General features: G+C 68.6%; 219 protein-coding genes, 3 pseudogenes and 1 riboswitch (2 of these 223 only partly in view). Of the genes and pseudogenes, 114 read left to right on the plus strand and 108 right to left on the minus strand.

The annotated features are described in order from the left end of the window. On the minus strand, positions 1-166 hold the 5' portion of the coding sequence (locus ACQP1O_RS24245; protein ID WP_433560774.1) for a 2-deoxy-scyllo-inosose synthase. 1,016 nt of this gene lie to the left of the window's left edge; 166 of the gene's 1,182 nt are visible here — the first part of the coding sequence; its start codon is at positions 164-166; its stop codon lies off the left edge, out of view. A gap of 293 nt (positions 167-459) precedes the next feature. Between ACQP1O_RS24245 and ACQP1O_RS24250 the strand changes: the two genes are divergently transcribed. Beyond that, positions 460-1,248, plus strand: coding sequence for a helix-turn-helix domain-containing protein (locus tag ACQP1O_RS24250; protein WP_433560775.1), 789 nt, complete (start codon positions 460-462; stop codon positions 1,246-1,248). Here the strand turns inward: ACQP1O_RS24250 and ACQP1O_RS24255 are convergent, their stop codons facing one another. The 12 genes from ACQP1O_RS24255 to ACQP1O_RS24310 all read right to left on the minus strand — a co-directional run bounded on the left by ACQP1O_RS24255 (position 1,249) and on the right by ACQP1O_RS24310 (position 12,772). Beyond that, positions 1,249-2,040, minus strand: a complete 792-nt coding sequence (locus ACQP1O_RS24255; RefSeq protein WP_433560776.1) for an alpha/beta fold hydrolase — start codon at positions 2,038-2,040, stop codon at positions 1,249-1,251. A 145-nt stretch (positions 2,041-2,185) separates the two neighbouring features. Further along, the gene (locus ACQP1O_RS24260) at positions 2,186-2,782 is read right to left on the minus strand and encodes a GTP-binding protein (RefSeq protein WP_433560777.1); all 597 of its coding nucleotides are present in this window, start codon (positions 2,780-2,782) and stop codon (positions 2,186-2,188) included. Next, a complete protein-coding gene (locus ACQP1O_RS24265; RefSeq protein ID WP_433560778.1) occupies positions 2,757-3,104 on the minus strand; it encodes a DUF742 domain-containing protein in 348 nt (115 codons plus the stop codon). The genes ACQP1O_RS24260 and ACQP1O_RS24265 overlap by 26 nt, the downstream gene beginning before the upstream one ends. Next, positions 3,101-3,535, minus strand: coding sequence for a roadblock/LC7 domain-containing protein (locus tag ACQP1O_RS24270; protein WP_354832976.1), 435 nt, complete (start codon positions 3,533-3,535; stop codon positions 3,101-3,103). Before ACQP1O_RS24270 ends, ACQP1O_RS24265 begins: the two co-directional genes overlap by 4 nt. Further along, a complete protein-coding gene (locus ACQP1O_RS24275) occupies positions 3,532-5,061 on the minus strand; it encodes an ATP-binding protein (protein ID WP_433560779.1) in 1,530 nt (509 codons plus the stop codon). Before ACQP1O_RS24275 ends, ACQP1O_RS24270 begins: the two co-directional genes overlap by 4 nt. Before the next feature lie 397 nt (positions 5,062-5,458). Continuing rightward, the gene (locus ACQP1O_RS24280; protein WP_433560780.1) at positions 5,459-6,406 is read right to left on the minus strand and encodes an ABC transporter substrate-binding protein; all 948 of its coding nucleotides are present in this window, start codon (positions 6,404-6,406) and stop codon (positions 5,459-5,461) included. A gap of 46 nt (positions 6,407-6,452) precedes the next feature. Next, positions 6,453-7,622, minus strand: coding sequence for an LLM class flavin-dependent oxidoreductase (locus ACQP1O_RS24285; RefSeq protein WP_433560781.1), 1,170 nt, complete (start codon positions 7,620-7,622; stop codon positions 6,453-6,455). Next, complete coding sequence (locus ACQP1O_RS24290) at positions 7,619-8,851, minus strand: LLM class flavin-dependent oxidoreductase (protein WP_433560782.1); 1,233 nt, start codon at positions 8,849-8,851, stop codon at positions 7,619-7,621. The genes ACQP1O_RS24285 and ACQP1O_RS24290 overlap by 4 nt, the downstream gene beginning before the upstream one ends. A 112-nt stretch (positions 8,852-8,963) precedes the next feature. Then, a complete protein-coding gene (locus tag ACQP1O_RS24295) occupies positions 8,964-9,989 on the minus strand; it encodes an ABC transporter substrate-binding protein (RefSeq protein ID WP_433560783.1) in 1,026 nt (341 codons plus the stop codon). Beyond that, complete coding sequence (locus ACQP1O_RS24300) at positions 9,986-10,756, minus strand: ABC transporter ATP-binding protein (protein ID WP_433560784.1); 771 nt, start codon at positions 10,754-10,756, stop codon at positions 9,986-9,988. Before ACQP1O_RS24300 ends, ACQP1O_RS24295 begins: the two co-directional genes overlap by 4 nt. Continuing rightward, positions 10,753-11,733 carry an ABC transporter permease gene (locus ACQP1O_RS24305; protein ID WP_433560785.1) on the minus strand — a complete coding sequence of 327 codons (981 nt, stop codon included), beginning with the start codon at positions 11,731-11,733 and terminating at the stop codon, positions 10,753-10,755. Before ACQP1O_RS24305 ends, ACQP1O_RS24300 begins: the two co-directional genes overlap by 4 nt. 1 nt (position 11,734) lies before the next feature. Then, positions 11,735-12,772 carry an NrtA/SsuA/CpmA family ABC transporter substrate-binding protein gene (locus ACQP1O_RS24310; RefSeq protein ID WP_433560786.1) on the minus strand — a complete coding sequence of 346 codons (1,038 nt, stop codon included), beginning with the start codon at positions 12,770-12,772 and terminating at the stop codon, positions 11,735-11,737. 205 nt (positions 12,773-12,977) lie between these two features. Here ACQP1O_RS24310 and ACQP1O_RS24315 point away from each other — a divergent pair, with 205 nt between their 5' ends. Together ACQP1O_RS24315 and ACQP1O_RS24320 are read left to right on the plus strand one after the other, a co-directional pair. Further along, positions 12,978-13,727, plus strand: coding sequence for an IclR family transcriptional regulator (locus ACQP1O_RS24315; RefSeq protein WP_379467511.1), 750 nt, complete (start codon positions 12,978-12,980; stop codon positions 13,725-13,727). Between the two features lie 88 nt (positions 13,728-13,815). Further along, complete coding sequence (locus tag ACQP1O_RS24320; RefSeq protein WP_433560787.1) at positions 13,816-14,787, plus strand: aldo/keto reductase; 972 nt, start codon at positions 13,816-13,818, stop codon at positions 14,785-14,787. Here ACQP1O_RS24320 and ACQP1O_RS24325 read toward each other — a convergent pair. The 3 genes from ACQP1O_RS24325 to ACQP1O_RS24335 form a co-directional block, all read right to left on the minus strand. Continuing rightward, entirely contained in the window at positions 14,784-15,527 is a 744-nt protein-coding gene (locus ACQP1O_RS24325) for an aquaporin (RefSeq protein WP_433560788.1), read from the minus strand. The two genes, ACQP1O_RS24320 and ACQP1O_RS24325, sit on opposite strands and share 4 nt — an antisense overlap. 84 nt (positions 15,528-15,611) lie before the next feature. Further along, complete coding sequence (locus ACQP1O_RS24330) at positions 15,612-16,058, minus strand: helix-turn-helix domain-containing protein (RefSeq protein WP_433567771.1); 447 nt, start codon at positions 16,056-16,058, stop codon at positions 15,612-15,614. A 116-nt stretch (positions 16,059-16,174) separates the two neighbouring features. Then, entirely contained in the window at positions 16,175-16,888 is a 714-nt protein-coding gene (locus ACQP1O_RS24335) for a hypothetical protein (protein ID WP_433560789.1), read from the minus strand. 153 nt (positions 16,889-17,041) lie between these two features. On the opposite strand from ACQP1O_RS24335, the gene ACQP1O_RS24340 reads away from it, so the two are divergent. The 4 genes from ACQP1O_RS24340 to ACQP1O_RS24355 all read left to right on the plus strand — a co-directional run bounded on the left by ACQP1O_RS24340 (position 17,042) and on the right by ACQP1O_RS24355 (position 21,387). Further along, positions 17,042-17,560, plus strand: a complete 519-nt coding sequence (locus tag ACQP1O_RS24340; RefSeq protein WP_433560790.1) for a hypothetical protein — start codon at positions 17,042-17,044, stop codon at positions 17,558-17,560. An 11-nt stretch (positions 17,561-17,571) separates the two neighbouring features. Next, a complete protein-coding gene (locus ACQP1O_RS24345) occupies positions 17,572-18,363 on the plus strand; it encodes a class I SAM-dependent methyltransferase (protein WP_433560791.1) in 792 nt (263 codons plus the stop codon). Between the two features lie 7 nt (positions 18,364-18,370). Beyond that, positions 18,371-19,696 (plus strand): family 1 glycosylhydrolase, encoded by a 1,326-nt coding sequence (locus ACQP1O_RS24350; protein WP_433560792.1) that lies wholly within the window; start codon positions 18,371-18,373, stop codon positions 19,694-19,696. 320 nt (positions 19,697-20,016) lie between these two features. Beyond that, positions 20,017-21,387 carry a family 1 glycosylhydrolase gene (locus ACQP1O_RS24355; RefSeq protein WP_433560793.1) on the plus strand — a complete coding sequence of 457 codons (1,371 nt, stop codon included), beginning with the start codon at positions 20,017-20,019 and terminating at the stop codon, positions 21,385-21,387. A gap of 20 nt (positions 21,388-21,407) precedes the next feature. On the opposite strand, the gene ACQP1O_RS24360 is transcribed toward ACQP1O_RS24355, so the two are convergent. After that, the gene (locus ACQP1O_RS24360) at positions 21,408-22,085 is read right to left on the minus strand and encodes a MerR family transcriptional regulator (protein WP_433560794.1); all 678 of its coding nucleotides are present in this window, start codon (positions 22,083-22,085) and stop codon (positions 21,408-21,410) included. Between the two features lie 100 nt (positions 22,086-22,185). Here ACQP1O_RS24360 and ACQP1O_RS24365 point away from each other — a divergent pair, with 100 nt between their 5' ends. Next, positions 22,186-23,916: a GMC oxidoreductase gene (locus ACQP1O_RS24365; protein WP_433560795.1), complete on the plus strand. Its 1,731-nt coding sequence runs from the start codon at positions 22,186-22,188 to the stop codon at positions 23,914-23,916. Positions 23,917-24,028: 112 nt separating this feature from the next. Here the strand turns inward: ACQP1O_RS24365 and ACQP1O_RS24370 are convergent, their stop codons facing one another. Further along, positions 24,029-24,487 carry a hypothetical protein gene (locus ACQP1O_RS24370; RefSeq protein WP_354833010.1) on the minus strand — a complete coding sequence of 153 codons (459 nt, stop codon included), beginning with the start codon at positions 24,485-24,487 and terminating at the stop codon, positions 24,029-24,031. Positions 24,488-24,724: 237 nt separating this feature from the next. Between ACQP1O_RS24370 and ACQP1O_RS24375 the strand changes: the two genes are divergently transcribed. The 7 genes from ACQP1O_RS24375 to ACQP1O_RS24405 all read left to right on the plus strand — a co-directional run bounded on the left by ACQP1O_RS24375 (position 24,725) and on the right by ACQP1O_RS24405 (position 33,403). Next, the gene (locus tag ACQP1O_RS24375) at positions 24,725-25,300 is read left to right on the plus strand and encodes a DUF2599 domain-containing protein (protein WP_433560796.1); all 576 of its coding nucleotides are present in this window, start codon (positions 24,725-24,727) and stop codon (positions 25,298-25,300) included. Between the two features lie 128 nt (positions 25,301-25,428). Next, entirely contained in the window at positions 25,429-26,709 is a 1,281-nt protein-coding gene (locus tag ACQP1O_RS24380; RefSeq protein ID WP_433560797.1) for an aminotransferase class V-fold PLP-dependent enzyme, read from the plus strand. Positions 26,710-26,711: 2 nt separating this feature from the next. Then, positions 26,712-27,962, plus strand: coding sequence for a heavy-metal-associated domain-containing protein (locus ACQP1O_RS24385; RefSeq protein WP_433567772.1), 1,251 nt, complete (start codon positions 26,712-26,714; stop codon positions 27,960-27,962). Then, on the plus strand, positions 27,959-29,380 hold the full coding sequence (locus tag ACQP1O_RS24390; RefSeq protein ID WP_433560798.1) for a decarboxylase: 1,422 nt from the start codon (positions 27,959-27,961) through the stop codon (positions 29,378-29,380). Before ACQP1O_RS24385 ends, ACQP1O_RS24390 begins: the two co-directional genes overlap by 4 nt. Beyond that, positions 29,380-30,714, plus strand: a complete 1,335-nt coding sequence (locus ACQP1O_RS24395) for a pyridoxal-phosphate dependent enzyme (protein ID WP_433560799.1) — start codon at positions 29,380-29,382, stop codon at positions 30,712-30,714. The genes ACQP1O_RS24390 and ACQP1O_RS24395 overlap by 1 nt, the downstream gene beginning before the upstream one ends. A 383-nt stretch (positions 30,715-31,097) precedes the next feature. Continuing rightward, entirely contained in the window at positions 31,098-31,418 is a 321-nt protein-coding gene (locus ACQP1O_RS24400) for a hypothetical protein (RefSeq protein WP_433560800.1), read from the plus strand. 116 nt (positions 31,419-31,534) lie between these two features. Then, positions 31,535-33,403 carry a Na+/H+ antiporter gene (locus ACQP1O_RS24405; protein ID WP_433560801.1) on the plus strand — a complete coding sequence of 623 codons (1,869 nt, stop codon included), beginning with the start codon at positions 31,535-31,537 and terminating at the stop codon, positions 33,401-33,403. Here ACQP1O_RS24405 and ACQP1O_RS24410 read toward each other — a convergent pair. Further along, positions 33,379-34,635 (minus strand): MFS transporter, encoded by a 1,257-nt coding sequence (locus ACQP1O_RS24410; protein ID WP_433560802.1) that lies wholly within the window; start codon positions 34,633-34,635, stop codon positions 33,379-33,381. The genes ACQP1O_RS24405 and ACQP1O_RS24410 overlap by 25 nt on opposite strands. A 276-nt stretch (positions 34,636-34,911) precedes the next feature. Between ACQP1O_RS24410 and ACQP1O_RS24415 the strand changes: the two genes are divergently transcribed. Together ACQP1O_RS24415 and ACQP1O_RS24420 are read left to right on the plus strand one after the other, a co-directional pair. Beyond that, the gene (locus ACQP1O_RS24415; protein WP_433560803.1) at positions 34,912-35,376 is read left to right on the plus strand and encodes a hypothetical protein; all 465 of its coding nucleotides are present in this window, start codon (positions 34,912-34,914) and stop codon (positions 35,374-35,376) included. Continuing rightward, positions 35,373-35,687 carry a transcriptional regulator gene (locus tag ACQP1O_RS24420; protein ID WP_433560804.1) on the plus strand — a complete coding sequence of 105 codons (315 nt, stop codon included), beginning with the start codon at positions 35,373-35,375 and terminating at the stop codon, positions 35,685-35,687. The genes ACQP1O_RS24415 and ACQP1O_RS24420 overlap by 4 nt, the downstream gene beginning before the upstream one ends. 29 nt (positions 35,688-35,716) lie before the next feature. Here the strand turns inward: ACQP1O_RS24420 and ACQP1O_RS24425 are convergent, their stop codons facing one another. Next, a complete protein-coding gene (locus ACQP1O_RS24425; RefSeq protein WP_433560805.1) occupies positions 35,717-36,157 on the minus strand; it encodes a hypothetical protein in 441 nt (146 codons plus the stop codon). A 600-nt stretch (positions 36,158-36,757) separates the two neighbouring features. On the opposite strand from ACQP1O_RS24425, the gene ACQP1O_RS24430 reads away from it, so the two are divergent. Next, complete coding sequence (locus tag ACQP1O_RS24430) at positions 36,758-37,162, plus strand: hypothetical protein (protein ID WP_433560806.1); 405 nt, start codon at positions 36,758-36,760, stop codon at positions 37,160-37,162. A gap of 96 nt (positions 37,163-37,258) precedes the next feature. Here ACQP1O_RS24430 and ACQP1O_RS24435 read toward each other — a convergent pair whose 3' ends face one another. After that, positions 37,259-37,645 (minus strand): DUF6221 family protein, encoded by a 387-nt coding sequence (locus ACQP1O_RS24435; protein WP_433560807.1) that lies wholly within the window; start codon positions 37,643-37,645, stop codon positions 37,259-37,261. Positions 37,646-37,715: 70 nt separating this feature from the next. Between ACQP1O_RS24435 and ACQP1O_RS24440 the strand changes: the two genes are divergently transcribed. Beyond that, positions 37,716-38,342, plus strand: a complete 627-nt coding sequence (locus ACQP1O_RS24440) for a TetR/AcrR family transcriptional regulator (RefSeq protein WP_379467532.1) — start codon at positions 37,716-37,718, stop codon at positions 38,340-38,342. Positions 38,343-38,400: 58 nt separating this feature from the next. On the opposite strand, the gene ACQP1O_RS24445 is transcribed toward ACQP1O_RS24440, so the two are convergent. Continuing rightward, positions 38,401-38,910 (minus strand): SRPBCC family protein, encoded by a 510-nt coding sequence (locus ACQP1O_RS24445; protein ID WP_433560808.1) that lies wholly within the window; start codon positions 38,908-38,910, stop codon positions 38,401-38,403. 60 nt (positions 38,911-38,970) lie between these two features. Between ACQP1O_RS24445 and ACQP1O_RS24450 the strand changes: the two genes are divergently transcribed. Further along, positions 38,971-39,591 (plus strand): TetR/AcrR family transcriptional regulator, encoded by a 621-nt coding sequence (locus tag ACQP1O_RS24450; protein ID WP_433560809.1) that lies wholly within the window; start codon positions 38,971-38,973, stop codon positions 39,589-39,591. Here the strand turns inward: ACQP1O_RS24450 and ACQP1O_RS24455 are convergent. Continuing rightward, complete coding sequence (locus ACQP1O_RS24455) at positions 39,588-39,929, minus strand: ArsR/SmtB family transcription factor (protein WP_433560810.1); 342 nt, start codon at positions 39,927-39,929, stop codon at positions 39,588-39,590. The genes ACQP1O_RS24450 and ACQP1O_RS24455 overlap by 4 nt on opposite strands. Before the next feature lie 87 nt (positions 39,930-40,016). Here ACQP1O_RS24455 and ACQP1O_RS24460 point away from each other — a divergent pair, with 87 nt between their 5' ends. Then, positions 40,017-41,327 carry an MFS transporter gene (locus ACQP1O_RS24460; protein WP_433560811.1) on the plus strand — a complete coding sequence of 437 codons (1,311 nt, stop codon included), beginning with the start codon at positions 40,017-40,019 and terminating at the stop codon, positions 41,325-41,327. Further along, a riboswitch (M-box (ykoK) riboswitch) is annotated at positions 41,313-41,488 on the plus strand. (Overlaps the previous gene by 15 nt.) A gap of 201 nt (positions 41,489-41,689) precedes the next feature. Beyond that, the gene (locus ACQP1O_RS24465; RefSeq protein ID WP_433560812.1) at positions 41,690-42,403 is read left to right on the plus strand and encodes an MgtC/SapB family protein; all 714 of its coding nucleotides are present in this window, start codon (positions 41,690-41,692) and stop codon (positions 42,401-42,403) included. Positions 42,404-42,454: 51 nt separating this feature from the next. Here the strand turns inward: ACQP1O_RS24465 and ACQP1O_RS24470 are convergent, their stop codons facing one another. The 3 genes from ACQP1O_RS24470 to ACQP1O_RS24480 form a co-directional block, all read right to left on the minus strand. Then, positions 42,455-43,219 carry an SDR family NAD(P)-dependent oxidoreductase gene (locus ACQP1O_RS24470; RefSeq protein ID WP_433560813.1) on the minus strand — a complete coding sequence of 255 codons (765 nt, stop codon included), beginning with the start codon at positions 43,217-43,219 and terminating at the stop codon, positions 42,455-42,457. Positions 43,220-43,344: 125 nt separating this feature from the next. Continuing rightward, positions 43,345-43,785 carry a nitroreductase family deazaflavin-dependent oxidoreductase gene (locus ACQP1O_RS24475; RefSeq protein WP_433560814.1) on the minus strand — a complete coding sequence of 147 codons (441 nt, stop codon included), beginning with the start codon at positions 43,783-43,785 and terminating at the stop codon, positions 43,345-43,347. A gap of 138 nt (positions 43,786-43,923) precedes the next feature. Next, complete coding sequence (locus ACQP1O_RS24480; protein WP_433560815.1) at positions 43,924-44,763, minus strand: helix-turn-helix transcriptional regulator; 840 nt, start codon at positions 44,761-44,763, stop codon at positions 43,924-43,926. 82 nt (positions 44,764-44,845) lie between these two features. Between ACQP1O_RS24480 and mraY the strand changes: the two genes are divergently transcribed. Continuing rightward, positions 44,846-45,934 carry a phospho-N-acetylmuramoyl-pentapeptide-transferase gene (gene mraY / locus ACQP1O_RS24485; RefSeq protein ID WP_433560816.1) on the plus strand — a complete coding sequence of 363 codons (1,089 nt, stop codon included), beginning with the start codon at positions 44,846-44,848 and terminating at the stop codon, positions 45,932-45,934. A gap of 63 nt (positions 45,935-45,997) precedes the next feature. Here mraY and ACQP1O_RS24490 read toward each other — a convergent pair whose 3' ends face one another. Together ACQP1O_RS24490 and ACQP1O_RS24495 are read right to left on the minus strand one after the other, a co-directional pair. After that, positions 45,998-47,578: a DHA2 family efflux MFS transporter permease subunit gene (locus ACQP1O_RS24490; RefSeq protein WP_433560817.1), complete on the minus strand. Its 1,581-nt coding sequence runs from the start codon at positions 47,576-47,578 to the stop codon at positions 45,998-46,000. A gap of 89 nt (positions 47,579-47,667) precedes the next feature. Beyond that, a complete protein-coding gene (locus tag ACQP1O_RS24495) occupies positions 47,668-47,838 on the minus strand; it encodes a hypothetical protein (protein WP_433560818.1) in 171 nt (56 codons plus the stop codon). 159 nt (positions 47,839-47,997) lie between these two features. On the opposite strand from ACQP1O_RS24495, the gene ACQP1O_RS24500 reads away from it, so the two are divergent. The 10 genes from ACQP1O_RS24500 to ACQP1O_RS24545 all read left to right on the plus strand — a co-directional run bounded on the left by ACQP1O_RS24500 (position 47,998) and on the right by ACQP1O_RS24545 (position 54,231). Next, entirely contained in the window at positions 47,998-48,219 is a 222-nt protein-coding gene (locus tag ACQP1O_RS24500; RefSeq protein ID WP_364611276.1) for a hypothetical protein, read from the plus strand. 37 nt (positions 48,220-48,256) lie between these two features. After that, on the plus strand, positions 48,257-49,360 hold the full coding sequence (locus ACQP1O_RS24505; protein WP_354833064.1) for an SPFH domain-containing protein: 1,104 nt from the start codon (positions 48,257-48,259) through the stop codon (positions 49,358-49,360). Between the two features lie 43 nt (positions 49,361-49,403). Beyond that, positions 49,404-49,799, plus strand: a complete 396-nt coding sequence (locus ACQP1O_RS24510; protein WP_040863830.1) for a cold-shock protein — start codon at positions 49,404-49,406, stop codon at positions 49,797-49,799. Positions 49,800-49,850: 51 nt separating this feature from the next. Further along, positions 49,851-50,951, plus strand: coding sequence for an ATP-dependent DNA ligase (locus ACQP1O_RS24515; protein WP_433560819.1), 1,101 nt, complete (start codon positions 49,851-49,853; stop codon positions 50,949-50,951). Next, a complete protein-coding gene (locus tag ACQP1O_RS24520; RefSeq protein ID WP_433560820.1) occupies positions 50,948-52,012 on the plus strand; it encodes a DNA polymerase domain-containing protein in 1,065 nt (354 codons plus the stop codon). The genes ACQP1O_RS24515 and ACQP1O_RS24520 overlap by 4 nt, the downstream gene beginning before the upstream one ends. Positions 52,013-52,233: 221 nt before the next feature. Next, on the plus strand, positions 52,234-52,575 hold the full coding sequence (locus ACQP1O_RS24525) for a hypothetical protein (protein ID WP_433560821.1): 342 nt from the start codon (positions 52,234-52,236) through the stop codon (positions 52,573-52,575). A 30-nt stretch (positions 52,576-52,605) separates the two neighbouring features. After that, positions 52,606-53,220 carry a hypothetical protein gene (locus tag ACQP1O_RS24530; protein WP_433560822.1) on the plus strand — a complete coding sequence of 205 codons (615 nt, stop codon included), beginning with the start codon at positions 52,606-52,608 and terminating at the stop codon, positions 53,218-53,220. Beyond that, on the plus strand, positions 53,217-53,603 hold the full coding sequence (locus ACQP1O_RS24535) for a hypothetical protein (protein ID WP_433560823.1): 387 nt from the start codon (positions 53,217-53,219) through the stop codon (positions 53,601-53,603). Before ACQP1O_RS24530 ends, ACQP1O_RS24535 begins: the two co-directional genes overlap by 4 nt. Continuing rightward, a complete protein-coding gene (locus ACQP1O_RS24540; protein WP_433560824.1) occupies positions 53,600-53,938 on the plus strand; it encodes a hypothetical protein in 339 nt (112 codons plus the stop codon). Before ACQP1O_RS24535 ends, ACQP1O_RS24540 begins: the two co-directional genes overlap by 4 nt. Then, on the plus strand, positions 53,935-54,231 hold the full coding sequence (locus tag ACQP1O_RS24545) for a YbaB/EbfC family nucleoid-associated protein (RefSeq protein ID WP_433560825.1): 297 nt from the start codon (positions 53,935-53,937) through the stop codon (positions 54,229-54,231). The genes ACQP1O_RS24540 and ACQP1O_RS24545 overlap by 4 nt, the downstream gene beginning before the upstream one ends. On the opposite strand, the gene ACQP1O_RS24550 is transcribed toward ACQP1O_RS24545, so the two are convergent. Next, positions 54,228-54,758, minus strand: coding sequence for a hypothetical protein (locus tag ACQP1O_RS24550; protein WP_433560826.1), 531 nt, complete (start codon positions 54,756-54,758; stop codon positions 54,228-54,230). The two genes, ACQP1O_RS24545 and ACQP1O_RS24550, sit on opposite strands and share 4 nt — an antisense overlap. 27 nt (positions 54,759-54,785) lie before the next feature. Here ACQP1O_RS24550 and ACQP1O_RS24555 point away from each other — a divergent pair, with 27 nt between their 5' ends. Beyond that, on the plus strand, positions 54,786-55,070 hold the full coding sequence (locus tag ACQP1O_RS24555) for a hypothetical protein (RefSeq protein ID WP_433560827.1): 285 nt from the start codon (positions 54,786-54,788) through the stop codon (positions 55,068-55,070). 14 nt (positions 55,071-55,084) lie between these two features. Here ACQP1O_RS24555 and ACQP1O_RS24560 read toward each other — a convergent pair whose 3' ends face one another. Beyond that, positions 55,085-56,320 carry a serine hydrolase domain-containing protein gene (locus tag ACQP1O_RS24560; protein WP_433560828.1) on the minus strand — a complete coding sequence of 412 codons (1,236 nt, stop codon included), beginning with the start codon at positions 56,318-56,320 and terminating at the stop codon, positions 55,085-55,087. Positions 56,321-56,395: 75 nt separating this feature from the next. Between ACQP1O_RS24560 and ACQP1O_RS24565 the strand changes: the two genes are divergently transcribed. Further along, entirely contained in the window at positions 56,396-56,974 is a 579-nt protein-coding gene (locus ACQP1O_RS24565) for a YdeI/OmpD-associated family protein (RefSeq protein WP_433560829.1), read from the plus strand. 75 nt (positions 56,975-57,049) lie between these two features. Here ACQP1O_RS24565 and ACQP1O_RS24570 read toward each other — a convergent pair whose 3' ends face one another. Both ACQP1O_RS24570 and ACQP1O_RS24575 read right to left on the minus strand, forming a co-directional pair. Next, positions 57,050-57,886, minus strand: coding sequence for an LLM class F420-dependent oxidoreductase (locus ACQP1O_RS24570; protein WP_433567773.1), 837 nt, complete (start codon positions 57,884-57,886; stop codon positions 57,050-57,052). Positions 57,887-57,908: 22 nt separating this feature from the next. Next, on the minus strand, positions 57,909-58,319 hold the full coding sequence (locus ACQP1O_RS24575) for a winged helix-turn-helix transcriptional regulator (protein WP_433560830.1): 411 nt from the start codon (positions 58,317-58,319) through the stop codon (positions 57,909-57,911). Between the two features lie 273 nt (positions 58,320-58,592). Here ACQP1O_RS24575 and ACQP1O_RS24580 point away from each other — a divergent pair, with 273 nt between their 5' ends. Beyond that, positions 58,593-59,504 (plus strand): NADP-dependent oxidoreductase, encoded by a 912-nt coding sequence (locus ACQP1O_RS24580; protein ID WP_433560831.1) that lies wholly within the window; start codon positions 58,593-58,595, stop codon positions 59,502-59,504. On the opposite strand, the gene ACQP1O_RS24585 is transcribed toward ACQP1O_RS24580, so the two are convergent. Further along, positions 59,501-60,370, minus strand: coding sequence for an AraC family transcriptional regulator (locus ACQP1O_RS24585; RefSeq protein ID WP_433560832.1), 870 nt, complete (start codon positions 60,368-60,370; stop codon positions 59,501-59,503). The genes ACQP1O_RS24580 and ACQP1O_RS24585 overlap by 4 nt on opposite strands. Before the next feature lie 149 nt (positions 60,371-60,519). Between ACQP1O_RS24585 and ACQP1O_RS24590 the strand changes: the two genes are divergently transcribed. Beyond that, on the plus strand, positions 60,520-61,557 hold the full coding sequence (locus ACQP1O_RS24590; RefSeq protein ID WP_433560833.1) for a saccharopine dehydrogenase family protein: 1,038 nt from the start codon (positions 60,520-60,522) through the stop codon (positions 61,555-61,557). Between the two features lie 21 nt (positions 61,558-61,578). Here the strand turns inward: ACQP1O_RS24590 and ACQP1O_RS24595 are convergent, their stop codons facing one another. The 3 genes from ACQP1O_RS24595 to ACQP1O_RS24605 all read right to left on the minus strand — a co-directional run bounded on the left by ACQP1O_RS24595 (position 61,579) and on the right by ACQP1O_RS24605 (position 64,159). After that, entirely contained in the window at positions 61,579-62,250 is a 672-nt protein-coding gene (locus ACQP1O_RS24595; protein WP_433560834.1) for a TetR/AcrR family transcriptional regulator, read from the minus strand. Further along, positions 62,234-63,379 (minus strand): acyl-CoA dehydrogenase family protein, encoded by a 1,146-nt coding sequence (locus ACQP1O_RS24600; protein WP_433560835.1) that lies wholly within the window; start codon positions 63,377-63,379, stop codon positions 62,234-62,236. The genes ACQP1O_RS24595 and ACQP1O_RS24600 overlap by 17 nt, the downstream gene beginning before the upstream one ends. Before the next feature lie 87 nt (positions 63,380-63,466). Then, positions 63,467-64,159 (minus strand): TetR/AcrR family transcriptional regulator, encoded by a 693-nt coding sequence (locus ACQP1O_RS24605; RefSeq protein WP_433560836.1) that lies wholly within the window; start codon positions 64,157-64,159, stop codon positions 63,467-63,469. Positions 64,160-64,349: 190 nt separating this feature from the next. Between ACQP1O_RS24605 and ACQP1O_RS24610 the strand changes: the two genes are divergently transcribed. From ACQP1O_RS24610 to ACQP1O_RS24630, 5 genes are all read left to right on the plus strand, one after another. Further along, complete coding sequence (locus ACQP1O_RS24610; RefSeq protein WP_433560837.1) at positions 64,350-64,565, plus strand: hypothetical protein; 216 nt, start codon at positions 64,350-64,352, stop codon at positions 64,563-64,565. Further along, positions 64,562-66,094: a hypothetical protein gene (locus ACQP1O_RS24615; protein WP_433560838.1), complete on the plus strand. Its 1,533-nt coding sequence runs from the start codon at positions 64,562-64,564 to the stop codon at positions 66,092-66,094. Before ACQP1O_RS24610 ends, ACQP1O_RS24615 begins: the two co-directional genes overlap by 4 nt. Positions 66,095-66,210: 116 nt before the next feature. Next, positions 66,211-67,671, plus strand: coding sequence for an SDR family NAD(P)-dependent oxidoreductase (locus ACQP1O_RS24620; protein WP_433560839.1), 1,461 nt, complete (start codon positions 66,211-66,213; stop codon positions 67,669-67,671). Between the two features lie 293 nt (positions 67,672-67,964). Continuing rightward, entirely contained in the window at positions 67,965-68,741 is a 777-nt protein-coding gene (locus tag ACQP1O_RS24625; protein WP_433560840.1) for an O-methyltransferase, read from the plus strand. A 19-nt stretch (positions 68,742-68,760) separates the two neighbouring features. Beyond that, positions 68,761-69,135: a DUF2784 domain-containing protein gene (locus ACQP1O_RS24630; RefSeq protein ID WP_433560841.1), complete on the plus strand. Its 375-nt coding sequence runs from the start codon at positions 68,761-68,763 to the stop codon at positions 69,133-69,135. On the opposite strand, the gene ACQP1O_RS24635 is transcribed toward ACQP1O_RS24630, so the two are convergent. Genes ACQP1O_RS24635 through ACQP1O_RS24645 form a run of 3 tightly spaced genes read right to left on the minus strand, consistent with a single transcriptional unit; the run spans position 69,119 to position 70,891 of the window. Next, positions 69,119-69,871, minus strand: a complete 753-nt coding sequence (locus ACQP1O_RS24635; protein WP_433560842.1) for a hypothetical protein — start codon at positions 69,869-69,871, stop codon at positions 69,119-69,121. The genes ACQP1O_RS24630 and ACQP1O_RS24635 overlap by 17 nt on opposite strands. Next, the gene (locus tag ACQP1O_RS24640) at positions 69,868-70,695 is read right to left on the minus strand and encodes an ABC transporter ATP-binding protein (protein WP_433560843.1); all 828 of its coding nucleotides are present in this window, start codon (positions 70,693-70,695) and stop codon (positions 69,868-69,870) included. The genes ACQP1O_RS24635 and ACQP1O_RS24640 overlap by 4 nt, the downstream gene beginning before the upstream one ends. Further along, complete coding sequence (locus ACQP1O_RS24645; protein ID WP_433560844.1) at positions 70,688-70,891, minus strand: PLDc N-terminal domain-containing protein; 204 nt, start codon at positions 70,889-70,891, stop codon at positions 70,688-70,690. Before ACQP1O_RS24645 ends, ACQP1O_RS24640 begins: the two co-directional genes overlap by 8 nt. Positions 70,892-70,981: 90 nt before the next feature. Here ACQP1O_RS24645 and ACQP1O_RS24650 point away from each other — a divergent pair, with 90 nt between their 5' ends. Next, positions 70,982-71,542 (plus strand): helix-turn-helix domain-containing protein, encoded by a 561-nt coding sequence (locus ACQP1O_RS24650; RefSeq protein WP_433560845.1) that lies wholly within the window; start codon positions 70,982-70,984, stop codon positions 71,540-71,542. 35 nt (positions 71,543-71,577) lie between these two features. Next, positions 71,578-72,354 (plus strand): O-methyltransferase, encoded by a 777-nt coding sequence (locus ACQP1O_RS24655; RefSeq protein WP_433560846.1) that lies wholly within the window; start codon positions 71,578-71,580, stop codon positions 72,352-72,354. Positions 72,355-72,402: 48 nt separating this feature from the next. On the opposite strand, the gene ACQP1O_RS24660 is transcribed toward ACQP1O_RS24655, so the two are convergent. Both ACQP1O_RS24660 and ACQP1O_RS24665 read right to left on the minus strand, forming a co-directional pair. Continuing rightward, positions 72,403-73,764 carry a cytochrome P450 gene (locus ACQP1O_RS24660; protein ID WP_433560847.1) on the minus strand — a complete coding sequence of 454 codons (1,362 nt, stop codon included), beginning with the start codon at positions 73,762-73,764 and terminating at the stop codon, positions 72,403-72,405. A gap of 62 nt (positions 73,765-73,826) precedes the next feature. After that, positions 73,827-74,615, minus strand: a complete 789-nt coding sequence (locus tag ACQP1O_RS24665) for a thioesterase II family protein (protein ID WP_433560848.1) — start codon at positions 74,613-74,615, stop codon at positions 73,827-73,829. A gap of 65 nt (positions 74,616-74,680) precedes the next feature. On the opposite strand from ACQP1O_RS24665, the gene ACQP1O_RS24670 reads away from it, so the two are divergent. Then, on the plus strand, positions 74,681-76,051 hold the full coding sequence (locus ACQP1O_RS24670) for a CoA transferase (protein WP_433560849.1): 1,371 nt from the start codon (positions 74,681-74,683) through the stop codon (positions 76,049-76,051). Positions 76,052-76,219: 168 nt separating this feature from the next. After that, positions 76,220-77,788 carry an MFS transporter gene (locus ACQP1O_RS24675; RefSeq protein ID WP_433560850.1) on the plus strand — a complete coding sequence of 523 codons (1,569 nt, stop codon included), beginning with the start codon at positions 76,220-76,222 and terminating at the stop codon, positions 77,786-77,788. Between the two features lie 27 nt (positions 77,789-77,815). Here the strand turns inward: ACQP1O_RS24675 and ACQP1O_RS24680 are convergent, their stop codons facing one another. Beyond that, positions 77,816-78,388: a TetR/AcrR family transcriptional regulator gene (locus ACQP1O_RS24680; RefSeq protein WP_433560851.1), complete on the minus strand. Its 573-nt coding sequence runs from the start codon at positions 78,386-78,388 to the stop codon at positions 77,816-77,818. Positions 78,389-78,522: 134 nt separating this feature from the next. Between ACQP1O_RS24680 and ACQP1O_RS24685 the strand changes: the two genes are divergently transcribed. The 3 genes from ACQP1O_RS24685 to ACQP1O_RS24695 all read left to right on the plus strand — a co-directional run bounded on the left by ACQP1O_RS24685 (position 78,523) and on the right by ACQP1O_RS24695 (position 80,923). Beyond that, positions 78,523-79,554 (plus strand): nucleoside hydrolase, encoded by a 1,032-nt coding sequence (locus ACQP1O_RS24685; protein ID WP_433567774.1) that lies wholly within the window; start codon positions 78,523-78,525, stop codon positions 79,552-79,554. Beyond that, complete coding sequence (locus ACQP1O_RS24690) at positions 79,551-80,438, plus strand: amidohydrolase family protein (protein ID WP_433560852.1); 888 nt, start codon at positions 79,551-79,553, stop codon at positions 80,436-80,438. The genes ACQP1O_RS24685 and ACQP1O_RS24690 overlap by 4 nt, the downstream gene beginning before the upstream one ends. A gap of 122 nt (positions 80,439-80,560) precedes the next feature. Beyond that, positions 80,561-80,923 carry a DUF1304 domain-containing protein gene (locus ACQP1O_RS24695; RefSeq protein WP_433560853.1) on the plus strand — a complete coding sequence of 121 codons (363 nt, stop codon included), beginning with the start codon at positions 80,561-80,563 and terminating at the stop codon, positions 80,921-80,923. Here the strand turns inward: ACQP1O_RS24695 and ACQP1O_RS24700 are convergent. From ACQP1O_RS24700 to ACQP1O_RS24710, 3 genes are read right to left on the minus strand one after another with little or no spacing between them, the layout of a single operon-like run. After that, positions 80,909-81,904 carry a zinc-binding dehydrogenase gene (locus tag ACQP1O_RS24700; protein ID WP_433560854.1) on the minus strand — a complete coding sequence of 332 codons (996 nt, stop codon included), beginning with the start codon at positions 81,902-81,904 and terminating at the stop codon, positions 80,909-80,911. The genes ACQP1O_RS24695 and ACQP1O_RS24700 overlap by 15 nt on opposite strands. An 11-nt stretch (positions 81,905-81,915) precedes the next feature. Beyond that, positions 81,916-82,338, minus strand: a complete 423-nt coding sequence (locus ACQP1O_RS24705) for an organic hydroperoxide resistance protein (protein ID WP_433560855.1) — start codon at positions 82,336-82,338, stop codon at positions 81,916-81,918. Beyond that, entirely contained in the window at positions 82,338-82,790 is a 453-nt protein-coding gene (locus ACQP1O_RS24710; protein ID WP_433560856.1) for a MarR family winged helix-turn-helix transcriptional regulator, read from the minus strand. Before ACQP1O_RS24710 ends, ACQP1O_RS24705 begins: the two co-directional genes overlap by 1 nt. Before the next feature lie 200 nt (positions 82,791-82,990). On the opposite strand from ACQP1O_RS24710, the gene ACQP1O_RS24715 reads away from it, so the two are divergent. Both ACQP1O_RS24715 and ACQP1O_RS24720 read left to right on the plus strand, forming a co-directional pair. After that, positions 82,991-84,175 (plus strand): acyl-CoA dehydrogenase family protein, encoded by a 1,185-nt coding sequence (locus ACQP1O_RS24715; RefSeq protein WP_433560857.1) that lies wholly within the window; start codon positions 82,991-82,993, stop codon positions 84,173-84,175. 181 nt (positions 84,176-84,356) lie between these two features. After that, positions 84,357-85,334 (plus strand): alpha/beta hydrolase, encoded by a 978-nt coding sequence (locus ACQP1O_RS24720; RefSeq protein ID WP_433560858.1) that lies wholly within the window; start codon positions 84,357-84,359, stop codon positions 85,332-85,334. Between the two features lie 113 nt (positions 85,335-85,447). Here the strand turns inward: ACQP1O_RS24720 and ACQP1O_RS24725 are convergent, their stop codons facing one another. The 4 genes from ACQP1O_RS24725 to ACQP1O_RS24740 all read right to left on the minus strand — a co-directional run bounded on the left by ACQP1O_RS24725 (position 85,448) and on the right by ACQP1O_RS24740 (position 91,162). Next, positions 85,448-85,954: an N-acetyltransferase family protein gene (locus ACQP1O_RS24725; RefSeq protein WP_433560859.1), complete on the minus strand. Its 507-nt coding sequence runs from the start codon at positions 85,952-85,954 to the stop codon at positions 85,448-85,450. A 5-nt stretch (positions 85,955-85,959) separates the two neighbouring features. Further along, positions 85,960-86,958, minus strand: a complete 999-nt coding sequence (meaB, locus tag ACQP1O_RS24730) for a methylmalonyl Co-A mutase-associated GTPase MeaB (RefSeq protein ID WP_364612020.1) — start codon at positions 86,956-86,958, stop codon at positions 85,960-85,962. 125 nt (positions 86,959-87,083) lie between these two features. After that, a complete protein-coding gene (gene scpA, locus ACQP1O_RS24735; RefSeq protein ID WP_433560860.1) occupies positions 87,084-89,342 on the minus strand; it encodes a methylmalonyl-CoA mutase in 2,259 nt (752 codons plus the stop codon). 2 nt (positions 89,343-89,344) lie between these two features. Further along, positions 89,345-91,162: a methylmalonyl-CoA mutase family protein gene (locus tag ACQP1O_RS24740; RefSeq protein ID WP_433560861.1), complete on the minus strand. Its 1,818-nt coding sequence runs from the start codon at positions 91,160-91,162 to the stop codon at positions 89,345-89,347. A gap of 168 nt (positions 91,163-91,330) precedes the next feature. Here ACQP1O_RS24740 and ACQP1O_RS24745 point away from each other — a divergent pair, with 168 nt between their 5' ends. After that, the gene (locus tag ACQP1O_RS24745; protein ID WP_433560862.1) at positions 91,331-92,044 is read left to right on the plus strand and encodes a TVP38/TMEM64 family protein; all 714 of its coding nucleotides are present in this window, start codon (positions 91,331-91,333) and stop codon (positions 92,042-92,044) included. Here the strand turns inward: ACQP1O_RS24745 and ACQP1O_RS24750 are convergent. The 5 genes from ACQP1O_RS24750 to ACQP1O_RS24770 form a co-directional block, all read right to left on the minus strand. Further along, the gene (locus ACQP1O_RS24750) at positions 92,023-93,756 is read right to left on the minus strand and encodes a hypothetical protein (protein WP_433560863.1); all 1,734 of its coding nucleotides are present in this window, start codon (positions 93,754-93,756) and stop codon (positions 92,023-92,025) included. The two genes, ACQP1O_RS24745 and ACQP1O_RS24750, sit on opposite strands and share 22 nt — an antisense overlap. Next, positions 93,753-95,603, minus strand: coding sequence for a hypothetical protein (locus ACQP1O_RS24755; protein ID WP_433560864.1), 1,851 nt, complete (start codon positions 95,601-95,603; stop codon positions 93,753-93,755). The genes ACQP1O_RS24750 and ACQP1O_RS24755 overlap by 4 nt, the downstream gene beginning before the upstream one ends. A 7-nt stretch (positions 95,604-95,610) precedes the next feature. Then, positions 95,611-96,948 carry an ABC transporter substrate-binding protein gene (locus ACQP1O_RS24760; RefSeq protein ID WP_433560865.1) on the minus strand — a complete coding sequence of 446 codons (1,338 nt, stop codon included), beginning with the start codon at positions 96,946-96,948 and terminating at the stop codon, positions 95,611-95,613. 289 nt (positions 96,949-97,237) lie between these two features. Beyond that, complete coding sequence (locus ACQP1O_RS24765; RefSeq protein ID WP_433560866.1) at positions 97,238-97,783, minus strand: hypothetical protein; 546 nt, start codon at positions 97,781-97,783, stop codon at positions 97,238-97,240. Positions 97,784-98,099: 316 nt separating this feature from the next. Next, a complete protein-coding gene (locus tag ACQP1O_RS24770) occupies positions 98,100-99,440 on the minus strand; it encodes a lipase family protein (RefSeq protein WP_433560867.1) in 1,341 nt (446 codons plus the stop codon). Between the two features lie 358 nt (positions 99,441-99,798). Between ACQP1O_RS24770 and ACQP1O_RS24775 the strand changes: the two genes are divergently transcribed. From ACQP1O_RS24775 to ACQP1O_RS24790, 4 genes are all read left to right on the plus strand, one after another. Continuing rightward, positions 99,799-100,128: a hypothetical protein gene (locus ACQP1O_RS24775; protein ID WP_433560868.1), complete on the plus strand. Its 330-nt coding sequence runs from the start codon at positions 99,799-99,801 to the stop codon at positions 100,126-100,128. A 183-nt stretch (positions 100,129-100,311) separates the two neighbouring features. Next, positions 100,312-100,668 (plus strand): ABC transporter permease, encoded by a 357-nt coding sequence (locus ACQP1O_RS24780; protein ID WP_433560869.1) that lies wholly within the window; start codon positions 100,312-100,314, stop codon positions 100,666-100,668. Beyond that, complete coding sequence (locus tag ACQP1O_RS24785) at positions 100,665-101,723, plus strand: taurine ABC transporter substrate-binding protein (RefSeq protein WP_433560870.1); 1,059 nt, start codon at positions 100,665-100,667, stop codon at positions 101,721-101,723. Before ACQP1O_RS24780 ends, ACQP1O_RS24785 begins: the two co-directional genes overlap by 4 nt. Next, on the plus strand, positions 101,720-102,517 hold the full coding sequence (locus tag ACQP1O_RS24790; RefSeq protein WP_433560871.1) for an ABC transporter ATP-binding protein: 798 nt from the start codon (positions 101,720-101,722) through the stop codon (positions 102,515-102,517). Before ACQP1O_RS24785 ends, ACQP1O_RS24790 begins: the two co-directional genes overlap by 4 nt. A gap of 78 nt (positions 102,518-102,595) precedes the next feature. On the opposite strand, the gene ACQP1O_RS24795 is transcribed toward ACQP1O_RS24790, so the two are convergent. Next, the gene (locus ACQP1O_RS24795) at positions 102,596-102,931 is read right to left on the minus strand and encodes a transglycosylase family protein (RefSeq protein ID WP_433560872.1); all 336 of its coding nucleotides are present in this window, start codon (positions 102,929-102,931) and stop codon (positions 102,596-102,598) included. A gap of 434 nt (positions 102,932-103,365) precedes the next feature. Between ACQP1O_RS24795 and ACQP1O_RS24800 the strand changes: the two genes are divergently transcribed. From ACQP1O_RS24800 to ACQP1O_RS24825, 6 genes are all read left to right on the plus strand, one after another. Further along, the gene (locus ACQP1O_RS24800) at positions 103,366-104,103 is read left to right on the plus strand and encodes an IclR family transcriptional regulator (RefSeq protein ID WP_433560873.1); all 738 of its coding nucleotides are present in this window, start codon (positions 103,366-103,368) and stop codon (positions 104,101-104,103) included. Between the two features lie 172 nt (positions 104,104-104,275). Beyond that, positions 104,276-105,355: an ABC transporter substrate-binding protein gene (locus ACQP1O_RS24805; protein ID WP_433560874.1), complete on the plus strand. Its 1,080-nt coding sequence runs from the start codon at positions 104,276-104,278 to the stop codon at positions 105,353-105,355. After that, the gene (locus ACQP1O_RS24810) at positions 105,352-106,188 is read left to right on the plus strand and encodes an ABC transporter ATP-binding protein (RefSeq protein WP_433560875.1); all 837 of its coding nucleotides are present in this window, start codon (positions 105,352-105,354) and stop codon (positions 106,186-106,188) included. The genes ACQP1O_RS24805 and ACQP1O_RS24810 overlap by 4 nt, the downstream gene beginning before the upstream one ends. Further along, positions 106,181-107,053 (plus strand): ABC transporter permease, encoded by an 873-nt coding sequence (locus ACQP1O_RS24815; protein WP_433560876.1) that lies wholly within the window; start codon positions 106,181-106,183, stop codon positions 107,051-107,053. Before ACQP1O_RS24810 ends, ACQP1O_RS24815 begins: the two co-directional genes overlap by 8 nt. 23 nt (positions 107,054-107,076) lie before the next feature. Continuing rightward, positions 107,077-108,423, plus strand: a complete 1,347-nt coding sequence (locus ACQP1O_RS24820; protein ID WP_433560877.1) for an LLM class flavin-dependent oxidoreductase — start codon at positions 107,077-107,079, stop codon at positions 108,421-108,423. An 18-nt stretch (positions 108,424-108,441) separates the two neighbouring features. Next, on the plus strand, positions 108,442-109,380 hold the full coding sequence (locus tag ACQP1O_RS24825) for a TauD/TfdA dioxygenase family protein (RefSeq protein ID WP_433560878.1): 939 nt from the start codon (positions 108,442-108,444) through the stop codon (positions 109,378-109,380). A 97-nt stretch (positions 109,381-109,477) separates the two neighbouring features. Here the strand turns inward: ACQP1O_RS24825 and ACQP1O_RS24830 are convergent, their stop codons facing one another. Together ACQP1O_RS24830 and ACQP1O_RS24835 are read right to left on the minus strand one after the other, a co-directional pair. Further along, positions 109,478-110,719, minus strand: coding sequence for an SPFH domain-containing protein (locus ACQP1O_RS24830; protein WP_433560879.1), 1,242 nt, complete (start codon positions 110,717-110,719; stop codon positions 109,478-109,480). Further along, on the minus strand, positions 110,719-111,150 hold the full coding sequence (locus tag ACQP1O_RS24835) for an NfeD family protein (protein ID WP_433560880.1): 432 nt from the start codon (positions 111,148-111,150) through the stop codon (positions 110,719-110,721). Before ACQP1O_RS24835 ends, ACQP1O_RS24830 begins: the two co-directional genes overlap by 1 nt. Positions 111,151-111,277: 127 nt before the next feature. Between ACQP1O_RS24835 and ACQP1O_RS24840 the strand changes: the two genes are divergently transcribed. The 4 genes from ACQP1O_RS24840 to ACQP1O_RS24855 all read left to right on the plus strand — a co-directional run bounded on the left by ACQP1O_RS24840 (position 111,278) and on the right by ACQP1O_RS24855 (position 113,790). Further along, positions 111,278-112,102 carry a DUF3097 domain-containing protein gene (locus ACQP1O_RS24840; protein ID WP_433560881.1) on the plus strand — a complete coding sequence of 275 codons (825 nt, stop codon included), beginning with the start codon at positions 111,278-111,280 and terminating at the stop codon, positions 112,100-112,102. Between the two features lie 22 nt (positions 112,103-112,124). After that, the gene (locus ACQP1O_RS24845; RefSeq protein ID WP_433560882.1) at positions 112,125-112,934 is read left to right on the plus strand and encodes a hypothetical protein; all 810 of its coding nucleotides are present in this window, start codon (positions 112,125-112,127) and stop codon (positions 112,932-112,934) included. A 51-nt stretch (positions 112,935-112,985) separates the two neighbouring features. Continuing rightward, positions 112,986-113,378 carry a VOC family protein gene (locus ACQP1O_RS24850; protein WP_433560883.1) on the plus strand — a complete coding sequence of 131 codons (393 nt, stop codon included), beginning with the start codon at positions 112,986-112,988 and terminating at the stop codon, positions 113,376-113,378. A gap of 88 nt (positions 113,379-113,466) precedes the next feature. Continuing rightward, the gene (locus ACQP1O_RS24855; RefSeq protein ID WP_433560884.1) at positions 113,467-113,790 is read left to right on the plus strand and encodes a hypothetical protein; all 324 of its coding nucleotides are present in this window, start codon (positions 113,467-113,469) and stop codon (positions 113,788-113,790) included. A gap of 51 nt (positions 113,791-113,841) precedes the next feature. On the opposite strand, the pseudogene ACQP1O_RS24860 reads toward ACQP1O_RS24855, so the two are convergent. From ACQP1O_RS24860 to ACQP1O_RS24870, 3 genes and pseudogenes are all read right to left on the minus strand, one after another. Beyond that, positions 113,842-114,021, minus strand: a pseudogene (locus ACQP1O_RS24860) (IS110 family transposase); the annotation flags it as partial. Between the two features lie 12 nt (positions 114,022-114,033). After that, positions 114,034-114,759, minus strand: a complete 726-nt coding sequence (locus tag ACQP1O_RS24865) for a helix-turn-helix domain-containing protein (protein ID WP_433567775.1) — start codon at positions 114,757-114,759, stop codon at positions 114,034-114,036. A 117-nt stretch (positions 114,760-114,876) separates the two neighbouring features. Continuing rightward, entirely contained in the window at positions 114,877-115,392 is a 516-nt protein-coding gene (locus ACQP1O_RS24870) for a pyridoxamine 5'-phosphate oxidase family protein (protein WP_433560885.1), read from the minus strand. Positions 115,393-115,464: 72 nt separating this feature from the next. Here ACQP1O_RS24870 and ACQP1O_RS24875 point away from each other — a divergent pair, with 72 nt between their 5' ends. Beyond that, the gene (locus ACQP1O_RS24875) at positions 115,465-116,211 is read left to right on the plus strand and encodes a S1 family peptidase (protein WP_433560886.1); all 747 of its coding nucleotides are present in this window, start codon (positions 115,465-115,467) and stop codon (positions 116,209-116,211) included. Positions 116,212-116,215: 4 nt separating this feature from the next. Here the strand turns inward: ACQP1O_RS24875 and ACQP1O_RS24880 are convergent, their stop codons facing one another. Together ACQP1O_RS24880 and ACQP1O_RS24885 are read right to left on the minus strand one after the other, a co-directional pair. Continuing rightward, positions 116,216-117,703 (minus strand): FAD-binding oxidoreductase, encoded by a 1,488-nt coding sequence (locus ACQP1O_RS24880; RefSeq protein WP_433560887.1) that lies wholly within the window; start codon positions 117,701-117,703, stop codon positions 116,216-116,218. 91 nt (positions 117,704-117,794) lie between these two features. Further along, on the minus strand, positions 117,795-118,391 hold the full coding sequence (locus tag ACQP1O_RS24885; RefSeq protein ID WP_354849316.1) for a TetR family transcriptional regulator: 597 nt from the start codon (positions 118,389-118,391) through the stop codon (positions 117,795-117,797). A gap of 75 nt (positions 118,392-118,466) precedes the next feature. Here ACQP1O_RS24885 and ACQP1O_RS24890 point away from each other — a divergent pair, with 75 nt between their 5' ends. Continuing rightward, positions 118,467-119,609, plus strand: a complete 1,143-nt coding sequence (locus tag ACQP1O_RS24890) for an acyl-CoA dehydrogenase family protein (protein ID WP_433560888.1) — start codon at positions 118,467-118,469, stop codon at positions 119,607-119,609. Positions 119,610-119,628: 19 nt separating this feature from the next. On the opposite strand, the gene ACQP1O_RS24895 is transcribed toward ACQP1O_RS24890, so the two are convergent. Continuing rightward, positions 119,629-120,003 (minus strand): hypothetical protein, encoded by a 375-nt coding sequence (locus ACQP1O_RS24895; RefSeq protein WP_433560889.1) that lies wholly within the window; start codon positions 120,001-120,003, stop codon positions 119,629-119,631. Between the two features lie 176 nt (positions 120,004-120,179). Between ACQP1O_RS24895 and ACQP1O_RS24900 the strand changes: the two genes are divergently transcribed. Then, the gene (locus ACQP1O_RS24900) at positions 120,180-120,374 is read left to right on the plus strand and encodes a hypothetical protein (protein ID WP_433560890.1); all 195 of its coding nucleotides are present in this window, start codon (positions 120,180-120,182) and stop codon (positions 120,372-120,374) included. Here ACQP1O_RS24900 and ACQP1O_RS24905 read toward each other — a convergent pair. The 4 genes from ACQP1O_RS24905 to msrB all read right to left on the minus strand — a co-directional run bounded on the left by ACQP1O_RS24905 (position 120,363) and on the right by msrB (position 123,277). Beyond that, entirely contained in the window at positions 120,363-120,743 is a 381-nt protein-coding gene (locus ACQP1O_RS24905) for a hypothetical protein (protein ID WP_433560891.1), read from the minus strand. The genes ACQP1O_RS24900 and ACQP1O_RS24905 overlap by 12 nt on opposite strands. A 213-nt stretch (positions 120,744-120,956) precedes the next feature. Next, on the minus strand, positions 120,957-122,171 hold the full coding sequence (locus tag ACQP1O_RS24910; protein WP_433560892.1) for an FAD-dependent monooxygenase: 1,215 nt from the start codon (positions 122,169-122,171) through the stop codon (positions 120,957-120,959). A 141-nt stretch (positions 122,172-122,312) separates the two neighbouring features. Next, on the minus strand, positions 122,313-122,825 hold the full coding sequence (msrA, locus tag ACQP1O_RS24915) for a peptide-methionine (S)-S-oxide reductase MsrA (protein ID WP_379388423.1): 513 nt from the start codon (positions 122,823-122,825) through the stop codon (positions 122,313-122,315). Beyond that, positions 122,822-123,277 (minus strand): peptide-methionine (R)-S-oxide reductase MsrB, encoded by a 456-nt coding sequence (gene msrB, locus ACQP1O_RS24920; RefSeq protein ID WP_433560893.1) that lies wholly within the window; start codon positions 123,275-123,277, stop codon positions 122,822-122,824. Before msrB ends, msrA begins: the two co-directional genes overlap by 4 nt. Positions 123,278-123,387: 110 nt before the next feature. On the opposite strand from msrB, the gene ACQP1O_RS24925 reads away from it, so the two are divergent. Further along, positions 123,388-124,080: a hypothetical protein gene (locus ACQP1O_RS24925; protein ID WP_433560894.1), complete on the plus strand. Its 693-nt coding sequence runs from the start codon at positions 123,388-123,390 to the stop codon at positions 124,078-124,080. A 16-nt stretch (positions 124,081-124,096) separates the two neighbouring features. Here ACQP1O_RS24925 and ACQP1O_RS24930 read toward each other — a convergent pair whose 3' ends face one another. The 8 genes from ACQP1O_RS24930 to ACQP1O_RS24965 all read right to left on the minus strand — a co-directional run bounded on the left by ACQP1O_RS24930 (position 124,097) and on the right by ACQP1O_RS24965 (position 131,195). After that, positions 124,097-124,330, minus strand: a complete 234-nt coding sequence (locus ACQP1O_RS24930; RefSeq protein ID WP_433560895.1) for a hypothetical protein — start codon at positions 124,328-124,330, stop codon at positions 124,097-124,099. Between the two features lie 10 nt (positions 124,331-124,340). Further along, positions 124,341-125,348 carry a ferrochelatase gene (locus ACQP1O_RS24935; protein WP_433567776.1) on the minus strand — a complete coding sequence of 336 codons (1,008 nt, stop codon included), beginning with the start codon at positions 125,346-125,348 and terminating at the stop codon, positions 124,341-124,343. Positions 125,349-125,463: 115 nt separating this feature from the next. After that, positions 125,464-126,303, minus strand: coding sequence for an NADH-dependent enoyl-ACP reductase InhA (gene inhA / locus ACQP1O_RS24940; RefSeq protein ID WP_433560896.1), 840 nt, complete (start codon positions 126,301-126,303; stop codon positions 125,464-125,466). A 76-nt stretch (positions 126,304-126,379) separates the two neighbouring features. Further along, on the minus strand, positions 126,380-127,099 hold the full coding sequence (fabG1, locus tag ACQP1O_RS24945) for a 3-oxoacyl-ACP reductase FabG1 (protein WP_433560897.1): 720 nt from the start codon (positions 127,097-127,099) through the stop codon (positions 126,380-126,382). 49 nt (positions 127,100-127,148) lie between these two features. Beyond that, on the minus strand, positions 127,149-128,153 hold the full coding sequence (locus tag ACQP1O_RS24950; protein ID WP_433567777.1) for a VWA domain-containing protein: 1,005 nt from the start codon (positions 128,151-128,153) through the stop codon (positions 127,149-127,151). A gap of 17 nt (positions 128,154-128,170) precedes the next feature. Then, the gene (locus ACQP1O_RS24955) at positions 128,171-129,145 is read right to left on the minus strand and encodes a DUF58 domain-containing protein (protein ID WP_433560898.1); all 975 of its coding nucleotides are present in this window, start codon (positions 129,143-129,145) and stop codon (positions 128,171-128,173) included. Positions 129,146-129,171: 26 nt separating this feature from the next. After that, a complete protein-coding gene (locus tag ACQP1O_RS24960; protein WP_433560899.1) occupies positions 129,172-130,407 on the minus strand; it encodes an AAA family ATPase in 1,236 nt (411 codons plus the stop codon). A gap of 116 nt (positions 130,408-130,523) precedes the next feature. After that, positions 130,524-131,195: an NAD(P)H-binding protein gene (locus ACQP1O_RS24965; RefSeq protein ID WP_433560900.1), complete on the minus strand. Its 672-nt coding sequence runs from the start codon at positions 131,193-131,195 to the stop codon at positions 130,524-130,526. Positions 131,196-131,413: 218 nt separating this feature from the next. On the opposite strand from ACQP1O_RS24965, the gene ACQP1O_RS24970 reads away from it, so the two are divergent. Together ACQP1O_RS24970 and ACQP1O_RS24975 are read left to right on the plus strand one after the other, a co-directional pair. After that, positions 131,414-131,878, plus strand: coding sequence for an NUDIX hydrolase (locus tag ACQP1O_RS24970; protein WP_433560901.1), 465 nt, complete (start codon positions 131,414-131,416; stop codon positions 131,876-131,878). 24 nt (positions 131,879-131,902) lie between these two features. Further along, on the plus strand, positions 131,903-133,255 hold the full coding sequence (locus ACQP1O_RS24975; RefSeq protein ID WP_433560902.1) for an FAD-binding oxidoreductase: 1,353 nt from the start codon (positions 131,903-131,905) through the stop codon (positions 133,253-133,255). Here the strand turns inward: ACQP1O_RS24975 and ACQP1O_RS24980 are convergent. Continuing rightward, a complete protein-coding gene (locus tag ACQP1O_RS24980; protein WP_433560903.1) occupies positions 133,221-134,174 on the minus strand; it encodes a LysR family transcriptional regulator in 954 nt (317 codons plus the stop codon). The two genes, ACQP1O_RS24975 and ACQP1O_RS24980, sit on opposite strands and share 35 nt — an antisense overlap. 92 nt (positions 134,175-134,266) lie before the next feature. Here ACQP1O_RS24980 and mqo point away from each other — a divergent pair, with 92 nt between their 5' ends. After that, positions 134,267-135,745 (plus strand): malate dehydrogenase (quinone), encoded by a 1,479-nt coding sequence (gene mqo / locus ACQP1O_RS24985; RefSeq protein ID WP_433560904.1) that lies wholly within the window; start codon positions 134,267-134,269, stop codon positions 135,743-135,745. Here mqo and ACQP1O_RS24990 read toward each other — a convergent pair. Together ACQP1O_RS24990 and ACQP1O_RS24995 are read right to left on the minus strand one after the other, a co-directional pair. After that, positions 135,676-136,692, minus strand: coding sequence for a YncE family protein (locus ACQP1O_RS24990; protein ID WP_433560905.1), 1,017 nt, complete (start codon positions 136,690-136,692; stop codon positions 135,676-135,678). The two genes, mqo and ACQP1O_RS24990, sit on opposite strands and share 70 nt — an antisense overlap. Positions 136,693-136,702: 10 nt before the next feature. After that, positions 136,703-137,581 carry an alpha/beta hydrolase gene (locus ACQP1O_RS24995; RefSeq protein ID WP_433560906.1) on the minus strand — a complete coding sequence of 293 codons (879 nt, stop codon included), beginning with the start codon at positions 137,579-137,581 and terminating at the stop codon, positions 136,703-136,705. A gap of 109 nt (positions 137,582-137,690) precedes the next feature. Between ACQP1O_RS24995 and ACQP1O_RS25000 the strand changes: the two genes are divergently transcribed. Continuing rightward, entirely contained in the window at positions 137,691-138,017 is a 327-nt protein-coding gene (locus ACQP1O_RS25000; protein WP_433560907.1) for a winged helix-turn-helix transcriptional regulator, read from the plus strand. Between the two features lie 118 nt (positions 138,018-138,135). Here the strand turns inward: ACQP1O_RS25000 and ACQP1O_RS25005 are convergent, their stop codons facing one another. The 4 genes from ACQP1O_RS25005 to ACQP1O_RS25020 form a co-directional block, all read right to left on the minus strand. Beyond that, positions 138,136-138,396, minus strand: coding sequence for a cytochrome P450 (locus tag ACQP1O_RS25005; protein ID WP_433567778.1), 261 nt, complete (start codon positions 138,394-138,396; stop codon positions 138,136-138,138). After that, entirely contained in the window at positions 138,390-138,590 is a 201-nt protein-coding gene (locus ACQP1O_RS25010) for a cytochrome P450 (protein WP_433567779.1), read from the minus strand. The genes ACQP1O_RS25005 and ACQP1O_RS25010 overlap by 7 nt, the downstream gene beginning before the upstream one ends. Next, a complete protein-coding gene (locus tag ACQP1O_RS25015; RefSeq protein ID WP_433568021.1) occupies positions 138,503-138,814 on the minus strand; it encodes a hypothetical protein in 312 nt (103 codons plus the stop codon). Before ACQP1O_RS25015 ends, ACQP1O_RS25010 begins: the two co-directional genes overlap by 88 nt. 110 nt (positions 138,815-138,924) lie before the next feature. Beyond that, positions 138,925-139,401: a TetR/AcrR family transcriptional regulator gene (locus ACQP1O_RS25020; protein WP_433560908.1), complete on the minus strand. Its 477-nt coding sequence runs from the start codon at positions 139,399-139,401 to the stop codon at positions 138,925-138,927. 863 nt (positions 139,402-140,264) lie between these two features. Between ACQP1O_RS25020 and ACQP1O_RS25025 the strand changes: the two genes are divergently transcribed. After that, on the plus strand, positions 140,265-158,489 hold the full coding sequence (locus tag ACQP1O_RS25025) for an amino acid adenylation domain-containing protein (RefSeq protein WP_433560909.1): 18,225 nt from the start codon (positions 140,265-140,267) through the stop codon (positions 158,487-158,489). Between the two features lie 9 nt (positions 158,490-158,498). On the opposite strand, the gene ACQP1O_RS25030 is transcribed toward ACQP1O_RS25025, so the two are convergent. Next, positions 158,499-159,098: a hypothetical protein gene (locus ACQP1O_RS25030; RefSeq protein WP_433560910.1), complete on the minus strand. Its 600-nt coding sequence runs from the start codon at positions 159,096-159,098 to the stop codon at positions 158,499-158,501. A gap of 839 nt (positions 159,099-159,937) precedes the next feature. On the opposite strand from ACQP1O_RS25030, the gene ACQP1O_RS25035 reads away from it, so the two are divergent. Together ACQP1O_RS25035 and ACQP1O_RS25040 are read left to right on the plus strand one after the other, a co-directional pair. Beyond that, positions 159,938-160,132, plus strand: coding sequence for a nuclear transport factor 2 family protein (locus ACQP1O_RS25035; RefSeq protein ID WP_433560911.1), 195 nt, complete (start codon positions 159,938-159,940; stop codon positions 160,130-160,132). Positions 160,133-160,178: 46 nt separating this feature from the next. Beyond that, positions 160,179-160,280 (plus strand): annotated as a pseudogene (locus ACQP1O_RS25040) (hypothetical protein); the annotation flags it as partial. A 189-nt stretch (positions 160,281-160,469) separates the two neighbouring features. Here ACQP1O_RS25040 and ACQP1O_RS25045 read toward each other — a convergent pair. The 6 genes from ACQP1O_RS25045 to ACQP1O_RS25070 all read right to left on the minus strand — a co-directional run bounded on the left by ACQP1O_RS25045 (position 160,470) and on the right by ACQP1O_RS25070 (position 164,559). Beyond that, on the minus strand, positions 160,470-160,817 hold the full coding sequence (locus tag ACQP1O_RS25045) for a nuclear transport factor 2 family protein (protein WP_433560912.1): 348 nt from the start codon (positions 160,815-160,817) through the stop codon (positions 160,470-160,472). A 65-nt stretch (positions 160,818-160,882) separates the two neighbouring features. After that, the gene (locus tag ACQP1O_RS25050) at positions 160,883-162,121 is read right to left on the minus strand and encodes a cytochrome P450 (RefSeq protein WP_433560913.1); all 1,239 of its coding nucleotides are present in this window, start codon (positions 162,119-162,121) and stop codon (positions 160,883-160,885) included. Positions 162,122-162,201: 80 nt separating this feature from the next. After that, entirely contained in the window at positions 162,202-162,666 is a 465-nt protein-coding gene (locus tag ACQP1O_RS25055; protein WP_433560914.1) for a hypothetical protein, read from the minus strand. A gap of 95 nt (positions 162,667-162,761) precedes the next feature. Then, on the minus strand, positions 162,762-163,022 hold the full coding sequence (locus ACQP1O_RS25060) for a hypothetical protein (RefSeq protein WP_433560915.1): 261 nt from the start codon (positions 163,020-163,022) through the stop codon (positions 162,762-162,764). Positions 163,023-163,173: 151 nt separating this feature from the next. Further along, a complete protein-coding gene (locus ACQP1O_RS25065; RefSeq protein WP_433560916.1) occupies positions 163,174-163,644 on the minus strand; it encodes an HIT family protein in 471 nt (156 codons plus the stop codon). A gap of 453 nt (positions 163,645-164,097) precedes the next feature. Then, complete coding sequence (locus ACQP1O_RS25070; RefSeq protein ID WP_433560917.1) at positions 164,098-164,559, minus strand: VOC family protein; 462 nt, start codon at positions 164,557-164,559, stop codon at positions 164,098-164,100. A 114-nt stretch (positions 164,560-164,673) separates the two neighbouring features. Between ACQP1O_RS25070 and ACQP1O_RS25075 the strand changes: the two genes are divergently transcribed. The 11 genes from ACQP1O_RS25075 (at position 164,674) to ACQP1O_RS25125 (ending at position 176,813) form a co-directional block, all read left to right on the plus strand. Beyond that, positions 164,674-165,675 carry a helix-turn-helix transcriptional regulator gene (locus ACQP1O_RS25075; protein ID WP_433560918.1) on the plus strand — a complete coding sequence of 334 codons (1,002 nt, stop codon included), beginning with the start codon at positions 164,674-164,676 and terminating at the stop codon, positions 165,673-165,675. A gap of 256 nt (positions 165,676-165,931) precedes the next feature. Next, positions 165,932-166,165 (plus strand): multicopper oxidase domain-containing protein, encoded by a 234-nt coding sequence (locus ACQP1O_RS25080; protein ID WP_433560919.1) that lies wholly within the window; start codon positions 165,932-165,934, stop codon positions 166,163-166,165. Between the two features lie 41 nt (positions 166,166-166,206). Then, the gene (locus tag ACQP1O_RS25085) at positions 166,207-167,511 is read left to right on the plus strand and encodes a transcriptional regulator (RefSeq protein WP_433560920.1); all 1,305 of its coding nucleotides are present in this window, start codon (positions 166,207-166,209) and stop codon (positions 167,509-167,511) included. Between the two features lie 92 nt (positions 167,512-167,603). Beyond that, a complete protein-coding gene (gene adh, locus ACQP1O_RS25090) occupies positions 167,604-169,127 on the plus strand; it encodes an aldehyde dehydrogenase (protein WP_433560921.1) in 1,524 nt (507 codons plus the stop codon). Then, positions 169,127-169,684, plus strand: coding sequence for a DUF779 domain-containing protein (locus tag ACQP1O_RS25095; RefSeq protein ID WP_433560922.1), 558 nt, complete (start codon positions 169,127-169,129; stop codon positions 169,682-169,684). The genes adh and ACQP1O_RS25095 overlap by 1 nt, the downstream gene beginning before the upstream one ends. 25 nt (positions 169,685-169,709) lie before the next feature. After that, entirely contained in the window at positions 169,710-171,140 is a 1,431-nt protein-coding gene (eat, locus tag ACQP1O_RS25100) for an ethanolamine permease (RefSeq protein ID WP_433560923.1), read from the plus strand. Beyond that, on the plus strand, positions 171,137-172,549 hold the full coding sequence (locus ACQP1O_RS25105) for an ethanolamine ammonia-lyase subunit EutB (RefSeq protein ID WP_433560924.1): 1,413 nt from the start codon (positions 171,137-171,139) through the stop codon (positions 172,547-172,549). Before eat ends, ACQP1O_RS25105 begins: the two co-directional genes overlap by 4 nt. After that, positions 172,546-173,337 (plus strand): ethanolamine ammonia-lyase subunit EutC, encoded by a 792-nt coding sequence (eutC, locus tag ACQP1O_RS25110; protein WP_433560925.1) that lies wholly within the window; start codon positions 172,546-172,548, stop codon positions 173,335-173,337. The genes ACQP1O_RS25105 and eutC overlap by 4 nt, the downstream gene beginning before the upstream one ends. Positions 173,338-173,447: 110 nt before the next feature. Continuing rightward, positions 173,448-175,394 (plus strand): acetate--CoA ligase, encoded by a 1,947-nt coding sequence (gene acs, locus ACQP1O_RS25115; RefSeq protein WP_433560926.1) that lies wholly within the window; start codon positions 173,448-173,450, stop codon positions 175,392-175,394. A gap of 217 nt (positions 175,395-175,611) precedes the next feature. Beyond that, entirely contained in the window at positions 175,612-175,890 is a 279-nt protein-coding gene (locus ACQP1O_RS25120) for a DUF7336 domain-containing protein (protein ID WP_433560927.1), read from the plus strand. A gap of 476 nt (positions 175,891-176,366) precedes the next feature. After that, positions 176,367-176,813, plus strand: coding sequence for a hypothetical protein (locus ACQP1O_RS25125; RefSeq protein ID WP_433560928.1), 447 nt, complete (start codon positions 176,367-176,369; stop codon positions 176,811-176,813). 132 nt (positions 176,814-176,945) lie between these two features. On the opposite strand, the gene ACQP1O_RS25130 is transcribed toward ACQP1O_RS25125, so the two are convergent. Further along, complete coding sequence (locus tag ACQP1O_RS25130) at positions 176,946-178,361, minus strand: NlpC/P60 family protein (protein WP_433560929.1); 1,416 nt, start codon at positions 178,359-178,361, stop codon at positions 176,946-176,948. A gap of 298 nt (positions 178,362-178,659) precedes the next feature. After that, entirely contained in the window at positions 178,660-179,202 is a 543-nt protein-coding gene (locus ACQP1O_RS25135; protein ID WP_433560930.1) for an Rv1476 family membrane protein, read from the minus strand. A gap of 248 nt (positions 179,203-179,450) precedes the next feature. On the opposite strand from ACQP1O_RS25135, the gene acnA reads away from it, so the two are divergent. The 3 genes from acnA to ACQP1O_RS25150 all read left to right on the plus strand — a co-directional run bounded on the left by acnA (position 179,451) and on the right by ACQP1O_RS25150 (position 183,355). Continuing rightward, positions 179,451-182,243 carry an aconitate hydratase AcnA gene (gene acnA, locus ACQP1O_RS25140; protein WP_433560931.1) on the plus strand — a complete coding sequence of 931 codons (2,793 nt, stop codon included), beginning with the start codon at positions 179,451-179,453 and terminating at the stop codon, positions 182,241-182,243. Between the two features lie 183 nt (positions 182,244-182,426). Further along, on the plus strand, positions 182,427-182,993 hold the full coding sequence (locus ACQP1O_RS25145; RefSeq protein ID WP_354845361.1) for a TetR/AcrR family transcriptional regulator: 567 nt from the start codon (positions 182,427-182,429) through the stop codon (positions 182,991-182,993). A 56-nt stretch (positions 182,994-183,049) separates the two neighbouring features. Next, entirely contained in the window at positions 183,050-183,355 is a 306-nt protein-coding gene (locus tag ACQP1O_RS25150; RefSeq protein ID WP_433567780.1) for a hypothetical protein, read from the plus strand. Positions 183,356-183,364: 9 nt separating this feature from the next. Here the strand turns inward: ACQP1O_RS25150 and ACQP1O_RS25155 are convergent, their stop codons facing one another. Beyond that, entirely contained in the window at positions 183,365-183,871 is a 507-nt protein-coding gene (locus ACQP1O_RS25155; protein WP_433560932.1) for a MarR family winged helix-turn-helix transcriptional regulator, read from the minus strand. 70 nt (positions 183,872-183,941) lie between these two features. Here ACQP1O_RS25155 and ACQP1O_RS25160 point away from each other — a divergent pair, with 70 nt between their 5' ends. The 4 genes from ACQP1O_RS25160 (at position 183,942) to ACQP1O_RS25175 (ending at position 186,825) form a co-directional block, all read left to right on the plus strand. Beyond that, complete coding sequence (locus ACQP1O_RS25160; protein WP_433560933.1) at positions 183,942-184,439, plus strand: cupin domain-containing protein; 498 nt, start codon at positions 183,942-183,944, stop codon at positions 184,437-184,439. Between the two features lie 341 nt (positions 184,440-184,780). Further along, entirely contained in the window at positions 184,781-185,197 is a 417-nt protein-coding gene (locus tag ACQP1O_RS25165; protein WP_379439237.1) for an acyl-CoA thioesterase, read from the plus strand. A 192-nt stretch (positions 185,198-185,389) separates the two neighbouring features. Further along, the gene (locus ACQP1O_RS25170; protein ID WP_433560934.1) at positions 185,390-185,854 is read left to right on the plus strand and encodes a hypothetical protein; all 465 of its coding nucleotides are present in this window, start codon (positions 185,390-185,392) and stop codon (positions 185,852-185,854) included. 11 nt (positions 185,855-185,865) lie between these two features. Then, the gene (locus ACQP1O_RS25175) at positions 185,866-186,825 is read left to right on the plus strand and encodes a hypothetical protein (protein ID WP_433560935.1); all 960 of its coding nucleotides are present in this window, start codon (positions 185,866-185,868) and stop codon (positions 186,823-186,825) included. 134 nt (positions 186,826-186,959) lie between these two features. Here ACQP1O_RS25175 and ACQP1O_RS25180 read toward each other — a convergent pair whose 3' ends face one another. Next, on the minus strand, positions 186,960-187,205 hold the full coding sequence (locus ACQP1O_RS25180; protein ID WP_033087059.1) for a helix-turn-helix domain-containing protein: 246 nt from the start codon (positions 187,203-187,205) through the stop codon (positions 186,960-186,962). A 130-nt stretch (positions 187,206-187,335) separates the two neighbouring features. Then, positions 187,336-188,967, minus strand: coding sequence for an ABC-F family ATP-binding cassette domain-containing protein (locus ACQP1O_RS25185; protein ID WP_379388325.1), 1,632 nt, complete (start codon positions 188,965-188,967; stop codon positions 187,336-187,338). 942 nt (positions 188,968-189,909) lie between these two features. Here ACQP1O_RS25185 and ACQP1O_RS25190 point away from each other — a divergent pair. Together ACQP1O_RS25190 and ACQP1O_RS25195 are read left to right on the plus strand one after the other, a co-directional pair. After that, positions 189,910-190,536, plus strand: coding sequence for a hypothetical protein (locus ACQP1O_RS25190; protein ID WP_433560936.1), 627 nt, complete (start codon positions 189,910-189,912; stop codon positions 190,534-190,536). 204 nt (positions 190,537-190,740) lie between these two features. Next, positions 190,741-192,075: a hypothetical protein gene (locus ACQP1O_RS25195; protein WP_433560937.1), complete on the plus strand. Its 1,335-nt coding sequence runs from the start codon at positions 190,741-190,743 to the stop codon at positions 192,073-192,075. Between the two features lie 214 nt (positions 192,076-192,289). Here the strand turns inward: ACQP1O_RS25195 and ACQP1O_RS25200 are convergent, their stop codons facing one another. Continuing rightward, entirely contained in the window at positions 192,290-193,594 is a 1,305-nt protein-coding gene (locus ACQP1O_RS25200; RefSeq protein ID WP_433560938.1) for a carotenoid oxygenase family protein, read from the minus strand. 118 nt (positions 193,595-193,712) lie between these two features. Between ACQP1O_RS25200 and ACQP1O_RS25205 the strand changes: the two genes are divergently transcribed. After that, positions 193,713-194,237 (plus strand): PadR family transcriptional regulator, encoded by a 525-nt coding sequence (locus tag ACQP1O_RS25205; RefSeq protein ID WP_433560939.1) that lies wholly within the window; start codon positions 193,713-193,715, stop codon positions 194,235-194,237. Between the two features lie 10 nt (positions 194,238-194,247). On the opposite strand, the gene ACQP1O_RS25210 is transcribed toward ACQP1O_RS25205, so the two are convergent. Continuing rightward, positions 194,248-195,273, minus strand: coding sequence for an alpha/beta hydrolase (locus ACQP1O_RS25210; protein ID WP_433560940.1), 1,026 nt, complete (start codon positions 195,271-195,273; stop codon positions 194,248-194,250). Between ACQP1O_RS25210 and ACQP1O_RS25215 the strand changes: the two genes are divergently transcribed. Beyond that, positions 195,272-195,460: a hypothetical protein gene (locus ACQP1O_RS25215; protein ID WP_433560941.1), complete on the plus strand. Its 189-nt coding sequence runs from the start codon at positions 195,272-195,274 to the stop codon at positions 195,458-195,460. The two genes, ACQP1O_RS25210 and ACQP1O_RS25215, sit on opposite strands and share 2 nt — an antisense overlap. Before the next feature lie 51 nt (positions 195,461-195,511). Here ACQP1O_RS25215 and ACQP1O_RS25220 read toward each other — a convergent pair whose 3' ends face one another. Beyond that, complete coding sequence (locus ACQP1O_RS25220; RefSeq protein WP_433560942.1) at positions 195,512-195,919, minus strand: hypothetical protein; 408 nt, start codon at positions 195,917-195,919, stop codon at positions 195,512-195,514. Between the two features lie 265 nt (positions 195,920-196,184). On the opposite strand from ACQP1O_RS25220, the gene ACQP1O_RS25225 reads away from it, so the two are divergent. After that, positions 196,185-197,603, plus strand: coding sequence for an amidase (locus ACQP1O_RS25225; protein ID WP_433560943.1), 1,419 nt, complete (start codon positions 196,185-196,187; stop codon positions 197,601-197,603). A gap of 120 nt (positions 197,604-197,723) precedes the next feature. Here ACQP1O_RS25225 and ACQP1O_RS25230 read toward each other — a convergent pair whose 3' ends face one another. The 3 genes from ACQP1O_RS25230 to ACQP1O_RS25240 form a co-directional block, all read right to left on the minus strand. Next, positions 197,724-198,953, minus strand: a complete 1,230-nt coding sequence (locus ACQP1O_RS25230) for a cytochrome P450 family protein (RefSeq protein ID WP_433560944.1) — start codon at positions 198,951-198,953, stop codon at positions 197,724-197,726. Positions 198,954-198,963: 10 nt separating this feature from the next. Beyond that, positions 198,964-200,139, minus strand: a complete 1,176-nt coding sequence (locus ACQP1O_RS25235) for a cytochrome P450 (RefSeq protein WP_433560945.1) — start codon at positions 200,137-200,139, stop codon at positions 198,964-198,966. Positions 200,140-200,356: 217 nt separating this feature from the next. Next, positions 200,357-201,853 (minus strand): serine/threonine-protein kinase, encoded by a 1,497-nt coding sequence (locus ACQP1O_RS25240; protein WP_433560946.1) that lies wholly within the window; start codon positions 201,851-201,853, stop codon positions 200,357-200,359. Positions 201,854-202,103: 250 nt separating this feature from the next. On the opposite strand from ACQP1O_RS25240, the gene ACQP1O_RS25245 reads away from it, so the two are divergent. Then, the gene (locus tag ACQP1O_RS25245) at positions 202,104-202,550 is read left to right on the plus strand and encodes a hypothetical protein (RefSeq protein ID WP_433560947.1); all 447 of its coding nucleotides are present in this window, start codon (positions 202,104-202,106) and stop codon (positions 202,548-202,550) included. Positions 202,551-202,558: 8 nt separating this feature from the next. On the opposite strand, the gene ACQP1O_RS25250 is transcribed toward ACQP1O_RS25245, so the two are convergent. Beyond that, positions 202,559-203,278 carry a FadR/GntR family transcriptional regulator gene (locus ACQP1O_RS25250; RefSeq protein ID WP_433560948.1) on the minus strand — a complete coding sequence of 240 codons (720 nt, stop codon included), beginning with the start codon at positions 203,276-203,278 and terminating at the stop codon, positions 202,559-202,561. A gap of 141 nt (positions 203,279-203,419) precedes the next feature. On the opposite strand from ACQP1O_RS25250, the gene ACQP1O_RS25255 reads away from it, so the two are divergent. From ACQP1O_RS25255 to ACQP1O_RS25285, 7 genes are all read left to right on the plus strand, one after another. Then, positions 203,420-204,829, plus strand: a complete 1,410-nt coding sequence (locus tag ACQP1O_RS25255; protein ID WP_433560949.1) for a GntP family permease — start codon at positions 203,420-203,422, stop codon at positions 204,827-204,829. An 8-nt stretch (positions 204,830-204,837) separates the two neighbouring features. Then, positions 204,838-205,374, plus strand: a complete 537-nt coding sequence (locus ACQP1O_RS25260; protein ID WP_379469520.1) for a gluconokinase — start codon at positions 204,838-204,840, stop codon at positions 205,372-205,374. 47 nt (positions 205,375-205,421) lie between these two features. Next, a complete protein-coding gene (locus ACQP1O_RS25265) occupies positions 205,422-206,366 on the plus strand; it encodes an extracellular catalytic domain type 1 short-chain-length polyhydroxyalkanoate depolymerase (protein ID WP_433560950.1) in 945 nt (314 codons plus the stop codon). Between the two features lie 141 nt (positions 206,367-206,507). After that, positions 206,508-210,407 (plus strand): Pls/PosA family non-ribosomal peptide synthetase, encoded by a 3,900-nt coding sequence (locus ACQP1O_RS25270; protein ID WP_433560951.1) that lies wholly within the window; start codon positions 206,508-206,510, stop codon positions 210,405-210,407. Beyond that, on the plus strand, positions 210,407-211,762 hold the full coding sequence (locus tag ACQP1O_RS25275) for a M1 family metallopeptidase (RefSeq protein WP_433560952.1): 1,356 nt from the start codon (positions 210,407-210,409) through the stop codon (positions 211,760-211,762). Before ACQP1O_RS25270 ends, ACQP1O_RS25275 begins: the two co-directional genes overlap by 1 nt. 127 nt (positions 211,763-211,889) lie before the next feature. Beyond that, complete coding sequence (locus ACQP1O_RS25280; protein ID WP_433560953.1) at positions 211,890-213,542, plus strand: DEAD/DEAH box helicase; 1,653 nt, start codon at positions 211,890-211,892, stop codon at positions 213,540-213,542. Positions 213,543-213,752: 210 nt separating this feature from the next. After that, entirely contained in the window at positions 213,753-213,917 is a 165-nt protein-coding gene (locus tag ACQP1O_RS25285) for a hypothetical protein (RefSeq protein WP_433560954.1), read from the plus strand. 3 nt (positions 213,918-213,920) lie between these two features. Here ACQP1O_RS25285 and ACQP1O_RS25290 read toward each other — a convergent pair whose 3' ends face one another. Then, positions 213,921-214,778, minus strand: coding sequence for a phytanoyl-CoA dioxygenase family protein (locus ACQP1O_RS25290; protein WP_433560955.1), 858 nt, complete (start codon positions 214,776-214,778; stop codon positions 213,921-213,923). A 42-nt stretch (positions 214,779-214,820) separates the two neighbouring features. Here ACQP1O_RS25290 and ACQP1O_RS25295 point away from each other — a divergent pair, with 42 nt between their 5' ends. The 3 genes and pseudogenes from ACQP1O_RS25295 to ACQP1O_RS25305 all read left to right on the plus strand — a co-directional run. Further along, positions 214,821-215,399: a TetR/AcrR family transcriptional regulator gene (locus tag ACQP1O_RS25295; RefSeq protein ID WP_433560956.1), complete on the plus strand. Its 579-nt coding sequence runs from the start codon at positions 214,821-214,823 to the stop codon at positions 215,397-215,399. A 50-nt stretch (positions 215,400-215,449) separates the two neighbouring features. After that, entirely contained in the window at positions 215,450-215,851 is a 402-nt protein-coding gene (locus ACQP1O_RS25300) for a nuclear transport factor 2 family protein (protein WP_433560957.1), read from the plus strand. A gap of 109 nt (positions 215,852-215,960) precedes the next feature. Beyond that, positions 215,961-216,257 (plus strand): annotated as a pseudogene (locus ACQP1O_RS25305) (transposase); the annotation flags it as partial. Positions 216,258-216,455: 198 nt separating this feature from the next. Here ACQP1O_RS25305 and ACQP1O_RS25310 read toward each other — a convergent pair. Continuing rightward, on the minus strand, positions 216,456-216,782 hold the full coding sequence (locus ACQP1O_RS25310; RefSeq protein ID WP_433560958.1) for an ArsR/SmtB family transcription factor: 327 nt from the start codon (positions 216,780-216,782) through the stop codon (positions 216,456-216,458). Positions 216,783-216,965: 183 nt separating this feature from the next. Here ACQP1O_RS25310 and ACQP1O_RS25315 point away from each other — a divergent pair, with 183 nt between their 5' ends. Together ACQP1O_RS25315 and ACQP1O_RS25320 are read left to right on the plus strand one after the other, a co-directional pair. After that, complete coding sequence (locus ACQP1O_RS25315) at positions 216,966-217,649, plus strand: M23 family metallopeptidase (RefSeq protein WP_433560959.1); 684 nt, start codon at positions 216,966-216,968, stop codon at positions 217,647-217,649. A 184-nt stretch (positions 217,650-217,833) separates the two neighbouring features. Next, complete coding sequence (locus ACQP1O_RS25320; RefSeq protein ID WP_433560960.1) at positions 217,834-218,892, plus strand: hypothetical protein; 1,059 nt, start codon at positions 217,834-217,836, stop codon at positions 218,890-218,892. Here ACQP1O_RS25320 and ACQP1O_RS25325 read toward each other — a convergent pair. Next, the gene (locus ACQP1O_RS25325) at positions 218,843-219,169 is read right to left on the minus strand and encodes a hypothetical protein (RefSeq protein ID WP_040857932.1); all 327 of its coding nucleotides are present in this window, start codon (positions 219,167-219,169) and stop codon (positions 218,843-218,845) included. The two genes, ACQP1O_RS25320 and ACQP1O_RS25325, sit on opposite strands and share 50 nt — an antisense overlap. Before the next feature lie 195 nt (positions 219,170-219,364). On the opposite strand from ACQP1O_RS25325, the gene ACQP1O_RS25330 reads away from it, so the two are divergent. Then, entirely contained in the window at positions 219,365-219,700 is a 336-nt protein-coding gene (locus ACQP1O_RS25330) for an RNA polymerase-binding protein RbpA (RefSeq protein WP_040857934.1), read from the plus strand. A 63-nt stretch (positions 219,701-219,763) separates the two neighbouring features. On the opposite strand, the gene ACQP1O_RS25335 is transcribed toward ACQP1O_RS25330, so the two are convergent. The 4 genes from ACQP1O_RS25335 to ACQP1O_RS25350 all read right to left on the minus strand — a co-directional run. Beyond that, positions 219,764-219,952, minus strand: a complete 189-nt coding sequence (locus ACQP1O_RS25335; protein ID WP_433560961.1) for a hypothetical protein — start codon at positions 219,950-219,952, stop codon at positions 219,764-219,766. Positions 219,953-220,037: 85 nt separating this feature from the next. Then, entirely contained in the window at positions 220,038-220,820 is a 783-nt protein-coding gene (locus ACQP1O_RS25340; RefSeq protein WP_433567781.1) for an ABC transporter permease, read from the minus strand. Positions 220,821-220,912: 92 nt separating this feature from the next. Next, a complete protein-coding gene (locus ACQP1O_RS25345) occupies positions 220,913-221,905 on the minus strand; it encodes an ATP-binding cassette domain-containing protein (RefSeq protein WP_433560962.1) in 993 nt (330 codons plus the stop codon). Further along, positions 221,902-227,217 carry the final stretch of an amino acid adenylation domain-containing protein gene (locus ACQP1O_RS25350; protein WP_433560963.1) on the minus strand. It continues 8,334 nt past the right edge of the window, so 5,316 of the gene's 13,650 nt are visible here — the last part of the coding sequence; its start codon lies off the right edge, out of view; its stop codon occupies positions 221,902-221,904. The genes ACQP1O_RS25345 and ACQP1O_RS25350 overlap by 4 nt, the downstream gene beginning before the upstream one ends.

The raw sequence follows: 227,217 nt of genomic DNA on the forward strand, positions 1-227,217 counted from the left end.
CGTCATCGGTGACGAATACCAGCCGGTCCGCGCCCAGGGCGGCGATGGCCGCACCGATCTCGGTGATGCAGTCGCGGCCGAAATAATAGGGAAACGATTGTTCCCCGATCACTATCGGGCGCGACCGCAGCCCCGATTCGTCGCCCGACAATGAATTACTGGCCATTTCCGGTGCCACTCCTCGCTATTCGCCGATACCCCCATCGACTCCCCGGCCGGCGCCGCTGCCGTCCCTCGCACGGCCAATATCGAATGCGGGCTCCCCGCTTGGCAACCGCTCGGATACCCCAGTCATGAGCAGGCGAATTCGCGAGCACCACTGTGCGAAACAAGTTTCCGCACCGCGACCACCGGCGGTGGTACCGCCGCATCCGGGCACCCCGGCTCGTCGTTCCACCGCACCCGGCGGTGGGCGGGCACCTAGGGTGGAGGCACGCTGATCTGTTCGAGGGGATGCCGTTGGCCGACAACGAATTCGGGCTGCCGACCGCCGAGGGGCTGCGCGCGCCCACGCTGGCCGAGTTCGTGCGCGAGCGGCGCGCACGGGCCACCGGCGGTCATCCGGCGGGCCTGACCCGGAAGCAGCTGGCCGAGGCCACCCACGCCAGCCTGGGCTATATCGCCAAGATCGAACAGGGTGAGGCGCTCAATCCCGGCCCGGCAATTCTGGATTCGCTGGCGGCGGTGCTGGAGCTGGATGTGGCCGAGCGCATCCACCTCTACCATCTGGCCCAGCAGCGCCCGGCCGCTTCGTCCGCGCGGGCGCTGCGCGGCGGGGATCCGACGGTGGGCGCGGTGCGGGCCATTCTGGACGCGCTGCTGCCGCATCTGGCGGCGGCCCTCGACGACGGCTGGCATGTGGTGGCGTGCAACAGCGCCTTCGACGCGGCGCTGCCGGGATTGTCGCGGCACGGCCACGTGCTGCGGTGGATGTTCACCGACCCGCGGGCACGCCAGGTGGTCGAGGAGTGGGAGCGCGAGGCCCGGCTGATGGTCGGGCGTTTCCGCGCCTACGCCGCCGGGTCCCGCGACCGCGACGAAATCGAGCAGCTGCTACGGGAACTGGGCGAGCAGCCCGACTTCCGGCGGCTGTGGACCACGGGACACGTGCACATCGGCCGCCACGACCCCACCTTCACGCTGCGCGATCCGCGCACCGCCACCGTTTTCGACGTGCGGGTGCAGCGCTATCGCGGGACCGCGCCGGGTCCGGCGCACCAGTTGTTCCTCGGACTGGTCGAGACCTGATCAGGACGGCAGGGCGGCGAGGAAATCCCGCAGCAGCGCGTCGACCTCGCCGGGGTGGGTGAGGTTCGGTGTCATGGCGGCCCCGGCGATGGTGTGCACCGGGGCCGGACTGCCCAGCGCCGCAGCCAGCTCCGCGACCTCCTCGGCGCTGGTGGCCTGATCGGCCAGCCCGCGGATCACCAGTGCCGGACAGTCGATGTCACCGAGCAGCTCGTGCACCGAGTCACGGTTGACCAGGCATTCGCCCGCCAACCGCATCCGATTGCGCGGTGCGGTGGCCCATTTCGCCCGCCACGGCTCCTGATCGGCGGCGGTGCCCCCGATCATGAGCGAGCACACCATTCTGATGGTGGGCCCCGGGGTCGCGCTGCTCGCCCACATGTCGAGCACTTCGCGGTACCCGGCACGCCGCTGCGGCGTCATGGCCTCCGCGCTCGAGCCGACCACGATCAGCCCCGCCACCCGCGGCCGCGCCAGCAGCGCCATGCGCACGGCCGTGAACCCGCCGTGCGCGACCCCGCCCACCACGACGCGCTCGAGGCCCAGCTCGTCCACCACCGCCCAGGCGTCACGGGCGAGATCCCAGTAGCTGAACGGGGTCTCGTCGTCCACGCTGGCCCCGTGCCCGCGCGAGTCGATGGCGATGATCCGATAGTCGGGCGCGAGCGCATCCATCTGCGGGGCGAACATCTCCTGGTCCATGAACAGGCTGTGCCCGAACACCACCGCCGGCCCCGGCCCGCCGGTATCGGTGTAGTGGATCTTGACCGATCCGCGGCTCGCAAACGGCATTCCGAAACTCTTTCGCTTCACCCGGCAGGAAGCGCTCACCGTAGCGCAGATTCCAGCTCGGATGGATGTCGTTGCGAGATGCGTCACGCGGGCGGCCCGGCCGGGCCCTTCACCACGAATGATGTTCTGCCCGTGGAAAATACGGCTAGACGCGCGGCTCCAACAGGTACTCGACCAGAGTGATGAGCGAGTGCAGGCACGGATTCCGGTCCCGGGCGTCGAGCCGCATCAGCGGCGTGCCCTGGTCGAGGTCGAGCGCATCGCGGACCTCGTCGAGCGGATGCTTGGGCGCGCCGTCGAAGTCGTTGACGGCCACCGCGAACGGCACACCGCGCTCCTCGAGGATGGACAGCGATTCGTCGGCCTTCTCCAGCCGGCGAGTATCGACCAGCACCAGCGCGCCCAGCGCACCGACGGCCAGGTCCTCCCAGATGGGCACGAACCGGCGCTGACCGGGCGTGCCGAACAGGTACAGCGCCAGACGCGGATTCAGGGTGATGCGGCCGAAGTCCATGGCCACCGTGGTGGTGGTCTTGCCCGGCAGCCCGGCCATATCGTCGACGCCGACGCTGGCCTCGGTGATCGTCTCCTCGGTGCGCAGCGGCCGGATCTCCGACACGCTGCCCACGAACGTGGTCTTCCCGACGCCGAAGTTACCCGCCACCAGCAACTTTACGGTGCGGGTGACGGTCTGCGGCACATAGTCGACGACGCGCTCATGCGGAGAGAGCGCGGAGTCCATCGAGTACCTCCTCCAAGAGGGCTTTGCCCGGCAGCGCTTCCACCGGGGTCGGGACGGCCAGATGACCGCTGTCCAGCAGATCCGCCACCAGGATCTTCACGACCGAGGGTGGCAGGTCCAGATAGGCCGCCAACTCGGCCAGCGTCAGCACGCCGCGGCGGGCGAGCTGGATGATGCGGCGGGCGTCGGACGACGCGCCGGGGGCCGGATCGGCCACCGCGACAACCAGACTGACCAGATCCAGCACCCGCGTGGGGCGCGATCGGCCGCCGGTGCGCACATACGCCCGGACCAGATCGGGGTCGCGCCGCGGCCGGCTCATGAGCGCGGCAGATCCGCCCTGGTCCGCGACATACTGCCGAGCTCACGCCCGACCCGCAGAGCCAGTTCGTTCATCCGGTGGGCGACCAGGCTGACATCCACGTCCTGGGTGGTCGAAACACCCAGGAGCGCACCGGCTCCGGCGGCGGTGATGAAGATCATGCCGTCGGCGTACTCGGTCATGTTCTGGCGCACCGCATTGTCGGAGGTGCCGCCGCAGAACTCGGCGAGTGCCTTGCCCAGGGCCCGCAGGCCGGAGGCGGCCGCGGCGAAACGCTCGGCGTCGTCGATGCTCACGCCCCCGGTGTGCGCGATGCGCAGGCCGTCCTCCGATAGCAGAACGGCGAACCGGACCCCCGGCGCTTCGAGATCGTCGAGCAACCAGGCCAGCCGGTTGGTGTCACTGACGGCGGTCGCGGGCGTACCGGTCACGATGTCATCCCTTCGGAGTGCTCGAACGCGGCCGCTCGACCGCGCTGGGAGCCGCTGTGCCAGGCAGCGGCGATATCGGGTCGCGCGGATGTCGAATCCACGACGACCGGGCGCACGGGTGCCGCCACCGACACCGACGCCGAGCGACGGCGCCGCTTGGGCAGGCCGCCGGAAGTGAGTTCCTGAGGCACCGAATCCATGGCCACCACCGTGGGTTCCGGGTCGGGTGCCGGAATCCGGGCTGGCGCCGGCACGGGGGTCGGGGCGGCAACGGCCACGGGTGTCGGCGCGGGCGCGGCCAGCAGGGTCTCCGGAATGAAGACCATGGCGCGCATGCCGCCGTACATGTTGGGGCCGTCGATGTAGACGGAGAAGCCGTAGCGGCGCGCGAGTGCGGCCACGCCGGGGAAGCCGACGCGCGGGGTCGGGCCCAGCGCGTGGATGTCGACGAGCTGGTCGCCCGCGAGGACGCGCCGGGTCTCCTCGAGCTGCTCGGGGTTCATCCGCACACCGGCGTCGTCGATGATCACCGTGATGCCGTGGTGACCCTCCTGGAAACCGATGTCCACGTACGAGGTCGGCGGCGAGTAGCGCAGCGCGTTGTCGAGCAGGGTCGCGACGGTGTGCACCAGCGGTTCCACCGCGCGGCTCACGACCGGGCGGTCCAGCTCGGTGGCGCGCACCCGGGTGTAGTCGCGGACCCGCCCGGTGGCGCCGCCCACCACGTCGGTGAGGGTCTGCTGCGGCCAGCGACGGCCGGGCAGACCACCACAGACGATCACATAGGACTGCGCCTGGCGGATCATCTGCTGTACGGAATGGTCGATGCGGGTGAGCGTTTCGAAGGTCTCGTCATTGCGGTGCTGACGCAGCGCGGCGCTGAGCACCTGGCTGACGTCCGCGCCCAGGCTCACCACCGAGGCGCCGAAGGCGCGCACCGCGGCCGAGGTGGCCTCGCGGGCGGAGCCCTCCACCTGGGCGCGGGCGGTGTCGGCGGCCTCGGCGACGGCGCTGCGCGAGGCCTCCCCGGCCTGCGCGACGGCGACGCGGGCGGCCTCCTCGGCCTGGGCGATGGCCAGCTGGGCCACCTCCTCGGCCTGGGACACCGCGGTCTCACGCTCGGATTCGGCCTGCGCGACCGCGAGCTGCGCTTCGGTCTCGGCTTCGCGCCGGACGCGGTCGCGGGTTTCCGCGGCCACGTTCTGCAGCTCCTCGCCGCAGCGGGCGGTCCACTGCCACACCAGCTCCGCGATACGCGACTGCTCGAGCACGATCGGCAGATCCACGGTGGGGTTGTCGGGGTCCGAGCGTCGGACGGCGGCACCGATGGCGGGCACGACGTTCTCGGTCAGGTTCACGATCATGTCCTCGACCGCGACGTCGCGGTTGGCCTGCTCCGCACGCAGGGCGGCAACCCGCCCGCGTTCGGCGCGCATGGCACGCCACAGAAACAGCAGCCCGACCACGGCGAATATGAGCGCGGCAGCGAGAACCCAGGAAAGCAGCACGGCGTTGTCTTGATTCATCAATTCTCTTGTCGTCCGGCCGATCCTGAAATCGGCGGAGCCACCATAGCAGAATCCTCTGTCTCCCCTAACCTTTCGGTATCTCCGAGCAAACCGCAACCCGGAGCCCGTGCAGCTCACGGCATTTCACCGCGATTTGCACCCCGAAGCCCCGGCGCGGAAGGACCCGGTCACCCGGGCGATCCGAACCCGAGGTCCACGGCCTGCCAATTGGTCACCCGACCACCGCACCGGATCCCGTGCTCTCCCCGCCCCTCATCTGCGCCTCCGGCCCTGCCTGCATGCCAGCAACCTCCCGGTTCCCGCAGCAAAACGCCACGTGGCACCTGGTGGAGACCGTGACAGCAAATCGTCTCCACCAGGTGCCGCGCGGCAACGGGCACTGCTCGCGCGCGCCTCAGCCGGCGGTGGCCGCCGTCGTGGCGGTGACCGCATCGGCGATCCAGGCAACGACCGCCGCACGCACATCGATCCGCCGCGGCAGCAAGCCGTTGGCGGTCAGCAGGTCCGCCGCGCGCTGTTGCTCATCGAGGAACTCCGCGGTCACCGGACCGACGCCGAAGGGACGGCCACGCAGGGCGGCCTCCCAGGCGTCGAGGTCGGCGGTGCCGCCGCGGGCGACGATATCGTCGACGAAGTACTGCGCGGCCGCGCGTGGGTTCGCGGCGATCCACGCGTCGGATTCCTGCAGGGCGGCGATGATCGCCTCCAGTTGCGCACGGTGCTGCTCGGCGAACCCGCGGCGGGTGAACCACAGTGAGGGGTGGCTGAACACCGACTCGGTGTCGACGAGGGTGTGCAGTTCGGTGGTGGCCTCGAGCGCCGCCAGCCCCGGGTAGGCGCCGACCCAGGCGTCGAGTTCACCGGTGCGCAGCAGGTTTCCACCATCGTGGATATCGGTGTCGACCGGTTCGATATCGGCCCAGCCGAGACCGGCGCGGTCCAGGGCGAACAGCAGCAGGGTGGTCTGCCACGAGCCGTGGGCGATGCCCACCCGCCTGCCCTCGAGATCCGCGACGGTCTCGATGCCGCTCTCGGCCAGGGCGACCAGGCGGCCGTTCTCGATGCGCGGGCCGGAGATGCCGACGTAGACGATGTCGCGATCGTTGCCCAGGGCGGTGATCGGCGGGGTGAAGCCGGTGCCGATGAAGTCGTAGCCGCCCTCGGCGAACAGCCAGTCCGAGTGCTGGGACGGCAGGGCGGCTTTCACGTCGGCAGGCGCGGGCTCGGGCAGTGCCCGCAGATCGACCCATTCCACGTCGTGCAGCGAGCGTTCGAGGATCCCGCGGTGGCGCAGGACGAACAGGGAGTTGTTGTGCGGGAAGTACCCGACGCGGATGCTCATGAAATCTCCTGGTGAATGCGGGTTTTCGGGGATGTGGTCGCGGTGGTCAGCGGGTGGCGGCGAGAGCGGCGGCCGGGCCGGGGACGGTGAGACGGGAGCGGCCGAGCAGCGGCAGCACCTCCTCACCGACCCGGTACGCCTCTTCCAGGTGCGGGTTCCCGGCCAGGATGAATGCGTCCACGCCCAGGTCGATGAGTTCGTCGAGGCGCTGGGCGACCTGCTCGTAGCTGCCGACCAGGCCGAAGGCCGGGCCGCCGCGAATCAGGCTGAACCCGCACCAGACATTGGGCTGGACCTCCAGATCCCGGTAGCCGGTAATGGTTTCGGGGACCCAGCCCTGGATGCGGGCCGCACCCACCGAGTCGCCCCGGGCGGCGCGGTGGGCGGCGTCCCGATCGACGAAGGCCCAGCCCTTCTCGATCTCGGCCCAGGCGGCCTCCGCGGTGTGGCGGGCCACGATGTCGATGCGGACGGCGAACTTCGGTGTGCGGCCGGTGCGTTCGGCGTGTGCGCGCACGCCGTCGAATTTGGCGCGCAGGTCGGCGAAGGGCTCGAGCCAGGACAGGTAGTAGTCGGCGTGGCGGCCCGCGGCCTGCACGGCGGCGGGTGAGGAGCCGGAGAAGTACACCTCCGGGAACCGTTGACCGGCCAGGGCGGGTGGCAGTGCCGCGCCCTCGGTGCGGAAGAAGCGGCCCTCGTGGTCGAGGGGTTCGCCGTCCCATACTCCGCGCAGCACCTCGAGGAATTCGCTGGTGCGGGCGTAGCGGTCGTCGTGGGAAACCTTGTCGCCCCACCACAGTTGGGCCGGTCCCCCGCCACCGCTGATGATGTTGTAGACCAGCCGCCCGCCGGTCGCGCGCTGCAGGCTGGCCGACATGCGCGCGGCCTGCACCGGGTGCAGGAATCCGGGCTGGAAGGCGACCATGAACCGGTAGGTGGTGGTCTCGCGGGCCAGGGCGGCGGCCACCGCCCACGGATCCTCGGTGATGGGGAACGACGGCAGCAGGCCACCGAGGAACCCGGCCGATTCCGAGGCGCGGGCGACGGCCGCGGCGTGATCGAGGTAGCTGTAGCCGTCGAGTTCGCCCGCGCGCACGGCCGGGGCGATATTGCCGGGACCATAGCCGCCCGCGTGGCCGCGGTTGTAGCGGCGCGGGGTGCGCAGCGAGGCGTGATCGCCCTCCATGCCGATGCGCCAATAGATGTCGATGGTCATGCGGTGGCCTCCTTCAGGGTGCGGCCGGTCGGGTCGGCCAGGAACAGCAGGTGTTCCCCGGCGCGGTAGACCTCCTCAAGGTGCGGGTGCCCGGACAGCACCACGGTGTCGACGCCGGCCGTGGCGTACGCCCGCAATCGCCGCGCCACCTGCTCGTAGCTGCCGACCAAGCCGATGGCCTGCGGATATCCCAGCCGGCTGAAGCCCGCCCAGCGCCCGTCGCCGAGGTCGAGCGCCTCCGCGCCCGGCCCGTCCGGATACAGTTCACGCCATTGCCTTTCGACCCGGGCCCACGCCTCGGTCTCGGTCTCGCGGGCGATGACGGGCACCTCGACGCCCGCCCGCACGGTGCGCCCGGCCGCGGCGGACAGCGCCCGCAGTTCGGTGAGGGACGCGTCGAGGCCCTGCGGCGTCTCGGTGAAGACGTGCACATCGCCGTGGCGTGCCGAAAGTTCCAGCGCCGCGGTCGAATCCCCGCTCAGGTACACCACCGGGAAGGGCAGGCCGGACAGGATCCCCCGGAATCCGCCGTCGATGACGTCGTAGTACTCCCCCGCGTAGTCGAACCCGGTGCCGCGGAATCCGGCCGCGGGCACCGCGTTCTCGTTCCAGACACCGCGCGCCACGGTGAGGAATTCCGCGGCGCGCGCATAGCGATCGTCCCTGGTGACCCGGTCACCGCGCTGTCGCGCGTCGTCGGCGTCGGTGTCCACCGTCAGCCGCCAGCCCAGTCGCCCCGCCGAGAACCGTTGCAGCGACGCCGAAACCTTCGCTGCGTAGACCGGTGTCCCGAAGCCGGGATGGAAGTCGACGACGACGCGCGCGTGCCGCGTGGCCCGCAGCGCCGCGCCCGCGACGATCCACGACTCCTCGCCCGCCGGGTCGTAGGGCGCGAGCACCCCGTCCAGACCGGACAACTCGGCAGCGTGTACCACCTGGTGCAGGTCGTCGAACGGCCCGAACCGCCCGGCCCGGACATCGGTCACGGCACGATCCACCGCGCGGGCCTCGACGCTCGCCGCGCCGCCCACCTCGGCCGGACCAGCGCCGGCCACACCGAGAGCGGGTGCTCGCCCGTTGCTGGACACGCCGGTACCGTTGCGCCCGGCCCGATTCCGATCGGTATCGACGGCGGGGATCGGAGTGCCGCTCCGGCCCCGGTGCCGCAGCCCGGCATCGGCGCGGCGGCCGTCGCCTCGACTGGGCAGCCGCCACAGGTAGTCGGTCATGCCCGCACCTCCGCGGCGGTTCGGGCCGCGGCGCTGGTCGATCTGCGGACGCCGCGCTCGTGGCGCGCGGCAGCGAGGTCGGCGGGAGCGGTTGAGCGCCATCGGGATTCGGTCATGCTGCGGCCTGTCCGGCGGCGACGAGGGCGCGCGCCTGCTCGAGGGGTTCGGGGGCGATCCAGGAGCCGAGGTCGAAGTCGGCGGCGAGGAAGCCGTGGGTGTAGAGGAACTGCTGCTGGACGGCGAGCAGCTCGAGGCGCTCGTCGGACAGCGACGGGTGCAGGCCGATGTTGAAGTCCGTGCCGTAGGCGGCGGTGACACCCTCGGGGCCGGACAGGGTTTCGCGTTGCAGCACCGCGGCGGCGGCGTCGCGGTGGGCGGTGGCCCAGTCGGCGGCACGCAGGGTCTGGGCGAGGAAGCCGATCACCACGTCGGGGCGGGTGTCGAGCAGGTGCTGGTGGACGGTCAGCGGGCGGGGTGTGCCGTTGTTGACGCGTAGCCGCTTGGACTCGGTGGCGTCGAGGTCGACCGCGATCCGCAGCCCGTGTTGCCGGGCGACCTCCTGTGCGCGTGCGCCTTTGACGTAGACGGCGTCCACGGTGCCGTCGAGCAGCTCCGCCACACCCCAGGTGAGGCTCCGGTCGCGCTGCTGGATCTCGGTGCGCACCTGGGGATTCGATTCCACGCCGAGCTCGATGACCCGCACGTCGGCCAGTGTCAGGCCGCCCAGGCGCAGGCCACTGGCGAAACCGTGCAGGGCCATGGCGCGCGGAAAGCTGCGCGCGCGGTCCCGCGCCCAGGCCGGAACGCCGACACGCAGCCCGGCCAGCTCGGCGGCGGAGGTGACCGGCGAATCCGGGCCCACCACAATGGCTTGCGCCTCGTCGATCCAGGTCAGACCGATGAGCCGGGTCGGCGAGCCCTGGGCGCGGGCGGCCAGGGCGGGCACATTGCCGCCCTCGCGGATGAGGCCGGGCAGATCGTGGTCGAAGTGGCGGATCGCGAGTTCGGGTGCGGCGTCCTGGAGGACGCCGAAGGCCAGCCCGTTGTGTTCGGCGGTGTCGCCGAGCCAGCCGAGGCTGTGGGCGAGTCCGCTGGCGGTGGGGACCGGGCAGCGGGTGTACCAGAGGGTGTCGGTCATGAAGTGCTCCCGGGGTTGTCGGTGTGCGGACGGTCGACGCCGAGCTGGGCGAGGAAGGCGGACCGGTGGCGCAGGGCGGCCGGATCGGTGCGGTCGCGCGGTCGCGGCAGGTCGATGGCCTGATCCACGGCGAAGCGGCCGCGGTCGAGGACGAGCACCCGATCGGCCAGCCGGACCGCCTCGTCCACGTCGTGGGTGACCATGAGCACCGCCGGGCGGTGGCGGGCCACCAGGTCGCCGACCAGGTCCTGCATGCGCAGGCGGGTGAGGGCGTCGAGTGCGGCGAACGGCTCGTCGAGCAGCAGCAGATCCGGCTCGCGGACGAGCGCCCGGGCCAGGGCGGCCCGCTGGGCCTCCCCGCCGGAGAGCGTGGCCGGCCACTGGCGGGCCTTGCCGGCGAGCTGCACCTCGGCCAGCGCGCGCAGCCCGGCTTCGCGGGTCGCACGCGAACGGCGCTGCCCGATGGTCACATTCGCCAGCACCCGCTTGGACGGGACCAGGCGCGGCTCCTGGTAGACGCTGGTGCGGGCGGGCGGGACCAGCACCTCGCCGGCGTCGGGCTGCTCGAGCCCGGTCAGCAGGCGCAGCAGGGTGGTCTTGCCGGTGCCGCTGGGGCCCAGCAGCACCACGAACTCGCCGCGGCGGATGGTCAGGTCTACGCCGTCGAGGATCACCTTCTCGCCGAAGGCTTTCCGCAGTCCGGTGATCGAGACCGCCAGTGGCGACACGGTGTCGGGCCGGGTTGTCGTCGTGTGCGGGGTCGTCATCGCATCGCCACCTGTCGCCGCCACGGCATGGCCAGCCGTTCGACCAGCCGCACCGCACCGTCGAAGACCAGTCCGAGCAGCGCGTAGAGGACCACGCACAGCACCATGTAGTCGGTGCGGTTGTATTCCTGGGCGAGGGTCACCAGATAGCCGATGCCCTCGGTGGTGCCCACCTGTTCGGCGGCGATGAGGCCGGTGATGCTGATGGACAGGCACACTCGCAGGGCCATGAGCACTCCCGGCAGCGCGGCGGGCAGGATCACCTCGGCGATCAGCCGGACTCCGGTGAGCCCGAAGCCTCGCGCGGCCTCCACCGTCTTGCGGTCCACATTGCGGACGCCGAGGTAGGTGTAGGCGTACATCGGGGCCACGGTCGCGACGGCGATCAGCAGTACCTTGTACAGCTCGTCGATGCCGAACCAGGCGATGAACAAGGGCACCAGCGCCAAGAACGGCACCGCGCGCACGATCTGCAGGGTCGAATCCACCAGTTCCTCACCGAGACTCGACAATCCGGCCAGCAGGCCCAGCGCCATGCCGACCGTCACACCGAGTGCGACCCCGAGCGCCGCGCGCGTGAACGACGCCAGCGCGAAGTCCGTCAACTGGCCGCTGCGGGCCAGCTCGAGCAGCGCCGACCACACCTTGGGCGGGCCGGCGAGCACCTGCGGCGACAATGTCCCGGTGGCCGAGCCGATCCACCACGCAGCGATGATCAGAGCGGGCAGCACGAATCGCAGCGGCAGCGAAACCCATGCGGGCCTGCGTCGTTCGACCCGCGCCAGGGGCGGGGCCAATCCGGATCGATCCGCACCCGGGTCCGGGGCAGCCACGGTCGCATGTCCGGTTGCGCTGTCACCGATCGCGCCCGAGGCGGGATCGGCTGCGGCAGAATCGATCTCATTCTCGGTCGTGCTGGGTGGGTCGTCATCGATACCCGGGACCCGCTGCGGGGCGGGCGCGGAGGAAGTGGCCATGTCAGCGCCCCGGCTGCAACCCGGCCAGCTGGTCCGGGGTGAGTTTGGACTTCAGGTCGTAGAAGATGTCGGCGGCGGTGATGTCGCGGGAGATGACGCCGTTGTGGCGGAAGAGCTCGACGATGGTGGCGAGGTCGGCGGCGTCGCTGTCGGTCGGGAGGTGCGGCACGGTCGCATCGCCGCCCAGGCGGATGGCGTCGGTCAGGCGCGGGCCGCTCAGCGCGCGGGGGCCGGTCTTGTCGAAGACGTTCTGGAAGTCGGCGGGATTGCCACGCTGCCAGGTGGTGAGCTGCTGCACCGTCTGCAGGAACTTCGCGGCGATGTCGGGGTGCTTGTCGGCGACCTCGGTGCGGAACACGAACACCGTGTTGTCCTTGGATCCGATGGACTGCTCGGTGGCGATCTCGACGCCGCCGTTGGCCTTGGCCTCCTGGTAGGGCACCAGGAACGAGGCCCACGCGTCGACCTTGCCGGTGGCGAAGGCGGTGGCGGCGTCCTTCTGCTGCAGGGGGACTCGCGTCACCCTGTCGGCGGGCACCCCGGCCTGTGCGAGGGCCTGCAGCAGGATGTACTCGCCCTTGCCCGCCGGATTCACCGCGACCCGCTTGCCGGCCAGATCGGCGACGGAGTGGATGCCCGAGTTCGGGGCGGCCAGGATGCCGCTCTGATCCTTGCCCGCCGGATCGGAGACCGACACGATGCGCACGGCGACGTCCTTGGACAGCGCGCCCACCACGGGACTGAACGCGGCGTCGGAGACGTCGAGCTCCCTGGTGTTGAACAGCTTCAGCATGGAGCTGAAACCCGGTGTGGTGGTGACCCATTCGACGCGGGCGTGCAGTGGCGCGAGCGCCTTGTCGAAGGTGCCGTCGCGTTTGCCGACGGCCAGCGGCCCGGCATTGCCCGGGTCGACGACCTTGAGCACCACCTCACCGGAACCGGTGTCGGTCGAGCCGGAGCCACACGCGGCGAGCAGGGCGACGACGGGAGCCAGGACGAGGGCGTGACGCCAACGGTGTGGCCGGCGCGTGCGGAACATGGTGGGCACCTCTTCGATTCGGAACGGTCCAGCGATGCCCTGGGACAGTAGGGATCCCACGAGACCGGAGCGAGGTAATCCATTCCGAGGATTGGAAGGGTTGACAGGTCTCCGCCGAAGGCCTTATGGCCATTTGCCTTTCGGCTTTCCAAATACTGGAAAGCTCGGGTCTACCGGACCGGTTCGACGTGCTACCGTCCCAGCCGTGGAAGCCTCCGGAGTGCAGACCGTCGCCCGTGCCCTGTCGGTCCTCGACTGCTTCCGCGACGGCGCGGAGCGCGGCGTCTCGGAGGTCGCACGACAGCAGGGACTGGCGGTCAGCACCACCCACCGGCTGCTCACCGCGCTGGTGCAGGCCGGATTCCTGGACAAGAGTGAGGATTCCGGCCGCTACCGCATGGGCGGCGCACTGGCCGGGTACGGTCAGATCGCTTATCGCCAGCACCGCATCTACCTGGCCGAACCCGCGCTCGAACAGCTCGCCGCCACCACCGGCGCCAGTGTCTCGATCGCATTGCGCCACAGCATCCACGCCGTGCTGCTGGCCACCAGCCGCTGGCGCGATACCGACGGCCACCGGCTCCAGGGCGTCCGGCTGCCGCTGCACGCCAGCGCGCTCGGCAAGACCCTGCTGGCGTGGAACGACGCCGGCGACGCCGAGCTGGCCGCGCTGCCCTACGACGAGGGCACCGCCCGATCCGTCTCCACCCCGGCCGAACTCCGGCGCGAGCTGGTCCGCACCCGCGAACGTGGCTACGCCTACAACGACGAGGAGCTCGATCCGGGCTTCCGCACGCTGGCCGTTCCCATCCTGACGCCCGGCGCGCCCTGCCGGTTCGCACTGGGGCTGCGCGGAACGACCACGCTCATGATTCCCGAACGGCTCCCGTTCCTGGTCGATCTGGCCAAGATCACCGCCGCCGACATCGCCGCCCGTTTCGCCGCCGCCGACTGACCCGGATACACCGATCCATATGGCAGTCAATGGATTTCATTCGAGTTTCGATTGGTGGACGGCGGGCGCGGCTGACACGATGGGCGGCATGCGTGAACAGCGGCTCGGGAATGGTTTGACGGTGCCGGCGATCGGCCTGGGGTGCATGGGCTTCTCCCAGGGGTACGGGGCGGCCGACGACGCGGAGTCCGCCGCGGCCATCCGGGACGCGGTGGAGGCGGGAATCACCGTGTTCGATACGGCGATGAGCTATGGGCGCGGGCACAACGAGCGGCTGGTCGGGCAGGCGCTGGCGGGGACGAACGCCCTGGTGGCCACCAAGTTCGGGATCGTGCGGACCGAGACCGGTGTGGGACTCGACGGCAAGCCCGAGCATGTGCGCGGGTACTGCGAGGAATCGCTGCAGCGGCTCGGGCGCGAGGCGATCGATCTGTACTACCTGCACCGGATCGACCCCGACGTGCCGGTGGCCGAGACCGTCGGAGCCATGGCGGAACTGGTGAAGGCCGGCAAGGTGCGGCACCTGGGTATCTCCGAGGCCACCCCGCAGCAACTGCGGGAGGCGGTGGCGGAGCATCCGATCGCGGCGGTGCAGTTCGAGTGGTCGATGCTGTGGCGCGCGCCCGAGCGCGATATCGTCCCGGTGGCACGCGAACTCGGGGTCGGGATCGTGCCCTACAGCCCACTCGGGCGCGGATTGCTCACCGCCACACTGGATTCGGCCACGGTCGCCGACAGCGACTTCCGGCGCAACGACCCGCGCTTCCAGGGCGAGCATCTCGACGAGAACCTCGCACAGGTGGCGGCACTGCGGGACCTGGCCGCCCGCCTGGGCATCTCGGCCGGGCAGCTGGCACTGGCCTGGCTGCTGGCGCAGGGACCGGACATCATGCCGATTCCCGGCAGCCGCCGTGCGGCGCGCATCCTGGAGAACGCCGCGGCCGCCGCGGTCGAGCTCAGTGCCGAGGATCTCGCCGAGCTCGACGAGCTGGTCCCGCCCGAAGCCTGGTCGGGCGACCGCACCTCCTTCGCGGTCCCCTCGACCACACGCAACCCCTAGTCGGCCCCGGCCGGCCGGTAGAGCAGGGTCATCAGGCTCGAACCGGCCAGGCCGCCGACGATCTGGGCCGCGACGAACGCGGGCACCGAGGCCGGGGCAATGCCGGTGAACGAGTCCGAGAGCATACGGCCCACGGTGAGCGCGGGGTTGGCGAAGGAACCCGAACTGGTGAACCAGATGGCCGAGCCGAGGTAGGCGGCCACGGCCGCGGCGCTCGCACCGCGGCCGTGGCGGGCGGCGGCGAAGCCCACGGCGATCAGGCCGGCGGCGGCGAAGATTTCACCGAGCAGGTGGCCGCCGGTGACGCGATGGTGGGTCGCGATCTGCAGTGGAGTGCGGTCGAACATGGCGTCGGCCAGCAAGGCGCCGACGATCGCGCCCGAGCACTGCGCGGCCACATAGGCTCCCAGTTCCCCGGTGCCGAGCCCGGTGGGCTGCCGCCGTCCGCCCAGCCAATCCGCCAGTGACACCACGGGATTGAAGTGGGCGCCCGAGATCGGGCCGAACGTCAGGATCAGCACGGCCAGGCCGAGCGCGCTGGCGGTGGAGTTCTCCAGCAGCTGCAGTCCGACATCGCCGGGCGAGAGCTGTTGGGCCGCGATCCCGGAGCCGATCACGACCGCCGCCAGCGCCGCGGTTCCGGCGAACTCGGCCACCGACCGCCGCCCCAGCGACAGTCCGGCCTCGGCGGGCGCGGTGTCGGGGGCGGGATCGATCAGCGGACGGTCGTGGTTCGGCACCCGGACACAGTGACAGACCGGCGCTCACGCAGGACCGCGCCGCCGCAAGATATCTCGTATATCAGGCGCGGCCGGGTTCGGCGATCAATCGACCCCGCCGCCCACCTCGGGCAGCCCCTCGGTGACGCGCAGGCGATCGGCCATGGAGGTCAGCAGGTTCTGGGACTCCTCGCTCAGATCGAAGGCCCGCGTGGACAGCTTGCGCAGGCCGTGGAACTGCAGCCGGGCGATCAATTCGGAGTCCCGGTCGGCAGCGGTGGTGTAGGCGTCGTCGGCGAAATAGGCCGACCGGACCCGGAAGAAGCGGGCCAGCGCGGCAATCGTCTCGCGGGAGGGATCGGTGCGCACGCCCGAGCGCAGCTGGCTCAGATAGGGCTTGGAGATGGGATGGCCCCACGCGGTCAGCTGGGCGGCCACCTCGGAGTTGGTGTGCGGGCGCTCGCCCGGGGCGTGTACGACCTCGAAGAGCCTGTTGAGGCGGGCCGCGAATCCGGACTCGGGCGCGGGGACGGTGGTCGGGGTGGCGTGCAGTTCGGCGGCGCGGCGCGGGATGCGGGCGTAGAGCCGTTGCAGCGCGGGCTCGTTCAGCGAGGACCGCTCGAGCAGCTCGGCGACGCGGGCCACCGGGTCCGGGGCGTGGTCGGGGCTCATTCGGCCGCCTCCTTACCGTCGAGGCCGGTCATCCAGCCCTGGTCGCCTTTCAGTCGGGCCCAGCGCTGTTCGACCGCCTGCACGGACGGGAAGTCGAACAGGTGCTGGATTTCACGGCCGGTCAGGCCCATGGCCTTGCCCCACACCAGCCCGCGGTCGCGGTCGCCGAGCCCGGCCAGGCGGCTGCGGAAGGCCAGCCGGTCCACCAGCGAACCGGCCACGTCCTCGGTGGAGGCCAGCACCTCCATCAGGTCCGGGCCGTCCTCGGTCACGATGGCCACCGAGGCCGCGGCCTGGAACCGATAGAGGTCACCGGTGCGGCGGCTGCGGCGGAAGTGCTCGACGAAGGCCAGCACACACGCGCCGATGAAGTAGCTGCCCAGGCCGAGGCCGCCGTCGGCATTCCAGCCGTCGCCATCGCGGGCATTGCGGCGGAAGCGCTCCAGCGCGCGGGTGATGGTCTCCTGCACGAAGTCCTCGGCGAAGCGGGTCTCCACCAGCAGTCGTTCCTGCGCGGTCGGGCGGAGCGGCATGCGCTTCTGCTCGGCCACCGAGAAAATCCAGCCGGTGCGCACCCACGGCCCCAGCACCGCCAATGCGTGGCGAACCAGACTGTCCGCCAGCAGTTTCCAGGCCGGCCCCTCGAATCCGGCCTTGCGGACCAGTTCGAACAGCTCGTGCTCGGCCGCGTATCTCTGGGGATCGGTCATGTCATCGGTGTCCTCACCCAGCACCTCCTGATCTCTGACGAACACGTTATAGGTGCGGCAAACCCGCCGCCCCGCTTTCAGCTAATGACCAGTATCCGCGAGCGTGTAAATAGTTCCTTGACACAGGCTTTCACGTAAAGGCAGCATTTACATATGACTGATCCCCGGCACAGAGACCCCGCCGACGAACGCGCGGTCCTGGCAAAACTGTTGTCCACCAATGCCGAATTCGTCACCGAGGTGCTGCGGCCCGGTGACGGCAAGCCCACGCCGTCGGTCATGGCGGCACTGCGCGCGGCCAGAAGCCTCGACGGCGTCGTCGACGACGTGCTGCGCTCGCTGGTCCGCCAGGCGCGCGAGGAGGGCCGCACCTGGGCCGAGATCGGCGAAATCTTCGGCACCTCACGCCAAGCCGCCTTCCAGCGCTTCGGCGGGCCCGCCGCGGGCATCCAGATCCCGCCGGTGCCGCCGGTCCCGCCCATGCCCCAGATGCCAGAGATGCCACCCATGCCCGAGCCGCCCGACTGGGCGAAAATGCCCGGCATGCCGAAGATTCCGGGCCTGCCCTTCGGCGGGCCCGGGCAACCGGGCGGCCCGGGCCACCCGCAGCACCGCGGCCCCGGCCGACCGGGCTGGGGCCCGAATCCGCACGGCGACCAGCCCGCCGAGTGAGCGTCCTCGCCGTGTCCGCCACCGAGACCCCGCGCGCCCGCTGTGACCGGGCGCGCCGGCGGCTGCTCGCGACCGCCCGGCAGCGCTACGCCGAGGATCGGCTCGCCGACGCCGTCTCCGCCGGGACGCGCCAGGTGGTGGTGTTCGGCACGGCACTGGACACCTTCGCCGCCCACAATCCCTATCCCGACCTCCACGTCTACCGAGTCACGCCCGAGGATTTCGGAAGCACGGTGACGACCACCGATTTCGGCCGGTTCCACCCCGCCACGTTGCGCAACGACGCGGCGTCCGGGGCCCGCGTCGCGGAAATCCCGCGACACACACCGGGATTCCGCCCCGAGCAGTCCGCGTTCGTCATCGTTCTCGCTGATCCGCGCCCCGAGGATCCGGGCACTCGTGCAGGAGTCGGCGAGGCGGCCGACTCTGCCCGGCGCGCATCGGGATTCGATGGTCTCCATGGAGTGCCGGGCATGCGGCGGCGTATCGGTGGCGGAAGCCTCGGCTCCGGCGGCTTCACCCACTGCCAGGTCCGGGCAGTCGAGTCGGTCTTGCGGATGCTGCCGGAGTGCCCTGGCGGTGCCGAGATCGTCTTCGACATGCCGCCGGAGGCTTCGACCGGTGTCGAACGGCTGTTGCGCGACACGGGGTGGGTGGTTTTGGCGGATCTGACCGCGGCCGCGTTGACCTCCCGCTATCTCGACGTCGCGTCCGGACCGGACTATTCGGTCGAACCTGGGGTTGTGTGGGCGCGCGTCGGCAATAATGCCGGACGCCTGCCCGATTCGCTGCCCGCCGAATGAGGAGCCCATGCGCACGCACCCCCGCCGCCATGCCGTGGCCACCCTGGCCGTCGCCGCCACCGCCCTGCTCGCGACCGGCGCCCCGGCCGGTGCGGTGCCCGCGGCAGCAGATCTGCCCGCACTGGGCGCCGACTTCCACTGGGGCGTGGCCGCGGCGGGGTTCCAGAACGAAGGCCACGCGCCCGACAGCAATTGGCGCCGGTACGTGGACACCCACCCGGATTACGACCGCTACGGCGACAGCGTCGACTTCTACGACCGGTATGCCTCCGATATCGCGCTGGCCGCGAATCTGGGCGTCGACACCTATCGGCTCAGCATCGAATGGGCGCGGCTGCAGCCGCAGCCGGGGATGTGGGACGAGGACGGATTCGCCTTCTACGACAAGGTGATCGCGGCCATCCGGGCCGCCGGGATGCGGCCGATGATCACCCTCGACCACTGGGTGTATCCGGGATGGGAAGCCGATCGCGGCGGGTGGGCGAATCCGGGCATGGTCGAGGACTGGCTGGCGACCATGCGCACGGTGGTCGACCGCTACGCCGGCGCGGATCCGATGTGGGTCACCATCAACGAGCCCTTCGCCTACATCATGAACGAGGTCCGCAACGGCGGGCTGCCCGCCGCCGACGTGCCGGCCATGCAGGCGCGACTCGCGCAGGCACACAACAGCATCTACGACTACATCCACGCCCGCCAGGCCGACGCCATGGTGACCAGCAATGTCGCCTACGTGCCCGCCGCGGACCCGATCGTCAACGGCGCCATGCTCGATGCGATCGCGGCCAAGCTGGATTTCGTCGGCATCGACTACTACTACGGCCTGTCCCCCGACACGGCCGCCGAGTACACCAACTTCGCCTCGTCGGCGCTGTGGAAGCTGCCGCTGCAGGCCGACGGCCTGTACTACACGCTGCGCCACTTCGCTCACCGATTCCCCGGCAAGCCGCTCTACATCGTGGAGAACGGCATGCCCACCGAGAACGGCGCACCACGCGCCGACGGCTACACCCGCGCCGACGACCTGCGCGACACCGTCTACTGGCTGCAGCGCGCCAGGGCCGACGGCATGAACCTCATCGGCTACAACTACTGGAGTCTCACCGACAACTACGAGTGGGGTTCCTACACACCGCGTTTCGGCCTCTACACCGTCGACGTGCGCACCGATGCGAGCCTGACGCGCCGCCCCACCGACGCCGCGGACGCCTACCGCGCCATCGCCCACGACGGTGGCGTGCCCGCCGGCTACCTGCCGACCCGCCCGCCCGCGACCTGCTCGCTGGTGGACGCCCTCGACAGCTGCGCCGACCCGGTCACCCTGCCCCGCTGACTCCGTGCCACGCTCCACGGCCCGCCGGTTGCACCGGTCTGTGACTCCCCCTCGTGGAACTGCTTGGGCCACAGGCCGGTACGACCCGAACGCTGGGCGTGCACCGACCGGACACGACACCGCAGATCGCACGCAGACGGGTAAAGTGGCTGGTGAAGGCCCCGCACGGGTTTTCCGGACCGGAAATCCGGATGCCCTCCGGGGGTTGGGGAGACCGGTCGCACACCGCGACACGCCCGCCGCTGCCCCGGAATTCAGTTAACCGGCAGCTACGCTCCGATCGGGACATTCCGACCACCCGTCCCGGAGGAGGAGCCCCGATGCGCAGACGACTGCACCGCCTCGTCCTGGCCGGGCTCGCGGCCGCCGCGATGCTGCTCCCGGTGGCGAGCATCGCCCACGCCACCCCGGCCACGCCCCCGCCCGCGGCCGCGACCGGCACGCGCGGCAGCCTGGGCCCGGACTTCCTGTGGGGCGTGGCCGCGTCGGGATTCCAGTCCGAGGGGCATGCGCCCGACAGCAACTGGATGCACTACATCGACGCCAATCCCGGCTGGGACCGCTACCGCGACTCCATCGACTTCCGCTCCCGCTACCCCAGCGACATCGCCCTGGCCGCGAGCCTGGGGTCGAAGGTGTTCCGCATCGGCATCGAATGGGCGCGGCTGCAGCCCGAGCCCGGGGTCTGGGACGAGGACGGGTTCGCCTTCTACGACCGGCTCGTCGACGACATCGTGGCCAACGGCATGGAACCCATGCTGACACTGGACCATTGGGTGTATCCGGGCTGGGAGGCCGAGCGCGGCGGCTGGCGCAATCCGGGCATGGTGGACGACTGGCTGGCCAATGCCCGCAAGGTGGTCGACCGCTACACCTCGCGAAATCCGGTGTGGGTCACGGTGAACGAGCCGGTCGCCTACATCATACACGAGGTGCGCCAGAACGACACCGACGCCGACCAGATGCTCGACAAGGTCGCCCAGGTGCACAACCAGATCTACGACTACATCCACCAGGTACAGCCCAAGGCGCTGGTCACCAGCAATGTCGGGTACGTGGCCGGTTCGGAGTCGCAGGTCAACGGCCCGCTCATGGACCGCATCGGCGACAAGCTCGACTTCATCGGCGTGGACTACTACTTCGGCCTCGAGCCGCCCAGGACCAATGCCGTCAACCTGCCCGACGGTTCGGCCGCCCCGCCGCCCGGGATGTGGGAGCTGCCCATCCGGCCCGAGGGCATCTACTATGCGCTGCAACACTATTCGCAGAAATTCCCGGGCAAGCCGCTGTGGGTGGTGGAGAACGGGATGCCCACCGAGGACGGCAAAGCTCGCGCCGACGGCTACACCCGCTCGGATCACCTGCGCGACACCGTCTACTGGCTGCAGCGCGCCAGGGCCGACGGCATGAACCTCATCGGCTACAACTACTGGAGTCTCACCGACAACTACGAGTGGGGTTCCTACACACCGCGATTCGGCCTCTACACCGTCGACGTGCGCACCGATCCGAGCCTGACCCGCAAGCCCACCGACGCCGTGGACACCTACCGCCAGATCATCAAGGCGAGCGGCGTGCCCTCCGGTTACGAGCCGGTGCGCTTGCCCTCGGACTGCCACCTCGTGGATCCGCCCGCCAGCTGCGACTCCCCCGTCACCGTGCCCAGCGCGGCCCTGGCCCCCGCGCCCTGACACGGCCGCGGCAGCGGAGTTCAGCGGTCGAGCTCACGCACCGCGCGTTCGATCTCCTCCACCAGGGTGGCCCCGCCGACCTCCCGGGCCGCGGCCCGGAACCGATCGCGGAAGCGATCGAGATCCAGGTCCAGGCCCTCGCCGCTGTACTCCGCCCCGGAGGCCTCGCGGATGACGCGGATCATCTCGTCGGCCAGGGCGGCGATATGGGTGCGGATCAGCTTGCGCAGCACGCCCGACAGGGCGATGTCGGTGCCCACGTCGTAGAGGATGAGCGCCCCGGTGAGCATGGCCGGTTCGGGCACCCGCCAGCGCTCGCCCACGCGCTCCAGGTAGCCCGCGGCGAGCAGATCGTCGAGGATCTCCGGGCGGCGATCGCCGAGCAATTCGGTCAGGGCCTCGTCGTCGAGGATCGTGCCGGTGTCGGCCCCGGCGCTGTAGCGCGGATCGAAGACCTCACGCCAGTCCCCGTCTCCGGGTACCTCGGCCTCGAACACCTCGCGGATCGCGTCCAGGCGCAGCCCGCGCGCCTGCATGGCGGTGATGGCGCGCAGCCGTTCGAGGTGTTCGGGACCGTAGACCGCTTCCTTGCCGGCTCGGCCGGGCCTGGGCAGCACGCCGACCGAGTGGTAGTACCGGATGGTGCGGGCGGCCACACCGCTGAGTTCGGCGAGTTGCAGACGGCTGTATCGATCCACCCGAACAGCATAGATACCGCTACCGGCGGACGTTGACAGTTACAACTGTCCGCGTTAGCGTAACCGCCGCCACACTGTCGACGACGACAAGGGAGAATCCATGACCCAACGCGACACCGATTTCGACGTGCTCATCGTCGGGTCAGGATTCGGCGGCAGTGTGAGCGCACTGCGCCTCACCGAGAAGGGTTACACCGTCGGTGTGCTCGAGGCCGGTCAGCGTTTCGCCGACGACCAGCTCCCCGACACCAGCTGGGACCTGCGCAAGTTCCTGTGGGCGCCGAAGCTGGGCTGCTTCGGGATTCAGCGCATCCACCCGCTGCGCGATGTCCTCATCCTCGCGGGCGCGGGCGTGGGCGGCGGCTCACTGAACTACGCCAACACCCTCTACGTGCCCCCGGCCCCGTTCTTCCAGGACCCGCAGTGGCGCGAGATCACCGACTGGCACGACGAACTCATGCCCTACTACGACCAGGCCCGCAAGATGCTCGGCGTGGTCACCAACCCGCACATGACCCCCGCGGACGAGGTGTTCAAGCAGGTCGCCGAGGACATGGGCGTGGGCGACACCTTCGTGCAGACCCCGGTCGGCGTGTTCTTCGGCGAGGCGGGCAAGACCGTGCCCGACCCGTTCTTCGGCGGCGCGGGCCCGGACCGCACCGGCTGCATCGAATGCGGCGAGTGCATGACCGGCTGCCGCCACAACGCCAAGAACACCCTGGTCAAGAACTACCTGTACCTGGCGGAAAAGGGTGGCGCGCAGGTCTTCCCGATGACCACGGTCACCAGCGTGCGCCCGCTGCCCGACGGCACCTGGGACGTGGAGACCGAGCGCACCGGCGCCTGGCTGCGCAAACAGCCCAAGACCTACACCGCCAGGCACGTGGTGCTGGCCGCCGGCACCCGCGGCACCCAGCAGCTGTTGTTCGCCATGCGCGACAAGGGCGTGCTGCCGCAGCTCTCGCCGCGGCTGGGCGTACTGACCCGTACCAACTCCGAGTCCATCCTGGGGGCGGCCACCCGCAAGGTGAATCCGGACGTGGACTTCACCCGCGGCGTCGCCATCACCTCCTCCATCCACCCGACCCCCGACACCCACATCGAGCCGGTCCGCTACGGCAAGGGCTCGAACTCGATGGGCCTGCTGCAGACACTCATGGTCGACGGCGGCGGCAGGATTCCCCGGTGGCTGCGCTTCCTGCTGACGGTGCTGCGCCACCCGCTGATGCTGCTGCAGTTCCTGTCGGTGAAGGATTGGAGCGAGCGCACCATCATCTCGCTGGTCATGCAGCATCTGGACAATTCCATCACCACCTACACCAAACGCGGCCTGTTCGGGCGCAAGCTGACCTCCAAACAGGGCCACGGCGAACCGAATCCGACCTGGATCCCGGCCGGCAACGAGGTCACCCGCGCGGTCGCGGACAAGATCGGCGGTGTCGCGGGCGGCACCTGGGGCGAGGTGTTCAATATCCCGCTCACCGCGCACTTCCTGGGCGGCGCCGTGATCGGCGCGGACGCCGACCACGGTGTCATCGATCCCTACCACCGCGTCTACGGCTACCCGACCCTGAGCGTGGTCGACGGCGCGGCGGTCTCGGCGAACCTGGGGGTGAACCCGTCGCTGACCATCACCGCGCAGGCCGAGCGCGCCGCGGCGCTGTGGCCCAACAAGGGCGAGGCCGACACCCGCCCGTCGCAGGCCGCGGGCTACGCCCGTATTGCACCCGTTGCACCGGTGCAGCCGATGGTCCCGGCGACCGCCCCGGCGGCGCTGGTGCTGCCGATCGTCGAGATCCGCAGCGGGGGGACCGAATCCACCCCCGCCTGATCCACACCGGCTACAGCGCAGGCCCGTCGATCGTCTCCGATCGGCGGGCCTGTGACGTTGCGCTGGTCGGTGCTGTGACGTTGCGCTGGTCAGCGCTGTGACAGCGTGCCGGTCAGCGGGCGTGGATGTGGGCCATCGGGGAGGTGGGCGGCGGGACGTCGCCGACGGGGGCGCGGAATTCCTGCAGCGCGGCAAGCACATCCACGTGGCGGGCGGCGTAGCAGCGCACCTGCGGCAGGGCGTGGGCGACCTCGCTGCGCTCGAGCGGTTCGGCGTCGATGTAGCCGACCTGGTCCAGGCCCACGCCCAGGGTTTCGGCGATGCGGGTGATGGCCGCGGACTTGCGGCCCCAGCCGACCTCGACGGCGGCGAAACGCTCGGCCACGCCGTGGCGGCGCAATTGCTCTACCGTCCAGGCCCATTCGCCGCGGGAGGCGACGGCGTGCATGACACCGCGTTCGTTGAGGATGCGCAGCGAGCGCGCGGCCTCGGCGCGCAGCGCGCCTGCGGTGGAGTCGCAGACCACCCCGTCCCACAGGGTGTTGTCGCACTCCCACACAAGCAATTTCACAGTCGCGGCGTTCATTGTTCCCCTGCCAGTCAGCAACCATCCGGTACCAAGGGTGCCGGACGGTTCTCTCTTTCACGAACCGCCCCGCGCGTGACATCGTAGGTGCTGTCTGGGCCAATGCACCAGCGCGAGCGGATTCGGAACGCCGAAGTTCCTATCTACTCGCGAGTACGGTATGCGCGTAATCACCGCTGGTAGCGTCGGATCCAGGCCCGACGGATCGGAAGAAAGGGGCGAATGCCCATGCGGCGGCGCTGGAAGCTCGCGGGTGGCCCACCTGTGCTCGCGCTGGCACTGGTACTGACCGGTTGCGGGGCGGCCGAGGATTCGCCGCCGGTGGTGGTGAGTTCGCTGACGCTGGCGCCGCACCCCTCGACGGTCGCCGGTTCCCCGCCCACCGCCTCATCCCAGCCCAGCGACACACCCCAGCCCACCGGTTCGTCCGCGCCGATCGCGAGTCCGTCGCCGACCACGCCCGGGGTGCCGACGCTGGATCCGTTCCCGGATCAGGCGCTCATCGACCACACCGAATGGACCGACGACCCCGACGGCCGCCGGTTGCGGGTCTATCCGACCCAGGCCGGGCGCGCCGACACCTTCGGCGCCGCGCTGGGGCGGGCCTGGCAGGAGGTGCTCACCTCCGCGCCCGACGCCGATTCTCCCGGCATGTACGACCAGTTCCGCTGCCACTGGGAGTGGGCGCGGGTGGTGCAACCGGACAAGACCAGCTGGAATCTCGAACCGTGGCGTCCCGCGGTGGGGTACGACGCGACCGTGGCGGCCCTGTGCAATCCGGGCGGACCCGAGCGCTGAGCGGTCGTTCGATGCGGTAACGAAGCCGTACCGACGAAAGCGGTTGCCCGCGAGAACCTTCGAGCGCACCGGCAAATGTGCGTATCGTGGGTGAGGTCCAGCGTGAACTCCTGGGAGGGAGGGTTCCGGTGCGCGCCTCCGCAGCCGCGACCTCGACGCCCACGCCGCCCGCCGCCGCCCGGGGACCGGCGCGCCCCCCGCTGCGCGGGCTCTTCCCCGCGCTGACCGAAACCTCCGACATCTATCTCGATTCGGCGTCCACCACCCAGAAGCCGCTGCCGGTGATCCGCGCGGTGCATCGCTATCACAGTGAGCGCACCGCCAATGCCGGACGCGGCACCTACCCGTGGGCGAGCAGCCTGACCCACCGCATCGAGACGGTGCGCGAGCGGATGGCCGAATTCATCGGGGCCGCACCGGATGAGGTGGTGTTCACCGGCGGGTCCACGGCCGGTCTCAATGCGGTGGCGCTGTCGTGGGGGCTGACCACGCTGCGCGACGGCGACGAGATCCTCTACAGCCCACGCGATCACGCCTCGAACGTGTATCCGTGGCATCACCTGCGGCGGTTGCTGAGCGGGTTCGGCCGCACGATCCGGCTGGTGCCCTACCGGGTCACCGCGCTGGGCGAGGCCGATGTCGAGGATGTGGCCGCGCGGATCACCCCGCGCACCCGGCTGATCACCGTGGGGCATCTGCATCACGTGTTCGGGGCGCTGACCACCCTCGAGGAGTTGCGCGGGCGCATCGATCCGGCGATCGCGCTGTGTTTCGACTGCAGCCAGTCCGGCGGGCATCTGCCGGTGCGGGTGGCGGAGCTGGACGCGGATTTCGCGGTGTTCTCCGCGCACAAGATGTTCGGGGCGCCCGGGACCGGGGTACTGTACTGCCGCCGCCGGCGCCACGATGAACTGACACCGTTTCTGCCGGGCGGCAATTCGGCGGTGTCGCTGGGTGATTCGGGACTGCTGGCCGGTTCGATGCCGCAGTTGCTGGAGGGCGGCACCCACAATATCCCCGGCATCCTCGCGCTCGGCGCGGCCCTCGAGGTGCTCGACGACCTGGGCCTGGACGCTGTCGCGGCCCACAATCGGGCGCTGACACAGCGGCTGATCGCGGGCCTGCGCCCGATACCGGGCGTGGAGTTCCTGCCGGGTCCGGCGCATGCGCCGTGCGAAACCGGCTACGGGATCGTGTCTTTCACCCTGGACGGGATCAGCGCCACGGATCTGGGGTTCGTGCTCAGCGAGCTCGGGTTCCTGGTGCGCACCGGTGCGCACTGTGTGCCCGCCGACGATGTGCCGATGGACGAGGACTCGGTGCGGGTCAGCACCCACATCTACAACACCGTCGACGAGATCGACCGGTTCACCGAGTGTGTCGCCACCATTGCCGAGGAGGTCTGTTGACCATGTCCGGCCCCGAACCCCGCTACGACCGGCGTGCCGCCTCCCGGGTGCTGGCCGCGCTGGCCCGGCCCGGCCTGGGCGCGCCCCCGGTGCTGCCTCCGCCGCGGCACGTCGAATACACGTGCGCGGCACTGCAATCGGAACCGGGCTCGCACCTGACGCTGTCGCAGCGGCTGTACCTGGAACGGTTCATGCGCCCGTGCCGCGCCGACCACGTGACCAGCGCGACCCATCGCATCGCCTGGACCGACAGCGACGCGATCCCCAATACCGGGCACTACCGGGTGGGCGGGCTGGGCCCGATCGTGCCCATCGCCATGCGCGAGACGGTGCTGACGCTGTGGCACGCGCTGCAGGCCGATACCGCACTGGCCCGGCGCATCTCGGAGCTGACGCCCCGCGACGTGGCGGTACTCGAGGGCACCACCACCGACCACGAGCCGTCCGAGATCTTCCGGGTGGGCATCGAGGCGGCGGGGCGAGCGCTGGCCCAGCACGCGCTGCTGGCGCGGTGGACGCCGTATCGGACGCCGGCCGAATTCGCGGTCGGCATGCGGGATTCGGGGATCTACGGCGCGGTGGCGACGCGCTGGTACTGGGAGCTGCAGGCCTCGAGCTACCGGCGCGGCATGATCGCGGTGACGCTGACCACCCAACCCGATGGGACCGTACGGTATTCGGCAGAGACGGTGGCGACGTTGCGCGCGATGAAGGACATGACCATCGAGGACGCGCACCGGGTCATGCGCCGCGCCACCCACACCGAGGGTTTGAGCGTGGCCGAGGCCATCACCAAATACCACGACGAGCTGGATCTGATCTCGCGCCAGTACGCGCTGCTGCCGCCCGGGACCCGCCCGGCGTGCCTGGCGGCCATGCCGCATCAGCTCGACGGGGAGCACTACAGCATCCTGCCGGTGGTCATCGACACGTTCACCGACGTGTTCACCCGCATCGTGGACCGGGTCACCGTCGCCGAGGTGGCGGCCGACACCGGTTCGGACACCGCGGAACTCGCCGCCGAGGACCAGGTGTTCTATGTGCCCGACATGACCTGCAAGCACTGCATCCGCACCATCACCGGGGTGCTGGAGTCGATGAGTGTGGGCGTGCAGGACATCGACCTGAACAGCAAGCGGGTGGTCGCGGAGTTCCGCAGTCCCCGCAACCGCCATCGCGTGTTCGAGGCCTTGCGCGACAGCGGCTACAACCCGACCGCGGTCACACCCGCGACCACCGAATCCGCCGTATGACGGCTTCCGCACCGCCGGGACTGCCGGCGAAGATGCATGCGCTGGTGCGGGAGTTCGTGGCCGCGCCGCACGCGGTGGCCGACGCGGTGGCCGAGTTCGGGTCGCCGGCGCATCTGGTGTTTCCGCAGGTGTTCGCCGAGAACCTGGAGCGGCTGCGCTCGGAACTCGCGACTCGGGTGCAGGGGTTCCGGATCTGCTACGCGCACAAGGTGAATCAGTCGCGCGCGTTCGTGGAGGCGGCGCGAGCGGCGGGTGCCGGAATCGATGTGGCCTCGGCGGCGGAGCTCGACAGCGCGCTGAAGGCGGGGTTCGAGCCGGAGCGGATCGAGGTGACCGGCCCCAAGGGTGAGGGGTTCGTGCGGGAGCTGGTGGGCAGCGGGGTGACGATCAACGTGGACAATGCGTGGGAGCTGGAACGCATTGCGGCGCTGGCACCGACGCGGGTGCCGGTGCTGGTGCGGGTGTGCGGGTTCGCGGGGACGCCGGTCAGCCGGTTCGGGGTGCCGCTGCATCGCGTCGACGTCGTGCTGGCGCTGCTGGCGGCGCAGCGCGAGCGGATCGAGTTCCGCGGGTTCGCCTTTCACCTGGATTCCGGAGAACCGGCCGAGCGGATGCGGGCGGTGGAGAGTTGCCTGACGTTAACCGAGCGCGCGTTCGGGTACGGGCTCGCGCCGTCGGTGCTGAATATCGGCGGCGGGTTCCGGCAGGTGTTCACCGCGGACGCGGATGCGTTCGATGCGTATGTGCACGCGCTGCGGGAATCCCTGGTGGGGCGGAGGGAGCCGATGACGTGGGGCGGCAACACCTTCGGGTTCCATCTCGGGGACGGCGCGGTGCACGGGACACCGGTTTTTCACAAATACGCCAACATTGTGGATGCTGACCGGATGCTGGCAGACCTGCTGGATACGGGGCTGGAATCCCAGGGGGGCCGCACTTTTGCACAGGTGGCTGGGGAGAACTCGATCGAGATCTGGCTGGAGCCGGGCAAGGCGCTGGCCGATCATGCCGGAATCACGGTGGCGCGGGTGGAATTCGTGAAGGAGACCGCGGACGGCAGTACGCTGGTGAATCTGGATCTGAGTCGCGACACCGTCACCCCGGCCGATCAGGAGGTGATGGTGGACCCGATCCTGGTCCCCGCCCGCGATCGGGCCGACGCGCATTCCGGTGCGGTGGGGGTGTTCCTGGCCGGACGGTTGTGCCTGGAGCGGGATCTGATCACCAATCACAAGGTGTGGCTGCCGGCACTGCCCGCTCCCGGGGACTTCGTCGTCTTCCCCAATACCGCTGCCTACCACATGGATTTGTCGGCAGCGCGTGCATCCATGCATCCGGTGCCGCCGAAACTGGCAGTGGTACAGCGGTCCGGGACGTTTTCGGTGGGCCGCGACGTCGACCGGCACGAGGTGCACTGATGCGCTACGACCACATCACCGAGCTGATCGGCAACACCCCACTGCTGCGGCTGGATCCGGCCGTGCACGGGCTCTCGCACGTGGAGCTGTATGCGAAACTGGAGTTCTACAACCCGTTCGGGTCGGTGAAGGACCGGGTGGCGTGGGGGATGATCCGCGACGACCTCGACGACATCGTCGCGCAGAAGAAGACGTTGATCGAGGCCTCGAGCGGCAATACCGCCAAGGCGCTGCGCATTCTGGCGGCCGTGCACGGGATCGGGTTGCGGGCGGTGACCAATCGGATCAAGGTCGCCGAGGTGCGGGAGCTGTTGCAGTTGCTGGGCACCGACATCGAGGAGCTGCCCGGATTGTCGGAGTGCCCGGATCCGACCGCGCCCAACGACGTGTACTCGGTCATCGAATCGACCATGGCGCGCACACCCGGGGGCTGGTATCACCCGTCGCAGTACACCAGCGAGAAGAACATCGAGGCGCACCATCACGGGACCGGGCGGGAGATCCACGAGGATCTGGCGCGTGACGGCATCACCCGGGTCGACTATCTGGTCGGCGGGCTGGGCACCACCGGATCGACGCGCGGCACGGCGACGTTTCTGCGCAAACACAATCCGGAGCTGAAGACCATCGCGGTGGTGTCGGAGCGCTCCGATTTCATTCCCGGTATCCGCTCGGAGACCGAGATGTGGGATGTGGGACTGTTCCAGCCCGATTTCTACGACCGCATCATGGCGATCGAGGCCGGGCGCGCGGTCGAGGCGACGCTCGAACTGGCCACGGCCCACGGTGTGCTCGCCGGACCCACCAGCGGCGCGACCTATGCCGCGGCCCTGGAGTTCCTCGGGACCCTGGAACGGCCTGCCGCCCAGGCCGATCCGCTCGTCGCGGTGGTCATCGTCTGCGACCGCCTGGAACCGTATCTGTCCTACATCCGCAAGCGCCGCCCGGAACTGTTCGGCAAACCCGGGCGCGCGCCGGCGCCGACCGCGGCCGAATTGTCGGCCACCCCGGTCCTGTCCCCCGATGAGCTCGAGCAGCTCGACCGCACGGCCCGCCCGACCGTCGTCGATACCCGGGGCGCGATGGCCTACCGGATCGCGCATGTGCCGGGCGCGGTGAACATTCGCGACGATCACCTGGACGACATGCTCACCCAGGGCGTCCCGTTCTCGCGTTCGCGCCCCGTGGTTTTCGTCTGCCCGGTCGGTGAGGTGTCGCTGCGCTTCGCGGCCCTGGCCCGCCGCACCGGGTACGACGCGCACAGCCTCGCGGGCGGCATCACCGCGTGGCGGGATGCGGGCAAACCCATGGAATCCGCGCCGCGACCCGAATGAGCTACGGGGACGCCGCTTCTCGGGCGGCCCCGACCGGTTCGGACGTGCGCCCTATTCGCATTCCGAAGGCGGCCATGACGAGGGCGTCGACCCCGAGCCGCGCCACCGCCGCTGGCCCCTGGTCGCGATCGGGGCCGTGCTCGCCCTCGCACTGGTCGCCGCCGCCCTCACCCGCCCGCGCGCCCGGTGTGTTCTCGATGCGGCCCTGCGTGTTCTGCGCTCGGCGCGGTGGATGCGACGACGACGCGCCGGCCGCCCGGCAGTGCCGCCCCGAGGGCGGGCGCCAGCCGCCCGGCACTGGCCGATGTCCACGTGCATCGGTCCCGCGAATCATGTTGGGCAACAGGGTAACCGGGTGCGGGCCGCGGGCCGGTGCGAAGTCGGTGAACTCGTGGAATCTGCACTTCGGCGTCCGGGGCGCTAAGGTGCCGGGGGTCGAATTCACCAGCGTTGCCAGGAGTTTCACCATCAGCATCGAGCCAGCCGCCGGTCCGGACACCGACCTGCGCATCACTCTGACCGTCTGTCATGCCGCCACCGTCGTGTGTTTCTCGGCGGGTGTCGTCTCCATCCTGATCGGCGCCTATACCGATGCCGGGACGGTGTTCAACCTGGTCGGTGTGGTGCTGTGGCTGGTGGCGCTGGCCGCCCGGTTCGGGGTTTTCGCGATCACCCGCTCGCGGTCCGGGCAACACGCGGAGTAGCTGCGCTGTCCCGGCGGGGGTGAATCCGGCCGGGTCCGTGCACGCCGGCGGGCGGGGTTGTTCGCTGGAGGCGAGCCGATGCCGGAATCGGTCATGGCGGCTGGCACGATGATCTCGTGGAGTGGGCGTTCGGACTGGTATTGCTGGTGTCGGTGGCGGTCGCATTGGCGGCCGGTGCGCGCCGGCTGGGGCTGGGTGAGCCGTTCGTGCTCACCGTCGCCGGGGTGATCGGCTCGTATCTGCCGCTGGTGCCGGAGTTCGAGGTCGAACCCGAACTGGTGTTGCTGGGATTGCTGCCGCCACTGCTGTACACGACGGCGATCCGCACCTCGCTGGTGGATTTCCGGCCGAAGAAGACCTCGATCACCCTGCTGTCGGTGGGATTGGTGCTGTTCACCGCATTCGCGGTGGGCGGGGTGGTGTATTGGCTGCTGCCGGTGCCGTTCTCGGCGGCGGTGGCGATCGGCGCGATCGTGGCCCCGCCCGATGCGGTGGCGGCCACGGCGGTGGCGCGCCGGGTCGGGATGCCGCGCCGGATCGTGACCCTGCTCGAGGGTGAGTCGCTGTTCAACGACGCGACCGCGCTGGTGACCCTGCGCACCGCGGTGGCCGCCATGGCCGGCAGCGTGACGATGTGGGAGGCGGGCGCGAGTTTCGTCGGCGCGGCCGGTGGTGGCGCGCTCATCGGCGGGGTGGCGGCGATGGTGCTGGCGTTCCTGCGCCGGCGCATCAGCGATCCGGTGCTGGATACGAGTGTGTCGCTGCTGGCGCCGTGGATCGCGTACCTGCCCGCCGAAGGGGTGCACGCCTCGGGTGTGATCGCGGTGGTGACCTGTGGCCTGATCCTGGGTCACGGCGCCCCGCAGTGGCAGAGCGCGGCCTCGCGCATCGCCGAGCACACCAACTGGCGCACCATCCAATTCCTGCTCGAGAGCGCGGTTTTCCTGTTGATCGGCCTGCAGGTGCGGCATCTGGTCGAGGATGCCTGGCACAGCGGGCTGTCGCATTCGACGCTGCTGTGGACCTGCGCGGCGGTGCTGGTGACGGTGATCGTGGTGCGCCCGGTCTGGGTGTTCCCGGCGACCTATGCGGCCTGGCGGGTCGAAGGGCGGCGGCAGGGAAAACCCAAGCCGGAGTGGACCGGTCCGGCGGTGGTGGCGTGGGCGGGCATGCGCGGGGTGGTGACGCTGGCCGCGGCGCTGCTGCTGCCCGGCGATACCCCGGAGCTGGCGACGCTGCGGCTGCTGGCGGTCGTGGTGGTGGGCGGAACGCTGCTGCTGCAAGGCTTGTCGCTGCCGTGGCTGGTGCGGGTGCTGCGGTTGCGCGGGCCCAGCCAGGCCGAAGACCTCCTGCAGGAAGCGAATCTGCTGCAACAGGCCACCGTCGCGGGACTGCAGGCGCTCGAGGAGAACATCGCCCCCGAAACCCCGCCGGACGTGGTCGATGCCCTGCGCAACCGGGTGGTGGTGCGCGCCCAGTCGGCGTGGGAGTTGCTGGGCCGCTCCGAATCCCAGCGCGTCACCCCCAGCGGCGAGTACCGCCGCCTGCGCCTGGCCATGCTCGCCGCCGAGCGCGAAGCCGTGCTGCGCATCCGTGATTCGGGCCAGGTCGATCAGGAGGTCCTGCAGGCGGTCATGGCCACCCTCGACATCGAGGAGTCCACCATCGACCGGGTCGCCGAGGCCGAGGAGGACGATGGCACCCCCCTGCGCTCCCCCGTCACCGCCGGCGCCTGCGAGCATCTGCGCGAAGCTCCCTGCGTCCGGACCCCCGACACTCCCGACGCCTGCGGCGAATGCCTCGACGAGGGCCTGGTCTGGGTCCACCTGCGCATGTGCCTGGACTGCGGCCACGTCGCCTGCTGCGACTCCTCACCGGGCAATCACGCCACCAAGCACTTCGACGACACCGGCCATCCGGTCATGCGCAGCGTCGAGCCCGGCGAATCCTGGCGCTGGTGCTATCTGGACCAGCTGCTGGGCTGACCACGAGGTCGACGGCGGGACGAGCGGGCGAAGGCCAAGGGCACGAACAACATCAGTGCGATCGCCTGTGTGGCGAGGGTGAAGACGACGACCGCGCTCACCGAATGACCGTAGAGCACACCGATCAGGGTGGAGCCGGCCAGCCAGGCCAGACCGTAGACGGCGGTGAACACGCCGTATCCGGTGCCGCGGCGCGCGGCGGGGACCATGTCGGCGACCGCGGCGCGCAGGGTGGATTCGTGGATGCCCATCGCCGCGCCCCACACGATCGCTCCCGCCCACACCGCACCGGCATGGGTCGAGAACGACAGCAGCGGCACCGCCGCCGAGAGCGGCAGCGCAATCACCAGCCCCCGCAATCCGATCCGGTCGTAGAGGTGCCCCGAGGCCAGCGCGGCCAATGCCGCCGCGCCCATGGCGGCGGAGTAGGTGAGCGGGATCAAACCGTCGGGGAGCACGTGACGGGCCTGCAGGTGGAACGACAGCACCCCGAAGGTGGCGAACCCGGCCATCGAGGTCGCGGTGAACGCCGCATAGAGCCAGAATCGGCCCGGTAACCGGCCATCGTCTCGCACGGTGGTCCCGGCGTCGTGATATTCGGTCTCATAGGCCACCGGCCGGGGCGCCATGCGCCGCAGCCAGACCAGGGTGAGCAGCGCCAACGCGCCGGGAATGGCGAGGACGGCGAATCCGAGCCGGAAGCCGGAGAGCGCGATCATGCCCGCGACCAGCAGCGGTCCCAGCAGCGCCCCGGATTGGTCGAGTGCCTCGTGCACCGCGAACGCCTTTCCGCGCCCGATGCCCGAGCCGGCGGCCTGGGCGAGCATGGTGTCGCGTGCCGGGGCGCGCACGGCCTTGCCGAACCGTTCGGCCACCACCAGCCCCGCGGTGGGCCACAACCAGGTCGCCAGCGCCATCAGCGGCACCGACACCACCGTCAGCGCGTACCCGGCGATCGACAATGCCCAGTGCCGGCCGGTGCGGTCCGACAGCGGGCCTGTCACGAGGCGGAACACCAGCGCGACCGCCTCCCCGGCCCCGGTGACGAAGCCGACCAGGGCCGCCGAGGCGCCCAGGGTGCCCAGATACGGGCCGGTGATCGACCGCGCGCCCTCGTAGACGACGTCGGCGAGCATGCTCACCACACCGAACGCCATCACGAACCGCAGCGGCGACAAGCGATTCACCCCGGCCGCTCGATCCGCCGTCCCCCACTCGATCCCGTCCGCCATGACCGTCAGTCTCCCCTGTCGGCCGCTCTGGGCCCGGGTGACCGCGAACGGGTCGTCGCGAACAAGGTGTGCGGTGCATCGGGCGGGACGTCGCAGCATTCGGTCGGGGCGACGGCGATGTCGCGACCGCCCGAGCCCGGGTGCCGGTCGATCATCGTCGCGCGCAACGCACTTCGCGGCGCCGGATCCGGAATGCCCGGTCGGCCGACGGCCGCCTTGACTTTCCTGCCAGGAAAGTGGACGCTTACTTTCCTAGCAGGAAAGTAAGCGGTCGGCATGGACGGCATTACTCCGGATCAGGCCCGGACGACGCTGGATGCGGCGGGGCGGGCGCGGCGGCAGGTGGCCGAGGAGGTCGGGCTGCCGCGGGGGTACTGGTGGGCAATGGGTGGTGGCTGGGTGGTTTTGGGGGTGATCGGGGATGTCGGGCCGGGGTGGCCGGCCGCAGTTGGGACGCTGGTGTTCGGCGCGGGGCATTCGGCGCTGGCATCGCGATTGCTGGACGGGCGGCATCGCACCGGTCGGGTCCAGGTCAGCGCGGAGGTCGCCGGGCGGCGCACACCGCTGGTCGTGATCACCATGCTGCTGGTCCTGGTCGCGCTGACCGTGGTGGCGGCCCTGCTGCTGGACGCCGACGGGACCGGGCATCCGCGCACGTGGTCGGCGGTGTTGATCGCGGCCGTCATCGGGTTCGGCGGGCCGGAGCTGCTGCGGGTGGGCCGTCACTGGGCGCGCGCATGAGCGTGCCCCGCTTCGATGAATTGATCCATCCGAGTACGCGATTGAATCTGGTCGCGACATTGGCCGCGGCGGATTGGGCGGAGTTCGCCTTCCTCAAGGAGCGGCTGACTCTGTCGGATTCGGCGTTGTCGAAGCAGCTGGCGACGCTCGAGGACGCCGGGTATGTCGCGACCGAACGCCGTCTCGAGGGCAGCCGCCGCAAGGTTCGCGCCCGCCTGACCCGCGCCGGGCGCGACGCCTTCGACGGACACATCGCGGCGCTGCGGGAGATCGTCGCCGGGGCGATGCCACCGGAGAGTCCCGCCGGCTAGGCGCTACCGGTCGGGCCGGGTGTGCGCGGTCAGTCGGTGATTCGCCATTCGTTGCGGTCGGCCATGGCGCGCGCCGACCAGCGGATGGCGTAGCCGATCATGAAGCAGGGCAGCGAGGTCAGCACGAAGACTGCCGTCGCGACCACGAACCCGCTGACCAGCCCCATGATCAGCGACTGCCAGCCGGGATCGCAGCGGCTGGTGAATCCGCTGACTGCGGCGCAGTCACCGAAGGTGGCCTGCCCGTAGAGGCGGGCCCACAGCGTGATCGCGGCCCAGATCGACAGTGCCAGTGCCACATTGGCGATGTACCAGCAGCGCACCAGTTTCCGGACGAAGATCAGTGCGCCGAGTTGCCCGGCGTCGAGACCGTCGGCGACGTCCTCGTTGATTCCCAGATGCCGTCCCCAGCTGGAAGGCTCGGGGGCCTCGGCGACGACGGGTTTGCTGGCGTACCGGCTTGCGGTCATACAGGTCGATCCTTCTGCACCTCGAACAGTCCACGGGCACAGGTTGATTCACGGTGCCGACCCGAACTGAAGACAAATCCGGGTCGATCATTGCAGCACCGGCCGGTTTCCGATGGTTTTGCGGCGGAATCGTGGTCGATCACAGTCGCGATGCCGGGCAGATGTCGCGGCCTCGAATTGCGGTGCGGCGGCGCCGAGGCCGGGATCGGGGGTGGCCTCGGCGCCGCCGTGTTCGCGGCGCCGCCTGATGCGGGGACGCGGGTGCGAGGCCCGGGAAGAGACTCGCGGGTATCCGGTGCCGCGGGCGTCTGCGCGTGTCCGCCTGGGCACGATTCGGACAATCAGAACGGTAGCGGTGCGGTAGCTGCATCGCTGGGTGAGCGCGCGAATTAGGGGATCGTCAGGGGCCTCGGCCTTTTCGGGCCGATCGGATGCAGCTGGACGATAACCGCTGATCATGAGGCCGCGACGGCCACCGAGGCGGTCCGGAGCGAGTAGTCCGATACGCGCGTGCCGGGAGTCCCGGACGCCGACACTGGTGAAATGCGCCATTGGCGCGAAAGCTCCCATTGCTCCGTTCATCTGGGGAGATGATCGACGATGATCCGGTCACGGAAGTCGGCCCTCACCGCATTCACCACCTTCGCCGCCGCAGCCGCGGCGCTCGTGCTCGCCGCGCCACCGGCGTCGGCGTATGTCACCAGCGTCAGCGTGTCCAGCGGGTCGAGCATCGGTCTCGGCGGCGGCTACGGCACCAACTGCTCGTACACGGTCACCGTGAACGGCAGCCCGTACGAATACGTCTGGCTCTACGACAGCAACACCGCCACCTTCGGTCAGCAGCAGTTCAGCCTCGGCAGCGGCGGCACCGGCACCTCCAGCTGGACGCCGACCTCGACCGGGGCGCACTACATCCAGGCCTGGACCTACAACGGCTCGCAGTGGGCGTCGGTGAGCGTCAACACCGGCATCAACCTCGGCAGCGCCTGCGTGGTCACCGGCTAGCGGCGCGGGCCCGGTCCGCGCGAATACCCGGCGCTCCGGTGCCGGGGGTGCGATCACATCCGGCACCGGACCCACGGATTCGCCCGTGGGCGCCAATCAATCCCGCGGGAGCGGGTAGTCCCGGTGATCGGACCAGATGCCGGCCACCGCGCGCACGGTCGGGCACGGCCACGGCGCCGGTTCGTGGCCGCCGCGCGAGTCGGGCTGCCGGCACACCGTGCAGTGCCCGCCCGTGTCGGGGGTGTGCTGGCCGAGGATCAGCCGCAGCGCCGCCTGGTGCCGCAACAGTTCCCTCGGGGTCGGTGCGCCGGGCAGGAACACCGACGACGGGGCGGTGCGGCTGCCGCGGCGGCGCACGTAACGCACCCATTCGTATTTGATCTCGCGGCCGGTGTCGTGGAAGTCGCGCTCGAGTTGCAGAGCGAATTCAGCGGCTTCCTGCTGCTTGTCGAGGCGGCCCGCGATGAACGCGCTGATATCCATCCACCCACGGTAGTCGGCACTGTCGACATCGCCTCGAATCCGCCCGGCACCGGGCACTACTCTGGACCCGGTGCACACCGAGCAGCCTCCCTCCGACGCCGAGCCCCGTATCTGGGGTGGAACGACCCTCACCGAACGCCGTGAGGCGCGGCGGGCCGCGTTGCTCGAGGCCGCACTGGATCTGATCGGCGAGTCCGGGGCGGGTGCGGTGACCATGCGCGCAGTGTGCCGGCGCGCCAACCTGACCGACCGCTATTTCTACGAATCCTTCGCCAGCCGAGACGAACTGCTCGATGTGCTCTATCGCCAGATCGCCGAGGAGTTCCTGGATCCGATGACGGCCTTCGCGGTCGTCGACGATCCGGACCGCGATCGCGCGCTGTCGGAGACGCTGGTGGCGAAGGTGCTCGAGGATCCGCGCAAGTCGCGGCTGTTTCTGGTGGAGCCGTATTCCTCGACGGGGCTGGGGCAGACGACGATCGCGGTGATGCCCGCGTTCACCCGGTTGATCCAGGATCACCTGTTCGCCCATATCGAGGATCCGGTGCGGCGGCGGCTGGCGGCGGTCACCATGGCCAGCGGTAACGCGGGCATGTTCTCGGCGTGGCTCAACGGCACGCTGCGCGCCACGCGCGAGCAGATCGTCGACCATCTGGTGGAGACCATCGACGCCTATCGCGGCGTGTATCGCGGCTGACCCGGGCGGTGGGCCCCGCCCGGGTCGGCGTGCGGCGCAGCGGGTTCGGTCCGGCCGGTCAGGCGGCCGGTACCGCGGCGTGGACGCGGTCGAGTGATCGGCGCAGTATGCGCACCCAGGGTGACCATCGGGCCGGTTCGGCGGGTGGGTGCCCCACTTCGGTCGCGGCGCGATCGAGCAGTTCCTCGAGCACCGCGTCGTGCAGCCAGCGGATGGCGAGGCTCCACAGCAGCCGGCCGCGCGGGGTGCGGGCCCGCGCGACGATGAGATGCCTCATCACGCAACCCCGTTCACCGCGATCGACGATCTCGAAGGTGTGCGTGCCGGCGAAGGGCATGCTCGGCGCGAAGGTGAACTCGACGGCGCGGCCGGGTTCGTACGCGGTGCAGAGGTAGCGGATGCTGCCGTGCCCGCCGTCGGCGCCGACCTGCAGCGGCCGGTCCAGGATCAGGGCCGGCCAGTGCTCGCCGGGCCAGAGCGGGTTGCCCGGCTCGGCCACCGCATCGAGCAAGGCGCCCGCCTGCTGTGCCGACACCGGCAGTTCTCGCTGGTGAATGTTGCAGATCATCGACTCCACCGTTCCGTACGGTACCGTATGTTCCTATTCCATACGGTAGCGTACGGAGCTATGGCGGAGAAGAGGCGACGGCTCAGCCGCGACGATTGGGTCGCGGCCGCGCTGGCGGCGCTCGGCGAGGGCGGCGTGGGCGCGGTCGCCATCGAACCCCTGGCCGCGCGACTGGGCGCGACCAAGGGCAGCGCCTACTGGCATTTCGCGAATCGGGACGAGTTGCTGGCGGCGGCCCTGCAGCGCTGGGAACACGACGAGACCGATGCCGTGATCGCACTGGTGTCGGCCGAACCCGATCCGGCGCTCGGCCTGCGCACGCTGCTGGGCGCGGCGCTGTCGCATCCGCAGGAGAAGCTCGCGGTGCTGCTGGCCGGGGCGACCGATCCGCTGGTGGAGCCGGTGCTGACCCGGGTCACCGTGCGCCGTATCGAGTATCTGGCCGAACTGTTCACCCGGCTCGGTTTCGCCGCCCCGGTGGCGAAACATCGTGCGGCGCTGGCGTATTCGGCGTATCTGGGCACGGGCCAGCTGTGGCGGACGATGCGTGGCACGCTACCGGCCGACCAGCAGGCCTGGCAGTCCTACGTCGACGAGATCTGGCGGGTGCTGACCACCCCGGGGCCACCCGAGCGCGCACCGGTGCCGGACCGCGCGCAGTCGCCGCGCGATTCGGGCTAGGCGCTCAGGGCCGTCCCGCGGCCGTGGGTAATCACCAGGTCGAGCAGGCCGGGGAAGCGGGCCTCGAGGTCCTCGGTACGCAGCCGGTTGAGCCGGCGGGTGCCCTCGTCGCGCTGGCGGATGACGCCGGCTTCGCGCAGGGTTCTGAAGTGCCCGCTCTGGGTGGATTTGCTGATCGGCAGATCGAAGGTGGTGCAGGCCAGTTCGCCGTTCTCGGCGGCGGCCAGGCGGGTGACGATGGTGAGCCGGACGGGGTCGGCGAGGGCGGCCAGCACGGTGGTGAACCGCAGTTCGTCGCGGTCGGGGTGGACCAGTTCGGTCGCGGTTCGGCTTGCCACGGCGTCCAGGCTAGTCCACATGTTCACAAATTCCGAACATCCTGTTATGTTCGGAATTATCGAACATGTCTGTGCCGGGAGGACGCCATGACCGTCGAGCAATCCACCGCAGCCGCCCCCGAAGACGCTGCCGCCCCGCAGGATTCACCACCCGGGAGCAGTGCGCGGTTCTGGGGCACCGCCTACACGTTGCTGGTCCTGTTGACGGGCACGAACGTGGCCACGCCGCTGTATCACGGCTACGCCCATCGGTTCGGATTCTCAGCGCTGGTGATGACGCTGGTGTTCGCGGTCTACATGGGGGTGCTGATTCCCGCGCTGCTGATCGCCGGTCCGGCCTCGGATGCGCTGGGGCGGCGCCGGATTCTGCTGCCCGCGCTGGCGCTGGCGGCGCTGGGCACGCTGGGTTTCGCGCTGGCCACCGACGTGGTGTGGTTGTTCGCGGCCCGCGTCCTGCAGGGGCTGGCGGTCGGGGCGGCCTCGGGCGCGCTCACCGCCGCGCTGACCGAGCTGGAGCCACACGGTAGCCGCCGCCGTGCGGCCCTGGTGTCGGCGGTGGCCTCGGCGGGCGGCATGGGACTGGGCCCGGTGCTGGGAGCTGTTCTGGCGCAATACCTTCCGGCTCCGTACCTGACGCCGTTCGCGGTGGAGCTGGCGCTGCTGGTCCCGGCCGCGGTGGCGGTGGCGGTGCTGCCCGAGACCGCGGCGGTCACCCGGTGGCGGCCACGGCGGCCGAGTATCCCGGCCGGGATGGGTGCGGTCTTCGCGGCCGCGGGCACGGGCGCGTTCCTGGGTTTCGCGGTGGTCGGCGTCTTCCTCACGCTGATCCCGACCTATGCCGCGACCCTGTCGGGCAGTGCGAATCTGGTGGTCGGTGGTGCGGCGGCCGCGCTGCTGCCCGCGGCGTGGGCGCTGGCGCAGCTGGTGGGTTACGGCACACCCGAACGGGCCCTGGACTTCACGGGATTCCCGCTGCTGGCGGTGGGCCTGGTACTGCTGGCGGTCGCGGGCGCGGTCTCCTCGCTGCCGTTGCTGCTGTTCGCGACGGTGCTGGCCGGGGCGGGTCACGGCCTGGTGTTCCTGTCGGGATTGACCGCGATCAACGCGGCCGCACCGGCCGATCGTCACGCCGATGTGCTGTCGACCTATTTCGTGATGGCCTACTGCGGCAGCGGCGGCCCGGTCATCGGCGTCGGCCTGCTGGCGGGCGCGACCGGTTTGCTGGGTGCGGTGCAGATCTTCGCGGCGGTGGTGGCGGTGCTGTGCGTGGTGCGGCTGGTGGCACGGGTCACGGTCGAGGCGCGAAGCTCGCGGGTGCACGAATGCGACGGCGCTCACGTCGGGTTGCCGATCGTGGCGGGCGGGTGTTTACTTCTGGTCGCAAGGTGCCGTCGTTAGCTGAGGCTCCTTCACGGATACAGGCCGGCGATCCCGAACGTCGAGAGACGCCCCGGATCAGGACAGGTTTCCCCGAGCTAAGGGGATGCCCCGACCGGCTCCCGCCACCCGTGGCGGGTTTACGCCGTGGAGTGCTGAAGGTCTTACGAGGGGTGGTACCCGTACCGGCGATTTCGCGCCGGTCCCACTCCCCCGGCATGCGTGCGCGTGGCGTCGAGGAGGTGGTGGTCGTGCCCGATGGACCGGATCGAGTTCCGTTAGCCAATCGTTCACTCGGCCGTACTCCCGCAATCCTCTGGCCGCTACCCCTACCCCGGTAGCGTCCGAGTCCGGAGTGCGCCGTCATCCAGTGGGAGATCGAGATGACCACGTGGGAAATGCTGCTGCGACTCGGCACGGGTGTCGGGTTGGGCGCGGTGATCGGGTTCGAGCGTCAGTTCCGGGCCCGGATGGCGGGATTGCGCACGAATTCGCTGGTCGCCGCCGGGGCGACCCTGTTCGTGCTGCTGTCCGCGCACGGCTTCAACGGCGCCTCCGCGGATCCGACTCGTGTTGCGGCGCAGATCGTTTCGGGCATCGGGTTCCTGGGCGCGGGCGTGATCCTGCGCGACGGGTTCAATATCCGCGGCCTGAACACCGCCGCGACGCTGTGGTGCGCGGCGGCGGTGGGCGCGCTCGCGGGTGCGGGCATGTATTCGACCGCGGTGGCGGGCACGGTGGCGGTGGTGGTGGTCAATACCGCGCTGCGCACGGTGGCGCGCACGGTGGATCGCCCCGGTGTCGACGAGGTCGAGGCCCAGGAGGCGTTGTACGCCTTCCACGCCGACACCGACGACGCGCACGAGGCGCATGTGCGGGCGCTGCTGGTGCAGTCGCTGACGCGCACCGATTTCCGGCTGGTGTCGATCTCGAGCCACGACACCTCCCCGGGCCGGGTGCAGGTGCGGGCCGAGCTGACCGGTGACCGCCGCGACGACCGGCAGATGGAGGCCGCGGTGAGCCGGTTGAGCCTGGAGCCGTCGGTGACCAGCGTCGGCTGGCGCACGGTGCCGCTGCGCGCGGAGGCCGAGGCGTGAACGCCGCGCTGCGGCCGTAGGACCCGGCCGCCGACCTGCGCGCATCCTGATTCACACCATCGCCGACGGGATCACCGTGGTCAGTCCGCCATCGACGAGCAGGTCCTGACCGGTGATGTAGGAGGCGTCCCCGGAGGCCAGGAATGCGACGGCGGCGGCCACCTCGTCGCTGTCGCCGACTCGCCCGAGCGCCACCCGCGCCCCCGCGGCGGCCTGCGCGGCGGCGGAGGCCTCGGCACGGAAGGCGGGGGTGTCGATGTAGCCGGGGCTCACCGAGTTCACCCGAATTCCGCGTGGCGCCAACTCCGCGGCCAGCGTCCGGGTCAGATTCTGCACCGCCGCCTTCGTCGCCGAATACAGTGCGGCGCCGGGCGCGCCCCGATACGGGGCGAAGGAGGCGTTGAGGACGATCGCACCGCCGTCGACCAGCATCGGCAGCATGTGCTGCACGGTGAAGAACGCGGCCTTGAAATTGATCCCCACCACCCGATCGAACTCGTCGCCGGTGACCGCCGAAACCGGCTGGAACGCACCGATTCCCGCATTCACGAACACCACATCCAGCCGCCCGAACCGCTCGGACACCACCCGCGCCAGCGCCGCGAGATCCTCGGGTTCGGTGGCGTCCCCGGCCACCCCGACCGCCCGCTCCCCCAGTTCGGCCACCGCGGTGTCGAGGCGGTCCTTGTCACGCCCGGTCACGATCACCCACGCCCCCTCTTCGAGGAGCCGCCGTGCGGCGGCCAGCCCCATCCCGCTGCTGCCGCCGGTGACGAGGGCGACCTTGTCCTGGAACCGAAACCCGTTGTGTGTCATGGTCTCAGCCTGCCGGGCCGCGCGACGGGTAAACAGTGCGCATCTATCGTGGGTGTGCCACCACCACCTTGCCGAGCACGGCTCGCGCCAGCGCCGACGATGGTGGCCGTTGTCGGTCCCCGTTGTCAGTCCCTCAGCTCGCAGATGACGACCGGGATCTCGCGGGCGGTCCGCTCCTGGTAGTTCGCGTAGCCCTGGTATGCCGAGGTGATCTGCGGCCACAGTTCGGCTCGCTCGCTGTGATCCGCGGTGTGTGCGTGCACTTTTCGCCGTCGCCCGTCGATCACCAGTTCGGCATCGGGATGCGACTGGAGGTTGCGGTACCAGTCGGGGTGCCGGTCGTCGCCGCCCTTCGACGCGACCAGCACGACCCGGCCGGCGTCATGGATCGGAGCGGTCAGGTAGCACGAGCGCGGCAGCCCCGACTTCCGCCCGACCGTGTGCAATTCGACCACCGGCATCCCGAACGGGTTGGCCAGCAGTTTGTTCCCGCTGACGGTGAGCACGACCCGGTGGGCGAGGTTCATCAGTTTGGCCCCGCCGTCTTTCAGTGCGTCCTTGTTCAACGCCTGCCCCTTTGTCCCTGGTGCATCGAAGCTCCCACGACGGCCGCCGGAGTCGAGTTAGCGCTGCAAACATTACCAGAAATGTGAGCAGGGTCAACATTGCCGGGTGCCGGTCGGAGAGCACGATCGCCGGCGAGCTCAGGCGGGTGGGGCCAGGCGCAGGCGGTGGAGCTGGTCGAGGCGCGCGGCGGTGTCGGTGCCGGCGCGGGGGTTGTAGAGGACCAGGTGGCGGTCGGAGTGGCCGGCGAGGGTGAGGGTGGTGGCGTCGAAGTGGAGCGCACCGGCCTCGGGGTGTTCCAGGGCGTTGACCGCCTGCTGGGCCGGGCCGACATCGTGGCGGGACCACAGGCGGGCGAATTCCGGGCTGCGGGAGGCGAGTTCGGTGATGACGGAGTCGAAGCCGGGGTCGCCGGGACAGAGCGCGGAGTCGGCACGGTAGGCGGCGACGACCGCGGGGGCGGCCTCGGACCACGTCTGCGACATGGCCAGGTAGCGCGGGTTGGTGAAGTAGGTGACCAGGCAGTTGTGGCCGGGGCCGTCGTAGCCGAAGACGGCGCGGGCGGAGTCGTTGTGGGCCAGCACGTTCCAGTAGCGGTCGCGCAGGACGGCGGGGCGGGGGTTCCAGGCGTCGAGGAGGTTGCGGGTCTCGACGGTGATGTCGCTGCCGCTGTCGACGGCGGGGCAGGGCGGGTTGAGGCCGGCCAGGACGTAGAGGTGGGCGCGTTCGGGGGCGGTGAGTTGCAGGGCGGCGGCGACGGCGTCGAGGACGTCGGTGGAGACGGTGATGTCGCGGCCCTGTTCGAGCCAGGTGTACCAGGAGACGCCGACGCCGGCGAGGACGGCGACTTCCTCGCGGCGCAGGCCGGGGGTGCGGCGGCGGCCCGCGGTGGGCAGCCCGACCTGGTCGGGGGTGAGGCGAGAGCGCCTGTCGCGCAGGAATTCTCGCAGGTGGTCGCGTCGTCGGCCCGCTGTGTCCATACCTCACGCTAACAATCACGCGTGCCCGTTTCGTTCGTGTCCCGGTTAGCATGTGACCGGATTCGGGTCTCGAGGGGGGCGGATGCGGCAGATTCTGGTGGCGGCGATGGTGGCGCTGGCGGTGTCGATCACGGTGACGCCGTTGCTGATTCGAGTGTTCACCGCCCGCCGGCTGGGCCAGCAGATCCGCGCGGAGGGCCCGGCGAGCCATCTGGCCAAGCGCGGCACCCCGACCATGGGCGGGCTGGCGATCCTGATCGCGCTGTGGTGCGGGTACGGTTGCGCGCACCTGGTGGGGATGTCTTCCGAGGGGACCGGCACGACCGCGTCGGGGCTGCTGGTGCTGGGGTTGGCGACCGCGCTGGGCGCGGTGGGTTTCCTCGATGATTTCATCAAACTGTCCCAGCAGCGCAGCCTGGGGCTGACCGCGTCGGGCAAATATCTCGGGCAGGTCGGTGCCGCTGTGGTTTTCGGGGTACTGGCCCTGTATTTCCGGGGCGGTTCGGGACTGACGCCGGGCAGTCGCCAGGTGTCGATCGTGCGCGACATCTCCACGGTCTCGCTGGGGCTGAGCGGGTTCCTGCTGGCGGCGATCTTCCTGGTGGTGTCGTGGTCGAACGCGGTCAACATCACCGACGGCCTGGACGGGCTGGCGGCGGGTTCGATGGGTCTGGCGCTGGGATCGTATGTGCTGATCACGTTCTGGCAGTACACCCATTCGTGTGCGGTCAAGGCGGTGCCGGGCTGCTACACGGTGCGCGATCCCCTGGATCTGGCGCTGGTGTGCGCGGCCGGGGCGGCGGCGTGTGTCGGATTCCTGTGGTGGAATGCGGCTCCGGCGAAGATCTTCATGGGTGACACCGGGTCGCTGGCGCTGGGTGGGCTGCTGGCGGGGCTGTCGATCACCACCCGCACCGAGTTGCTGATGGTGGCGGTGGGTGCGTTGTTCGTGGCGGAGATCCTGTCGGTGCTGTTGCAGATCGTCATGTTCCGCACCACCCGCACGCGGCTGTTCAAGATGGCGCCGTTCCATCACCATTTCGAACTGATCGGCTGGCCGGAGACCACGGTCATCATCCGGTTCTGGCTGCTGGCGGCGATCGCCTCGGTCACCGGACTGATCGCCTTCTACGGCGAGCACCTCACCACCACCGGCTCCCGGCTGCCCTGAGACCCGCACATGCCGTGTGGCCCATCGGGAAAGGAATCCGGACGGGCCACACGGGTTGCCGGGTCAGTGCACGACGACGGGCGCGTCGTCGGCGGCGGCGGGTACGGCCGGTTTGGCGCGGGGCAGGAAGAACGCCGGGATCACGGTGGCGGCCAGCAGACACAGCGCCACCACGAAGGTGTGGGCGAAGGCGCGCGCGGCGAGGTCGAAGCCCTCGCCGAGCAGGGTGTGCGGCAGCTGTGCGAGCTGGCCGCTGTAGCGCGACCCGATGGCCGCGTTGGCCAGCGACGGGTCGGGGGCGCCCGGGGGCAGCTGCACGCCCCTGTCGCCCAGGGTGTCGCCCCGGTTGAGCAGGGTGGTCAGCACCATGGAAATGGTTGCGGTGCCGATGGATCCGGCGGTCTGGTTGACGATGTTCATCAGTGTCGACCCGCGCGCGACCTCACTGTGGGTCAGCGTCTGGATGGCGGCGGTCATGGTCGGCATCATGGTGCAGCCCATGCCCAGACCCATCACGAACAGCACCCCGCACAGCAGCGTATAGGGGGTGTCGGCGGTGACCTGGGTCAGGAACGCCATGGCCACCGCCATGACGGTGATACCGGTGATCACGATCTTGCCGGGCCCGATCTTGTCGACCAGCCGGCCCGCGATCGGCATGGTGAGCATGGCGCCCAGGCCCTGCGGGGCGATGAGCAGACCGGCGGCCAGGGTCGATTCCCCGCGCACCTGCTGCAGATACGACGGCAGCAGCAGACCGGAGCCGAAGAACGCCATGGCGAACAGGGTCATGGTCATCACCGCGAAGCGCAGCGACTTGTTCGTGAACAGCCGCAGGTCGATCAGCGGGTGTTCGGTGCGCAGGGCGTGGAAGACGAATCCGATCAGCAGCACCAGGCCGATGATCGCGGGGATGAGCACCTTGGCCGATTCGACGGTGCCCTCACCGGGAATCGAGGACACACCGTAGAGGAAGGCGGCCAGACCGGGTGAGGCCAGCAGCATGCCCAGGAAGTCGAAGCTCTGCGAGGGTTCGGGGTTGTCGCGCGGGAAGACGACGAACGCCAGGATCAGCGCGATGATGCCGATGGGCAGGTTGATCAGGAAGATCCAGTGCCAGCTGAACGATTCGATCAGCCAGCCGCCCAGGATCGGGCCGGCGATCGGGCCCAGCAGCATCGGCACGCCCAGCACGGCCATGACGCGGCCGATGCGCTGCGGGCCCGCGGCGTGGGTCATGATCGTCATGCCCAGCGGCATGAGCATGCCGCCGCCCAGGCCCTGCAGGACGCGGAAGGCGATGAGGGACTCGATGTTCCAGGCCGTCGAGCACAGCACCGAGCCGAGTACGAAGAACACCAGCGCCATCATGTAGAGGCGTTTGGTGCCGAAGCGGTCGGCGGCCCAGCCGGTGAGCGGGATGACGGTCGCCAGGGCGAGGGTGTAGCCGGTCATCGACCAGGCGGCGATGGCGTAGGTGGTGTCGAAGTCGTGCTGGAAGGTGGGGATCGCTACGGTCACGACGGTCACGTCGAGGATCGACATGATGGCGCCGAGCACCACGACACCGGCGATCTTGAAGACGCCGATGTCCAGTTTGTCGTCGGCGGAATCGGCCGCCACGGTATCCGGAGGGGTGGTCACCGCTTCAGCCTGCCAGCCGGTCGGTTACGAAACCAGCACATATTGATATCGGCGTTTCGGCGGCATCCGCGCAGCATCGTCCTCGCGCCTCATTCCGAGGCCGGCCGGCCGTCGTCATTGTCGTAGAAGTTCTCCGCGGCCGCGTCGGCGGCGGCCTCGGCCCGCATCTCGAACTCGGACGGGTCACCCGGATCCGGTTCGCGCACATCGCTTCTGCCCTCGTAATCGGTGGGATCGACGGGGATGCGATCGGTGCTCACGAGGGGTCCTCTCTGCAGCGCGATGGTCGCCAGGAGCCGGATCACCCGATCATATCGAGCCCCAGCAAATGTCCGGCGATTTCCCGGGCGCCCCGGTCGGGCTCCTCGGCGCGCGTACGCTGGCGTTCTCGAGCGATCCAGTCGAGGAGTTCATTCGCGATGACCGACCCGGTAGTGGGCTTGACCGGTACGCTGACCTCGCCGATCCGGGGCAAGGGACTCCTCGGTGAGGTGCAGGTCGCTATTCGAGGGGGAACCGAGCTCTACATCGCCCGCGCCGAGGAGCCGTTGCCGGCCGGCGCGACCGTGCTCGTCGTGGCCGTGCATCCGGGGCGCATCGTCGATGTTGTTGCGTGGATTCCCCTTCCGGGCGATCGATAGATCGAGAACTTCTTTCCACGAACAGAGGGAGACTGCGATGCTCGGATACCACGTTCCGGCGCCGGACCAGGCGATGCTGGTCAGCGGCGGCCGCGGCGGCAAGGACAACGCACCGTTCCGGGTGATCATCGGGCACGGCGCGTGGGTGGTGCCGTTGTTCCGCAAGGTGCGGTATCTGTCGCTGGCCATGTTCGAGGCCGAGATCGGCGAACGCTGCGTCACCAAGCAGGCCATCCAGCTCGACGTGCGGGCGGTGATCGCGTTCAAGGTCGCCAACGACACGCAGTCGATCGTCAATGCGGCACAACGGTTCCTGTCCGAGCAGGAGCGCGAGATGAGCGTGCTGACCGGGCGAATCTTCTCCGGGCATCTGCGCTCGATCGTGGGCTCGATGACGGTGGAGGAGATCATCCGCGAGCGCCAGAAGCTCGCCGACGAGGTGCTGGTCGCCTCCAAGGTGGAGATGAGCAATATCGGACTGTGGGTGGACTCGTTCCAGATCCAGCACATCGACGACGGCAACCTCGGCTACATCGCGGCCCTGGCCGCCCCGCACAATGCCGCGGTCAAGCGTGACGCGCAGATCGCGCAGGCCGCGGCCGCGCAGCTCGCGGCCCAGGCCGAGCAGGAGTCCCAGCGCAAGCAGGCCGAGTACCAGCGCGAGACCGCGATCCTCAAGGCGCAGTATCAGCGCGACATCGACAAGGCCAATGCCGAAGCGGCGCAGGCGGGTCCGCTCGCGCAGGCCACCGCGCTGCAGGAGGTGCTGTCCGCGCAGGCCGAGCAGGCACGCAAGCAGGCCGAGCTGCGTGAGCAGCAGTTGCAGGCCGAGGTGGTGAAACCGGCTCGGGCAGAGGCGGATCGGGTGCGGATCCTGGCCGAGGCCGAGGCCGATCGCACGCGCATCCAGGCCGAGGCGGCGGCGTCGAACAACCGGATCGCGCTCGATCAGCTGCTGATCGAGCAGTTGCCCGAGATCGTCAAGCAGGCATCGGTGGGCTTGTCGAAGGCGAATCTGACCGTGCTCAACGGTCCCGATGGGGTCTCGGAGATCGTGAACGGCATGGTGGGCCAGGGGCTGACGGTCTTCAATTCGTTGCAAAAGGCACTTTCCTCCAACAATGATCAGCCCGCGGACTAGAGTGACCGCCAGAGGGACGCGGCGACGAGGAGCGGGTGTTTAGGTGTCCATCGGGAAATTGGTGTCGTTCGACAGTTCTCGGGGTTTCGGATTCATCCGTCCGGAAGACGGTGGTCCGGATGTGTTCGTGCATGTCAACGACATCGGGCTGGACGAGGACGAGTTGCGCCAGGGGCGGGTGTTCGAATTCGATGTGACCGAGGGTGACCGGGGTCCCAAGGCGATCAACCTGGCGGTGGTGCCGGGCCAGTCGGCTCCGGTGCGGCATGCCAAGGGCAAGGATCATCGCGGGTCGGGGCAGATGAGTGCGGCCGAGCATCGCCGGCTGATCACCGAGTTGCTGCTGGATGCCTCGCCGCAGCTGACCGCGGCGGAGATCATCACCATCCGGGACCGGCTCACCGCCTTCGCCGATCAGCACGGATGGATCGAGAACTGATCGGTTCGCATTACGATCGGTCTCGGGTCCACCGTGAACCGAGGAGGTCGTGTGCAACTGCCCGTGATGCCACCGGTCAAACCGATGCTGGCCAAATCGGTCTCGGAGCTGCCCCGTGACCCGGGGTTGCTGTTCGAACCGAAATGGGACGGCTTCCGCTGCATCGTCTTCCGCGACGGCGACGAGATCGAACTGGGTTCCCGCAACGACCGGCCCCTGACCCGGTACTTCCCCGAACTGGTGGAACTACTGGGTCGGGCGCTGCCCGACAAGTGCGTGGTGGACGGGGAGATCGTGGTCGTCACCGAGAACGGCCTGGATTTCGACACGCTGCAGAACCGGCTGCATCCGGCGGCGTCCCGGGTGAACAAGCTGGCGGTGCAGACACCGGCCAGCTTCGTCGGCTTCGACCTGCTGGCGCTGGGCGAGCAGGATCTGACCGATCGGCCTTTCGCCGAGCGGCGGCGGATGCTGGAATCCGTGCTCGACGGGCGGGTCCCGGGTACGCATCTGACGCCGATGACCGAGGACCCGCAGGTGGCGGCGGACTGGTTCACCCGGTTCGAGGGCGCGGGGTTCGACGGGGTGATGGCCAAGGCGGCGGATCTGCCGTACCTGCAGGACAAGCGGGTGATGCTCAAGATCAAGCACGAGCGGACCGCCGACTGCGTGGTGGCCGGGTTCCGCTGGCACAAGGACGGGCAGGGGGTGGGGTCGCTGCTGCTGGGGTTGTTCGACGACGAGGGGAATCTGCATCACGTCGGGGTGGCGTCGAGTTTCACCGCGGCGCGCCGCAAGGAGCTGGTGGATGAGCTGGAACCGTTGCGCGAGAACGCGCTCGAGCAGCATCCGTGGCGGTCGTGGGCGGATGCGGCCGCGCAGGCCAAGGCGGACGGGAAGATGCCGGGCGGAGTGAGCCGCTGGACCGGCGGCAAGGATCTGTCGTGGGAGGCGCTGCGCCCGGAGCTGGTGGCCGAGGTGCGCTACGAGCATGTGATGGCGGGCCGGCTGCGGCACGGTGGCCGGCTGGTGCGGTTCCGCACCGACCGCACCCCCGAATCGTGTACCTACGCCCAGCTCGACGAGGTGGCCCCCGCCGAGCTCGCCGACATCTTCGCCGACGCCAGGAACGCGAAAGGGACTGCGCGGTGAGCGATTCGGTGGAGCTCGAGGTGGCCGGGCACACGGTCAGCGTCTCCAATCCGGGCAAGGTGTACTTCTCCAAGCGTGGGGAAACCAAGCTCGATCTGGTGAATTACTATCTGGCCGTGGCCGATCCGATCATGCGGACCATCGGCGGGCGGCCGGTGCTGCTGGAACGGTATCCGGATGGGGCATCGGGTAAGTCCTGGTTCCAGAAGCGGGTGCCCAAGTCGGTGCCGGACTGGTTGCAGACCACGGTGGTGTCGACGCCGAACGGCACCACCAGCGATGCGCTGGTCGCTGTCGACCTGGCGCACATCGTGTGGGCGGTGAACCTGGGCTGCTTGGGTTTTCACGTCTGGCCGACCCATGCCGGCGCCGAGGCCGCCTCCACGTTCCCCCCGGTCACGGATGCGGCCGGTACGGTCCTGCCGCCGACCGGTGTGACCGATGAGTTGCGCATCGATCTGGACCCCTCCCCCGGTATCGGTTTCGACGATCTGCGCGCGGCCGCCTTCGCCACCCGCGCGCTGTGCAGCGAACTGGGCATCGATGTGCGCGTGAAGACCTCCGGCTCGCGGGGTCTGCACCTGTACGCGCTGCTGCAACCGAAGTGGGACGGCTATCAGGTCCGGGCCGCCGCGGTCGCGCTGGCCCGCGAGCTCGAGCGCCGCCACCCCGACCGCATCACGGCCGCCTGGTGGAAGGAGGAGCGCGGTTCGCGGGTGTTCGTCGATTTCAACCAGAATGCCCCGCACAAAACGGTTTTCGGCGCCTGGTGTGTCCGCCCGAAGGTCGGCGCGCAGGTGTCCACCCCGATTTCGTGGGAGGCGCTCGAGGCGATCGTCCCCGACGAGCTGACCATCGCGACGGTCCCGGCCCGGGTCGCCGAACTGGGTGACCCGTGGGCCGATCGTGTCCCCCAGTCCCTGGAACCGCTGCTGGAGATGTCGGAGAAGGACATGGCCGCGGGCCTGATGGACGCGCCCTGGCCGCCGGTCTATCCGAAGATGCCCAACGAGCCGCCGCGCGTGCAGCCGAGCAAGGCCCGCAAGGACGCCGCCGAATAGAGGACACCGCCGAATAGCGGTGTGCTGGTACAGCTCTCACCGCACAGCCCCCGACGAGCCGCACTCGCCGGGGGCTGTCGCGTTGTGTGATGTCTCCTGGTAGCGGACGACGAGTTGTGGCATTACCGTCATCGGCGACAACGCCGACGACTCGGGCTATATCTGGAATGTCGTACTGTCCGAACAGTTTCCGACACACCACCGACAGGCAGGGACATTCGATGGACAGCAATATCGAACGTGTGGCATGGGACCACCCGGCCGCCGCCGCGTACGTGAGTGGCGCCGGTGACGCCGCGGCACTGCTGGGTACCGCGAAGGAGCACGCGCACGCCGTGGCAGGTATCGACCTGTCCGGGCTGGGGACCCTCGGCAACGGGTTCGCGGCGGCCTGGGCGGCGGCCTGGAGCACCCACGGCGCTCACCTGCAGACCGCGTCGGCGCTCACCGGCGCCTACGGCCGGGCCATCACCACGTGGGGGACCGTGCTCGGCGGGGTGGACAGCGAGTCCGCGGCCAGGATTGCGGGTGCGGTCCCCGGCACCGACGAGATCCAGGCGTAGGCCCGTCAGAGGATCAGGGGGACAACCGATATGCAGACCGGCATCCAGGGCGGAGACCTCACCGCGGTGGAGGAACCCGCGCTGGTCACGGCCTTGGTCGCGCCGCTGGTGAAGCTGCGCGCGGCCCTGGGTGACGGGACCCGCCCCGACGGCACGGCCCTGGCGGTGCTGGCCGCGGTGGCGGGCACCGTGCGCGCGGCCGAGGACGCCCACCGCGGCGCGATCACGCAGCTGGCATCCACCGAGACCGCCGCGGCGGCGGTGTCCGTCCTGAAGCGGACAGGCGATGAGGTGGGTGCCCTGGCCGACGTAGCGGAAACCCTTGCGCCGCTGTTGACCTCGGCCTACGCCACCCGCGACGAGGCCGCCGCCGACCTGGACGCCCTCATCGCCGATTTCCGGGCGCAGGCCACGCCGCTGGTGAAAGCCGCACGCTCGCAAGCGGATCTGGACCCGGTGGTGAGCCTGGCCGCGGACTACGTGCGCGACGGGGTGAGCGTGGCCGAAGCCGCCGACGGCCGCATGGACACCCTCACCGCCCGGATCACCACCATCGACCAGGCCGGGGTCACCGTGCCCACCGGCCTGCCGATCGACGACGACATCAGCACACAGCACGACCGACAGGCGGGCACGATCTCATGAATTTGTTCGGCGACCTGCCCGGCTTCGCGGGCGGACCGATCGTGTCCCCGCCCGGTATCCCCGACCCGGCGCCCACGCCCGGCCCCGACGCGGACCCGCCCGATACCGAGGAATTCGAGGTCACCGGCGACATCCGCGATCACAGCTGGGACGAGCTGCCGACCGCGCGGCCCGGCCACCGCACGACCCTGTGGGACGATCCCGAGCACGCCGCGGCCCTGCAGGGCCCGCTGGCGGCCACCGATCCGGTGCTCGGGGCCGAGCCCACCACCGGGGCGGGCACCGCGCACATCGACACGCACACCACCTACCACGAGATCGGAAAGCATTCCGACGCCGAGTATTCGGCGACTCTCACGATCCAGAGCAAGGCCCAGCCATGACCGACCCTGACGTTCCGGTGTTCACCACCACCAGCAGCCACCGCACCATCACCGTCACCGCCACCGACGCCGGCCAGATCATCGAACTCCGTTTCGAGGCCGCCGAATACGGCCGCGGCGCCGCCGGCCTGGCCGCCGAGATCGTGCGCCTGGCCCAACGCTGCACCCTGCTGGCCCGCGCCCGCCGCCGCGAAGCCCTGGCCGCCTTCGGCCTGGCCGACGTACTCCTGGACCGCCTCGGCCTGCCCGACCCCCACACCGTCGCCGCCGAACTCGCCCGCCTGGACGCCCCCACCGCCGATGGCATCCCCCACCGCTGGGTGCGTGCCCTGTGAGCGCCGACATGCAAGCCTTGATCGCTCAGGTCGGCGACCAATTGGAGGCCCTCACCCTCGCCGCCGACGGCCTGTCCGGAGTAACCGGCCTGGCCACCAACCCGGATGGCACCATCACCGCCGAAATAGCCGGCGACGGCACCCTTTCCGCCCTCACCCTGGCCGAATCCCTCACCGCCTACCCACCCGACGAGGCCGCCGTCGCCATCCTCGCCACGATCACCGCAGCCACCGCCGCCGCGGCCCGCCACCGCGCCGACCTCCTGGCCCGCCTCAGCGACTCCCTCACCTAGCCGTGCTGGCTGCCGTCCCCGAACAGCGCGAGCTGACGCGACGAAACGACCGATCCCCCGATCCTGCGCAGGCACCGCGCGCACGTGACCTCCGCCCGGGTCGGTTCCAGCGCAGTCGGCGACCACCCGGCAACACCGGTGTGGCACAACAACTCTGGAACCTCCTCCCCGTCCACCCACTGCCCGAGACCGACCGCGTGCACGGTCCGGCCCGCCCGCACCACCGCATGCACCCCCGGGTCACCGAACACCGCCCGCGCGGCAGAAGCCAAAGGCCCGATATCGGTCATACGGCCAACCATAGAGAAGCCGGCCGACAACCATCGGCCGCCCGACCATCTGGACCCCAACCCCACCCCGGAGAAGAACTCATGGCACATGAACTTGCTGCGATACTCGGTAGATTCGATCTGCTGGCGGAGCTGGCGAAGGAACGGAATCTGCCGGTCGTCGCGCTCCATCAGGGATTCGGCTTGATCCCGCTCACCGATGAAGTGGTCAGTGTTCTTGCCGGCGAACAGGATCATTCGCTCGAGCGCGGTTGTCGCTGGAAGGTGAGTGACCTGTACCCCCTGTTCAACAGCTGGTCGACACGAGGCCCCATCGTCTACGTCACCAATGACGTTCACGCAGGAGTCGGCTCACAGACAGCACTGATGTGGGTAGACGGGCGGGTGGAGTTCGCACAGGAGGGTCAGCCCTACAGCGGGCCGATTTCGATGGCGTTGCTGCGACTTGGTACCTCGGGCGGCCGGCTCGGCCACGACGAATTCGATGTCGTCGGCCTGGGCAGAACCCGCACCACGGACCGCTGGTCGACGCTGGCTGTGCGGGGTTGACCGCACAGCCCCGATCAGGCTGCGGCGGTGCGTTGTTCGGTGGTGGCGGCGGGGTTGCGGGCGGCGCGGAGGATGAGGTGGAGCAGGGCCACGACGAGGGTTTGGTCGAGGGGGCTCCAGGGCAGCGACATGCGGTTGTGGACGAAACCGACGGCGAGGCCGGAGCGGGGGTCGGTCCAGCCGGTGGAGCCGAAGGCGCCCATGTGGCCGTAGCCGCGGGGGGCGCGCGCGGCGGGGAGGCTGTGGAAGCCCAGGTGCCAGAACGGGACCAGCAGGCTGTGGTCGAGGCGGTAGGTGCGGATGCGTTCGAGTTCGCGGACGGTCGGGGTGGACAGGTAGGGGCGGCCGTCGACATAGCCGTCGCAGGCCAGGGCGCTGTACATTTTCGCCAGGGCCGCGGCGGTGCAGACGGCGTTGCCGGCGGGCAGGGCGGTGTCGAGGATGGCGGGGTCGTCGCCGCGGAAGATGGATTCCAGGCCGGGGACGTAGATCGAGGAGAGCGGGGCGCGCAGCAGGCGGGGCAGGCGCGGGACCGCGGCGGCGACCGGCGCCGGGATGCTGCGTTCGGCAAGGGTTTTCAGCGAGCCCACGAGGTGGGCGGGCCGGGTGCGGGACCCGGCGGGCGGGCGGCCCAGGTGGATGCCGTCGACGCCGAGGGGGTCGGCGACCTCGCTGCGGTAGAGCTGGGTCATGTCGCGGCCGGTGAGGGCGCGGGCCAGCCCGCTCATGAGCCAGCCGATGGTGAGGGCGTGGTAGATCGGTGTGCCCAGCAGGTCATCGGGTTTCGCGGCGGCCAGGCGCGCTTCCATGAGTTCGTGGTCGAGGATCTCGCCGGGGGTGGCGGCGGGCAGCGCCGACAGGCCGGCGCGGTGGCTGAGCAGTTCGGTGACGGTGATGCGGGCCTTGCCGTTGGCGGCGAACTCGGGCCAGTATTCGGCGACGGGCGCGGCGTAGTCGAGCAGGCCGCGATCGGCCAGCCTCGCCAGCACGGTCGCGGAGACACCCTTGGAGGCGGAGTAGACCATGGCGCCGGTGTCGGCGCTCCACGCAGTGCCGTGGGTGTCGGCGGTGCCGGCCCAGACATCGACGACCGGTTCGCCGTGCTGGTAGACCGCCAGTGCGCCGCCGTTGCCGCGGCGGCCGGCGAAGACGCGGGCGAAAGTCGTGATGGCGGAATCGAATCGGGGGTCGGCGGTGCCGTGCACCCCGGCGGGCAGTCCGGCGGCGGCGGCGGAGCTGGAGGTCCTCATCGATCCACGGTAGCGGCGCGGCGGCACCCCGACAAGATGTGTCTGGGACAATTTTCGGCGTGGTGGAGAGTTCGGATGTCGGTACCGTCTGCCACAGTGACGGTCATGGATCCGGTGACCTTCCCCGACGCCGCCGCCTTCGACGCCTGGCTCGAAGCCAATCACGCACGCCCGGAAGGGGTTTGGATCCGCATGGCCAAGAAGGGCTCGGGTATCGCCACGCTCACCGAGGACGAGGCGGTCGATGTCGGGCTGTGCTGGGGCTGGATCTCCGGGCAGCGCAAGGCCTTCGACGCCGACCACTACCTGCAGAAGTATGTGCCGCGGCGCCCGCGCAGCCACTGGTCGCAGGTCAATGTCGACAAGGTCGCCCGACTCACCGCCGCCGGGCGCATGCGCGCGCCGGGACTCGCCGAGGTCGAGGCGGCCCGTGCGGACGGGCGGTGGGCGGCGGCCTACCCGTCGCAGGCGAACTTCACGGTGCCGCCGGATCTGGCCGCCGCGCTGGCCGATCGGCCCCGCGCCCGGCAGGCCTTCGACGCCTTGGACCGGACGCGCCAGTATGCGATCGTGCTGGAGTTGCTGCGGGCGAGAACCACGAAAACCCGTGCTTCCCGCCTCGGCAAGGCGCTCGACAGCCTCGAATCACACTGAAACCGGCCGATTCCGGGTGCCGGACAGGCCACGGCACCCGGAATCGGTTCGTGCCGGGTTCGGTTCGGTCCGGGTTCAGTTCAGTCGTTGGGCCAGCAGCGGCGCGAGAGTGCGCAGCACCTGCAGATAGTCCCCGCCGACGACCTGCGGTGCGACATGGTTCGCACCGGCCCGCACGTGTTCGGCCAGCCGGTCGACGATCCGGGCGGCGCTGCCGTGCGCGACGACCGCGTCCACGAACCGGTCGCTGCCGGGCTGGATCAGGTCGGTCTCGTCGAAACCGAAGCGGCGCAGGTTGTTCACGTAGTTGACCAGGCCCAGATAGAACCCGGCCTTCTCGCGGCCGATGACCCGCGCCCGCGCGGCGTCCTCGTCGAGGACCACCTTGTGCTCGGTGACCAGCAGCTTGTCAGGGCCGAGGATGGCGCGCAGCTCGGCAGTGTGCTGGGGCACGGTCAGATACGGCAGGGCGCCGGCGCTGCGGTCGCGCGCGAGTTTCGCCACCCGCGGGCCCAGCGCGGCCAGGGCGCGGCCTTGCTGCGGGACGCCGCGGGCGTCGAGGATGTCGAGGTAGTTCACCAGGGCGTCATAGGGTTTGGTGTAGGTGCCGGTGTGCTCGGGGTGGCCCACGCCGATGCCGAGCAGGAACCGGCCGGGGAATTTCTCCTCGAGCCGCAGGTAGGTGTCCGCGGCCGCCTCGGCGGTGGAGCCCCACACGTTGACAATGCTGGTGGCCACGACGATCGATTCGGATCCGGCGAGCAGTTTCTCGTAACCGTCCCAGTCGGCCGGCGGCGATCCGCCCAGCCAGACCGCGCCGTAGCCGAGGCCTTCGAGTTCACGCACCGCTTCGGGGGTGAACTGCGTGTAGAACTGCCATGCACCGAACTTGCCAAGGTAGTCGAATGCCATATCAGCGGGCAACGCATCAAGATCACGGCGCATTCCCGGCCACGCCGTCGAATTCGGCGCGCGCGGCGAGCACCTCGTCCATGTGGCCCTCGGCCCACCGTTGCAGCCGGGTCAGGATCACCAGCAGGCTCTGCCCGAGCGGGGTCAGCGAATAGTCCACGCGCACCGGTACCTGCGCGGTCATGCGCCGCGCCACCAGGCCGTCGCGTTCGAGGGTGCGCAGGGTCTGGGTGAGCATCTTGTTGCTGACCGCGGCCACCGTCGCGCCGATCTCGCCGTAGCGGCGCGGTCCCGGGCCGAGCGCGGCCAGGATCGGGCAGGTCCACTTGTCGCCGATGGTGTCGAGCATCTGATTGGTGGGGCAGGCGGCGAGGAATACGTTGTACTCGACTTTGGCCTGTTCCCGGCGTTGCGCGGCGGTGGTGGTCGGCATCGTCACTCCCTGGTGCGGGCCCGGCCGCGAGCCCGGATCGACAACTGGCTGTGCAGATACAGCCGACGCGGCGGCGTGCGCATTCCCGCCCACAAGAACCAATTCGAGTCGCGATCCGCGCTCTCGCCGGTGCCCTGGGTACTTTTCGGTGCCTACTGGCCGGGCGCGCGGGCGCCGACCTACGGTGACACCACGCCCCGCACCGCCGGTCACCCGGCACGGCGGCGTTCCACCGGTGGACCTTCATTCCTTCGCAGTCACAGGAGCATTCCCATGCGTGCTGTTGCTTTCTCCCGTTTCGGCGGTCCGGAGGTCCTCGACCTGATCGAGACCCCCGCACCCGTCCCGGGACCGGGTGAGGTGCTGGTGAAAATCGCTGCCGCCCCGGTCAATCCGGTCGATATCGGGGCGCGGGCCGGGGCGTTGGCCGCGCTGCTGCCCGAGCGCGACCATTACGTGCCCGGCGTCGAATTCTCCGGCTGGATCGAGGCCGCCGGTCCGGGTGTGGCCGATGCCGAGCCCGGGCGGCCGGTGGTCGGGCTGATTCCGTGGCTGGCCACGGTCGACGGCGCCTACGCCGAGTACGTGACGATCGCGGCCGATCTGGTCGCGGCCGCCCCGACCGGTGTCGATCCGACCGCCGCGGCGACCCTGCCGCTCAATGCGATCACCGCGGACCTGGCCGTGGCGGCGGCCCCCGGAGCCCGGGTGCTGGTGACCGGCGCGGCCGGTGGAGTCGGCGGATACGCGGTGCAGTTGGCCGCGGCACGGGGAGCGACGGTGATCGCCGTGGCCGGGCCCGGCGACGAGGACCTGGTGAAGTCACTGGGTGCGAGCGAATTCGCCGCGCGCGGTGAGGATCTGGCGCTGCGTGTGGGTGCGGGCAGCGTCGACGCCGTCATCGATGCCGCGCTGGTGGGTGCGTCACTGCTGCCGCTGGTGCGCGCCGGCGGCGCGTTCGTGGCGTTGCTGCCGCCGGTGACCCCGCCCGCCGAGCGCGGGATCACGGTGACGACGGTGCAGCAAACCCCCGACGGCCGCCGCCTGGCCGAGCTGGTGGATCTGGTCGAGGCGGGCACGCTCACGCTGCGGGTCGCGGAGACCTTCCCGCTCGCCGAGGCCGCCGCCGCGCACGCCCGCTTCGAGAAGGGCGGGCTGCGCGGGCGGCTGGTGCTGCTCCCCTAGGCGGCTTCGGGCCGGCCCTGGGCGCGGAATTGTCCGGGCGCCACCCCGAATTCGCGTTTGAAGGCTTTGGCGAACGCGTATTCGGAGGTGTAGCCGGACTTTTCCGCGACCACCCGCAGCAGTGCGTCGGACTCGCGCAGCAGCCGCGCCGCGCAGGTCATGCGCCACCACGTCAGGTAGGTCAGGGGGCCGGTGCCGAGGGTGGCGGTGAAGCGTTGCGCGAACACCGAACGCGACACCCCGGCGCGGGCCGCGAGGGACTGCACCGTCCACGGCGCGCCCGGCTCGGCGTGAATGACCTGCAGGGCGGTGTGCACGGCCGGATCACGCAGTGCCGCAACCCATCCCGTGTCGGTGGGGTGGGCGTCGTGCCAGGCGCGCAGCATGAACAACAACAGCACCTCCAGCAGCGGCGCGATGGCCCCGGACCCGTCCTGGGTGTCGAGCTCGTGGCCGAGCAGATCGATGGCGCTGCGCAACGGGCTGTGGTGGCCGACGCGGGCGGGCAGATGGATCACATCGGGCAGCTCCGCCAGCGCGGGGTGCGCGCGTGCATCGTCGAGAGAATAGGCGCCGCACAGCAATACGGTCGCCGCACCGGACTCGCGCGCGGTGCGTCCGGGGTCGGGGCTGTCGGCGATGGCGTGGCCACGGCTGCGCGGCATGAACGCCACATCGCCGACCTGCAGGTGCACCGGTTCCCCGCCGTCGGGCAGCAGCCAGCACGAACCCTGCAGCACCACATGGAATCCGGCGCTGTTGCCCTGCGCCGGGAAGTGCGTGCGCCAGGGCGCGTACTTGACGGTCCGGTTGGAGTGCGGGGTGCCCAGCCGCATCGCGGCGACCGCGTCGCTGAGAATGTCCACCACCCCACCGTACCGGCAGCACCGGCCGGTCCGGACGATCGGATATCAGGGCCGGAGTTCCGAGCATGGATCGTCCGGACCGGACTCCATAGCGTGAATTGCGAGCCGATTCCCGGTTCGTGTCCCTTCACTCGATGGAGTTGTCTCCCATGCGTATTGCCGTACACGGCGCCAGCGGCTTCACCGGTTCCCTCGTCGTGGCCGAGCTCGTCCGCCGCGACCTCACCCCGGTCCTGGTCGGCCGCGACCCGGACCGCCTGCGCCGCATCGCCGACCAGGCCGCCATTCCCGACGCCGAGATCCACATCGCCCACCTCGACGACACCGCGGCCCTCACCGCCGCGTTCGCCGGAACCGACGCCGTGATCAATGCCGCCGGACCCTTCACGCTCTGGGGCGAACCGGTCGTGCGGGCCGCGATCGCCGCGCGCCGCCCCTACATCGACACCACCGGCGAACCCGCCTACCTGCACAAGATCCTCACCACTTACGACGAACCCGCGAAACAGGCCGCGATCGCGGTCGTTCCGGCCGTCACCGACGACGGCGTGCCCGGCGACCTCATCGCCGCACTGACCGCCGCCCGCCTCACGGCCCCGATCGGCGAGGTCGTCATCGCCGACCTGCGCCGCCCCGGCGCCGCATCCCGGGGCACCGCACGCTCGATGGCCGCCATCATGGTCGACGAGCAGATCGAATACCGGTCCGGCAGCTGGCAATCGGTGCAGGAACCGCCGTCCACGATGCTCGAGCCCGGCGAGACCGAACCGGTGCCGATGAGCCCCATCGCCCTGCCCGGCGTCTACACGATCCCCCGCCACGTCGCGACCCCGCACGTGCGCGGCGTGATCCGCGGTGAAGTCGGGGACCTGTTCGCGTCCCTGAATTCCGAAGTCGCCGAGACCCTTCCGGAAGTCCCCGACCCGGCCGTGCTCGACACCGCCCGCTGGTTCATGCTCGCCGAGGCCACCGGCGTGGACGGCCGGCGCGCCCGCGGGTGGGTGACCGGGGTCAACGCCTACGCCTCCACCGCGGTCATCGCCGTGGAGGCCGCGCGCCGGCTCGTCGCCGACGGCGCCCCGGCCGGAACCCTCGCCCCCGCACAGGCCTTCGACGCCGCGAGCTTCCTCGACCACCTCGCCACCACCGGGGTGACCTGGCAGGTCGAGGAGCTCGCCGCCGTCTGAACTCCGTGCCCCGCACGGGAATCAGTGCCCGGCGTCGACCTTCGGGAAGGTGTCGCTGACCAGCGTGAGCAGCGCGTCCGCGAGCAGGTGGTGCACCTGCTCGCGGGACAGGCTGCCGCGCACGATCCACTCGCGCCCGGCCGCCTTCACCAGCCCGCCGTAACAGCGCACCAGCGCCCGCAATTCGGCCGAGTGCAGCGACTCGCTCAGCCCCATCATCTGGACCATGCGGTCGGCCGCGGCGTAGTCGGCCTCGTCGAGGATGCGCTGCACCTCGGGGTCGTCGCCGACGCCCTCGTGCCCGGTGACCTTGACCCACGTGCTGCCGTGCTCACCGATGGTGTCCAGCAGCCACGAGACGCTGGCGTCCACCCGGTCCCGGGTGGTCCCGGCGGGCACGATCATCTTCTCCGGCCGCGGCAGCGTCACCATCCGCCGCACCACCGCGAGATACAGATCGCGCTTGTTGCCGAAGTAGTGATTGATCAGCCCGCGCGCCACCCCGGCCCGCTGGGCCAGCTCGGCGGTGGACACGGCCGCGTACGGGCGCTCGCCGAACATGTCGATGGCACAGGACAGGATCTGCGCGCGGCGTTCGTCGGGTTCGAGCCGGCGACGGCGCGAGGGCGCGTCCCCCGCGTCCTCGGACGCGGGCGGCTCGATGGTGGTGTCGATATCAGAGTGAGCGGGCAATGAGATCCTTCATCACCTCGTTGGCTCCCGCGAGGATTCGCAGGACCCGAGCGCCGGTGTACAGCTGGGAAATCGGGTATTCGGTCATGTATCCATAGCCGCCGAAGAACTGCAGGCAGCGATCCACCACATTACCGAGTTGGTCGGTCAACCAGTATTTCGACATGGCCGCGGTGGGGATGTCCAGCTCACCACGCAGATGCTTGGTGATGCAGTCGTCGAGGAACACGCGCCCGACCTTGGCGATGGTCGCGCACTCCGCGAGCTCGAAACGGGTGTTTTGCATGGCGAACAGCGGCTTGCCGAACGCCTCGCGGCCCTTGGTGTAGTCGACGGTCAGCTCGACCGCCTTCTCGGTCATCGCCACCGCCATGATCGCGGTGACCAGCCGTTCCTGGGCCAGCATCTGCATCATCTGATAGAAACCCTGGCCCTCGGCCGGGCCCAGCAGGTTCGACACCGGCACCCGCAGGCCGTCGAAGAACAGCTCGGCGGTGTCCTGCGCCTTGCCGCCGATCTTGGACAGGATGCGGCCGCGGGTGAATCCCGCAGTGTCGTCGCCCACTTCGGCGAAGATCAGCGAGACACCGGCCGCGCCCAGGGCGGGGTCGGTCTTGCAGGCGATGATGATGCCGTCGCACAGCCACCCGTTGGAGATGAAGATCTTCGAGCCGGTGATCACGTACTCGTCGCCCTCACGCACCGCGCGGGTCTTGATGTTCTGCAGGTCCGAGCCGGTCCCCGGTTCGGTCATGCCGATCGAGAGCACCATCTCGCCACTGGCCGCCTTCGGCAGCACCCGCGTCTTGAGTTCCTCGGACCCGAACTCGTGAAGGTAGGGCGCGATGATCGAGGAGTGCACCGGCATGCCCAGTGAACCGTCACCACAGTGCGCCTGGGCCTCGATGATCGCCGCCTCGTGGGCGAAAGTGCCACCGCCACCACCGTATTCGGACGGGATGGCCGCGCACAGCAGGCCCAGTTCACCGGCGCGGTTGTAGAGCGCGCGGTCGGGATGCCCCTGGGCGATGAACTTCTCCTCGTGCGGAATCACCTCCTTCTCGAAGAAGGTGGTCGCCAATCCTCGTACCGCCTCGACCTCGTCGTCGCTCCATGCGGGGCGTGCCATCGTCCGATCCTCGCTTGCCTGAAAAGGGTGCGCGTCAGCGCCTCGCCCCTCAGCGTGCACGGCTATTGGCGGTGTGTCAACAATGCGTCAACAATCGCCCGACCGGGACTGATTCACCTCGGCCAAGGTCGAGAAGATCGGCGTGTCCGCATCCGCCTCGATCCCCTGCCGCCGCAGGAACCCATCGATGAGCCCCCACACCAGCTCCGTCGCCCGCTCCACGAACTCCGCGGTCTGCTCACCCGACGGTGTATCCGAATCCGACAACCACAGATCCGTCATCGACACCAGCGCCCCCACCAGCGCCCGCGACAGATAATCCAGCCCCGCGGTATCCAGGGGCACCGCCTCGGCCACCGACCGCGCCAGCTTCTCCAGCCGCCGCGCCGCATCCCGGCCCAGATCCAGTTGCAGCACACCGGCTCCCGACTGCTGCACCACCGGCGCCTGCCCCAGATACCGGAACACGTTGGGATGCTCCAGAATCCCCCGCGCATACTCGGTGAAGATCCGCCGCAACGCCGTCCGCGGCGGCTGCAGCATCAACGTCATATCCGCACCCGCCGCCGCGAACGCCTGCCGCGACATGCGCGCCGCGATCTCGGTGAACAGATCCCCCTTGTCGGCGAACTGCCGGTACAGCCGCGGCTTGGTGATCTGCGCTTCCCGCGCGATGTCATTCATGCTCGGGCGCGGACCCGCCCGATCGATCACCCGGATCGCCGCGTCCACGATGTCCTCGCGGGTCACCAGCCGGGTCCCGGCACTGCTACGAGCCACGGGCGAAGTGTACACGTACCGCCGGTACGCCACCCGGGTCGGTCACACCAGCCCAACAATCTCACGGTCACCCGGCCATTCACGTGACACAGGCCACAGCCGAGGTCAACAATCCCGCATTGATTTCCCACAGACCGTACTGCCAGTATCGAATGCCGTACCGGCAGTACGCCCCAACGGAGAGACGCCGATGTCCCACGCAGCACGCCAACTCAGCCACACCCTGCGGGCACCCCTGCCCGACGCCTTCGGCCAGCTCTCCGACACCGACCTGGCCGAACTCGACCGCCACCTCCAGGCCACCATGGTCCGCCGCCGCGAAACCCTCGACGCCGCCATCGGCTCCTCCCTCGACTTCGTCCCGCGCCTCATGCGCCCGGCCATCAAGAAGGCCCTCGGACTATGAGCGAACACCTCGTCGCCGTCGCCGAGATCACCAAACTCGCACGCCTGCTCGGCATCACCGACCCCACCGAACTCGACTTCCTCGCCGACCTGCCGCCCACCGCCCTCCGCGAATACCGCGAACGCGTCACCGACCGACTCTTCGATCGAGACACCCAGCGCCTCCAAGGAATCGCCACCGCCAGCAAGATCGTCCCCGTCGGGATCAGCGCCAAAATCGCCGAACGCGCCTTCGGACCGCTGCTCTGCGCCACCGTCGCCAGCGCCGTCGAACCCCAGCGCGCCGTCGACATCGCCAAAGCACTCGGCTCCACCTTCCTCGCCGAATGCGCCGTCCAACTCGACCCCCGCCGCACCGCCGCCATCATCGCCGCCGTGCCGCCCACAATGGTCACCGACGTTGCGCGGGAACTGCTTTCGCACGGCGACCACATCACCATGGGCCGCTTCGTCCACGTCGTACCCGAACCCGCCCTGCGCGCCGCCGCCCCCGTCATGAGCGACGCCGACCTGCTGCGCATCGGATTCCTCCTCGAGGACAAGACCGCCATCGACAACGTCCTGCACGTCGTCGCCGACCGCGTCCCCGGCGTCATCCGCGCCGCCTACGACAACCAGATGTGGGCCGAAGGCATCGACCTGCTCGACTCCATCGCACCCCACAACCGCGCCTGGATCGGCGACATCACCGCCGCCCTCGGCGGCGACGTCCTCGACGCCCTCATCACCGCCGTCGCCGAACTCGACGCCTGGTCCACGCTGCTCCCCCTCACCAGCGCCATGAGCCACGACAGCCTGCGCCTGCTCGCCGAACGACCCACCGTCCACACCGACACCGTGCTCGCCGCCATCATGGACGCCGCCCTCGACGGCGGACAATGGGTCGACCTGCTGCCCCTCGCCGCCCACCTGCCCGACCCCCAGCTCGCCTTCATCGCCACCCGCGTCGGCGAACAGAACGACGACCGCCTCGCCGACCTCATCCGCGACGCCCACACCGCCGGCCTCTGGACCGCCATGATCCCCGTCGCGCTCGCCCTCACCGACGACAACCGCCGCCGCATGGCCGGCCTGCCCGTCATGACCGAACCCGACATCCTCAGCGCCGTCATCACCGCCACCGCCGACAACGACCTCTGGTCCCAGGCGCTGCCACTCGTCGACGCCCTCCCCGACACCACCAAACCCACCCTCGCCGCCCTCATCGGCGACCTCACTCGAGAACAACTCCTCACCGCCGTCCTCACCGCGGCCCGCGACGACAACATCCACACCCTCGTCGACCTCGCCCTCGCACAGGACCACGCGGGCCGCACCCGCGTCCTGACCCTCATCGACGACATGGACGACACCGAGGAATTCCTCACCGCCCTCACCCCCGACACCCCGGACACGGTGTGGCAGGCCCTCGTTCAGGTCCGCGACGACATCCCCGCCCGCCTGCAAACCCTGCTCGCCGAACGCGCCCGCGAACTCGGCCGCGACGACGACGCCGGCAACCTCGCACCCCTCGACACCACAGCCAACTGACCGCACCCCACCCCCACAACGCCCGGCCCCGCAACGGCCGGGCGTTTCCCATGTCCGGCCCTTTGAGAGAATGGCTCGTCCACCACCGCGCGCACGAAGGATCACCACAGCTTCCGATGGCCGAGCAGACCACCCCGGCACCACAGTCCGACGCACCGGCCATCGACCCCGGCGACCTGGCCATCTGCCTGCGCGTCCTCGAACAGGCCGGACAGCTCGACAAGGAACACCCGGACTCCCTCACCGTGCAGCGGGCCGTCGCGCACATGTTCAAGAAGTTCAAGCGCAACAAGCGCATCGCCGCCCGCGACGCCGTCTCCGAAGCCGACCGCGAAGTCGTGGCCGCCACCGCCACCGGCTCACCCAACCGCATCGACGACGAAACCGCTGGCATCCCGATCAGCTCCACCACCACCGGAGCCAGCGCCGGGACCCTGCTGCGACCGCGCCCCTGCTACATATGCAAACAGCGCTATACCCGCGTGGACGCCTTCTACCACCAGCTCTGCCCCGACTGCGCCACCAAGAGCCACGCCAAACGCGACGCCCGCACCGACCTCACCGGCAAACGCGCCCTCCTCACCGGCGGCCGCGCCAAGATCGGCATGTACATCGCCCTGCGCCTGCTCCGCGACGGCGCACACACCACCATCACCACCCGCTTCCCCAACGACGCCATCCGCCGCTTCGCCGCCCAGCCCGACAGCGCCGACTGGCTGCACCGACTCCGCATCGTCGGCATCGACCTCCGCGACCCCGCACAGGTCGTCGCACTCGCCGACGACATTGCCGCACAGGGCCCACTCGACATCCTCATCAACAACGCCGCACAGACCGTGCGCCGCACCGCCGGCGCCTACAGCGCCCTGGTCGAAGCCGAGAACGGGCCCCTGCCCGCAGGCGAACTGCCCGACGTGATCAGCTTCGGCAAGACCATGCAGGCGCACCCCACCGCACTCACCGCCTCCCTCACACCCGACCTCACCGCGGCCGACATCACCGACCTCGCCCTCGTCGCCGGATCGGCCACGCCGGAACGCATTTCACAGGGTGTCGCCATCGACGCGGGCGGACTCGTCCCCGACCTCGCCCACACCAACAGCTGGGTCCAGACAGTCGGCGAGGTCGAGGCCACCGAACTGCTCGAAGTGCAGCTGTGCAACTCGGTGGCGCCGTTCATCCTCATCTCCCGGCTGCGCCCATCCATGGCCGCGGCATCGGCCCGGCGCAAGTACGTCGTGAATGTGTCCGCCATGGAAGGCGTTTTCGCCCGCGGCTACAAGGGCGCCGGCCACCCGCACACCAATATGGCCAAGGCCGCACTCAACATGCTGACCCGCACCAGCGCGCGCGAGATGTTCGAGGGCGACAAGATCCTGATGACCGCCGTCGACACCGGCTGGATCACCGACGAGCGGCCGCACTACACCAAGATCCGCCTGGCCGAGGAAGGCTTCCACGCCCCCCTCGACCTGGTCGACGGCGCGGCCCGTGTGTACGACCCGATCGTGCGCGGCGAAGCCGGCGACGACCTCTACGGGTGCTTCCTCAAGGACTACGAACCCTCCAACTGGTAATTCACCCCACCTGGACCTGACCGCCCCCTCCTCTCCTGGTTGTTTTTGAGGGTGAGGGGGCTGGTATAGGACTTTTTTGATGAGATGGTGACGCATGTTTAGATGCGCATATTTCAGTATCAATATGCAATAACCTCCGATCCACCGACTCCCTGCCGGTTCAGCCTTCCTTTCCAGCCGAAGGAGACTCCTGGTCCGTGCTCAGACCCCTCGTACAGGACCCCGCCCTACCCCAACGTCCCAGCGCAGGACCATAATCGACGCACTCCCCCACTACGAGAACGGACGATCTCATGAGTGGAAAATCCTTGACCACCACGCTGCGGGAGCGACTGCCGTTCCTGCGCTGGTCGGTGATTCGATTCGCTTTGGGCGGGCCGACTTTCATGCGGACCGGGCAGGTGGGCGATGGCCGTGAGGCCGCGGCCCGGGATTACGTACTCACACATTCCATCGCGGACGATCCGGACAGCGTGCTCGCGGCCTACGACGGCTTCGCCCGCACGCAGAGCATGCTGGTGAACGTCGGGGACGAGAAGGGGCTGATCCTCGACGCCGCCGTGCGGCGGGCTGCGCCGAAACTGGCGCTCGAGCTGGGCGGTTACTGCGGGTACAGCGCGGTCCGGATCGGGCGGGCCCTCTCCCCCGGTGCGCGCCTGGTCTCGGTGGAGCTCAATCCCGACAATGCCGAGATCGCCCGGACCCTGCTCGCGCATGCCGGACTCGCGGATCGGGTGAGCGTGGTGGTGGGCAGGATCGGCGACGGCGGGAAGACGGTGGAGCGGCTCGCGAGCGAGCACGGATTCGGTTCCGGCGCGCTCGATTTCATCTTCATCGACCACGACAAGAGCGCGTACCTGCCCGATCTGAAGATCATTCTGGCGGCCGGCTGGCTGCATCCGGGCAGCATCGCGGTCGCCGACAATGTACGCATCCCGGGTGCCCCGGAATACCGTCGCTACCTGTACGAGGCCGAGGGCGCGAGCTGGCGGACCGTCGAGCACGACACCCACGTCGAATACCAGTCGCTGCTCAAAGATCTTGTCCTGGAATCGGAGTACCTGGGCTGATCACTTCTATCCTGGGGTCATGGGTTACCGGCTGCTGGCCGATGCGACCGCGATCGTGCATTTCCTGTTCGTGGCCTACGTGGTGGTGGGCGGTTACATCGCCTGGCGCTGGCCGCGCACCATCTGGCTGCACCTGCTCGCCTTCGGCTGGGGTTTCAGCACGGTGCTGTTCACCATCGAGTGCCCGCTGACGAATCTGGAGAACTGGGCCCGGCATCGGGCCGGCGAGGCGGGCCTGCCGTCGAGCGGGTTCATCGACTACTACATCACCGGCGTGCTCTATCCGCGCAGCGCCCTCGAGGAGGTGCGGGTGCTGGTGGTGATCTGTGTCGTCGTGTCGTGGGTGGGTCTGTATCTGCTGTCGCGGCGCCGGGCCGCTACGCAGCGGTCCTGATCGCGCGAATCGGTGTGGTCAGGGCGGCCGTCAGTGCGAGTGCCGTCGCGATCAGCAGGGCCGGTAGCGATTTCGCCGCATCGGGCGGGGACCAGCTCGCGGCCTCGATGGCCGGTTGCAGTGCGGTGGTGGGCAGGTAGGGCTGCACCGATGGCACGGCCGACACCAGCAGGCAGCCAACGTAGAGCACGGCGGTGACACCGGCGGCGATACCCGCCGAGCCGAACCGCGCCGCCAGGGCCGCGGCGAACACCGCGAACGACACCACCGCGAAGGCTTGTACCGCAAGCGAACCCACGGCCGGACCCAGCGGGTAGGACCCGAACAGCGCCCAGCACTCGTACAGCGCGACCGCGGCCCCGATCGAGGCAGCCACGGCGATCACGGCTGCGGCGACCAGGATCCGGGGCAGATACAGCCTCACCGGCGAGACCTCGCGGCTGAAGTAGTAGATCCCGATCGGATCGGTACTGCGGAGGGCGCATGCCTGCGCGGCCAGGATCATGGCCACCGCCGCGACCAGCAGGCCGGTGTTCTTCACATACTGCTGCAACCCGTCTCGCCAGTCGGGCACGCGCAGCAGCTGGATCTCCGAGGAGTGCCCGATCAGGTCCGGCAGGTACTTCGCGCCGAGCAACGAGACGAATCCGAAGAGGACGAATGCGGCCACCAGGGCGACCAGTCGCCGTGTGCGCAGCCACCGGTACCACTCGACCCGGAATACGGTGCGGTTCATGGCTTCTCCCCGATGGCAGCGAAGAACGCGTCGGTCAAGGTCGGTCGAGTGATGCGGATGTCGTCGAGCAGGCCGCTGTGCGCCGACGCATCCGCCAGGGCCGGGCCCCACTGCGGCTGCTCGGCCTCGATGACCCGGCCGTCGGTCATGGCGATCCGCAAGGTCGGCGATGCGGTGTGCTCATCCAGGAATTCCTCTGTCTCTCCGGCGAAGACTGCCCGCCCGCGGTGCAGGACAAGCAGCCGGTGGGCGAGATCCTCGACATCGGCGAGCAGGTGGCTCGAGAACACGACCGTCATCCGACTGCCCAGGTCCCGGATCAGACCCAATACGGCGGCGCGGCCTTCGGGATCCAGTGCGCTGGTGGGTTCGTCGAGAATGAGCACCTCGGGCTCGCGGACCAGCGCCGCGGCAATTCCCAAGCGCTGCAACATGCCGCGGGAGAACCCTCCGGCGCGTCGGTGGGCGTGCCGTTCCAGGTCGACGGCCGCGAGCGCGGCGTCGGCGGACCATGTGCCCGTACGGCGGGCCGATCCGATGGCCATGGATTGTTCGAGGACCTCCCGCGCGGACAGCCAGGGCTCGAAACCCGGTGTGTCCGGGCAGTATCCGAGGGCATCCAGCCCGATCGGCACCCGCACGGTGCCACCGGTCACCGGTTGCAGGCCCAGCACGGTGCGGATCAGGGTCGTCTTGCCCGCGCCGTTGAGTCCGATCAGCCCGACCACCCCGGGACCGTCCACGGTCCAGCTCACGGTGTCCAGGGCGAGGAAGTCGCCGAAGCGCACCGACACATCGCTGACCTCGAGGTGGGGCTCAGCCACGGATCGTGTCACCGTCCCGGCCGACGATCAGGTAGATGATCCCGCCGAGCGGAATGCTGATCAGGCAGATGATCGCCCACGCCCATTTCGGCAGGTACTTCACCCGTGTGCGGGACAGGTCGTACCAGCAGAACCCGACGAAGCCGAGCCCCACCACGATCAGGGGCACCAGTGCGGCTACCGGAATGTTGGACACCGCGATTCCTCTCCTCGACGCGACCGCGTTATTGCTACCAGATATGCGAACATTATCAATACCGATAGCAATGGTGCTAGTGTCGAGACCGTGGAATCCGTCGAACTCCTGCTGCACCCGGTTCGGCTGCGGATCGTGCAGGCATTCCTCGGCGACCGGACCCTCACCACGAGCGAGCTCAATGCCGAACTCGGCGACGTTCCTCCCGGCAGCCTCTACCGGCATGTCGCCAAGCTGGTCACCGCCGGCGTCCTCGACATCGTCACCGAGCGCCGTGTACGCGGCACCGTCGAGCGCACCTACCGGTTACGCCTGAGTGCCGCCCAGATCACCCCCGACCAGCTCGACGCCATGAGTCCCGAGGAGCACCGCCGCGCCTTCATGGGCTTCATAGCCGGGCTCATGGCCGACTTCGACCGGTACGTCGACGGCGGCGATATCGATTACCTGCGAGACGGAGTCGGCTACCGCATGGCGGGTCTCTGGCTCGATGATGCCGAATTCGCCGACTTCGTCGCCGATCTGGGCCGCGTGCTGGCCCGGCGCCTGGCCAATGTCCCCGCGCCGGGCCGGAAGCGACGCATCCTGCGCACCGTCCTGGTCCCCGACTCCCCCACCCCCGGAGGCGAAACCGCTTCGGGCCCGGCATAATCGCGCTGGCCGTCACAGCGAACGAAGGGGAATCAATGGGTGGCACATCGATCGGATCGATCTTGCGCGAGCGAGTGGTGTATCCGGTGCGCACGGCCGTCAGTACCGTGCGCGGACTCGGAAACTTCACGCGCACCGGTCAATTCGGCGATGGCCGCGAGGCCGCCGTGCGTGACCATGTCCTCGCGAACGCCGAGCAGGGCGATCCGGAGAGCGTGCTGGCGGCCATCGACAAATTCGCCCGCACCCGCAGCAACCTGGTGAACGTCGGTGACGAGAAGGGCCTGCTGCTGGATGCCGCTGTGCGCAAGGCGAATCCGACGCTGCTGCTGGAGCTGGGCACCTATGTCGGCTACAGCGCGGTCCGCACCGCCCGCACCATGCCGGAGGGCGCGCGCCTCATCTCCGTGGAGTTCAGCGCGGCCAATGCCGAGGTGGCCCGCGCCATCATCGCCCACGCCGGGCTGGCGGAGCGGGTGACCGTGGTGGTCGGCACCATCGGCGACGGCGGCGAGACCATCCGGCGGCTCACCGAGGAGCACGGAATCACCGAGGGCGCACTCGATTTCGTCTTCGTGGACCATGACAAGTCCGCGTACCTGGCCGACCTGAAGCACATTCTCGCGGCGGGCTGGCTGCACCCGGGCACCATTGTCGTCGCCGACAATATGCGCGTCCCGGGCGCGCCGGACTACCTGCAGTACATGCGTGAGGCCGAGGGCAAGACCTGGCGCACCGTCGAGCACGACACCCACATCGAGTACCAGTCCCTGCTCAAGGATCGGGTACTCGAGTCGGAATATCTGGGCTGAGACGGCTGGAACACCTGGGCCGAGGCTGCTGCTCGGCCCAGGCACGGATCAGCGACGCCGCAGCGTCACGGGCAGATCGTCCTTCGGCAGCGGCGTCGCGCTCATGTCGAGCGGCATGACGTAGTCCTGCGGCACCTCCCATTCGAAGGTGCGCAGCAGCTGGTGCACGATCGTCTTGATCTCGAGGCCCGCGAAATGCTGTCCGAGGCACTTGTGCGCGCCCGCCCCGAACGGGGCCCACGCCACCCGGTGCCGCTTGTGCTCGGCGCGTTCGTCGGAGAAACGCTCGGGATCGAATTCCTCGGGGTGCGACCACATATCGGGGCGGCGGTGGTTGACGCTGATCGGGACGACGACGAAGGATCCCTTCGGCACGAAGTAGCCGCACACCTCGGTGTCCTCCTGCACCGCGCGCGGGAAGATCTGCACCGGGGTGCACAGCCGGGTGGTTTCCTTGATGATCCAGTCGAGTTCGGTCAGCTCGGCGAGCTCGTCGTATCCCAGTTCGAAGGGCATCTCCAGTGAGCGCGCTCGCGCGCGCTTCTGCCATTCCGGGTATTTCGCCATGTTGTAGACGACCCCCGACAGCGTGGTCGTGGTGGTGTCGTGGGCGGCGGCGAGCAGGAAGATCATATGGTTCACGATGTCCTGGTCGGTGAACCGATCACCGTCGTCGCCCGCGGCCTGGCACAGCATGGAAAGCAGGTCGGTGCCGGGGTTTTCGCGGGCCGCGACAATGCGGTCGGCGAGGAATGCCGCCATGGTCCTGCGGGCGCGCATGCCCCGCCACCAGCGGTTGCCGGGAATGGCCACGCGCACCATCGCGCCGCCGGCCTGCAGGATGTCCATGGTGGCGCCGCAGATGCGCTCGGCCTCGTCGCGCGGCAGGCGCGCGCCCATGAAGACCTCCAGCACGATGTCCAGGGTGAGCCGCTGCAGGTGCTGGTGCATGAGCACCGGATTGCCGTCGGCCACACTGCCTTCCGGCAGTCTGCTCAGGTGGCGGTCGGCGATCTCGTGCATATCCTTCAGATACGACGTGAGGGCGCCGCGACCGAAGGCCTGCTGCATGATCGAGCGGTGGCTGCGGTGCTCGTCGAAATCCAGCCGGACCAGACCCCGGTCGAAGAACGGTCCCTGCAGCGGCGCCCACGCCGGACCGTTGGCGAACACCCGGTCCTTGTTCATCAGGATGCGCTGCGCCGCCTCGGGGCCGCCGGCGATGATCCACTTGTCGCCGAACATGTTCAGGACATAGAGCGGGCCGTAGGCCGCCTCATCCTCGAAGGCGGCCCCGGTGGGGTCGCGCCGCTGCCGCTGCAGCTGGGCGATCCAGTGCGTCGCGGGCCCGCTGATCTGCTTCAGATCACTGCCCTCGGGCGGAGCGGCGACGAATTGTGTTCTGGGCATTGAGAACCCCCTCCTGCTACGAAGACGCAACGGAGGAAGCTACCCGCACGGATGCGGAGTACTCAACTCGAGTGCCCCGGAACCGCGGCAGCCAGCGCGCGGGTGATCAAATCGCCTATCGCGGGGAGGTTTTCGGGCAGATCCAGATAGAAATGGCCACCCGGGAAGGTGGCGAGGTCGAATCCGGCGGCGGTGTAGTCGCGCCATTCCCCCGCCTGCGCGGGCGAGGTGGTCGGATCGGCGGAGCTGACCAGCGCGGTGATCGGCGCGCGCAGCGGCGCACCCGGCTCGTGCCGGTAGGTCTCCACGGCGCGGTAGTCACTGCGGACGGCCGGGAGCACCAACTCGGCCAGACCGGGCTCGTCGCGCAGGATCCGCACCGACGCCGGATCGTTCGACAGCCTTTCCAGATCGGCGATGAGGCCCTCGTCCGGTCCGGCGTGCAGGCTTCCGGTCTCGGCGAAAGCCGGTGCGGGACGGCCGGAGACGAACAGGTGGGTCAGCTCGCGCCCGCCCGCCTCGACCCGGCGGGCGGCCTCGTAGGCGACGGTCGCGCCCATGCTGTGCCCGAAGATGGCCAGGCGCGTGTCCCGCGGCCAGGCCAGCAGGTCGGCGGCGGCCCGGTCGGCCAGTTCGGTGAGCTCGGGCACCGGCGCATCGCCGAGGCGGTCCTGGCGGCCGGGATACTGCACGCCGAACACCGCGGTACCCGAGCCGACGCGCTGGGCCAGCGCCCGGTAGGCGGTGACCGAGCCGCCACCGGGCGGGAAGCAGACCAGCACAGTTGCGGGGCCGGGAGCGGATTTCAGTTCGCGCAGCCAGGCGGTTCCGGTGAGTCGTTGGGCTGTCATCCGATCGAGTATGCCGTGAGATGTGCCACCGTGGTCGGACCCGGTGCCGGCGATACAGTCGGATCGTGGCTACTTACGATGCGCTGGTCCGTGAGTACGAGGCCGGAATCGGCACCCCGGGCGCACCGCTGCCCGCGCTCGATCCGGGTGCGAATCTGGCTGCGACACTGCCGGTCTGGGCGCTGGCGGGCGGTGCGGTGGCGGCCTTCGCCGCAGCGGCGGATCGCTGGCGGGCCACCTGTGACGTGGCACCGCTGGGCGGTACGGCCGACCCGGCCCGGGTCGCCGCGGCCTTCTCGAGTGAGCGCCTGTTCCGGCTCCACGGAGAACCGCCGGACATCTTCGCAGAGTTGTCGGGATTCTTCAGAGCTGCGGACGCGTGGGTGCGCACACACGCCAACTATCCGCATCATCGCGCCCGGTTGCTGGCCGCCGTGGAGTTGCCCGGCACGGCCACCCGCGAGGATTTCACCCGGCGCGCAGCGACACTGACGGCGGCTGACATCGAACAGCGGGCCGGCGAGCACGGTGCGATCGCGGTGCGGGTCCGCCCCGAGCGGGAGTGGGCCGACAGCCCGCAGGGCAAGGCCGCCGCCTCCGGTCCGCTCGTGGCCGTGGAGGAGCGCGGCGATCGGGGTGGATTCGAGTGCCGTACTGCCGCAACACAACTGCTCCCGCTGCGCGGTATCCGGGTTCTCGATCTCACCCGGGTGATCGCCGGACCGGTGGCGACGCGGGCATTGGCACTGCTCGGAGCCGATGTGCTGCGGATCGACCCGCCCGGGTTGCCGGAGATCGGCTGGCAGTACCTGGACACCTGTCAGGGGAAGCGCTCCACTGTAGTCGATTTGCGTACCGAACTTCCTGTTTTTCGCGAATTGATCAGCAATGCAGACATAATCATCTCGGGTTACCGACCGGGCAGCCTGGAACGCCTCGGAGTGCGACCCGGGGAAATTCGTCCGGGAATTGTGCACGGCCGAGTTTCGGCCTGGGGCGAACTCGGCCCGTGGGGTGATCGACGCGGATTCGACAGCATCGTGCAGGCTGCGTCAGGAATTTCGCTCATCGAAGGCACACAGAATAATTCGCGTGGCGAATCATTCGTGGGCGCCCTCCCCGCCCAGGCGCTCGATCACGCCAGCGGATACCTGCTCGCCGCGGGCGTGCTCGACGCGCTGCGCAAGCGCCGTGGCGACGGCCTCGGCCGCGATGTCCGGGTCGCCCTGGCCCGCACGGCATCCTGGCTGATCACCGCGCCGGGCCGGACGCCCGCCCACGAACCTGCCGCGGCGCCGGATGCCCGGTACGCACGCACCCACGACGCGGTGACCACCGCCGGACCCGCACTGACCGAATATCCGGACCATCCGTGGCCCGCTCCGGCCCACGGTTCGAGTGCTCCCGAGTGGAAAGCCCGACCGGACGGTTCGTAGCGCGCGCGAATGTATACAACGCGCTGCACGCACACCCGCAAGTGCATCGGCCAATTACGCGAATTGGCTTGCAATACAGCGCTTTCAACACGCCGAACTTATCCCACGTACGGCGTTAATATTTGAGACCCTGAAACCGACATCAAAATTGTCGACCCGTATGTCGACATGCGGATGGAGGACGTCATCGTGGACACACCTACTCCCTTGCTCACCGCCGCCAGCGACGCCGGCGCCATCTCGGTGGGTAGACGGGAATGGGCCGGATTGGCGGTGCTGGCACTGGCCTGCCTGGTGTACTCGATGGATCTCACCGTCCTGCACCTGGCGGTCCCCCAGATCAGCGAGATACTCCGCCCGACGAGCTCCCAATTGCTCTGGATCATCGATGTTTACGGATTCATGGTCGCCGGGTTGCTGCTCACCATGGGCACCATCGGCGACCGCATCGGCAGACGGCGACTGCTGATGGTCGGGGCGGCCGCCTTCGCCACGATCTCGGTGATCGCGGCCTTCGCGCCCTCGGCGCCGGTGCTGATCGGCTGCCGGGCCCTGCTCGGCGTCGCCGGGGCCACCCTGGCGCCGTCCACACTCTCGTTGATATTCACCATGTTTCGCGATCCGGGCCAGCGCTCCATCGCGGTCGGGGTCTGGGTGGGCTCCTACTCGGTGGGCGGCTCCATCGGGCCGCTGGCGGGCGGCATCATGCTCGAGCACTTCTGGTGGGGCTCGGTGTTCCTGCTCGCGGTGCCCGTCATGGTGTTGCTGATCGTTCTCGCGCCCCGCGTGCTCCCCGAGTTCCGCGATCCCGACGCCGGACGCCTGGATCTGGTCAGTGCCGGATTGTGCACGACGGCAGTGCTCTTGGTGGTCTTCGGCATGAAGAAGGCCGCTCAGGACGGCCCGGGCGCGGCCGCGGTCTCGGCGCTGGCGGCCGGCCTCGTGATCGGCGCGCTCTTCGTCCGGCGGCAGCTCAATACCAGCGAACCCATGCTGGATCTGCGACTGTTCCGGCTGGGCAGCTTCCGCACGGCGCTCACCATCAATATGGTCGCGATCTTCGTGGCCTTCGGGTACGCCCTGTTCGTGGGGCAGTATTTCCAACTGGTGCTGGGCATGTCGCCGCTGCGGGCGGGTCTGGCCACCATCCCGGCCGGCCTCGGCTTCATGATCGGCTCGCAGCTGGGCCCGCGCATCATGAAGGTGATGCGGCCCGCCTACATGATCGGCGGGGGCATGGCCATGGCGGCGTGCGGACTGCTGCTGCTCACCCGGATCACCGCGACCGGCGGCGTGGAGCTCACCATCGCGGCATCGCTGCTGGTGTCCTTCGGGCTGGCACCGGTTTTCGGCATCACCACCGAGCTGATCGTGGGAACCGCGCCCCCGGAGCAGGCGGGGGCGGCCTCCGGACTCTCGGAGACCGGGGCCGAATTCGGTGGGGCGCTGGGAATCTCCATTCTCGGCAGCATCAGCATCGCGATCTACCGCAATCAGCTCGACACCACTCTGCCCTACGGGGTGCAGGAGCCCGACGCCCGCGCCGCGCGCGACACGCTGGGCGCGGCGCTCGAAGTCGCCCGGACCATGCCCGGGAAGGTGGGCAGCGCCACGGCAGAGGCGGCCAAGCAGGCCTTCCTGACCGGCATGCACCTGACCGCCGCCATCGCGGCCGGCGCGGCGCTGCTGCTGGCCGTCATCGCCATGACCCGGCTGCGGCATGTGCCGCCTGGCTGAATCAACCCGGCCGGCCCGACGGTGAGTTCATCTGCCCCGGATGGCTTCGATGGCGGTCACCAGCGAATCACCGTCCAGCAGCTGGGCACCCGGCGCGATCAACTTCTGGATGGCGAGGCCCTGGAACAGCAGGAACAGCAGCTGCCCGACCGCCGTGGCCTGCTCGTCGGTCAGTTCCGGGTGCGCCGCGTGGACGGCCGCGGCGATCTCCCGATGCGCGACCGCGCTGGCCTCGGCCATGTAGACCTGCTGCGCGGGATCGCGCGCGATCTGGATGCCGTTCTCGGTGCTCAGCAACAGGCCGTCGCGATTGCGCTGCACCACATCGACGAAGCCGTTCCAGATCGCGGTCACCGACTCCCACAGCGTGCGACCCTCCCCCGCGTCCCGGATGGCGGCCTCCATGTCGTCACCGATCTGGGTGCCGACGCCCATTGTGATGGCCTCGGTGACCAACTGGTCCTTGGAACCGAAGTGATAGCCGATGGCGGCCAGGCTCACCCCAGCGGCAGTGGCGATGTCCCGGGCGGTCACCTTGGCCAGGCCGCGTTCCAGGACGGCCTTGCGGGCACCTGCCAGGAGGTCTTCTCGATTTCCCATAGGACCACCCTACCAACGTCTTAGACAAACGTTCCAGACGGGCGTTTCACAAGCTGACAGGACCGGCGCATCCTCCCCGTGAGGCCGCCGGCACCGATACAGCTACCCTCGAACGCGTGCGCCAGAAGATCCTGATGGACAACGACACCGGCATCGACGACTCCCTGGGCCTGCTCTACCTCCTGGCCTCCCCCGAGGCCGAGATCGTCGGAATCGCCTCCACCGCGGGCAATGTGCCCGCGCCACAGGTGGCCGCCAACAATCTCGCGCTCCTCGAGCTGGTGCGGGCCCCGGAGCTCGAGGTCGCGCAGGGTGCGCTGACACCCCTGGCAGTCCCGCTACGCACCACCGAGGACACCCACGGGCCCCAGGGCATCGGCTACGCCGAGCTGCCGCCGTCCACCCGGACCCTCTCCGACCGATCCGCGGCCCAGCTGTGGGTCGACCTGGTGCGCGAGCATCCGGGCGAGATCGTCGGGCTGTGCACCGGACCGCTCACCAATCTCGCGCTGGCGCTGCGGATGGAACCCCAACTGCCGCAGCTGCTCCGGCGCCTGGTGATCATGGGCGGCGCGTTCAACCATCCGGGCAACACCACCCCGACCAACGAGTGGAACGTGCACGTCGATCCGGAAGCGGCCAAGGAGGTGTTCGACGCCTTCTCCGCCGCGCCCGCCGACCGCCGGCCCATCGTGTGCGCGCTCGACATCACCGAGACCATCGAGATGAAGCCCAAACATCTGGCGCTGCTGGCCGAACGGGCCGGGAGCACACCGGTGGAACACGTCAGCGAGAACGATCCGCCGGAGGCGCGCTCGGCGGCCGGCAATCCGCTGGTGCGGTACCTGACCGATGCGATCCGTTTCTACTTCGACTTCCACAAGCTCTACGACCAGGGGTATCTGGCGCACATGCACGATCCGTTCGCGGCGGCCGTGGCACTGGACCCGAGCCTGGCCGTCACCAAACCGGCGACCGTCGATGTGGAGCTGACCGGAACGATCACCCGCGCCACCACGGTCGCCGACTGGGCGGGCATGTGGGGGCGGGAACCCAACGCCGACATCGTGATCGGGACCGATCCGGAGCTGTTCTTCGACCGGCTCGTCGACCGCGTCGGGGATTACGCGCGAACCGTGTTCGCGGAAGGAGATTCGAGCCGGTGACCGACGAGCAGGACCTCGACTACGTCACCGATTTCCATACGCGGCTGGGGCTGCCCGGGATCATCGACGTCCACACGCATTTCATGCCCGAACAGGTGCTGCGCAAGGTGTGGGGGTACTTCGATTCGGCCGGGCCGCTGCTCGGCCACCGCGCGTGGCCGATCACCTATCGCGCCGAGGAGCAGGTGCGGCTGAAGACGCTGCGCGGCTTCGGCGTTCGCGGCTTCACCTCGATGGTCTACCCGCACAAGCCCGAGATGGCGGCCTGGCTCAACGAGTGGTCCGCCGATTTCGCCGCGCGCACACCGGACTGCCTGCACACGTCGACCTTCTATCCGGAGCCGGGCGCGGCCGAGTATGTGCGTGCCGCGATCGAGTCGGGGACGCGAATCTTCAAGCTGCACATCCAGGTCGGGAACTATCACCCGGCGGATCCGCTGTTGGACGAGGTGTGGGGCCTGGTCCAGGAGGCGGGCATCCCGGTGGTCACGCACTGCGGATCCGGGCCTGCCGCAGGGCAATTCACCGGACCCGAGCCGATCGCCCAACTGCTGCGGCGGTTCCCGCGACTACGCCTGATCATCGCGCACATGGGGGCGCCCGAATACAGCGAGTTCCTCGACATCGCCGCGGACAACCCCGGGGTTCTGTTCGACACCACCATGAACTTCACCGACTTCTTCGAGGCCGGTGACCCCTTCCCCGCCGCCGAGCTGGCGCGCCTGCAAGACTTCGGCGATCGCATCCTGTTCGGCAGCGACTTCCCGAACATTCCCTATTCGTACGGCCATGCGCTGTTCGCTCTGGAACGGCTCGGTCTCGGTGACGACTGGCTACGAGCGGTCTGTTACCGCAATGCGGCGGACCTCTTCGGCATCGGATAGCTCACCGGATGCATGACACTCCGGGTTTCGACGATGCGCTCAGTGCCTTCCGGCGCACGGGTCTGACACGATGAGACGCGATGGTCGGTGTCGGCTGAAACCTCATGGAAGGCAGGTCGGTCATGCGATTGGTCGCGGACATCCTGGTCGGATTGCTCGCCGCGCTGCACGTCTACATCCTGATCATGGAGATGTTCCTGTGGACCACGCCGCGGGTGCGCGCGGGCTTCGGCGTCACGGCCGAGTTCGCCGAGGAGTCCAAGGTCTTCGCCGCGAATCAGGGTCTCTACAACGGTTTTCTGGCGGCGGGGCTGATCTGGGGTCTGATCGCCGCCGATCCGGTCGGGCAGGCCGCGAAGATCTTCTTCGCGGCCTGCGTCGTGGTCGCCGGACTCTTTGGCGGGGCCACCGCGAGCCGCCGGATCTTCGTCGGGCAGGCGCTGCCCGGCGCGATCACGCTGATCGCGGTCCTACTGGCCGGTTAGCGCCGCGGCGCTGAGCGCGATCTTGGCATTGCGGCCCGGGCGTTCGCTCGCGGCCGCGGCCTCGGCGGCCTCCGCGAGCGGGTAGGTGGCCTCGACGGCCAGGTCCAGTTCGCCGCGGGCGGCCAGGGTCACCAGCTCGGTGATGAGGCGGCGTCGTTCGTCACCGCCGATCTCCTCGGCGCGCTTGGAACCCCAGAAGCCCTTCACCACGGCCTGTTTGAAGATGATCGGGCCGGGGTTGAGCACCAGCGGCTGCCCCGACAGCGCGCCGAAGGTGATGAGCTCACCACGCGGGCCGAGCACCGACAGCAGGTCATCGGCGGCCGGCCCACCGACCTGGTCCACCGCGCGGGCGATGGGTTCGCCGCCGGTGACATCCGCGACCTGCTGCTGCCAGTCCCCCGACTCGGTCTCGAGCACCGGTTCGAAGCCCAGCTCCCGCAACGACTTCGCCGCCGCCGCGCTGCGCACCAGGTTCAGGACATGGACGCCGCGGGCACGGGCGAGCTGGTTCACCAGTCGTCCCACCGCGCCGTTGGCGGCATTGATCGCGATCCACTGGCCGGGTTCGACATCGAGATCCTCGAGCAGCATGAGTGCGCTCAGCGGCATGGCCAGCAGCTGACTCGCGGTCGCGTCGGACACCGTATCCGGCACCGGGACGATCCCGCCGGCCTTGGCCACGAAGTACTCCGCCCATGCGCCCTGCACACCCGAAACCGTCACGCGCTGACCGATTTCCAGGCCGGTGACCTCCGGACCCAGGGCGTCGACGTGGCCGACGGCCTCGGTGCCCGGGATGGCGGGCAGCTCGGGCCGGTAGCCGTAGACGCCCCGGATGATGGCCAGGTCGTGATTGTGGATCGGGGCCAGTGTGGTCGCGATCCGCACCTCGCCCGGCCCGGGCTCGGGCACCGGCCGCTCGGCCGTGGTCAGGACCTGCTCGGGCTCGCCGAACTGTTCGATGACTACCGCACGCATGCTCATCCTCCTCAGTCTTCGACCACGATGACGTCGACCTCGATATTGCCGCGAGTGGCATTGGAGTACGGGCACACCTGGTGTGCCTTGTCCGCCAGCGCCCGCGCCTCGTCCAGGGGCAGGTGCGGCAGCGACACCTCGAGGGTAACGGCCAGACCGAATCCGCCGGCGTCATTGGGGCCGATGCCGACCTTCGCGCCCACGGCCGAGTCGTCCACATTCGCCTTCAGCGACCGCGCCACGGTGCGCAGGGCCGAGTGGAAGCAGGCCGCGTAACCGGCGGCGAAGAGCTGCTCCGGGTTGGTGCCGAGGCCGTTGCCGCCCATCTCCTTCGGAATCGAGAGCGTGGCGTCGATCTTGCCGTCGGCGGTGCGGACCTGGCCGTTGCGGCCGTCTCCGGTAGCGAGGGCTTCGGCGGTGTAGAGCACGTTCATCAGGGGGTTTCCTTCGATCGGGTGTGCGCGGTGAGCGCGTCGGTGAGTCGGTGCAGGGTTTCCCGCAGTTGGACCAGTTCCTCGCCGGGCAGGCCGGCGATCTCGGCCGATCGCGCCGGGATCCGGCATGCGGCCGAACGCAATTCGCGTCCGCGGTCGGTCAGCGTGATCTCCACGCGGCGTTCGTCGGCGGTCGAGCGGCGGCGTGCCACGAAGCCCGCCGCTTCGAGCCGCTTGAGCAGTGGCGACAGCGTGCCCGAGTCCAGTTCCAGGGCCGAGCACAGGTCGCCGACGGTGCGGTCGTCGCGCTGCCAGAGCGCGAGCAGCACCAGGTATTGCGGATAGGTGATGCCCAGGGCGTCCAGCTGGGGGCGGTACATGGCGGTCATGGCCCGGGACGCCGAGTAGAGCGCGAAGCACAGTTGGTTTTCCAGCGCCAGCTCATCGGTCATGTCCAATACGGTAGCCAGCAATTAGATTGTGCACAATCTATCTCACCGTATGCTGCGTCACACCCGGCGATAACATCGCCCGGACCCGGCCGCAGGGCGGGTTCCGATCATCGGGAATTTCGCTCGCGGGCAGGCGGATTCCCGGACACCGCTGCTAGAACGCGTTCTAATAGGGGCACACCGAACCAGTGGGAGTTGCGATGACGCACGAGGTAGTGAACCGGGTCGCGGAGCTGTCGGCCCAGTTGGCGGCGACCGCCGAGGAGACCGAGCGGCTGGGCAAGCTCTCCGACGAGAGCGTGAAGCTGATCCGTCAGGCCGGGGTGATGCGGCTGCTGCAACCCGCCGATTTCGGCGGATACGCCGCGCATCCGCGGGATTTCGCCGAGTCGGTCATGGCCGTGGCCCGGCACTGCGGGTCCACCGGCTGGGTGTGCGGCGTCGGCGGCGTGCACCCGTGGGAAATGGCGCTGATGGACCGGCGGCTGCAGAACGAGGTGTGGGGCGAGAATCCGGACACCTGGATCGCCTCACCGTATGCCGCCCAGGGCGTGGCCACGCCGGTCGACGGCGGATACACCCTGCGCGGCCGCTGGAACTTCTCCTCCGGCACCGATCACTGCGACTGGATCTTCCTGGGCGCGCTGCTCGGTGACGCCGACGGCAATCCGGTCATGCCGCCGACCGTGTTGCACGTGGTGCTGCCGCGCCGGGACTACACGATCGTCGACGACTCGTGGGACGTCATCGGGCTGCAGGGCACCGGCAGCAAGGACGTCATCGTGGACGGCGCGTTCATTCCGGCCTATCGGACCATCGAATTCGATGCCGTCGCGGCCGGTGAGATCGCGGCCGAGCGGGCGGGCCGCACCGAGACCGTCTACAAGCTGCCGTTCTGGGCCATGTTCCCGCTGGGCATCACCTCGGCGGTGATCGGGATCGCCGAGGGCGCGCTCGCCACGCACCTGGACTATCAGCGCGACCGGGTCACAGCCATGGGCACCAAGATCAAGGACGATCCGTACGTGCTGTCGGCCATCTCCGAGGCGGCGGCCGATATCGCTGCCTCGCGCACCCAGCTGCTGGACGGCATCAGCCGCCTCTACGACCAGGCCGAGGCCGGGAAGACCATCACCTTCGAGGATCGTTCCCTGGTGCGCCGCAATCAAGTTCGCTGCGCCTGGCGGGCGGTGTCGGCGGTGGACGAGATCTTCGCCCGGTCCGGCGGCAATGCGGTGCGGCGCCAGAACGTCATGCAGCGGTTCTGGCGGGACGCGCACGTGGGCCTGCAACACGCCATCCACACGCCCGGATCGCTGTACCACTCGACGGCATTGACCATCATGGGCATCGAGCCCGAGGGCCCGCTGCGCGCCATGATCTGACAACCGGCAGGTCGGCCCGGCACGGATTCCGCGCTGGCCGGCCACACTTCCAGGCCATTCGAACAGGGATGCCACGAGTTTGCTACCGAACGGTCTCTAGAAGGACGCAATCACGTCACCACAGGGACCAACACACGCGGTTATGCCTGAAAAGGGTCTCGACAGCGAGATACTCGCTGTCATGCATCGGCTATCGCGCTACCTCGTTGCCCTGATCGCCACATTTGCTGCCCTTGTGCCCGTCACCGCGTCGGCCGACCCCGGCGACGTGGCTTCCATCGTGGACGTGCGCCCGCTGGGTGGCCGCCAGTACGAGGTCACCGTCTACTCGGCGGCCATGAACAGGACTGTCCCGGTGTGGGTTTCGCACCCTAACGGCCCCGCGCCGGCCTTGTACCTGCTCAACGCGGTGGACGGCGGTGAGGACGGCGGCCCGTGGACCAATCGCACCGATGTCGCCCAGTTCTTCGCCGACAAGCCGGTCAATGTCATCACCCCGATCGGCGGCCGTGCCAGCTTCTACACCGACTGGGTCGCCGATGATCCGACACTGGGCCGGAACAAATGGTCCACTTTCCTCATTCACGAGTTGCCCCCGCTGCTGGAATCGCGATTCGGGATGACGGGGCGCAATGCCGTCGCGGGCGCATCGATGTCGGCCACCTCCGCGCTCAACCTCGCCATCCAGGCACCCGGTATGTATCAGGCGGTGGGTTCCTACAGCGGGTGCCCGCGCACGGCGGACGCGGCGGCGCGGGCCTACGTGCGATCCACGCTCGAGTTGTTCGGCGCGAATGCCGCCAATATGTGGGGCGGCGACGACAACCCGGCCTGGAGCGCCAACGACCCGGTTCTCAACGCGGGCCGACTGCGCGGTGTGGCGCTCTACATTTCGGCGGGGAATGGCGTTCTGGGGGTTCATGACTCGCTCGCAGATCCCAGCATCGGGGGGAATGTCGGCGCGCTGACCGATCGGCTGGCCGTGGGTGGGGCTATGGAGACGGTGGTGCGAGGCTGCACGGATTCGCTTGTCGGAGTATTGGATTCGCTGGGGATTCCGGCGCAGGTTGCGTATCGGAATGGGACGCATGCATGGCCGTATTGGCAGGACGACCTGCATGATTCCTGGCCACTTTTCGCCGGGGCTCTGGGAGTTTAGGAGTTCTTGGTCGCCCGCCGATCCGCCTGGCCGCCAGAGGCATGTCGGTGTTCACCGTCGGCGTGATGGCGACCCGGCTGCGCAGCATGGATCGACTGATCGCGATTCCGGCATCAGCCGCGTGACCAGGTAATTTCCAGTTCCTGGAGGTCAAAGCCCTGGGGGAAGTGCGCGGTCCGGGGTTCGCCGGGGTGGCCGCCGTGGCGCTCGTAGAAGGCGATGGCGGGTGTATTGGCCTGGAGGACTTCGAGATAGACGGGACTGCCCGGGTATTCGGCAGCGGCCCATTCGAATCCGTGGTGCAGGAGGCGGGAGCCGATGCCGCCTCGTTTGAGAGTCGGGCCGACGTGCAGATTGTCGATGAGAATGCGGCCATCTGCGCGGGGTGTCAGGTAGATGAATCCGAGTAATTCCGAGCCCGATTCGGCGATGAACAGGTCGCCGTCGGATCGGCCGCCGGTCAGGCGACTGTGCCAGAGCGCCTTGTGGTCGTCGGCCAGCGCACCGTTCAGGTAGCTCTCGGGCATGATGCTCGCGTAGGCGGTGCGCCAGCTGGCGGTGTGCAGCGTGGCGACCGCTTCCGCGTCGGATTCGGTACCGGGTCGGATCCGGATGTCCATGGGGCTCAGGCCCGTTCGTCGAAGGCCCGGAGGATTTCCTCGGCGGCGAGGGCGGGGGTCAGCGAGCCGTCGCGGACCTGTTTTTCCACCTGGGTGCGGAGGGCCTTGACGTTCGGGTTCTCGGTGAGGCGGCGGAGCAGGTTGTCGTGGACCATGGTCCAGGTCCAGTCGACCTGCTGGCGGCGGCGCTTCTCGGCGAACTCGCCTGCTTCGGTGAGGACGCGGCGGTGGGTGAGGACCGTGTCCCAGAACGAATCCAGTCCGATGCCGTTGAGGCCGGACATGGTGAGAACCGGTGGACGCCACAGGGATTCGCGCGGGTGGATGAGCCGCATCGCTCCTTGAAGCTCCCGGGCGGCGGCCTTGGCCTCCAGCTCGTGACGGCCGTCGGCCTTGTTCACGGCCACCAGGTCGGCGAGTTCGAGGACGCCCTTCTTGATTCCCTGCAGCTGGTCGCCGGTGCGGGCCAGGGTGAGGAAGCAGAAGACGTCGACCATATTGGCGACGGTGACCTCGGACTGGCCGACACCGACGGTCTCCACCAGGATGACGTCGTAGCCTGCCGCCTCCAGCAGCACGATGGTCTCGCGGGTCGCTTTCGCCACGCCGCCGAGGGTTCCGGCCGTGGGGGACGGGCGGATGAAGGCGTCCCGTTCCACCGACAGTCGCGCCATGCGCGTCTTGTCGCCGAGGATCGAGCCGCCGGTCCGCGTCGAGGACGGGTCCACGGCCAGCACCGCCACGCGGTGGCCCTGGCCGATGAGGTACATGCCCAGCGCGTCGATGAACGTCGACTTGCCGACACCCGGAACACCGGTGATGCCAACGCGATTGGACACCACCTTGCCCGCTTCGGGGGTCAGCCGCAGCAGCAGCTGCTGGGCCAGGTCCCGGTGGTCGGTGCGGGTCGATTCGACCAGGGTGATGGCGCGGGCCAGGCCGGCCCGCTCCCCTGCCCGCACCTGCGCGGCCAGTTGGTCGACATCGATCACTCGGCGCGCCACCGGAGTGGCGGGCGGGGCGCCGGGGCCGGTCGTTTCTGCTCCGGCGGGGCCGGGCAGGCCGACGCCGGCGGTGGTGCCGAGCCGAGGGTGGATTCCGCCACCCTCGGTCCCGCGTGCGGCGTCGCTCATTCCGTTGCGCCGGTGCCGATCTCGTGGCCCAGCTGTGCGGCCAGCTTCTTGATCAGGTCGATCGCGGCGTCGGCGATGATGGTGCCGGGGCCGAAGATGCCGGCGGCACCCGCGGCGTACAGCTCGTCGTAGTCACCGGGCGGGATGACGCCGCCGACGGTGACCATGATGTCGGGGCGTCCGACATCGGCCAGTGCCTGCCGCAGGGCGGGCACCAGCGTGAGGTGGCCTGCGGCCAGCGACGAGACACCGACGACGTGCACGTCGTTGTCGGCCGCCTGCTGCGCCACCTCCTCGGGGGTCTGGAACAGCGGGCCCACGTCGACGTCCATGCCGAGGTCGGCGAAGGCCGTGGCGATCACCTTCTGGCCGCGGTCGTGGCCGTCCTGGCCCATCTTGGCGACCAGGATGCGGGGGCGACGGCCCTCCGCCTCGGCGAACGCCTCGACCAGTTCGATGGCCTTGCTGATGTTGGTCACCTTGCCGGCCTCCTCGCGGTAAACGCCGGAGAGCGTGCGGATCTCGGCCTGGTGGCGGCCGTACACCTGCTCCAGCGCGTCGGAGATTTCGCCCACGGTGGCCTTGGCGCGCGCGGCGTTGATGGCCAGGGCGAGCAGATTGTTGTCCATGCCGCCCTCGGACGAGGCTGCCGCACGGGTCAATTCGGCCAGCGCCTTCTCGACCTCGGCCGAATCGCGTTCGGCCCGCAGCTTTTCCAGCTTGGCGTTCTGCTCGGCGCGCACGCGCGAGTTCTCGACCTTGAGCACCTCGATCGGGGTGTCTTCCTCGACCAGGTACTTGTTGACGCCGATCACCGGCTGCTGGCCGGTGTCGATGCGCGCCTGGGTGCGAGCGGCGGCCTCTTCGATGCGCAGCTTCGGGATGCCCTCCGAGATCGCCTGCGCCATACCGCCGTGCGCCTCGATCTCGGCGATGTGGGCGCGGGCGCGCTCGGCCAGCTGGTGGGTCAGCCACTCCACGTAGTACGAGCCGCCCCACGGGTCGGCCGGACGGGTGGTGTTGGACTCCTGCTGGATGAGCAGCTGGGTGTTGCGGGCGATGCGGGCGGAGAAGTCCGTCGGCAGGGCCAGCGCCTCGTCCAGCGCGTTGGTGTGCAGCGACTGGGTGTGACCCTGGGTGGCGGCCATGGCCTCCACGCAGGTGCGCGCGACGTTGTTGAACACGTCCTGCGCGGTCAGCGACCAGCCCGAGGTCTGCGAGTGCGTACGCAGCGCCAGCGACTTGGAGTTCTTGGGCTCGAACTTGGCGACCAGCTCGCTCCAGAGGAGCCGTCCCGCACGGAGTTTCGCGACCTCCATGAAGAAATTCATGCCGATGGCCCAGAAGAACGACAGTCGCGGCGCGAACTTGTCGACCTCCATGCCCGCGTCCAGACCGGCCTTGATGTACTCCACGCCGTCGGCGAGGGTGTAGGCCAGCTCCAGGTCGGCCGTGGCTCCGGCCTCCTGGATGTGGTAGCCGGAGATGGAGATCGAGTTGAACTTCGGCATCTTCGCGGAGGTGTAGGCGAAGATGTCGGAGATGATCCGCATCGAGGGCTTGGGCGGGTAGATGTAGGTGTTGCGGACCATGAACTCCTTCAGAATGTCGTTCTGAATGGTTCCGGCCAGCTGCTCGGGCTTGACGCCCTGCTCTTCGGCGGCGACGACATAGAGCGCCAGGATCGGCAGTACCGCGCCGTTCATGGTCATCGACACCGAAACCTGGTCCAGCGGAATGTGATCGAACAGTTCCCGCATGTCGAGGATGGAGTCGATGGCGACACCGGCCATGCCGACGTCACCGGTGACGCGCGGGTGGTCGGAGTCGTAGCCACGGTGGGTCGCCAGGTCGAAGGCGACCGACAAGCCCTTCTGGCCCGCCTGCAGGTTGCGGCGGTAGAAGGCATTGGAGTCGGCGGCGGTGGAGAAGCCCGCGTACTGGCGAATCGTCCACGGCTGGTTCACGTACATGGTCGGGTACGGGCCGCGCACGAACGGGGCCACACCCGGCACGCTGTCGAGCGGGTAGCCCTCGGCGACGATGGCGTCCCGATCGGCCTTGGTGAACACCGGCGGCACGTCGATGCCTTCGGGGGTCGACCAGGTGAGCTGTTCGGGCGCATAGTGATTGGCGGTCGCGGCCTCCTCGACGAAGGCGTCGACCTGCTCGCCGCTGACCTCGGCGGGGACGGTGTCGCCCTCGGTCAGCGGTACTTCGGCGAAGTTGCCGATCCGGTGCTTGATATCGCTCATCTCTACGCTCCCAGCTTCTCCAGCAGGCCGGACAGAGCCGCCACCGCGTCCATGCGCGCGGTCACGAAACCGTCGGGGCGCTGCGCACCGGTCAGGTCGGCGACCGCCTTCTCGGGTCCGGCCAGCAGCACCGTGGTCACCCCGGCCGCCCGCAATTCCTCCACGGCCGCGGCGGCGTCGGTGCCGTAGCGGGTGTCGGAGCCACACAGCACGGCGATCGACGGACCGGTCTCGGTGACCGCCTCGATGCCGCCGGAGGCCAGCAGGTTGGTGGTGAAGGTGACACGAACATTGTTCTCCGACACCGGGCCCAGCGGAACCAGGCGCACCTGCGGGCGCGCGCCGCTGGCGGCCAGGTAGGCGTCGGAGCGGTTGCGCAGCGCCTCGAAGGCGGCGCCGTAGCGGGCCGTGCCGTTCTTGGCGCGGGCGGCCTCCGACAGCGGCTTCTCGCTCAGGTTCGGGAACTCGTTGACGCCGGTGACGGCCGTCTTGCGGTGCGCCACATCGGAATCGCGCTTGGCCTTGGTCTCGCCGATGCGCTCGGCGAGCAGGCCCGCCTGCAGCGCGGCGAGGTATCCGCCGGCGGCCTCGATCTCCTGCATGAACTCCCACGCCTTGGCGGCGAGCTCATCGGTGAGCGACTCCACGTACCAGGAGCCCGCGCCCGGGTCCTGCACGTGGCCGAGGCGGGATTCCTCGAGCAGCAGCAGTTGGGTGTTGCGGGCCATGCGCTCCGAGAACGCCGTGGACACCTCGAGCTCCCCCGCGGGGAGCGCGTCGTCGAAGGGCAGCACGGTGACGATGTCCGCGCCACCGACGCCCGCGCCGAACGCGGCGAGGGTGGTGCGCAGCATGTTCACCCACGGGTCGCGCTGGCTCATCATGGCCGCGGACGTGATCGCCTGCTGCGGCGCGTTGCCGAAGGCCGGAGCCCCGCAGACATGTGCGACGCGCGCCCAGAGGCGCCGGGCGGCACGGAATTTGGCGATGGTCTCGAACTGGTCGTCGGTGGCCGCGAAGCGGAACTCCAGCTGCTCCAGCGCATCCGCGATATCGGCCCCGGCGTCGGTGAGCGAACGCAGGTACTCCAGACCCGCCGCCACGGCCGCACCCAGCTCCTGGGCGTCGGAAGCGCCGGAATTGTGGAAGGCCACACCGCACACGGTGATCGCGCGGACCGTCTCGGTGCGGGCCACCGCCTGCTGGGCGAGCGCGACCGCGCCGTCCAGGTCGATGGCCGAGGTGCCGGCGAACAGGCTCGTCAGCGGGGTGGCGCCCAGCGAGACCCGAATGTCCTTGCGGTTCGGGGCCTCATAGCCGTCGAGCACCGAGAACAGTGCGGCCGCAGCCTCATTGGCGGCCGGCCCGGCGTCGAGGGTGAGCGGCGCCAGCTCGAAGAGGAAGCCCTGCAGTGCGGTGGCCAGCCCGTCGACCGGCACGCCGCGCTCGGCGACACCCAGCCACACCGCGCTCACGCCGTTGTCCAGCGCGACGAGGATGTCCGCGTTGACGGCCTCGGCATCGGGGCCGCCGAAACGCTGGCTGACGAACCAGCCACGGTGCACGTCGCGGGTGGCGTCGCCACCGCGCACGTAGGGGAACTGCCCGGGCAGCGGCTGCTCGGGCAGCTCGTCGCGGCGCGTGTAGAGCGGGTTGACGGTCAGGCCGTCATAGGTCGTGACCGCGAGCAGCTTCTCCGGCTCATCCGGCAAGTCGCTCGCATCCACCCTGCGGGCCTTCGCCAGCACCCCGGCGACACCCTTGCGCCAGGCGGCATACTCGGGCACCGGATCGGTGTCCGAGTCGGAAGCAATCGGCATAGCTGCTGTTCCTTCTTCCACTCCCTGACCGGATGGCCGTCGCACCGGCATTCACCCAGCTCAACGGCCACTTTGGTTAACGAGCATTCATCGTCTTTCCCCTGATGCTAGCGGCAGCCTCGAGATAACGGTCTCCGGAGTCTCACTACCAGCGGGTAACCTGGCGCGGTGCCAACAACCGCGCGTGTGCCGCTCGAGCGAGTATCCGGGCTGCTCAGCCGCCTCCGTCAACCGCGAAATCTGGCCTTGCTGATCGGCTGCGGGCTACTTTTCGCACTGGCCGCCTTCGCACCACACCCGGCGCCCCAGCAGATCCGGCAGTGGGCCGACTCGGTCGGGCCCCTGCTGCCGCTGGTGTTCTTCGCGGTGCACACGCTGGTCTGTGTCGCGCCCTTCCCGCGCACCATCTTCACCCTCAGCGCGGGCATGCTGTTCGGCTCGGTCGAGGGACTGACGCTGGCCCTCGCCGCCACCACGCTCAGTGCGGTGCTGGCGCTGTGGCTCGTGCGCGCGCTCGATCACGAGCGGGTGCGGGCGCGGCTCACCCATCCGACGGTGCAGGCGGTCGATACCCGGCTGGCGCGGCGTGGCTGGCTGGCGATCGGATCATTGCGGCTGATCGCCTTCGCGCCGTTCTCGATCGTGAACTATTGCGCCGCACTGTCTTCGATCCGCTTCACCCCGTACCTGGTCGCGACGTTCGTCGGCATCATCCCGGGGACCGTCGGGACGGTGCTGCTCGGCGATGCCCTCACCAATCGCACCTCCCCCGCCCAATTGATCGTCACCGCGGCCTGTTTGGCGGTCGGCGTGATCGGGCTGGTGGTGGACGCGAGGATGGCCGTCGCCCAACCGGAGGTTCAGCCCGAGCCGATCGCCTGATCGGGCGGCGGCAGCGGCCATCGGTCGAAGCGGGGTAGTGAGCCCAGAGGTGATGCGGGGTCGGTCAGCGCGTTCAATTGTGTGAGCAAATCGTCCCGGTGGGTCTCGGCGTAGGTCAGGGTGCGGTCGAGTTCGTGCGCCTCGACCAGCCAACCGACGGCCTGACGGACCACCTCGGCGCGCGATGCGACGGTGTCGGAGTCGACCAGGAACGCGGCGAGGGTCGGTTCGATCACAGCGGCCGAACCCAGATGCTGCAGGCAGCGCCCGATGCCCAGTTCGTCGGCGAGAGCACGCCATTCACTCAATGCCGTCTGCCAGCGCGACAGCGCGCGCCGTGGCTCTCCGACCGACCAGTCGAGTACGCCTGTCACCTCGTGCACATGGGCCAGGCCGCTGGGATCGTGTCCGCCCGCGGCCATCGATTCGGCCAGTTCCAGGCGGTCCCGCGCGGCGGTGTGCCGTCCCTGCACAAGATGCGCGATGGCCATGTTCACCAAGGCGCACACTTCGCCGGCGACGTCTTCACGGGGTAACAGCCACCATGCCTGTTCCATCAGGTTGACCGCCTTGCTCAGATCGGCGTCCGTATTGTCCATGGCCCCCAACGCCTGTCGGTGCAGGGCGCGGGCGCGCAGGCTGCGGGATACCGTCCACGGGCTGTAGCGCGCTGGTCTCCGGTCCGGCACACGCGCGCGAATGTCGGCCAGGGCGTGCAGGGGGCCGTATCGGGTTGCGGCGGTGATCGTCACCAAGGCGGCGGCCGGGCCGGGGTCGTCCGGGTCGCCGCCTCTGCCTGCGCTGTCCTCCGCGCGGCCGCTGCGCGCGAACCAGATGTCCAGCGCGTCGGCGATCGCGGCCAGATCCGGCACCACGCCTCGAACCTGGATCAGCAGTGCGTCGTGTGCCTGTCCCGGTTCCCGTTCAGCGCGCTTCGCACAGTTGCGCAGGAGCCGGCACAGTCGGGGCTCCTCGTTCTCGAACCAGCGGCGGGCGGTCGAGGCGTAGGCCGGAAGGTCGAGTGCGCGCGCCCACAGCGTGGCTTCCTCGGCGTGACGGCGGAGCAGCACCGCGAGCGCGGCCCGCCACTCGGGTGTCCCGGTGATGGCCGCCGCGTCGGTCGGAACCGCGGCCAGCCGGTAGCGTCCGGGCGATACCGGCTCCACCGCACCCGCAGCGGTCAGACGCGCCAAGAGTTTGGGCGCAGAGGGTGTTTCGGTCTCCGCGGTGGTGGCGGGGAGCTGGGCGGCGGCGCTCGCTCCGAGTACATCGAGGAGCACCCCGGTCTCATAGGTGCGGATGGGCAGCTCACGGAGAACGGCCGCAGCCCAGTTGCCCGTCAACTCCTGTTTCTGTTCCGGCTCGGTCTCCGGTCCCCAGGGCGCTCCGGGCTCGGGTAACTCGACGGGTCTCGGTTCCGTGAACCCGGCACGATCCCGCACCAACCGGTAACCACGCCTTGCCAATTCGGCGAGAAAATACGCGAGCACGAGCCACCCGATGGCGGACTCGGTCCAGCGCACCGCAGGGTTCGCCTTGAACGCGTCGGTCATCACATTGGCGATCAGGGTGGCGACGCCGATCCCGACCAGTGCGGGGGCGCCCAGCAACCACTGCCACACCGCGGATTTCGGCGTGGCCATGAGGCTGCGGCTCTCGCGGGCCAGTTCGGTGGATTCGGGTCCGCCGGGCGCGGATTCCGTTTCGCTCATATCCGCGCTCCCCCGGCCAGGCCCGGGACGAGCCATCGCCGCCAGCACACCAGCAACAGCGCAAGCGGTACGACCGCCGAGATCAACGCCCCGCCCGCGAGTTGTGCCGAGCTCTCGTCGAATTGGCGGGTGTAACCCCACAGCAGCAGCGACCACGGGCTGCCGCCGGTGCCGTTGACCAGCAGTCCGATGAAGAAGTCGTTCCACACCTGGATGAATTCGAGCACCGCCACCGCGACGACCGCCGGAACCACCGCACCCAGCCGCGCCACGATGGTGCGCAGGGAGGCCAGCCCGTACAGGGCATCGGCGGCCGGCGTGTACGCCGGTGCGAGCAGCGCTCCGCGCAGAACGAGAATCGCGATCGGCAGTCCGGCGGCGGCATGGGTGAAGATCAGCGGGACGAGGGTGCCGAACCAGCCGGAGGAACCGATCACCCGCTGCAGTGCACCGAGATACATCTGGGCGGGCAGGACGGTCAGAATCACCAGGCAGGGCACCGCGATCCGGACGCGTGCGGCGGCCAGCCAGTGGGCGACGGGCAATGCGAAGGCGACCACCATCACGGTTGCCGGGACCGCGACGGTCAGGGTGGTGCGCAACGCGTCACGCAGTGCCGGATCGATGGTGACGGTGTTGAGGCCGCCGGCTTTCGCTCCGGCCGTGCCGTACAGCGCGACGTAGACCAGCTCCGCGATCGGCGACAACACCACGAGCACAGCGACTCCCACCAGGAGCCAGCGCGGGACCGCCCGCCGGGCCGGCAGGTGCTCGCGCCACGCGGAAGGGCGCGGGCGCAGCGGACGCGGGCCACTGGGTCGGCGCACATTGATCCGATCCTGGGCGAACAGTGCGGCCAGCGCGAGTGCGGCGGTCAACGGCAGGGCGTACGCCGCGGCCTCACCACACGAACTCGCCTCGCAGGCACTGTTGAGACGCCACCATTCCACCGTGGCGGTACCGACATCGTGTTGCAGCGATCGTGGTACGGCACCGAGCACGGCGTCGAAGACCCGGGCGGCGGCCACCGCGACCACCAGGAAGGCGACCGAGGCGACCGGACGCACCTGTGTCCACAATCGAAGCGGGATGAGCCGGCGCGGACCGCCGGTGAGTTCCGGGGCCCGCACCGGATCGTCCTCGATCGCGAGAATGGCGGCGCGGAACAGACCGACCAGCAGCCCGAGCCAGGTCCACACGAACGCCGCCACCAGAACCGCTTCGAACGCATAGCGTTCCGCCGCGACATCACTGAAATATCGTCCGCGCGTCACGGTTTCGAGGATCAGCCGGAACGCGATGCCCGAGGTGAACGCCGAGACGCCGAACGGCACGATGAACGGCCACCACAGCCAGGGCAGCCACCGGCTGGGCCAGGCGAGTACCAGGGCCACACCGACCAGGACCAGGGCCAGCGCCACCCAGCCCGCGGTGTGCAGGTACGCGCTGCGGCTCGCTCGTGGCAATTGCCGCCACACCACCATGGACCCGACTGCCAGGCTCACGAATCCGAGCGCGGCCGCGAACGCCCAGACCGTGAAGGCGAAAACGCTCGGCAGACTCTGCATCCCGGTGCGGAGCCGCCGCCGGTCGACGATGAGCAGCGCGCCGCCCCCGAGCAGTTGCAGCCCGCAGCCCAGGGCGAGCCACGGATGCGTCCGCGCGCCGAGCCCGACCGTGTACAGCGCGGGGGCCACCAGCAGCAGTCCCATCAGCACCAAGGCCGGTGCCCGGACCAGGTAGTTGACCACGACCTCGATGTGCGGATGCCTGCCCGGAACCAGCGGTCCCGACAGCCGGCGGGTGGCCAGTGCCAGTTCGAGGCCGTTGGAATCGACGGTGTACAAGCGTGTTTCACCCCCGCCCAGTGCGTTCCAGGTCGTAGATGGCGTCCACGGCATCACCGACAGCCGCGGCATTGCGCTGCGACGGATCCGCCGGAGTGCCATCGAGATCCATCAGGAATTTGGTGATGATCCCCCAGAGCGGATTGTCGCCGCCCCGGGAACCGATCCGGTCGGCCAGATCGAATTCGGTCCAGGATCGGACGCGCGGGCCGAGTGGTTCGAGCATGGCCGGATAGGCCGGGTGGGTGCGCAGATCCGGTGCGATGAATCCGCCCGCCCGAGCTATCCAGCTGTCCGGGGCATCGGGCAGCGACAGCAGGCGGATCAATTCGCCCGCTGCGGTTTTGGCCGATCCGGTCAGGACCATGACGTCGCCGCCGCCGATCACCGGACCGTCCCGGAGTCCGGGAGCGATGCTGGGGAACAGCGACACCCCGACTGTCTGTTTCATGGCCACGTCATCGCCGTCGAAACAGCTTTTCACGATCGGCTCGGCGAAATCGGGCGCCAGCACCATCGCCGCGTCGCGCTCGGCGAACACCGCTCGCACGGCGTCGGGAAATTGCTGGGTGAGGGCGCGACCGATACCACCGGGAAAGGCGTTCGGAGATCCCCAGATCGCAGCGACGGTGTCGAGGGCCATCGTGATGTCGGCGCGCCGCTGCTCAGGACGCCAGTCGTTCGGGGTCACGATGCTCCGGTAGGCATCGGGAGAGTGGGCGAGCAGCACATTCGCGAAGAAGTCGGCGAGCATCCAGCCGTCGGCCGCGCCGAGCGCCAACGGGTGGGTTCCGCTGCGCGCCAGCCGGTCCAGCATTGCGGGCCACTGCCACGGCGCCCAACTGCCCGGTGGCGGCAGGCCGAGTTTCCGGAATCTCGGCACGTCGAACCAGATCAGCGATTTGCACGACGCCTTGAACGGCAGTCCGTAGAGCGGATTCCCGGACGCCGTCTCGACATGCACCAGCTCCCACCAGCCGTGGGCATAACGCGGCGCTTTCCGTTCGTCGCCCCACAGGGATTCGTCGAGTGCACGCAAGCGGCCGTCCCGTGCCAGCCGCGTTATCTGCCCGATCTGCGGCAGCACCACGATGTCCGGCGTGTACCGGCCGGCCGAGAACACCGTCCCCACATCGTCACCCAGCGTGAATACCTGCGTGTCATGCGAAAACTGATGGGAATTCCGCAGGTTGGCCAGGACGCCTTCGAAGGCCCGCAATTCCGCGCCGCCCCAGGGCACCGCGAGCTTCACGCTCTCGGAACTCGATACGTTCCCCAGCGGTGTGCAGGCCGCGGCCAGTGGAAGTAATGCGCCGGCGCGCAAAATGGTTCTGCGGCTCGCCATTCCATCCCCCAACCGATGCGACGATGCCCGGTGTCGGCTTCGGTGCGGGCAACGTTACTCCGATTGCCCTCGCCGCAAGTCCGCTAAACGTGTGCCCGCCTCGGGACGCCGCCACTGGGGACGTCGCCGTCGGCATGCGCTGCGCCGGTTCCCACGCCGGCCTTCGGCTGTGCGGCGGTAACAATCGCCGAGAACGAGGCGGAAGTGTCATGGGGCGAAGCCGCCATCGACGGAGGGAGCGCCGTGGCGGCTGACCGAAACCGCGGAGTAAGGAGCCCCCGAGGAGCGCTCAGTTCGCAGATGCGCTCCGCCGTAGGCGCTCTCGCACGAAGTCCGACATCGCGCCGACCTGTCCGGCAGGCACGTCCGGTGGCTGCGGATTCTCGCGGGGCGATCCGGCCAGGCCGAGTCGAATCACGTCGAGCAGCTGGATCCGGTCGGGCAGACGCAGACGGCCGGGTAACGGTTCACGGGCCCAGCGCCATTCGTCCGCACGGTCGGTGATCGGGAGCCTGATCCGGGTGCCCGGGCCGGGGAACGAAACCCCGCGGGACGCGAGTGAGGAGGTGATCTCTTCGGGAACGGCCAGAGCTGGCTGCGTGCAGGAAATCAGGAAGATCCAGAACCGATTGCGGGGGTCGACGATGGCCGGAGTGGTGGGCAGATCGGACAGGCGCGCGCTGATCTGTTCCCCGAGGTTTGCCGGAGCGACGATCGCATCCAGCTCGCGGCCTGTGGTGACGTACGGGCGGTCCGCGAACAGTTCCACCGGCAGCCCGTAGCGGGCACGCAGGAGGTGAGCGGACTCGTAGGCTGAACAACAGGATTCGAACATCCATACCTCCATTGACATAGGGGAACGCACCCGACGCGGGCACCGAAATTATTGTGCGCACACAGATTTACCAAATCGGTGACCGATCCGTGGCATTCACATGACCGTCGGTGAAAGCTCGATGTCCGACTCCTCATCGCTGTGGCAGTGCGAGCACCGGCGGATGAGCGCCACCGTCGGAATCGATCCATCGAATGCTGCTGTGCGTCAACGACACCCGGCCCGTTCGTGCTCCTCCCATACCCCCGCGCCGCGTCCGCGGTCCACCGCGATCGCGGCGAAATGGACGGCAGCGCAGGGGTTTTCGCGACGGGCCTCAGGCGAGGGTGCACCCCGAGATCGGCACGTCGTTCAAGCGATCGACCAGGTAGCTGATCGCATTGTTGGTTCCGAAGCCGTCGATCAGCTCGGGGCCGAAGTGGTTCGGGAGGGTGGCCCCGGGCAGGATCGGGGGCAGCTCATCGGTCCGGAAGGTCACGGTCGCGCCCTTTCCGCACCATTCGGTGGCGAGTTGCCGCGCCTGACCGTAGGGCACGGTGTCGTCGTTGCGACCGCTGGTGATCAGCACCGGGCTCGCCGGAGTGAGGTTTCCGATGTGCTGCTGCCGCAGGATGTCCTCGGCCTCGGGCACCTCCTGCAGGTGGTCGATCATCGGCCGATGGTCGACCGTGAATTCGGTGCTGTGCAGGAACGGGTGCTTCAGGATCACGTCACCGATGCACTCGTTGCCCAGGTCGCTCAGCAGCGCCTTGCCTTCCGGCGTGGTGCGTTCGTCGAGCTTCGGCTGCAACTCGGGATAGCGCGCTACGAAACCGTTCAGCGCGAATCCGATGACGCCGCTGATCAGACTGCCGTCGGCCTTCTTCAGCACCTCGGTCAGATCCGCCACCGGCGCACCCGCCCACGTGCCCTTGAGGTTCAGCTCGGGCGCGTAGTCGGGTTGCATCTCGACCGCCGCGGCCGTGGCCCCGCCGCCCTGCGAGTAACCCCAGAACGCCAGCGGCGTGTCATCACCGGAACCCGCGAGGTTGTTCGCCGCGCGCGCGGCATCCAGAACGGCATGAGCCTCCTCGACACGGTTGACATAGGTGTGGGTACCGGGGGTTCCCATACCGATGTAATCCGCCACGAAGACGCGGGCCCCCAGCGAATTCCACGCCAGCGCCGAGATCGCCTCCTGGTTGGCCGAGAAGGTCGGCGGGGTGATGCTCGCATACATACCGGTCGAAAAGGCCAGCGACACAGCGCATTGATCACCCTGACCGGTGGTGCCGGGCGCGATGACGACCGTCGGCCGCGGGCCAGTGCCGTGCCAGGGCTGGGTGGAATCAAGGAAGACGCCGGTCGCCGCGATGGGCGTGCCGTCCTGCATCTGCGTCGTGTACATGACCTGTTTGGCAGGCAACGGCCATACCCCGTTGCCCGACGGCTGCGCCAGCAGGGCCGAGATATCGGTGGTCTTGATGATCGCACCGCGCGTCGAATCGAATTGCGCGGGTGGCACATAGAAGTCATTGACCGGATCGGCGGAGGCCGCCCCCGGAACAGCGGCCGCGCCGGCGGCGGTCACACACAGCGCCGCTGCGGCGGCCAACGCGTGATTGACCTTCCGGGGCGCCTGTCTCTTCCGGCGGGACGGACGGCGTTGTCCAGACATTTTCTGCTTTCTCTGCGGACTCACGTGCACTCGGACACGGAGATGTCGGTGTGTCGAACCGGAGTTGTGCTCCGTGCCGGGCCCGCGCGTGGGTGTCGCAACGGCCGAGCACCCGAGTAACACTGTTACCCGAGTAACATGGTTACTCTAGCCACATGTGAAGACAGTGGGAAGAGGGTGACTCCACCCAGGACCACATTCGCCTTCAGAAATCACGCTGAGCCTGGCACTGTTCGCCCGCCCGTACCCGCGACAGGATCTGGCGGACGGTCTCGATCCCCTACCGATGCCGCATGCCCACCCGTCGGACAGAGAGGGGTTTTCGCGTGAGTCCCCACCGCGTGCCCGGAACACCCACATGATCAGCATCGGCGCTGCCCGATCCGCCATCACCTCGAATCCGGCACGGTTCGTACTGCCCACCGGACCTCTGTGCGACCTCGCCGTCCGCGCGCTGTCGCTGGCCGGATTCCTCGCACTGTGGTGGGCTGTCGTTGCCGCGAAACTCATTGACCAGCAGTTTCTTCCGAGCCCGCATGCGGTGTGGGACGCGTTCGTGCGCGCCAACAGCTGGCATCAGCTCGCGCCCGGAGTACCGCGCGAGGTGCCCGGCGAGCAGAACTATTCCTGTGGGAGCATCTCCTGGCCAGCCTGCAGCGGATCGCCGTCGGCGCGGGCGCGGCCGTAATCCTCGGGCCCCCGGTCGGATTCGCGCTCGGGACGTCCAGGACGCTCGCCACCATCGTCGGGCCGTACCTGAACTTCCTGCGCACCCTGCCGCCGCTCGGCTATATCGGTCTGCTCATCGTCTGGTTCGGGATCGGCGACGCGGCCAAGATCTGGCTGCTGTTCCTCGCCGCCTTCCCCGCCCGTGGTCATCGCGACCATCGCCGGGGTGCAGCAGGTGTCGGCCGACCGGATCAATGCCGCGCGCTCCCTGGGCGCGAACCGAATTCAGGTGATCGGCCGCGTCCTGCTACCGGCCACGCTCCCCGACCTCATCGGCGGCATCCGCGTCGCGGTCGGCTTCGCCTGGACCACCGTGGTCGCCGCCGAACTCAACAATGGCATTCCCGGCATCGGCGGGCTCGCCTATCTGGCCGGTCAGCAGCTCAATACACCGCTGACCATGGCCTGCATCATCGTCATCGGTCTCACCGCGCTCACCCTCGACGCGGTCATCAGCTGGATCGGCGCGCTGGTCGTGCCGTGGAAGGGCAAGGCATGAAACGCGTTTTCACGGCACTGGCGATGGCCGGTCTGCTCACCGCATCCCTGAGCGCCTGCGTGCAGTCGGGGCGCACCGACCAGTCCCGGGCCACCGGGGACAAGGTCGCCTGCCCGGTGGAGGTGGACGAAAGCCTCACCGGGACAGTGCGACTCGGGTATCAGGACATTCCCAACGGCGATCTCGTGGTCAAGGATGCCGGGCTGCTGGAGACCTGCCTGCCCAAGGCCACCATCACCTGGAGCAAGTTCGCCTCCGGCGCGACGGTGATCCAGGCCTTCGGGTCGAACTCGCTCGATCTCGGCCTGCTCGGCAGTGCGGACGCCGCCCGGGCCCTGTCCGCGCCCCTGAACATCGGCATGAAGGCGGTCTGGATCCACGATGTGATCGGCGCGGCCGAATCGCTGGTGGTCAAGGATGCGGCCATCACCACGGTGGCGGGCCTGCGCGGCAAGAAGATCGCGGTGCCCTTCGCCAGCACCTCGCATTACAGCCTGCTCGCGGCGCTCACCGCCACCGGGATCGAGCGCGAGGTGACCCTGGTGAACATGCAGCCCGACGCCATCGCCGCGGCCTGGCGCGGCGGCGATATCGATGCGGCGTTCGTCTGGGAGCCGACACTCTCGGAACTGCTGAGGAACGGTCACGTGGTGACCACCGCCGCCGACACCGCCAAGGCCGGCAAGCCGACCTACGACCTCGAGGGTGCGCGCGCCGACTTCGTGACGGCCAATCCGCGCGTCCTCGAGGCGTGGACGGCGGCGCAGAACTGGGCGATCAACCTGATCAACAGCTCGCCCGACAGCGCGGCCACCCACATCGCCGCGCAGCTGGGCGTCCCGGTGACCGACGTCCGCAAACAGCTGAGCGAATACGGCTACCTCGATGCGGGCACCCAGGCCGGGGCCGCTTACCTCGGCGGGCAGCTGGGCACGGACCTCGAGTCCGCGGCCGATTTCCTGTTGAGCCAGGGCGAGATTCAGGGCGTGGCGGCACCGCAGGCCTATGCGGGATCGGTGTACGCCAACGCCGCCGCCACGGTGAGCGCGAAGTGACCGCCGCCGTCGAGCTCCGCGATCGCGTGGTGCTCACCGGGGTCTCCAAGACCTACGAGACCCCGAGCGGCAGCACCGTCGCGCTCTCCCCCACCGATCTGGTCGTCGAACCCGGCAAGTTCGTGAGCATCGTCGGCCCCTCGGGCTGCGGCAAGACCACGCTGCTGCAACTGCTCGGCGGTTTCCTCGAACCCAGCGACGGCACGCTGGCGGTCGGCCGCGATCCCATTGCCGGGCCGAGTCCCGAACGCGGTGTGGTCTTCCAGGCCCCCACCCTCTACCCGTGGCTGACCGTCCGCGGCAATGTCGAGTTCGGCCCGAAATGCCGAGGTCTGGATCGGAAGACTCGCCGCGCCGAGGCGCAGCGCCTGCTCGAGCTGGTCGGGCTCGGCGATGTCGGCGGCAAGCGGCCCTACGAGTTGTCCGGCGGCATGCAGCAGCGGGCGCAGATCGCGCGGGTGCTGGTCAACGATCCACGCATCATCCTCATGGACGAACCGTTCGGGGCGCTGGATCAGCTCACCCGGGAGCGGTTGCAGGTGGAGCTGCGGCGGCTGTGGCGCGAATCGGGCAAAACCATTGTGTTCGTGACCCATTCGGTGAAGGAGGCGGTATTCCTGTCCACCCGGGTCCTGGTCGTGAGCGCCCGTCCGGGACGGATCATCGTGGACCGCGAGGTCGTATTACCGGGCGATGACGAGGCGGACGTCCGGGACATCACCGTCACCGCGACACCCGAATTCCAGGCCCTGAAAACCGAATTGGCGAAGGCGATCTACGCAGCCCACGTTTGATCATGAATACGACGATGGCCCGTGCCGCGACTTTGCGGAACGGGCCATCGGACGTTTCGAATCGACGCGAAACCTGAATTACAGGTAGGCGCCGCACACGGGCCAGGCGCCCGGACCCTGACCGGCGAGCACGTTCTCCGCGACGCGGATCTGCTCCTCGCGGCTGGCGCTGGCGGCACTGCCGCCACCACCGTAGGCGTTCCAGGTACTCTGGGTGAACTGCAGACCGCCGTAGAACCCGTTGCCGGTGTTGGCGCCCCAGTTGCCGCTGCTCTCGCACTGCGCGACAGCGTCCCAGTTGTGCCCGGCGGCCGAGGCGGTCGCGGTGGACAGCGCGAACGGGATGGACACGAGCGCACCGATGGCCGCAGCGGCGGCGAATGTGCGGGTGGTGAGCTTCCGGTTGCGATGCATAAGGTGTTTCCTCGCCTGCGCCCACCGGCCCGCGCTCTCGATTGCGGGTCCCCGTCCCCAGGGTTCTCGGTTGCTCTCGAATCGCGGGACGGAGTTGCCGGTGTTCGTCGATTCGAGCGGGGCCCGGTTGAATCCGAGCCATGAACGACGGTAACGGATCAATCACGTTAAATCACGTAACGATCACGGCCGGTTGACAGATCGATATCCGGGATACTCAATCCGTTTTCGCAGTTCGCATCGGAATTTCACCGAATGACATTTCTGGAATTCTCAAACACTTTTGTGACGGAGGTCACTCGGAAATAGTGACCTCGATCGCGTAATACAAACTCGAGACAAAACGATCCCCACCCGAAATCGCGCTCCGACCGGCTCGGATCGTGCTGCGCACAATCATTGCTCCAGGTCAGGGCACTGACCATAGTGCCTCCATGGCCGATGAACCCCGCTCCGGAGCACGCGCTGTCGACCGCGCGATCCAGGTGCTGAATTGCTTCCACGGCGACGATCCGGAGTTGTCGCTGAGCGAACTCGCCCAGCGGGCCCGGCTGCCCGTCAGCACCGCACACCGTCTCGCCCAGGCGCTGGTGCGCGGCGGCCTGCTCGAGCAGGGCCCGGCCGGTGATCGCTACCGCGTCGGGCACGGGCTGGCGAACCTGGCCCGGCCCGCCCTCGCCCGGCTGGGCCTGGAGTCCGCTGCGCCCCACCTGTACGCGCTCGCCGCGGGCATCCGGATCACGGTCAGCGTGAGCGTGATGGACGACAGCGAAGCGCTCACCGTCTTCCAGGCCCGCCCGCCGATCCACTTCTGCCACCACCAGGTGCCGCGGTCCCGGCAATCCCTGCACGCCAGCGCGGCGGGCCGCGCCCTGCTGGCCTACTCCCCCGCCCGCGCCGCAGCCGACGCCGACCTCGACCGGGTCCGCCGCACCGGCTTCGCCTCCGAGCTGATCGAGACCGACGACCCCATTCGCGCCCTGGCGGTGCCCATCGTCGGGCCCGGCCGGCAGGTGCACGGGGCGCTGGCGGTGCAGGCTCGCTCGGCCCGCCTGGACAGCGAGCTGATCCGGGCCGTCGTGCCTGCCATGCGGATCGCCGCGGGCAGGATCGCACCGCTGTTCCAGACCACCGACGGCACGGCGCCCGCCGCCGAGTTTCGCTCACGCTGATTTCCACATCGTGAAAAGCCGGTTGCCGCACCGCGACGCCCATCGCAGCATGTGACCACCGCCGATTCATCGCCAGTTCCCCTGTCCGGCAAAGGAATCCCCATGACGCTCTGTTGTCGCCCCGCCCTCGAATCCCACCGAGCGACAGTCGTATTCACCGAAAGACTCCCCCATGGCATTCCCTCCCCGCCGTACCCGGGTGCGTCGCGCCCTCGCCGCCGCGTTCGCCGTCTCCAGTGCGGTCGCCCTGCTCACCGGCTGCGCGAAAACCGACGCGGGCACGACCGCCGACGGTAGGACCGTCCTCCGCTATCAGGGCTCGACCGGCCAGGTCTCCGCCTTCGAACTGGCCGCCGACCTCGGCTACTTCAGCAAGATCGACCTCCACTGGGAGGGCGACACCACCAGCGGCCCGGCCAATATCCAGGCCGCCGCCACCAAGCAGGTCGAATTCGGCAGCGCCTTCAACGGCGCGGTCATCAAACTGGTCGCGGGCGGCGCTCCCGTCACCGCTGTCCTCAGCTCCTACGGGGCCGACGAACTCAGCTTCACCGGCTACTTCGTCCGCGACAATTCCGGCATCACCTCCGCGCGCGACCTCATCGGCAAGAAGGTCGGCGTCAATACCCTGGGTGCGCACCACGAGTTCATCACCCGGCAGTGGCTGCACGACCAGGGGCTCAGCGATCAGGAGATCAGGCAGGTCCAGCTGGTCGTGCTACCGCCCGCCAGTACCGAGGACGCGCTGCGCAATGGCCAGATCGATGTGGCCGCGCTCGGCGGCGTCTTCCGCGACACCGCCGTCGGGCGGGGCGGGGTGCATCCGCTCTACACCGACAAGGATCTGTTCGGGCAGTTCGATTACGGCACTTACGTTTTCCGCAACGACTACCTGAAGTCGCATGCCGCGGCCGTCGCCGATTTCGTGCAGGGCACCGCACGGGCCACCCGCTGGCTGCAGGTCACGCCGAGTAACGAGGTGGTGGCGCGGTTCGCCGACATCATCCACAAGCGCGGGCGCAATGAGAATACCGGGCTGCTGCAGTACTACAAGAGCTCGGGTATCCCCGTCCCCGGCGGCGTGATCGCCGAACGCGAACTCCAGATCTGGATCGACTGGCTGGTCCGCAATGGGGAACTGCCCGCGGGCAAGCTCGCGGCCAAGGACCTCTACACCAACAAGGACAATCCGTACGCCAACGGCACCTACCCGGCCACCAGCGGTCCCAGCGGTGAGGCGGTGGCGAAATGAGCACCGCGACCGTCAAACTCGCGCTCACCGGGGTCCGCAAGGAATTCCCCGTGCGCGGGGAGCAGGAGAGTTTCACCGCGCTCGCCGATATCAGCGTCGATGTGCAGGATGGTGAGTTCCTGGTCCTGGTCGGGCCCAGCGGCTCGGGCAAGTCCACCCTGCTGGATCTGCTCGGCGGGCTCGGCAAACCCACCTCCGGACAGATCCTGCTGGACGGGGCGCCGGTCACGGGACCCGGTCTGGACCGCGGGATCGTCTTCCAGCAGTACGCGCTGCTGCCCTGGCGCACCGCCCGGGCGAATATCGAATTCGGGCTGGAGGCCAAGGGCATTCGCCGTCGCGAACGCCGCGAGATCGCCGAGCACTATCTCGAACTGGTCGGCCTGGCCGGATTCGGGAACCGCTATCCGCACGAATTGTCCGGCGGTATGAAACAGCGGGTGGCCATCGCCCGCAGCCTGGCCTTCGACCCGGAGGTGCTGCTGATGGACGAGCCCTTCGCCGCCCTCGACGCCCAGACCCGGGAATCGTTGCAGGACGAGCTGTTACGGATCTGGCGGGCCACCGGGAAGACGGTGCTGTTCATCACCCACGGCATCGACGAGGCGGTGTACCTGGGGCAGCGCGTGGCGGTGCTGACCTCGCGGCCCGGGCGCATCAAGGCGGTCGTGGACATCGATCTCGACCGCGCCGGGGACCCGGATATCCGCTCCAGCGAACGATTCCGAGAACTGCGCCATCACGTCTGGTCCCTGCTGCACGACGAGGTCGCGCGGGCACAGGACCTCGAGCAGGCCGCGCTCACCGCCGACAAGAGGAGCTCCCATGTCTAGCGCACTGCAACTCGTCGAAGCATCCATCGATCTCCGTCCCGAGCCGGTCGGCACCGGCGACGCCGACCAGGCGGGAACCCGGCGGGCGACGGCCGTGCTGCCCGCCGTCGCCAGAATCGCATGGCGAATCGGCAAGCCGGCCATCGTGATCGCGGCCTTCCTCGCCCTGTGGGAAGCAGCGCCGCGGCTGGGGCTGGTGGACGAGGTGTTCCTGCCGCCGTTCTCGGCGGTCGTGCAGGCCGGGCTGGAGCTCATCCGCAACGGCCAACTGTGGGAACACGTCTCGACCAGCGTGACCCGCTCGCTCATCGGCTTCTCCATCGCCCTGGCCGCCGCCATTCCGGTGGGTGTGGCCATCGCCTGGTACCGGCCGGTGGCGGAATTCCTGAGCCCGGTGCTGGAACTGTTCCGCAATACCGCCGCTCTCGCGCTGCTGCCGGTGTTCATCCTGATCCTCGGCATCGGCGAGACCTCCAAGATCGCGCTGGTGGTGTACGCCGGATTCTTCCCGATCCTGCTCAACACCATCAGCGGGGTGCGGACGGTCGATCCGCTGCTCGTGAAATCGGCTGTCTCGCTCGGGTTCTCACCGATCCGCCTGTTCCAGAAGGTGATTCTGCCCGCCGCCGTGCCATCGATCTTCACCGGCATCCGCATGGCCGCCTCCGGATCGATCCTGGTGCTCATCGCCGCCGAGATGTTCGGGGCGCGCTCCGGGCTCGGCTACCTGATCACCGCCGCCCAGCAGAACTTCCAGATTCCGGACATGTACGCCGGGATCGTGGCCATCGCCCTGGTCGGACTCACCTACAACGGCGTGCTCGTGGCCATCGAGCGACGCCTGTCCCGCTGGCGCGCCCACTGAAATCCCCCGAAGGAACCTCCTCTATGTCCAACGTACGCAAGACCTTCCATCTGAACGCCTTCCTCATGGGCGTCGGCCACCACGAGGCCGCCTGGCGGCATCCGCGCACCGAGGAGCACCGGGTCCTGGATGTGAAGCACTTCCAGGAACTGGGTCGCATCGCCGAACGCGGCAGGCTCGACTCGGTGTTCTTCGCCGACGGGCTGGCCGTCGGCCCCCGGATCAAGCGCAACGCGCTCGCCGTCTTCGAGCCGATCACCCTGCTCGCCGCCATCGCCGCCGTCACCGAGCACGTCGGATTGATCGCGACCGCCTCCACCACCTACAACGAACCCTTCAACCTGGCACGGAAATTCGCGTCCCTCGACCACATCAGCGACGGCCGGGCCGGCTGGAACATCGTCACCTCGGGTAGCGAGGACGAGGCGTTCAACTTCGGCTACGACGCCATCCCCGAGCACGCCCGCCGCTACGAGCGCGCCGACGAGTTCGTCGACCTGGCGGTACGGCTCTGGGACAGTTGGGAATCCGATGCCATCGTGCTCGACCCGGAGACCGGCATCTTCGCCGATCCGGACAAGGTTCACACTCTCGACTACCGCGGCGAACGCTTCCAGGTCAGGGGCCCGCTGAACTCGCCCCGCAGCCCCCAGGGCCGGCCGCTGCTGGTGCAGGCCGGATCCTCCGAGAGCGGAAAGGAGTTCGCCGCCCGCCACGCCGAGGCGGTGTTCACCGCGCAGCGCACCATCGAGGAGGGGCAGCAGTTCTACCGCGACCTCAAGTCCCGGCTGCCCAAATACGGCCGCTCCGCCGACGACCTCAAGGTCCTGCCCGGCCTGGTCCCCTTCATCGCCGACACCGAGGCCGAAGCCCGGGCACTCGAACAGGAATTCACCGACCTCATCTCCCCCGACTACGCATTGCGGCAACTGTCCACCCTGCTCGGGGTCGACCTCACCGAGCACGCCCTCGACGCACCGCTGCCGCCCCTGCCGCAGGAAGGCGACATCCAAGGCGGCAAGAGCAGATTCACCCTCGTCAAGGAGCTCGCCGAAAAGGAGGACCTGACCGTCCGCCAGCTCATCGGCAAACTCGGCGGCGGCCGCGGTCACCGCACCTTCGCCGGCACGCCCGAACAGATCGCCGACGAACTCCAGTCCTGGTTCGACCAGGGCGCGGCCGACGGCTTCAACATCATGCCGCCCTACCTGCCCGGCGGGCTCGAGGACTTCGTCGACCGCGTGGTCCCGATCCTGCAGGAACGCGGCCTGTTCCGCACCGACTACACCGCACCGACCCTGCGCGGCCACTACGGACTCGCGCCCGTGGAAAGCCAATTCGCCCCCGCCCGTACCCAGGCGACCGCCTGAGATCTGAAAGGAACGCTCATGACCACCGCAACCGAGAACCCGGTCGGCACCTTCCGCATCGGACCCGTCGCCGGGCATATCGGCGCCGAGATCACCGGCATCGACCTGCGCGACGACTTCACCGATGAGCAGATCGCGGTACTCACCGCCGCGCTGCACGAATACAAGGTGCTGTTCTTCCGGGATCAGCACATCGGGCACGCCGAACAGATCGCCTTCTCCCGGCGATTCGGCGCGGTCACGCCCTCGCACCCGTACGACGATGACGCGCCCACCGAGTACCCGGAGATCCTCGCCGTCGACAGCCGCCTGTACGAAAAGCGGTTCGGGAAGAAGAAATTCAGCTACACCAACCACTGGCACACCGACGTCTCACCGCTCATCAACCCGCCGGCGGCCTCGCTGCTGCGGGCCGAGATCGCGCCCGAGCGCGGCGGCGACACCCAGTGGACCAATCTCGCCGCCGCCTATGCGGGCCTGCCGGATTCGCTCAAATCCTTCCTCGACGGACTGCGCGCCGAACATCGATTCGGCGGCAAGCTGCCCGCCTGGGACGCGGAGAGCGACTACGCCAAGCGGGTCGCGGCCGCGCCGCTGATCACCGAACACCCGGTGGTGCGGGTGCATCCGGTGACCGGCGAACGCGTACTGTTCGTGAACCCGGGCTTCACCACCCGCATCGTCGGCCTCAGCCCGCGCCAGAGCGACGCGCTGCTGGAACTGCTCTACGCCGAACTCTCCGATCCGGCGTACACGGTCCGATTCCGTTGGGAGAAGGGCAGTGTCGCATTCTGGGACAACCGGGCCACCGCGCACCTCGCGCCCGGCGACCTCACCCACCTGGACGTGACCCGCGTGCTCTACCGCACGACCCTGGAGGGCGACGTGCCGGTCGGCGTCGACGGCGAGCCCTCCCGTTCCATCGCGGGTGAGCACTTCGGCGGCTCACAGAACTGATCCCGCGGCGCTCGTCACGGAATCGGCGGGGCCCTCTCGACAGTGTCGAGAGGGCCCCGCTCAGTTCGTGATTCGATTCTGGTTCGGTCCCGGACCGTCAGTGGCCCAGCGGACGCGGCGGCGGAGGCGGGTTCTGCCAGCGCTGGTCCGGGGGCTCCTGGCGGTACTGCGGCTGTACCGGCTGCTGTTGCGGCGGACGCTGCTCCAGATGCGGCCGTGTCGAGGTCTGCGGCAGACCGACCGGCTCGACCGGTGTCCGCGCATCCGCCTCGGCCGCCCGGACGGCCCGCTGGGTGGCCGGGTCGGTGGCGGTGTCGAACCAGTCGGCCACCTCGTCGGCATCGTTCTCGGGCGCTTCGGCGGCCGCACCGTCCTCGGACGGCTCGTACCGGAACACGCCGTCCTCGCCCTGCTTGCCGAAGCCACGTGCGAAGCCCTCGAGGGCCTTGCCGAAATCGCTGGGCACCAGCCACACCTTGTTGGCGTCGCCCTTGGCGACCTGCGGGAGGGTCTGCATGTACTGGTAGGCCAGCAGCTCGGGGGTCGGCTTGCCGTTCTTGATGGCGGCGAACACCTTCTCGATGGCCTTGGCCTGGCCCTGCGCCTGCAGGTAGGCGGCGGCACGCTCACCCTGCGCGCGCAGGATGCGCGACTGCCGCTCACCCTCGGCGGAGAGGATGGCCGACTGCTTGGAGCCTTCGGCGGCGAGGATCTGCGCCTGCTTCTGGCCCTCGGCGGTCTTGATCGAGGCTTCCCGCTGACCTTCCGCGGTGAGGATCATGGCGCGCTTCTCACGGTCGGCCTTCATCTGCTTCTCCATCGATTCCTGAATCGACGGCGGCGGATCGATGGCCTTCAGCTCGACGCGCGCCACCCGCAGACCCCAGCGGCCGGTGGCCTCGTCGAGGACCCCGCGCAACTGGCTGTTGATCTGGTCGCGGGAGGTCAGGGTCTCTTCGAGGGTCATGCCGCCGACCACATTGCGCAGCGTGGTGATCGTCAACTGTTCCACGGCGGCAATGTAATTGGAGATCTCGTAGACCGCGGCCTGCGGACTGGTGACCTGGAAGTAGACCACCGAGTCGATCTGGACGGTCAGGTTGTCCTGGGTGATGACCGGCTGCGGCGGGAACGACACCACCCGCTCGCGCAGATCCACCTTGGCGCGCACCCGATCGGCGAACGGCACCAGGAAGGTCAGCTGGCCGGACACCGTCCGCGAATACCGGCCCAGCCGCTCGATTACGGCGGCCTCGGCCTGCGGCACCAGGGCCACCGATTTGAAGACCACCACCACGACCAGGAGGATGAGTACGACGGCGACTATCAGTACAGCCATCACGGCCCTTTCATGACGACGGCATGGGCGCCGTCGATCCTCATGATGTACACGGTCGAACCGACGGGATAGGACTCCGCGGCGTCGTAGGGACGCGCGCTCCACACCTCGCCACCGAGCTTCACGCGACCGCCGTGCTCGTCGACCGTTTCGAGCACCTTCGCGGTCCTGCCGGGCAACGCGTCCACCCCGGTCTGATGCGGCGGCGGAATTGCGTAGCGCCGCAACAGGAATGGGCGGACCAGCACCAGCAGGGCAATCGACGAGACACTGAACACCACCGCGTCGATGAGTACCGACGAGCCGGTGAGCGCGTTGGCGCCCGCAGTGATGAGCGCGGCAACACCCAGCATGATCAGCACGAGACTGCCCGTGAGCATCTCGGCCGCCGCGAGCAGGATGCCCGCGACCAGCCAAACTATTGCGGCCACGTCACCAACAGTAACCGTGATCGGGGGTTACGGCCGGTATTCGTGATCACTCCGCGCTTCTACCGGACATATCGGAATGGGCGCGGCGCGAGGGAGATTCCCGCTCACCGGCGGTAACCTCGACACGGTGAGTGGGCACCAACGGTACGGCGACATCTTCTCCGGGCACGTGCGCAAGCAGAAACGGGAGGTGCCCCGCGTGGTCGCCGAACGCGACCTCGTCGCCGAGGACGCGGCCACCGGATTCTGCGGCGCCGTAGTCGGTTTCGATCGCAGCTACGACGGCGAGTTCGTCAAACTCGAGGATCGCGGCGGGCGGGTCCGGCTGTTCGCACTGCGGGAAGCGGCGTTTCTGATCGATGGGCAGCCGGTGACACTCGTGAAGCCCACCGCCTCCGCACCCACGCAGCCCACCCGATCCGCCTCGGGATCGACTCGCGTCGAAGGGCTGAAGGCGCGCGTCGCGAAGGCCAGCCGCATCTGGGTGGAGGGTGTGCACGATGCCGCACTGGTCGAACGGGTGTGGGGACACGACCTGCGGGTCGAGGGTGTGGTGGTCGAACAGCTCGAGGGCCTGGACCATCTCGGCGCCAAACTCGCCGAATTCCAGCCCGGACCGAACCGGCGCGTCGGAGTCCTGGTCGACCATTTGGTCACCGGCTCCAAGGAATCGGGCCTGACCCAGGGCCTGGGCGCGCACGTCCTCGTCACCGGGCATCCCTATATCGACGTGTGGCAGGCCGTCCGCCCGCAGGCCGTCGGCATCCCCGCCTGGCCCGACGTCCCGCGCGGCGAGGACTGGAAAACCGGCATCTGCCAGCGGCTACGTTGGGGCACGCCGCAGGAGGGGTGGCGGCGCGTCTACAACGCGGTCGACTCCTACCGCGATCTGGAGACCCCGCTCATCGGCGCGGTCGAACGACTGATCGATTTCGTCACCGGGCAGGAGTAGCCCGCCAGTTATCCTCGAATGCATGAGTTCCCCGAGTGCATCGCTGACGGTCTGGGCCGGCGCCTGGCTGGCCGGCCGCAGCGCCCCCGACGACGTGCTCGACGCGTTGCGTGCCTGGGCTACCCAGCAGACGGTGGCCGCCGGGGATCCCGTGACCGGCGGGCGCACCGGATTACCGTGGGCGTCCGACGACGATCCCGCGGCTGTGGCCGGGGCGGGAATCATGGTGCTGCTCAAGGTCATCCGGGAAGCGGTCGACGGGCCCGAGGCGCAGGTGCGGCTGGTGCTGCCGATCCCCGGAGACGTACGCGGACTCCCGGTCGGCACCGAATTCGCCACCGCCGCAACCGAAGCCGAGGAAGGCATTCTGATCGGGACGGCCGGATCGAGCGGCACCGGACTGGTCCCGGTCTGGACCGATGACGACGCACTGCAATGGCGGGTCTACTCGGCACCGATCCCCTTCGCGCTCGCGCCCGAAATGCCGCTGGGCGAAGCCGAATACACCATGCGGGAGGCGGTCCGCGACGCCGCCGACGCACTCCAGCAGCTCCAGACCACCCGGCTCGGGTCCGGCGGAGTCGGGCCTCGCGAGCTCGTCGAGGCCGAACTGGCCGGACATACCAGGCATAAGTACCCCGATTCGATGCCCTTGCGCGCCCGGCGGATCCTCGACACCGCCGACCAGGTGGCCGCGATCCTCACCGTCGCCGAGCGCGAACCAGCCTCGGCTCCCACCTCCGCGACCGCCGTGGCCGCGCAGGAGGCCCTACTCCGACCACTCTGGAACGCGATCCGGGCCGCACGGCTGGCCGCGGTCCACGCCCGCTGACTGTCCGATTTCTTCAAGACCGCCGGTGATCGGGCCACATACCGTTCGGGTATGGCTATTCGACTGAATGTGATCGGGATCGTGGTGTCGGACATGGGTGCGACGCTGGAGTTCTATCGGCGTCTGGGAGTGAAGTTCGCCGACGGGTCCGAGCAGCAGCCACACGTCGACGCCGACCTGGGCGGCGGTATCAAGCTGATGCTCGACACCGAGGAGACAGTCCGGTCATTCCATCCGGACTGGAAGGCAGTTCCCGGGGCCGGGCGAATCGGCCTCGCGTGCGACTGCGGCTCACCCGCCGGGGTGGACGAGAAGTTCGAAGAGCTGGTCGACGCAGGCTACGAAGCCGAGCTCGAGCCCTTCGATGCGTTCTGGGGCCAGCGGTACGCCACAGTCCTCGACCCCGACGGGAACGGCGTCGACCTCTACGCCGCCCTCGCCTAGATCGGCAAGATCGTTTGTCAAGTCGCGGGTCGGGTGTTCTGGCTGGTGACGGTGTTGGACGAAGCTGGTTGTCGGTAACGTGCTTTGGGTGTCTACGAAGGCTGAACGGCGGGCTGCCCGTGGCGTGGTGGCTGCGTATCACGAGGCGCAGCTCGGGGTCCTGGTCGAGCATGTCGGCCGGGCGGTGGATCGGTTCCGTGCCGGCGAGCAAGACTCGTTCGAGGTGGACGCGGTGATCCACCAGTTCCATCGGGCGGCCCGGCAGCTGTGGTCGTTCTGTGCCCGTTCCGGCACGCAGGTGGAATCGACTGCGCACCTGATTCAGCGCATGGCCGATGACGGCGACGCAATCGACTGGTGGCAGCGCGGCGCGTCGGCCAGGTTCGGGAATGCCGAGGATCGCGACGCCTGATCCGGCGGGTGGTGTGTGGCAGCTCAGGCAGTTGCGGGGGAGCTGCTTGGTCTTCAGCATCGCGAACAGGACGTCGCAGCGGCGTCTGGCCAGGCAGATGAGCGCGGCGTTGTGCTTCTTGCCCTCGGCGCGCTTTCGTTCGCAGTGGGTGCCGGTTGGGTCGTGCAGGGCGGCGAAGGCCGAGAGGAACAGGGCGGGTTCGAGCTTGTGGTTGCCGCGAATTACCATGTGATATAAGCAAATTCAGACCGAGGACATTTCCACTAACCCAAGCAATTGCCCGGGTGACATGTCCGAAAACTCGCGAATATCCCGAGTCAAATGCGCTTGATCGGCGTATCCCACCAATGCGGCAACCTCCGCAAGTCCCATCCCACCCCGCGCCAGCGCCAGCGCCCGCTGCATCCTCAACACCCGGCCCAGAGTCTTCGGCCCATAACCGAAGGCCGCCAACGAGAGTCGATGCAGCCGCCGTGGACCCGTTCCCAATTCTTCGGCCGTCGCCGACACCGACATCCCCGAGCCCAACGAGATCACGATGAATCGCACCATCGGATCCGCAGCATCGGTCTCACTCACACGCCACCGCGCGATGGTCTCGAGACCGACCGCCGGATTCGGCGCCTTGGCGATCAACTCGGAGGCGCGGCGGAGGCGTGCCGGGGACCAGAGGTCGGCAAGATCAGCTCTGGTGTCGCGTAGTTCGTGTGCGGGTACCCCGAGCAGAGCCGGAGCCGTGCCGGGGAAGAAGCGGATCCCCGTGATCCGGTCGGCGAATCCCGCTGGCGGGCGGTAGGCGCGGGTGTCCGGCCCTGCCACCGAGAGTCGCCCGTCGATCCACAGCAGATCCATGCTGCCGTCGGGCAGCACGGGCAGATCCGTGTCCACGACACCCTCGCGGGTCCACACCACCGCGCCGCTGACCCCCGACCGACGCTCCCGATAGCCCCGCGGCGGGTGGACTTCCATCACCACACCCACTCCTCACCGCATCCCGACCCCGAAAAGCGCTGAAACACGCCCTTGTTCAGCACCTCGTGCACACTTGCATCGTTTGCTAGTTTGCACTCGATGCAATGTTGCACGTTATGCCGTCGCGGGTTCCGCTGCATCGGAGACCTCGACCACGTGCTCGGACTGCCCCGGCTTCCAGGTCGTCACCTCCAGGCGCCCGTCCACGATCTCGACCGACGACGCCCCCGTGATCTCGACGGCGTAGAACGGCTCGAACTTGCGGCCACGCAGGTCGAACCCGCTCTCGGCGAACAGGTCCTCGGCCCAGCGCCGCTGCAGGTCGAGATCCTGGACATCGCGCACGGTGCCGAAGATCTTCACGTCGCCATCGCTGACCTGCGTATCCACCGTCGCCGTGTGCAGGCAGAAGCGTGGGTCGCGGGCGAGATCCGCGAACTTCTTCGTCCCCGGCATGCCGACCAGCCACAGCTCGCCCTCGAAGATGCGCGGTTCGAGCGGGCTGATGCGCGGGAAGCCATCCTTGCGGAGGGTCGCGAGCATGCACAGGTTGCCGGTGGCGGCGTGGCGACGGGTGAAGATGGTCGAGATGCGGGGTGCGGCGGCAGCGAACTCGGTCCAGGAGGTCATGTTCGCGACCGTACTCCCGGGGACCGACACGTCCGCTCGTCGAAGCTCTGCGATTTCTGTTTGAATGGCTAGATGTCGATCTCCCGCCGGATCGCCGTACTCGCCGCGGCACTCATCGGCTGTGTCATCCCCGCCACGCCCCAGGCGAACGCCGTGGTCGGCGGCACCGAAGCCCATGCCGTCGACTATCCCTGGCTCGCCGCCGTCGGCACCCCGCTGTTCTTCCTCCGCGGCTCCGGCCAGTTCTGCGGCGGCGCGCTCATCGCGCCCGACCAGGTGCTCACCTCGGCCCACTGCGTGGCGCTCGCCCAGCTGCTGCCGCAGGCGCTGAGGGTCACCTTCGATCGCAGCGACCTGACCTCGCACGACGGAACCACCGTGAACGTCACCGGTGTTCACCTGCACCCCGATTTCCGCGCCGACGCGGTCGACGGCGTCGACGTCTACCACCACGACCTCGCCATCCTGACTCTCGCGACCCCGCAGCATCGGCCCATCGTGCCGATCGCCGCACCGCAGGGCGACCACGCGACCGTGCTCGGCTGGGGCGGCACCTCCGAGAACGACCTGTTCAACACCGCGCTCAGGCGCGCCACTGTCCCACTGGTCTCCGACGCCGACTGCGCCGCCGACTATCCCGGCGTCTTCGATGCCACCGAGATGGTGTGCGCCGGCTCGACCGAGGCCGATACCGCCGAATTCGACAGCGGCGGTCCGCTGCTCGTCGACGGCAAGCTGGTCGGCATCACCTCGTGGGCGCGCGGGACGGCCTTGGCCGGCTCTCCGACTGTCTACGCTCGGCTGCCCGCATCGTTCTGAACCGTCAGACCTTCGACGCCGACTGGTCGAAGGTGAACACGCCGTTGGGGTCGTAGTGCTCGGCGATGCCGTGCAGCCGAGACGCGTTGTCGCCGTAGTAGGCACTGCCCCAATTCGATAGGTCGGGGTCGATGTAGTTGACGAATGCCGTGTTCCCGGTCAGGTCGCCGAGTCGATCCCGGACCTCGTTCACGGCGTTCCGGGCATCCGGCGTGGTGGCGCCGACATAGATCTGGGCGGTCGCCAGTGCGCCGCGATACGGAAAAGCCGTGTCCTTCGCGCCGATTCGAGAGGGAGCTCCGCAGAGGCTGTCCAGCAGAATATCCATCCCTTTCCGGCCGGTGAGCAATGCGGTCAGCCGACTCGGATCGGAAATCGGTTTGGTCAGTACTCGCGAGGAGGCCGCGAACGACTCGCGACCCAATACTCCCCCGCCATTCCAGTTCGGCTTGCACTGGTCCACCGAATAATTAGCGCACCCGCCGAAATACATCATTGCCGACAGGTAGTCCTTGGTCAGCGAATACCTGTTGGACGGTTGGGTCTTGGTGGCTGCCACCAGTTTGTCGACGAGAGCGTTCATTGCGCTCTCGGATCCGACATAACAGCCATTGATCCGGCACGTCGGCGGGCTCCCGGCGGAAATGCCGAGGGTGGACCAGAATTCGTCCGGAGCCGACGCGGTGAAGGTCTGCCAGGCGCTCAGCACGTCGGTCAGCGATCCGGCCGGAAAGCGGACCTGGAAGACCGCCAGCTGCGGTGCCGCCACGGTCTGGAAGGTGAACGAGGTGACAATGCCGAAGTTGCCGCCACCGCCGCCGCGCAGCGCCCAGAACAGATCGGGTTCGGAGGTCGCCGAGGCGGTTCGCACCGTGCCGTCCGCGGTGACCACCTGTGCCGAAACCAGGTTGTCGCAGGTCAATCCGTACTTCCCGGCCAGCACGCCGACCCCGCCGCCGAGTGTCAGGCCGGCGATCCCGACCGTCGGGCAGGATCCGGCCGGGAGGCAGCGGCCCGCCTGAGCGAGCGCGGAGTACACGTCCATCAGCCGCGTGCCCGCACCGATGACCGCGGTGCCGTCCGCTTTCACCTCGACCCGGCTCATCCCGCCCAGATCCACGACCAGGCCGTTGTCGGGTGTCGAGTAGCCGCCGTAGCTGTGCCCGCCGCTGCGCGCCGCCACCGGGATCTTCGCGCTCGCGGCGGCATCGACGCAGGCCTGCACATCGGAAGCAGTGGCACACTGCGCGATTGCCGCGGGCTGCCGGGTGTCGAACGCGGGATTGTAGGCCAGTTTCGCCGTCGCATAACCGGAGTCGGACGGCAGATTCAGTGTCCCGCTCAAGCGCTGCCGTAGCGCGACCCAATCCACCTGTCCGGCAGGCGGTTGCGCGGCAGGCACCTCCGGCAGGCAGCCGGTTGCCGACCCGAGTGCGGCCAGGCCCGCACCGAGTCCTACCGCCCGCAACAGGTTTCGCCGATTGATCGCCACGATGGCGTCCCTCCCCCGAGGGTGTGCCCGGCCCGCCGGGCACACACGAACCATTCAACGGTCGGTTATCGGGACCGTGAACGTTCGCGTTTCAGCCGAGCATGCCCTCGGCGAGCCGCGCCCAATCGGCGAGAACCTGCTTGCGCCGCAGGCGATCCCGTCCCACCATCTCGTCGAGGGTCGCGCCGCGCACCAGATTGATGGTGAGCCAGAACGCGGCCTCGAGGCGTTCCCGCGGCGCGTCGATGAAACGCCCGCAGGCGTCGAGCAGTTCGATCGTCAGGTCGTGCTGCACGCGCAGCATGTTCCGGCGCAGATCCTTGTCATTGGCGATGCCGACGTACAGCTCGACCGCGGCCTTGCCCAGCTTCCCCGCGAAAGGTGCGGTCACCAGCTCGACCAGCACCTCCCCCGCCGACGCCGCCCGCGACAGCGTCCGCTCCCGCCGCTGCAGCGCCTCCCCCTGCCGCTGTGTCAGATGCTCGATGGTCTGGGCGAACAATTCCTGCCGGGTGTGGAAGTGATGCAGCTGCGCGCCCCGGGTCACCCCGGCCCGCGCGGTGATGTCGGCAATCGACGCGCTCGCGTACCCGACCTCGGCCAGGCTCTCGATGGCCGCGTCCAGCAGCAGCGCTCGGGTGCGGAGGCTCTTCTCCTGATGCTTATTCGGGGGCAGACCGGATACCACCTGGTCAGTCTATCCGCCTTGCGAAATTGCGTGCTCCCTTGCACGCAATTGGGTGTCGGTCGTAATGTGACCTGCATGCCCGTCGATCGCCTGCTGCCCACGCCCGAAGCCCGCGACCTCATCGAGCTCACCCGCGATATCGCGGACAAGGTGCTCGAACCCCAGGTCGTCGAGTACGAGAAGCAGGAGCGCTACCCTGCCGAGGCGTTCCGCGCGCTCGGCGCTGCGGGGCTGCTGAGCCTGCCGTATCCGGAGGAGTTCGGCGGGGCCGGGCAGCCGTACGAGGTGTATCTGCAAGTGCTCGAGGAACTCGGCGCCCGGTGGGCAGCGGTCGCGGTGGCGGTGAGCGTGCACAGCCTGTCGTGCCATCCGCTGTTCGCCTACGGCACCGAGGAGCAGAAGCAGCGCTGGCTGCCGGAGATGCTGTCCGGCAATCTGATCGGCGCCTACAGCCTGTCCGAGTCGCACGCCGGATCCGACGCTGCCGCCCTGCGCTGCCGGGCCGTCGAGGCCGAGGGCGGCTACCGGATCACCGGCACCAAGGCGTGGATCACCAACGGCGGCAAAGCCGATTACTACACCCTGTTCGCCCGCACCGGTGAGGGCTCACGCGGCGTCTCGTGCTTCCTGGTCCCCGCCGGCACCGAGGGCCTGTCGTTCGGCAAGCCCGAGGAGAAGATGGGCCTGCGCGCGGTCCCGACCACCACCGCCGCCTACGACAATGTCTTCCTCCCGGCCGAGCGCCTCATCGGTGAACCGGGACAGGGCCTTCCGATCGCCTTCAGCGCCCTGGACTCCGGCCGCCTCGGCATCGCCGCCGTCGCCACCGGCATCGCCCAGCGCGCCCTCGACGACGCCGTCGCCTACGCCAAGGAGCGAGAAGCCTTCGGCCGCCCCATCATCGACCACCAGGGCCTCGGTTTCGTCCTGGCCGACATGGCCGCCGCCGTGGACTCCGCCCGCGCCACCTACCTCGACGCCGCCCGCCGCCGCGACGCCGGCCTCCCCTACTCACGCCAGGCCAGCGTCGCCAAGCTCACCGCCACCGACGCCGCCATGAAGGTCACCACCGATGCCGTCCAGGTCTTCGGCGGCTACGGCTACACCCAGGACTTCCCCGTCGAGCGCTACATGCGCGAAGCCAAGATCACCCAGATCTTCGAGGGCACCAACCAGATCCAGCGCCTGGTCATCGCCCGGAGTCTCGCGAGCAGCTGAGGCCCGAGTCGGTGCGGCGCTAGCCCCAGGAGCCGGTCGGCACCTGGGAACTCGGCGCCGCGCCGGTGATGTTCCACGAGCTCATGACGTCACCGCCGGTGCAGCCGGGAGTCAGGGTTGCTTGGCCGTGCGCCGGAACGGTGACGCGGAAGGCCTCGGGTTCGATGCTGGTCGTCGAGGTGTCGTTCCCGTTCTGGTACGTCGGGAAGTTCCAGTGGATGCACAGCGCGGTGCCGGAGACGACGTAGTCCTCGTCGTTGTCGTTGGTGCAGTTGGTGCCCGCGCACGCGACACCCGGCACGATGTCGTCCGCCACCGCTGTCGGCGCGAGCAGCGCAGTCGTGGCGGCGATGCCCGCGAAGGCGGCCAGGGTCGCGATCGAACGTGTCCTCATTACATTCCCCCCTCGACCGATCGGATCGCCTCGACAGTAGGGCCGAATCGGCTGCGCCACAACGTGTTTATCTGCCCACGACCAGCATTCGGCCTTACCCTCGACCGAGGTGACGTCCCAGCACCCGACGAGTTCCTCGAAGTCCTATGCTGAGCTCAGGCCACCGAGGAGGTGTCATGGGACGTATCGTCTCCACCGTGATCGGCGTCGTACTGTGCGCCGTCGGAGTGATCTGGATGGCGCAGGGCGCCGGTTCCCTGCACGGGTCGCCGATGACCGGGCACTCCGAGTGGAGTTATCTCGGTGGGGTTCTCGTCGTGATCGGGGCCGGCCTGCTGCTCTGGACCGGGTACCGGTCGCTACGGCGCTGACCGGCGGGCGGCCAGGAACAGGTCGTGTTCGACCATGGCCGAGGGATGGTCGGGCCGGAACTCGACCACCCGTTCGCGGACGACGTCCAGGCCCAGATCGCTCAGCCGGCGCTGGAGCTCCTCCACCGGGTAGCTACCGACAGTGACGGCCCTACCCATGAATTCGATATCGAGGCCCTCGATATCGGCGGGCGCAGTGGCGAGCAGGAACAACCCCGCCGGCGTCAGCCACTCCACGAACTTCCGCAGCGCGGCATCGATCTCGGTGCGGATGAGCTGCAGCAGCGGGGAGAACGCCACCACCGCGTCCCAGGTGCCGGGCGGAGAGGAGAGCGTCCGAAGGTCGACGGCCCGTCCCACACCCGACATCGAGCACCTTCGCCGCATCCGGCAACTGGGTGAGCAGCCATTCGACTTCCTCGCGCTGAGCGCTCAGCCCGGCGAACGCCTGCTCGTAGTCCTTATCCAGCCCGTTCGAACACCTCGACTGCCGAAAGTCCCATGGCGCCAACGGTAATCGCACGACCACACCCGGGGCTGGAACGCCGAAGGTCCGCGACGACGCGGACCCCGCGGGCCGGCTCAGGCATCGACCGACTGGTCCCAGTCGATGACGAAGCGGTGGACCGGGCCGAACATCTTCTCCGGCTTGAGGAAGGTGCGGGTCGCGAGAGGCATCATGAGCCCGAACAGGGCCTTGGCGACCGGGCCGGAGGTCTTGCCGTTGTTGGTCTTGGCGGCATTGTCGGAGATGTCCTCGACGCGGGGGCGACGCAGGCGCTCGTAGGCCGCGAAAGCCGCTGCGGGGTCCGGGATGTCACGCAGGCAGCGGGCCAGCTCGACGGCCGACTCGATGGCCAGCGACGCGCCCTGCCCAGAGCTGGAGGACGGCGCGTGCACGGCGTCGCCGACCAGGACCACCCGGCCGCGGAACCAGTTGGGCACGTGGGGCATCCGCTCCATCGGCCCGGTGACGATCATGTCCTCGACACCGGTCTCGGCGAAGAGCTGCTCGCCGGGGGTGTCGCCGACGTGGGCGGCGCGCAGCTTCGCCAGCCAGTCCTCGGCGGGCACGGCCTTCGCCTCGGCGAGGGTCATGGGCTGTTCCTGCGGGAAGTTGCTGAAGAAGACGTGCTTGCCGTTCGGCTGACGCCAGTAGCCGTAGAAGGCGCGCTTGCCGAAGGCGAAGTGCATGGCTTCGATATCACCCTCGCCGCCGTCGGAAAGCCTTCCGTCCGGCGTGAATTCGCCGAAGCCGAAGCTCATCAGGCCGGTGTACTCCGGGCCGGGGGCCTGCGGGTCTATCAGGGTGCGCACGGTTGAGTGGATGCCGTCCGCGCCGATCAGGATGTCGCCGGTGGCCGTGGTGCCGTCCTCGAACTGCGCGATCACGCCCGTCTCGGTCTGTTCGAGGTCGACCAGCCGCTTGCCGTGCTCGATGGTGATGCCATTGGCGACCGCGTGGTCGTGCAGCACCCGGAACAGGTCCGAGCGCAGCATGGTGCAGCTCGGCGGCAGGCCGGGCAGCGCGTCGACCCGCATGAGCATGCGGCCCGTTCCGGTCTCCATCACCATGCTGTGCAGCGGGTGCCCGGCGGCCTCGACAAGCTTGTCCGCGCCGATGATCCCCAGTGCCGCAAGGCCGTTCGGCGCTACAGTGAGCATCGAGCCGGTGTCGGCCGCGGCCGGGTACGCCTCGTACACCGTCGCCTCGATGCCTGCCTTCTGCAGCGCGAGCGCGGTCACCGGGCCCGCGATGCCGCCGCCGATGATCAGTGCCTTCTTGATGCCGTTCATGACTGTTGCCTTCCCCGATTCCTTCGATCACCCTTGCGACCGCCTGCAGCAATAGTATCCATGCAACTAGTTTCTGCGCAACTAGTTTGTGGGACAAAAAGGGGCCTCACCGGGAAACACCCCGATGAGGCCCGCTCGGATCTACGCCGTGGCCTGCCGCTTCGGCAGCTTCCAGCCCGGGCGCGGGAAGTGGCAGGTGTAACCGTTCGGGAACCGCTCCAGGTAATCCTGGTGCTCCGGCTCGGCCTCCCAGAACGTGCTCGCCGGGGTCACCTCGGTGACCACCTTGCCCGGCCACAGGCCGGAGGCGTCGACGTCGGCGATGGTGTCCTCGGCGACCCGCTTCTGCTCGTCGTCCAGGTAGAAGATGGCAGAGCGGTAGCTCGTCCCGATGTCATTGCCCTGCCGATCCTTGGTGCTCGGATCGTGGATCTGGAAGAAGAACTCCAGCAGCGCACGGTAATCCGTCTGCGCCGGGTCGTAGACGATCTCCACCGCCTCCGCGTGCCCGGGGTGATTGCGGTAGTTCGGATTGTCGTTGCGACCACCCGTGTAACCCACCCGGGTCGACAGCACACCCGGCTGCTTCCGGATGAGATCCTGCATGCCCCAGAAGCATCCGCCGGCCAGAATGGCCTTCCGCGTGTCGGTCACGCTTCCTCCTTCGTGAACAGAGACTTGTACTGCCCGTAGCCCTCGGCCTCGAGCTGGTCGAGGTGGATGAACCGCAGCGACGCCGAGTTGATGCAGTAGCGCAGCCCGCCCGCATCGCGCGGCCCATCGGTGAACACATGACCCAGATGGCTGTCGCCATGCGACGAGCGCACCTCGGTCCGGATCATGAAGTGACTCAGATCCCGCTTCTCGACCACGTTGGCGTTGTCGATCGGCCTGGTGAAACTCGGCCACCCCGATCCGCTCTCGAACTTGTCCGTCGACGCGAACAACGGCTCACCGGACACCACATCCACATAGATACCAGGCTCGTGGTTGTCCCAGTACTCGCCCGTGAACGCCCGCTCGGTCCCGTTCTCCTGCGTGACGTGATACTGCTCAGGCGACAGCGCGGCCACAGCCGCCGGATTCCGGTTGTACTCCCGTGCCACATGACCTCCTTGATCGGCCTCAGCTACAACCCACCCTGCCCGCTGGAAAGTCCACCCTCAACCCCGCGTCATACTTCTGTCACCATTGGCCGCCGGGCATACTCACCAGCGTGAGCGCGCCCGGGAACGAGACCGACGACGACCAGGTGCCCGCGTGGGCCCGGCGAACAGCGGGCGAATCGCGGTGGGCGGCGACCGCGGCCATCGTCGGGATCCTGGTCGTGCAGTTCTATCTGCCCGCGCAATTCACGGCCGGACCGCGCTGGGTGGTCCCTGGCATCGGGCTGCTGTTGCTGATCGTCCTGATGATCGGCAACCCCGTCCGGCTGGACCGGGACGAGATCCGCCTGCGCCGCTTCAGCCTGCTGCTTATGGCGCTGCTCGGATTCGCCATGGTGTGGTCGGTGGCACACCTGGTGCGGGCGCTCATCGATGGCACGGTCAGCGACAATGCGGCCGGCCTGCTGACCTCCGGCGGCGCGGTCTGGCTGACCAATGTGCTCGTATTCGCGCTCTGGTACTGGGATTTCGACCGCGGCGGGCCCGCCGCACGCGCCCGCGCCCGCAAGCCCTATCCCGATTTCCTCTGGGTGCAGATGCAGAATCCGGATCTCACGGATCCCGAGTGGGAACCGCAATTTCCGGATTACCTCTACCTGTCCTTCACCAACGCCACCGCGTTCAGCCCGACCGACGTGATGCCCATGTCCCGCTGGGCGAAAACCCTCATGATGGTCCAATCGGCGATCTCGCTCATCACCGTGAGCCTGGTCATCGCCCGCGCGGTCAACGTCCTGAAGTAATGCCGAACCCGTTGTGTCAGCGGTTGAACCACATATCGGCTATCAGCATGATCACCGCGACACCGACGAAGGCGGCGGCGAAGCCGATGGACTGGCCGATGGTGCCGACGATACCGGCGGCGAGGAACAGCGTCAGGACCGGCGCCCAGACGAACATGTCCGGCGGGCCGAAGGTGCGCTGCTTGCGGGCGGCGGCACCGCTCGAGGCGGGCTGACGGCGTTGCGGGGTTCCGCGTCCGGGTGTAGTCACCTGGGCGAGACTACAATTCGGCGGCCGCCGGTGCCACCGCGGGGCGGCGCGGCGGGAGCGCACAGCAGCCGACGACGCAGGGCACGCCGTTGACGGTGCAGCCCAGGGCGGTGATCTCGCTCAGGCGGGCCGGGGCAGCGGCAGTGCGGTACTCGTCCACCAGGTCGGCGACCATGTGCGCATAGCGGGGGTCCGGGCCGGGTGTGGCGGCGCGGGCGAAGGCCATGCCCAGTTCGGCAGCCCGCTCCTTCGCCTCGTTGTCGAGGTCCCAGATGACCTCGAGGTGATCGGAGACGAAACCGACCGGGCACACCACGACCGCGTCCACGCCGCGTTCGGCGAGGGCATCGAGGTGGTCGACGATGTCGGGGTCCAGCCACGGGATCTGCGGCGGGCCGGAACGCGACTGCCACACCAGGTCGTAGTCGTCGAATCCGGTTGCGGCAGAGCACAATCGGGCCGCCTCGGCGACCTGGCGGCTGTAGAGGTGCTGCTCGGCGGGCGGGCCGGAGGCGACATCGGCCGAGACCGGCACCGAGTGGGCGGTGAAGACCAGGCGGGCGGACTCGCGTTTGCCGGCCGGCAGTTCCGCGACGGCCGCGCGGATCGAGTCCGCGAAGGCCTCGATCAACAGCGGATGGTCGAAATACTGGCGCAGCTTCACCAATTCGGGCGCGTCGGCGACCGCGGCCCGGGCGCGCACGATGTCCTCGTGGTACTGCAGGCAGCCGGAGTACCCGCCCCACGCCGAGGTCGGGAAAACCAGCGCGGACCGGACACCGTCCGCGCGCATGCGCTCGACGGTCTCCTCGACCATCGGATGCCAGTTGCGGTTGCCGAAGTACACCGGCAGATCGATACCGCGCGTGGCGAATTCGGCCTCGATGGACTTGATGATGTCGAGGTTCAGGGCATTGATCGGCGACACCCCGCCGAAGTGCAGATAGTGCTGCGCGACTTCGGCGAGGCGCTCCGGTGGCACGCCCCGGCCCCGAGTGACGTTCTCCAGGAACGGCATCACGTCCTCGGGGCGCTCGGGACCGCCGAAGGACAGCAGTAGCAGGGCGTCCACTTCACGAGCCGTGGGCTCCGCAGCCACTGCTCTCCTCCTTCGATGCTCGAGTCTCAGCGCTTCAGTTCGCGCCGAAGCCGTCCGCGGGGAACCAGGTGTTGTGGCTGGCGCCGCCGTCGACGTAGATGATCGAACCGGTGGTGCCCGGCAGCCAATCCGACAGCAGGGTCACCACAGACTTGGCGACGACCGTCGGGTCGTCGACATCCCAGCCGATCGGGGACGCGCCGTCCCAGTAGGTGTTGAGCATGTTCAGCTGCTTGGCGTCATCGGTGGCGGTGCCCGCGATGGCCTTGGCGGCGAGGGTCTTGATCGGGCCGGCCGCGATCAGGTTGGAGCGAACCTTCTTGGCCTCGCCCACCTCTCGCGCCACGTACCGGTTCACCGACTCGAGCGCGGCCTTGGCCACACCCATCCAGTTGTAGTACGGCATCGCGGTGCGCGGATCGAAGTCCATGCCCACGATGGAGCCGCCCTCGTTCATGACCGGCAGCACGGCGCGGGCCAGCGAGGCGTAGGACCACGCCGAGATCTCGAACGCCTTGGCGGCGTCGGCACCGGGGCCGTCCAGGAACGGCAGGGCCTCCGGGCCCATCAGGGTGCGCGGCGCGAACGCGATCGAGTGCAGCACACCGTCGATACCCTCGGGCGCCAGCTCGCGGACCTTGTCGGCGAGCTCGGCCAGGTTCTCCTCATTGGTCACGTCCAGGCCGATGGCCGGGGGGACCTCCTGCGGCAGGCGCTTGGCGATGCGGTCGATGAGCCGCAGGCGCTCCGGGATACCGGTGATGATCACCTTCGCGCCCTGCTCCTGCGCGACCGCGGCCGCGTGGAAGGCGATGGACGAATCGGTGATGATGCCGGTGATGAGGACGGTTTTGCCGTCGAGCAATCCACCCATGGGTTGGTCGGTTCTCCTCGTTATGAAAATGCTGGGGTTGAGGTTTCTGGTCAGGGCAGGTCTCTGAGCGAAAGGCTCAGTGGCCCATGCCCATACCGCCGTCGACGGGGATGATCGCACCGGAGATGTAGGAGGCGTCGTCGGAGACGAGGAAGCTGATCGCCGCCGCGACATCCTCGACCTGGCCCATGCGGCCTGCGGGGATGAAGTCGAGCACGGACTTGCGCATCTCCTCGGTCATGTCCTCGCGGGTCATGTCGGTGTCGATCAGACCGGGCGCGACCACATTCGCGGTGATGTTGCGCTTGCCGACCTCACGGGTGATGGCGCGCGCCATACCGACCAGACCGGACTTCGATGCCGCGTAGCTGACCTGTGCGGGCGAACCCATCTGGCCGACCACCGAGCCGAGGAAGACGATGCGGCCGAAGCGGTTCTTGAGCATATTGCGATTGGCGCGCTGGGCGACTCGCCACGCACCGGTCAGGTTGGCGTCGATGACCTTCGAGAACGACTCCTCGCTCATGCGCATGAACAGGACATTGTCCACGATGCCCGCATTGGCGACGACGACCTCGACCGGACCCTGGTGCGCCTCCACCTCCGAGAACGCGCGATCGACCGACTCACTATCGGTCACATCGCATTTCACACCGAAAAGACCTTCCGGCACACCGGACCCACGGTGGGTGACGGCGACCTTGTGTCCGTCGGCGAGCAGGCGCTGAGCGACCGCGAGACCGATGCCGCGGTTACCGCCGGTCACCAGTACCGATCGGGATGTGATGTTCGACATAAGGGCAAACCTATCTGTTCGTGTTCGGGACTCGGCGCGCGGTACCGATTTACGGCAGACGCTGACGATAGAGCAGGGCGGTGAGCACGCCACCAGCGGTCACCAGCAGGCCGAGCAACAGCCAGGGGCGGCTGGCGTCGCCCATGGTGGTCTCGTAGCCGATCTGCTCTTCCAAATGGCCGTAGACATTCTTGAGTTCCTCCAGCGTGGAGGCGGTGAAGAACTCGCCGCCGGACAACTTCGCGATCTCGCGCAGCGAATCGTCGTCCACCGGCACCCGCACCCGCTGCGAACCCTTGCCGTCCTGATCCGGAATCTCGACCGTGCCCCAGGTGGTGCCGAACGAAATCGTCGACACCGGAATGCCTTTCTCCTTCGCCAGCCGCGCGGCGGTGAAGCCGTGGCGAGGGTTCTCGACATCCTTGTCGTCCGGAACGGTCTGTTTACCGTCGGACATCATCACGATCTGGGCCGGTGGCGGCTTCTCCGCGCCGCCCAGCACCGACGCCAGCGTGTCGATCGACTGCAGGGCAGTAAGAATGCCCTCGCCGGTGGCGGTGCGCTCGGCCAGCTTCATATTGTCGATGGCCGCCTTGACCGCTTCCCGGTTGGTCGTCGGCGACACCTGCACCGACGCGGTCCCGGCGAAGGTGACCAGGCCCAGGTTGATCCCTGGCGTCAGATTGTCCGCGAACTCCTTGGCGGCCTTCTTGGCCACCTGAATTCGGCTGGGCGGCACGTCGGTCGCCTCCATGGACAGCGACACGTCGATCACCAGAATGACCGTGGCCCGGTTGCGCGGCACCTTCTTGGCCGCGGTCGGACCGGCGGCGGCGAAGGTCAGGAAGATCAGGCCCACCAGGGTGAGCGCCACCGGGATGTGCCGCCACGGCTTGGGTTGCGAGGGTGCGACCCTCTCCAGCAGATCCATATTGGCGAAGCGCAGCATGTGCTTTCGCCGCCGCTGCTGGATCAGGATGTAGATCAGCGCGATCGCGGCCAGCACGGCCAGGAATCCCAGCCAGTACTGCGCCGTGAAATGCGAAAGGCTCAAAGTGACATTGCCAATGCTCACTGTCGCGGCACCCGCCCGGCAGTCGGGGCGCCGAAGGTGTGGCGCCGGGTCGACACGAATCTGACCACGTCCGCAATCCAGTCGCGATCGGTGCGCAGGGTCATCACCGGCGCACCGCAGCTGCGCAGCGCCTGCTCGACCTGGTCGCGATGACGCTGTGCGGCGCGCGCGAAATCGGCACGGAGCGTGGGGGTCACACTGAATTCCCGGGTCCGGCCCGACTCCGGGTCGTGCAGGACCACATCGCCGACGTCCGGCAGTTCCAGATCGCGCGGGTCGAGCACCTCGACGCCGAGCAGGTCGTGGCGGCCGGAGATGGCGCGCAGCGAACGCTGCCAGTCGATGTCCCCGAGGAAATCGGAGACGACCACGGCCAGACCGCGTTTGCGCTGCGGGCGGCGCAGGGCCTCGATGGCCTCGCGCAGATCACCACGCACCCCGTCGGGGGCGTGCGGGGTGGTCGCGATCTTGCGCAGCATCGCCTGCTCGTGCACGCGGCCGCTGCGGGCCGGAATGCGGATCAGCTGCTGGCCATTGGCCACCACCGCGCCGATCCGGTTGCCGCCGCCACTGGTCAGATGCGTGACCGCGGCCGCCGCGGCGACCACCAGATCCCGCTTCTCGCACAGCGCGGTACCGAAGTCGACACTGGCCGACAGGTCGATGACCAGCCAGGTCTCCAGCTCGCGGTCGGCGATCATCTGCCGCACGTGCGGATGGGTGGTGCGGGCGGTGACCGACCAATCCATCTGCCGCACATCGTCACCCGGCTGATACATGCGGGCATCGCCGGGTTCGGAGCCGGGGCCGGGGATCAGGCCCAGGTGGTCACCGTGCAGCACGCCGTCCAGGCGCCGGCGCACGGTGAGTTCGAGCGTCTTCAACGCCGCCGACAACCGCGGGTCGGTCAGCTGCCCCTGCCGGAACGAGGGCGGGGCGTGCGTGGAGCCGCTGGGAGGTGAGATCGTCACGGGCGCAATCGATTCCGAAACCGGCCTCACTTCGGCTGGGGCTGACCGGGAACGCCGGACACCTGACCGTTGGGGGGCTGCGGAATACCCTGCTGCGGCGGCTGCGGAATGCCCTGGGCGGGCACGCCGTGCTGCTGCGGGGCGCCGTGCGGACCCATCACCGGCGGCTGGGCCGGGGCGGGCATCGGGGCGGCGGGGGCGCCGGCCGGGGCATTGGCCTGGGCGGCGACCTGCGGCAGGCCGACGGTCTGCAGCACGCGCTTGATCACATCGTCGGGGCTGACCTCGTCGGCGAGGGCGTCGTAGGACAGCACCAGGCGGTGGCGCAGCACGTCCGGGATCACCTCGACGACATCCTGCGGGACCACGTAGTCGCGGCCGCGGATCAGCGCGACCGCGCGGGCGGCGGCGATGATGCCGAGCGAGGCGCGCGGCGAGGCGCCGTAGGAGATCCAGCCGGCCACGTCCTGCATGCCGAAGTCGCCGGGCTTGCGCGTCGCGGCGATCACGCGGACCACGTAGTCGACCAGCGCGTGGTGGACGAACGTATTGGCGGCCACGCTCTGCAGCCGGACCAGTTCCTCCGGATCGAGCACCCGCTTGGCCTCCGGCGGGGTGACACCCATCCGGTAGATGATCTCGCGCTCCTCCTCGACGGAGGGGTAGTCCACCATGACCTTGAACAGGAAGCGGTCGCGCTGCGCCTCGGGCAGCGGGTACACGCCCTCCGACTCGATCGGGTTCTGGGTCGCCATGACCAGGAATGGATTCGGCATCGGGTAGGTCTTGCCGCCGATCGACACGTGCCGCTCGGCCATCACCTCGAGCAGTGCGGACTGCACCTTGGCGGGCGCGCGGTTGATCTCGTCGGCGAGCACGAAGTTGGCGACCACCGGGCCCAGCTCGGTGTCGAACTCCTCCCGGCCCTGCCGGTAGATACGGGTGCCCACGAGGTCGGTGGGCACCAGGTCCGGGGTGAACTGCACGCGCGAGAAGCTGCCGCCCACCACCTTCGCGAAGGTCTCGACGGCCAGGGTCTTGGCGATACCCGGCACGCCCTCCAGCAGGACGTGCCCCTTGGCGAGCACACCGACCAACAGCCGCTCGACCAGCCGATCCTGACCGACGATCACCCGCTTGACTTCGTAGATCGCCTTTTCCAGGGTCTGGACATCGCGCTCGAGGGTGTTCGGAGGCGAGGGCGGCGGTGCATCCTTCACCGTGCTTACCCCGCTCACACCGTCAGTCGAAGTCACCAACATCCCCGCTTTCGCCTTGGTCCTGTGCGTTCCGCCCCAACTATTCCAGGTATCTCGCGCGATTGCCGCACCCGGATGCGGTCGCGGCGCGAATTTCGGTCGTGAAATGTGGCTTTCGGCTATTTCCTGGCCGTGGTGGCGTGGTCGAGGACCAGTTCGACGGCATCGGCCACGGGGGTGTGACCGTCGGTCAGTTCGATGATCACGCGGTTGAGCGCGGGACGGTGCAGGGCGATGTTGATGAAGGCGGCGACGTCGTCGCGGTGGACGTCGCCGTATTCGATCGCCAGTCCGGCTGTGACCAGGCCTTTTCCGGGTTCGTTGCGCAGTGTGCCGGGACGCACGATGAGCCAGTCGAGGTCGGTGGCGACGAGGTAGGCGTCGGCCATCTTCTTCACGCGCATGTAGTGCTCGAAGGCGGGCGTTGTGTTGAGATCGCGACCCGCATCGGGGAACACGGACACCAGAACAAAACGGGCAACACCGGCAAATCGGGCAGCATCGGCCGACTTTTCCAGTCCCCTGCCATCGATCAGCGAGGTCTGGTCCATCCCGGTGCCGTGCGCGCCCGCGGAGAAGACGATGGCGTCGTGGCCGTGGAATTTGGCGGCGAGTTCGTCCACCGTATCGGTGATCAGGTCTCCGGCCACCGGGGTCGCGCCGGTCGCGGCGACCACCGCCGCCTGGTCCGGGTTGCGGTGCATGCCGGTGACCGCGTCACCGCGCGCGGTCAGCAGCGTCGACAGACGGCGTCCGATGCCGCCGGCCGCTCCGATCTGGAATACCTTCATCGGTGACTCCTCTCGTAGGCGGGCACACCCCCAGCTTTCCATCGGACCGGTGGAACGATTCGATCGGTACCAGAAAGTTTCCGGAGCACCGATGCGCCGAGCGGAGATGCGTCTAATCTCGTCTAATCTTGCGAATGTCTCTGCCGCCGACCGCTTCTGCGCCGGTAGCGTTGTCGGTATCGGTCGACGGTGTCCGGTGATACGGGATGGTGTGTGACGTGTGGGATTTCGAGGTTTCGCCCAGGCAATCCATCGGCGAGACAGTGCTGGAAGAACTCCGGGAGCGGGCGGCCGCCGACGGGGTCGCGCTACGGGTGGGAGTGGTTGTCGAACACAATGACGCGGTGCTGATGCTCGAGCACGAGGAGCACGTCGAAGGACGCAGTCCGCTACACCTGCCCGGAACGGTGGTCCGCCCGGGCGAGTCGCTGGCCGGCGCGGTGGTACGGGCGGTGCGGGAGGAGACCGGGCTCGCGGTGGTCGACATCGCGCGCCACCTCGGCAGCTTCGACTACCTCTCCAGTGCCGGAAAGCGGGTCCGTAGAGAACATTTCGCGGCCTCGGTGGCGAGCGCGGGGCCGGTGCGGGTCACGAACTACGCCGAATACCGGTGGGTCCCGCTCAGTGGCGAACTGCCGGTCACCCCGTCGATCCGCCGTATTCTCATGACGTACCAGGAGTAGCCACTCGCCGCTGCGGAGGACCACATGCTCGAGATCGACACTCGTCCGGTGGTCCTCGACCAGTTCACTGTCGACGAGACCGGCCGGGCGGGGCAGCGTCCCCGCGGCGTGGTCTATCCGGTCACCACCGAGGACGTGGTGACCGTGGTCGACTGGGCCCGGGAGCATCGCACGCCGTTGATCGCCCGTGGGGCCGGGACCAGCCTGGAAGGGCATCTCCTGGCCCGGGGTGACGAGCTGATCCTGGATTTCACCCAGGCCGACAAAATCCTCGACATCTCCCCCGGCGACTTCACCGCCACCGTGCAACCCGGTGTCAGCCGGACCCGGCTCAATGCGGCGGCCGCCGAATTCGGGCTGCAGTTCACGGTGGATCCCGGTGCCGACGCGTCACTGGGCGGGATGGCGGCCACCAATGCCAGCGGCACCACCACCGTCCGTTACGGCGGCATGCGGGCCAATGTGCTCGCGTTGCAGGCGGTGTTCGCCGACGGCACCGTCACCCGGATCGGGCGCGCGGTGCGCAAATCCTCGAGCGGATACGACCTGAAGGACCTGCTCATCGGGTCGGCGGGCACGCTCGGGATCATCACCGAGCTGACCGTCGAGCTGCATCCGATTCCGGAATGGATTCACTCGCTGCGCATTTCGTTCCCGACGGTGGCCGATGCCGTGGACACCGCGGTCGAGGTGCTGGGCGCGGCGCTGCCGGTGAGCCGGCTGGAACTGGTGGACGCGCCGAGCATGGCGGCCATCAACACGTTCCGCGGAACCGCGTACGCCGAGACGCCCGCCCTGTTCATCGATATCGAATCCGGTTCGTCCGCGGCCGTCGCGGCCAATGAGCAGGAGATCGGGCGGATCGCCGCCGCTCACGATGCGATCGAGGTGGCGACCGCACGCACGCACGGAGATCGGCATGCGCTCTGGGAGGATCGGCACAATCTCTACTTCGCGGTCAAGGCGAGCAATCCCGGCTGCCGGTTCATGATCACCGATACCGCCGTGCCCTATTCGCGGATCGCGGGGGCCGTGGAGACCGCCACCCGGCTGGGGGCCGAACTCGGGCTGAACATCACCGTCGCGGGGCATATCGGGGACGGGAACGTTCACACCATCGTTCCCTATACCGAGGCCGAATACGAGGCGGCGCAGCAGTTCTCGGATCTGGTGGTGCGACATGCGCTCGAGGTCGGCGGCACCGCCACCGGTGAGCACGGGATCGGGTTGGCCAAGAAGAAGTATTTGCGTGAAGAGCACGGCGCTGCGGTGGATCTGATGGCGGCGGTGAAGCGGGCGCTCGACCCGCTGGGGCTGCTCAACCCCGGCAAGGTGCTCGACGTCAACCCGGGAAATCCGCTTCCCAACGACTCCTGACCACGGCCTCGCGTGCATGCTCGAGGTACGACATGGCATGCGCCGCAACATGATCGCGCAGGCGCGCCACGGCGGGCGTCGGGCGGTGGTTGCCCGAGACCAGGCCGATGCTCCGCTCCCGCTCCCCGGCCAGGGGGACACGCGTGAGGCCGGGATGCGGGGTCTCCGGGGCCGGGAGCACCGCGATGCCGAGGTTCTGGGCGACCAGGGCGCGCAGGGTTTCGAACTCGGTGATCTCGAAGCCGACATTCGGGGCGAATCCGGCGTCGGCGCACCAGGAGTCGACGAGCCGGCGCAGGTGGTAGGTCGGCGGATTGGCGATGAACGGCTCGTCGGCGAGTTCGGCGAGATCGACCAGCCCACGGGTCGCGAGCGGATGGGTGTTCGCGACATACAGGTGCAGACGCTGGAACCCGAGGATGATCGCGGGCAGGTCGTCGGGCGCGGGGATGGTGACGGCCAGATCGAGACGACCCTCGCGGACCATCTCGACCAGGGCGGTGCCGTGCGCCTGCACAAGACTCAGGCGGATGCGGGGTGCGCCGGCGTGGAAGTCGGCCAGCAGTGACGGGATGCTGACCGGACCCAGGGTGAAGGGGAAGCCGAAGCGGACCAGGCCGCTGTCCGGATCGGCGTCGCTGCGGACCACGTCGACCGCGTCGCCGAGGGCCTGGACCAGTCCGCGCGTGCGGTCGAACAGCTCCTGGCCCGCGGCGGTGAGCGCGACTCGGCGACCGACCGGCTGGAACAACTTCACCCCGACGGCCTGCTCGACCGCTTTCAACCGGCGGCTCAACGACGACTGCGGCACGCCGAGCCGCTGCGCCGCGCGTGTGACGTGCCCCTCGGACGCGGCCGCGTCGAACGCCGCGAGCAGCGGAATCAGGGCCTCGACCTGGGCAGACGGCAATCCATCCATATTCGGATCATAATCGTTCGAAATGAACATTGGACGGATGAATGGTCGCGGCGTGACGATTACCGGTACCAGCAGCCGAGGAGGTCAGTCAGATGGACACGCACGCCGACAGCACCGAATCCCACACGGACACAGCAATTCTCGATGTCGTACTGATCGGGGGCGGGATCATGTCCGCCACACTCGGCGCGATGATCGCGGCGCTGCAACCGGATTGGTCGATGGTCCTGCTGGAACGGCTCGATCGGGTCGCGGCGGAGAGCTCGGGTCCGTGGAACAACGCGGGCACGGGACACTCGGGGTTCTGCGAACTCAACTACATGCCGGATCCGGGCGATCCGAGCAGATCAGCCGACATCGCGTCCATGTTCGCGCTGTCGCGGCAGCTCTGGGCGGGCCTCGCGGATCGGGGCATGCTGCCGGATACGACCTTCGTCACCGCGACGCCGCACATGGATGTGGTGTTCGGCGAGCGGGATGTGACATACCTGCGCCGGCGTTTCGAGACGCTCCGGGCGCTGCCCGCGTTCTCGGCGATGGAGTACAGCGAGGATCCGGCCGTGATCGCGCGGTGGGCTCCCCTGCTGATGGCGGGGCGTGAACCGGGTGAGCCGGTGGCGGCCACCCGGCACGAGGGCGGCACCGATGTCGATTTCGGAGCGCTCACCGCATCCCTGGTGGAGGCCATGACCGGTGCGGGCCGTCAGCTGCGCACCGGACACGAGGTCACCGGGCTGCGGCGCGGCGACGACGGCATCTGGACGGTGACCGGACGCGATCGGAACAGCAAGCAGCGCTTCACCATCCGCGCACGTTTCGTGTTCGTCGGGGCGGGCGGCTACGCCCTGAAGCTGCTCCAGAAGGCACGGATTCCCGAGGTCCGCGGTTACGGGGTGTTCCCGGTCGGCGCGCAGTTCCTGCGCACCGACAACCCCGACGTCGTGTCCAGGCACGAGGCGAAGGTCTACAGCCAGGCGCTGGTCGGCGCTCCCCCGATGTCCGTGCCGCACTTGGACAAACGCATCGTCGACGGCGAACCGTCGCTGCTGTTCGGCCCCTACGCCACGTTCAGTACGCGGCTGCTCCAGCGCGGCAGGCTCACCGATCTGTTCACCACCCTGCGGGTCTCGAATATCGTGGCGCTGGTGGCCGCGGGCCTCCAGAACCTGCCGCTGGTGCGCTATCTGATTCACGAACTGCTCTCGACACGCCGCCGCAAATTCGCACAGCTGCAACGGTTCTACCCCGAGGCCGACCCCGCCGACTGGTACCTGGTGCAGGCCGGTCAGCGCGCCCAACTGATCAAACCCGACCCCGACCGCCTCGGCGTGCTGACCATGGGCACCGAGCTGGTCACCGGCGCGGACGGCACCATCGCCGGACTGCTGGGCGCGTCGCCCGGTGCCTCGACCGCGCCGGCCATCATGGCCGAGCTGTTGAACCGGTGCTTCCCGCAACAGCATTCGCAGTGGGAATCGACGCTGCGGGAGCTCATGCCCGGCTATGACGACGGCTCGAACTCCCAGAGCGCGGGCGCGCTGCCCGAGGTCCCGATCGCGATCGGGAAGTAGCTGTGATGATCGGCGGGATCGACGACCACGATGTGCGCGCTGTCCGCGAGGTGCGCGGCCCCGGCCGGTTTCGGATGTCCGTCCCGCCGATCGAAGACGCTCACCCACCCGCTCTCACTGGCCACATACACCCGTTGCGGACCCGGATCGTAGGCGAGAACATCGGGCGTCTCCCCCACGCTGTTGTGGTCGGTCACTGCACGTTTCGCAAGATCCACCGTGATGAGCGTCGCGTTGTCCTCGCATCCGACGTACACGACCTGCGCGCTTGCATCCAATGCCTGACCATGTGGCCCCGAACATCCGGGCGTGGGGATGCGATCGGTGACAGTCAGCGAATCCGGTGTGATGACGGCGAGCTCGCCGCGGCCCTGCACCGCGACCACCATCCGATCGACCGGGGCGTCGTAGACGACATTGCCCACCTCCCCGCCCAGCGCGACGGTGCCGCGGACGATTCCGCCGTCCGCATCGACGACCGTCTCGCTGCCCGCCCGCTCATTGGTGGTCCACACCGCGTTCCGCACCGGGTCGTAGGCCAGTCCGTCGGGATAGGCGCCGGTCGGGGCGGTGAACAGCACCGTCCCGCTGTCCTCGTCCAGTGCCACGACCTGATCGCGGCCCGTCACGGTGGCGTAGAGGCGATGCTTCCCGGGGACGACCAGCACCCCGTGCACATCGGGCGCGTCGGGGATAGTCCGAACCACGGTGTGTGCCCGGACATCGACCTCGACGATCTCACCGGCCCCCATGTGCGCCAGGAACATCAGCCCACGGGCGGAATCCAGGCTCGCATAGTCGAATCGGCCGGAGCCCCCGGTCAAGGCGACCTCCGCGACCCTGTGCAGCGGCAGCTGTCCGCCGGTCGTGGCCGGACCCTGGGTAGCGGAGCAGGCCGCCGCCACCATGACCCCGGCCAGCGCCCACCTCACCCGTCTCGACCACATCCGGCTCACCTCATGGGACTCGGCAGACGTCGCGGAACAGCGCGGCGGCCGCGTCGGCGGCGGGCTCGATCAGACGGGGATCGTCGTAGAAGTCGATCTGACCGACCGAGTCCAGCCACAACTCCGATTTCGGGGATGCCACCGCAGCATAGAACTTGCGGGCCCAGGGCGGGACCAACGCATTCTCGGAGTGCACGAGCAGGAAGGGAACCGTCAGTCGCGCGGCAGCCTCCTGGGCGTCGAAACCGGCCGTGTGCTCGAAGGATTCGACCGCGAAACCATTCGTATAGTTGGGGACCGCACCGCGCGGGGTGCCGTAGTACTCGAACGCCTCCCGCAGCGGCATGGCGACATCCCCGTTGTCGGCCGCCACGGCCGGGATGGTCTCGACCTCACCGGTGGCCAGCCGGCGTTCCCGGGCCCGGTGTCCCCGCTCGGCCACCGCCGGATCCGCCGGATCGGCGGCCGCATCCGGGTAGACCCCGGCGACACCGGCGAAAGCCCGGATGCGCGGATCATCGGCGACGGCCCGCGCCATGTACCCGCCGCCGGCGCACACGCCCAGCGCGACCACGGTCTTGCCCGCGAACCGCTCATCATCCTGCAACGCCGACACCGCTGCCGCGATATCGGCGGCCTTGCCCAGCGGATCCTCCAATTGCCGTGGCACACCCTCGCTCTCACCGAACGTGCGGTGATCGAAGGCCAGCGCCGCGAACCCGCGTCGCGCCAGCGCCTCCGCGTACACGCCCGCCGCCTGCTCCTTGACGGAGGTCAACGGCCCGGTCGTGACCACAACGCCCGTCGGTGTCCCCTCCGGCAGGTACAGCGTGCCCACCAGCTGATCCCCGTCCCGGGTGACCGTGAACGGAACTGTGCTGACTGTCATCTCGTGCCCTCGTCCTCGAATTCCTCGCATTACGGTGAGACAGACGGTAGGCGCGGACCCCCGCCACCGATAGAAGGCACTTCGCGGTGCCCTTCCGAATGGAGGCGACATGGCAGCGGTCATCCCGGACGTGTTCGAGGAATCCTGCACGACCCGGCAGGCCCTCGAACGCCTCGCCGCGAAATGGCGCATCCTGCTCATCTACGCACTACTCGACGGACCGCAACGCCCCACCGCGCTGCGCCGCCGCCTGCCCGGCATCACCCAGAAGGTCCTCACCGAAACCCTGCGCGGCATGGAATCCGACGGCCTGGTCGAACGCCACGTGTACAAGGAAACCGCCCCACAGCACATCGAGTACTCGCTCACCGAGCTCGGCAAGTCCCTCGAAACACCCTTGGCCGCCATCTGCGCCTGGGCCACCGAACACCCCTGAGCCACCGCCCCGGCGATCGACCCATCCGAATCAGGACCGCGCCGCTCCTCGCTGCCGGGGGCGAACCGTCGGGATTCGAAGTGGAACTGGTTCGGCCACAGGTCCTTCCGGTGGTGGATCACCCGCGGCGCCCCGGTGACATCGGCGCCTGCCGGCACCCGACAGCCGCCGATCGCGCTGGCCCGCGCCGCGCCCAGCGAGCGATATACGTCGCGGGAGGGTAGAGCCGGGCGGCTTCAGTCACCACCATGGTCGTATAGGTCAGTGCCGCAATGTCATCGGCGGTCGGTGACGGCACCGGACACTGGACGGGCTCCTCCCGCACCAGGGCCTGCGCCCCCGGGTCTCGGCCCAGCAGATGCCGCGCGGATGTCAGCAGAGTGGCGTGGTGTCGTGCCCGGCGAACAGGAACAGCTTCACCTGATCGCGAATTTCGCTGTAGGACAAGGCATCCGCGCTATCGCGTGCGGCGATGAGGCGGCCGATCAGATCGGTGCCCGGATCGGCCGCGGATCGCCGCCCCGCAATGGTCTCGTCGTAGACGTCATGAATGCGCCGCTGGGCGCGATCGATCCGGCGGTTCGCCGGGGTCGGCCACGGCACTCGCGCTGCAGCACCGCGGCGGCGGTGGTGATTTCCTGCTTGCCGCCCGGTGTGGTCTTCAAGGATGTGAATTCGCTGGTCCGCCAGTCGGTGAGGGTGGCGCCCGCCTGCTCGAGGTCGCGCAGCAGGGCCGAATGGACGATTCGCGTGACTCGGGTATCCGCGGGTCCGGCGAGGCCGGTGTCGGCGGTCATGGCGTTGCTGCTCCTCGTGAAGGTCGAGCAGCCGCACTATCGCCGCGGCCGCCCACTGCCGGTACTGGTCATGGCTCCACCCCGCGACCGCGGTGAGGAGCCGGTAGATCTCATTTGCTGAACACCGATTGCAGCGAGTCGGCCTCGAGGTCGGTCAGCGGTCGCCGCGCCGCCGCGGACACGATCGCGGTTATCGAAATCCGTTCGTCCGCAGGAACTTTCGTATCCAGTTCGCGCAGTTCCGCACTGGTCTGCGCCGCGATGTCGAGCACGCGCCGCAGTTCGGCGGTCCGGCGGTAGATGGCGGCCGCGGTGCCGGCGAGCACGGTGACCCGCTCGGCGAGACCGCCCTCCCCCACGCCGAACCATGGCCGATCACCGAGGGACACCTGGACGTCGTCGCTGCCGACGGCGACATCGAGCACCGTCTTCAACAGCGCGGTCTTGTTAACCACGCTCGCATAGACGGTCTCCACCGAGCACCCCGCCTGCCGCGCGATGTCCCGCATCGAGGTCCCCTCCCACCCCCGCTCGACGAACGACCGGGTCGCGACCTCGAGGACCACCTGTCGCGTCCGAGCCGCCATCTCCCGACGGAGCGGCGATTCATAGCGACGAGCGCTAAGCGAGGCCACGCCGTCAGCATGGAACACCAATATTCAACACAAGGGTGTTCCAGTGATTTGAGCGGCCACTGCTCCGGCGGAGCGAAACCAAGGGTTGCGGACTATTCGCTGGCTGTCCACTCATCGCCGATCGGTCCAGTCGGCGAGGGGGCGGCTTCCGGCGTGTCGCCAGGTCACGCCACCAGCCGAACCGCCACAGAGAAACATTCGTTTCGCAGGTCAGGCCAGGTGCCGAGACGCTCGACAACGTGCGCATGTATGACTGGAGTGCATCTGTTTCAAAAATTTTGGTCGAGAGACCAATCGGTTGCGGTGTCGGCGTCGAATCATAATGGACAGTCGCTTTTGGAGTAGGGATGTCCGGCATGGCCTCAGTCGAAGCTGCAACGGAGCAGACGGTGGTACGTGGGGTTGCATCGGCGGAGGGACCGCCGGGGAGTGTTTGCCGGCCGGTACAGCGGCGTCCGCGACCGGGTGTGGTCGACGCTGACACTGTTGACGTACTGGACGGTTCGTCGAGGAGTCGGGGGTGATACCGGGGTCGGGGAGGTCGCCATCGTGTCCCGGTCGACGGTCGAGCCGCGGTCGAAGGTACCGCGACTGGTGGCCGGAAATTTGCCGTCGGCGTAATGGGTCTCGAATCTTTCGGCATCAGCTGTAATGATCTTGGTGGCGGAATCGACGTATTCAGCACTATGCGGGTGTTGGAAATCGTCCCCGCCCTGGCCTCGTTCGTGGTCCCCGGACCGGCGCGCGACAGCGTATCAGCCGGTCCTCGGGCGTTTTTGAGTTCCTGAAATGAACGATATTTTGCGGAGGTCGAAATGCGCCAGCCGAAGAGTGGCATCGAAAGCAATCCCGACCGTTCCAAATCGTTGCCATCAGGCACATTTCAATCCTCCAGTCAATCCTCGAGGCACTCGCATTCGGGTAACAATTCCGACACACCCAGCAGTAATGGATCACCGGCCGACATTCTTCCGCTGACGTCGGCGCAGCGGGGAATCTGGTTTGCCCAGCATCTCGCGGAGTCCACGCCGATATCTGTCGCCCAATACGTCGAGATCGTCGGCGAGTTGGATGCGGAACTACTTGCCGAGACATGCAGAACCGCCGGTCGAGAGTTCGGATCCGGGCATATGCGCTTGATCGAGGTCGACGGAGAGCCCTGCCAGTTCGTCGACGAGGAAAATGGCGGCCCGGTGTCGATCATCGACCTGCGCGGGCACGTCGATCCCGTCGCGACAGCGCACCGGATGATGGTCGAGGATTATTCCGCTCCACTGGACCTGCTGAACGACGACCTCATGACGAGCATCGTGTTCCAGGTCGGCGAGAACCATTACCTGTGGTATCAGCGGGCACACCATATCGCGCTCGACGGATTCGCCGCGGTAACAATGCTGCATCGAATGACCGAGCTGTACAACGCTTGGGTGAAGTCCGAGGAAGCGGCGCCATGCCAGGCGCAGGACCTGCGGGAAGTCGTCGAGCAAGATCTGGCCTACCGCGATTCGACGCGTCTCGACAATGACCGCAAACACTGGATGGAGCACCTGGCAGGCGCGCCCCCCGTCGTCAGCCTGGCCGCTCGCGTGAGCAAACCCACCATTCATCCCACGCTGGTCAGCACAGAGCTCGCGGACGACACCACGCAGCTACTCGAAAGCGTCGCGTTCGAGCACGAGTCGAGCGTGACTCCGATCATCGTTGCGGCGTTCGCGGCTTATCTCGCGCGGATGACCGGAAGCGATGAAGTATTGCTGAGCCTGCCCGTGTCGGGTCGGCACTCTGCCGTGCTCCGCCGTTCCGGGGGGATGGTGGCGAATGTCGTCCCGCTGCGAGTACAGGTCGCCGGCCGTAACGTCGGTGAACTGATCGCCGCGGTGAAAAGCGAGTTGACCAGTGCACTCCGGCGGCAGCGCTACCGCCAGGAGGACATATTCCATGACATGGGGATGGCGCGCGACGAGGCGGCATCATTCGGGCCGGCCGTGAATCTCATGATGGTCGAGAACGAGGTTGTACTGGGCGACACGACAGGCCGCCTGCACGTCCTCACCTCAGGACCTACCGCCGACCTTTTCGTCAATATCTACCCGGGCGCGGGCAGAGAGAGCACCCACATCGACTTCCAGGGGAATCCGAATTCGTACAGCCCTGACGAGCTCGCGGATCACCATCGACGGTTTCGCATGTTCATGCACGAATTCCTCGCCGGGGGACCGGAATGCAAGGTCAGCAGACTGCCGCTACTCGATGTTCAGGAACTCTCTGCATTACTACCTGTGCGAGGGCCCAGCGCGGTCGAAACGCGGCTGCTTCCAGAGATTCTGACCGAAAGCGCGCGCCGGAACAGTAGCGGGTGCGCGATCGTCTCGGGCGGCCAGACGATGACGTACGGCGAGCTGGACACCAGATCCTCGCAGCTGGCCCGGCATCTGATCGCTCTGGGGTGTGGTCCGGACACGGCGGTGGCGATCATGCTGCGACGTTCCGTCGAATCGGTCGTGGCGACATGGGCGGTCGCGAAGAGCGGAGCGGCGTTCGTCCAGCTGGCCCCCGAGTACCCGTCGAAACGGATAGACCACATGATTGCCGACAGCGGCGCGACCGTGGCGATCACGGTCGACGCCCTGCGCGGGCGGCTCCCGCGGGGCGTGCACCATGTGGTTCTCGACGACCCCGCAACCCTGGCCGAACGCGACGCCGCGAGCGGGCCGATTTCCGACGAGGACCGCCTGCGCCCACTACGACCGTCCAACGTCGCCTATATGACCTATACCTCGGGATCCACCGGAACGCCGAAAGGCGTTCAGGTGACGCACACCGGCCTCGCGAATCTCGTTGCCGATCGCGCCGCCACGTACGGCATCGACACGAAATCCCGTGTGTCCTACGCCCTCTCGCCCAGTTTCGACGCCTCCCTGGAACAGTTTCTGACCTGCTTCGCGAACGGATCCACGTTGGTGATCGTGCCGCCCGAGGTGAGCGGTGGTGAGGCGCTCACGCAACTGCTGACCGATGAGCACGTGACCCACCTGACACTGACGCCCACGATGCTGGCCACGGTGGACCCGCAGCTGCCGACCGATGTGCGGGTGGTCGTGGTCGGGGGCGACGCATGCCCACCGCACCTCGTCGAACGGTGGACCCTGTCGGCGTCCATGTACAACGAGTACGGTCCCACCGAGTCCACCGTGACCGCCGCCGGCGCCACACTGAGACCCGGCCGCGCCCACACGGTCGGTGGCCCCATCCGTGGCGTCTCGGCCATGGTGCTGGACCGAACGCTGCAGCCGGTGCCCAGGGGCACCGCGGGCGAGTTGTACCTCGCCGGGCCGGGACTGGCCCGGGGATACAGCCATCTGTTCGTCGAAACCGCCGCCCGGTTCGTCGCCGATCCGTACGGCGGTACCGGCGCGCGCATGTACCGCACCGGCGACATCGCCCGCTGGACCGGCGAGAACGGCGAGACGACGCTGGAATTGATGGGCCGCAGCGACTTCCAGATCAAGATCCGCGGATACCGGATCGAACCGGGTGAAGTCGATGCCGCGCTCACCACCCACGACGACGTGGATCTGTGCGTCACGGTGCCGGTGCAGAACAACGTCGGCACGACCGTGCTGGCGTCCTATGTCGTCCCGGTCAGCGGCCGTCGGATCGATCCGCTCGAGATCCTGCGCTTCGCTCGCGATTCGCTACCGCCGCATCTGGTCCCGGCGGTGGTCCTCTCGCTGGACAGCCTCCCGGTGAACGCCTTCGGCAAGCTCGATCGCCGCGCTCTGCCGAAGCCCGAATTCGGGACCGCGCCGGTCGGGCGGGCACCGGCCACGGCCCGGGAAAAGACGATCGCACGCTTGTTCGCCGAGGTGCTCGGCGTGCCCCGGGTCGGGGCGGACGACAGCTTCTTCGCCCTCGGCGGCGACAGCATTCTGTCGATCCGGCTGGTGGCGGGGGCCAAGGCCGAGGGCCTCAGCTTCTCCACCCAGGACGTGTTCGTGCACAAGACCGTTGCGGGCCTGGCCGCCACGGCGACCGAAGTCGGCGATACTCCCGGGTTGGCCGAGTTGCCCGGTGGCGGCGTCGGACCGATGCCGTTGTCACCGATCATGCACGCAATGCTCGAGCGGGGTCATTACGACCGATTTGCGCAGGCCGCCCTGGTGCAACTGCCCGAGAGGGTCGATCGAGCGGGTCTGGTGCGCGCCCTGGGATCCCTGCTGGACCGCCACGACATGCTGCGCGCGGTATTGCGCGGCGGCGATTCGGCCGATCGGTTCGTCGAGGTACTCGATCGGGAAACGGTCGACCCGGAGGCCGCGCTCGTCGAAGTTCGGATCGATCGACGCGACGCCGCCGAGGTCGACCGGCACCTGAACCAGGCCGCGGATCGATTGGACCCGGGCAACGGTGTGCTCGTGCAGGCCGTCTGGATTCAGGATCGCAGCGGCTCGGGACCCGACCTGATGTGGCTGGTGATCCACCATCTCGCCGTCGACGCGGTGTCGTGGCGCATCATCCTCACCGACCTCGCGCAGGCCTGGGCACAGGTCACCAATGGCGGCGAGCCGCATTTCAGCCCGCTCACCACCTCGTTTCGGCGGTGGGGGCACGGCTTGGTCGAGCAGGTGCCGGGCAAGCGGGCCGCGGAGCTCGACCTGTGGAAAGACGTTCTCGAGCGCGGCGATCAGCTACTCGGATCGCGTCGTCTGATCCCGGATCGTGACATCGGGGCCACGGCGGGCCGGGTGGATCAGCGTATCCCGGCAGCAGTTGCCGAGGCGGTTCTCACCACCATTCCGGACCGCTTCCACTGCAGTGCCAACGATCCGCTGGTGGCGGCTCTGGTGCTCGCCCTCGGTGAGTGGCGGCGCCGGCGTGGTACCGCCGGGGCGGCCGGCGAGTTGATCTCGTTGGAAGGACACGGCCGTGAGGAGTCGGCCGTCCCCGGCGCCGATCTGAGCGCCACCGTCGGCTGGTTCACCACCCGCTTCCCTGTCCGGATCGACTGGGAGAACGTCGATCTCGATGATGCGCTGGCCGGCGGCGTGAGTGCGGGACTGGCCATAAGGCAGGTGAAGGAGCAGCTGCGCGCGGTGCCCGGCAGCGGCATCGGCTATCAGATACTGCGTCATCTCGATTCCCAGGGGCGCGCCGAGCTCGCGGACCTGCCCGAACCTCAGGTCAGCTTCAACTACCTCGGGCGGGTGGGTTCCGGTGAACGCTCGGGGCCCTGGGCACCCACCACCGAATTCACCGCGCTGACCGCGACGAGCGATCCGGCGATGGCGCTGCCGGCCGTGCTCGATATCAATGCGATCGCCGAGGAAGGTCACAACGGGCTCGAACTGGCCGCGACCTGGGAGTTCGCCTCGCAGGTGTTGACGGAGGAGGAGGTCGGCGAACTCGCCGGGCTGTGGGCTCGAGCCCTGGGGGCGCTGGCCGATCACGTCCGATCCAGAACCACGTACAGCTTCACGCCATCCGACTTCCCGCTCACCGTGGTATCGCAGGACGATGTCGATCGCTGGCTGCGGGAATACCCGTCGATGACCGATGTGTGGCCACTCACCGCCTTGCAGTCCGGCCTGCTGTTCCACACGATCTACGACCGGGACGGCGTCGACGGCTACATCGTGCAGGCGGCACTGACGTTCGCCGGGCAGGTCGATGGGGAACGGATGCGGCGGGCCGCGCAGGTGCTCATCGACCGGCACGACAGCCTGCGGACCGCGTTCGTCGAGAGTGGCGATGGGCCACGGCAGATCGTATTGCGCGAGACCACGGTCGATTGGGGCGAGTCGAATATCAGCGGTGACGACGGGCAGGCGGAAACACTTCGGCGACTCGCGAGCGCGGCCGCGGCTCCGTTCGACCCGGCCCGCCCGCCGCTGGTGCGTTTCCACCTCGTCCGCACCGGCGCCGACATGTTCCAGTTGCTGGTCACCAACCACCACCTCGTGCTGGACGGCTGGTCGATGCCCCTGCTGATCCACGAGCTACTCGCGTTGTACATATCCGATTGCGATACGGCCCAGCTCGCTCCCCCTCGTTCGTACCGAGAGTATCTGCAGTGGCTACAGGCTCAGGATCGCGACGCCGCGATCTCCGCGTGGCGGCAGATACTCGCCGGAGTCGACAGTCCGACACGCGTGACGAACGGGCCGGGTCGGACCGTCACCGCGCACGCCGACGAGGTCGGCCTGAACCTGGACGCCGCGACCACCGCTGCGATTCTCGATCTCGGCCGCTCGCATGGCGTCACCCCCAACACGGCCCTGCACGTGGCGTGGGCATTGCTGGTGGCCGTCCAGGCCGGACGTACGGACGTGGTGTTCGGCAATACGGTGTCGAACCGCCCGCCGCGAATTCCGGATGTCGAGCGCATGGTCGGGCTCATGGTCAACACGCTGCCCGTCCGCGTCCGGCTCCACCCCGACGAGACCGTCGGCGACCTGCTCGTCCGCGTGCAATCCGAGCAGGCGGCGATGCTGGATCACCAGCACATCGGCTTGGCGGAGCTGCAGCGGGCCGCCGGCATCACCGACATGTTCGATACCGCGACGGTGCTCGAGTCCTATCCGTTCGACCGGGAACTGCTGGCACACGATCTGTCCGACGCCGGATTGCGGCTCGTCGAGATCGTCGCACACGATGCCACGCCGTATCCGCTGAGTCTGCAGGTGACCCCGCCGCGGTCGAGTCGCGACGGCGGACCGGGCGTCGACGAGCCGGGAACCTACACGGTGGCACTGAAATTCGCCACGGACCGATTCGATTCGAACGAGGCCCGCACGCTGCTCGAGCGATTCGAGTTGCTGCTCACCCAGATCGTCGGCGATCCCACCCGGAAGGTCTCCTCGATCTCCACCTGCTGGGATTCCGAACACGCGCAACTGCTTTCGGTCGGCGGCGAGCAACCGGCCGCGGACTTCGTGCTCCGCGACATCCTGTCGGGGACCGCGCGGAGGTATCCGGATGCCGTGGCCGTCCGGTGCGGTGACACCACGTGGACCTATCGTGAGCTGGAGCGTCGCGCCGACGGGTTCGCTCGCCTGCTGGTCGGCCACGGTGCTCGCGCCGAGTCGATCGTGGCCCTGGCCCTGCCCCGCTCGGCCGAACTCGTCGTCGCGATCTGGGCGGTGGCGAAAACAGGTGCTGCCTTCCTGCCGTTGGATCCCGGCAATCCCGCCGCGCGGATCGGGCAGTTGCTGTCCGACTCGCGGACCACTCTGGGTGTGACGACAAGCGCTGTGGCACAGCAGCTTCCGGATTCCATCGACTGGTTGATCCTGGACGCTCCCGAATCGGACGCTCACGCGGGTCTCCCCCACCCGTCCGGCGTGGCCGGGGGCGACAGCCTGGCGGCCGACAATGCGGCATACGTGATCTACACGTCCGGATCGACCGGCACACCGAAGGCGGTCCACCTCAGCCATCGAGGTCTGGCCGATCTGGTCGCGGCGCAGGCCGATGCCTTCGCGCCGACTCCGGATTCGGTGGTGTTGCAGGTCGCGTCGCCGGGATTCGACGCCTGCGTGTCGGAGTTGCTGCTGGCGCACAGCAGCGGCGCCTGTCTCGTGGTGGCGCCACCGGAGGTGTACGCCGGGACCGACCTCGAGGAATTGCTTCGGTCGCAGCAGGTTTCGCACGCGATCGTCACCCCGTCGGTGCTCAACACCATGGATCCGGCCCGGATGCCGTCGCTGACATCGCTCGCGGTCGTCGGTGAAGCGGTCGGGCCGGACACCGTGAACCGGTGGGCCCCGGGGCGACGGCTGATGAATCATTACGGACCGACCGAGTGCACGATCTGGGCAACCGGGTCGGATGCCCTCGCACCCGGCGACCCGGTGACGATCGGTGGCCCGATCCGAGGCGCGTCCGCGATGGTGCTCGACCCGTGGCTGCGACCGGTGCCGGTCGGTGTCGCGGGCGAACTCTATATCGGCGGGCCCGGACTCGCACGCGGATACGTCGGCCGACGGGGCGTGACCGCGTCCCGCTTCGTCGCGGATCCGCGATCCACCCGCGGCGAGCGGATCTACCGCACCGGTGATTCCGTGCGCTGGGTGCGCGGACCCGCCGGGCCGGCGCTGGAATACCTGGGCCGCTGCGATCAACAGGTCAAGATTCACGGCCTGCGGATCGAGCCGGGGGAAATCGACGCGCACCTGGCCCGGCGCCCGGACGTGGCGAGCGTCGCCACGGTGGCGGTGAAAGGCCCTGCCGGGGAACCGGTTCTGGTGTCCTATGTCGTCTCCGCGCCGGGCGCTGCGGTCGATGTGGCGGCGATCGAAGGCGATCTCGCGGGCAGACTGCCGCGTTATATGAATCCCGCGGCGATCGTGCGGCTGGCGGACATGCCGCGCACGCCCACCGGAAAGATCGATCGGAAAGCCTTGCAGCAGCGCGCCTTCGATGCCGGCGCCACCGGCGGCAGACCGCCGTCGACGCCTGCGGAACAGGTCGTGGCGAAACTCTTCGCCGATGTGCTCCATCTCGACACCGTGTCCGCCGACAGCAACTTCTTCGCGCTCGGCGGGGACAGCATCGTCTCGATGCGGCTGGTGGCGCTGGCGAGATCCGCCGGGCTCACGCTCACGCCGCGAGATGTCTTCGAAGGCAAGACAGTTGCCGCTCTCGCCGCGATGGCGGGCGGCGATGCCGCTCCGGTGACCATCGAGGAACCCCCGCGACTCCCGAAAGCCGATCGCGCGTATCGCTCCTCGGATTCTTCGCTCGTCGTGCTCACCCAGCAGGACATCGATCGGCTCGAGCAGCACTACCCCGGCCTGTCCGACGTATGGCCGTTGTCGCCCATGCAATCCGGTATGCATTTCGACTCGACGTTCGACCCGGATGCCGCGGACAACTACACCGTCCAGACGATGATCGGATTTTCCGGCGCGGTCGACGGTGAGCGCCTGCGGCGTGCCGCTCAGGCCGTGGTCGACCGGCATGACATCCTGCGGGCCGCCTTCGCGGAGACATCGGACGGGCCGTGCCAGATCGTGCTGGACCATGCCGACATCGAGTTCCGGGAGATCGATCTCACCGATGGTGGCGATGCGGAATCCCCCGCCGACCCGGAATCGATCGCCGCGGCGGACGCGGCGGCGGGATTCGACCTGTCGGCGCCCCCGCTGTTGCGCTTGACGCTGATCCGCCTCGATACGGAGTCCTTCCGGCTGCTCGTCACGAATCACCATGTGATCCTGGACGGCTGGTCGATGCCGCTGCTGATGCGAGAACTGCTCGACTACTACGGATCTCCCGAACATATGGACTCCGCCGGACCCGCGCCCTCCTACCGCGACTATCTGGCCTGGCTGGGCCGGCAGGACAGCGCCACATCCAAAGCGGCATGGGCGCAAGCCTTTTCGGATGTCGACGCACCCACCCGGGTGTCCCGCGACGCCGACGCGGCGGGCACGGTATCCGCCGCCGAGGTCGGGGCCGAGGTGACGGCGGATCGTTTCGCAGCACTCCGTCGCGTGGCGGCGGAGGCGGCCGTCACCATCAATACGGCCGTGGCCGCGGCCTGGGCCCTGAATCTGCGTGTACTCACCGGTGAGACCGATGTGATCTTCGGTTCCTCGGTGTCGGGCCGGCCCCCGGAGCTGCCGCTGATCGATCAGGCGCTCGGCATGTTCCTGAATACGATTCCCGTGCGCGTCCCGCTCGAACCCACGATGACGGTCCGCCAGTTGCTCATCGGCATTCAGGAGCGACACGCCCGCATGCTGGAGCATCACCATATCGGCCTGCCCGAGATCCACCGCAGCGCCGGCCTGCCCGAACTGTTCGACACCGCCCTCACCTTCCAGTCGTTCCCCGTCGACCGGACAGCACTGCAGCAGCTCGTCGATTCGGCGGGCCTGCGGGTGAACGAACTCAGTGAACTGGACGCGACACCGTACCCGCTGAGCCTGGTCGTGGAACCCACGCAGTCCGAGCACGGCGAGCCACAAGGATTGCGGATCACCCTCCGGTTCCATGACCGTGAATTCGACACCGTCTCGGCGCGCCGCATCCTCGACCGCTTCGTCGAATTGCTGTGCCGGTTCGCCGCGAACGCCGATACACGACTCGGTGAGCTACCGCTCGACGACGAACCGCGGCCATCGTGGCCGGATTCCAGTGCCGAAGCTGCGATCCCGGACACGCTGGACCGGATGCTCGCCGCCTCCGCTGCCGCCGAACCCGACGCGATCGCCGTGCGATACGGCACGACCACCATGACCTACCGCCAGCTCGACGAGCGATCCACCCATCTGGCCCGGGTCCTGCTGCGGCACGGCGCCCGGCGGGGACAGATCGTCGCCTCCGTGCTGCCGCGATCCCTGGCGGCGACCGTCACCGTGTGGGCCGTGGCGAAGACCGGTGCCGCGTTCCTGCCGATCGATCCGACCCTGCCCTCGGAGCGGATCGAGTTTCTGCTGTCCGACTCGGGAACCGTGCTCGCACTGACCGATACGTCCACCGGGACACGTCCTCGCGACGGAGTCGATTGGCTGATCCTCGACGAGGACCAGGCGCTCGGTGCCGTGGACTCGGCGCCCGCCCTGCCGATCACCGATGCCGAACGCGGCGGGCCGATCCGGCGGGATCAGATCGCCTACGTGAGCTACACCTCCGGGTCGACCGGAACGCCCAAGGGCGTCCTCGTCAGCCATCGCGGCCTGGCCGTTATCGTCGCGGCGCAGCGGCGACTGTTCGGCGCCGACCCGATGTCGGTGGTCCTGCAGGTCGCCTCACCCAGCTTCGACGCCTCGGTGTTCGAGTTGTTGATGGCGCACGGTTCGGGCGGCCGGCTGGTCATATCTCCCGCCGAGATCTACGCCGGCCCCCAATTGGCGGATCTGATTGCACATGAACGTATTTCGCATGCCATCGTGACCCCCTCGGCGCTGGCGACGGTCCCGCCCGAGGGTCTCGACGGGCTGCGAGTGCTCGCGGCAGCCGGTGAGCCGGTCGGGACCGAACTGGTCGATCGGTGGGCGCCGCACCGCACCATGGTCAATCTGTATGGGCCGACCGAGACCACGATCTGGGCTACGACCAGCACTGCGCTGGCGCCCGGTGCCGCGATCACGATCGGCAGGCCGGTCGGTACCGTCGCGGCCGTGGTCCTGGACACCTGGCTGCGACCCGTACCGCACGGTATCGCGGGCGAGCTGTACCTGTTCGGCCCCGGCCTGGCCGATGGCTACGTCGCCAGGACGGGGTTGACCGCGGCGCGGTTCGTCGCGTGCCCGTTCGACGGGCCGGGTCAGCGCATGTACCGCACCGGTGACGTGGTGCGCCGCAGCGCCGAGGGCGAGTTGGAGTACCTGGGACGCAACGATTTCCAGGTCAAGGTGCACGGCACCAGAATCGAGCTCGGGGAGATCGACGCCGCGCTGGGCGCGCGTGCGGATGTGGCGTACGCGGTCACCGTGCCACGCCGCGACGACGGGCGGCCGGTGCAGCTGGTGTCCTATGTCGTGCCCGCGACCGGGACCGAGGTATCGGGCGCGGAGCTGCGTGCGGCGCTGGCCGAGACGTTGCCCCGGACCATGGTGCCGTCCGCGGTGATCGTGCTGGACGAGGTGCCGCTGACCGCGAACCGGAAGTTGGATCGCGAGCGATTGCCCGAGCCGGTTGCCGTCGTGCGCGAGTTCCGGGCACCGGCGCCAGGGGTGGAAGAGTTGGTCGCGCGAACATTCGAACAGGTGCTCGACGTGGACGGAGTGGGCGCCGACGACGACTTCTTCGAGCTGGGCGGCGATTCGCTGAGCGCCTCGCTGGTGGTGGGGCGCCTGGGTGCGGCCCTGAACGTGCGAGTGCCGGTGCGATCGGTTTTCGAGGCGCCGACCGTCGCCGAATTGGCCGCGCGCACTGGGTCACTCGGCGATGGGGGCCGGTTGCCCCTGGTGTCCGGAGTGCACCCCGACCCCGTGCCGCTGTCGCTGGCGCAGCAGCGGATGTGGTTCCTGAACCGGTTCGAGCCGGATTCTCCGGCCTACAACATTCCGGTGATGCTGAGGTTGTCGGGGCGGCTGAACACCGAGGCGCTGGCGGACGCGCTCGCGGACGTGGTCGCACGGCACGAAGTACTGCGGACGATCTATCCGGAGGTCTCCGGTGAGCCGCGGCAGGTCGTTGTCGACGACCCCCCGGTGCCGGTGGAGCCGGTGCGGGTATCGGCGGATGCGATCCCGGATGTGGTGGGCGAGTTCGTGCGACGCGGATTCGATGTGACCGCACGAGTGCCGATGCGAGTGGGGTTGTTCGAGCTCGGCGCCGAACCCGGCAGTGACACAGGAGAATTCCTGCTGGTGCTGGTGGTCCACCACATCGCCGGCGATGGTCAGTCGATGGGCCCACTGGCCCATGACGTGATGGTGGCGTATGCCGCGCGTCTGGCCGGGCACGCGCCGCAGTGGGAGCCACTCGCTGTGCAGTACGCGGATTTCGCGTGGTGGCAACGGCAGATGCTCGGGGCCGCGGACGATCCGGCGTCGTCGATGTCCACCCAGCTGGACTTCTGGCGCTCGACGCTCGCCGGCGCACCGGATCGGCTGGAGCTGCCGGCGGACCGGCCACGCCCGGCCGTCGCATCGCTGTCCGGAGGCCGGGTACCGGTGGAGATCGGCGCCAGGCTGCACGAGCAGCTGCTCGCGCTGGCACGGTCGCGGGGATCGTCGCTGTTCATGGTGATGCATGCCGCACTGGCAACCGTATTGGGACGGCTGAGCGCCACCGATGACGTCGTGATCGGCACCCCGGTCGCGGGGCGGGGCGAGCCCGGCCTGGACGACCTGGTCGGGATGTTCGTGAACACGCTGGCATTGCGGACCCGGGTGGATACCGGCGAGCCGTTCACCGAGTTGCTGACGCGCGCCCGGGACACGGACCTGCTGGCTTTCGAAAACGCGGATGTGCCGTTCGAGCGGGTCGTGGAGGAGTTGAAGCCGGAGCGATCGGCGGCGCGGCATCCGCTGTTCCAGGTGGCCCTGGCGTTCGAGAATCTGTCGAAGGTCGAGGTGGCGCTGCCCGATGTCCGGGTCGCCCGGGCGGAGGTGGATACCGGGGCGACTCAGTTCGACCTGCAACTGGTGCTGTCGGAATCATCCGATGCCGGTGTGGCGCAAGGCATCTCGGGCATGATGAGCTATGCGCGGGATCTGTTCGACGAGGCGACCGCAGCGGGGATCATCCGGCGGATGGTGCGGGTCCTGGAAGCCGTCGCCGACGATCCGGCCGTCGTGGTCGGGGATATCGACTGGCTGGACGCCGACGAGCGCTCGGCGCTCACCTCGCGGGTGGGGGCACGCGCCTCGGCGGCGCCGGAGCCGTCCGGATTGCTGCCGGAGGTGTTCGCCTCGGCCGTCCGGGACAACGGCGACGGTATCGCCGTCGTCTCGGGAGATGCCACGTTGTCGTATACACAGCTGGACGAACGATCGAGCCGGCTGGCCAGGCTACTGATCAGCCGTGGCGCCGGACCGGAGAGTCCGGTGCTGGTGGCGGCAGCGCGGTCGATCGAGTCCGTCGTCGCATGGTGGGCGGTGGTGAAGTCGGGTGCGGCCTTCGTGCCGGTCGACCCCGGCTATCCCGAAGGCCGGATCGCGCAGATGGTGTCGGATTCGGGTGCGACGCTGGGCGTGACGGTGTCGTCAACAGCTGCCGGGATGCCGGATTCTGTGGACTGGATCGTGCTCGACGACGCGGCCGTGGCCGCGCGGATCGACGGATTGGCGAGCGGTCCGGTCGGCGACGACGAGCGACTCCGGCCGCTACGGGCCTCGAACGTCGCCTACGTGATCTTCACCTCCGGATCCACCGGGGTGCCGAAGGGCGTCGCCGTCACCCATTCCGGCATCGCCGACTTCGTCTCGTCGCTCCGCGCCGACCTCGACCTCCGGCACACGTCCAGGGTGTTGCACTTCGCGTCGCCGTCGTTCGACGCCGCCCTGCTGGAGACCCTGATGGCGGTCAGCCGGGCCGGTGCGCTGGTCGTGGCGCCGACAGGTATCTACGGCGGAGGAGAGTTGGCCGAGCACCTGCGCGCGCAGCAGGTGACCCATGCCTTCATGACCCCCGCCGCGCTCGCGTCGGTGGATCCGGCCGGGCTGGACCACGTGCGGGTGGTGATGTCCGGCGGTGACGAGGTCCCGGCGGATCTGGTGAACCGTTGGGCGGGAACCGATCTCGCCGGCGTCCGGACGTTCCGGGAGCTGTACGGGCCGACCGAGGCCACGATCGTCGCCACGGCGACGGGTGCGCTGCGATCGGGTGACCGGCCGACCATCGGCGCCCCGCTGCAGGGCGTTCAGGCGCTGGTCCTGGATGCCCGGCTGCGGCCGGTGCCGGTCGGGGTGGCCGGAGAGTTGTACCTGGCAGGTCCGGCGCTGGCACGCGGGTACCTGGACAGGGCGGCGGTGAGTGCGGAGCGGTTCGTGGCGCACCCGTTCGGGGCACCCGGACGCCGCATGTACCGCACCGGTGATGTGGTGCGCTGGAATGCCGACGGCGCCCTGGAGTTCCTGGGGCGCAACGACTTCCAGGTCAAGATCCGTGGCTACCGGGTCGAGCTGGGCGAGATCGACGCCGTGCTGAGCGCGCGGGCGGACGTGGCATACGCCATCACGACGCCGTGGCATGCGGGCGCGGGTCCGGCGCAGCTGGTGTCCTATGTGGTGCCCGAAGCCGGGGCGAGCCTCTCGGGCGAGGAGTTGCGGGCGGCGCTGGCCGAGGTGCTGCCGTCGTACCTGGTGCCCGCCGCGGTGATGATCCTCGACGCGATCCCCCTGTCGCCGAATGGAAAGCTCGACCGCGCGGCCCTGCCCGCACCCGTCGTACAGGCCAGGCGATTCCGGGCCCCGGCATCACCGGTGGAGGAAATAGTGGCCGGCGTATTCGCCGACGTCCTCGGTATCGACGGTCCGATCGGCGGCGACGACGACTTCTTCGAACTGGGCGGCAACAGCCTGGTGGCGACCCGCGTCGCCGCCCGGATCGGTGCCGCGCTCGACGCGACCGTCCCGGTGTCGATGATCTTCGAGGCGCCGACAGTCGGCAGGCTGGCCGCGCGCGCCGAATCGCAGGCCCACACCGGGCGGGTGGTGCTCACCGCACAGCCACGGCCGCAGCGCATTCCGCTGTCGTACGCACAGCAACGGATGTGGTTCCTGAACCGGCTCGAGCCCGGCTCGGCCGCCTACAGTATTCCGATCATCCTGCGGCTGTCCGGACAGCTGGATCTCGACGCGCTGCGCGCGGCCATCGCGGATGTGCTGAACCGGCACGAGGTGCTGCGGACCGTCTACCCGTATGCCGAGGGCGAGCCGTCGCAGGTCGTCCTCCGCACAGCCGAGGCGATCGGGCCGATCACCGCTACCCCGGTGACGGAATCGGAACTGGCCGAGTCGTTGTCGGCGTTCGTCTCGACGGTGTTCGATGTGACGGTTGACGCACCGATGCGGATCCGGTTGTTCGAGCTCGGGCAGCACGAGTGGGTCCTGGCCGTGGTGGCGCACCACATTTGCTGCGACGGGTCGTCGCTCGGCCCGCTGGCACGGGACATGATGACCGCGTACACCGCACACCTGCACGGGGAGACGCCGAGCTGGCCGCTGCTGCCGGTGCAGTACGCCGACTACGCGATCTGGGAGCGGACGGTACTGGGGACCGAAGACGATCCCGATTCGGTGCTACGCGCCCAAATCGACTACTGGACACTCGAATTGGCGGAACTCCCGCCTCTGCTGGAGCTACCGACCGACAGACCGAGGCCGCCCGTGCAGACCTATGCGGGCGCGACCGTACCGATCATCGTCGGTGCCGAGCTGCACGCGGCACTGCAGCAGGTCGCACGCGCACACAACACCACACTGTTCATGGTCTTCCACGCTGCGCTGGCGGCCACGCTGGCCCGGCTGGCCGATATGGACGACATAGCGATCGGCACTCCGTATGCGGGACGCGGCGAACCCGAACTCGACGATCTGGTCGGTATGTTCGTCAACACCTTGGTGCTGCGGACCCGGTTGACCCCGGGGATGACGTTCACCCAGCTGCTCGAGCATGTGCGCGGGTCCGATCTGGCCGCGTTCGGGCACGCCGATGTGCCGTTCGAGCGGCTGGTGCAGGAACTGAATCCGGTGCGGTCGCACGCCCACCATCCACTGTTCCAGGTGATGCTGGCATTCCAGAACGTCGCCAAGGCCGAGTTCGACCTGCCGGGGCTCTCGATGTCGGCCGTGACGGCCGAGACCGACACCGCGCTGTTCGATCTGCTGGTCACGGTGTCGGATTCCTACGACTCCAGCGGTGCCCCGGCCGGCATCAGCGGCGTAGTCACGTACGCGAGCGACCTCTTCGACGCGACCACGGTGACCACGATCGCCGATCGCCTGCTGCGGTTGCTCGGCGCACTGGTGACCGATTCGACGCAGCAGGTGTACGACGTGGATCTGCTCGGCGCCGAGGAACGGGAAACCGTACTGACGCAGTGGAATTCGACCGATCACAGGCTCCCGGCGGGTGAGACGCTCGCCTCGATCTTCACCGACTCGGTGCGGGCGCATGCGGACCGGCCGGCGGTGACATTCGGCGACCAGTCGCTGAGTTATTCGGAATTCGCCTCTCGCGTCTACCGATTGGCTCGCTGGCTCATCCGCCGTGGTGTGGGCCCGGAGTCATTGGTCGCGCTGCGTATGCGGCGTTCCCTGGACCAGGTCACCGCCATGTACGCGGTGCATGCCGCCGGCGGCGGGTACGTGCCGCTCGATCCGGACCTTCCGGCCGACCGCATCGAGTACATGCTGTCGATCGCCACGCCGGTGTTGGAGCTCTCGTCCCTCGAGGGGCTGGAGCTGTCCGGATTCGATGACGCGCCGGTCACCGACGCCGATCGGCTCGCACCGCTGCGACCGCACAACCTCGCCTACGTGCTCTTCACCTCGGGGTCGACCGGTCGGCCGAAAGGTGTTGCGGTATCGCACTGTTCGGTGTTGAACCAGCTGCGGTGGCACGCCGAGACCTACGCGTTGATGCCGAAGGACGTGGTGCTGCAGAAGTCCCCCGCCACGTTCGACATGTCGGTGTGGGAGCTGTTTACGACCCTGTCGATGGGGGCGCGGCTGGTGATCGCGCGCGCCGACGGGCATACCGACCTGGCCTATCTCGCCGAAACCATTGCCGCCCAGCGGGTCACGATCACCGCGCTGGTGCCGTCGATGCTGGCGGTATTCGCGGAGACGGTGCCCGCAGAGTCGCTGGCGTCGGTGCGGACGCTCCTGGTGGGCGGTGAGGCGTTCGGTCCCGACGTGGTGGCCGAGGTGCGGCGCACCATGCCCGGGGTCGAGTTGCACAACCTGTACGGGCCGACCGAGTTCACCGTGGCCGCAACCGCGCATCATGTGACCGAAACCGACAGCGGGAGCATGCCGATCGGCACACCGGTATGGAATGCGCGGGCGTATGTACTCGACAACCGGTTACATCCGGTACCGGCCGGTGTCGCCGGGGAGCTGTACCTGACGGGCGCCCAGCTCGCGCGCGGCTATCAGTCACGTCCGGGTCTGACCGCGGAACGGTTCGTGCCCGACCCGTACGGTCACGGCGGGCGCCTGTACCGCACGGGCGACCTGGTGCGCTGGACCCGCACCGGCGAATTGGAATACCTGGGCCGCACCGATTTCCAGGTGAAACTGCGGGGCCTGCGTATCGAACTCGGTGAAATCGAGGCCGTCCTCGCCGAGCACCCGAGCGTCGCCCACGCGATCGCCGTGGTGCACACCACCGGTACCGCCGACCACCTCGTCGGCTATGTGGTGCCCGCCGCGGACGCGACGGTCGATACCGCGGCGGTCCTGGCGCATGTGGCAAGCGGACTGCCCGACTACATGGTGCCCACCACGGTGATGACGCTCGATACGGTGCCCCTCACCGTGTCGGGCAAGTTGGACCGTGCGCGACTACCGGAGCCGGTGCTCGCGATCGGGGAGTTCAGGGAGCCCTCGTCGTGGCTGGAAGAGGAGGTCGCGCGGGCCTTCGGAGCGGTCCTCGGTGTGGATCGGGTGGGCGCCGACGACGACTTCTACGCCTTGGGTGGCAACTCGCTGAAATCGGTTCAGGTGGTGAGCGAGTTGCGCAAGGAACTCGACTACGAGGTTCCGATCAGCTGGATGCTGTCCGATCCCTGCGCGGCCGACCTGGCGAAACGGATCGAATCCGGAATGCGCTCCCGGACCACCATCGAGCGGACCGACATCGGCTTCGACGTAGTGCTGCCCATCCGGACCGGCGGTGAGCAACCACCACTGTTCTGTATCCACCCGGCCCTGGGCCTGTCGTGGTGCTACCGCACATTCGACAGGTACCTCGCCGACGGTCGACCGATCTACGGAATTCAGGCGCCGCAGATCGGCGGCGAGGACCCCGGTCCGACGTCGATCCGAGAAATGGCCGAACGCTATTTCGAGGAGATTCGCACGGTTCAGCCCCACGGCCCCTATCACCTCCTCGGCTGGTCGCTGGGTGGCGTGATCGCCCACGCGATTGCCGTCGAGATGCGCGCCGCCGGTGAAGAGGTCGCGTTACTGGCACTGCTGGATGCCGAACTGGGCGGTGTCGACGAATCGACGGTCCGCGCCGTCACGGCCGGAGAGCTGATCACCAATCTCGGCCCGGTCATGGGCGTCGATTTCGTGAGCCCCGATGCGACCGCCGAGGAGGCCGCCGACCTGATCGAACGGCACCTCGGGGGTGGCCTGGGCATCGACGCCGCCAGGATCGAGCGCCTGACCGACGCCTACAACCTGGCGATCCGGGCAGCCAGTGGGTGGCGGCCCGCGGTCCTGGACAGCGACATGCTCTATTTCACCGCGACACAGGAGAGGCGATCCGATGCTGCGGGTCACGAGGGGTGGGCGCAGGTGGTCCGTGGTCGGATTTCGACCTTCGACATCGATGCGGCCCACCTCGCGATGACCGAACCGGGCGCGGTTGCTCAGATCGCCCGGATTCTCAACACGCGACTGGAGCGATGACTGCGTCCTTTACGTCGAAGTGACGGGCGCGCCGGATCCATCGATCGGGCCGCCCGGCGGCGCGAGGGGCGAAGCGAGGCCCACTATCGCCCCGATCGACGCCCCGAGCGCCCCACCGAGCAGGGCGGCCGGTCCGGCGACGACGGCCACGCCGACAGCCGCGCCGAGGAGCGGGCCGATAACCAAACCGGTCGGCAGGAACGGGATACCGACGACGAACCCAGCGGCAGCCCCGACCAGGCCCGCACCTATCGCGACGGGCGCGGACACTCCCGCGCCGATGCCCGCACCGATTCCCGCACCGACGCCCGCGTCGACGACGGCGACGGAGCATCTCTCGGGATCTACCGGCAGGTACGCGCAGAACGTCTGGACCGGCTGCTGATCCACCGTCGGCATCGGGTCCGGCGCGTCCACATGTTCGATTCCGGTCCAACTATCGGCGAGCGCATTCGCCGGGCCTACGGCTGGATCGCCGCGGCCCGTATCGACCGCGGGTGCGATGCCGACCAGCGACTGGCCGAGTGCAGCGAGTTCGGCCGGCAGCGCATAGGGATCCTGCCCCTGCGCGAATTGCCTCAGCGATAACCAGTCCGCTGTCGTCGGCAATGCGGCAGGTGGCGGGGCGGTGCCATCCGGGGATGCCTCGGCGACTCCGGTTCCGAGGATGACGGCGACCGGCAAAAAACTCGCAATCAATAGTGGACGTGATCGGCACCAACGGCTGGGTTCCAGCATTCCGCACCTCCTGGGCTCAAAGCGTCTCTACATCGAGCATTTGTCGTACGGCGTAGATAGCTTAAGCGGCAGGCAAGGCCGGACCGGGAAGAAATGCCGAATTCCATGCGCACCTGGCAAATCCGTGACCATACCAGACGTTGCATAGCGCCCTCCGCCATCCGAATGCACCCGGCCGACATCTCGCTAACCCTGCCGGCCATTAGCTACTTGTCGCCGCACTATTCAGTTCGAGCCGGCTGCGCTCTGGCCGCGGACCTGCACCCGGAGCGAGGGCGCCGCAGGCGGCGACTCCGATCGCAATACCGTCGTCGCTTCTAATGAGAATTGGCGGCGCTGAATTCTCATCGAGTCGGTGACGCACTGGAATCCATTCTGCCGATGGCGTTATGGATCGGAATCGGGGGCTTTTCCGGGGCATCGCACAAATGGTGGCCGCCGTCTCGGATCCGGCCCTACAGCCGGCGGACCGAGCGATCGGAAACACGCCTCATCAGGTCCGAATCACAGTGAGCGCGGGCTGCAGCGGCTGGTCTTCTTCAGTGATGCCGTGGTGGCCATCGCGATAACGCTGATCGCGTTGCCGTTGGTCACCGCGCACGCGGCCGCGCGAGCTGCCACTGCCGATTGTCGGTCTCAGCCCTGGGCCGGCCTTTGATCAGGTTGATGGAGCGGGCGCGGGTACGAGACGAGCCGAAGGAGCTCTCGACATGGCAACGCGCACGCACTTGACCGGGACCGAAGCAGCCGACCGGCTCGCTATCCGTGAACTCATCGACGCCTACCCGCATTGCGCCGACCGGCGGGACGCCAAGGGACAGATGGCACTGTTCACCGAGGACACGCATTTCGTCGTCTATGGACGCACGCAGCTCCGAACCGTCACAGGAACCGAACGGCCGTGAGTCCCTGGCACCCGTGTTCGACGCTCTCGACGCCTGTGCCGCCACAATGCATTTCAACGGACAGTGCACGGTCGATCTATCCGGTGAACGCGCGACGGGCGTCACCTACTGCATGGCCCAGCACCTGACCGAGAACGAGGACGGGTCCCGCACCATCATGACGGCCTGGATCCGCTACCTCGACACCATGATCAAGCAGGACGGCGTCCGGCTGTTCGCCCAACGCGACCTCATGGTCGACTGGACCGTCACGCGCCCCAGCTCCCCCCTGAATCCCGCAGCACATCGATCAGACTCGGAATCCCCGCTTGTGCAATCTATTTCGTCGAGTTCGGGGTCACTGCGAAATCTGCCGGTAGTAGAGGGCCATGCGCGCGATGTGGTCGCCGTCGGCGGCGACGGTGAGATGGTCCATGGCGTATTGGACCGCGTCGTAGCCGTCGACTCGCGCTTGGAGTTCGAAGGCGATTCGGTTGTCCTGTTCGATCCAGCCGGCGGCGGTGACCCTGGGAGTGACCGCGAGGATGGTCTTCTCGTAGAAGCCGCGAACCTGCTCGCAACCGGCGAAATGCCCGAGCGGATTGAGCAGCTCGGCGTCGGCGGCGAACAGTGCGACGATGCCGTCGAGGTCACCGGCGTTGACCCTGTCCACATAACGGTCGGCGAGTTGTCGTGCTCTGCCCATGGAAACAACTTTCTGCTGCGCGAAGGGCTGGTTCGATGAGAGCCGCGGGGCGGCGATGGATCCGGTCAGCGTGCGGTCATCCGCAGCGGCAGGTGACGCAGTCCGGTGTGGCGGCTGCTGCGTGTCCACTCGACCGGTCCGGCGAGTTCGAAGCCGTCGAAGCGCGCGAACAGCTCCTCGAATACGACCCGCATCTCCAACCGGGCCAGATGCGCGCCGAGGCAGAAATGGATGCCCTGGCCGAACCCCAAGTGCGGGTTGGGGTCTCGATGGATGTCGAAGCGGTCGGCGTGGTCGAAGCGGAGCTCGTCACGGTTGGCCGAGGCCTCCCAGACCAATACCTTCTGGCCCGGTTCCAGCCGGTGCCCGGCCAGTTCGGCGGGGCGGGTGACGGTGCGGCGCTTGGACGGTGACGGCGCGGTCCAGCGCACGATCTCCTCGATGGCGACCGGCAGCAGTTCCGGGTTGTCACGCAATTCGGCCAGCTGCGAAGGGTTCTCGATCAGCGCGAGGAGTCCGGCCGCGATGGCGTTGCGGGTGGTGTCGGAGCCACCGGAGAACAGCAGATTGAAGAACGACCGCAATTCCTCGTCGGACAGACGCGGTGGGTCCTCGTCCGGCATCTCTGCGTGGACGACCAGCGACAGCATGTCCGTGCCCGGATTTGCCCGGCGCTGGGCGATCTGCGCCAAGCCGTATTCGTAGAGCTCCCCTAGCGCCGCCGTCCGTTCCGGGCTCACGGACAGGTAGTCCTGGCCGTCGGGAATGTCGAAGACATGCTCGATGAGCCCGAACAGGTGGTGACGATCGGCCTCGGGGATGCCGAGCAGGAAGCAGATCGCCTGCATCGGAAGCTCGGCCGCGATCTCGGTGAGGAAGTCGTGGTCACCGCCACTGACGACGGTGTCCAGCAAGCGCCCGGTACGCGCCCGCAGATCCTCTTCCAGGTTGCGAACCGTCCTGGGTGTCAAGCCTTTCGACACCAGACGCCGAATCCTGGAGTGCCGCGGATCGTCCATCATGTTCAACACCACGCCTGCCATCGGCAGGTCCTGCAACACGGTGCCGCCGTAGGGCCGGTCGCCGCCGGTCTCGGAGGAGTAGGTCGCGGGACTGGTCAGGACCTCCTTGGTCTCGGCATAGGTCGCCACCGACCAGAACCCCTCACCATCGGGGGTGTGCGCAGTCGGCTCGTGCCAGTACACGGGAGATTCGGTGCGGTGCAGGGCGAACAGGCCGTGCGGGAACCCCGCGGCGAAGTTGTCCAGATCGGTGAGATCCACGGACGAGAGCGACTCTGCCATGTCCTACAAGCTATACACTTCCAGGCAAATCTGTAGGCTCCGCCGACGCCGAGTGGCTCGCCGCACCGATGACACCGGAGTCACTGCGGCCGGCCCGGCACTATCTCGAACCCATCTGCGAGTACGAGCCCGACCTGGCACTGGACCTCGACGAAATCGCGGAAACGACAATCAGATTCCTGATCTCGATCCTGCAACTCGACACCCCGCCACCGGCGACTCCGAGCGCCTGCGCGGCTCCCTTCGACGCCGACTCGTACCCGCTCTCGGGCTGCAGCCCCGACCATAACCCCAACCGACTCAACCAAGGTCATTGTCGGCTGACGTCCGCACCGCCCCGAAATCCTGCCGGGGGCGTAGCCGGCCTCGAACAGCGGGAGAAGCTTCAGCAAGCGTTCGAGAGAGCGGCTCGAGATTCGTTGTGCGGGAAGATCATCGCCGGGCAGACCTCGGGTGTCGGTAGGCCATCCGATCGCGTCGAAGACCGCTAGCGGGTCGAGGTAGTCGCGCCAGTGCACGATCTTGCGATCGGTGATGGTCAGCATAGCGGCTGGCATAGGCGGCGACGGTCCAGGCGGCTGCCGTGCGGTGAGCGAAATCGGTGAAGTTCGTTGGCGCTGAACCGGTTACCCTCCCCACGTCATCGGTGGGCCGTGAACCATGCCCGGATGCGATGGTTTTCGGTCAGCATGCGCAGCACCGACGTATACTCGGCCGGAATTCCGCCCGCAATGGCGGCGGCGATCCATTCGTCGCGGTCGATGTCGGGATGAGTGACCGGGGCGCTCGAGACCCCGCTGATGATGGCGGCCGTGTCCGCCACGGTGATCGCTTCGGGACCGGTGAGCGTGTATTGCGCGCCCGCGCGCGGCCGGATCGGCGAGGGTCGCGTGCCTTTCACTGTCGGCAAACCTCCTCACCTTGCGAGTGGCGGACCGGGCAAGCGGTTCCGGGTAGCTCGAACGCCAAGCAGGACAAGAGTTTTTCGCGAGACCGAATGCCGGGCTGGTCATCGAGCTCCGCGAGACGAACGTCGGCGGGTCGCGCCGCACTCAAGCGGACCGCGTACGCAGCTCGTCGGTTATCGCCTGCCGGATCTGGTCATGGCGTGCGCCGAGTGCGTAGCGCTCATGGGTCCACCGATCGGGCGGATAGACCCACACCGGGCCGCCCACCAGATCGTCGGGCTCCCAATCGAATCGCGGCCACACGTGAACGTGAAGGAAGGCATCGGTGTTGCCGAGGATCTCCAGATTCACCCGCCGGAAGGCCGGATCCAGGCGCGCACACGCCCGCTCGACCGCCTCCCCCAACCGATCCATATCGGCAAGAAACGCAGCCCGCTGCGGCCGAGACAACTCGGAAAGGCGTTGCACCGCAGGATCATCGGTCAGCAACAGTGAGTAGCCTGGTAGGAACTGAGTGTCACCGATGACGGCGAACCCGGCCGTGAGCCGACACATCACCGTCGGATTCGCCCCACGCAAGGCGCTGCCGATCCGATCGTTGCGCCAATCGTTCATCTCCACACCTTAGCGAGCCCACATCAGCTGTACCGACAGGTGCCGAGCGGGACGACCCACTCGAGGTTCGCTGAACTGTGCCCCACTCGGGCGGGACGCACCCTTGTAGTGCCTCCGCAGCCGATCCGGCCTCGCCGCACGCTGTCTGCCCATTTCTGGTCGGGACTGCCTGTGGCCCTTGCAAAAACCATGCTGGGGCCTTGACCGAACGAGTGCGTCGAGGCGGATCAGAATTGCGAGGTGGTGGGTTCAGCGAGCAGCAATGCCTCTCAGTGGAAGGATTGCCGCGTCGTCGCTGCCGGAGGTGACGCCGACCGAACCCTGTGACAGGGCCCAGCGGGCGCTTGTCCTGTGTGGGCATCGTCGGCGAATTCCTGTGGCGTGGAGGGTTTTCCGTCCGGAACGATCGGGCTGGTCTCCCAGCCATGGCCGCGCTCGGCGATCGGGGAACTGCTACCGGGCCGCTCGCGCGACGTCGAGGATCCAGGTGATGCCGAAGCGATCGCGAAGCATCCCGAAGCCGGGTGCCCACGGGGCCGGACCGAATTCTTCGATGACCGTCGCGCCGGCCGCGAGGCGTTCCCACAACGCGCCGACCTCCTCGACGGTGTCACCGCGCACGGAGAGGAAGAACGGCTCCGTGGTGATGGTGGTGCCGTTCTCGCGGCGGGTGGTGGGCGCACCCTGGGCGACCGATGCGTTCTCACCGGGCACGTCGTAGGCCATGACCCGGAACCCGTTGTCGGCGATGACCTGGCCGAACACCACCTTGGTGGCGTCCGGCAACTCGGCGGGCATCCCGAAGTCACCGTAGGTGGCTACGGAGAGTCGACCGCCGAACACCGACTGGTAGAACTCCAGGGCCGCACGGGCCTGTGCGTGGAAGTTGAGGTGGGCAACAGCGTTTACCGACATGGTGATTCGGTCCCTTCACAAGTGGTTTCGACACCGGGGGTTTCCCCCGACGAGAGCCACCCTGTCAGCAATACCGGACAGGGAACGTCCGCTACCTGTGGCAGTCTGGCCACCATGCCGACCGCCTCCTCGACGGTGACCTCCCGTCGCCTGCTCTCGCTGCTGTCGCTGCTGCAGGTGCGCCGTGACTGGCCGGGAGGCGTGCTCGCCGAGCGGCTCGGCGTCAGCGAACGCACGGTGCGCCGCGACGTCGAACGCCTACGGGAACTCGGTTACCTCGTCCGAGCTGTCAAGGGACCCGAGGGCGGCTACCGGCTCGAAGCGGGCATCGAACTGCCGCCGCTGCTGTTCGATGACGAGCAGGCCGTCGCGCTGGCGGTGGCATTGCGGATCGCGGCCGGGACAGGGGCGGGTATCGAAGAGGCTGCGGCACGAGCGCTCACGACCGTCCGCCAGGTCCTGCCTTCCCGCCTGCGCCGGCGCATCGACATGCTCGAGATCACCGCCGTCGAAGCAGCCGCGCACGGGGACGACCCCCAAGTCGACACCCACGTCCTGCTCGCGCTGAGCGCGGCCATCCGATCCAGGGAGGAACTCCGGTTCGACTACCGGTCGCCGATCCCGCCGCACGACACCGATCCGCAGCCGCCGCGGCGAGTGCAACCCCATCACCTCGTGGTCCGTGGTGGACGCTGGTATCTCATCGGATGGAACCCGCAGCGTTCGGACTGGCGGATCTACCGCGCCGACCGGATGACGATCCGTATCCCCAACGGGCCGCGCTTCACACCCCGGCAACTGCCGGGCGACAACATCGCCACCTTCCTCTCGGCCCGGTTCAAAGGCTCCGAAAGCACGACCACCTGGCCTTGCCACGGCGAGGTGATCCTCGACCTCCCCGCCACCCGGGTGGCCCCGTTCGCCGCCGACGGCATCGTCGAGGAGCTCGGCCCCACCCGAACCAGACTGCTGACCGGCTCCTGGTCCTGGGCCGCACTCGCAGCGACGCTGGCGCGTTTCGACGCCGAAATCGAAGTCATCGGCCCGGATCCACTGCGTGACGCCTTCGCTGAACTATCCCGTCGCGCAGCCCGCGCCACACGCACGAAGGCATAGGTTCGACGGCACCCTAGCAACCTGGCACCCCTGTCCCAGATCTGGAACTGTGTCGCTTTCCTACGAGACCTCTACCCCCCGGGCGCGGCCTCGATAGGCTCGCTGGCAAGCCGGCATGCTATCGACCTCCAATGCCCCTGAGCCAGTAGCGCTTTCGACGAATCAATGGACACACCTGTTGTGGGTGGCCAGCATTTGAGGCGGATCATCTCCTCGCTGACATTCGTTCGGCTGCAACACTGTCCGCGGCGAGGTCTTGCGCGCCGATCTCACCAATGCGCTGACCACGATCCATCGGCACGGCATCGCATTACGTAACGATCTGGACGGCATGCCCGACCTCACCCAGCCCGCGGTGGCGCCCGGTGGCACGTTCGCTACGAGTTCACTGCCCCGACGCGGGCATCTGCTTCTTCCATCCGCACGTCGACCAAGCGGGCATGCATGGAGTGGCTGTCTACAGCTACACCACCGTGAACAAACGATGTGACCAGTATTACAATGCCTGCGGGCAAACGCGGAGGAAACGGATTGAACACAGCAGCGCACGGCAACCCCTGGGTCGCCGTCAGGCCGGATGACGATCTCACGCAGTTGACACAGCGAGTGTCGTCCGCCCACCGCTCCTTCCTCGAAGGTGTGGACCAACTGCCGACCCTGCGCCCCGAGTGCTACTCGGTGCGCCCGGTGGTTCTCGATTCCTGGCGTCGCAGCCGCAGCAACGGTGTCGACCCCGACGACTCCGGAGACGGGGTGGATCTCGACGGTCTGGAACTGCAGCGGTATCGGTCCGCACATCCGACGGCGCTCATCCGGCCGGTCGTGCGAAAGCTGCTGGTCGAAGACGCCGCCGAGGCCGGGCTGCTGGTAGCGATCAGTGACGCCGAGGGGCGATTGCTCTGGGTCGAGGGCGATTCGAAGGTCAAGGACCGAGCCCTTGCGATGAACTTCGTGGAGGGCGCCGACTGGAGCGAAGACAGGGTCGGTACCAATGCCCCTGGTACCGCGCTCGCCCTCGATCACCACGTGCAGTTCTTCGGGGCCGAACATTTCAGCCGCATCGTGCACGAGTGGAGCTGTTCGGCCGCCCCTGTGCATGATCCGCTGACCGGCCAGATCATCGGCGCCATCGACATCACCGGTGGCCCGCGCGTCGCCGGGCTGGAGGTGTTGTCCCTGATCAGGGCGACGGTGTTGGCCGCGGAATCCGAGCTACGGCTACACCTGCTCGATTCCCCCAAACCGCTCGACACGACGACGCGACTGCGGGTGCTCGGCTCGGATCGGCCGTCTCTGACTCGCAACGGCGAGCGCATCCGCCTGTCGCAGCGGCATGCCGAGATCCTGTTGCTGCTGGCCGACCATCCGGAGGGTTTGAGCGCCGACCATCTCGCCATGCTGCTCGACGAATCGGAGTTGGATCCGGTAACAGTGCGGGCGGAGCTGTCCCGGGTGCGAAAGCTGTTGGGCGCCAACGGCCTCGGCTCGCGACCATACCGACTGCTGATGGAGCTCGACACCGATGTCGACGAGGTTCGACGCGCACTGGGGCGCGGCGACGCGGCGGCGGCATTGCGCGCCTACCCGGGCCCGATTCTGCCCCGCTCGCTGGCGCCCGGTATTACCGAGCTGCGCACCGAGTTGCATGGTTGTCTGCGTGCGGCTCTGCTGACGGCGGGCGATCGCCGACTCCTCGGCCAGTGGACCAGTTCGGTCGACGGACGCGACGACGTTGCGGCCTGGAGCGCGTACCTCGCCACCCTCGACCGACATTCCTCGATGTATGCCCAGGTCAAGTCCAAACTGACGCTGCTGGACCGCAGACTGGGCATCTGACCAGTTTCTTGCAACTGTCGTGCAACGTTGCCGCTCCTAGTGTTCCCGATCACACCTGCTGCAGGAAATGTCACAAGATCGAGGAGCATTCGATGACCGTCTTTGCCCGCCCAGGAACACCCGAAGCCGTCATGTCGTTCCAGGCTCGTTACGACAATTGGATCGGCGGCGAGTGGGTAGCACCTGTCAAGGGGCAGTACTTCGAGAATCCGACCCCGGTCACGGGTCAGCCGTTCTGCGAGGTCGCCCGTGGCACCGCCGAGGACATCGAACTCGCTCTCGATGCCGCTCACGCCGCCGCACCGGCCTGGGGCAAGACCTCGGTTGCCGAGCGCGCCATCATCCTCAACAAGATCGCCGACCGGATGGAGCAGCACCTCGACGCGATCGCCCTCGCAGAGACCTGGGACAACGGCAAGCCGATCCGCGAGACCCTGGCCGCCGACATCCCGCTCGCGATCGACCACTTCCGCTACTTCGCCGGCGCGATCCGCGCCCAGGAGGGCTCGCTGTCGGAGATCGATGTCGACACGGTCGCCTACCACTTCCATGAGCCGCTCGGCGTGGTCGGCCAGATCATTCCGTGGAACTTCCCGATCCTGATGGCCACGTGGAAACTCGCCCCTGCCCTCGCCGCGGGCAATGCCGTTGTCCTCAAACCGGCCGAACAGACGCCGGCCTCGATCCTGTTCCTGATCAGTCTCATCGGCGACCTGCTGCCGCCCGGCGTTGTCAATATCGTCAACGGCTTCGGCGTCGAGGCAGGCAAACCGCTGGCGTCGAGTCCGCGAATCAAGAAGATCGCGTTCACCGGCGAGACCACCACCGGCCGCCTGATCATGCAGTACGCCTCCCAGAATCTGATTCCGGTCACCCTGGAGCTCGGCGGCAAGAGCCCGAACATCTTCTTCTCCGATGTGCTCGCCGCGAACGACGACTACCAGGACAAGGCCCTGGAAGGTTTCACCATGTTCGCGCTCAATCAGGGCGAGGTCTGCACCTGCCCATCGCGCGCGCTCATCCAGGCTGATATCTACGACGAATTCCTGGCCTCTGCCGTGGTGCGCACCAAGGCCGTGCGACAGGGCAATCCGCTCGATACGGAGACCATGATCGGCGCGCAGGCCAGCAACGATCAGCTCGAAAAGATCCTCTCCTACATCGAGATCGGCAAGGGCGAGGGCGCAACGCTGCTCACCGGCGGTGAGCGCGCCGACCTCGGCGGCGACCTGTCCGGCGGCTACTACGTGCAGCCCACGGTGTTCGCTGGACACAACGCGATGCGGATCTTCCAGGAAGAGATCTTCGGCCCCGTCGTCTCGGTGACCTCGTTCGCCGACTACGACGATGCCATCAAGATCGCCAACGACACCCTTTACGGGCTCGGCGCCGGCGTCTGGTCACGCGACGGCGCGGTGGCCTACCGGGCAGGCCGCGACATCCAGGCCGGGCGGGTGTGGACCAATACCTATCACCAGTACCCCGCGCATGCGGCGTTCGGCGGGTACAAGCAGTCCGGGATCGGCCGCGAGAACCACCACATGATGCTCGCCCACTATCAGCAGACGAAGAACCTCCTGGTCGGCTACGCGTCGAAGGCGCAAGGCTTCTTCTGATGGTCGATGCCGCTGCGGTCATCCCCCGGCGGGTGCTGGCTACCGCGGCGGCGATGGATCTGCTCCGTCGCCTCCGCGGTCTGCACGGACCGCTGATGCTGCACCAATCCGGTGGATGCTGTGATGGTTCGGCCCCGATGTGCTACCCCGCAGGCGAATTCGTGGTCGGCGACCACGATGTCCTACTCGGACTGCTCGATCTGCGGTTGCTGGTCGGCGAACTGCCCGATACTCCTCCCACACCGGATGATATTGCGCCGGTGTGGATCTCAGGCCCGCAGTTCGCCGCCTGGCAGCACACCCAGCTCGTCCTCGACGTCGTGCCGGGACGTGGTTCCGGATTCAGCCTGGAATCGCCGGAAGGACTTCGATTCCTCAGTCGCGGAAGGGTTTTCGAGCACGCCGAACTACTCGCGCTGGCCGGGACCGAAACCGTGACCGGTGCGGACTGGGTGCGCGGCGCGCGTCCGACACCATCAGCCCAACCCCAGGTCGTCGGCCGAGCGGCCGATGCCTGTCCTGTTCCCGTTCGCGGAACACCCAAGAACTCTGTGTGATTCATCCAGCAAGAAGGAGGTCGCGATGGCGATCCCCACTGATCGGCCCACCCACGACGACCACAACCAGGACAGTGCTTACCTTGCGAAGCGAACACTGAAATCGGGGTCTGCGGGCTGGTTGCTTCTCGCCGGTCTCGGCGTCAGCTATGTGATCTCCGGCGACTACGCCGGCTGGAACAACGGTCTGGCGCAGGGCGGTTTCGGAGGCTTGCTCATCGCCACCGTGGTGATCGCGGGCATGTATCTGGCCATGGTGCTCGGCATGGCCGAGATGTCCTCGGCGTTGCCCGCGGCGGGTGGTGGCTACACCTTCGCCCGGCGCGCGCTCGGGCCCTGGGGCGGATTCGCCACTGGCGCGGCCGTCCTCATCGAGTACGCCATCGCGCCCGCGGCCATCGCGACCTTCATCGGTGCGTATGTCGAATCGCTGCATCTGTTCGGGATCACGGACGGCTGGTGGGTCTATCTGGCCGTGTATGCGCTGTTCATCGGCATTCATCTCACCGGCGCCGGTGAGGCGCTCAAGGCGATGTTCGTCATCACCGTGATTGCGTTGGTCGGGTTGGCCGTCTTCGTGGTGTCGGCGTGGGGATTGTTCGACGCGGGGAACCTGACCGACATTCCGGCAGATCCTGCGGCGGTGGGCAGTTCGTCGTTCCTGCCGTTCGGGTACTTCGGGATCTGGGCCGCGGTGCCGTTCGCGATCTGGTTCTTCCTGGCGGTGGAGGGTGTGCCGTTGGCCGCCGAAGAAGCACGGGAACCGGAGAAGAACGTGCCCAAGGGCATCATCATCAGCATGCTGGTGCTGATGACCACCGGCGCGATGGTGCTGTTCCTTGCGACCGGAGCTCTCGGCGCCGAGGCGATTTCGACCTCGGGCAACCCGCTGGTCGAGGCGCTCGGGGGTTCGGGTGCCGGCAAGCTCGTCAACTACATCGGTCTGGCCGGGTTGGTCGCGAGCTTCTTCTCGATCGTCTACGCCTACTCGCGGCAGACCTTCGCGCTCTCGCGGGCCGGATATCTGCCCACGAGCCTGTCGGTCACCAATGCGCGCAAAGCGCCCATGCTCGCGCTGATCGTGCCCGGCATCATCGGATTCGCACTCTCGCTGACCGGTGAGGGCGCGATGCTGCTGAACATGGCCGTCTTCGGCGCGGCGCTGAGCTACGTGCTCATGATGATCAGCCACATCGTGCTGCGCGTCCGGGAACCGAACATGCCCCGGCCCTATCGCACCCCGGGCGGGATGCTCACCACGGCCTTCGCCCTCGTGATCGCCTGCACGGCCGTCATCGCCACCTTCCTCGTCGACCGCACGGCCGCGACCTGGACCTTGCTCGCCTTCGCCGGATTCATGGCCTACTTCGGTCTCTACAGCCGCCATCACCTGGTCGCCAACTCGCCGGACGAGGAATTCGCCGCCCTGGCCAAGGCGGAGGAGGAGCTCGAATGACGGTCTACCACCAGCAGATCGGCGGCACCAACTACAGCTTCGACGGTCTCGTCGAATTGATGGCCAAGGCGACGCCACGGCGTGGCGGCGACGAACTGGCCGGCTGTGCGGCGGCATCGGACGCCGAACGCGCGGCCGCGCAGTGGGCGCTCGCCGACGTGCCGCTCGACTGGTTCCTCCGAGAACTCTTGGTGCCCTACGAGGACGACGAGGTCACCCGACTGATCATCGACTCGCACGATCGCGTTGCCTTCCAAGCGCTCTCGCATCTGACCGTCGGCGGCCTGCGGGACTGGCTGATGGAGACATCGGCCCGCGACGATGCCGCCGCCAGGCTGCGGGCGGTATCCCAAGGACTGACACCGGAAATGGTGGCCGCGGTCAGCAAGATCATGCGCAATCAGGACCTCATTGCGGTCGCCCGGGCCACCGAGGTGACGGCGGGCTTCCGCACGACGATCGGGCTGCCCGGGCGACTGAGCACCCGTCTGCAACCCAACCATCCGACCGACGACCCGCGGGGTATCGCCGCCGCGACCCTCGATGGACTGCTGCTCGGCTGCGGTGACGCGGTGATCGGCATCAATCCGGCGACCGACTCCCCGCATGCCACCGCGGATCTGCTCCATCTACTCGACGAGATCCGTCAGCGCTTCGCCATTCCCACCCAGTCGTGCGTGCTCTCGCATGTGACCACGACGATCGAGCTGATCGAGAAAGGTGTTCCGGTGGATCTGGTCTTCCAATCCGTCGCGGGCACCGAAGGTGCGAATACCGGCTTCGGAGTGAATATTTCGCTGCTGCGCGAAGGCAACGAAGCAGGACGATCGCTGCAGCGCGGCACCGTCGGCAACAATGTGATGTACCTGGAGACCGGACAGGGATCGGCGCTGTCGGCGAACGCGCACCTGGGCACCGGTGGCAAACCCGTCGACCAGCAGACCCTGGAGGCCCGCGCGTACGCCGTGGCGAGAGATCTGCAGCCGCTCCTGGTGAATACGGTCGTCGGCTTCATCGGCCCCGAGTATCTCTACGACGGCAAACAGATCATTCGCGCCGGCCTCGAAGACCACTTCTGCGGCAAATTGCTCGGCCTGCCGATGGGCGTCGACGTGTGCTACACCAACCACGCCGAAGCCGACCAAGACGATATGGACACCCTGGTCACTCTCCTCGGCGCGGCCGGAGCGGCGTTCGTTATCGCGGTGCCGGGCGCCGATGACGTCATGCTCGGCTACCAGAGCCTCAGCTTCCACGACGCCCTGTACGCGCGGCGGGTACTCGGCCTGCGCGTCGCACCGGAATTCGAGACGTGGCTGCAAGGACTCGGCATGGCCGATGCGGGCGGACGAATACTGCCTGTGGAAATCGCCTCCTCCCCATTGCGTGAATTGACCGGAGCGCTATGAGCATCGAACGCGGAGATCTGACGCCGCAGGACTTCTGGGACATGCTGCGCCCGAGCACCCAGTCCAGGATCGGTCTGGGCCGCGTCGGTGACGCACTGCCGACGGCGAATGTGCTCGAATTCCGCTCGGCACACGCTGCGGCCCGCGATGCGGTCCACCTGCCACTCGACGTGTGCGCCTTGGCAGCTCGGGTCGAAGCGGTCGGCCTCGGCACACCCGTGACCATCCGCAGCCGGGCCACCTCTCGACCCGAGTACCTGCGCCGCCCCGACCTCGGCCGACTCCCCGACGACCTGACCGCTGTCCCCCACACCGGTGCCGACCTCGGCTTCGTTCTCGGCGACGGACTGTCACCGCTCGCCCTCATGAACCACGGCGCACCTCTTCTTGCCGCCATCGCCGAAGAACTCGCCGACACCTATTCGATCGCGCCACCGGTCATCGCCACCCAAGCCCGGGTCGCCCTCGGCGATCACATCGCCACCGCCATGGGAGTGCGCACCCTGGTCGTCCTCATCGGTGAACGCCCTGGTCTCTCGGTGGCCGACAGCCTGGGCATCTACCTCACTCACCTACCGCGGCCCGGCCGAACCGACGCCGACCGCAACTGTATCTCCAATATTCATCCGCCCGAGGGCCTCGGCTACCACCAGGCGGCAAAGGTGGTGTCCAGCTTGATCTCCGGCGCACGGAAGCTCGGCAGATCCGGCGTAGACCTCAAGGACACCTCCCGCGCCCAGGAATTGGTTTCCACTGCGGCGCTGACGATTTTGGAAACAGCCGAATAGAAGCCGGGTCGCGGCCGACCCCGGACAGGGCGGCCGACATGATCACCATGCAGTGTTGTAGTGCCGCCGTCTCCCCTGCGCGGCCTGCATGCGAGAGAAGAAGAGACGAGATGACCGAAACCACCGCCGACCACCTGGATGCCTATCCGCCCAGCGCTGAGTTCGCGGCCGCCGCCAACGGCGACGCCTCTCTTTATGCTCGAGCCCAAGCCGATCGCGACGGGTTCTGGGCCGAGCAGGCACAACGCCTGCACTGGCATCAGCCCTTCACCCAGGTGCTGGACTGGGACGACGCGCCCTTCGCCAAGTGGTTCGCCGACGGCAAGCTCAACGTCGCCTACAACTGCGTGGACCGGCACGTACTCGACGGACACGGCGACCGGGTCGCCATCCACTGGGAAGGCGAGCCCGGCGACTCCCGCGACATCACCTACGCCGAACTGCTGGCCGAGGTGTCACGCGCCGCCAACTACTTCACCGGCCTGGGACTGTCCGCGGGCGACCGCGTCGCCATCTACATGCCGATGGTCCCCGAGGCCATCGTGGCCATGCTCGCCAGCGCCCGCCTGGGCCTGACCCACTCGGTGGTCTTCGCCGGCTTCTCCCCCAGCGCCCTGCGCCAGCGCGTCGACGACGCCGCGGCCAAACTGGTCCTCACCACCGACGGCCAGTGGCGGCGCGGCAAACCCGCCCCGCTCAAGGCGGCCGTGGACGAGGCTCTCGCCGAAGGCGATTCGACCGTCGAGCACGTACTCGTGGTGCGCCGCACCGGCATCGACACCGAGATGACCGAAGGCCGCGACCTGTGGTGGGACCAGACCGTCGCACTCTCCTCCCCCGAGCACCAGGCCCAAGCCTTCGACGCCGAGCACCCGCTGTTCATCCTCTACACCTCCGGCACCACCGGAAAACCCAAGGGCATCCTGCACACCTCCGGCGGCTACCTGACCCAGGCCGCCTACACCCACCACCACGTCTTCGACCACAAACCCGGCCACGACGTGTACTGGTGCACCGCCGACATCGGCTGGGTCACCGGGCACAGCTACATCGTCTACGGGCCGCTGGCCAACGGCGCCACCGAGGTCGTCTACGAGGGCACCCCGAACTTCCCCGACGAGCACCGCCACTGGCAGATCATCGAAAAATACGGCGTCACCATCTACTACACGGCACCGACACTGGTACGCACGTTCATGAAGTGGGGCCGCGAGATCCCCGACTCCCACGACCTGTCGAGCCTGCGGCTGCTCGGCTCGGTCGGCGAACCGATCAACCCCGAGGCCTGGCGCTGGTACCGGGACGTGGTGGGCGCCAACAAAACTCCCATCGTCGACACCTGGTGGCAAACCGAGACCGGCGCCATCATGATCTCCCCGCTGCCGGGCGTCACCGCCGCCAAACCCGGCGCGGCCATGACCCCACTGCCCGGCATCTGCGCGAAAGTCGTCGACGAGGAAGGCAACCCGGTCTGTCTCGGCGAGACCGAGGCCAACGGATACCTGGTCCTCGACCAGCCCTGGCCGTCCATGCTGCGCGGCATCTGGGGCGACAACGAACGCTACCGCGACACCTACTGGTCCCGCTACGCCGAGAAAGGCTGGTACTTCGCCGGTGACGGCGCCAAACTCGACACCGACGGGGACCTGTGGGTCCTCGGACGCGTCGACGACGTCATGAACGTCTCCGGCCACCGCATCTCCACCGCCGAGGTCGAATCCGCACTCGTCGGCCACTCCAGCGTCGCCGAAGCAGCCGTCGTCGGCGCCTCCGACGACACCACCGGCCAAGGCATCGTCGCCTTCGTCATCCTCACCGCCGAAGCCACCGACACCGGCACCGACCTGATCACCCAACTCAAAGCCGAGGTCTCCCGCGAGATCTCCCCCATCGCCCGCCCCCGCGAAATCCACATCGTCCCCGAACTACCCAAGACCCGCTCGGGCAAAATCATGCGCCGCCTGCTGCGCGACGTCGCCGAAGGCCGCGAACTCGGCGACACCTCAACCCTGCTCGACCCCAACGTCTTCGAATCCATCCGCGCCGGCAACGCCTGAACAAGCACACCCCGCACCCACACCGACGTCTTGACATAGAGGGGACCAGTAGCGGACCCCCTGAGCCGCGGGCAGTCTCACCGCATGCCGCGCTGGCCGCTTCGGTCAGCGCGGCATGCGGCTACGAGCGGATGTCCTTGACTCGCGTCCGTTTCGCCGCTGACCAGCGGATCAGAGGATCTTTGTATATCGACGTCCAGGTATAGGCTCCGACAGCGTGGACGTCTATCTGCTACGACACATCCATCATGCACGTCCGCTGGACGGGTCTCCGACACGACACGGCGACGATGATGGAGACCTTGACTGGGACGAGCACGAGGGAGACGAGGTCAAGCTCTTGGGTGTCTACTCAACCGAGCAGCGCGCACAGGAACGCATTCGCGAAGCGCAGACTCTCCCCGGTTTCCGGAACGAACCCGACTGTTTTCACATCGACAAGTGCCAAGTCGACAAGGACGACCGGACCTCGGGCTACTTCACATATCGCTACTAGCTATCGTTCCTTCGCGAGGTGAATGCACGACATTCGGCAAGAGTGGACGTTCCGCCGGCCTCGGATCGGCACGGCGAGTTGATCTTCCGATGCCCCGCGCTGGCCGGTTCGGTCAGCGCGGTGTGTCCGAGTAGTACCTCTTTCCAGCATCGGAACTCACGCACCGGCCGACCCCGCAAAGCATCGTCAGAAGGCAAGCGCCGCAAGGTTGTATCCACGAATCGACCGTCGGTCGCGTCGATACTCGACAGCGACGTCAGACCCGAGACTCGGTCCGACCAGGTGGGTCGATAGGCCGGCAAGCCGGGCTCCGCGACCTGTCCTCGACCCGGCCCGACGCCGCCCGCGTTCGCGAGATGCACGACGTCATCGCGTGGATGGGCAACGAAGTCCCCCTCATCGACTGGTGGGCCGCTCAGCGCGGCCCCGGAAAGTAAGGGCTCCGGCCCGCCGACGCGCAAGCTGTTCCCGACGTAATGTTCGAAACCACCTACAGCGGAGCGGATCACGTCATGGGCACACCACCACAGCCACCTACCGACGACGACTACTGGAAGCCGCAGGCGCCCGGCGCGATTCCCCCCGCGCCACCTGAATACCTTCAGGGCAGTGGCGAATACATCCCGCAATTCGACTATCCCGAGCAGGCGGTGCGGCCCACGCCACCGGTGCCGCGCTACCAGCCCTATGCCCACATTCCAGTGAGCTCGCCACCGGAGGGCAAGGGGCTGGCGCTCACGGCCCTGATCTTCGCTGTGCTGTCACTCGGAGTGCCGTGCCTATTCGGTTGGGCCGGGATCTTTCTCGGACTCACGGCCGCCAGAAAGGGACATCCGCTGGGCAAAGTGGCGATCTGGACGTCCATCGTCTGCATGTTCATCGGGTTTGCGCTGGCAGCCCTGGCGAAAAAGTACTGGCTGTAGCGAGGGTGGTTCCGGCGCTGCAGTGATTTGGCCGACGTCGGGACCAAACCTGTTGCGAGTGGGCATGATTCTTCGTCGGGAACGCTACCACTGCTGCGCTGCGCTCGAAACGACGGACGGAGGAGGACAGGGTCAGGTGACGATGCGGACTGCGTAGGGCATGATGCCGTCTTCGCGGACGGCGGCGACGCGGACGACCTCGCCACTTTGGGGGGCCTCGATCATTTTGTTGTTGCCGAGGTAGAGGGCTACGTGTTCGCTGCCGCCGGGGCCCCAGAAGAGCATGTCGCCGCGGGCGCGCTCGGCTACGGGAACCCTTGTGCCCATGGTGTATTGGTAGCCGGAGTAGTGGGGTAGGGAGACGCCGATGCCGGCGAAGGCGTAGATCATCAGGCCGGAGCAGTCGAAGCCGGTCTTTTTGTAGTCGCCGTAGCTGTCGGCGGTACCGCCGTCGCGGATGCCGAGGGTGGGGCCGTCCTCGTCGCCGCCGCCCCAGGCGTAAACGACGCCCAGCTGGGACATGGCACGGTCGACCACGGTCTCGATGAGCTGAGAGTTGGAGCCTCGAGGCCGGTTGGGCTGGATGGAGCGCTTCGGTGGCGGTGAGGTGTCCTGCACGACGTGCGGGCGATGGCCCTGGCCGAGCTGACTGGCGCGATCGGCGGCAGCGCGGTCGGCGGCCACGCGCGCGGCGGCGGCTACCGCGGCGGCGCGGGCCGCGGCCTCCTCGGCCTTGCGCTGCTGGTCCCAGGCGGCGAAGGTGTCACGCTGACTCTGCAGGCCCGCCACGTTGGCGCGGGCCGCGTCCAGTCGCTGCTGGGCCGAATCACGCTGCCCGACAAGGTCGTTGCGGCGGATGTTCTGCTGGTCGAGTTCGGCCTGGGCCGCGGTGACCGCGTTCTGGGCCTCGGTCTTCTTGGCGTCGGCGGCAGCCGCGGCGGCGTCGGCGGCCTGCTGGGCCTGTTTGGCGGCGGAGGTCTTGTTGGCCTGGTCCACCTGGGCGTGGCGCAGGGCGTCGACCACCTGCTGCTGATTCTTGGAGGCGATGGTCAGCACCTGCGCGCGGTTGAGCGCGATCTCGGGGCTGGGCGCGGCCAGATAGCTGACCAGTGAGGTAGAGCCGGGACGCATGTAGACCTGGGCGACGTACTTGTCGAAATTCCCGTGCGCGGTATCGACTTTCGCACCGGCGTCGGTCAGATCCTGCTGGCACTGGGCGACGGCGCGGGCGGCGGTGTCGGCGGCATCGCGAGCCATCTGCAGATCCACCAGGGCCTTGTTGACGGCCTCGCGACGACCGGCGACCGCGTCGTCGAGCTGCTGCAGCTGCTGTTCGGCGGCGGCCACCTGGTTGATGAGGGCGCCGACCTCGCCGACGCCCGCGTCGACCTGGGCGCCCGCGGCATTGAGGTCACTGTCGCTGGGGTTGGGCGGCGGCGGTGGTACCGCGTGCCCGCCGGCCATGGGCAATGCCAGCACGATGAGCGCTACGAGCAACTCCGTAGCGATCCCCACCGGGCGTCTCAGTCGCTTCGCCGGTCGTCGCATCGCACCTCCCTGGAGTCCCATCCGGCACAACAACCCCAAACGTGCCATCGCGAAACCGTACGGCACGTAAAGGATCCCGCCGCTCAGGCACGCCACAATCACACGCATGTAATTCACCGGTAGCCAAGAAGTTGCAGGTAAACCCCACAATCACCACGCGTCACAACACGCGACACTCGGTACGTTTCCGGCGTGTCGCGGACAAACCAGACCCGGCACACCCCGATCCGGGCATGAAAAAAGGGCCCGGGACGAACCCGAACCCCGAACGGAGACACCGCCTCCCAGCGCGAACGCGCTACCCGACCGGCGCCGGCGCACCCGCCGCACGCTGCCCGCGCCGCACCTTCACCGCGTACAACCCGCCGATCGTCGCGATCAGCACACCCAGGATGACCAGCGTGATCACCGTCCACGACACGGTCTCCGGCTGCTCGAGCCGATCCACGAAAACCTGCGCGGCGTCGGTGGTGTGCTCGGGGCCGCGGTACTTGGCCTTGTCCTCGGCCCACTCCAGGTGCCCGCGGGTGAACTGGTCGCTGTAGGTGCCCACCCAGTCGTCGCTGAAGACCACCACGGTGCCGTGCTCGATCTTGCCGACCTCGTTGGCCAGATCGCGCAGGTTCGCCTCGATCCCCGGATTGCCCTGCACCACAATGATGTCGAGCTGAACGCCGTGCTCACGCGCGTCGGCGGCGATGGCGGCGAGGGCCTCCTGATCGCGTCCGGAGGGGGCGGCTACATGATCATCGGCGAGATCGGCGATGATGGCATTCAGGTCGGTGTTCGGCGGCAGTTCCGCCTTCGAGGGCGTGAAAACCGAGGAGTGCGGAGCGGTCACGAAACGCAGGGTACGGGACGGCTTGTCATATCACCTCACCGCGCCACACGAGACACCTCACCGATCGCGCGAATTGACGTCTCGCACTGGGCGGAATCCCGGGCCCGACGGCCCGATAACCCGCCCCCGATGTGCTCACAGGACAAGCGTACTGTTAATGTCGGAAAACGGACGAGGCCCGCGCCTCGACGAGCCATCGGCACAGCCCCGCCGGTGGCCCTCCCATTCACAGACGAGTGGAGCTGAACGTGACGAGTATCGATACCTTCGGCGCCAAGGGCACCCTCGAGGTCGGAAGCAACTCCTACGAGATCTTCCGACTCTCGGCCGTGCCCGGCACCGAGAAGCTGCCCTACGCCCTGAAGGTCCTCGCGGAGAACCTGCTTCGCACCGAGGACGGCGCGAACATCACCGCCGACCACATCCGCGCCATCGCCAGCTGGGATCCGTCGGCCGAGCCCGACACCGAGATCCAGTTCACGCCCGCCCGCGTGATCATGCAGGACTTCACCGGTGTCCCCTGTGTGGTCGACCTGGCCACCATGCGTGAGGCCGTCACCACCCTCGGCGGCGACCCGAACAAGGTCAACCCCCTCTCCCCCGCCGACATGGTCATCGACCACTCGGTCATCCTCGACGTGTTCGGCCGCGCCGACGCCCTCGAGCGCAACGTCGACCTCGAGTACGAGCGCAACTCCGAGCGCTACCAGTTCCTGCGCTGGGGCCAGGGCGCCTTCGACGACTTCCGCGTCGTCCCGCCGGGCATGGGCATCGTGCACCAGGTCAACATCGAGTACCTGGCCCCCACCGTCATGGTCCGCAACGGCCAGGCCTACCCCGACACCTGCGTCGGCACCGACTCGCACACCACCATGGTCAACGGCCTGGGCGTGCTGGGCTGGGGCGTCGGCGGCATCGAGGCCGAGGCCGCCATGCTGGGCCAGCCGGTCTCCATGCTGATCCCGCGCGTCGTCGGCTTCAAGCTGACCGGTGAGATCAAGCCGGGCGTGACCGCCACCGACGTCGTGCTCACCGTCACCGACATGCTGCGCAAGCACGGTGTGGTCGGCAAGTTCGTCGAGTTCTACGGCGCCGGCGTGGCCGAGGTGCCGCTGGCCAACCGCGCCACCCTGGGCAACATGAGCCCCGAATTCGGCTCCACCGCCGCGATCTTCCCGATCGACGAGGAGACCATCAACTACCTGCGCCTGACCGGCCGCAGCGACGAGCAGCTCGCGCTCGTCGAGGCGTACGCCAAGGAGCAGGGCATGTGGCACGACGCGGCCAACGAGCCCGCGTACTCGGAGTACCTGGAGCTGGACCTGGGCACCGTGGTGCCGTCCATCGCCGGCCCGAAGCGCCCGCAGGACCGGATCCTGTTGTCGGAGAGCAAGACCGCCTTCCGCAAGGACATCCGCAGCTACACCAACGACCCGGTTCCGCACACCGCGCTGGACGAGGCCCTCGAGGAGTCCTTCCCGGCCAGTGATCCGGTCGCCTCCGGCACCGCCACCGACGAGACCGCTGTCCCGAACGCCGCCAACGGCAATGCCGGGCGTCCGTCGAAGCCGGTCAAGGTTTCCGATCCCGAGCGCGGTGAGTTCGTGCTGGATCACGGCGCTGTCGTGGTCGCGGGCATCACCTCCTGCACCAACACCTCGAACCCGTCGGTCATGATCGGCGCCGCGCTGCTCGCCCGCAACGCCGTCGAGAAGGGCCTCGCGTCCAAGCCGTGGGTCAAGACCAACATGGCTCCGGGCTCGCAGGTCGTCGCCGACTACTACGAGAAGGCCGGCCTGTGGCCGTACCTGGAGAAGCTGGGCTTCTACGTGGGTGGCTTCGGCTGCACCACCTGCATCGGTAACACCGGCCCGCTGCCGGAGCAGATCTCGGCCGCGATCAACGACAACGACCTGTCGGTCACCGCCGTGCTCTCGGGTAACCGCAACTTCGAGGGTCGCATCTCCCCCGACGTGAAGATGAACTACCTGGCTTCCCCGCCGCTGGTCATCGCGTACGCGCTCGCGGGCACCATGGACTTCGACTTCGAGACCGACGCCCTGGGCCAGGACCAGAACGGCAACGACGTCTTCCTGAAGGACATCTGGCCGTCCCCGCAGGAGATCGACGACACCATCAAGTCGGCGATCAACAAGGAGATGTTCACCAAGTCCTACGCCACCGTCTTCGCGGGCGACGAGCGCTGGCAGGGTCTGAACACCCCCGAGGGCGACACCTTCGCGTGGGACGACAAGTCGACCTACGTCCGCAAGGCGCCGTACTTCGACGGCATGGAGATGGAGCCGGCCCCGGTCGAGGACATCAAGGGCGCGCGCGTGCTGGCGCTGCTGGGCGACTCGGTCACCACCGACCACATCTCCCCCGCCGGTCCGATCAAGCCGGGCACCCCGGCCGCGCAGTACCTCGACGCCAATGGCGTTGCGCGCAAGGACTACAACTCGCTGGGCTCGCGTCGTGGTAACCACGAGGTGATGATCCGCGGCACCTTCGCCAACATCCGTCTCCGGAACCAGCTGCTGGACGACGTCTCGGGCGGTTACACCCGCGACTTCACCCAGGACGGTGGCCCGCAGGCGTTCATCTACGACGCCTCGCAGAACTACCAGGCCGCGGGCATCCCGTTGGTCGTGCTGGGCGGCAAGGAGTACGGCTCGGGTTCCTCGCGTGACTGGGCCGCCAAGGGCACCCGTCTGCTGGGCGTCAAGGCCGTCATCACCGAGTCGTTCGAGCGCATCCACCGCTCGAACCTGATCGGCATGGGCGTCGTGCCGCTGCAGTTCCCGGCCGGCGAGTCCGCCGCATCGCTGGGCCTGGACGGCACCGAGGTCTTCGACATCGAGGGCATCACCAAGCTGAACGAGGGTGTGACTCCGAAGACCATGAAGGTCACCGCTACCAAGGAGAACGGCGAGAAGGTCGTCTTCGACGCGGTCGTCCGCATCGACACCCCCGGCGAGGCGGACTACTACCGCAACGGCGGCATCCTGCAGTACGTGCTGCGCAACATGATTCGCGGCTAAACAAACCGCGCGCCTCGGTCTTCGAAGGGCTGTTTCGAAGCCGAGTCGTGGTGGTGGGCACCGGTTTCCGGTGCCCACCACGCGGCCCGTCCCCGGGTCGCTTCGCTCGTCGCTCGTGCGGGTTCTCCGATTTGGTCGCAAGATCGATAAGGAGAACCCGCACAACACGTTTCGGAGGAGCCAGTGCCCAAGGTCAGTGACGACCACCTCGCCGCCCGGCGCAGCCAGATTCTCGACGGAGCCCGCCGCTGCTTCGCCGAGTTCGGCTACGAGGGCGCCACCGTGCGTCGACTGGAGGAAGCGACCGGTCTGTCGCGGGGCGCGATCTTCCACCACTTCCGCGACAAGGACGCCCTGTTCCTGGCCCTGGCCCAGGAGGACGCGGGCCGCATGGCCGAGGTCGCGGCCACCCAGGGCCTGATCCAGGTCATGCGCGATATGCTGGCCCGCCCAGAGGATTTCGACTGGCTGGGCACCCGCCTGGAGATCGCCCGCCGCCTGCGCAACGACCCCGAATTCCGGGCCAACTGGGAAGAACGCTCCGAAGAGCTCACCGCCGCCACCGTCGCCCGCCTCGAACGCCGCAAGGCCGCCGGCGCCCTGCGCGACGACGTCCCCACCGAAGTCCTGCTCGGCTACCTGGACCTGGTCCTCGACGGCCTCATCGCCCGCATCGCCTCCGGCCACGCCAACGACAACCTCGAAGCCGTCCTCGACCTGGTGGAAGCCTCGGTCCGCCGCAAGCAGTGACGAACCCGTTGGTCGCCGCGCGCTGAGAGCATCCCTCGGCGAGCTACGCCGCGACCCTGCGCGCCGAGGAGCCCGTGAACGCACTCGCGGCGATTCGGTCGATGCCGACCCATCCGGACGCGACCGCCGAGGTGCGATCGGCGATGGCTGCGCAGCAGAGTCGAGCCGCCGAACATCTCGCCGTGGACGATGCCGAGTTGCGAGCCGGACTCTTGGGGGCGCTCACCATCGGCGTGGTCATCGGCCGCCATCTACTGCACCTCGACGGCCCCGACGCAGCGCCGGAACGGATCACCGCGCTGCTGCGCCCGGCGTTCCACGACATCGCCCACGGCCGGCCCGAACCCGAGCCGACAGCCTGACCCGAGAGGTCAGTCGCCGTCTTCGAGTTCGGTCAGCAGCAGTCGAGTGATCCGGTCCAACTCCTCGCGCTCACGATCGGAAAGCACCGAGAGGATGCGAGTTTCGTTCTCGAAGTGCTCGGTCACGACGATGTCGATGAGGTGCAGGCCGCGGTCGGTGAGCGCGACTCTGATCGAGCGCCGGTCGCCCGCATCGGCGATCCGCCGCACCAGGCCGGCCTTCTCCAGCCGATCCAGGCGGCCGGTCATCCCGGCCCGCGACATCATGAGTGTGTCGGCGAGACCGGAGGGGTTGAGCTCGTAGGGTTCCCCCGAACGCCGCAGTGTCGCAAGCACATCGAACTCACCGCGCTGCAATCCGTGTGCGGTGAACACCGATTCGATCCGGTCGGCCGCCACCACCGACAGGCGGCCCAGCCGCCCGATGATGGCCATGGCCACGCCGTCCAGGTCCGGCCGTTCCCGCCGCCACTGCTCCTGGATCACGTCCACCGCATCGATCTTCTTCTCACCCATGGACAAGATTCTATTCGATGCAATATAGTTCGGTAGCGAATTATCACCCATCGAATCACTTGGAGCCGACATGACCACCGCTTCCCGCCCCGCCGCCATCCGCCGGCCCCAGGACGCCGAGATCATCGGTGACCAGCCCGTCTCGGTGCGGCTGCTCATCGATTCCAATGAGGCGGGCGGGTCGGTGAGCACGGTCGAGGTCACCATGACCCGCGGCGCGGACGGGGCGATGCCGCACTACCACACCCTGTCCGACGAGCTGTTCTACGTGGCCGACGGCGAACTCCAGGTCCTGGCCGGGGACAAGATCGTCACCGTCGGTGCGGGCGGCGCGATCGTCGTCCCCAAGTTCATGCCGCACGCCTTCGGCGCGGCCCCCGAGAGTCCGGCCCGCATCCTCATCGCCCTCATGCCCGGCGTCGAACGCCACGGCTACTTCCGCTTCCTGGAGCGCCTCGCCCACGGCGAGGCCACCCCGGCCGATATCGAAGCCGCCCAGCAGGAGTACGACAACCACTTCATCGACGCACCGCAGTGGTGGGCCGAGCGCAACGCCAACCGCGCCTGAACCCGCGCATCAACCTCACAGACCCGCGAATTCGTGAATCCCGCACTGCCGCTGAGGAATCCGCCGAACCGAATCGGTGATCGCGTGATTCCCGCGGCGCGTGCGGCACAACGGCCACACCGGCCGGTTCCCGTTGCGCCGCCCCGATCCCGAGCGCGCAATCCAGGACACGATGCTCGATCCGCCGGTCACCCACCGGCACCGAGGATCGCACGGCAACCTGCCGATATACACGAGAACACCGTCCCGACTCGCCAGTAGCCCGGCGGTCGCCGGCGGGGTGTGCCACAGACCACTGGAAACGCGGAATGATCATTGCCGCGGGCCGGGTTGGTAGGTTCATGGCGTTCTCTGTCCCCATCACCGTCCGCGGGTACGAGCTCGATATCAATGGGCACCTGAATCAGGCCGTGTATCTGCAGTACGCCGAGCATGCGCGCTGGGAGCTGCTGCGGGCGGGCGGGCTGCCGGGCGAGAAGATGGTGGCCGCGGGAATCGGGCCGGTGGTGCTGGAACAGACGGTCAAGTACCTGCGCGAACTGCATCTGGGCGACGAGGTCGCGGTGAGCTGCGAATTCGAATGGACGGGCGGCAAGATCTTCCGGATGCGCCAGCAGATTGTGAAACTCGACGGCACGGTGTCGGCGGAGATCGATGTCGTCTCCGGCATTCTCGATCTCGCCGCCCGCAAACTGGTTGCGGATCCCGGTGCGACCCTGCGGGCGGTGGCCGACTCGCCGGACATCCTCGGTCTCTGATCGGACGTCGCACACACCGGCCGGTCCCAATTTTTCAGCGAAAATCTTTCGGCGGGAGTGGTTTCCGAAAACCCGCCCGAGTTTGCCGGAGTAGCTGAAATCTTTCGTTGCGGACCGAATTCGGTGCTCAGCGGGATATGATTCAGATCACGCTCGGCCCCGCAGCAAATCCCGAGCAGATCGGAGTTCAGCATGACCGGCGCCCTGCACCGAACGGGATCGGCGATCCTCGCCAGCACCTCGCCACCGCTACCCGGCTACCTTGTCGCAGCCACCGAGCGAAGTATCAGCGTGCGTGTCGGCGACGGCACCACCTGGACCTTCCATCGGACCGATGTCCTCGACATCGCCCGGTGGGATGCTGCGACAGCACAGGGCAGCTGTGAGGGCCGCCCGGTGCTGGTGCGCGTACGGTCCGGCGCCACTGCCGATTTCACGCGGCGCCGTCGTGTCGAGGTCACCGATCGTCCCCTCACTCTGTCTCCGGACCACAGTCCCGCGCGGGGCGACGACGAACTGCGCGCGCTCACCGAAATCTGGGCCCGCGGACTGGATCTCACCACTCGTCCCGGTGCCGGCGGGGCCACCATGACCTGCTGCCAGACCCGGTCGCACCTCGGCAGCGACGACGGCATCGCCTGCGACAGCCTGGACTGACGGAAGCGCGCATGGCCGCCCGCACCATGGGATCGGTGCTCATCGTCACCGAGGCCGAGGACCTCCACGGCGACGCCCTCGCCGCCACCCTGCGCAAACACCACGGGCACAACCCGATTCGCCTCGATATGCGCGACTTCCCACGTGAGAACGGCACTTTCCGACTCGGCGGGGACGGCTCCTACCGCAGCCTGTCGCACATCTTCGGGCTCGACGATGTCACCTCGGTGTGGTGGCGCCGGCCCCATCCCTGCGCTGTACCGGCCGGTCTGTCCGAGGAAGACGACACCTACCGCCGCGCCGAATGCGACGGTTTCCTCCAGGGACTGCTGTGGTCGATCCCGGCCCTGTGGGTCAACGACCCCGGGGCCGACCGCACCGCGAGCCGCAAGGTCGTGCAGCTGGAGACGGCCTACCGCGCCGGCTTCGCGGTCCCGGAGACCCTCGTCACCAATGATCCCGACGAGGCGCGCGCCTTCATCGAATCCCGGCCCGGGTCAGTGGTTTACAAGCGCACCGGCACCGGGCGCGGCGCGTTCACCGAGACCCGGCTGTTCACCCCGCCGGATTTCGACCGGCTGGCCACGATTCGCAACTCCCCCACCATCTTTCAGGACTACATCCGGGCCGAGAGCGATCTGCGCATCGTCTGGGTGGACGGCATGGAGTGGGTGGTGCGCATCGACTCGCAATCCGGTGTGGGACGGGTGGATTCGCGCCTCGACACGTCGGTGGCCTTCACCGCCGATCGCCTGCCCGCCTCGGTGAGCAAATCGCTCACCACGCTGATGGGCGCGCTGGGACTGGCTTTCGGCGTGCTCGACCTGCGGGTGGGTCTCGACGGCGAGTTCTACTTCCTCGAGGTGAACCCCCAGGGACAGTTCGCCTATCTCGAAATCAAGACCGGTCTGCCGATTTTCCAGAGCCTCGCAAACCTACTGGTTCTCGGCGACGGGACCGTGATCCCCTAGCGGCCGCACGCCATCGCGAATCGTCGAACATCGCACCGTATCGCCCGAATTCGCGGCAGGTCGTCCGAAATCGCAAGTCGTCGACCGGCTTTCGCCGGTCGAGAACCCGCAATCCACCCCGGAAGGGAAAGACGCTACTTGCCGGCCTTGGCGGCCTTGCGGCGGTTCGCACCGCCCCGGCTGCGGAGTTGCACATGCGACTCCACGAGCACGTTGTGGATGAAGCCGTACGACCGCCCGGTCTCCCGGGCCAGGGACCGGATGCTGGCTCCGGCCTCGTACTGCTTCTTCAACTGGGATTGCAGGCGATCGCGGGATTTCCCGGTGACGCGCGTGCCTTTACCCAATACGGCTTTACCCTGTGCGGGCCTGTCACTCATGGCTTCCTCCGAGTCGCCGTGGGCGCCTCATTCCAGGTTAGAGACTCGGATGCCTGTGATCAACGAAACGCTGTGATATGAGTCACCGACTTTCGGAAATCACGCGTTTTTCCGTGTGGGAGGCGCATTCTCACGCCAGCTGGATCAGTTCCAGGTAGTCCTGCGACCAGTGATCCTCGGTGCCGTCGGGGAGCATGATGACCCGCTCGGGGTTGAGCGCCTCGGCCGCACCCGGGTCGTGGGTAACCAGCACGACCGCGCCCGCGTAACTGCGCAGCGCGTCGAGCACCTGTTCACGCGAGACCGGGTCCAGGTTGTTCGTAGGTTCGTCCAGCAGAAGGACATTCGCGGCGGAGGAGACCAGACCGGCCAGTGCCAGACGGGTCTTCTCACCGCCGGACAGCGTGCCGGCGGGCTGCTCCAGCTGCGGGCCGGAGAACATGAACGCGCCGAGTAGGCCGCGCAGATCCTGTTCGCCCGCATCGGGTGCAGCGTGGCGGATGTTCTCCCAGACCGTGGCCTGATCGTCCAGGGTGTCGTGCTCCTGGGCGAAATATCCGACCTTCAAGCCGCGACCGGGCTCGATCTGCCCGGCGGTCAGGGTCTCCACCCCGGCCAGCAGCCGCAGCATGGTGGTCTTGCCCGCACCGTTGAGGCCGAGGATCACGACCCGGCTGCCCTTGTCGATGGCCAGGTTCACGCCGGTGAAGATCTCCAGCGACCCGTAGAGCTTGGTCAGGTTGGTGGCCATCAGCGGCGTCTTGCCGCAGGGAGCCGGCTCGGGGAATTTGATGCGCGCCACCTTGTCGGCCACCCGGATCTCGTCGGCCTCGGCCAGCATGCGCTCGGCGCGCTTGACCATCTGGTGTGCCGCAGCGGCTTTCGTGGCCTTCGCGCCGAGCTTGGCGGCCTGCTGCTTGAGCGCGGACGCCTTCTTCTCGGCATTCGCGCGCTCGCGGACACGGCGCTGCTCGTCGGTGGCGCGGGCGTCGAGGTACTTCTTCCAGCCCATGTTGTAGATGTCGGCCTCACCGCGCACGGCGTCGAGGAACCACACCTTGTTGACCACGTCGCCGAGCAGCTCGACATCGTGGGAGATGACGATGAGGCCGCCGTCGTGGTTCTGCAGGAAGCTGCGCAGCCAGGTGATGGAGTCGGCGTCGAGGTGGTTGGTGGGCTCGTCCAGCAGCAGCGTGGTGTCGGACTTACCGCCACTGCCGTCGGAGGCGCTGAACAGGATGCGCGCCAACTCGATTCGGCGGCGCTGACCGCCGGAGAGGGTGCGCAGCTGCTGGTTCAGCACCCGGTCGGGCAGGCCCAGGCTGTGGCAGATGCGGGCGGCCTCGCTCTCGGCCACGTAGCCGCCGAGGGCGGAGAAACGCTCCTCGAGCCGGCCGTACTTGCGGATGGCCTTCTCGCGTTCGGCGTCGTCGGCGACCTCGGCCATGAGCGCCTGCTGCTTCTCCATATCGCGCAGCAGGGCGTCGAGCCCGCGCGCCGACAGCACGCGGTCCTTGGCGAGCACATCGAGGTTGCCCTCGCGCGGATCCTGGGGCAGATAGCCAATTTCGCCCGAACGGATGACCTTGCCCGCGTAGGGTTCACCCTCACCGGCGAGAATTCGCAGGGTGGTGGTCTTCCCGGCACCATTGCGCCCCACCAGCCCGATCCGATCCCCGGCCTGCACCCGCAGCGCCGACCCCGGCGCTGTCAGCAGGGTGCGGACTCCGGCCCGGACCTCCAGGTCGGTCGCGGTGATCACAAGCGTCTCCTCGGGTACAGCGAATGCCGGTAGTTAACTGAACGAGTGTGCGCCATCGCGGCACACAAGAACCACCGATTTTACCGGGGCCGCCTCCCTGGACCGAATCGAGCACATCCCTCGCTACCGCAGACCGGGGGACCGGGTAACGGCGGTCACACTCCCGGGAGCCGGTCGGCGCGCAGCGGGCAACCCCCACAGGGGGCCGCTCGCGAACCGCATGCCGGTGGGACAGCGGAGTGCGCGCCGCCCGCACGACGCTGCGGCCGGCAACGTCATTTCGAACCGCCCGAATGTGAAGGCGATGTGGATCTCCGGGCAGGTTCCGAATCGACCGCCGCCATTACTCGCTGGCGACCGGCGTCTGCACCGTCCCGAACAATCACACGAACAACGCCGACGAAGCCGATCATCTTTATCAGGAAGCGCTGGACGAATCCACCGGCAAAGAATGCACCGCTCGCACGATGACGCGGCCAAATTGGTCGGTCTTGCAATAGAGGATGCCTGCCCGGAAGCAGGAAAAAATACGGACGCACCGGCCGGTTCTTGAATGCTGCGATCTCGATAGCTGAAGGTCACGCCCGGATCGTCACCGCTCCACTGCCCCATCGGGATGGTGCCCCGGAGTTCGGCATCGCCGGCGAGTGCGTCGGCGTCGAGCTGCTGGGCGTCGAAGCAGATCGGGCACACGGAATAGCGGCCGACCGCCTCCTCGTACCGCTTGCACAGCTCGGCCAGGCGAGCAGTCGTCGCAGGCGACGCGGACCGCAGTACCGGACCATGAGCGAAGGTAGGCGCGGTCCGGCGATGTGTCACCGCGCGTTCACCCGACGAATCCAGACCGATCCCGGCACCGGCAATTCTGGCTTACATGTTGACATTCCACGTTGATTTGTCACACACTCGCCAGGCTCAACGGTGACGAGGAGGGGTTCGGCGATGACCGATCACGCGCGGGCCGCGCTCGAGCTGTTGCGGGACAGCAGCCAGTTCAAGTGGTACGTGATTCCGCTGCTGCTGGTCGTCATCTACGTCTATGCGACCGAGGTCGAACGACGGAACTGGAATGTGCTGTTCGCGGGGCTGGCCCTGTGGGGCATGGACTGGTTCAACGAGATCTGGAACTCGCTGGTCTTCCACGCCACCGGGCGCGCGCCGGTGTGGGGCGCGAGCGGGCCGACGGCGTATCAGATCCTCATCGGCCTCAATATCGAGATCTGCTTCATGTTCGCCATCATGGGTGTGGCCGCGGCGAAGATGCTGCCGCCCAAGGAGGTTCGTATCCTGGGCCTGCCCAACCGGCCGGTCCTCATCGCGGCGAACTCCGCGGCCGCGGTCGGCGTGGAGGTGCTGCTGAACAAGGCGGGTGTGCTGACCTGGGATTGGTCCTGGTGGCACGCGGGCTTCCCGTACCTCATCTGGCTGTTCGGATACGTGCCGTTCTTCGTCGCCTGCTTCTACGTCCACGACCTGAAGACGGTGCGGGCGAAAGCCATTGCCGTGGGCGCGATTCTGGGGATCGACGCCCTCGCCCTGATCGTCTTCGGCTCCCTCGGGTGGTTGTGATGCTCGAACCCGCAGTGCGGCGCGGCGTGCTCGCCGCAGCCGCCGGACTCGCGCTCGCGGTGGCAGCTCCCCCCGCAGATCGCGTCCACCGAACCGCCGGCGTGCACGCTGCTCGGCACCGTCGGCACGCCCGAGCCGGCCGCGGACGAGACCACGGCCGGACTCGACGCCTTCCCGGCGGCCGCCGTCCCGCTACCGGATCAGGTGTTCCTGAGGACCACCGCGGAAACGTTCAACCGCCGCTGGTCCTTCGCCGTACGCGACGGGTCCGTCTACGTGAAACAGGCGGCCGCGCAGGGCGGTTGGCGCACGCTGCCGCTGCCCGGGTGCATGGCGGGCCGGATCGCCGGAGTCTCGGCCGACGACGACGAACTCATGGCCATCGATGTCGACGGCCGGTTCTTCACCATGGACCACATCCTGAGCGCACCCGCGGACTGGAACTGGAGCAGCCGCTACGGCACACCGCTGTGGACCGGCCCCGGCAACACCCTGCCGCCGGGCACGATCGCCTGGACCTGGTCGGTGCTGTCGCCCAACGAGGATCACCTCTGGCGCGATACCGCCGGCAATGACCACAATGTCGGCGGCGCGAAGGTGTCGCACGTCTTCGCGCTCACCGACGACGGTCACCGCATCCACTACGTGGACCCGTGGCTACCCCTGGACCACAGCTACGAGATGTCCACGCCCGACCGGGGCCGCTTCCGGGCGGTCGCGCTGTCCACCAGCGGATCGACCACGCTGGTCGTGGATCGGTTCGGCGACCTCTACACGCGGCTCTACGATTTCGACATCTCCGGCGCGGACAAGGTGTTCTTCCGCTACTCCTACCAGGATCAGCGGGGACGGCCCGCGGCGCCCGACATGCTCGGTGAGCGGATCGACGATCACTACGCGGCGATCCAGCTGCCCGCGCCGGACTGGCTGCGGCAGCCCAGGATTCCCGGCCGGATCACCGATCGGGTTTCCGTCCACAAGACCGGAATCGGTTCCGACGCACGCGAATTGCGTGTCGAGGGCGTCGACGGCGGGCGCACCGGCTTTTGGGTGAAGGAACTCACCGCCGACCATTGGGATTTCGCGCCCACCGATCTTCCGCTGGCAGGCCGTCTGCTGGACAACACCGGCACCGACCACTCGGCCGATGACACCGTGGCGGCATCGCCGTACACCTACGCGGGCCGGACCGCGTCGGGCGTGACCGTGCGGATCGAGTCCTTCGATGTCGCGGTCTCCCCCACCCCACTGCGCCTGGACTTCGCCGACGGCAGCCACCTCGACCTGACCCTGCACACCGTGGACGGACTCCGCCAGACGGTCCAGCCGTCCGGAATCACCGATCAGCCCAGAAGTTTCGACGGCACCGTCGAGATTCCTGCGAACATTCTCGCCGAGCTCGCGGATCAGCCGACGCCGGTCCGCGAGTTCCTCCAGACCGCGCTCGCGGGACGCCGTTTCACCGATACGCCGATCCGCGTCACTACGAACGAGTTCAGTATCGAAGGGCTCGGACTGACGCTGTCGCACACCGTCTGAATCACCGTGGTGTGACGGTCGGCTCGCCCGCGATGACGCTTCGGGTCATGGGTGGATCCAGAAAAAGCATGCGGGAAGCCGTGATCGATGGCGGTCGCCTCGTGCAGCCGGGCCGGGTGGGCCGGATCGAGTTCGACGTGAGCGCCCGCGGTTGTCCTCCAGCGGGCAGAGCCGGGAACCGGGAGGGGTTCGGTGGCTCGACTACTCGCGCGTCTCACTGGTCGGGCAGCCAGTTGCCGTGGAAGCCGTACGGGATGCGGCGGGGCAGGTGGATGGTGGCCACCGGTGTGGCCGCCAGGTCGGTGGCGTCGAGGATGACGAGGTCGCTGCGGTCCTCGGCGGAGTCGTAGACGTAGGACATGAGATAGCCTGCGCCGCCCGGGGTTTCGTCGGCGGGAGCGAAGGATGCCTCGGCGGGGAGGCGGCCGGGGCCGAAGGTGTGGGCGGTGCTCGAGCCGGTGTGGAGGTCGTAGCGCAGCAGCGCGCCGGCGCCGCCGTCGGAGACCGACACGTGGCCGTGGCGAGCGTTCAGGCCCGCGAGGCGGTCGTCGATGCGCGGGAATTCGGCGATGCGGTCGTCGAGTTGGTCCTCGCGGACCGCCCCGGTGGCGAGATCGATGGTCCAGCGCCACAGTGTCGCGCCCTCGTCGAAGTCGCTCGAGTCGGTGCGCCACATGCTCCGATAGCGCATGGCGTGCAGCACGATCCGGCCGTCTTCCTCGTGCGCGTTGAGGGTGTGGAAGACGTAGCAGGGTTCGATGGCGAACCAGCGCACGTCGCCGTGCGGGTCGTCGCGGCGCAGTACGCCGAGGCGGGCCTGGTAGTCGTCGTTCCACCGGAACGGCATGCCGGTACCGGCCATGGCGGTCGGCAGGTCGAAAACCACCGGCAGATCCATGAATACGACGTGGTTCGCGGTGAGCGCGAAGTCGTGGTGCATGGTCGCGGCCGGGACGTCGATCTGGCGGCTGAGCTCGAGCGTGCCGGCCGCGTCGGCGCGGTGATAGGTCAGGTAGGGCTCGAAGAAGTCGTAGCCGAAGAAATGCAGTTCCCCGGTGACGGGGCAGGTCTTCGGGTGCGCGGTCATGGCGGTGGTGAGCTTGCCGTCGAAATCGTGCGGACCCAGAGTGTCCAGATCGCAGGTCAATTCGCAGGGAAACGAGGATTCGACGAGTGCGAACGTGCGTCCGGCGTGCCGGATGACGTGCGTGTTCGCCACGCCCGCGGTGAAATCGCGCCGGCCCTGCTCATCGATGCCCCGGGCGCCGTCGGTGAAGGTGCTGGTGCGCACCCACCGATTGCGATAGGACACCGCGCGCCCGCCTTCGATCCGCACGCCGTGCACCATGCCGTCGCCGAGGAACCAGTGTTTGGAGGCCGCCGCGTGCGGGTTGGGCCCGTTGCGCAGGTACCAGCCGGTGAGTTCCTCGGGAATCGTTCCGGTGCAGGGTAGGTCGTGGGTGGTGAGCTCGTCCGCGACGGGCGCGTAGTTGCCGGTGAGATGGGGAGGTGTGGTCATGGTCGATACCTGCCTGCCGGAGGAGCGGGCTCCTCGGCGTCGCGACATTCCATTTCTGACATGTCCAAGATTGAGCCTTCATGTTCGACATGTCAATACTGGAATGTAAGGTGAGTGCATGAGTCTCCGGTACGCCCTGCTCGGGCTGCTGTCCGACGGTCCCGCCAGCGGCTACGACCTGCTGCGGACCTTCAAGCACTCGCTGGCCAATGTCTGGCCCGCGACGCAGAGCCAGATCTATACCGAGCTCACCAAACTCGCCGATACCGGATTCATCGCCGTCAGCGACGAGGGCCCGCGCGGCCGCAAGGAATACACCATCACCGACGCCGGGCTCGACGACCTGCGCACCTGGCTCACCACCACCCAGCCGAAACAGGCGACGCGCAACGACTCGCTATTGCGGGTGTTCTTCCTCGGCATCCTGCCGCCCGAGCAGGCCCGCGCCTACCTGACCGGCATCGCCGAACGCGCCGAAAGCGCCCACGCCGAACTGGGCGAACTCGAGCAGAACATCGACTGGACCGACAGCAACCTGTCGCATTACGGCCACCTCGCGCTGGAATACGGCGCCCGGGCCACCGCCATGAACCGGGACTGGGCCCGATGGGCGCTCGAACAGCTACCGCCGGAACAGGATTGACCGGCTCGCGCTACAGCCCGAGCCCGTGCGCCAGCACCGGCCAGGAGGCGGGCAGCTCGTCGTCCCAGTAACCCCAGGAGTGGGTGCCGTAGGGGTGCAGTTCCACGGTCGCCGGGATGCCCAGGTCCGCGAGCCGGTCGGCCATCGCGTGTGTGCACTGGTCGACGGCGGCCTCGAGAATGCCGCCCACCAGGATCTGGTTCGCGAGACTGTCTCCGGCACCGGCGAAGTGGCGGTCCCCCGCCTTGTCATGCGGCCCGGGCATGCCATTGCCGCTGGACAGATACAGGTCGAGCCCGCGCAGTGCCTCGGCGTGCAGGTAGGGGTCGTTGGCCGCCCACATCGGGTCACCGGACGGGCCGTACATATTGCCGGCGTCGCCGCCGCCGAACCCGACCGTGATCCGGACATACATCTCGCCCACCGGATCGGCGATCCGCGCACAGCCGCTGAACGCCGCCACCGAACGGTACAGGCCGGGTTTGGTGATCGGCAGCTGCAGGACCGACGTCCCCGACATCGATACTCCGACAAGGCCGTTCACACCATTCGTGCCCAGCGCGGCATCGATGAGCGGGGGCAGTTCCTCGGTGAGGTAGGTCGACCACTTCATGATGCCCAGCCGGGGGTCGGGCTGCCGCCAATCGGCGTAGTAGGACGCCGCGCCGCCGATGGGCTGCACGACATTGACGTCCTTGTCGGAGAGGAAGTCGAAGGCATTGGTGCGGCGATCCCAGGAGGCCGCGCCCTTGCCGCCGCTGCCGCCGCTGAGCATATAGAGCACCGGGCGGGGCGCGGACCGGTCGGCGGGCAGCTGCACATCCACCGGAAAGTCGAGGTTCATGGCGGCGGAGTGCACGGTGAGTTCGAGGTGCCGCTCGTCGACGCGCCGGGTGCCGGCAATAGCCGAACCGTCGGGCGCCACCGGCCCGGTCCCCGGACCGGCGGGCGTCATCACATCCGGTTGGGCGCGCGCCACCGGATCGAAGGGCGTCGAGGACAGCGAGACGAGCCCCGCCGCAGCCATTACTGCCATGCTGCAAATCATCGAGCGGTATCGCACGTCCGGGTCCTGGTTCTCGCGTGCCGCCGGCGCGCATACCTGGCGACTGTTCTGCTCCGACGGCGACGACCGTCTGTTCTGCTCCGACGGCGACCGCCGTCCGCGGCCCGACGGAATGCTCATCGGGCGCGCGGCGGCGAGTCTGGCAGCCGCTTTCTAACGGCAGGTTTCCGAATGTTGTCGGGCAGAAAACAGCTTGCGCACCGAAGGCTCAGCCGAGAGTGAGCAACCTCGCAGTCCCGGAGACGACGGTCTGGCTCTGATCGACCAGCGCGACCCGGACCTGCACGGGGGCGCCCGGTACCAGCGGCGTCTCCCCCTCCACCGGGGTGAGCGCGATGGTCGCGGCGTGCTGGACGCCGTCGCAGGTGAACGAGTTCTGGGTGCCGGTGGCGGCCGGCCGGTCCGCGTTCGGATCACCGACCATGGCCAGGATGCCGGCGACGCCCGCGGATGCCTCGCACGTGTAGTCGATGCCGACCGACGAGGCTCCCGCCGAGTCGACCGTGATGGAGTTGGCGGCCAGCGCAGGCGCTGCGGCGAGCAGCACCCCCGCGCCCAGGGCCGCGACGACAGCGGCGGTGACGGTCGAGCGGTGATGATTGCGAATGATGACCATGTTTTCGTTCCTCCTGTGTGACGGATCTGGATCGCTGAACACACGTGGAAAGACGCACGGCCAGTATCGCGTAGAACCAACATGGTCCAACCCGGGGCCCCCGGGAGGCGGGTGAACCGCACCGCGCGGTGAGTCTCGTATCCACCCGCAATCGCGCGGCAGCCACCGAGCGGAGTGCGCCGGTGCGCGACAGGGGTCGAGGATTCGGGCTGCGGGCGTCACTATGGGAGCCGAGGCAATCGCATCCGGATCATGAGGAGCGCCGGTGGATTCCGACATCTGTTACGCGTCCGCGCGGGAGCTGGCCGGCTGGCTGCGCGCCCGCCAGATCTCGGCCGTGGAGGTGGTGCGCGCCCACCTGGATCGGATCGAGCGGATCAATCCCAAGGTCAATGCCATCATCACCCTGGTCGGCGAGCAGGCGCTCGACGCCGCCCGCGCCGCCGACCAACGGGTGGCCGCCGGGGCCGAACCGGGTCCCCTGCACGGAATTCCGATGGCGCACAAGGATACCCACGACACCGCGGGCATCCGCACCACCTACGGCAGCCCGCTGCTGGCACAGCAGCTCCCCGAGCGCGACGAGCTGCTGATCGAGCGGTTGCACGCGGCCGGGGTCATCACCGTGGGCAAGACCAATGTGCCGGAGTTCGGTGCCGGCTCGCACACGGTGAATCCGATCTTCGGCGCCACCCGCAATCCCTACGATCTCGGCAAGTCGGCGGGCGGCAGCAGCGGCGGCGCCGCGGCCGCGCTGGCGTGCGGTCTGCAGCCGCTGGCCGACGGCAGCGATATGGGCGGGTCGCTGCGCAATCCGGCATCGTTCTGCAATGTGGTGGGCTTCCGCCCGTCGCCGGGCCGGGTGCCGACCTGGCCGGATCCGTACGCGTGGGGAACGCTGACGGTGCAGGGGCCGATGGCACGCACGGTGGCCGATGCGGCGTTGCTGCTGTCGGTGCTGGCGGGCCCGGATCCGCGCAGTCCCATCGCGATCGCCGAACCCGGCTCGATCTTCACCGGATCCCTGGACCGGGATCTACGCGGGCTGCGGGTGGCGTGGTCGCCGGACCTGGGCGGCGCGGTGCCGGTCGATCGGGCGGTGCGGGAGGTGCTCCAACCGGCGGTCCGGGTGTTCTCCGAACTCGGTGCGGTCGTGACCGAGGACTGCCCGGATCTGTCGGGGGCAGAACAGGTTTTCCGGACGCTGCGCGCGTGGCTGTTCGCGTTGGCGCTGGAACCGCTACTGGCGCACCGGGATCGGGTCAAGCCCTCGCTGGTGTGGAACATCGAGCAGGGGCTGACGTTGAGCGGGCGCGACATCGCCGAAGCCGAAGTGCTGCACACGATGCTGTTCCATCGGATGCGGGAGTTCTTCGAACGCTATGACGTGCTGCTGCTGCCGGTGAGCCAGGTACCGCCGTTCGAGGTGGAGCTCGAATATCCGGACACGGTGGACGGCGAGCCGATGTACACCTATCTGGATTGGATGCGGTCGGCGTATTTCATCAGTGCCACCGGGTGTCCGGCCCTGTCGGTGCCCGCCGGATTCACCACCGCGTGGCTGCCGGTGGGCTTGCAGATCGTCGGACCGCATCGTGCCGATCGTCTGGTTCTGGAGGTCGGGCATGCCTTCGAGCAGGCCACCGGATTCGGCACCGTGCGGCCGCCCATCGCCGCAGGCTGATTCACTCTCGCAGCGCCGCAGGCCGATTCACTCTCGAAGCCCGAGGCGGAGCCACTGTCGAGCCCCGCCGCGGAGCCGCGCTCGCGGGCCGGGCACGAACCCGGCCCGCGACAGTGGTGACTACTCGCCGCCCAACCGCACCGGCAGACTGGTGTGCCCGTTGGAGATGAAGCTGCCCAGCGGGGTCAATTCCGTTGCGTCCGTGGCGAGCCGGAGGTTCGGGAAGCGCTCGAACAGGGCAGGCAGCGCGATGGCGGCCTCCAGCCGGGCCAGCGGGGCGCCCAGGCAGTGGTGGGCGCCGTGGCCGAAGGCGACGTGCTGATCCTTGGTGTCGCGGTGGATGTCGAAGCTGTCGGCGGTCGCACCGTGGATCCGCGGGTCGCGGCTGGCGCCGGCGTAGGAGGCCAGGATGGCCTCGCCCTTGGGGATGGTGAAGCCGTCGATCTCGATGTCCTCCACCGCGTATCGCAGCGGCAGGTGCGCGACCGGCGACTGGTAGCGCAGGGTCTCCTCGATGACGTCGTTCCACGACGCCTGCTCGGCGACGACCGCGGCCAGCTGCTCCGGGTGGCTGAGCAGGGCGACGATGGCCTGGTCGAGCAGGTTCACGGTGGTCTCGTGCCCGGCATTGATGACGAGCATGAGGGTTTCGACGAGTTCCTTGTCGGCCAGCTGCGAGCCGTCCTCGTCGTCGCGGGCGGCGATCATGGCGCTGGTGATGTCGTCGCCCGGGTTGTCGCGGCGGTAGGCGACGAGTTCGCCCACCCGCTCGTACATTTCGAGGAAGTTGGCCATGGACTCCTCGGCGGACAGGGACCCGTCGAAGAAGCCGTCGACGCACTTGTGGATGGCGGCGTCGAGGTGCTCGGGCACCCCCATCAGGCCGCTGATCACGCGGATCGGCACCGGGTAGGCGTAGAGCGAGCGCAGGTCGGCGACCGAGCCCGCCGGGAGCGCGGCCAGCTCGTCGAGCAGCTCGGTGACGATGGCCTCGATGCGTTCGCGCATGGCGGTGGTGCGGCGGTGGGTGAAGGCCGGGGACACCAGCTTTCGCAGCCGGCGGTGGTCGGCGCCGTAGGCGGTGAACATGTTCTCCACGGCCACCCAGGGCAGCAGCGGCCATGCCTCGGTGATCTCGCCGTTGATGAACGCGGACCAGTGCTGGCGCGGATCCTTGGAGACGCGGGCATCGGCGAGCAGGGTCTTGAGCACGGACTGGTCGGTGACCGACCACGCCGTCACGCCGCCGGGCAGCTCCACCAGCGTGATGGGGCCCTGCTCGCGGATCCGGGCGGATTCGCCCTGGATGTCGGTGCCGGTGACATCCAGCACGATCGGGCTCTGGGACATGGGGCGCTCCTTACACCGCGCGCAGCGCGGGACTGATCGGAAATTCGACCGGCAGTGCCACCATGGCGCGGTGGAACGGGCCGGGTCGCCAGGAGATGTCGTGTTTGGGGACGGCCAGCGTCAGGTCCGGCACCGCGTCCAGCAACTGGTCGATGGCGGTCTGCGCGACCAGGTAGGCCACCGATCGGGCGGGGCAGGCATGCGGGCCCGCGCTCCAGGCCAGGTGCGACCGGTTGCCGGTACGGTCGCCGCCCGCGATCTCGGGATCGTTGTTGCAGGCGGCGAGGCTGATCAGGACCGGCTGGTGCGCGGGCAGCCAGGTGGTGTCGATGAGGATGGGCTGCCGCGGGTAGCTGATGGAGAAGTTGGCCATCGGCGGGTCGTTGAAGAGCACCTCGTCGAGCGCGTCGCGGGTGGAGAGGCTGCCGCCCAGCATGTCTCCGCCGAAACGGTCGTCGGTGAGCATGAGCAGCAGGGTGTTGCTGATCAGGTTCTGCATGGGTTCGAGGCCCGCGCCGTAGAAGCTGACCAGCTGGTACAGCATCTCCTCGTCGTTCAGCGCGGACGAGTGGTGGGCCATGCGCGAGGTGACGTCGTCGCCGGGCTCGGCGCGGCGCATGGCGATGAGCTCCATGAGCGCCTCGGCCAGGGTCTGCATGCCCCACGCGGCATTGACGGTGTCGAACAGCGCGGCCATGCCGGTGGCCACCCGCTGGCCGATATCCGCTGAGCAGCCGACCAATTGGTTGAGCACCTCGAACACCAGCGGCAGCGCATACTGCGACACCAGGTCCGCGCCACCCTCGGCGGCCAGGCCCGCGATGAGCCGGCCCGCGATCTCCTCGACCGTGGAATGCACGGCGTGCAGGTCGATCCCGTCGATACCGGCGGTGTAGGCCTGCCGGTAGCGGGTGTGCTCGGCGCCCGCGTTGCGCAGCGCGTTGGGGTACCACTGCATCATCGGCCGGATGGGCGAATCCTCGGGGATGCCCTCCTGCCAGACCCGGGGATCGGCCGGAAAGTGCTCGGGATCATTGAGGATTCGCAGCGCTGTCCGGTAGCTCACCACCAGCGTCGCGGGCACCCCCGGCGCCAGCTCGATGGGCACCATGGAGCCGTGCTGCCGGCGCATCTCGCGATAGGCACGATGCGGATCGGCCGCGAATTCCGGTGTTCCCAACAGCATCCGGGGCTCTGCCACTCCGACCGGCGACCCGCCGCGTACCGGGCATCCCCCAGCTCCCGAGACCACGCCCCACGATCCTGTCGACTCCAAGTCCGAAACTCCCTACAGACGAACGACTTTCACCGGACCCATCGGGTCATCCCCGTCGAGTCAACGCTTCGCACCCTAGCAGCCTCGCAGCACACCCACCCCTTCTGTGAAACGGCAACCGCCGGTCCTACTCCTCGACAATCGAGGTGATGAGAGTGCGGCTGCCGACCGTGCGGGTGGTGACGGTCTGGGTGAAGACGTCCGGAAGTTCGCCGGGACGCTGCTGGGCGACCTTCACCGCCCAGTGGTCATCGTCGGCGGCGGCGATCCGGCTGACCTGCACGCAGTAGCGGGTGCCGACGGGCAGCGAGTCGATGCCGCTCTGAATCTTGGCGGCGTCCGCGACATTCGCCGCGTCCTCGGCCACGAATTCCCGTGCGACGCTGCCGGAGCGGAGCACGTAGTAGGCGTACTCGAAAGCGAGGACGGCGTCGGGGCCGCTGGCGATACCGCCGGGATCGGTGCCGGTCACCCCGTCGGGGGTACGGCGGGACTGGCACCCGTCGGCGGCCGCGCCCGCGGACGTACGGATCGAGGTGGGGACGGCGCTCGTGCTGCGGCGGGTGGGTACTGCCGACGTCGAGCTGGTCGGGGCTCCGGCCGCACCGTGCGAGCTGGAGTCGTTGAGCGTGGTGAGGATTCCGGCGGCGGCGGCCGCCGCTCCGGCCAGCAGCGCCACGGCCAGGAACACCAGCAGGGTGCGCGAGCGGGTCCCCTGGCGCGACGGTGGAATCGCCTTGTGGCTGTGCGTCTCCCGAGGCGGCGGCGTCGGTGTCCGAGGCCGCGCGCTCTCGATCGCCTCGCTCACCGCCACCGACAGCTCGGTGCAGGTGGCGAATCGGGCCCGGGGATTCTTCGCCATCGCACGGGCCAGCACCGGATCCAGGGCGGCGGGCAGCGCCGGATTCCGCTCCCGCACCGAGGGCACCGGGGCCCGGACGTGCCGGTAGATCAGCCGCGGCAGATCCGTGTCGGCAAACGGCGGTGCACCGGTGAGCATTTCGAACAGCGTGCAGCCGAGTGAGTAGACGTCGGCGCGGCGGTCGACCCGGGCCTCACCGCTGAAACGCTCCGGCGCGGTGTACTGGAAACTGGCCACCACCTCACCGTTCTCGGTGATGCCGCGCACCTCGTGCCGGGACTCGGCGATGCCGAAGTCGGTGAGCAGCGCCCACTCTCGCGGCTGGGCGGTCAGCAGCACATTGGCCGGTTTGACGTCGCGATGCAGCACGCCCGCCTCGTGGGCGTAGTCCAGGGCGCGTGCCAGGTCGGCGGTGATGGCGGCGGCGCGTGCGGGCTCCAGGGGCCCGTCCAGCAGTTCGGCGGCCAGATCGGAGCCGTCGACGTAGGCCATGGCCAGCCACAGCTGTCCCTGTTCCTCGCCGCGGGCGTAGATGGTGACGATGTTCGGATGCGACAGCCGGGCAATGATGTTCGCCTCCCGCAGGAAACGCTGCCGGGTCTCGTCGTCATCGCTGGCCACGCGATTGAGCAGCTTCAATGCGACGAACCTGGGTAGGTCCCGATCGTGGGCCAGATACACCTCGCCCATCCCACCGGCACCCAGTAGTCGCTCGACCCGATATCCGGCGAAGACCACGCCGGTTCGGAGCTGCTCAGCCAACCAAATCCTCCCGATCCACGTGCACCGCAGACAATACCGGGCACCCGGGGCCGAGTCCGCCGCCCGCCCCAACCGGTTCCGCGGCCCGGCATCCTGCACGAAACGGGGGTAAACGGGGTGTGCGGATTGGATAGGCTGGAGGGGAACGGCTTCCGCACGCAACGGGGCGAGTCGTCGGGAGTCGTCTCGGGCCGGATGGCGGGAGCCGGGCTGTGCGGTCGTGGAATTAGGCCGGCCGGAAGGACATCCGATGATGAGGACTGTGCGGATGCTGGCGGGGGTGATCGCGGCCGCCGGGCTCGCGCTGGGCGTCGGCGGGGTGGGCGCGGCCCCGGCGCGGGCGGATTGGCTGCCGCAGTGGGCGCCGTTCGGCACCACGGTGTTCACCTTCGGGGACGCGAATTTCTGTGCGGGGCAGATCGCGGTGGGTCTGGAGGCCGCGCACGGCATGCCCGGCCATGTGACCGCGCATGTGACACCGCTGGGATATCTGGGTGGGCCGTGCGGCAATCACACCGTGCTGGGCTGGCTGGGGTCCGCGGGCGGTGGCTCGCGGGATGTCTATGTCCGCACCGGTGCTGGTCCGGGTGAGACCCAGACGGTCGACCTGTGGGTCGGGATGGGACTGGCCAAGCTGTTCGCCAACAGCTGGCCACTGCAGGGCCCGTGGGCCGAGTGGTATCTGATCGTGCCCTAGCCGCAGCGCTATTCGGGCGTGGCCGGCCGCAGGCAGGCGATCGCGGTGGCGGACTCGGACACGATCTCGCGCATGGCCGATTCGGCGCCGGGACCGTCACCGGACTGGATCGCCACGGCGACGGCGGCGTGCAGCTGCAGGGCCTGCGGATTGGCCTGCGCCGGCATGAGCTCGTGTTCGGTTCTGCCGGCGAGGACTTCGCGAATGATCGGGGCGAAGACCTGCAGCAGTGGATTGCCGGATGCGGCCACCAGGGTGGCGTGGAAGGCGATGTCGTGGTCGAGGTAGGCGGCGGTGTTGGCGGCGCGGGCCGTGGCCGACATGCCCATCACCGCCGCGGTCAGAGCCGCGCACTGCTCCGGCGTCGCGTGCGCCGCGGCTGCGCGGGCGGCCAGTGGCTCGATGCCGGAACGGAGTTCGGCCAGCCAGGCCAGCTGGGCGAAGCGGTGAGGACCGGCGAGCTGCCAGCGGATCAGCTTGGGGTCCAGCGCATGCCAGTGCGCGGGGTCCAGGACGGTGATGCCCGCGCGCCGCCGGATGCTGACCATGCCCAGGGATTCCAGCACGCGCACGACCTCGCGGGCGACGGTGCGGGAGACGTCGAAGCGGGTGGCGATCTCATCGGAGGAGATGCGCGTGCCGGGCGCGATGCCGCCAGAGGCGATGTCGGAGCCGAGCCGATCCAGCACCGATTCGTGCAGGGGCAAGGACTCGGCGCGGTCGACCATGGCTTCAGTGTCACACATCCGGGGCATATCTATCGGCATCCAAAAGGTAATACGTAGTACGTATTTATGAAACGGCTTGATATAGTCCTCCATATTGGGCTCTGTGCCCTGGATCACTCCACCTCGACTCGAAGAAGCGTCATGCCCAATCTCGAACCCCTCGCTGTCGCGAACCTGGCCGACGCGGCCACCCGGCACACCGGTAGCGCGCAGCTCATCACCGCGGCCGTGCTCGGTGTCGCGCTCATCGTCGGCCTCATCACCTGGCTGAAAATGCATCCGTTCCTGGCGCTGGCCATCGGCGCGGTCGCGGTCGGGCTCATCGCCCGGCTGGGCGCGGCCGACACCGTTGCCTCCTTCGTCAAGGGCTTCGGCTCGACCATGGGCAGCGTCGGCATCCTGATCGGCTTCGGCGCCATGTTCGGCAAACTGCTCGCCGATTCCGGCGGCGCGGATCAGGTGGTCGACACCCTGGTGAACCGGGCCGGGCCGCGGGCGCTGCCGTGGGTGATGGGCCTGGTGGGCGCGATCATCGGCCTGCCCATGTTCTTCGAGATCGGCGTGGTGCTGCTGATGCCGGTCATCCTGCTGGTCGCCAACCGGTCGCGGCTCCCCCTGATGGCGGTGGCGATTCCGGCGCTGGCGGGCCTGTCGGCCATGCACGGGCTGGTGCCGCCGCACCCGGGTCCGCTGGTCGCGGTGGCCGCGCTCAAGGCCGATCTGGGACTGACGCTGGGTCTCGGCGTGCTGGTGGCGGTGCCGACGGTGATCATCGCGGGGCCGCTGTTCGGCAAGCTGGCCGCGCGGTGGGTGAATGTGCCGGTGCCGGAACTGTTCTCGACCGGTGAGCCCGCCGGGCAGCCCGCCGCACAGAAGGGGCCGCGGCCGAGCTTCACCGCCACCCTGGCCACCATCCTGCTGCCGGTCGTGCTGATGCTGGGCAGCGCGGTCTTCGACGTGGTCTCGCCGAAGTCCGGGTCCCAGGTGAAGAAGGTCCTGGATGTGCTCGGCACCCCGGTCGTCGCGCTGGGTATCGCGCTGATCGTGGGCATGATCGTGCTCGGCCGTGGCGGCCGGATGACGCGGGACGCCCTGGCCGACACCATGAACAGCGCGCTGCCACCGGTCGCGGGCATCCTGCTGATCGTCGGCGCGGGTGGCGGCTTCAAACAGGTGCTGGTCGACACCGGCATCGCCGGCACCATTGCCGACGCGATTCGCGACAGCAGCCTGCCCGTGCTGCTGCTGGCCTGGTTCGTGGCCGCGCTGATCCGCGTCGCGACCGGCTCGGCCACCGTCGCGACGGTGACGGCGTCGGGCATTCTCGCTCCGGTCGCGGCCGGGCTCAGCACCTCCCACGTGTCGCTCATGGTGCTGGCGATCGGGTCGGGCTCGCTGTTCCTGTCGCACGTCAACGACGCCGGGTTCTGGATGGTCAAGGAGTATCTGCGCCTGGACGTCGCGCAGACGCTGAAGTCGTGGAGCCTGATGGAATGCGTGATCTCACTGGCCGGGCTGGCGGGCGTGCTCGCCCTGAGCGCGGTCGTCTAGGAGCAGCGATGGCAACCCCCGCGCGACCGCAGATCGTGGTGCTCATGGGCGTCTCCGGATCCGGGAAATCCACGGTCGCGGGCATGCTGGTCAGCAGCCTGGGCTGGGATCTCCTGGAGGGCGACGACCTGCACCCGCCCGCCAATATCGCCAAGATGGCGGCCGGCCACGCCCTCACCGACGCCGATCGGGAGCCGTGGCTGGAGGCCATCGCGGCCTGGATGTCCGACGAGTTCACGGCGGGCCGCTCGGCGGTCGTGACCTGCTCGGCCTTGAAGCGCTCCTACCGGGACGTGCTGCGCCGCAGCCTCGCCGGGCACCCGGGCGCGGTGCTGACCTTCCTGCATCTCACGGGATCCCGGGACGAGTTGCAGCGCCGCCTCACCGCGCGCATGGACCATTTCATGCCGCCGGGCCTGCTCGATTCCCAGCTCGGAACCCTGGAGGCGCCCGGTCCCGACGAGCATATTCTCAGCATCGAAATCGGCCCTCCCCCACACGAAGTCGCCGCCGCGGCGCTGGCCGCCATCCGGGCTCACAGCTGACACAAAGCTTCAGCTCAGCTTCAGGCTGCCTCTCTACGATCACTCGCGTGAACGCACCGAGATTCGCCGCAGCGATCCTGCTGTCCACCGCCTTCATGGCCGCCGGGTGCGGGCACCCACAGGCCCGCGCCGCCGGCGACACCACCGTCACCCTCGAATACGGTGGACTACAGCGGCAATACATCATCCACTACCCCGCCAACCGACCCCAGGGCCTGCTGCCCGCCGTGCTCGCCTTCCACGGTGGCGGCGGCAATGCCGAGAACATGGCCGGTTCCTTCGGCTTCGACAAGGCCTCCGACGCCGACGGTTTCATCGCCGTCTACCCGAACGGCTACGAGAAGTCCTGGAACGACGGCCGCGGCGACGACACCAATGCCAGCGCCGCGAGTATCGACGACGTGGGTTTCGTTGCGGCCGTGATCGACCGGATCATCGCGAACGACTCCGTGGACCCCACCCGCGTCTACGCCACCGGCATGTCCAATGGCGGCATGTTCACCGAGGACCTCGGCTGCCGGCTGTCCGGGAAGCTGGCGGCCATCGCCCCGGTGGCGGGCCCGCTCCCCCAGGCCGACGTATCCTCCTGCGCCCCAACCCATTCCCTGCCGGTCCTGGAGATCCACGGCACCTCCGACCCGATCGTCCCCTACGGCGGGGGTGTCGTGCGCGTCACCTCCGGCCACCACGGCGCGGGCTCGAGCCCGGTGCTCTCGGTCGACGCCACCCAGCAGCTGTGGCGGGAGAAGAATTCCTGCGACGCGGCCACCACGACCACGCTCCCGCAGCGCACCGACGACGGCACCACCGTGACCGTCGAGTCCTCCGACTGCGCGAACGGCGCCAAGGTCCAGCTCTATTCGATCGCCGAGGGCGGCCACACCTGGCCGGACGGCCCGCAATACCTGCCGCAGGTGATTGTCGGCAAGGTCACGCACCAGTTCGACGCCACCGACGTGATCTGGCAATTCTTCGCTCAGTTCCACGCCTAGCCGCCAGGTGAACACGGGACGACCAGGACATACCGGTACCGTGGACCAATGGCCGCCTCACAGTTTGCCTGTCGGTAACTCTCGTATGAAACAACCAACGCACAAGCGCCGGATGGTTCCACGAGAGGTGGGCAGCACCTAATGCCGCAACAGCAGGCCGATACCGAGATAGACGCGAACCCGATGCTGCGGGCCGCGCTCGCACCGCCGGCCCGCACACTGGTCGATATTCTCGCCGCCACTGCCGCGGCGCACCCCGACGCACCCGCCCTCGACGACGGTGAGGTGGAACTCGGATACGCGGAGCTGCTCGCGGAGATCGCGCTCGAGGTCGAACGCCTGGCCGCGGCCGGGGTGCGGGCGGGCGACCGGGTCGGGGTGCGGATGCCGTCGGGCACGCGCGGGCTGTACATCACGATCCTGGCGGTCCTGCACGCCGGAGCCGCCTACGTGCCGGTGGACGCCGATGATCCCGACGAACGCGCCCGGCTGGTGTTCGGGGAGGCCGGGGTCTCGGCCATCGTGACCGCGGCCGGGATCGAATCCACCGCAGCGGCAAGGGGATCCGGCGACCGGGTGACGGCGACGGCCGCGCCCACGCCCGCCGACGACGCGTGGATCATCTTCACCTCCGGCTCCACCGGAACACCGAAAGGTGTTGCGGTGACCCATCGCAATGCCGCGGCGTTCGTCGATGCCGAGGCCCGGCTGTTCCTCCAGGACGCGCCGATCGGGCCCGGGGATCGGGTGCTGGCCGGACTGTCGGTCGCCTTCGACGCCTCGTGCGAGGAGATGTGGCTGGCGTGGCGCCACGGCGCCTGCCTGGTCCCGGCGCCGCGCGCGCTGGTGCGGACCGGCGCCGATCTGGGGCCGTGGCTGGTCCGCCGGGAGATCAGCATCGTCTCGACCGTGCCCACGCTGGCGGCCACCTGGCCCGCCGAGGCGCTCGAACCCGTGCGGCTGCTCATCTTCGGCGGTGAGGCGGTGCCGCCCGAGCTGGCCGAACGGCTTGCCGGCAACCAGGATTCCGAGCGCGAGGTGTGGAATACCTACGGCCCCACCGAGGCCACCGTGGTGGCCTGCGCCGCGCTGCTGGACGGCGGCTTCCCCATCCGGATCGGGCTGCCGCTGGACGGCTGGGACCTGACCGTCGTCGACGCGGCCGGAGATCCGGTGGGCGAGGGCGAATCCGGTGAGCTGGTGATCGGCGGTGTCGGGCTGGCACGCTATCTCGACCCGGCCAAGGACGCCGAGAAGTACGCGCCGCTGCCGTCGGTCGGCTGGGAACGCGCCTACCGCAGTGGCGATCTGGTGCGCAACGATCGCGAGGGGCTGGTCTTCCTGGGCCGGGCCGACGATCAGATCAAATTGGGTGGCCGCCGCATCGAGCTCGGCGAGATCGACAATGCGCTACAGCATCTGCCGGGTGTGACCGGCGCGGCGGCCGCGATCCGGACCACCAAGGCGGGCAACAAGATCCTGGTCGGCTATCTGACCGGACCCGGCGCCGATTGCGACCTGGCCGCCGCGAGAACCATTCTCGCCGAACAGCTTCCGGCCCCGCTGGTGCCGCGACTGGCCGTGGTCGGGAAACTGCCGACCCGCACCTCCGGCAAGGTCGACCGCGACGCGCTGCCCTGGCCGCTGCCCAAGGCCATCGCCGCCACCCCCGACAGCGGTCTGTCCGAGACCGAGCGGTGGGTCGCGGGACTGTGGGATTCGATTCTCGGCGCGGAGGTCACCGACCCGAACGCCGACTTCTTCGACCTGGGCGGCGGCTCGCTGGCCGCCGCCCAGCTGGTGGCGGCGCTGCGGGAACGGCAGCCGCGCGTCGCCGTCGCGGACCTCTACGACCATCCGCGGCTGGGCGCCCTGGCCGCCCTGCTCGACGGCTTCGCGCCGACCGCCGCGGTCGAGGAGCGACTGGTCCGGCCGGTGCCCCGGTCGGCGCAGCTGTTCCAGGTACTCGCGACGATTCCGCTCACCACCCTGACCGGTCTGCAATGGCTGACCTGGCTGGCGATCGTCGGCAATGTCGCCGCCTGGTCGGGTTCGCTGCCGTGGCTGCCGCACCTGTCGTGGTGGTGGATGCTGGTGGCGTTCCTGCTCTTCATTTCCCCGCCCGGCCGGATGGCGCTGTGCGTGGCCGGTTCCCGGCTGCTGCTGCGCGGCGTGCGCGCGGGCACCTACCCGCGTGGCGGGCGGGTGCACCTGCGGCTGTGGACGGCGGTGCGGCTATCCGAGGCCAGCGGTGCCGAGAACCTGTCGGGCGCACCGTGGATGGTGCCGTTCGCGCGGGCGCTGGGCGCGAGGGTGGGCCGGGGCGTCGACCTGCACACGCTGCCGCCGGTCACCGGCATGCTGGAACTGGGCGACGGCTGCAGCGTCGAACCCGAGGTGGACCTGTCCGGCTTCTGGATCGACGGCGATCTCGTGCACATCGGGCCGATCGAGATCGGGCCCGGCGCGGTGGTCGGCGCCCGCTCGATCCTGCTGCCCGGCACCAGGATCGGCCGCAATGCCGAGATCGCGCCCGGCTCCTCGGTGTCGGGCAAGGTGAAGGCCGAACAGGAGTGGGCGGGCTCCCCCGCCGTGAAAGTCGGCCGGGCACAGCATCGCTGGCCCGACGAGACGCCCGCGCGGGCCGCGCACTGGGTGGCGATCTTCGGCATCACCTCCATGGTGCTGGCCTCGGTGCCGATCTTCGCGCTGGGCACCGGCGGTCTGCTCATCGCCTGGTGGATTCGCGACACCCGGACGCTCGCGGCCGGATTCGAACGCGCCTTCGCCATGCTCCCGGTGGCCATGCTGCTGGTGCTGGCCGTGTACGCGGCGGTCACCATCGTGGCCGTGCGGCTGCTCGGCATCGGGCTGATCGAGGGCCATCACCCCGTGCGCAGTCGCCAGGGCTGGCAGGCGTGGGCCACCGAACGGCTGCTGGATTCCGCGCGCACCTTCCTGTTCCCGCTCTACGCCAGCCTGCTGACCCCGGTGTGGCTGCGGCTGCTGGGCGCGAAGGTCGGCAAGCGCGTGGAGGTTTCGACGGTCCTGCTGCTGCCCAAGTTCACCGTGGTCGCCGACGGCGCGTTCCTGGCCGACGACACCATGGTCGCCAGTTACGAACTCGGCGGCGGCTGGCTGCGCATCGGCGAGGCCAAGGTCGGCAAGCGCGCCTTCCTCGGCAACTCCGGTATGACCGCGCCCGGGCGGCGCGTGCCCAAGAACGGCCTGGTCGCCGTGCTGTCGGCGGCGCCGTCCAAGGCGAAGGCCGGTTCGTCGTGGCTGGGCAGCCCGCCGACCCGCCTGCGCCGCGCCGCCGAATCCGGTGACACCGCACGCACCTTCGATCCGCCGTTCCGCCTGCGCGTGGCCCGAGCTGTGGTGGAGACCTGCCGGTTGATCCCGGTGTTCGTGACCTTCGCCATCGGCCTCGGCGTGCTGTTCGCCCTGGCCTGGCTGGCCCAGACCCTCGGCCACCTGCCCGCCGCACTGCTCAGCGGAGTGGTGCTGCTGGCGGCGGGCGCGGCGGCGGGCGCGGCCTCGGTGCTCGCGAAATGGCTGCTGGTGGGCCGGATTCACACCGAGGAGCATCCGCTGTGGAGTTCGTTCGTGTGGCGCAACGAGGTCGCCGACACCTTCGTGGAGCATGTCGCCGCACCGTGGTTCGCGCGCGCCGCGACCGGTACGCCCGTGCTGAATGTCTGGTTGCGTGGACTCGGCGCCACCATCGGCCGCGGGGTATGGTGCGAATCCTATTGGCTTCCGGAGGCTGACCTGGTGACACTCGGTGACGGCGCGACCGTGGAACGCGGCTGCGTGGTGCAGACCCACCTGTTCCACGACCGCATCATGGCCATGGACACCGTCACCCTCGGCGCGGGCGCCACGCTCGGGCCGCACTGTGTCGCCCTGCCCGCCAGCGTGATCGGCGCGGGCGCGACCATCGGACCGGCCTCGCTGGTCATGCGCGGCGACAGCGTGCCGCCGTCCACGCGCTGGTGGGGCAACCCCATCGCGCCCTGGCCGGAGGGCGGCCGCTGATGCCCGACCGGCTCGACCAGCCCATCGACGATTACCTGCCGCAGAACGGGAATCGCGGCTACCGGGTCTCCCGCTACGAGCTGGAGCTGGTGTACAAGGTCGCCAGTAACCGGCTGGCCGGGCGGGCCGACATCACCGCGGTCACCACCGGGGTGCGAGATCGGTTCGCGCTGGACCTGTCTCAGGCGCTGGCGGTGTCCAAGGTGTTCGTGAACGGGGCCAAGCCCGCCAAATTCACCCATCAGCGCGGCAAATTGGTGATCACGCCGCGGCAGCGGATTCCGGCGGGCGGGGTGCTGGTGCTCACCGTGCAGTACGCGGGCCCGCCGCGGCCGTTGCGCAGCCCGTGGGGCGAGGTCGGGTGGGAAGAGCTCACCGACGGCGTGCTGGTGGCCAGCCAGCCCAATGGTGCGGCCTCCTGGTTCCCGTGTGACGATCACCCGAGCTCCAAGGCCAGCTACCGGATTTCGATCACCACCGACTCGCCGTACTACGCGCAGGCCAACGGCACGCTGGTGCGCAAGCAGACCAAGGCCAGTCAGACCACCTGGGTGTACGAGCAGCCCGAGCCGATGTCCACCTACCTGGCCACCATCCAGATCGGCCACTACCGCAAGCAGCGGGTGGACGCGCCGCGCGGCGCGGTGCCCATGCAGGCGGTGCTGCCGCCGCGGCTGCGCGCCGCCTTCGAGCACGACTTCGCGCGGCAGCCGCGCATGATGGAGGTCTTCGCCGAGAAGTTCGGGCCCTACCCGTTCGAGGCGTACACAGTGGTGGTCACCGACGACGAACTCGAGATTCCCATTGAGGCGCAGGGAATTTCGGTCTTCGGGGCGAATCACTGCGACGGGCGGCGCGGCTACGAGCGGCTGGTCGCGCACGAGCTGGCCCACCAGTGGTTCGGCAACAGCCTGACCATCGCGCGGTGGCGCGACATCTGGCTGCACGAGGGCTTCGCCTGTTACGCGGAATGGATCTGGTCGGAGGAGGCCGGCGGGCCGAGCGCGGACCAGCTGGCGCGCACCGCACACCGGAATCTGGCGCGGCTGCCGCAGGATCTCCTGCTCGCCGACCCCGGACCGGACCACATGTTCGACGACCGGGTCTACAAGCGCGGTGCGCTCACACTGCATGCGTTGCGGCTCACGCTCGGTGATACCACCTTCTTCGATCTGCTGCGCGCGTGGACCGAACGGTATCGCCACGCTTCGATCACCACCGACGAATTCACCGACCTGGCCGGGCATTACAGCACGGCCTCGCTGCGCCCGCTCTGGGACGCCTGGCTCTCGGCGCGGCCGCTGCCCGCATTGCCGCCCCTCCCCGCGTACGGGGCGGAAGCACCCACCGGGTAGACTTCGGGCGAACCCAGAAGTTGATCATGGATGTGGCGCGGCCACATCGAGCGCCAGACTTCGCTAACTCCTCGCAAGCAGTGTTTTCGCTGCGCGACCAGCACCTTTCGAAGGCACTGCCACACCGATGAATTCGCCCTCCTTCGCCGCGCTCGGCGTGCGTGAACCGCTCGTCCGCGCGCTCGATGCCGCCGGTATCACCGAGCCGTTCCCGATCCAGGCCGACACCCTGCCCGATTCCCTGGCCGGGCGGGATGTGCTCGGCCGCGGGCGGACCGGCAGCGGGAAGACCCTCGCCTTCTCGATCCCGATGGTGGATCGGCTGGGCGCGCGCGGCGGGCGGTGTGCGCCGAATCACCCGGCCGGGCTGGTGCTCGCGCCGACCCGGGAACTGGCGACCCAGATCGCGGCCACCCTGGAACCGCTCGCGGCCGCCTACCGCATGTCGGTGACCACCATCTTCGGCGGCGTCTCGCAGCATCGGCAGGTGCAGGCACTCAAGCGGGGCGTGGACATCGTCATCGCCTGCCCCGGCCGCCTCGAAGATCTGATGCGGCAGGACCTGATCAGCCTGGACTCGGTCGAGATCACCATCATCGACGAGGCCGACCACATGGCCGATCTGGGTTTCCTGCCCGGCGTCACCCGCATCCTGGCCGCCACACCCGAAGACGGTCAGCGCCTGCTGTTCTCGGCCACCCTGGACAACGGCGTCAACAAGCTCGTCAAGCGGTTCCTGCCGGATGCCGTGAAACACGCTGTGGACGAAGCGAATTCGCCGGTCGCCGCCATGACCCACCACGTGTTCGAGGTGCCGACCACGGAGGCCAAGCGCGCGATCGTGCACCGCCTCGCCTCCGGGTCCGAACGCCGAATCCTGTTCACCCGCACCAAACATCAGGCCCGCAAGCTGGCCCGCCAGCTCACCACCGCCGGCATCCCCGCCGTCGACCTGCACGGCAATCTCACCCAGCCGGCCCGCGATCGCAACCTCGCCGCCTTCGCCTCCGGCACCGCCAAGGTCCTGGTCGCCACCGATGTGGCGGCACGCGGCGTCCACGTCGACGGCGTCGAACTCGTGGTCCACGTGGATCCGCCCGCCGAGCACAAGGCCTACCTGCACCGCTCCGGCCGCACCGCCCGCGCCGGCAACCACGGCGACGTCATCACCCTGGTCCTGCCCGACCAGCGCACCGACCTCGCCGCCCTCATGCGTAAGGCCAAGATCACCGCCACCCCGCAATCGGTCACCCCCGACTCCCCGGCGGTCACGCAGCTGATCGGCGAGGTGGCCCCGCTGGTCGCCCTCCCCGCGGCCGATGCCGCGGCACCGCACCGCGTGGACACGCCGGCCGCCTCCCCCACGCGGGGAGCCCGCCAGCCCAAGAAGCGGACCCGCCAGGCCCCGACCGACGCGAAGCAGACCGCACCTCGGAACCGCCGCCGGCAGGGCTCCCAGAACACCGACGATGCGCGCACTCCCGACCGCCCCGCGGCCCGCAAGCCCGACACCGCCACCGACGGCCGGCCCACCCGCCGCGCGGGAGGCCGCACCGGCGGAAAGCCTCGCGCCTCGGCCACGAGCACCTCGAACGGCCACAATCCGCGTACCGGCGTCACGCGCGACGAGAACCAGAGCACCCGCGCCGCCCGGACCGGGCGCCGCGGCACGGCCGATGCACGGCAGGGTGCCCCCGCCGAGCCGCGTACCCGCGGCACCTCCGGCCGGACCGCATCCCAGCGCACCGACGGCGCCCCTCGCCGTCATCGCAGCAACTGACGTCCTCGACGACCGACGCCGCGGCCACCGTGCCGGTGTGCCCGCGGCGCGGCGACACCCGGGAGAGTGCGTCCAGAATGTGACGTTTGCCCGTATCTAGCGCGCGCAGATTTTTCTACAGTTATTGGATAGCAATCGACTCCCCGCTCTTACCTCGTGAATTCTCATCTGTCGTCCCGAACGCTGTGACAGGGGTCAGGAGAGCAAGTCATGAAAACCGACGCCCCCTTGAGTGAGCGGGTCATCGTCAAGTTCGAACGGGTCGAGAATCGGTATCGGGTCTCGGTGACACCGATCGATCGGCTGCAGTGGCGGGTGGGATACGCGCCGGATATGAAAGCGGCCGTGCAGCTGGCCCGGGAACTGGCGAGCTGAGCACTACAGGGCGGGCGCTCCGGGTTCCAGGAGCCGCTTGGGGTGCATGCCGTCGACCTGCCCGATGAACGGCGGGTGGATGCTGTAGCCGAGCATTCGGCGAATATCCTCGGACACCGCGCGGACCGTATCGCGGGTCATGGAGAGCGTGAACGCTTCCTGGGGACGCAGCCACGGTTCGCAGTATTGGGCGGTGAGCGCGAGGCGGGGATTCGCGGAGCGATTCGCACCGCCGCCGTGCCACAGGGTGCCGACGAAGAATACGCAGCTACCCGCCGGCATCACCACCGGTTCGCGACGGTCGGATTCCCCGGGCAGGCGGTCGCCCCACAGGTGGCTGCCCGGAATGATGTCGGTCGCGCCGTTCTCGGCGGTGAAGTCGTCGATGGCCCAGATGGTGGCCGCCCCCAAGCCCTTTCGCGGGCGCGGCAGCGGGTAGAAGCCGTCGTCGGTGTGCAGCATCTGTGCCTGCTCGCCGGGCAGGATGTTGATCACCTGCAGCATGGACAGCAGGTAGTTCGGCAGGAACAGCCGGTCCAGCAGGGCCAGCACCCGCGGGTGGTCGGCAATGCGGTCGCAGGCACGAGTCTTGTTCAGCACGCTGTAGATGCGCTGTGTCGAGTGCCCCTCGAAGTTGTTCCGGCCGATCCGATCCAGCAGTGGCACAACACTTTCCCGGATCCGGTCGAGCTCCGCCGGAGTCAGCATGTCGTGCAGGATCACATAGCCGTCCCGCTCGACCGCGGCCAGATCGGCCTCGACCACCGCCGGATCCACGCTCGCGCCGCTGCTCTCGGTGCGCCGGTAGGTTCCGGCCAGATCGCCGTCCAGATCGCGTAGCGATGTCACCTTCGCGCTCATTCCGCCATCCTTTACATAACTGAGTTCTGTTATTGTTCGACTGTGGCACGAGCACCGATCGGACGTCAACAACTACTGGACGCGGCCCGCGACGAACTGGTCCACGCCAACGGCACCCTGGAACTGAGCGCGCTGACCCGCCGCACCGGCCTGAGCACCGGCGCGCTGTACCACCACTTCGGCTCCAAGGTCGGTCTGCTGGCGGCCATCTGGGACGACTTCTACGAGGGCCTGAGCCGGGCCATCGCCGACGACCGGCTCCCGGCCGACGGCGACTGGGCCACCCGCGAGCGCGCCCGCACGCACTGTTTCGTGGCCTTCCACTTCGAGCACCCGCTCGCGGCGCTGCTGCTCAACCGCGCGGCGCCCGATCCGGGCCTCACCGAGATCGAGGCCCTCTACATCCGCAATCTCGGCGACGCGGCCGCCACGAACATCCGCCGCGGGCAGGCCACCGGCGAGATCCCCGCCGATCTCGACCCCGACAGCGCGGGCGCGTATGTCATCGGCGGCCTGCGTCACGGCATCGCCCAGCAGCTGCGCGTCCATCCCCGTCCGCCCGTCGACCTTGCCGCCGAACGCCTTTGGCGTTTCACCGCCGCGTCGCTGTCCCTGTCCTGATCCGTAAAACAACTGGCGATCGCGCCCGCGGCCGGGTATCACTGCGTGCTATGTCGATCTCCACGGCCGACCGGCTGGCCATTCACGAATTGCTCGCCCTGCACGGACATCTCAGCGATGCCGGTGCCTTCGACCGCTTCGGGGAGGTCTTCACCGACGACATCGCCTATGACCTGACCGCCTACGGCGCGGGCGTGGTCACCGGCCGGGACGCCCTGCGCGACATGGCGCTCCAACTGGGCGACGGCAACCCGCTGGGGCATCACGTCACCAATATCGTGGTGTCACCCAGCACATCCGATACCGTGCGAGCCCTGTCGAAGGGCCTCGCGGTCGCGATCGACGGCACCGCCGCCAGTGTCACCTACGAGGACATCGTCGTCCGCACCGATTCCGGCTGGCGCATCAGCCATCGCCGCGTCGTCCCACGCCGGCAACCCCTCCAGCCCTGACGCTCCGGCAAACCCGAGGCGCTCGCTCCCCGAACCGCCTGGGATGTTTGCGCTCGGTCGCGCGCGAAATCGCCGGAGTGCAAGAATCCCCCGCATGTCGGGCGATCCGATGCAGATCGATACCGAGGTGGGTATCGACCTGGGTTCGGCGACGTTCGCGGTGCTGTCGGACGGCACGACGATCGAATCCCCGCGTTTCCTGGGCCAGACCGAGCGTCGCGTGCGGAAGGCGCAGAAAGCGTTGTCCCGCAAGGAGAAAGGCTCGAAGAGTCGGCCCAAGGCCCGGATCAGGGTCGCCGAGGCGCACGCGAAAGTCGCCGATACGCGCCGGGACCGGGCGCACAAGCATTCGACACGGATCATCCGCGACAACCGAGCGGTGTTCGTCGAAGACTCGAGTGTGGAAGGGCTCGCCCGCACCCGGCCGGAGAAGAGCGTGCACGACGCCGGGTGGAGCATGTTCGCCGGGTCTCAGCGATCCAGCCGTACGCGGCCCCGCTGCCTGCTACCCCGTTTCCCGACACCGGTCCGCTCCCGCAGCCTCGCGTCTGCTCCTGCGCCCCCGGCCTGTTCCCGCCGCATCCGGCCGGCCCGCAGGTTCGCGCTACTCGGATGGGCGTTCGGTCTGCGCGCTGGACAGGGCCGCGGAGTAGGCGGCCAGGGCGCTGGGCCAGAACTGTTCGAGATAGTCGCGCGCATCCGCCAGCCCGCGCGGGTCCAGCGAGTAGAGACGGCGGTTGCCCTGCGGCCGCATCATCACCAGGCGCGCCTCACGCAGCACCTTCAGATGCTGGGAGATTGCCGAATTGGTGACGCCCAGGGCGTCGGCGAGTTCGCCCACCGATTTCGGGCCGTGCGGGAGAGCTTCGAACACCGCCCGGCGAGTACCGTCGGCGAGCGCGCTCAACACCCGCACTCCATTAGCGACCACTTAAGCAGACTGCCCGCACCGCCCTGCCGCGGTCAATTCGCCGGCAACCCCGGGAGACCGACGTCATCCAAGATTTACCCGCGTGTCGTTATCGCCTCGTAATACGCGAACTGAACTTTCGGCGCACTGTGACGGTCGCAACTCGGCTTCTGAACGACAGCCGGGTTCTCGTACGGTCGAGCAATGCCCGTAACCGTTCCGTTACCTCGACTGCATGGAACCGGCCGGTACCGTTCGGTCGCGACCCGTGCCGCGGCCGTCACCGCCGTCGTCGGCGCCACCCTGACCGCGCTGGCCGCCACCGCCCCGCACGCCACACACGAGCTCACGGGCGACTCCGTGGCAAACGCTGCCCAGATCGACGGCGCCTTCACCGCCTTCACCCCGCGCGAGGCACAGATGCCGCAGGTGGTGCCGCAGCCGGTGCTCGACTTCCTCGACGGCCTGCACGCCGAGCAGGCCCGCCCCAAGACCGTGCGCCCGGTCGCCGGTCCGCTCACCTCCGGCTTCGGCATCCGCTGGGGCGCCATGCACGCCGGCATCGACTTCGGCGAGGGCTTCGGCGCACCGATCCACGCCATCACCGACGGCACCGTCATCGAGGCGGGCCCCGCCTCCGGGTTCGGCCTCTGGGTCCGGGTGCTGCAGGACGACGGCACCATCGGCGTCTACGGCCACATGCAGGACATCCTGGTCCAGGTGGGCCAGCAGTTGCGCGCCGGCGACCTACTCGCCACGGTCGGCAGCCGCGGCTATTCCACCGGACCGCACCTGCACTACGAGGTGCACACCGGCGACGGCGCGCCCGTCGACCCGCTGCCCTACCTGGCCGGGCGCGGCATGGACGTCGGCATCCCCGTCCACTGACCCCACCGCTCATCCGGGCGCCCGAGGACGGGTGCACGGATCGGTTGCGCGACAACGGCGTTCGCGACCCACGCAGAACAGCCCCGGCTCATACCGCCGGGGCTGTTCTCATACCCGGGTACTACGTGCCCACCCCACCGCCGGGGGAGGTGGCGGGCGGCCGCACGAACCTAGCGTCACCGTCATGACCACGCTCGATCGTCCGCCGCTCGCGCCGTTCGCCCCCACCGTCCCCGCTCGCCGGCTGCACCGCCCCCTGCTCGTCACCACCGCGGCCATGGCGGCCCTGGCCGTGTTCTCCCTGTGCGCCATGGCCTTCGACGACCGCATGCTGCTGGGCGAATCGGTGTGGCTCAAACCGCTCAAGTTCGCCATCGCCATGGTCCTCTACTGCGGCACCCTGGCGTGGCTGGTGTCGTTCCCGCACCGCGGCCAGCGGCTGACCTGGTGGATGGGCGCCGTCTTCGCCGCCACCGCCACCGTGGACGTCGGTTTCGTGGTGGTGCAGGCCGCACGCGGCACCTTCAGCCACTTCAACACCCAGCACGACGCGGTCAACACCATCGGCCAGTGGGTGTTCATGACCGGTGTGCCCGGACTGTTCCTCGCGAATCTGGTGATCGCGGTGACCCTTTCGTGGCAGCACGTCACCGACCGGCCCACCTCGCTGGCCATCCGCGCCGGCCTGGGCATCGCGGTCTTCGGCATGGCGCTGGGCTACACCATGGGCTTCAGCGGCGAGCAGCAGACCACCGACGCCTACGGCCACCCGGTGCGGCTGGGCGCGGGACACACCTTCGTCAGCGGGCAGCCCGCCGTCCGCGACGGTGTCGAGGGCATGCCGATCACACACTGGAGCACCGCGGGCGGCGACATGCGGATCGCGCATTTCGCGGGCCTGCACGGCATTCAACTGCTCATCGTGGCGGCCATCGTGCTGGCCCGCCTCGCCCCGGCCGTGACATGGCTGCGCACCGAGCGCACCCGCACCCGGCTGATCGGGGTGCTGGCGCTCGGTTACACCGCTCTGGTGGCGCTGCTGGTCTGGCAGGCGCTGCGCGGCCAGCCGGTGACCCGGCCCGACGGTGAAACCCTCACCGCCCTCGGCCTTGTAGCCGCCGTCACCGCGCTCGGCATCGGCATCGTCTACGCGCTGAGCGTGCGTGCCCTGCCCGCCGGCCGCCACGCCACGGTCAGCGCAGCCGTTCCGCCTCGCGCGTCAACGCCACCAATGTCGCGGTGAGATCGGCGAGTTCGATCATCTCGGCGCCCTCCGCGACCGCTGTGGCCACGTCCTCGGCGGCGCAGCGGGCGGCGAACCAGCGATCGGACAGGTCCGAGACCTCCTGGGCACTGAGCACCACCGAATCCTCGGGAATGCCGGTGCCCTTCACGCTGTTTCGATGTTCGTACGCACGCTGGCGGCACGATTGCCGGCAGTACCGCCGGCGGCGTCCGATCTCCGATTCGGCGATCTCCCGCCCGCACCATTGGCAGCAGGACAGCACGCGTCGAGACATGGTCCGTCACATTAGCGGTTTGCGGCCGCGACCGGGCGGAAGGGCACGCCGCGGCGGGGTGGGCGCGCCGGACGAGTAGGATGGCAGGGTTCTCGCACGGGAACCGATACGTGCGCGGCTGCGTTGACAGTAGGTAGCGCAGCTGCAGAAACACTGATGTAGAACATTGCCGACAGGCGAGAAGGGACCGCACTCATGGCAGATCGCGTACTCCGGGGGTCTCGGCTCGGAGCGGTGAGCTACGAGACCGACCGCGACCACGACCTGGCGCCGCGTCGGATGGCGCGGTACCGCACCGACAACGGCGAGGAATTCGACGTTCCCTTCGCCGACGACGCCGAAATCCCGCCGACCTGGCTGTGCCGCAACGGCCAGGAGGGCATCCTGCTCGAGGGCACCACGCAGGAGCCCAAGAAGGTCAAGCCGCCCCGCACCCACTGGGACATGCTGCTGGAGCGTCGCAGCAAGGAGGAGCTCGAGGAGCTCCTGCAGGAGCGCATGGAGCTGCTCAAGACCCGCCGCCGCGGCTGAGCACCGCGACAGACGGGAAGGGCCCCGCACCACACCGGTGCGGGGCCCTTCCTGTATCGGGGGTCAGCCCGGTGAGCCGTAGTGGGCGGCAAGGAGATTGGCGACCAGCTCCCCGAGGCTGCGCACCCCGGACTTCTCGACGATGGACTTCAGGTGCTGCTGCACCGTGAACGGCGACACCACCAGGGTGGCCTGCCGGGTCGAGTTGCCCGCCGGCACCAACGCGGCGATCTCGTCCTCACGCGGGGGCAACGGGTATGCGGCCAGCTCGACGAGGCGCGATCTCGGAAGCGCGGGCGGGCTCGGGGATGACCGCGATCGGACCGGCCGGGTCGGCTCAGTGACTGGCCACCTTCCGGTACTGCAGCAGGGCGATCGGCACCGAGATCGCCAGGATGGCCAGCGAACAGAAGACGGAGTATTCGACACAGTGGTCGGCGGGCCAGCCGGTGGCCGGTTTGAACGATGGCGGGGAGCCGTTGTCGAAGAGCTTGCGCCCGGCCGCCGACACCGCGGTGATCGGATTCCAGGCGGCGACGGTGCGCAGCGGGCCGGGCAGTGTCTCCCCGGAGATGAATGCCGAGGAGATGAAGGTCAGCGGGAACAGCCAGATGAGACCGGCGCTCTGGGCCACCTCGACGCTGGGCGACATGAGCCCGGTGATCGCCCCGACCCACGACATGGCGAACGCGAACAGCAGGATCACCCCGAACGCCAGCACCCCGTCCACGATCGACCCGTTGATCCGCCAGCCGACCACGTACCCGCACACCACCATGACCGCGAGCGCCAGGATGTTGACCACCAGGTCCGACAGGGTGCGGCCCATCAGCACCGCCAGCCGCGACATGGGCAGCGTCCGCATCCGGTCGATGATGCCCTTGTGCAGGTCGTTGGCCAGGCCGACGGTGGTGAACGCGGCATTGAAAGCGACCGTCTGCGTGAAGATTCCGGCCAGCAGGAACTCCCGGTACTGGCTGCCGCCCAGGGACGCGCCGAAGATGTAGGCGAACAGGAACACGAACATCAGCGGCTGGATGGTGGCCGTCACCAGCAGGGTGGGCACCCGCAGGATGGTCAGCAGGTTGCGGTAGGCCACGATCGCCGAGTCGCGCACCACCCGGGGTAACAGTATGAGGGGTCCCTCGACGCTGGGGCGGGCCTGCTCCTCCTCCGGTGGCGCGGGAGCTTCCGGTTCGGCGGGGAGGGTCGTCACGACAGGATCTCCTCTTGAACAGACTCGGGGGCGGGGACGTCCGGCTTGTGGTCGACGGATCTGCCGGTGAGGGAAAGGAATACGTCGTCGAGGGTGGGCCGGTCCACGACGGCGTCGACCACGTGCACCCCGGCGTCGTCGAGGCGGCGCAGCGCCTCCACCATGGTGCGGCTGCCGTCGCCGACCACCACGGTGACCGCGTCGGCGCCCTCGTCGAATTCGGCTTCGCCGATGCCCACCTCACCCAGCACCTGCTGCGCGGGGGCGGGATCCTGCCCGGGCGCGAGGGTGACGGTGAGCTTGTCGCCGCCGATGGAGGTCTTCAGTTCGTCGGCCGAGCCGCGGGCGATGACCCGCCCGCGGTCGATGACGGTGATGCGGTCGGCGAGGAGGTCGGCCTCCTCCAGGTACTGGGTGGTGAGCAGGACGGTGGTGCCGTCGTCGACGAGTTCGCCGATGACACGCCACATGTCGAGGCGCCCGCGCGGATCCAGGCCGGTGGTCGGCTCGTCCAGCACGACCACCGGGGGCCGGCACACCAGCGCTCCCGCCAGGTCCAGCCGGCGGGCCATACCGCCGGAGTAGGTGCCCGCCCGCCGCCCTGCCGCGTGCTCGAGACCGAGGGCGGTGAGCAGTTCGGTGGCACGTTCGGCAGCCCGCTTGTGGTTCATGCCGTACAGCCGGGCCACCATGCGCAGGTTCTCGAATCCGGACAGGTTGGCGTCGATGGCCGCGTACTGGCCCGACAGGCCGATCCGGGTGCGAACACGCGCCGGATGCTTCAGCACGTCCACTCCCGCGACGTGCACCGAGCCGGCGCTCGGGCGTAACAGGGTGGTGACGATGCGGACCGTGGTGGTCTTACCCGCGCCGTTGGGCCCGAGCAGGCCCATCACCGTGCCGGACGGGATCTCGAGATCGATACCGTCCAGCACCCGCATCTTGCCGTAGTACTTCACCAGCCCTTGGACTTCCACGGCCAGACTCATCGCATACCCTCCCGCCGGGCTCGGATGGCTGCCAGCTGATCCCGCAACACCGGCCCGATGACGGCGAGGGATTCGGGCGTTGTCATGCCGGCGTGTGTGCAGCGCACCAGCTGGTCGTGCACCGAACCGGTGACGTAGGGCTGCCAGGCCGCGGCACAGCGGTCCGGGTCGGCCCGGTTGATCTCGTCGTCGGCGGCGGTGAAGAACAGCAGATCACCATCGAAGACCCGGGGCCGGAACCCGTGTGCCTGCGCCGCGCCGTTCTCGTATCCGGTGTACAGCCGTTCCAGGTGCTCGACGGTGAGCGCCGCGAACGGACCGGATCGCCCGCGGAGCAGTTCGGCCGCCTCGGTGAGCGTCATGCGCGAATCGATGTCGGCGTCACCGCCGAGCAGGTCGGAACCGAATTCGGCGACCACGGCCGCCACCGACGGCACCGCCTCCTCGAGCCACCGATCCGACAGCTGGTAGCTGTCCATCATGGCCAGCAGCGCGACCTCGTCACCGGCCTCCTGCAGCTGCACGGCGATCTCGTGGGCGATGAGCCCGCCCAGCGACCAGCCCAGCACCTGGTAAGGCCCCTCGGGCTGCACCGACTTCATATGCGCCACATAGTGTTTCGCGGCCTCGGCGATGGTACGGTGACTGTCCTCCCCGGCCACGTGCGGGGCCTGCAGGCCGTACACGGGCAGCTCCGGCGGCAGATGCGACAGCAGCCCGGCGAAGCACCAGGACAGGCCGATGGCCGGATGCACGCAGAACAGCGGTGGCACACCGGAATCGGCGACCGGACGCAGCGGCAGCACCGCGCCCAGGGCCGCGGTCAACGTGGCGCCCGCGTCACCCTCGGCGGCGGTGAGCCGCCCGGCGATGGCGGCCGGGGTGGACTCGCCGAACATGGCCTGCACCGGCAGGTCGATGCCGCCCGCCCGCAGCTGGGCCACCACCTTGGTGGCCAGCAGCGAGTTGCCGCCGAGTTCGAAGAACCCGTCGTCGGCGCCGACCTGCTCGACGCCCAGCACGTCGGCGAAGGCGGCGCACAGTGCCTCCTCCAGCGCGGTGGTGGGGGCCCGGTAGCCCTCGCGGGCCGCGAACACCGGTTCCGGCAACGCCTTCCGGTCGAGCTTGCCGACCGGGGACAGCGGCACCCGGTCCAGCAGCATGATCGACTGCGGGACCATGTAGTTGGGCACCAGCTCGGCCACGTGCGCGGTCAGCTCGGCGGTGGTGGGCGCGGTTCCGGTGCGCGGCTTCACATACGACACCAGCGCGGTGGAGCCGGCCGGGGTGCGGTGCCCGATCGTGAGGGCGAACTCCACCTCCGGGTGCTTGGCCAGCGCCGCGTCGATCTCGCCGAGTTCGATGCGGAAGCCACGGATCTTGACCTGGTGGTCGGTGCGGCCGACGTACTCCAGATCCCTTGCGCCGCGCTCACTTTCGAGCCAGCGGACCAGGTCGCCGGTGCGGTACATACGGTCACCGGGCTTGCCGAACGGGTTGGCCACGAAGCGCTGCGCGGTCAGGCCCGGGCGGCGCAGGTAGCCGCGCGCCAGCGCCGCGCCGGCCAGGTGCAGTTCACCGGTGACCCCGGCCGGGGCCGGGTGCAGGCGCGCGTCGAGCACGCTCGCGCCGACCCCGCGGATGGGTCCGCCGATGGTGATCTGCCCGCCGGGTGTCATGGGCTGCGAGATCACCGTGACGATGGTGGTCTCCGTCGGCCCGTACACGTTGTAGAACTTGCGGCCCGGTGCCCACCGGCGGACCAGGTCCGGTGGCAGCGCCTCACCGCCGACCAGCATATGCCGCAGCGCGGTCACGCCGGCCGGATCGACGGTGCTCAGCGCCGCGGTGGTGATGAAGGCGTGGGTGATGCCCTCCTCGATGAACACCTGCCCCAGTTCCTGCCCGCCGACCACGCCCGCCGGATTGATCACCAGGGTGGCGGCCCCGCCGAGAGCGAACAGCAGGTCCAGCATGGCGGCGTCGAAACTCGGTGTGGCGAAGTGCAGGACGCGGCAGCCGGGGCCGACGTCGAAGCGCTGGGCGGTCTCGGCGGCGAAGTTGGACAGGCCGCCGTGGGTGACGACGACGCCCTTGGGGATGCCGGTGGAGCCGGAGGTGTAGATGACGTAGGCCGGGTTGTGCATGCGCAGCGGCACGATGCGTTCGGCGTCGCGGATCGGCGCGTCGGAGGTGGCGAGCACCCGCCGCCGGAACGACGGCGCGTCCAGCATCGTCCAGTTGGCCGCATCCGGCATGCGCTCCCGATAGCCGGACAGCGTGATACCCACGGCCGCACCGGAATCCAGCAGCATGTGACTGATGCGCTGCTCCGGATAGTTCGGGTCGACGGGCACGAACGCGCCACCGGCCTTGGCGATGGCCAGCATCACCGCCACCGATTCGGCCGAACGCGGAATCCCCATGGCGACCAGGGTTTCCGGGCCCACGCCGTAGCTGATGAGCACCCGGGCCAGCCGGTTGGTCCAGCGGTCCAGAGCGTCGTAGGAGATCTGGGTGCCGGCGGAGCGGACCGCGATGCCCGACCGGTTGAGGTTGACCGCGGCCTCGAACACCTCCGGGAAGGTGATGGGCAGGCCGGGCTCGGTGCCGCGGACGGGCGCCAGCGCCGACCATTCGGCCGAGTCCAGCAGGTCCAGATCGCCCACGGCGGTGGCCGGATGCGCGGCGGCCGCGGCCAGCAGCCGCACGAAGCGCTGTGCCAGCCGCTGCGCGGTCGCCGCCTCGAACAGGTCGGAGGCGTAGTTCACCGACACCGTGATGCCGTCGGGTTCGCGGTGCGGCGTCCAGGATTCGGTGAGGGTGAACTGGAGGTCGAATTTGGCGATGCCCGGGTCGGCGTCGTCGGCCTCGATGCGCATGGCGGGCAGCTCCAGCACCCGCGCCGGCTGGTTCTGCACCGACAGCATGACCTGGAACATCGGGTGATGTGCCTGGGAGCGCGCCGGATTCAGCACCTCGACGAGGCGCTCGAACGGCAGGTCGGCGTGGGCGAAGGCCTCCAGGTCGGTGTCGCGGACCGCGCGCAGCAGGTCGCCGAACGCGGCGCCGCCGTCGATGTGGGTGCGCAGCACCAGGGTGCCGACGAACATACCGACCAGGCGGTCCAGCGCCGGATGTCCGCGTCCCGCGATGGGTGTGCCGACCGTGATGTCGTCACCGTGTGTCAGGCGGTGCAGCAGTGTGACCAGTGCCGCGTGCAGCACCATGAACATGGTGACGCCGTGTTCGGCTGCCAGCGCCTGCAATTCGCGGTGGGTGAAGGCGTCGAGCTTGCATTCCACCGTGCCGCCCCGGTAGGTCGGCACCGGCGGCCGCGGCCGGTCGGCGGGAACGGAGAGCAGTTCCGGGATGCCGTCGAGGGCGCGCCGCCAGTAGTCGAGCTGGCGGCTGATCACCGAATCCGGATCGTCCTCGCGGCCCAGCACATCCTGCTGCCACAGCGTGTAATCGGCGTACTGGATGGGCAGTTCGGGCCATTCCGGGGTCTGCTTGCCGGTGTGGGCCCGGTAGGCGGCGGCCACATCGGCGGCCAGCGGCTGCAGCGACCAGCCGTCCATGGCGATGTGGTGCACGACCAGCACCAGCACGTGCTCGGTCCTGCTGCCGGTCAGGCGCAGCAGGGCGGCGCGCACCGGCACGCTGGTGGCCAGGTCGAAACCGCCGGCGGTGACGCGGCGGATCTCGCCGGGCACCTCGTCCGCGGAGACCGTCCGCACCGGCAGGCCGATCGTCCCCTCGCCCGGCTCCAGAATCCGCTGGCAGGGTTCGCCGTCGATCTCCGGGAAGACGGTGCGCAGGGTCTCGTGACGGTCCTGCACGGCATGCAGGGCCGCGCGCAGCGCCGGGATGTCCAGCTCACCGTGCAGGCGCAGGGCGAGCGGAACGTTGTAGGCGCCCAGCGCTTCTCCGTGCTCGCCGGCGTTGAACTTCTCCAGGAACCACAGCCGCCGCTGGGCCGCGGACAGCGGGATCCGCGCGGGCCGGGTGCGCCGACGCGGTTCCGGCCGCAGATCCGCCGAGGAAGATCCGGCGTCCAGGGCCGCGGCGAGTCCGGCAACGGTGGGCGCGGCGAAGACCGACCGCACCTCCAGCCGCACCCCGGTGACGGTGGCCAGCCTGGCCACCAATTGGGTGGCCAGCAGCGAGTTTCCGCCGACCTCGAAGAAGCTGGCGTCCGCGCCCAGGGACTCGGCGCCGACCAGCTCCCCCATCACCTCGGCGACCAGGCGCTCGGTGTCGGTCTCCGGTTCCCGCGAGACCCCGGCGACGACGGCCGTGGGTTGGGGCAGCGCGTCGCGGTCGAGCTTGCCGACCGGGGTGAGCGGAATGTGGTCGAGCAGGGCGAAGGCGCTGGGCACCATGTGCGCCGGCAGGTGCTCCGCGCAGTGCGCGCGCAGCTCCTCGAGGTCGGGTGCGGCGGCGAGGTCCATGGGCAGCACGAACGACACGATGCGGCGCGCGCCCGCGATCTCGCGAACCTCGGTGTGGGAGAAGCGGATCGCACGGTGGGCGGTGAGCACGCCGTCGATCTCGCCCAGCTCGATACGGAAACCACGCAGCTTCACCTGATGGTCGCTGCGGCCCAGGTAGGCGATGTCACCGTCGCGGGTCCAGCGCACCACATCGCCGGTGCGGTAGAGGCGCGAGCCCGCCGGGCCGTACGGGTCCGCGACGAACCGGGAGGCGGTGAGATCGAACCGCTCGAAATAGCCGCGCGCGCAACCCTGTCCACCGATGTACAGCTCGCCGGGCACGCCGACCGGGACCGGGCGCAGGCGGTCGTCGAGGACCACGGCGCGGGCGCCGCGGACCAGGTTGCCGATGGTGACGGGCTCGCCGACCCGCAGCGGCTCGGAGATCGTGACCACGATGGTGGTCTCCGTCGGACCGTACACGTTGAGCATCAGGCGGCCGGGGGCCCAGCGCGCCACCAGTTCCGGTCCCAAGGCCTCGCCGCCCAGCATGATCGCGCGCAGGTGTGGCAGTGGCCAGCGGTCCCGGTCGATGGTCGCCAGCGCGGCCGGGGTCATGAAGGTGTGGCTGACCTGTTCGCGGTCCATGAGCGCCGCCAGTTCGTCGCCGCCGTACACGTCGGGCGGAACGATGATCATGGTCGCGCCCGCGCAGATCGCCAACAGCAGGTCGTAGACGGAGGCGTCGAAGCTCGGGGACGAGAAGTGCATGGTCCGCGAGTCCCGGTCGACCCGTGCGCGCTCGCGGACCTCGTCGGCGAAATTGGACAGGCCGCCGTGGGTGACGGCCACGCCCTTGGGTTTTCCGGTCGAGCC

It is taken from the genome of Nocardia sp. CA-151230, from assembly GCF_050942175.1.
Taxonomy (GTDB): Bacteria; Actinomycetota; Actinomycetes; order Mycobacteriales; family Mycobacteriaceae; genus Nocardia.

Bases quoted from the DNA above. Each gene is read 5' to 3' on its own strand.
- ACQP1O_RS24255 (WP_433560776.1), bottom strand. From the start codon at position 2,040: ATGCCGTTTGCGAGCCGCGGATCGGTCAAGATCCACTACACCGATACC.
- ACQP1O_RS24260 (WP_433560777.1), bottom strand. From the start codon at position 2,782: ATGGACTCCGCGCTCTCTCCGCATGAGCGCGTCGTCGACTATGTGCCG.
- ACQP1O_RS24265 (WP_433560778.1), bottom strand. From the start codon at position 3,104: ATGAGCCGGCCGCGGCGCGACCCCGATCTGGTCCGGGCGTATGTGCGC.
- ACQP1O_RS24275 (WP_433560779.1), bottom strand. From the start codon at position 5,061: ATGAATCAAGACAACGCCGTGCTGCTTTCCTGGGTTCTCGCTGCCGCG.
- ACQP1O_RS24280 (WP_433560780.1), bottom strand. From the start codon at position 6,406: ATGAGCATCCGCGTCGGGTACTTCCCGCACAACAACTCCCTGTTCGTC.
- ACQP1O_RS24285 (WP_433560781.1), bottom strand. From the start codon at position 7,622: ATGACCATCGACATCTATTGGCGCATCGGCATGGAGGGCGATCACGCC.
- ACQP1O_RS24290 (WP_433560782.1), bottom strand. From the start codon at position 8,851: ATGACCGACTACCTGTGGCGGCTGCCCAGTCGAGGCGACGGCCGCCGC.
- ACQP1O_RS24295 (WP_433560783.1), bottom strand. From the start codon at position 9,989: ATGACCGACACCCTCTGGTACACCCGCTGCCCGGTCCCCACCGCCAGC.
- ACQP1O_RS24300 (WP_433560784.1), bottom strand. From the start codon at position 10,756: ATGACGACCCCGCACACGACGACAACCCGGCCCGACACCGTGTCGCCA.
- ACQP1O_RS24305 (WP_433560785.1), bottom strand. From the start codon at position 11,733: ATGGCCACTTCCTCCGCGCCCGCCCCGCAGCGGGTCCCGGGTATCGAT.
- ACQP1O_RS24310 (WP_433560786.1), bottom strand. From the start codon at position 12,772: ATGTTCCGCACGCGCCGGCCACACCGTTGGCGTCACGCCCTCGTCCTG.
- ACQP1O_RS24320 (WP_433560787.1), top strand. From the start codon at position 13,816: ATGCGTGAACAGCGGCTCGGGAATGGTTTGACGGTGCCGGCGATCGGC.
- ACQP1O_RS24335 (WP_433560789.1), bottom strand. From the start codon at position 16,888: ATGACCGATCCCCAGAGATACGCGGCCGAGCACGAGCTGTTCGAACTG.
- ACQP1O_RS24340 (WP_433560790.1), top strand. From the start codon at position 17,042: ATGACTGATCCCCGGCACAGAGACCCCGCCGACGAACGCGCGGTCCTG.
- ACQP1O_RS24350 (WP_433560792.1), top strand. From the start codon at position 18,371: ATGCGCACGCACCCCCGCCGCCATGCCGTGGCCACCCTGGCCGTCGCC.
- ACQP1O_RS24355 (WP_433560793.1), top strand. From the start codon at position 20,017: ATGCGCAGACGACTGCACCGCCTCGTCCTGGCCGGGCTCGCGGCCGCC.
- ACQP1O_RS24365 (WP_433560795.1), top strand. From the start codon at position 22,186: ATGACCCAACGCGACACCGATTTCGACGTGCTCATCGTCGGGTCAGGA.
- ACQP1O_RS24375 (WP_433560796.1), top strand. From the start codon at position 24,725: ATGCCCATGCGGCGGCGCTGGAAGCTCGCGGGTGGCCCACCTGTGCTC.
- ACQP1O_RS24385 (WP_433567772.1), top strand. From the start codon at position 26,712: ATGTCCGGCCCCGAACCCCGCTACGACCGGCGTGCCGCCTCCCGGGTG.
- ACQP1O_RS24390 (WP_433560798.1), top strand. From the start codon at position 27,959: ATGACGGCTTCCGCACCGCCGGGACTGCCGGCGAAGATGCATGCGCTG.
- ACQP1O_RS24395 (WP_433560799.1), top strand. From the start codon at position 29,380: ATGCGCTACGACCACATCACCGAGCTGATCGGCAACACCCCACTGCTG.
- ACQP1O_RS24410 (WP_433560802.1), bottom strand. From the start codon at position 34,635: ATGGCGGACGGGATCGAGTGGGGGACGGCGGATCGAGCGGCCGGGGTG.
- ACQP1O_RS24415 (WP_433560803.1), top strand. From the start codon at position 34,912: ATGGACGGCATTACTCCGGATCAGGCCCGGACGACGCTGGATGCGGCG.
- ACQP1O_RS24420 (WP_433560804.1), top strand. From the start codon at position 35,373: ATGAGCGTGCCCCGCTTCGATGAATTGATCCATCCGAGTACGCGATTG.
- ACQP1O_RS24425 (WP_433560805.1), bottom strand. From the start codon at position 36,157: ATGACCGCAAGCCGGTACGCCAGCAAACCCGTCGTCGCCGAGGCCCCC.
- ACQP1O_RS24430 (WP_433560806.1), top strand. From the start codon at position 36,758: ATGATCCGGTCACGGAAGTCGGCCCTCACCGCATTCACCACCTTCGCC.
- ACQP1O_RS24435 (WP_433560807.1), bottom strand. From the start codon at position 37,645: ATGGATATCAGCGCGTTCATCGCGGGCCGCCTCGACAAGCAGCAGGAA.
- ACQP1O_RS24445 (WP_433560808.1), bottom strand. From the start codon at position 38,910: ATGATCTGCAACATTCACCAGCGAGAACTGCCGGTGTCGGCACAGCAG.
- ACQP1O_RS24450 (WP_433560809.1), top strand. From the start codon at position 38,971: ATGGCGGAGAAGAGGCGACGGCTCAGCCGCGACGATTGGGTCGCGGCC.
- ACQP1O_RS24460 (WP_433560811.1), top strand. From the start codon at position 40,017: ATGACCGTCGAGCAATCCACCGCAGCCGCCCCCGAAGACGCTGCCGCC.
- ACQP1O_RS24465 (WP_433560812.1), top strand. From the start codon at position 41,690: ATGACCACGTGGGAAATGCTGCTGCGACTCGGCACGGGTGTCGGGTTG.
- ACQP1O_RS24470 (WP_433560813.1), bottom strand. From the start codon at position 43,219: ATGACACACAACGGGTTTCGGTTCCAGGACAAGGTCGCCCTCGTCACC.
- ACQP1O_RS24480 (WP_433560815.1), bottom strand. From the start codon at position 44,763: ATGGACACAGCGGGCCGACGACGCGACCACCTGCGAGAATTCCTGCGC.
- mraY (WP_433560816.1), top strand. From the start codon at position 44,846: ATGCGGCAGATTCTGGTGGCGGCGATGGTGGCGCTGGCGGTGTCGATC.
- ACQP1O_RS24500 (WP_364611276.1), top strand. From the start codon at position 47,998: ATGACCGACCCGGTAGTGGGCTTGACCGGTACGCTGACCTCGCCGATC.
- ACQP1O_RS24505 (WP_354833064.1), top strand. From the start codon at position 48,257: ATGCTCGGATACCACGTTCCGGCGCCGGACCAGGCGATGCTGGTCAGC.
- ACQP1O_RS24525 (WP_433560821.1), top strand. From the start codon at position 52,234: ATGGACAGCAATATCGAACGTGTGGCATGGGACCACCCGGCCGCCGCC.
- ACQP1O_RS24530 (WP_433560822.1), top strand. From the start codon at position 52,606: ATGCAGACCGGCATCCAGGGCGGAGACCTCACCGCGGTGGAGGAACCC.
- ACQP1O_RS24535 (WP_433560823.1), top strand. From the start codon at position 53,217: ATGAATTTGTTCGGCGACCTGCCCGGCTTCGCGGGCGGACCGATCGTG.
- ACQP1O_RS24540 (WP_433560824.1), top strand. From the start codon at position 53,600: ATGACCGACCCTGACGTTCCGGTGTTCACCACCACCAGCAGCCACCGC.
- ACQP1O_RS24550 (WP_433560826.1), bottom strand. From the start codon at position 54,758: ATGATCCTGTTCGCCGGCAAGAACACTGACCACTTCATCGGTGAGCGG.
- ACQP1O_RS24560 (WP_433560828.1), bottom strand. From the start codon at position 56,320: ATGAGGACCTCCAGCTCCGCCGCCGCCGCCGGACTGCCCGCCGGGGTG.
- ACQP1O_RS24565 (WP_433560829.1), top strand. From the start codon at position 56,396: ATGTCGGTACCGTCTGCCACAGTGACGGTCATGGATCCGGTGACCTTC.
- ACQP1O_RS24570 (WP_433567773.1), bottom strand. From the start codon at position 57,886: ATGGCATTCGACTACCTTGGCAAGTTCGGTGCATGGCAGTTCTACACG.
- ACQP1O_RS24575 (WP_433560830.1), bottom strand. From the start codon at position 58,319: ATGCCGACCACCACCGCCGCGCAACGCCGGGAACAGGCCAAAGTCGAG.
- ACQP1O_RS24580 (WP_433560831.1), top strand. From the start codon at position 58,593: ATGCGTGCTGTTGCTTTCTCCCGTTTCGGCGGTCCGGAGGTCCTCGAC.
- ACQP1O_RS24590 (WP_433560833.1), top strand. From the start codon at position 60,520: ATGCGTATTGCCGTACACGGCGCCAGCGGCTTCACCGGTTCCCTCGTC.
- ACQP1O_RS24600 (WP_433560835.1), bottom strand. From the start codon at position 63,379: ATGGCACGCCCCGCATGGAGCGACGACGAGGTCGAGGCGGTACGAGGA.
- ACQP1O_RS24610 (WP_433560837.1), top strand. From the start codon at position 64,350: ATGTCCCACGCAGCACGCCAACTCAGCCACACCCTGCGGGCACCCCTG.
- ACQP1O_RS24615 (WP_433560838.1), top strand. From the start codon at position 64,562: ATGAGCGAACACCTCGTCGCCGTCGCCGAGATCACCAAACTCGCACGC.
- ACQP1O_RS24620 (WP_433560839.1), top strand. From the start codon at position 66,211: ATGGCCGAGCAGACCACCCCGGCACCACAGTCCGACGCACCGGCCATC.
- ACQP1O_RS24625 (WP_433560840.1), top strand. From the start codon at position 67,965: ATGAGTGGAAAATCCTTGACCACCACGCTGCGGGAGCGACTGCCGTTC.
- ACQP1O_RS24630 (WP_433560841.1), top strand. From the start codon at position 68,761: ATGGGTTACCGGCTGCTGGCCGATGCGACCGCGATCGTGCATTTCCTG.
- ACQP1O_RS24635 (WP_433560842.1), bottom strand. From the start codon at position 69,871: ATGAACCGCACCGTATTCCGGGTCGAGTGGTACCGGTGGCTGCGCACA.
- ACQP1O_RS24655 (WP_433560846.1), top strand. From the start codon at position 71,578: ATGGGTGGCACATCGATCGGATCGATCTTGCGCGAGCGAGTGGTGTAT.
- ACQP1O_RS24660 (WP_433560847.1), bottom strand. From the start codon at position 73,764: ATGCCCAGAACACAATTCGTCGCCGCTCCGCCCGAGGGCAGTGATCTG.
- ACQP1O_RS24665 (WP_433560848.1), bottom strand. From the start codon at position 74,615: ATGACAGCCCAACGACTCACCGGAACCGCCTGGCTGCGCGAACTGAAA.
- ACQP1O_RS24675 (WP_433560850.1), top strand. From the start codon at position 76,220: ATGCGGATGGAGGACGTCATCGTGGACACACCTACTCCCTTGCTCACC.
- ACQP1O_RS24680 (WP_433560851.1), bottom strand. From the start codon at position 78,388: ATGGGAAATCGAGAAGACCTCCTGGCAGGTGCCCGCAAGGCCGTCCTG.
- ACQP1O_RS24685 (WP_433567774.1), top strand. From the start codon at position 78,523: ATGGACAACGACACCGGCATCGACGACTCCCTGGGCCTGCTCTACCTC.
- ACQP1O_RS24695 (WP_433560853.1), top strand. From the start codon at position 80,561: ATGCGATTGGTCGCGGACATCCTGGTCGGATTGCTCGCCGCGCTGCAC.
- ACQP1O_RS24700 (WP_433560854.1), bottom strand. From the start codon at position 81,904: ATGCGTGCGGTAGTCATCGAACAGTTCGGCGAGCCCGAGCAGGTCCTG.
- ACQP1O_RS24705 (WP_433560855.1), bottom strand. From the start codon at position 82,338: ATGAACGTGCTCTACACCGCCGAAGCCCTCGCTACCGGAGACGGCCGC.
- ACQP1O_RS24710 (WP_433560856.1), bottom strand. From the start codon at position 82,790: ATGACCGATGAGCTGGCGCTGGAAAACCAACTGTGCTTCGCGCTCTAC.
- ACQP1O_RS24715 (WP_433560857.1), top strand. From the start codon at position 82,991: ATGACGCACGAGGTAGTGAACCGGGTCGCGGAGCTGTCGGCCCAGTTG.
- ACQP1O_RS24720 (WP_433560858.1), top strand. From the start codon at position 84,357: ATGCATCGGCTATCGCGCTACCTCGTTGCCCTGATCGCCACATTTGCT.
- ACQP1O_RS24725 (WP_433560859.1), bottom strand. From the start codon at position 85,954: ATGGACATCCGGATCCGACCCGGTACCGAATCCGACGCGGAAGCGGTC.
- scpA (WP_433560860.1), bottom strand. From the start codon at position 89,342: ATGAGCGATATCAAGCACCGGATCGGCAACTTCGCCGAAGTACCGCTG.
- ACQP1O_RS24740 (WP_433560861.1), bottom strand. From the start codon at position 91,162: ATGCCGATTGCTTCCGACTCGGACACCGATCCGGTGCCCGAGTATGCC.
- ACQP1O_RS24750 (WP_433560863.1), bottom strand. From the start codon at position 93,756: ATGAGCGAAACGGAATCCGCGCCCGGCGGACCCGAATCCACCGAACTG.
- ACQP1O_RS24760 (WP_433560865.1), bottom strand. From the start codon at position 96,948: ATGGCGAGCCGCAGAACCATTTTGCGCGCCGGCGCATTACTTCCACTG.
- ACQP1O_RS24765 (WP_433560866.1), bottom strand. From the start codon at position 97,783: ATGTTCGAATCCTGTTGTTCAGCCTACGAGTCCGCTCACCTCCTGCGT.
- ACQP1O_RS24770 (WP_433560867.1), bottom strand. From the start codon at position 99,440: ATGTCTGGACAACGCCGTCCGTCCCGCCGGAAGAGACAGGCGCCCCGG.
- ACQP1O_RS24775 (WP_433560868.1), top strand. From the start codon at position 99,799: ATGATCAGCATCGGCGCTGCCCGATCCGCCATCACCTCGAATCCGGCA.
- ACQP1O_RS24785 (WP_433560870.1), top strand. From the start codon at position 100,665: ATGAAACGCGTTTTCACGGCACTGGCGATGGCCGGTCTGCTCACCGCA.
- ACQP1O_RS24795 (WP_433560872.1), bottom strand. From the start codon at position 102,931: ATGCATCGCAACCGGAAGCTCACCACCCGCACATTCGCCGCCGCTGCG.
- ACQP1O_RS24800 (WP_433560873.1), top strand. From the start codon at position 103,366: ATGGCCGATGAACCCCGCTCCGGAGCACGCGCTGTCGACCGCGCGATC.
- ACQP1O_RS24805 (WP_433560874.1), top strand. From the start codon at position 104,276: ATGGCATTCCCTCCCCGCCGTACCCGGGTGCGTCGCGCCCTCGCCGCC.
- ACQP1O_RS24810 (WP_433560875.1), top strand. From the start codon at position 105,352: ATGAGCACCGCGACCGTCAAACTCGCGCTCACCGGGGTCCGCAAGGAA.
- ACQP1O_RS24815 (WP_433560876.1), top strand. From the start codon at position 106,181: ATGTCTAGCGCACTGCAACTCGTCGAAGCATCCATCGATCTCCGTCCC.
- ACQP1O_RS24820 (WP_433560877.1), top strand. From the start codon at position 107,077: ATGTCCAACGTACGCAAGACCTTCCATCTGAACGCCTTCCTCATGGGC.
- ACQP1O_RS24825 (WP_433560878.1), top strand. From the start codon at position 108,442: ATGACCACCGCAACCGAGAACCCGGTCGGCACCTTCCGCATCGGACCC.
- ACQP1O_RS24830 (WP_433560879.1), bottom strand. From the start codon at position 110,719: ATGGCTGTACTGATAGTCGCCGTCGTACTCATCCTCCTGGTCGTGGTG.
- ACQP1O_RS24845 (WP_433560882.1), top strand. From the start codon at position 112,125: ATGAGTTCCCCGAGTGCATCGCTGACGGTCTGGGCCGGCGCCTGGCTG.
- ACQP1O_RS24850 (WP_433560883.1), top strand. From the start codon at position 112,986: ATGGCTATTCGACTGAATGTGATCGGGATCGTGGTGTCGGACATGGGT.
- ACQP1O_RS24865 (WP_433567775.1), bottom strand. From the start codon at position 114,759: ATGGAAGTCCACCCGCCGCGGGGCTATCGGGAGCGTCGGTCGGGGGTC.
- ACQP1O_RS24870 (WP_433560885.1), bottom strand. From the start codon at position 115,392: ATGACCTCCTGGACCGAGTTCGCTGCCGCCGCACCCCGCATCTCGACC.
- ACQP1O_RS24875 (WP_433560886.1), top strand. From the start codon at position 115,465: ATGTCGATCTCCCGCCGGATCGCCGTACTCGCCGCGGCACTCATCGGC.
- ACQP1O_RS24890 (WP_433560888.1), top strand. From the start codon at position 118,467: ATGCCCGTCGATCGCCTGCTGCCCACGCCCGAAGCCCGCGACCTCATC.
- ACQP1O_RS24895 (WP_433560889.1), bottom strand. From the start codon at position 120,003: ATGAGGACACGTTCGATCGCGACCCTGGCCGCCTTCGCGGGCATCGCC.
- ACQP1O_RS24900 (WP_433560890.1), top strand. From the start codon at position 120,180: ATGGGACGTATCGTCTCCACCGTGATCGGCGTCGTACTGTGCGCCGTC.
- ACQP1O_RS24905 (WP_433560891.1), bottom strand. From the start codon at position 120,743: ATGTCGGGTGTGGGACGGGCCGTCGACCTTCGGACGCTCTCCTCTCCG.
- ACQP1O_RS24910 (WP_433560892.1), bottom strand. From the start codon at position 122,171: ATGAACGGCATCAAGAAGGCACTGATCATCGGCGGCGGCATCGCGGGC.
- ACQP1O_RS24935 (WP_433567776.1), bottom strand. From the start codon at position 125,348: ATGCCGTTCCTGGAGAACGTCACTCGGGGCCGGGGCGTGCCACCGGAG.
- inhA (WP_433560896.1), bottom strand. From the start codon at position 126,303: ATGGGTGGATTGCTCGACGGCAAAACCGTCCTCATCACCGGCATCATC.
- fabG1 (WP_433560897.1), bottom strand. From the start codon at position 127,099: ATGTCGAACATCACATCCCGATCGGTACTGGTGACCGGCGGTAACCGC.
- ACQP1O_RS24960 (WP_433560899.1), bottom strand. From the start codon at position 130,407: ATGTTGGTGACTTCGACTGACGGTGTGAGCGGGGTAAGCACGGTGAAG.
- ACQP1O_RS24965 (WP_433560900.1), bottom strand. From the start codon at position 131,195: ATGAAGGTATTCCAGATCGGAGCGGCCGGCGGCATCGGACGCCGTCTG.
- ACQP1O_RS24975 (WP_433560902.1), top strand. From the start codon at position 131,903: ATGCTCGAGATCGACACTCGTCCGGTGGTCCTCGACCAGTTCACTGTC.
- ACQP1O_RS24980 (WP_433560903.1), bottom strand. From the start codon at position 134,174: ATGGATGGATTGCCGTCTGCCCAGGTCGAGGCCCTGATTCCGCTGCTC.
- mqo (WP_433560904.1), top strand. From the start codon at position 134,267: ATGGACACGCACGCCGACAGCACCGAATCCCACACGGACACAGCAATT.
- ACQP1O_RS24990 (WP_433560905.1), bottom strand. From the start codon at position 136,692: ATGTGGTCGAGACGGGTGAGGTGGGCGCTGGCCGGGGTCATGGTGGCG.
- ACQP1O_RS24995 (WP_433560906.1), bottom strand. From the start codon at position 137,581: ATGACAGTCAGCACAGTTCCGTTCACGGTCACCCGGGACGGGGATCAG.
- ACQP1O_RS25000 (WP_433560907.1), top strand. From the start codon at position 137,691: ATGGCAGCGGTCATCCCGGACGTGTTCGAGGAATCCTGCACGACCCGG.
- ACQP1O_RS25015 (WP_433568021.1), bottom strand. From the start codon at position 138,814: ATGACCGCCGACACCGGCCTCGCCGGACCCGCGGATACCCGAGTCACG.
- ACQP1O_RS25020 (WP_433560908.1), bottom strand. From the start codon at position 139,401: ATGGCGGCTCGGACGCGACAGGTGGTCCTCGAGGTCGCGACCCGGTCG.
- ACQP1O_RS25025 (WP_433560909.1), top strand. From the start codon at position 140,265: ATGCGCCAGCCGAAGAGTGGCATCGAAAGCAATCCCGACCGTTCCAAA.
- ACQP1O_RS25035 (WP_433560911.1), top strand. From the start codon at position 159,938: ATGGCAACGCGCACGCACTTGACCGGGACCGAAGCAGCCGACCGGCTC.
- ACQP1O_RS25045 (WP_433560912.1), bottom strand. From the start codon at position 160,817: ATGGGCAGAGCACGACAACTCGCCGACCGTTATGTGGACAGGGTCAAC.
- ACQP1O_RS25050 (WP_433560913.1), bottom strand. From the start codon at position 162,121: ATGGCAGAGTCGCTCTCGTCCGTGGATCTCACCGATCTGGACAACTTC.
- ACQP1O_RS25055 (WP_433560914.1), bottom strand. From the start codon at position 162,666: ATGCTGACCATCACCGATCGCAAGATCGTGCACTGGCGCGACTACCTC.
- ACQP1O_RS25065 (WP_433560916.1), bottom strand. From the start codon at position 163,644: ATGAACGATTGGCGCAACGATCGGATCGGCAGCGCCTTGCGTGGGGCG.
- ACQP1O_RS25070 (WP_433560917.1), bottom strand. From the start codon at position 164,559: ATGTCGGTAAACGCTGTTGCCCACCTCAACTTCCACGCACAGGCCCGT.
- ACQP1O_RS25075 (WP_433560918.1), top strand. From the start codon at position 164,674: ATGCCGACCGCCTCCTCGACGGTGACCTCCCGTCGCCTGCTCTCGCTG.
- adh (WP_433560921.1), top strand. From the start codon at position 167,604: ATGACCGTCTTTGCCCGCCCAGGAACACCCGAAGCCGTCATGTCGTTC.
- ACQP1O_RS25095 (WP_433560922.1), top strand. From the start codon at position 169,127: ATGGTCGATGCCGCTGCGGTCATCCCCCGGCGGGTGCTGGCTACCGCG.
- eat (WP_433560923.1), top strand. From the start codon at position 169,710: ATGGCGATCCCCACTGATCGGCCCACCCACGACGACCACAACCAGGAC.
- ACQP1O_RS25105 (WP_433560924.1), top strand. From the start codon at position 171,137: ATGACGGTCTACCACCAGCAGATCGGCGGCACCAACTACAGCTTCGAC.
- eutC (WP_433560925.1), top strand. From the start codon at position 172,546: ATGAGCATCGAACGCGGAGATCTGACGCCGCAGGACTTCTGGGACATG.
- acs (WP_433560926.1), top strand. From the start codon at position 173,448: ATGACCGAAACCACCGCCGACCACCTGGATGCCTATCCGCCCAGCGCT.
- ACQP1O_RS25125 (WP_433560928.1), top strand. From the start codon at position 176,367: ATGTTCGAAACCACCTACAGCGGAGCGGATCACGTCATGGGCACACCA.
- ACQP1O_RS25130 (WP_433560929.1), bottom strand. From the start codon at position 178,361: ATGCGACGACCGGCGAAGCGACTGAGACGCCCGGTGGGGATCGCTACG.
- ACQP1O_RS25155 (WP_433560932.1), bottom strand. From the start codon at position 183,871: ATGGGTGAGAAGAAGATCGATGCGGTGGACGTGATCCAGGAGCAGTGG.
- ACQP1O_RS25160 (WP_433560933.1), top strand. From the start codon at position 183,942: ATGACCACCGCTTCCCGCCCCGCCGCCATCCGCCGGCCCCAGGACGCC.
- ACQP1O_RS25165 (WP_379439237.1), top strand. From the start codon at position 184,781: ATGGCGTTCTCTGTCCCCATCACCGTCCGCGGGTACGAGCTCGATATC.
- ACQP1O_RS25170 (WP_433560934.1), top strand. From the start codon at position 185,390: ATGACCGGCGCCCTGCACCGAACGGGATCGGCGATCCTCGCCAGCACC.
- ACQP1O_RS25175 (WP_433560935.1), top strand. From the start codon at position 185,866: ATGGCCGCCCGCACCATGGGATCGGTGCTCATCGTCACCGAGGCCGAG.
- ACQP1O_RS25180 (WP_033087059.1), bottom strand. From the start codon at position 187,205: ATGAGTGACAGGCCCGCACAGGGTAAAGCCGTATTGGGTAAAGGCACG.
- ACQP1O_RS25190 (WP_433560936.1), top strand. From the start codon at position 189,910: ATGACCGATCACGCGCGGGCCGCGCTCGAGCTGTTGCGGGACAGCAGC.
- ACQP1O_RS25200 (WP_433560938.1), bottom strand. From the start codon at position 193,594: ATGACCACACCTCCCCATCTCACCGGCAACTACGCGCCCGTCGCGGAC.
- ACQP1O_RS25205 (WP_433560939.1), top strand. From the start codon at position 193,713: ATGAGTCTCCGGTACGCCCTGCTCGGGCTGCTGTCCGACGGTCCCGCC.
- ACQP1O_RS25215 (WP_433560941.1), top strand. From the start codon at position 195,272: ATGCTGCAAATCATCGAGCGGTATCGCACGTCCGGGTCCTGGTTCTCG.
- ACQP1O_RS25210 (WP_433560940.1), bottom strand. From the start codon at position 195,273: ATGGCAGTAATGGCTGCGGCGGGGCTCGTCTCGCTGTCCTCGACGCCC.
- ACQP1O_RS25220 (WP_433560942.1), bottom strand. From the start codon at position 195,919: ATGGTCATCATTCGCAATCATCACCGCTCGACCGTCACCGCCGCTGTC.
- ACQP1O_RS25230 (WP_433560944.1), bottom strand. From the start codon at position 198,953: ATGTCCCAGAGCCCGATCGTGCTGGATGTCACCGGCACCGACATCCAG.
- ACQP1O_RS25235 (WP_433560945.1), bottom strand. From the start codon at position 200,139: ATGCTGTTGGGAACACCGGAATTCGCGGCCGATCCGCATCGTGCCTAT.
- ACQP1O_RS25245 (WP_433560947.1), top strand. From the start codon at position 202,104: ATGATGAGGACTGTGCGGATGCTGGCGGGGGTGATCGCGGCCGCCGGG.
- ACQP1O_RS25250 (WP_433560948.1), bottom strand. From the start codon at position 203,278: ATGGTCGACCGCGCCGAGTCCTTGCCCCTGCACGAATCGGTGCTGGAT.
- ACQP1O_RS25255 (WP_433560949.1), top strand. From the start codon at position 203,420: ATGCCCAATCTCGAACCCCTCGCTGTCGCGAACCTGGCCGACGCGGCC.
- ACQP1O_RS25260 (WP_379469520.1), top strand. From the start codon at position 204,838: ATGGCAACCCCCGCGCGACCGCAGATCGTGGTGCTCATGGGCGTCTCC.
- ACQP1O_RS25270 (WP_433560951.1), top strand. From the start codon at position 206,508: ATGCCGCAACAGCAGGCCGATACCGAGATAGACGCGAACCCGATGCTG.
- ACQP1O_RS25275 (WP_433560952.1), top strand. From the start codon at position 210,407: ATGCCCGACCGGCTCGACCAGCCCATCGACGATTACCTGCCGCAGAAC.
- ACQP1O_RS25280 (WP_433560953.1), top strand. From the start codon at position 211,890: ATGAATTCGCCCTCCTTCGCCGCGCTCGGCGTGCGTGAACCGCTCGTC.
- ACQP1O_RS25285 (WP_433560954.1), top strand. From the start codon at position 213,753: ATGAAAACCGACGCCCCCTTGAGTGAGCGGGTCATCGTCAAGTTCGAA.
- ACQP1O_RS25290 (WP_433560955.1), bottom strand. From the start codon at position 214,778: ATGAGCGCGAAGGTGACATCGCTACGCGATCTGGACGGCGATCTGGCC.
- ACQP1O_RS25300 (WP_433560957.1), top strand. From the start codon at position 215,450: ATGTCGATCTCCACGGCCGACCGGCTGGCCATTCACGAATTGCTCGCC.
- ACQP1O_RS25315 (WP_433560959.1), top strand. From the start codon at position 216,966: ATGCCCGTAACCGTTCCGTTACCTCGACTGCATGGAACCGGCCGGTAC.
- ACQP1O_RS25320 (WP_433560960.1), top strand. From the start codon at position 217,834: ATGACCACGCTCGATCGTCCGCCGCTCGCGCCGTTCGCCCCCACCGTC.
- ACQP1O_RS25325 (WP_040857932.1), bottom strand. From the start codon at position 219,169: ATGTCTCGACGCGTGCTGTCCTGCTGCCAATGGTGCGGGCGGGAGATC.
- ACQP1O_RS25330 (WP_040857934.1), top strand. From the start codon at position 219,365: ATGGCAGATCGCGTACTCCGGGGGTCTCGGCTCGGAGCGGTGAGCTAC.
- ACQP1O_RS25345 (WP_433560962.1), bottom strand. From the start codon at position 221,905: ATGAGTCTGGCCGTGGAAGTCCAAGGGCTGGTGAAGTACTACGGCAAG.